The organism is Lewinella sp. W8, from assembly GCF_004375085.3.
Classification (GTDB): domain Bacteria; phylum Bacteroidota; class Bacteroidia; order Chitinophagales; family Saprospiraceae; genus Neolewinella.
The window spans coordinates 67,531-248,898 of record NZ_SNAQ03000008.1; the positions used below are offsets into that span (position 1 = coordinate 67,531).

Here is a 181,368-nt window from a genome sequence, read left to right on the forward strand (position 1 = left end):
GGCTCCAACGGTTCGAACTGCTCTGCCGCGAAGCGGAATCCTGGTGCCCCGACGAAAGGTCGTTGTCAATAAGGCAACGGCCTTTTCTTTTTTGGCTCCAACGGTTCGAACTGCTCTGCCGCGAAGCGGAATCCTGGTGCCCCGACGAAAGGTCGTTGTCAATAAGGCAACGGCCTTTTCTTTTTTGGCTCCAACGGTTCGAACTGCTCTGCCGCGAAGCAGAATCCTGGTGCCCCGACGAAAGGTCGTTGTCAACAAGACAACGGCCTTTTCTTTTTTGGCTCCAACGGTTCGAACTGCTCTGCCGCGAAGCGGAATCCTGGTGCCCCGACGAAAGGTCGTTGTCAATAAGGCAACGGCCTTTTCTTTTTTGGCCCCAACGGTTCGAACTGCTCTGCCGCAACGCGGAATCCTGGTGCCCCGACAAAAGGTCGTTGTCAACAAGACAACGGCCTTTTCTTTTTTGGCCCCAAACGGTTCGAACTGCTCTGCCGCGAAGCGGAATCCTGGTGCCCCGACGAAAGGTCGTTGTCAATAAGGCAACGGCCTTTTCTTTTTTGGCTCCAAACGGTTCGAACGGCTCTGCCGCGAAGCGGAATCCTGGTGCCCCGACGAAACCTGAATCGTCCCAATTTTTGCGCTCACGTCAAGGGGAGATTCAACGACGGCTATGCTAAATCCGCAAAGCGGTACCGAGGCACCGCTATAGTCATTCTCTGCATGCACCGTGGTGGGTGACCAGCGATTCCGGGGGAATCGTGAGTGTATTGTGGGGCACTCAGTAGGTGGCAACGCATGACTTGCCGCTACCTTCCTGTCCCGGAATTGGTCTGCTTATTCCCGGGCATCATTACTTCCGTTACGCTCCCATAAATCTAAACATCACAACTGATCAACGCTTTGCGCAACCACCGCATCAACGATGGGCCGCAGGCGTTCCTCCAGTAAGCTGACGGAATACCAGTCCATTCGATTAAAACGCTCGACGGGGCGGGTCCATTCTTCGTCAAAGTCGGTGCTCCGCACGGAGTTTGCCCCCTTCACTTCTTCGTTGATGGTTTTGATCTTCTGCCCACTTCCGTCGAACAACACGATCCGCATCCGTGCTACCGGCTTGAATCCACTTAGCCCCCCGAGTATGGGTTTAGAGCAAACGATGTTGATGTTTAAAAAGTAATCCGCATAATCATCATTTTTTTTCTTGATGACACTTTTGGGGATTAATGGATTGGGATAACCACTCTCATTTAGGGTAGCGACTTTATCGCTGACCGTAAGCGGCTCCAGTTGAATACCTTTTTCCTCTAGCTGTTTTTGTAGCAGCTCGTAAGCACCATCCAGGAATAGTTTTGTCAAGCGCTTATCGACCCGTCCTTGCAGATCTTTCTCTTCGGAGGTGTAAGGAACATCATCGATTTTTCTGGGATCCAACCCATTTAAAACGTCCTCGTTGATCCCTCCCGTAAAACCGATGATGGCCACGCGACCGGCTGAGAGATCCTGGCCCAAAAGCTCAGCACCAAAACTTAGTGAACCGACAAGAATCAGCGATAAAAGAAGTTTCATAGTATCCTGCTTTTGGGTGAAGAATTACTGAAAGTAACCTTTATCAGCTGATTTCTTCAGGAATCTGCAACGTATCCGGGAATTAAAGCGCTGTGCACTCGCTTCGGAGGGTGGAAGCCCAATGCTTTCCTGGCTACCTTGAGAACATTGGGAAGCTTATATCAATATTGGCTAGCTACCCACTATTCGCCGGATGTCTACTACGCCGTGAAGTGGCAACCATTCGTTAATTCCCCCCTCAGACTTAGCTTTGCGCGACCAGCGATTCCAGAGGAATCGCGCTTGGAGTTCCGGGCACGCAGCAGGCGACAAGACATGTCTTGTCGCTACGTTCCCGCGCCTAAGGGGTTTGGTCGACAGGCTTGCGCTTGCCTGACCAATCATTGATGGGGCGGGGAGCGAGGCTCTTCCGGAAAGATGGTCGGCCCTAGGAATGGCTCGGCGTGGAACGCCTCGACCGGTTTTGGGTGCGTTCGCTTGGGACCTCGAAGTGTGCAACAAGCACAGCGCGTTGCTCCTTTGAGGGTCCCCGCCGGCTGCATTCTCCAGAATCAAGACCGGCTTGTGCTTGCCCGACCAATTAATGCACCCCCTTAATTTTTGAAATCAATAATCCGGTGCTACCGGTTCCTTTAATCGCGGCCAAAAGAACAAATCCTCGGCTTCAAGACCGGCTTGCGGAGCAAACCGGATCCGAGGTCACCCCAGCTTCGAGACCAGCCTACGGAGCAAGCCAGTTCCGGGGTCAACGGGTGACAGTAACTCCAAAAGTCTATTCTACCGCCGCCTGAATCCTAAATTCTTCAGCCTTGATCCTCTACTTCGCTTCTCCGCTCCAGCGCAGATAGGCCTTCAGGAAGTCTTCCAGATCGCCGTCCAGGACGGCGTCGGTCTGGCTGGTTTGCCAGTTGGTGCGGTGGTCCTTGACGCGGCGATCGTCGAGGACGTAGCTACGGATCTGGCTGCCCCACTCGTTGGCCGTTTTGCCGGCCTCGATTTCGTCCTTCTCCGCCCGTTGTTTGGACAGCTCCAGTTCATAAATCCGGCTGCGGAGCATGTTCATGGCCCGTTCGCGGTTCTGGTGCTGGCTCCGCTCTTCCTGGCATTCGACCACGATGCCGGTGGGGGCGTGGGTTACGCGGACGGCGGATTCCGTCTTGTTGACGTGCTGACCGCCCGCGCCGCTGGCGCGGAAGGTGTCCCAGCTCAGATCGGCGGGGTTGATCTCGACTTCGATGGTATCGTCTACGCGGGGATGGACGAAGACGGAGGCAAAGCTCGTTTGCCGTTTACCCTGGGCGTTAAAGGGGCTAATCCGGACCAGGCGGTGCACCCCATTTTCGCCCTTGAGCATACCGTAGGCAAAGTCGCCGATAATCTCCACCGTGGCGGATTTGATGCCCGCTACGTCTCCTTCGGTGCGGTTGGCGACCGACAGTTTATAGTCGGTATTCTTGTCAACGTACATCGAGTACATCCGCAGGAGCATATCGGCCCAGTCGTTGGCTTCGGTGCCTCCGGCACCGGCGTTGATCTCCAGGATGGCTCCGAGTTCATCTTCGGGGCGGTTGAGGGTAGCCCGGAACTCAGCGTCGTCCAGCACGGCGATCGTCTCTTCGTAGCGGCGGTCCACTTCTTCCTCGGTCCCCTCCCCCTCCTTTAAGAATTCCTGCAGCACTTCGAGATCATCTACCCGATCCGCCACCGTCTGGTACTGTTTTACCCAGTTCTTATGGCTCTGCAGGGACTTCATGATGGATTCGGCCTGCTTACTGTCGTTCCAGAAATTGGGGTCGAGGCTCCGCTGGGTGAGGTCCTCGATTTCGAAACTTCGCTTCTCCACGTCCAGGTACCCCTTGAGCAGCTCCAGGCGTTGCTTGAGTTCCTTCAGTTGATCGTTGGTCATGGAAAATAATTTGGAATGTTTCCCCTGAGAATAAGGGCGATAAAGGTAGATAAATTAAAGTGTGACGGGAAGGGAATCCACCACGGTAAGCCACCACGAAAAAAGCTCAACTTCCCCGGGGGAAGTTGAGCTTTTCATGAGGAATAACCAAAGGGTTACTTGTCCTTCATGAATTCGTCGATCTTGTCCTTGTGGACCATCACTTCCTTGTAAGAGTACTTACCAGTCTTGGGATCCTTAACGGACTGAACAACTTTGATGTAGTCACGACCGGAACCGGCGTTGGCGGCACGTTGGCCTACCCGTGAGTTCTTTGATACTTTAGCCATTGTTAGGTTGGTTTGGTATCCTTAACGACAATCGCCGCCCGGGATAGGTTCAATGATTACTTAATTTCCCGGTGAACGGTCATCTTACGCAGAATCGGGTTGTACTTCTTCAGTTCAAGCCGTTCTGGCGTATTCTTACGGTTCTTCTGGGTAACGTACCGACTGGTGCCGGGTTGACCAGTAGCCTTGTGCTCGGTGCACTCAAGGATGATCTGGTTACGGTTGCCTTTACTCTTCTTTGCCATGGTATAGATGAATTAGAGCTTAACGCCGGTATCAATTCCCTTGGATTCGAGTTTCTTTACGTAAGCGTAAACACCAAGCTTGTTGATGGTACGCATGGCGCTGGTGGATACCCGCAGCGTTACGAACTCGCCCGTTTCGGGAACAAAGAATTTTTTCTTCTGAATGTTGGGCACAAAACGACGCTTAGTCTTCCGGTTGGAGTGCGAAACGTTGTTGCCACTGATGGGCTTCTTACCCGTGAAATTGCAAACTTTAGACATAGCTACTGGCGTTGGCCCGGGGGCTATCAATAAAAAAGCAGACCGCAGTCTGCTTAGAAGTGACTCTGTTGGCCTTTTTATCAGGATTATTCTCCCGGTCAAAGACCCGTTTAGTCATTTGTGACTCTGTCAGGATTCGAACCTGAAACCTCTTGATTCGTAGTCAAGTGCTCTATCCAGTTGAGCTACAGAGCCAATAACTTCTTCCGAAGCGGACGCAAAGGTAAGCAGATTTTTATTTTCTCACAACCCAGCAACAATTTTTATTGGCTTTTTTGTGAGGAATCCGCCGCGATAAAGTCACCTCCGTGGTAGTACCTCTTGATTAACAAGCAAATAGCCACGATTGGTTGCGAGAAAAGATTTTATTTACTCTTCTCTCCCCAGTAATGACCAACTCAGCACGCCCCCCAGCACGTCTACCGCCGTGTGCAACAGCATCAGGGGCCACAGGGTCCAGGACTTCATGAAGAAGAACCCAAACAGGATGGCCATTAAAACGATCTTCATTACTGCCCTCCCCCCCTGATAGAAATGCCCGAGGCCAAAAGCAACGGCCGGAATAACCAGAGCGGAAACCTGACCGAGCGGACTCGGGCCCAACACCTCCGTCAGGTAGCTGATCATAAAGCCCCGGTAGATTACTTCCTCACAGACGCCAGCCGTGACGGCCAGGAAGAGGAAGTGCAGAAACTCCCGGGAGTTGGCGGGTAAGAAACCCATACGGTGGAATTCCCGCCGGGTGGCTTCCCGCCGATCCGAGCTGCCCGCCTCCAGGTATACGTCGAGCAGGTACAGCCCGATGAAGGCCGAAAGCACCATCACGGCACCAAGATCATAGGGGAAATCTCCCCATCCCAAACCGAGGTCAACCATCGGGCGGCCACTGAAGTACCACACGATGATGATCATGGCCGTAAGTCCCCAGAGTAGCGCACCATTGCCGTAATACAGGGCAATTTTCATTTTAGAAGACCATCGGGAACTGTCTTCATGCCGCCGTTTGCTCGCCGAGAAGAACAGGACTGCGGGCAGGAGGATACCCAGCAGAAAAAATAAGATATGATCCGCCAGTTGCACGGGCGCAAGGTATTACCTTTGGCGCTTTCGCTTGAAAATTTTGGAAAACGAATTCTCTTGGCCGACACTTCCGAAGTCCTTTTTAATTTCTTTGAGTTTCGAACGGGTATTTTTCTACCCAAAGCCTACGTAGCCAGCCGAAATACGGCGGGCAGATTGGTGCACATCCACCAAACGGCCCGGCCCGGAGGTCTGGGAATTTTCGACATCTCACCCTCCGAGCCCCTGGAGCGGGCGCTCCAGCTCGCCGATTCCTTACGGGAAAAAAACATCACGGAAGTATTTCGCAAGGGCGCCAAAAAAGTCCCTACCCTGGCGGGCTTACTGGGCGGCAAGGAACGAGAAAACGTTATCCGGCACATCCACCACCGGACATCGGAGATGCTCACCATCTGCCGGGCGGAGGGCATTGCCGTTACGCTGGGGCTTGACCCCCGCAAAGCGCCCCACGATTATCTGGTCCCCTTCCATCCAACCCCTCCCCTGCCCCGGGCCAGCTTTAGTCTTCACGATGGTGGCATGGATTATCGGCTGATCCTGGAGGGTAAGGATGGCCAGCTCCAAAACATCCGTTATCAGGACGTAAAGGTGATCACCAATCACCCCATCCCGGGCTGGATCGTGGCCGACGGCCAGCTTTATCCCCTCACGGGGATGAACGGCGATCAGGTCAGGCCCTTCCTGAGTCGGGATACCGTCCAGATTCCGTCGGAAAAGGTCAGTCAATATTGGCGGGAATTCGTCATTCGGGTAGCCAAGCACAATCCCATCCAGGCCGAAGGTTTTACCTACCGGGAAGTGCTCCAGCCCGACCGACTGCGCATCGCCGCCCGCCCCCACCCCTTCGAAGGGAAATACTACCTCTACCCCGAATTCCTGTACGGCAAAACGGTATTCCCGCTGGGTGGCAGCGATACCACTGCCGTAGACTATACCGCCCGCCCACCCTACCGGCTGACCCGGATCGTGCGTAATCCGGAACAGGAGGCGGAACTCCTCCAAAAACTGACGGATACCGGTCTGCAACCCGTGACGGGAACGGCCGCCATGCTGCCCGATGATACGTCCGCCGAGGATCCCCACGCCGCCCTGCGGTGGCTGACGGAAAACGGTTCGCTGCTGGAAAGCCAGGGTATTGAAGTCACGCCGCCGGAAATCGAAGGCCAGGTGATCACAACGCATCCGGGCAGCATCACCATCACCTCCGAGCAGGAAAACGACTGGCTGGACCTGAAGGGAACCGTGGAAGTGGGGCCCCACCGGATACCCTTCGCTAAACTGGTTCGCTTCATCCAGCGCAATGATCCCTGCTTCCCGCTACCCGACGGCTCCATTTTCCTCATTCCCCAGACCTGGTTTTCCCGCTACCGCTCCGGCCTGCAGTTTGCCCGGGTCGAGGGACGCAAGGTGCGCCTCGCCCGTAGTCAGGCCCCCCTGCTGCAGGACATGGGCGTATCTACCCACGACGGTGAACTGGCCAGGACCCTCGCCAGCGCCTACCAACCCAGTCATCAGTTAAAGGCGACGCTCCGTCCTTACCAGCTGCGGGGTGCCCGGTGGTTGGTCCGCCACTATCACGAAGAGCTCGGTGCCTGCCTGGCCGACGATATGGGACTGGGTAAAACCCTGCAGACGATCGCCGTGCTGCTTTACGCCAAGGAGCGCCTGGGAGAAGCAATAGGAAGTGTAGCTGGGCGCAAGCGCGCAGGTGCCGAAGATACTTCTGGCAGCAATGCTTCCAGCGGACAGCAAATGGACCTTTTCAACGCCCCCGCTGCCGACGAAGAGTTCCTCCAACCCCTCCGGGCACTGATCGTACTTCCCGCCTCCCTGGTCTTTAACTGGCGCAATGAACTTCAGCAATTTGCGCCCTCGCTGACGGTAGCCACCCATACCGGAACGGGACGAACGAAAGACGCCCGGGTACTGCGTCGCTTCGATGTCCTCCTGACGACCTACCAAACGGCCCTGCGTGACCAGTCGGTCCTGGAGCAGATTGACTTCACCTACATCGTGCTGGACGAAAGCCAGCAAATCAAGAACCGCCAGAGCAAGGTTTTCCGGTCGCTCAACGAACTGTCCGCCCGGCACCGGATCAGCCTGTCGGGCACCCCGATCGAGAATTCGCTCTCCGACCTGTGGTCCCAGATGCAATTCATCAATCCGGGATTGCTGCGGAATTACGCCTTCTTCAAAAAGACCTTCATCACGCCCATTGAGCAACGGGACGACGAAGAGAAAAAAGCCCAACTACGGAAGCTGGTTAGCCCCCACCTGCTGCGCCGGACCAAAGAAGAAGTAGCGCCCGACCTCCCGGAACTCGACGTGCAGCAGTACTACTGTGAAATGTCGAGTCCGCAGCGGAAACGCTACGAACAGGAGGTTGCGGCCGCCAGAAATGCGCTACTGGGGGCTTACGCCCCCGAAAACGGGCAGTATAAGCTGCGGGTGATCCAGACGCTGACGCGTCTGCGTCAGCTGGCCAACCACCCGGTACTCGTGGAGGAAGACTACACGAAAAGCTCCGGTAAGTTTGACGAGGTAATCGAGCAGTGGGAAACCGTCCATAAGTCGGGCCACAAAGTGCTCATCTTCAGCAGTATGGTCAGCCACCTGGAATTGTTCCGGGCTAAACTCGAGGCCGAAGGAAAGCCCTTCGCCTGGATTACCGGCCAGGTATCCGCCAAACAACGGGCCGTGGAAGTTACCCGCTTCCAGGAAAATCCGGAGGTGCAGACGTTCTTCATCTCGATCAAGGCCGGTGGCACCGGCCTTAACCTGACCGCCGCGGACTATGTCTTCATCCTCGACCCCTGGTGGAACCCCTCCACCGAAGACCAGGCCATCGCCCGGGCCCACCGGATCGGGAGGAAGGGCAACGTCTTCGCGCGGAAGTTTCTGACCAAGGATACCATCGAGGAGAAAATCAACCGGCTGCAGGCCCGGAAGAAGCAACTCTCCGAGGACATCATCGGAGACGGCGTCGGGCTGGACTTTGACCGGGAAGAATTACGGTACCTCCTCGGTTAGGGCGCGAACGGCCTCCTCGGAAAGGACTTCGGGTCGGCGACGTCGCAATGCCCGCAACTTCGGACTGATGTAGTTCTGGCAGAAGGGGCGGTTGGGGTCCGTGCGGTAGTAATCCTGGTATTCGGGAGGCGAAGCGCGAAAGTGGTCAAACATAACCACTTCGGTCACCAGGGGAGCAGAGAATCCCGTGCGCAAATCATCCAGGATGCCGCCGAATCGCACCCTATCCTGGTCCGAGAACGCATAGATGGCCGAACGGTAACGGTGCCGCAGGCCATGATTTACGGTGGAAGCATGGGTTTCCAGGTGCACGGCAATCAAATCCTCGGCGGAGATGACGGCAGGATCAAAATGAACGATGACGGCCTCCGAAAAGGTGTCGTGGGGAGCCGATCCGGCAATCCATCCCTGGTCCACTTTTTCCACTCCACGAAGGGAAACGAATACCCCTTCGGTGCACCAGTGGCAGCCGCCACCCAGGCCAATTTTCTCGAACTTTTTCACCCAAAAACAACACTTCCGGCTAATCAGGGGTTGACGGCTCTTTTGGAGACAAGCTGGCACCTGCACTCCGTTGCCCAAAAGTATCGCCCCTACGAATCCTATATTCCTTCTTACCTTCACGCCATGACCCCGCCAAATGACCACCAAATCGATCCGGAACCCGGACTGGACGGACCTCCCGTACTCGGTAGCTGGAAAAATGTGTACCTGTTCGTGCTGGTACTCCACGCCGTCATCATCATTTTATTCTATCTCTTCTCACAAGCCTACGCATGAGTACGATTGACTGGTTGGTAATGACCGGCACCCTGGCCGCCATTGTGGGCTTCGGTGTCTGGAAGACAAGATCCGTAGACAACGTAAAGAGCTATCTGCTCGGTGACCGCGACCTGAAATGGTGGACCATCGGTCTGTCCGTGATGGCCACCCAGGCCAGCGCCATTACCTTTTTGAGTACCCCCGGACAAGCCTATGATGATGGTCTGGGCTTCGCGCAATTTTACTTTGGCCTGCCCATCGCGATGGTCATCCTCTGCGTATTCGTCCTGCCGATTTACTACCGCTTACAGGTCTACACGGCCTACGAATACCTGGAGGGCCGCTTTGACGTACGCGTCCGCACCCTAACGGCCCTGCTCTTTCTGATTCAGCGGGGACTGGCCGCGGGCATTACCATTTACGCTCCCGCCATCATTCTGTCCACCATTCTGGGCTGGTCACTCAGTTTGACGATCCTGGTGATCGGTGTGGTCGTCATTTTCTACACCGTGGTGGGGGGCACGAAGGCCGTTTCGGTTACCCAAAAGCAGCAAATGATCGTGATCCTACTGGGGATGCTGGCCGCCGGCGTGGTGGTGGTGATGCGATTGCCCAGCGACGTGGGTCTGGCGGACGCCATGGGCGTGGCTGGTAAACTCGGCAAACTGGAGGTCGTGGACCTGAATTTCGACCTCAACGATCGTTACAACCTGTGGTCGGCCCTTCTGGGGGGAACCTTCCTTTTCCTGAGTTACTTCGGTACGGACCAGAGTCAGGTCCAGCGCTACCTTTCCGGCAAGAGCCTGACGGAAAGTAGACTGGGACTGCTCTTCAACGGTATTTTCAAGGTCCCGATGCAGTTCATGGTGCTCTTCGTGGGCATTCTCGTGTTCGTGTTTTTCCTGTTTACCGCTCCGCCGATTCACTTCAATACGGCCAACCTGGACAACCTGCGCAATTCGTCGCTAGCCCCGGAACTCAGCGTGCTCGAAGAGGATTACGCTGCCGTTAACGCCGAAGCCAGCGCTGCTTCCACCGCCCTGGTAGAAGCCCTACGCACCGAGGAGGAAGCGACCATTGAGGCTGCCCAGACGCAGCTGCGTTCAGCCGTGGCGGAACGGCAATTGATTTCCGAGAAAGTCGATCACCTGATCGAACGGATGAACCCCGAGGCCATCGTGGAGGACCGCGATTACGTGTTCATCACCTTCATCACCCAGTACCTGCCCGTGGGCCTCATCGGCTTGCTGCTTGCCGTGATTTTTTCCGCGGCCATGTCCAGTACCAGTTCGGAGCTGAACGCGCTGGCCACCACCTCGATGGTGGACCTGTACCGCCGAAGCTTCGTACGCAACCGGGAAGACGACCATTACTTCAAGGCCAGCAAGTGGCTCACCATCATGTGGGGATGTATTGCGCTCGGATTTGCGGCCGTGGCGAATCTGTTCGACAACCTGATCCAGGCCGTCAACATCATCGGCTCGCTGTTTTACGGCGTGATTCTGGGCATCTTCGTGGTAGCCTTTTTCTTCAAGCGGGTGGGCAGTACGGCCGTGCTGATCGCCGCCCTGGTGGCCGAAATGATCGTAATCCTCACTTTCGTGGGGTACTGGCTGGGCTACCATGATCTGGCCTACCTGTGGCTCAACCTGATCGGTTGCGTGATGACGGTATTCATCGCCCTGCTGTTCCCCAAAGTTCCCGCTAAAGAGACGGTGGGCTGATACCGGAAAAAAGATCGTGATTCCGGTCTTTGTTGATCCGTCGAACGGGGGTTCCTTGTTCACTAAACCCTATCTTGCTCGACATGAAGCAACGTTTGATGTTCCTGCTCTTGCTCATGGTGGGAGCGGCTACCCTGTCGGCCCAGCACGAGGTACGGGGGCGGGTTACCGGCACCGACGGAGAAGGATTGATCGGGGCGACCGTCCGCGACCCGGCCTCCGGCCGGGGCACGGCCACCGACCTCGACGGATCCTACGCCCTCACCCTGCCGGACAGTACCGGCCGCCTTACCTACTCCTACACCGGGATGAAATCCCGCACCCTCAGGGTCGCTGGCAAGGGCGGGGTGATTAACGTCGTCCTGCGCGAAGACGCCGCCATGCTCCAGGAAGTTACCGTCACGGCCTACCGCGGGGAGCAGAAGGCCAGTGAAACGGTGGGCAGCTACGCCACCGTAGAGATGACCGAAACCCTCACGGACCGCCCCGTGGAAAGCCTCGATAAACTGCTCGAAGGCGTGGCCGCCGGGGTGCAGGTGCAGATCAATACCGGTGAACCGGGCCGACCGGTGCAGGTGCAGGTCCGGGGGCAGGGCTCCATCCCGGGCAACCTGAGTACGTTTTCGGCCTCCACCCAACCCCTCTTCGTGCTGGACGGCGTACCGCTCTTCGACGTGACGGAGCAACCCACGAGCGCCTCCTCCGGCGGGGCTATTTTCAGTGACGGCAACAGCCTGGCACTGAATCCCCTGACCTTCATCAACCCGGACGACATCCAGAACATCACCATTTTGCGCGACGCCAGCGCGACGGCCCTCTACGGGAGTGATGCGAGCAACGGCGTGATCCTGATCACCACCAAGTCGGGCCGGGCGGGGCCAACCCAGGTCAACCTGAGCGTCCGCACGGGATTCGCTAACCCCATCAACGAGATCAAGTACCTCAACACCGAGCAGTATTTGGAGCTGGCCCGGGAAACGGCCTTCAACTCCGGCAATAATCCCGCCGAAGCGGGGCCGAGTGACGTGGATACCGACTGGCGGTCGCTGGTGCAGCAAACGGCCACCAACACCGACATCGACCTCAACCTCTCCGGCGGCAACGATCGCTTCCGGTACCGCCTGGCGGCGGGCTACGCCGTGCTGGAAAGTATCCACCGTAGCAACGGCCTGCGGACGGGGACCTTCTCCCTGAGCATGACGGCCGACCTGCACCCGAAACTCGAATTGTACACCCGGATCAACGGCGGCGCCCAGCGGAAAGATAACGTCAGCACCTACGCCGCCTTCTCCTACCCGCCGAATCTTGACCCCTTCCTGCCCGACGGCAGCTTCAACGACCAGGGTACTTTCCTCAACCGGCCTAACCCCCTGGCGGCCCTGGCCCAAAACGAAAACTACACCGACAGCCGCAATCTCAACGGCACCCTCCGCCTGCGCTATGACCCCACACAGGAGATCAACTTCCGGGGCCAGGTGGGCATCGACGTCAACCAGAACAGTCAGTTTCGTTACGACAGTGCCCTGAACGGGTCCGGCAGAACGCGCAATGGTCGCCTGGTGCTCTCTGACCGTGACAACACCCAGTGGGTCGCCAATCTGCAGGGCAGCTACCAGCCCAAATCACTGGGAGATCACCACCCCTTTTTCCTCCTCGGGGGCGAACTGCAACGGCAGGACCGTTTCAATCTGGTGGCGCAGGGCACGGACTTTCCCTTTGACGACCTGCGACGACTGGCTTTCCTGCCCCGCGAGAATACCGACACCGACGAGAGCATCTTCGAGCGAGCAAAAGTATCCGGCTACAGTGAGCTGTCCTATAATTACGACTACCGCTACTTCTTCAAGGCCAACGCCCGGCTGGACGCTACCTCCCTGTTTGGGGGAGACACTCAGGCCGACGTTTTCTACGCCATCGGCGGCAACTGGAACTTCAGCGAGGAGGGCTTTATGGCCAGCCGTCCGCTGGGCATCACCAGCGGACGGTTGGGGGTCTCCTACGGGGTGACGGGCAACAGCCGGATCGGGGTATACACCGCCCAGGGACTCTATCGGATTGACGACGTCGACTACGGCGGTCAGTTTCCCCTCATCCCCTCCGCCCCCATCAATGACCTGCTGGGTTGGGAGCGGAAACGCCAGCTTAACCTGAGCCTCCAGGTCCGCTTCATTGAGGACCGGCTGGGCGTCAACTTTGAGTTTTACCGCAACCTCACCGTTGGGGGTATCTTCAACGTGCAGGTGCCCAACGCCAGTGGATTCCCCAACATTGTGGCCAACATTGCCACCATCCTGAACTACGGTCCCGAGCTGACGGTTACCTGGCGTCCGCGGGGAGCGGACGGCCGGGGCTACAACGCCCGCCTGACGGCCTCGCGGAACTTCAACCGTCTGGTGTCCATTGACACCGGGGAACTCCCCACAGGATTCTCGACCACGCGTAACGGCCAGATCCTTACGCCCGGCTTTGACCTGAACATCATTTACGGAGTGCCCAGCCTGGGCGTCAACCCCCAGACCGGTGACGAAGAATGGCTGCTCGCCACCGGCGAGCGCACCACCGATGCCGCTCAGGCGCGCCGGCCGGAGAACCTGGTGCCCCTCGGGCGGTCCGCGCCCGAAGTGTTCGGTGGCTTGCTGCAGAGCTACGACTTTGGTCCCCTGCGCCTCAGTGCCCTGATCAACTTCAGCTACGGCAGTACGGTGCGGGTCAATAGCCTCACCTTCACTGACGGTCGGCAGATCGGCTTCAACAACCAGAGCGTAAACCAGCTGGATCGCTGGCAGCTACCCGGAGACGTGACGGATACCCCGCGGCTACGGCTTGACGCTCCGTTGGTGAGTGCCAGCAGCCGGTACCTGTACGACCTGAACTTCATCCAGCTGGCGACCGTGGGAGCCAGCCTCGATTTGCGCGAGCTGGGCATCACCTGGGGCACCGGGCGGACGCTCACGGCCTCCTTCAACGTGAACAACGTGGGCTACCTCTACGACGACGACACTCCGCGGGACCGCAACGGAGTGGCCGAGTATCGATTTAACTTTCCGGAGCAGCGGGCCTTTGTCTTCGGCATCAAAGCGGGATGGTAATGCGAAAAATATGGATGCTCTTATTGCCGCTCCTTGGCTGGTTGAGCTGCGGAAATTTTCTGGATATCGAGCCCCAGGACGAACTTTCCCGGGCCGAAGCGCTGTCGACTATTCGCGGCATCGACGCCATCCTGGTCGGCGCCTACCAGCAACTGAGTTTCACCGATTATTACGCCCAGAGCTTCTTGTTTTTCCCGGAGATGGTGGGCAACCTGGTGCCCCTTGACGATAATGCCGGCAGCGTGTTGCGATACCGGCAGGTGCACGACCTGAACGTACCGTCGGATTACGAAGGGAGTGCGCTCAATCAGTTGTATGACCGTCCCTTTACCCTGCTCTACGCAGTCAACGACGTGCTGGCGGCGCTTCCCGACCTGGAAGAAGGGACGCCGGAGCAACGGGCGTCGCTACGTGGGGAAGCTTTGCACCTGCGCGCCGTCGCCCACTTTGACATGGTCCGAGTTTTTGCCCAGGCCCCTGGCTTCAGCAACGGGGCGGCCCATCCCGGCATTCCGCTGATTGATCGTCCGCTGGGCGTGCTCGACCAACCCTCCCGGGCCACGGTCGCGGAAATTTACGACCTCATCGTCCGGGACCTGACGGAGGCCGCCGACCTGGTGGACCCGAGCTTCTCCCGGCGCAACGGAGACAATGTCTGGATCGAGCCGGCGGTCGTTTTGGGCGCCTTAGCGCGGGTGCAAGCCTACCGCGAAGACTGGCAAAGTTGTGCGGAATTCGCCACCCGGGCCATTACCGCAAGCGGACGGGAACTCACCCCCCGCGAAACCTACCTGGAAGCCTGGGAGGATCGTGATCTCCCCGAAACCCTGTGGCGGATCGATATTCAACGCCTCCTCACTTCCAGCGGTGGCACCTCTCCGGCCCGGATTGCGGGACGGGGAGAAGAAGACCCCCTCTGCCGCGTCAGTGAGGACCTGATGAGCCTCTTTGCGCCCGACGATCTGCGCCGACAACTCTACCCCCAGGACACCCGGGGCTTCCGGCTGACGGCCAAGTACCCCTTTTCTCCCTCCGCCATCTTCAACCCCATCTACCTGCGGCTTTCGGAACTCTACCTGCTGCGCGCCGAAGCCAACGCAGCCCTGAACAACGATGCACTGGCGCAGGCCGACTACGACCTCATCCACCAGCGGGCCGTCCTGAACGCGCCCCCCATTACGTTGACCGGACCGGAACTTCTGGAGGAAATCCGCCGGGAACGACGGCGGGAACTGGCCCTGGAGGGGCACCTGCTCTTTGACCTGAGTCGGTGGGGTGCCGACATTGACCGGGACGACTGCGCGGGTTCCGTTCGCTTTTGTGACCTGACTTACCCAAGTCCCTACTTCATCCTGCCCATTCCGGAGGACGCCCTTTTCCGCAACCCAAATTTGACGCAAAATGAAGGCTACTAGTACCCTGTGGGGCGGTCTCCTGGTCCTGATCGTCCTGATCGCGGGCTGCCGCCCGGACGCCTCCCCCACCAACAGTGCTCCGCCCCAACTGGGCTGGGGAGATACCGAAGTAAGCCTTTCCGTGGTAAACGGGACGGCACAGTTGACGGCCTTTCTAACGCGGCCGGTCCGCCAGGAACTGAGCATACCGCTGGCCATCTCCGGCACGGCCATTCCGGGGCAAGACTATACGCTGCCCGGTGGAGACGTGCTCATTTTCGCGGCGGGCACCTCGGAGGCCAGCATCACCTTTCAAACCGACTCGAACCCCGACGAAGACCGCATCACCAAGATGCTCACCGTAGAGATTCCCACCAGCGAGGATTATCGGCTGGCGGAGGATCGCGCCGTAGCCACCCTCACCTTTGGCCTCAACAATACGGTCAACCTCGAACTGTGGGCTGACGGTACCTCCTTCCCGCAACTCTGGGGGTATACTACCTTTGGACCGGACCCCGTCCCCCCGACGGGCCGCACCGGCCAGTTTTTTGCCTTCGCCTATCAGAGCAACACTATGGAAAATACCATCGGCTTCCTGGGCGACCGGCCGGAAGTCAGCACCAATGTGCTGAACATCGTGCGGATTTACGACGACCTCTCCGCCTTTTCCATGGGGGTCCGACTGCCGAATCTCCTCAAATTCACTCCCGCCGAAGAGGGGGCGACTGCGGGAACGGTTGAGGTCATCCCTCAGGACGTGTTCATTCAACGGATTTCTTCCTCCGACTTGCCGGATTTCACCATCGGGCTCTCCGGGAGTGGCACCTACGACGAAACGACCGGCATCATCCTGCTCGACGTTCATTTTGACGAAACGGACATCGGCGGACCGGCGGATACGCTGCGGCGGTATTCTTTGGAGGCGAGTCAGCGGAACTAGGGGCTGGTTGCTGGTTAGTTGGTTGCTGGTTGGCTCGTTACTCGCTCATCGGATGCCTCCGGAACGCAGTGGAGGGTCATCCGATGTGTCGAGTAACGATGAGCGCTCCTTGGCTTATTTCTTTCCGTAATGAACCTTTTCTCCTTAGCCTGTACGACCGGCTTGCGGAGCTAGCCTTTTCCGTACACTTCTCCTCAGCCTCAGCATTGCGACCGGCTTGCGGAGCAAGCCTTTTCCGTACACTTCTCCTCAGCCTCCGCCTTGATCCTGAATCCTGTATCCTCAACCCTGACTCCTCTCTCCCTTATTCTTACCTTCGCGCCATGGCCAAAAAATTCTACGCTGCTCATCTTGATGCGATCGCCGAGGCACTGCAAAACATTTTCCGTGAAGGGGCTTACGCCGACCGGGAGATTACCCGGGTGCTGAAGGCCGACCGTCGGCGCGGGAGTAAAGATCGGGCCTTCATCGCGGAGCATACCTACGGCATCGTGCGCTACTACCGTTTGTTGACGCACCTGCTGGGTAAAAAGCCGAAAAAACAAAAGGAGTGGTGGCCGCTGATTGGCATCCATCTGATGCTGCAGGGTTATGAACTCCCACCCTGGCGGGAGTTTGAGTCGCTGGATAAAGACGCCATCCTGAAAAAGCACGCGGAGGCGCAGGACGAACGTCCGCTCCGGGAGAGTATCCCCGACTGGCTGGACAAAGTGGGTGCAGAACAGCTGGGCGAGCAATGGTCGGCTACGCTTTCGGCCCTGAACGAAACCGCCCCGGTCGTTTTACGGGCCAACCGGTTGAAGGCCAGTCCGGCAGACGTCGCCGCTTCCCTGAAAAAAGAGGGCATCCTCACCGAGCCCATCGGGGCGGATGCGCTGCTGGTCACCGAGCGCAAGAATCTCTTTCGCACCGAGGCCTTCCGACGGGGCATGTTTGAGGTGCAGGATTTCAGTAGTCAGCAGGCGGCGCCCAGCCTGGAGGTCAGTCCCGGGCAGACGGTGATTGACGCCTGCGCCGGTGCCGGCGGCAAGAGCCTGCACCTGGCCGCCCTGATGGAAAACAAGGGGCAACTGCTCAGTCTGGACATTCACGAGTGGAAACTGAAGGAACTCAAGAAACGGGCGCGCCGCAACGGCGTGAGTAATCTGGAAACCCGGGTCATTACCAGCTCCAAGGTCATCAAACGGCTGCACGGGCGAGCGGACCGCCTGTTGCTGGACGTTCCCTGTACGGGCCTTGGCGTCCTGCGCCGCAACCCGGACGCCAAGTGGAAACTGAACCAGGACTTCATTGACCGGGTGGTAAAAGAGCAGCAGGAAATTCTGGAGCGCTACGCGAAAATGGTGAAGCCCGGCGGGAAAATGGTCTACGCTACCTGTAGCATCCTGCCGCAGGAGAACGAACGGCAGGTGGAAGGATTTCTCGGCAGTCCGGCCGGCGAGGGCTGGACGCTGGAGCACCACCACACTTACTTCCCCCAGGAGGAGGGGTATGACGGTTTTTTTGTGAGCCGGTTGGTGAAGGCTACTTAGATTTTGTCACAAAATACCGGTCCATGGTCCCAATATTCTTCGCCTCGAAGGTACCCGCGGGGGTGCAGGTGAATTCCGGCCCCAGCAGATCACGGACGGTGGTGGAAATAGCTACCCTGCCGACTTCACCGGCGGCTTCCAGGCGTGCGGCCTGGTTGACGGTATCTCCCCAGACATCGTAGGCGAACTTTTCCTGGCCGACCACCCCGGCCACTACCGGTCCGGCGTGGATACCGACCCGGGCTTTGAAGTGAGGGTTGGACGCCAGGTAGGACTGCATGTCCAGGGCGGCCCGGACGGCCCGGGCCCCGTAGTCGTCGTGAGCCACCGGAAGGCCCGACACACACATGTAGGCATCACCGATGGTTTTTATTTTTTCCAGCCCGTGGCGGATGATGATCTCATCAAAGGCCCGGAAGGCTTCGTCGAGCAGGTCCACCAGTTCTACCGGCTCCAGGGAGCCGGCCAGTCGGCTGAATCCCTGAAAATCGGCGAAGAGGACGGCGACAGAGTCGAATCTTCGGGCGGTGGCCTTTCCCGTTTCCTTCAGTTCTTCGGCTACCGGGGCGGGGAGGATATTACGCAGCAAATTATCGGAGCGCTTCCGTTCCTCGCTGATGATCTGGTTTTGCCTTTCCAGCCTGGCCCGGTAACGCTGGGAAGAACGGTAACGGGAATACAGACTGATCAGGATGAGCACGAAGGCTCCCGCCAGGACCAGCAGCAGGTTGCGGCGCAAGCGTTCCCGGGTAATTTCCGCTTCCCGCTGATCCAGTTGCCTTTCCTGTTGGAGTAACAGGATACTATCGTTCAGGGTCCGGAAAGCGTAGTCATCCAATTGTCGGCGTTGACGTTCCAGCTCGAGTAACTGCCGGACCTGGCTTCCCGTCAGGGAATCAATTTTTGCGTCCTGCACGGCCACGATGGCGCTGAGGGTGGCAGCCGTGATTTCCGTGGCCGAGGCCACGGTGTCGGGGGGAACCATTCGGTCGGAGGGTAATGCTTCCTCCTCGATGGAAGCACTACCGGTGAGTTGCTGGAGCCGGGCCACGATGTCCCTAACGGTATCCTCTTCCCCCAGCACTTTAAATTCCCTGGCCGCGGCCTGCAGGGCACGGATGCCCCGCACCCGATCGGCGGCAGCACTGGTGGCATCGTCGAGCAGGGCAATTCCCAGCAGGTAATTTCCCCGGGCAATTACCGTCTCCAGTTGAGCTTCCGTTCCCGAGGCGATGAGCGCTTCGGCCTGGGCGCGGGCCACCGCATAGCGTTTATTACGGATGAGTAATTCGATGGCGTTTACCTGATCGGCATACCCATCGCTTTCCTGGGCGAATACGCCAGGGGAAATCAGGAGTCCGCAAAGGATAAGGAAATGGCGCATGGTGCTCTACTACCCCAAATATGAGGATAATGTTCACACCCGATCCGCTGCAACCGGAATAAATATTGTTTCGGCCTAGCTTTGCTGGCGGTACTGCGGAGCGACGGTCAGGTCGCGGTACTCACTGCCCCGGACGATCAGAATACGTCCGGCCTTCCCGTCGGGGATGGCCTTGTAGTATTCCACGGGGGTGAACGTCTCGTCCGGCGTGTAGGGGCTGCTTAATTCTTCAACACTCTCGGCGCGTTTGGCCAGGGGGTTATTGGCGCGGGTGTTCATCTCCGACACGACCGTGACGCCCGCAACAATGAGCAATAGTGCGGCAATCATCCAGGGGCGTATGCCCAGAATGGTGGTGCCTCCCCGGCGTCGGTCCAGGCGATTTTCCACGCGATTCCAGGCCCGTGGAGAAGGGGTACGCCGAAGGCTGTTGGCACGGCGGCGAAACGCTTGGTCAAATGGATCAAATTCAGCCATGACGGTGGTATTTAGTGGTTAGGGGCGGTGTAGCCGAGCTGTTCCAACTGCTCCCGCATCCGTTTTTTGGCCAGGATGAGCTGGGATTTGCTCGTATTAATACTGATACCAAGCTGCTCGGCGATTTCGCGGTGTTTGTATCCCTCGATGACGTAGAGGTTAAATACCGTTCGATAGCCAACCGGCATGCTATCCAAAAGTTTTAGAATATCCGCTTCGGCCAACCGATCGGCCGCCCGGGCGGGGATGGAATAATTAGCGGGATTGACTTCCGTCAGCTCCGCTGCCTGCTTCAGGGCGTGCTTCTTGCGCAGCAACATCAGGGCTTCGTTGACGACAATCCGACGAATCCACCCTTCGAAGCTTCCACTTTCCGTGAACGTATCGATTTTATCGAAGGCCTTGAAAAAAGCGGAGACCAGCACGTCCTCGGCGTCAGCATCCCGTTGGGTGTACCGACGGGCCACGGCCAGCATGGTCGGAGAATACCGATCGTAGACCTCGCGCTGGGCGCGGCGGTCTCTGGCTTTACATCCGGTGATCATTTCCTCTTCCGTCAAGGGGAGTCGATTTGTCGTTCGCTTGATAGATGCCTACCCCCACCTGCTTGGTGGGTTCAACGAAGTAATTGTAGGAAAAATGTGGTGTTTTTCGGGATCAATCGAGGGAAAACCCAAATACTTCCTGAAAATGACGCTGGACGATGGGTTTAACCTCCGCCAGTTCAACGGGACGACCGAGCTCGACGCTCAGGCTGGTCACGGAACGATCGGATTCCGCAATCCCGCAGGGGATAATGTTCCCAAAGTGGGTCAGGTTAGGACGGATATTGAAGGCAAACCCGTGTAGGGTGGTCCAGCGGCTGAGGTGTACGCCAATGGCGCAAATTTTTCGCCGGGGTTGGCGACGGCCGGCGTCACCCGGCAGCCATACGCCGGTGTAGCCCTCGTCCCGTTCTGCGGCGATATCGTATTCCGCCAGGGTTCGGATTACCACTTCCTCCAGGCTCCTCACGTAGCGGTGCACGTCCTCAAAGAATTCCGCGAGGTCAAAAATCGGATACGCCACCAATTGTCCGGGGCCATGGTAAGTGATGTCACCGCCCCGGTTGATCTCGTAAAAAGTAAATCCCTGCTCGGCCAGCTGGGACTCGTTGAGCAACAAGTGATCCATTGAGCCCGTCTTCCCCAGCGTATACACCGGAGGGTGCTCGACAAACAAGAGGTGATGCTCCTGTTGCATCAGGGGTTTCCCTTCCTTTTCTCGCTGGCGGTTCTCACGTTTCCGGGCCACGGCTGCCGAATGCAACTCCGTTTGGAGGTCCCAGGTTTCCCGGTAGTCCTTCAGGCCAAGATCACGAAAATGAACGAGCGGTTGGGGCATGGAGCAGCGCTTTCACGTTTGGTGAAAAGAACGTTTGGGTGGGGAAAAGGTTATGCTGGATGCTAGAGCCATTACGACCGGCTTGCTCCGCAAGCCTTTTCTAGATGCTCCGCCTGGTTCTTAATCTCCGATGGTCAGCACAATCTTACCGACGTTGGCGTTGGAGGCCATGTAGCGGTGGGCGTCGGCGACTTCTTCCCAGTCGTAGATGGTATCCACGACGGTTTTGAGGCTACGGTCCGCGAAGGCGGGCCAGATCTTTTCGCGGAAATCGGCGATCAGCCGGGCCTTGTAGTCATTGGAGCGGGAACGCAGGGTGGTGCCGGTCAGTTGGAGTCGCTTGAGCAGCAGCGGGGCCAGGCTGATGTTTTCTACCCGCGCGCCGCCGAGGGCGGCGAGGCTAACCATCCGGCCATCCCGGGCCAGTGCCCTGAGGTTTTGCTCCAGGTAGGGCGCGCCTACGAAATCCAGGACTACGTTAACTCCCTGCCCGTCGGTATACTCCAGGGCCGCTTCCGCGAAATCTCCCTGGCGGTAGTCAACGCAGTGATCGGCACCCAGATCAAAGAGGGGCTGGTGCTTATGTGCACTGGCCGTCGCGATGACCCTGGCACCTGCGTGCTTCGCCAGCTGAATGGCCGCCGTACCTACGCCGCTGGCCCCCGCGTGAACCATGACCGTCTCTCCGGACCGCAAACCGGCGATCCAGTGCAGGGCCTGAAAAGCCGTAAGGAAGACCTCGGGAACGGCAGCTGCCTTGGTGAAGGAAAGCCGCTCCGGGAGTCGGAGTAAGCGGACCACGTCCACGGCAATCATCTGGGCGTATCCCCCGCCGTTGACCAGGGCGCATACGTTGTCCCCCACGGCGTAGTCCGTGACGCCCTCGCCCACTTCAATGATGGTACCGGCCACTTCCAACCCCAGAATATCGCTACCGCCGGGAGGCACGGGATACTTCCCCTGCCGCTGCAGTAAATCCGCCCGGTTGAGGGCCGTGGCCGCTACGTGCAGCAGTACCTGCCCCGGTCCGGGTTGAGGATCGGGAACTTCACCGATGTAGAGCTGGTCTTCGTCTCCGGGTTGGTCAAATAAGATGGCTTTCATCGCGTGGGGAGTTGATTCGGGGATAAAGGACGGAAAAAATTCAGAATGATGCCCTCCCAAATCAGTCCGTAATCCGGAGGATCACTTTCGATCCCCACCGGGCCGTAACCCCACGGACGTACCCTAGCCGCCAACGGGCTGCCCGGTCATCAAATCCGCCACGGAAGGCCACCATAGTTTGGCCGTGAAATAATAGGTGGCCAGGAGGAGAAAAAGGGTGGCCAGTACGATCAGTAAGGTGGCGATTCCCCGGGCGACCGGGGATTTTAACGCTCCCCGCCGGGCAATGAAAATTTCGGCGACCAGTAGGTTGGGTAGGTAAAACCAGAAGTCCATGAAGTAGTCAAAGGGTCCCCGAAAGTCTCCGGTATGCCCCAGATCATCAGTGAAGAGGAACCAGAATCCGTAGTCCATCCGGTACAACCACGACCCGATGGCCAGCGCAAACAGTCGGATGGCCCAGGCCCGGTGCTGGGTGAATTTTTCCGCGCGGGCGTAGCGTATGGTCTGGAGAGCGGCCACCAGCATCAGCAATCCGTAACCGGCGAAGGCCACGTTCATCACCGTCCCACCAATGGTGCCCTTACGGAAGATGAACACCAGTCCGCCAATGGCCGTCAGTATCGCCGCCGTAACGTAGACCCGCCCCAACCACCGGTGCCAGGCCGGATACCGCTCCCGGACGCTACTCAGCAACTGAATACAACCGAGGACCAAAATGATTCCTCCGGCCGCGAAGTGCAGTCCCATCCCCGCCGTGGCGGCGGGGGTGCGGTCATCGTACAGTCCGGGGAGTACCGTATTCCAGCGCAGGGTTTCCTCCATGATCAGGGAGGCGAAGTAGAAAAAGAGGATGTAGAGGCCGAAGAGCGTGGCACTGAGCCAGACGGTGCCCACCAGAATTTTGGTGGAGAGATGGAACAGATAGTTAGAAGTGCTTGACTGCATACTGCATCAAAGATGACTAATCGGGGACGAACCGTGAAATTATCGCTTAATGGTCATTCTCCGGTTAGTTTGGATGAATCACACTCCCTACTCCACCACCAACTCAAAGGGCGTCACCGGCAGGCCTTCCTTAGAAAACAGATTAGCGTCGTCGGGATTACTGGCCCAGGCGTAGCGTACTTTGGCCACGCCGGTGCGGGCGGGGTTGAGGATGCGCACTTCGTTGAGGGTGGGGTCCAGGTAGGCCTGGGCGTAGTGCCACTTGCCGGCGAGATCCTGAAGGGTAAAGCCCTTGAGGTAGCCGTACTTACCGGGATTTTTGACCATCAGGCCCTGACCAATTTCGGCAAACTTCACCACGGCACTGGTCTTGTTGCGCTCGCCGATCGCGCGCGTAGCGCGGGGACTGGCCGCCTGCAGGTCGGTCTTGCCGTAGATATTTTTCAGGGCGTGCAGGCTCAGGCGACGGCCCACCTCCCACTTGTTGCGGGGGTGAATATCGTCGGCCTCGCCGATGTCGGTGATGACGGCCTGCCCGGTGTGGGGCAGGTCCAGGGCGGCCGTCTGGCTTTTCCGCAGGACGGCCCAGCCCGGGTCGTTGGCGGAAGTAGGAGGCGCCGTAAAGTTGGCGAGTTGTACCCAGTAGAAGGGTAAATCCGGATTATTGAAAAAGGTACGCCAGGAGCTGATCAGGGTTTTGAACTGTTGGGCGTAGGCCTCGGCGTCACCCCCTCCGGCGTTGCTTTCCCCCTGGTACCAGAGCACGCCCTTCAGGGGCCACCCCTTCATCGGGTGGATCATGGCGTTGTACAGAAGGGTGGGTACCTGATTGGACTGAGCGTCCACCCGAAATAGGCCTACCCGATAGCGCCACTGACCGGCCAGGGCCACCGTACCGGCGGCCGTTTCCAGGCGAAGCATTTCCGGGGTGGCCGACAGGCCACCACCACCGCCCGTATCGGTCACCTTGATGGTGATGTTGTTCTCTCCGGCCCGGAGGATCCCGGAGGGAATTGCGTACTCCCGGGGCACCGAATAGGAATTCTCCAGGCCACCGACCCGCTTACCATTGAGGTAGGTTTCGTCGCTGTCGTCAATGGCCCCGAGGAACAGTTCGGCGGCACCGGCGGCCTGGGCGGCGGTGAGGGTAAAGCTGCGACGGAAGTAGAATACACCGTCTACGTTGCGGTATCCCCGTCCTTCCCACATGCCGGGCAACTGCATGCTGCCCCATTCTTTGGTGTCGACGTTGTCCAGAACATAACTACTGCCGTCCACTTCCTCGACGGGAGGCTCGCCGCCGAAGGTCGTACGGTATAATCCCGCACCCTCCTCGCGAATGGAAGCCAGGTAATCTTCCCGCTCCTTGATGGCCTTTTGGCCGTTCAGGCCAAGCGCCTCGGCGCTCATCCAGGGCTCAATGCGGCTTCCGCCCCAGCTGGAGTGGACGAGGCCGATGGGCACCTCCACGGACTCCCGGAGGTAATGTGCAAAGTAGCTCCCTACGCCACTGAAGTCTTTGATGTTGTCGGCGGTTCCCGTGCGCCAGCCCCTTCCGAAGGCCGTACTGATGGGGAGGTGTTCCTGAGGCCGGGGCAGCGATACCCGCTCCACCTTGATCTCCCGGATCATGGGGTCAGCGATGTCCCGGGCCCGCGATCCGTCCGGATCAGACTGTTGGAGTCGCCACTCCATGTTGGACTGTCCGGAGAGGAGGAAGACGTCGCCGAAATAGATGTTTTCCATGGTGATGGTCTGCCGGCGGGCCGCGATGGACAGCTGGTGGGGGCCACCGGCGGGCATCGGGGGCAGCTCCGCCATCCACTTGCCGGATTTATCGGCCCTGGTCTTGATTTCCTGGTCCCCGAGGGTGATGGTCACCGTCTGCCGGGGTTTGGCCCACCCCCAGATGGGATGTTTCGCCTCCCGTTGCAGGATGGCCTGGTCGGTAAACAGTTCAAAGACGCTCAGGTCCTGGGCGGCCATTGGAAGCGACAATAGGCTGACGAATAGGCACAACAGAAGATTTCGCATGATCCCTTAAGGTTAATGAGATAGAAAAAGCATAGGGCGATGAACGCAGGTGCATGGCTGAATGGTAGGAGCCATGCACCTGCGCTCCGCGCCCAAAGACAATTGGATACCAGGAAATGGACGCTCCGTTGGCCAACAAACCCCGAATTTAATATAGTGGTCATTTGGCTTGAAGGGTTTACCTTCGTTACCATGTCGCAGACCCTCGATGACCCCCAGCCGCACCACGCGGACAACCTCAACGATCGCCGGACCCTCAACGGGTGGGCACTCTTTGACTGGGCCAATTCCGCCTTCGCCCTCGTGATCACCACCGCCATCTTTCCCGCCTACTTCGCCGGGATCATCGACGATCGGTTTACGGTATTGGGGATCGAGTTCAGCAAAAGTGCCTGGTTTACCTTCATCATCACGCTGAGCTACTTCGTCATTGCCACCCTTTCCCCCCTCCTCTCGGGCATTGCCGATGCGGGCGGGCGACGCAAGTGGTTTCTCCGGCTGTTTACCACCGTGGGCGGCCTGGCCTGCATCAGTCTGTTTTTCTTCACCGGTATGGACACCCTCTGGCTGGGCACCCTTAGCTTCGCCCTGGGCCTGATCGGCTTTGCCGGCGGACTGGTTTTCTACAACAGCTTCCTACCCGTCATCGCCACCCCGGATCGCTTCGATAAGCTCAGCGCCCGGGGCTTCGCCATGGGGTACGTGGGCTCGGTGCTCCTGCTGCTGCTCAACCTGGCCATGATCCAGCAACCCGCCTGGTTCGGACTGCCCACCGAGGGCACGCTGGCCGTACGCGTCACCTTCGTGACCGTCGGTGTGTGGTGGCTGGTGTTTGCCGCCGTTTCACTCTCCCGACTTCCCGACGATGTGCGCACGAAGGGCAACGGAATTGCCGACATGGCCCGGATGGGCTGGGCCGAGCTGACGTCCGTTTGGAAGAAGGTCAAAGACGCTCCCAACACCCTCATTTTCCTGGCGGCCTTTTTCAGTTATTCCGCTGGGGTGCAGACGGTAATTTTCCTGGCCTCCACCTTCGCCGAAATTGAGCTGGGTTTCGAAACGCAGGAGCTCATCATCGTGGTCCTCATCCTGCAGGTCGTCGCCATCGGCGGCGCTTACCTGGCCGCCAGTGTCAGTAAGCGCTACGGCAACAAAACCGGACTGTATTTTCAGCTGATCATCTGGACGGCCATCTGTCTGGCGGGCTACTTCGTGGAAGGCAAAACGACCTTCTATACCGTCGCCGCTGCCGTCGGTTTGGTGATGGGCGGTATCCAGTCGCTGAGCCGCTCCACCTACGCCAAACTGATTCCCAGTCGGGAAGACACCACCTCCTACTTCAGCTTCTACGACGTGCTGGAAAAGGTTGCCATCGTGCTTGGCACGGCCATCTTTGGTTTGCTGGACCTATTGACGGGCAGCATGCGCACCAGCCTGCTGATGCTCTCGGTATTTTTCGCGGCGGGGATGGTGCTGTTGCTGTGGTTCAGGTTGCCGAGGGGGAAAGTAGAGGGGTAAGCAAGCGTTAACGACTCCCCAAAACACCACCGAATTTTTCGAAAGATTTAACCCCCTGACTTCCCCACAGTTAGGGAGGTCGACGTATTTTGTGAGGGCGTTTACCCCCCTAAAGCCAACTACCCCAAAGGGTTAAAACCTGCCTTGTTTTGCGCTCCAAGATCCTATTTACGTTTCTGCTTTTTTCCAGTGCTACGCTTTTTGCCCAGGAACCCAACCTGTCTTTCTCCATCCTCAACGGAGACTTTACGCGTTGCGCCGAAGACAGCCTCGTCAACATCCGAATCGTGCCCGACCCGGACAAGACCTTTTCCACCATCACCTTATTCTGGGACGGGGACAACATCGACCCCGTCACCATCACCGACCCCGCCCAACTGGAGCAGGGCTACACCTATGATTTCCCGGACCTCTTTGACAATTGCGACTACAGCGACCGCTGCATCAGTCGGGGCATTTATGGTTCCTGCTTCCTCATTGAGGTAGTGGCCACCTACACCGACGGCACCAACGAAAACGTTTCGCGCCGCATCGGATTTCAAAAGCCACCCGAACCGAGATTTAACCTCCCCTCCACCACCTGTACGGGAACGATGCTGGACATTCCGAACCTGACCTGTCCGGGCAACGACACCAGCATGACCTACCTGTGGACGCTTCCCGACGGGAGCACGTCCACGGATTTTGAAGTGAGCTACGAGTTTCTGGCCACCGGACCGCAAACGGTCCGGCTGGCCGCCACCAACCTCTGCGGCACCCGGGTCATCAGCCGCACCATCGACATCGTGCAGGCTCCCGACGTTACCGCCATTCCGGACTCCAACGTGTTTGTGGGGGTGGACAATGACTTCCGGGTGTGCCTGGACGGGGAGAGCTGCATCCGCCTCAATGGGAGCGCTTCGACGGGCATCGACAGCTGGCGGTGGACGGTCGACAACCCCGTCGGGGTGAGCATTGAGGACCCCGAATCGCTCATCACCCGGGTATGCTTCACCTCACCGGGAGAGCGCACCTTCACCCTGCGGGGCACCAACAGCAGCTGCAACGAATCGGAGGAGCATCCCTGTCCGGTTACCGTCCTGGAAGGCGAGTCGCTGACGCTGAATCCTCAGCCCGACGCCTGCCCCCAACTGGACTACACCCCCGAACCCAGCGTTGACCCCGACGCCACCTACTTCATCGACGGGGTCGTGGTGTCCTCCTTTCCGTTCACGATGACGCCCCGGAGCACGCCCTACGTCATTCGGGCGGAGAAGTCTACGGAGTGTGGCGACCTGGTCGCCCGGGATACTCTCTTCGTGGACCCGGCCATTCAACCCACGCTGCTCTCCCCCAACGATGGGGACGCCTACTGCCCCGACGAGAGTCTGGTCGCCCTGGAAGTATCCGATCCGGGGGGAAGCTGGTCCAACTCCAGCAGCCTGGTCTTCCAGGACGGAATGGCTTTTTTTGACCGTTCCGCCCCGGCGGGGGCCTATCCGCTGACCTACACCCTGGGCTCCGGTGACTGCGAGCGCACGCTGAACTTTACCCTTTCCATTGAGCCCACCGAAACGCTGGACTTCAGTCCGCAGGCTGATGCCTGTCCGGAGCTGCAATATTCACCCCTTCCGGGGATTGACCCGGCGGCCACCTACTTCATTGACGGCGTGGAGGTCAGCGCCTTCCCCGTGTTGCTGAGTGCCCGCTCGGCTCCCTACGTCATCCGGGCGGAAAAAAATACGAGCTGTGACAATCTGGTGGCCCACGATACCTTATTTATCGATCCCGCCATTCAGCCCACGCTGGTTTCCCCCGCGGACGGGGACTTGTTCTGCCCCAACGACACGGGCGTTCCGCTGGAAGTCTCGGATGCCGGGGGCACCTGGACCCCGGCCGAGGGGCTGATGCTCGACGGGGAAGACGCCTTTTTTGACCGGTCGGTTCCCCCGGGCAGATACGATTTCACCTACACCCTGGGCGAGGACGCTTGCGAGCGAACGCTCACCTTCAGCCTGGAGATCGCCGACAGCGAATTGCAATTGCCGGCGGACTTCACCATTTGCGCCACCGGCGATCCGGTTGCGCTGGCGCCAAGTCCCGGCGACGGCACCCTTTCCGGGACGGGGGTGAGTGACTCAGACCGCACCTTCTCTCCCGCCGGATTGGTACCGGGGAACTACGCCATTACCTACTCGCGGGATAACACCACCACCGGCTGCACCGAAAGCGGCAGCTGGACGGCGGAAGTCATTGCTGAGCCAACCGTGGAAGCCGGTGCGCCCATTGAGCTGTGCAACGCGGACCAAAGCATTCAGCTCCTGGATTTCACCGCGGGATTTGTGGCGGACCCACCATCGGCCATTCTCTCCTTTTCAGGACGCGGAATTACCGACGGATCTACCGGGGCCTACCGCCCCGGATCCCTGCCCGTCGGCACCGTGGATACCGTCCTGATCACCAGTACCGACCCGCGCACGCCGGACGTCTGTGCGGCCACGGACACCCTACTGGTCACCATTACCGAAATCGTTACCCCCAACGCCGGTGCCGACACGACCATCTGTGGCGGAGACGACACCTTCTTCCTCGGCGATCCGGCGGGAGGCCGCTGGTCCGGGCCGAACGCCAGTGCCGATGGTACGGTCAACTTGTCCGGCTTATCGCCCAGCACCTACGTGTACACCCTCAGCCTGGGGGCGGGGATTTGCCAGAGTAGCGACGAGATGGTGCTGACGATCGTTCCCGGAGACGGCGTTACAGCGGCCACTGACCAGCTATTCGTCTGCGATACGGCGGCGGTGGTGCAATTACCGGTCACCACTCCATCTCAGGGAGGGGTGTGGTCGGGTGACCTTCCCCTTGCGGGGACCAACATTGACGTTAGTGGGGCCGCCGTGGGCACCTACGATTTCCGTTACCTGGTCAGCAGTCTGCCGGAGGGATGCAACAGTGCCGATTTGCGCCTGGACATACTTCCCCGACCGACCACTACGCTTCGGGGGGATAGCGTGCGCTGTAACGACGGAAGCTGCGTCACGTTTCGGTCCGGCGGCACGGCCGCCGACCGGTACCGCTGGAGCACCAGCGACGGATTCAGGGGAACGGGGGATTCCATTTGCCACCAATTCCCCGCGGCGGGAGACTACAGCGTTCGCCTGGCGGGCGAACGCCTCCACCCCGTCGATGGTTCCTTGCTGTGCAGTTCCCCCACCGTGACCACTAGCATTAGAATACTGGATCCGCTCCAACCGGCCACCATTACCGTAGACCAAGATACCATCTGTCCGGGAGAAGCCCTCACCCTGCGTTTTTCGCCGCCGCCGAACGCCAACCTTGAATCTCTGGCGTACGAATGGCGCTACGGGAATACGACCATCCCGGCCAGTGGGCCCACCGACATCTTCTTACCCTCCCCGCTGCAGGACACCAGCTATCGCATCTCGCTGCATACCCTTGGCACCTGCGGTGACGCCCAACAATCCTTCGAGGTTTTCGTGCGCGCCAATCCCCGCGCCAACATCAGAGTAGTCTATCCGGAAAACTGTAGCGGAAGCGAGCTCATTTTGACCAATCTGGCGACGGGCACCCTGGACGAGACCATCTGGTTCAGCTCCGATGGGCAGCGGTACACGAGCTTTCAACCACCCGTACTGACGCCGGTCACGGGAGACAGCGCCCGCACCATTTTGTATTCCCTGGTGGCCGGCAACAGCTGTCTGCGGGATACCTTCTCCGTTCCGGTTACCGTCGAGCCCACCAGCATCCGTGCACTTCCCGCCCTGGTGGATACGACCATCTGCCCCGGAGAGCCCTTCATCGTGACCAACATTTCCACCCCCGGTACCCGGGCCGAATACGTCTTCTCGGACGGCCGCCGTTTCGGGGGCGACTCCATCGCCGTAGTCTTCGATGAGCCCGGTCCCTTTTCCTTCGTCCTGTACGCCTACGGCTGTGGCTACGACAGTAGCGTATGGTCGGGCACCGTGCTGCCCGAACCGGACCTTGACTTCACCGCCCCCGCCTTCGCCTGCCCCTACGATGAGGTCCCTTACGTCCTGTCGTCCTCCGCCGCCAACACCCTGATCTATTTCGGGGACGGAGACAGCACCAGCCAAAATATCGGCACCCACCGTTATGCGCCAAGTAGTGATCGATTCCTGATTCGCTACGCCGCCACCAGCGGCAACGGCTGCCGGGCCGAGGGGGAACAGTTCATCGACCTCCTCCCCCAGCCCTTAGCCGCCATCGGTCCGCTGGACAGCCTCTGCGCCGGGGAAGAACAAACCGTGGTCAGCCTCGGCAGCGGCGGGCAGACCTGCCGCTGGACCTTCCCCGATGGGACGGTGGCCGACGGCTGCTCGGTGAGCCATGCTTTCACCGAGCGGGGTCTGTCTGCCCTCCAGTTGATCTATACCTCCGCCAACGGCTGTACGGACACCGCCGTGGCACCCGTTTTCGTACGGCCCACGCCGGAGGTTGCGCTGGACGTCTCCTTCGATGATTCCGATTGTGGCCCCACGGAAGTGCGTTTCTTCTACCGGGGGGACCTTCAGGACGTCAGCAGTTTCCGGTTGCTCACCGGCGATGGCAGTGCCCCCATAAATGGCCTCAACCCGGTCCATCGCTACGACACCAGCGGACAGGTCACCGCCCGGCTGCGGACGGGCTTCGATGACGTTTGCTTCGACGATACGGAGCTAACCTTTTACCTCCGGCAGTATCCCCGGGCGGAGGCCCTGACGGAAGACGAACGCTGTGAGCTCGAAGACCGGGCCTCCGTGGTGATCCGGACGGAAAACCCCGAGGACCTGATTTCCGGCTCGGGTCCCAATGGCTACTTCGAAAACGGCATCAATCGCTTCAACCTGCTTGATCCGGGTGACTACATTTTTGAGGTCGTCAGTCCCGACGGTTGCGATACCCTCATTGATTACACCCTTAATCCCGTTAGGCCGCTGGAGCTTTCCACCATCGAGGACGCCCAGATTGAACTGGGAGATTCGATCCAACTAACCAGCTTCGTCAACAGTAGCGACGTGATGATTTCCTGGGTTCCCGGTCGGGAATTGTCCGATTCCACGGTGCTGTCCCCGACGGCCCGGCCAACGCGGCTCACCACCTACATCATTACCGCCCTGGATACCGTCACGAATTGCGTGCGCCGGGACACGGTCACGATCAGCCCGAGCCAGGATAATGATATGTTCGTTCCGACGAGCTTCAGTCCGAACGAGGACGGCGTCAACGATGTCTTCCAGATCTTCCCGAAAGTGAGCGTCGATCGGGTGGAGGTCGTTCGGATCTGGGACCGCTGGGGGAACCTGGTGTACGAACTGAAGGGTACCTCCACCAACCCCATCAATCAATTTACGCCCCTCTGGGACGGCACCTTCAACGGCCGGCCGCTCAACTCGGCGGTCTTCGTCTACCAGGTGATTTATCACACCATTCGCGGTCAGCGGAAGGTATTGCGGGGGGATCTGACCCTACTGGCCAGGTTTGGGCGGTAGTTAGCGCAGGGGGGTGGGTGGTCACAAACGCCCGGAATATTTATCTCCTCACTTTCCGATATTTGCGGCCACCATTAATTCCGCCCACCGGCGTGGGTCTGCCGCATGCTCTTTTCCTCCCTGATTTTTCTCTGGCTCGCCCTGCCCCTCATCTGGGGCGGAAGCTGGCTGCTCCCCCGGCGATGGCTGAACGCCTTCCTGCTGGTGGTAAGCCTACTGGTTTACGCCTGGGGAGGGGTAAGCTACTCTACCCTGCTGCTGGGCAGCATCGGGATGAATTACCTGCTGGGCCGTCAACTGCGGGGGAGTAAAAAGAAGTTCTGGCTAGCGCTGGGGGTAGTACTCAACCTGCTCTTGCTGGGCATCTTCAAGTACGCCGCCTTTGCGACTACGGAATTCAACCGGCTGTGGACCTGGTTCGGAGAGGCACCGCTACCGGTGCCCGACCTGACGCTTCCCCTGGGGATCAGCTTTTACACCTTCCAGGCCATCTCCTATCTGGTGGATACTTACCGGGGAGTGACGCCTCCCCAGCGCCGGCTAGATCACCTGGGGCTGTACATCGCCTTCTTCCCGCAGCTAATTGCGGGGCCAATCGTGCGCTACCAGGACATCCGGGAGCAGATTCTGCAACGTGTACGCAGCTGGGAGAAAACCCACGAAGGGATTCGTCGCTTTCTCGTCGGCCTCGCCAAAAAGGTCCTCATCGCCAATACGCTGGCGGGCATCAACGAGGAGATTTTCGCCCTCGATTTCACCACGATGGATCCCCTGACGGCCTGGGTGGGCATCGTTTCCTACGCCGGACAGATTTACTACGACTTCAGCGGATACTCGGATATGGCCATTGGCCTCGGGTTGCTGTTCGGGTTTCGCCTGCCGGAGAACTTCAACTTTCCCTACGCCAGCCGGAGCATCCGGGAGTTTTGGCGGCGGTGGCACATCACCCTCGGCGCCTGGTTCAGGGACTATCTCTACATTCCCCTCGGCGGCAGCCGGGGCAGCAACTGGGCCACCAGTCGTAACCTCCTGCTGGTCTTTATGGCCACGGGTATCTGGCACGGTGCCGCGTGGAGTTTTCTGCTCTGGGGGCTCTGGCACGGCCTGTTCATTGCCCTGGAGCGGCAGCGGTGGTGGCCCCTGCGGGGCGTCTTGTATGCTTTTCTGGTCACTCTTTTCGGCTGGGTACTTTTCCGTACTGAATCTTTCACCCTCTCGGTTCAGTATTATGCGGCCATGTTCGGACTTAACGGGGAAACCATTCCTTTTGACTGGTCCTTCTATTGGAACCGGGAGTTATCGGTGGTAAGCGTGGTGACCCTGCTGGGGTTCTGGCCCTGGTGGCGCCCCATGACCGATCGATGGGGAGAAATCCTGGCCCGGCGGCCGTGGCTTAAGGAGAGTTTGCTCACCGGTGCACTGTTGGTCCTCTTTCTCCTCTGCACCAACTCCCTGGTCAACAATAACCTCAATCCGTTCATCTATTTCCGTTTCTGATGAAGTCGAAATACCGGATATTCCTTCCCGTGGCGCTCGCCCTGCTGTTTGTGGTCTTTTGGCTGGATGCGCTGGTGTTGGGCGTCGGAGCGCAGGTGCCAAGTTTTGAAAACAAGCGGCCGGCCGATCCTCCGGAGTTTCGCCTTGACTACCTCGATCCCTTCCCCCGGGACGCCGAAGCCTACTTCAACGACCACTTCGCCTGGCGGGGTGTTTTCCAACGCTTCAACGCCCAGCTACAGCAGGTCACCAACGGACGGTCGCCGCTGCCGGATTACGTCGTGGTGGGCAAGGACGACTGGTTCTTCAAGGGCGGGTTACAACTGGACATCTACCGCGGCAAGCAGCGGTTCTCTCCCGAGCAGCTTGAGGAAGTCGTGCGTACCCTGCTGACCCGGCGGGACAGCATCGAGGCCCTGGGTGGGCGATACTATTTCGCCGTGCCGCCCCTCAAGCATCACGTATACGCGCACCATCTGCCGGACTACGTGCGACCGCTGAACACCGAGTACGCCACCAAGCAATTATACGCCCGATTACGCTCCACCGACCTCCGGGTGATCGATCTGCACGAGCCGCTGTTGGCCTACGCGGATACGGCCTCGGTGGAAGAGCTTTATTACCGGACCGACCACCACTGGACCGTCCGGGCCGGGGTGGTGGCCGCCGAAGCCATCGTCGATCAGCTCCGGGAAGACGGTGTCCCGCTGACGCCCTTTAACCGGGACGCCTACTACTATAAGGTGTTCCCGAATCCCGGTATGACCCTGGCCAAACTGGCCGCCCTCGATCGGGAAGACCAGGACGTCCTCTTTACCCTCCACAAGAAAAGTCCCTGGAATACGGAAGTCGTTGACCGGCCGGATCTCCAGCCCCCCGGGGATTTCCCCTACCCGGAGAACTACGCCATCCACCGGCAACAAACCGACGCCCAAAAGCGCGCCCAGTACCCCACGCTCTTCGTCAACCGGGAAAGCTTCGGCGAAAACCTGCTGCTCCCCCTCTCCGACCACTTCGGCAAATCATTTTTCCTCTTCGATGAATGGGAGCACGACCTGAACCTCCCGGAATACAAACGGGAGGGCGGAGACATTTACCTTCAGCTCGTCTGGGAGGGCTTTCTCTTCAATCTCCTGAATCAGGACGTGGAAGACGGGAGCTGGTAGCCCGTACGAGATAATGGGTTCACCGAGCCACGTGGCCAACCCTTTTGCCGGATAAATCCGGCGCTACTGAAATATTTGGGTTTATCCAATGGGTCTTTTACTCTACCGCTAACTTTAGCTGCCTTTCCGGCAATCGGGAAGGATTACGAGGTCATCACGCCAAAGTCTCTTCATCAATAATTATGGTTCTTCAGTAGCGACGGCTTTAGCCGTTGGGGTTTACCTTTCGCCGGATAAATCCGGCGCTACTGAAAAATTGGGGTTTATCCAATGGGTCTTTAGCCTTTGGCCCCTACCCTTCACCGGGTAAATCCGGCGCTACCGGGATGGTTTGATGTTTTCTTATTCCACGAGAACCTAAGGGTTCAAAGTAATGCTCTCCCACCCCGCGAACCCACAATTTTTGCTCCTTAAGCAATGCCACTGCACCTGCGTCTCAACGCCCTAAATCAACTTATTACGACTAAACTCGTAATAAAATTTGCTTTATTACGACCAGGCTCGTACTTTTGCTACGACCACACTCGTAATAAACCATGCCCAAGCAACAACCTACCCAGCCCACGGCCTCCGAACTCGACGTACTCCAGTTACTCTGGGATCGGGGTCCACTGCCCGTTAAGGAGGTGCACGCGGCGCTTTCCCAGGAACGCGACATCGTGTACACCACCGTCCTCAAGACCATGCAAGTCATGTTTGAGCGCGGCTTTCTGACCCGTGAAAGTGCGGGACGGAAGCATATTTACGCCGCCGCGATCGCCAAGGAGGACACCCAAAACAGCCTACTGGACACCTTCCTCAACAAGACCTTCGGTGGTTCCGCCAAGGCGCTGGCCATGCGGGCGCTCGGCAACTACCAGACGTCCCAACAGGACATTGATGAGCTCAAGGCCCTGATCGAGAAACTGGAAAACAAGGACCAATGATTGAGCAACTCCTCTCCCCCGATCTGGTCCACGCCCTGGGCTGGACCCTCGTGCATACCCTCTGGCAGGCCGCCGTATACGCCCTGCTGCTCGGCCTCCTGTTGATCCTGCTGCGGAAGTACTCCGCCCAGGCCCGCTACGTGGTGGCCATCGGCCTCCTGGTGGCCTTTTTCGTAACCGTCGGCGTTACCTTTTATGGGTTACTTCCCGAGGAAACCGCTCCAATATCTTCCAACCTGACGACGGTGGAAATGATGAGCGATGGCCCGCGGGCCATACCGGAGGTCTCTCCGGCATCCACTACGGTCACTCCGGAAATCAGCACGCCCGGTTTTCGGGAAAGGGTCATTCGTTACTACAACGACCATCTGCCCCTGATCGTAACCCTCTGGTTGATGGGTGTATTGGTCCTGCAGTTGCGGCTGCTTGGCCAACTGGCCTTCGTGCAACGCCTGAAGAACTACGGAACCAACCGTTTTCCCACCGAATGGGCAACCAAAATTCAGGAACTTGAGGGAGCCCTCAAGCTGAGTAAGCCCGTGCGCTACCTGACGACGCACCGAATTTCCTCTCCCATGGTCATCGGGTGGCTCCGTCCGGCGGTGCTCTTCCCCGCGCCCATGCTGGAGAAACTACAAGAAAATCAGGTGGTAGCCATCCTGGCGCACGAATTGGCCCACGTCAAGCGTCATGATTTCGCCGTCAATTTGCTCCAGAGTCTGTTCTGTACCGTTTTCTTTTATCATCCGGCGGTATGGTGGATGTCGGCCCGGGTAGAGGAAGAGCGGGAACACTGCTGCGACGATATCGCCATCCGGGCCACGGGGCAGCCAGTTGGCTACGCCAGAACCTTACTGGAGCTAAAGGAATCCGAACTGGCCAATCCCCGGATGGCCATGGCCTTCACCGGCAGCGGCAAAGGGTTCAAGGTGAGGATATCCCGCTTACTGTCCGGATATTTGGGCACGAGCACCTACGGCGAAGGATTCACCACCGCCGTCATCATTGCGGGTTGTATTGCGCTGGCCGTCAATCTGTCCGGTCAGCGGGAAGCTTCTCCGTTAACGTCCGACCTGAACGGTGAGTCTACCATCCTGCAGCAGCCGGAGGGGCCACCGGCACCTCCTCCCCCACCACCACCGCCCGCTCAACCCTCCGGCACCGAAGGCTTTATCCGCCCTACGCCCGAGTTAAGTCCGGAACAATCCCTCAAAGTCAACGACATGATGGAGGACCTGCTGGCGGGGCAATTACGGCTGGACCCCAACGATCCTCAGGGCACCTTCGAGCTCTTCATGCACGCCATTTACGAGGGCGAATTGGAGCTGGTCCAGTACTTTCTCGATAAAGGAGAGATCACCGACCTAAACCAGGCCGACCAGTTTGGCTACACGCCGCTGATGGCGGCGGCCAGTGAGCACCATACGGAGGTCACGCGCCTGCTACTCAAGCGCGGTGCGCAGGTCAATCACGTTTCCCCCAACGGCTGGACGGCCCTGATGGCCGCCGCCGAAGAAGGCGCCGTGGATGCCGTGAAACTGCTGCTGGAATCGGGGGCCGACGTCAACCTCAAGGGTAAGAATACACCCCATACGCCCCTGACCGTGGCGGCGGAAAATGGCCACACGGACATCTTCACCCTGCTGGTCACCCGCGGAGCGGACATCTTTAGCCTGGGCGACGACATTCACCCGCTGCTCGCCGCCGCTAAGGAGGGCGAACTCGGTACGGTGCGGCAGTTGATCGACCTGAAAACCGACCTGAACGTCACCGATCACGAGGGACGAACCGCCATCATGTACGCCACCGAAGATGGGTTTGCGGAAGTTGTGGAAGAGTTGATTCGCCGGGGCGCGGACGCAGGTGCCACGGACTCCCGGGGGCGCACTGCCCTGCACTACGCAGCCGGCGAGGGCCACTTTGAGGTGGCCAAAGTATTGCTGAAGGCGGGACTCGACCCCAACCAACTGGACCACGAGGGTCACGCTCCGGTGGTGTACGCCGTGGATGACGGCCACGTGGACGTGATCCGGCTTTTCGTGGAGGTTGGTAAAGTAGACCTTGAGGCCCTGCGGGCCGGCGGACACGACCTGATGGAGATTGCCGCCAAGGAGGGGCACGAGCACGTGCTCGAGTATCTCCTCGATGGCAAGGCCATTGCAGTAGATGATGAAGAGGCCGTGGCCTCCTTCCTGGCCGCCGCCCGGGAAGGTAAGCTGAACATCGTCCGGCGGTTCGTTGCCGATGGCATGTCGGTTGACGTCCGCGACGAAGACGGATACCGGGCCCTGGATCTGGCTGCCCGCGAAGGCAAACTTACCACGGTGGAGTACCTGCTGGATCAGATGTCTTCCGACACCAAGCTGGAGCCGGCCTTTCTGCTCGCCGCCCGCGAGGGGAAATATTCGGTAGTCAAGTTGTTTTTAGAGCAACAAATTGATCCCCAGGCCACCGATCGCGACGGCTATACCGCCCTGGCACTGGCCGCCCGCGAAGGCAAACAGGAAGTGGTGGAGTTGTTGCGCCCCGCCGCATGGTCAAAGGAAGATCTCAACCTCCCCCTCCAGTTGGCGGCCCGCGAAGGAAAGCTGGCCACGGTCACCTACCTCCACCGGGAAGGCGCCGACCTCAACGCCGCCGATGAGGACGGCAATACCCCGCTCAGCCTGGCGGTACGGGAAGGTAAATACGCCGTAGCGCAGTACCTGATCGAGCAAGGCGCCGACGTAGCGGGTTCTTCCCGCGGGTGCAGTCCGGTATTCCTGGCCGCCCGCGAGCGGCAGGCGAGCCTGATCACCCTGCTGGCCAGCAACAAGGCCGATCTGGAGAGTACCTGTTCCTACCGGGACATCGACTACTTTGACAACGGACGCGCCAACCGCAACACGATTGCGCAATACGAAAACGCGACCCCACTGGTGGTGGCCCTCACCGAAACCGACATGGCCAGCGTGAATGCCCTGATCCGGGCGGGAGCTAACGTGAACGCCCGCAGCCGAAAGCTGCGGTTTCTGGCCAACCGCAAACTGGACTACCGCGACAGCTTCAACCTGACCGAAGCCTCCATGCGCCAGCAATTCGACCTCGATTACGAAGCCGACGGCTGGACCCCACTGATGGAAGCGGTGGAAACCGGCAACGCTGACTTCGTGATCCTCCTCCTGAAAAACGGCGCGGACCGCAGCCTGGCTACCGACCAGGGATTAACGGCCCTGCAACTGGCCAAAAACCTAAAACTAGACACCATCGTTCGCGCCCTACAGTAAACCCAGACTTATCCCATAACCCCACCTTCTAAAGTACCCCCGACGAGCGCCCCGGGCGCTCCCTAAAAACCAAACCATGCGTTTAATTACCCTACTTGGGTTACTGGCCCTGGCCAGCAACCTCTTAGCTACTGCTTTACCTAATTCCCCCATTAAAGCCGCCCTTTCGGGCACCGTGGTGACCGAAGACGGACAGCCCCTCGAATATGCTACCGTCTCCGCCTACACCAGTGAAAACACCCTGGCCAACGGTACGGTCACCGACGAAAAAGGCCAGTTTACCTTACAGCTTCCCCACGGTGACTACCAACTGAAGATCGAATTTATCGGTTTTGCTACCCGGGACATTCCCGTTGAGCTTAGCGGCAAGACCGACCTGGGCAACATCACCATCGGCCAGGATGCCCTCACCCTCGAAGCCGTTGAAGTGCGGGCCGACAAAAGTCAGATGGAACTCAAGTTGGACAAGAAGGTCTTCAACGTGGGTAAAGACGCCCTCGCCCAGGGCGGAGACGCCACGGATGTTCTGGCTCAGGTGCCTTCGGTTACCGTCTCGGCGGAAGGCTCCGTGAGTCTTCGGGGCAACGGCAGCGTGCGGATTCTCGTCAATGGCCGTCCATCCGCCCTGGCCGACAACGGTTCTTTGGAGGGCATCCCCGCCAACAGCATCGAACGGGTGGAGATCATCACCAATCCCTCGGCTAAGTACGAAGCGGAAGGTTCGGCGGGTATCATCAACATCGTCCTCAAGAAAAACCAGCAGCGTGGCTACGGCGGTACCATCAGCCTGGGAACGGGCTTCCCGGCCGACCACCGGGCCAACGTCAACCTGAACCTGCGCCACGAGAAGTTTAACGCCTTCGCCAACGTGGGGGGGCGCTACGCCAACTTCCGGGGAGACGGTGAATTGAGCCGGACGTCCACCATCGAGGGAGAAATCACCAACCTGGTGCGCGTCCCGGACATGGACCGCAACGACCGCGCCTATTCCGTCTACACCGGTTTTGACTACAACCTCAGTGAACGGGGGACCCTTACGGCCTCCTATTCCAGATATGACGTCATCAACGACGACATCAGTGTCAATACCTACGACTACAGCGACGGGGAATTCGTTCCGTTTCGTTCGCTCCGCCAGGTGGAGGACTACCTGGAACCCGGCCTGTATCAGCAAATCGACGTGCTGTACAATCACAATTTCTCGGATGAGCGAAAGCTATCGCTGCAATTCAGCCACGATCGCTGGGCCGAAACCGAAAGCCAGGGCGTCATGATTGAAGAGACCTTTCCGGCTCTGGCGTCCGTGGTGGATTACCAGACGGAAAGCATTGAGAGCAGCGAAGACTACCTCGCGCAGGCCGATTACGAAGCTCCGCTGGGAGAATACGGAAAACTTGAACTGGGGTTACGGGCCGAAAGCCGGGTGATCAGCTCCGATTACTTCGCCGAGCGGGCCACCGAAAATGGCTATGCGCCCATCCCGGGTTTTGCGGCCAACAAGTTTGACTACTTCGAGCAAATCGGAGCGGCCTATTTCCAGTACGGATACGAAAAGGAGGCCATCGGTTTCCAACTTGGTCTGCGCGCAGAGACCATCGGTATTGAAACCGAAAACAGCGAGGAGGCCGCCAACAACATCAATAAGAATTTTCTGCAGCTCTTTCCTTCCGCCAGTATTCAGTACAAACTGACCGACGGCATCAGTAGTCAGGTAAGTTACTCCCGGCGAATCCGTCGTCCGGCCTTCTGGCAGTTGAGTCCCTTTGCGGGCATCCGCCTGCCCTCCAGTTTGTTTTTTGGCAACCCCGACCTTAATCCCTCCTTCACCAATCGGGTGGAATGGAACCTTCTGATGCGCGGGGAAAAACTCACCTTCAACCCGGCGATATACTATTCCTTCATTACCGACTACTTCCAAAACGTACTCTCTCAGGAGCCCGGCAACCTTTTCGGCCTCAACGACGGCACCATCATTTCGCGCCCCACAAACCTGCAGCGGGAGGGAGCCTACGGCGTCGAAGCAGACCTGGGCTACCGGCCTACCGAAACCCTTAACTTCAACCTCTACGGCCGCTACTACGGTTACAGCCAAAGGGGCAACGTGGAGGGGAGAAGCTTCGATTTCGATTTTGCCACCTGGACGGCCAGCATCCGGGCCCAGATTAGACTCCCCAAAGAGCTGAGTTTCCAGACCCGCATTGGCTACAACGCCTACCGGGAAGACGCCCAGTCCGAAAACCCCGGCGTATTCAACGGCAGTGCGGCCATCAGTAAGGAATGGGACAATAAATACACCGTTACGGTCAACGTGTACGCTCCGCGTTACTTTCGCGAAAACACCTTTCTACCCACCTTCCGGCAGGAGGATTTCTTCCAGTGGACCGGCTGGCGTTTCGGGTTGAACCTGCAATACCGATTTGAGAAGGGTGCTCGTGCCGAGGGACGTCGGCAGCGGGGAAGCATCCGCTAGGAGCAGAGTATTCGGTGAGTTAATCGGTTGACTGATCTAAGCCTTGGATGATTCCGTATCGGCAGGAAATTTGTGGGATGGCATTAGCGTTATACCTCTCCGGTATTTGTAGTTCATCCAGTAATGTTTGATTCAACCTTCCTAGGTTCCGGGCTTTACGAAAATCATGATCACCTTACAGTAGAAATCATTCATCCAAGGGGTAAGCACCTGGTGTCGCCTTTCCCCGAAAGGCGACCACACCATCAAAGAAGGTAAGATTGGACAAGATCAATTGGCCACATCCTTTGGCGGGAAGTCCGTTAGTTACCCCGTCTGATTGGGTTTCCTTTCGGGGAAAGGAAACACCATTTAACCTGAATCATAGGGTATTTTCTCAAGAGGTACTAAGGATTGGCGTCTGAGTCGTCAGACTAATGGCCACAGTCTAGCAACGAACACACTAACATGAAGTGGAAAAGAAATCGTTTTCACAGGCCAAGAGGCCCAAAGCAAAGTACGGTTGTAACTCTACGCCACTGCAGGGGTTACAACTTTGCGCTAACCGACAAATTACCTGCCGCGACTGTGCACCCTATTGAACATAACGGAACGGCCTATCGCTAGGCTCAAGATAAAAGCCTAATAGTTGGCCAGTACCTCCTTCCGATGCAGGAGGTACTGGTCATTTGGCCCATACTCCAGGCCCTCGTTGACGTAGCTGCGGGCCAGTTGGTAGTCCCCCATCCGGAAGTAATAATCGGCAGCGGAGGCAAATACCGTCAGGGTCCATAGGTTACGTTCCCGGCCAATGGGAATGTTGATCAGGGCCTCCCGAAATTGCGCCAGGGCCAGCTTGGCTTCCGTAACCTGATCGGTAGCGTAGAGGTCACGTACCTTCCACGCCTTTTCTCGCAGCAGCAGGTCGGCAAAGCGATCCTGACGCTGAATGAAGGGATAATTGGCCGCCGCACTTTCTACCTGACGCTGGAATTCCTCTCCCTTGGCCGAGGTGTTGCGTAAACCATCGATGACGAGTTCTCCCAGGATGTAGCGTACCGTCTCATTTTCGGGCTGCAGGCGGTAGAGGTGCTCGGCCATCCGCTTGGCCAGGTCCAGGCGTCCCTTTTTGTGGTAGTGGGTCAGTAGCCGCAAATCTTGCAATTGCCGCAGACTTTCGGCCCACGCCGTCTGGTTCTCCGGTGCCCGATCCAGAAAGCTCGTCAGGAGGATTTGTGCCTCGTGTTCCTCTTCGCGGGCCAGCAGGAGCTGCTGTTCCTTATCGAAGTGCTGCAGCAGGGCCGCGGGGAGATAGCGATTATCGGGATTTTCCCGCCACTGCTGGAAAAACTCGTCCACTTCGCCCTCCATTTCCGGACGGGTGATGGCCGCCACCTGCAGCTCCGCCGCCCGGCGAAGAACTAAAAAAGCCAGGCGCTCTTCCCGGCGCATTCCCTCGTCAATCAGGGTGATGCAGCGGGCGTAGTCCCGCTCTCCGTAAGCCACCTGTGCCCGGCGGAACAAGAGATAGGCCGACAGCTGGCCGAAGGTGAGCTTCCGTTCCGGAGCATAGTGGTATTTGTAGAAAAAAGCATCGGCTTCTCCGGCGGTCATGGACGGGATGTCTTCCTCCAGGGTCGCCCGGATGATGGACAGGTATTCCCGGCGGAATACCCGTTCGGCCTTATCGTCCCGCTTGACGGTGGCCGGGTGCCGGACCGTGACGGCAGCTCCCGCGGGATCCGCCACCAGGTAGCTTTCCCAGTGATCGACGAAGCCGTCGTAATCAATGTCGAAGTGCTCGAAGGTCAGGGCCGTCAGGACCGCCGCCGTAGCGTCGTTGTAGTGCCCCTTGCGGAAGGCCGCCGCCAAATCCGCCTCCGCCCGGTAGGTGCGCAGGTAGCTTTTCTCCAGCCGGGCCTTGATCCGGGAAACCTGCTTGTTCAGCGATTTCCGGGTGATCTTGTCCTCTTCCCGCAGCGAGCGCAACATGCCATCAATGCGCTGGTAGAGGAATTGCCGCTCGTTGACCGTTGCCGGGTCATCGCCGGGCAGAAGCAGCCGGAGGCGGACGGATAAATCATCGGCGCTCAGGCCCGCAGTCAAAACAATCAAAAAGGCGAGTAGGAGAATGCGCATGGGTGCAGGCGGAGGGATTTGTCTACGAAGATACGTGGTTTGGACGCAGTTTTTCGGAGTCCGTCACCGAAGGGGAAAACTTACCAAGTCAACGATCAGGAGATCATCCTCGTATGTTCGGGCCCGATTCTCTCTACTTACGGGTACCTCACTGGTACCTTTCCCGGAAGATGGTGGCGTGGTGGTAGGTGTGTCCGCAAATGATGAATCCCTGGGCCGCCGCCGTGATCCGGTGGCCGCTGGCCGTACCGGCCCGCATTAAATCCTCTTCCCACAGGCTGGTGAACAAGATGGTGGTAGCGGCCCGGACCAGACGGAATTCTTCCAGCATGTGTCGGTACGACCGTCGGTCGACGTCGGCCACGGCAGCATAGGCGTCCTGATCAAAGCCAGGCATGGGCGTCGTATCTCCCCGCACGATGCGCAGCGCCCGGGTCGTAAAGATTCTTTCCGTATCAGTGATGTGCTGGAGGCACTGCTTGATGGTCCACTTACCGGGCGCGTAGGCGTAGTCTTCCCGGTCTTCGGTCACGTTGGTCAAATAATCCAACAGCGCAGCCTCGCTTTCACCGAGCGCCGACCGCAGGCTCAAGTCCGGTACGGCATCGACGTAACCCGCGTAAAAGTCTGCGTAGTCTCCGGGTTTAAGAACACTTTTTCTGATCATTGGTGTGGGTTTGGGGTAAATCTGGTGGGCGTGGCCGCAAGATAAGCAGGCCGGAGAATGTGGTGCTCTAATCCCGGTATTAAGTACGATAAGCCCTTCACTGCTGAGCATGAATGATTACCCCCGACACCGCCCCGAGCGGTGCCGGACATCAACCGGAATATCCGGGTATTCCGATCTGCTTTGCCACCGGAATTTTCGTGGCACCTGCCCTCCGGGCCCTTCCGAAAACCTCCCTCTCAGGCTAAAAGTCCGCCGTGACCGGGTTCGGCCGAAAGGGATTCCCCGACTTACGGTCCGGCAATCGATTTCATGGTAAATTCCTTCGGTCAGCGTCCTACCATTCTACCATCCTTTGGTATCTTCCGCACCAAATAAAAAAAGATCATGACCACAATTCAGGGTCCCGCCATTTTCCTGGCGCAGTTCATGGGCGACGAGCCTCCCTTCAACAACCTCGACGACATTTGTAAATACATGGCCAACCTGGGCTACAAGGGAATTCAGATTCCTACCTGGGACAGCCGACTCATCGATCTCCAGCAGGCTGCGGAAAGCAAGGGGTACTGTGATGATCTCAAGGGACGGATCGCCGACCACGGCCTGGTGGTTACCGAACTGGCCAGCCACCTGCAGGGACAGCTGGTGGCCGTACACCCCGCCTACCAGAAAATGTACGAAGGTTTTGCGCCCGCCGAAGTGGCCGGCAACGCCAAGGCCACCCAGGAGTGGGCCGTGCAGCAGATGAAGTGGAACGCCAAGGCCAGTATGAACATGGGGCTGAAGGCCCACCCCTCCTTCCCCGGCGCCCTGCTGTGGCCCTACCTCTACCCCTGGCCACAACGCCCCGCCGGACTGGTAGAAGAAGCCTTCGGTGAACTGGGCAAACGCTGGAAACCCATTCTCGACGTCTTTGACGAATGCGGCGTAGACGTTGGCTACGAACTCCACCCCGGAGAAGACCTCTTCGACGGTACCAGTTTTGAAATGTTCCTGGATCACGTGGACAATCACCCCCGCGCTCAGATCAATTACGACCCAAGCCACTTCGTGCTGCAGTGCCTGGACTACCTCGAATTCATCGACATCTACCACGAGCGCATTTGCGCCTTCCACGTCAAGGACGCCGAGTTTAATCCCAGTGGCCGTCAGGGCGTTTACTCCGGCTACGCCGGATGGGTCAATCGCGCCGGACGCTTCCGCAGCCTGGGCGACGGACAGGTCGACTTCAAGGCCATCTTCAGCAAGCTCAGCCAGTACAACTACGACGGTTGGGCGGTCCTGGAATGGGAATGCGCCATTAAATCCAGCGACCAGGGTGCCGCCGAAGGTGCTCCCTTCATCGCCGAACACATCATCAACGTCACCGAGCGCGCCTTCGATGACTTTGCCGACGCCGGCACGGATGCGGAAACCAACCGCAAGATCCTGGGCCTCGGCTAAACATACACCACCGTTATGAAAACACCCCGGGCCCGCAGCAAGTCTGCGGGCCCGTTTCGTTTACCGTCACATGAAATACGTTGTTCTTTTTCTCGGTCTTATCCTCGTGGGCTGCACGACGGAACCCCATTCACCGGAGTGCTATCAGCTGTCGCGTGGTACGCATCTAGCCCGACTTTATCCCTACGGCGATCATCTCGTCCTGTCCTACGTGGATTCCAGGTCCGACGGCCACCGCCTGATGATGGCCGACGTCGGTCAGTTTCCCCTCCTCCTGGATTCCGTAGAAGTGAGTCGGGGCGACAACTGGTTCGTCAACTGGGCGGATTTCCCCTCCGTAGTCCCCTATCATCGCGGTTCCGACAGCGCCCGCTTCGCTCACTGGTTACAGTATTCCGGCCGTGGCACCTACGACTACGACATTATGGTGCTCAATCAGGGTCGCCGCTCCACCGTATTACCCGCCAAACTGCATCAGGACACCGTTTCGGCCGAGCACGGCTTCCTGTCCTCCGCCCAGTTGCCGGGTGGTGGGTTACAGGTCAGCTGGTTGGACGGGCGCTATACTAAATCGGGCGCGGACGCAGGTGCCGGGTCTTCCAAAGACGACCATGGCCACGGCCATGGCGGGGCCATGACCTTACGTACCAAAGAAGTATCCGATTCGGTGAGCATGGAGCTTGACCACCGCGTCTGCGATTGCTGCAATACGGCAACCGTGGCCACCGATGAACTGATCATGGTCGCCTACCGCGACCGATCGGAAAACGAAATTCGGGACATCGGCTACGTGACCAAAGCCACGGGTGACGGCAGCTGGTCAACACCCCAGCTCGTTCACGCCGACAACTGGGAGATCAGTGGCTGCCCGGTCAACGGGCCGGCCCTGGGCAGCAATGCCGGCGGTGAGGTGGCGGTCGCCTGGTTCACCGGCGCTCAGGAGCGACCCCGGATTCAGTTCGCCCGTTACGATGGAGCGGTGGGCCGCTTCACCGCACCAGTCGTTCTGGACGATCAAAGTCCGCTTGGCCGCGTCGACCTCCAACTCGATGACTCGGGAACGGCTTTCGTGACGGGGCTAAGCGTGGACGAAAAATCGGAGGAAGTTTTTCTCTCGCTTTGGGTCATCGCTCCCGACGATTCCGTTGCTCACCAGAAGCTGTCTCCGGCAAGCGGGGCGCGGGCTTCGGGATTTCCCAGAATTGCGCTGCACAGCGATCAACTCTACTGGGCGCGAACGGTGGTGGGGGAAACGGCTGGCGGGCAGTTCGTGGAGGTCTGCCGGCAACCTACCGAATAAGGAGCACCCAGTCGTTCCCCCGGCGCGGATCCAGGGGAGGGTCCAGCAATAGCTTATCCTCCGATCGTCCGGGTTGGAAGCGGAATTGGGTGCCGGTCCGGGGATTAAACCAGTAAAATTTTGCGTCCGGACGTAGTTTATCTTCCTCCACTTCCAGGGTATCTCCGTAGGGGGTGTAGGCGATGACGATGCTGGCGTCTTCCGTTTTACTCAGCAATACTTCGCGTCCGGAGCTGTTGGGAGCGGCGTTAAGGAAATTAAAGTCAACGGTCATTTTCCAGTACGGCAATTGCTCCATGAATCGACCGAGGTGGCCAATCTGTGCCGCTCCCGGGTAGTGGAGGGCTTCGTGCCAGTCCGTTCTGGCTACGGAAATGGGTTCCCGCCCGGGGCGCCACATCTGCCAGATGTTGTGGTTCCCAAAGGTGTGTCCTACCGTACCCGCCAGCACACTCCACCAGGCTACCTGCCGGGTATCAAAGTCGTCGAACCAGCCGTTTACCGGCCGCCAGTTGATGGGATGGTCCTCGTAGGCGGGCTCGCCGTTGATGACCGGTTTAGCCGGCTTCAATGCCCGGACCCGACGCGGAAAATCATAATTGGCCTTGTCGTCCAGGCGCCCGTGTCCCGTCTGAAACATGTGGAAGTCGATCCAGTCATCCTCGGCGAAAAAATCCGCCGAAGAGTACCCTCCCTGGGGGTGGTAGGTGATCAGTTGCCGGTCCCCCACCACCGCGCGAATGCCCCTGGCCATGGCCCTGATGATGGCAAAGTCTTCGGGCTCCTCCGGATTACGGTCCCCTCCAAGTATCCAGATAACGTTATTATCGGCGTATCGCTCGCCGAGAAAACGGGCGAAGGTTTCAGCGTTGGTCGGATCAAAAACTTCCGGCCCCACACCCCACTTCAGGTTAAACTTATCCCCCCAGGTCGGCAGTAGGGCGAGGAACAAGCCCAAGCTATCCGCCAGGCGAACCACCCGATCGACGTGGGTGAAGTAGGCCTCATTGGGTCGGGTGGGATCCTGGTTGATCAGGGCAAGCGCTCCCTCGGCGTTCGGGGTGGTCAGGCCCTCCAGTTCCGCCCGCACCACGCACTGGATGGTGTTGAACCCCTTCTTTTTCCGGTCCGCGAGGTAGGTCTTCGTTTCTGCGTAATCACATCGGTGCAGTAGCTCCCAGGCCGTATCGGCCAGGTAGAAAAATGGGGCTCCGCCGTCTTGGTAAATGAGATGAGTACCTTCTCCGCTGATCGCAAGCCGGGACTGGGCCAAAAGGGTTTGGGCGTTAACTAGGGTAGTAATCAGTAGTAGCAGGTGAAATAGAAGTCGGAACATTTGGACGATTCGGGTACAGCACCAAGACGTACCCGAAACAGTTCCCACCTGAATAACCGCTGGTGTCTTTTAGACTATCCGCGAAGTTTATCCAGTAATCTGCTCAACTCTTCATTTTCTGCGTCGGTGAGGCGCGAAAAGGAATTTCTCCGGAGGCGCTCTACGGCGTCAGAAGCTTCCTGGATGAGGTCCAGGCCCTTGGGCGTGATCAGGATGTCCACCCGGCGACGGTCCGTGGAACACTCCCGTCGTTCCACCAGTCCCTTTTGCTTGAGCTTGTCGACCAGTCGACTGGCGTTGCTCATCTTGTCGATCATTCGCTCGGTCAAGAGCTTCACGGTGGAGGGCTCCTCTCCTCTTCCCCGAAGAATTCGGAGTACGTTAAACTGCTGCAGGCTAAGACCGTAGGGCTTCAGTGCCGAAGCGGTTTCCTGGTTCAGCCACGCGGCGGTGTAAATGATGTTAACCTGGGCCCGGTGATCGGGGGTTTTAAAATTCCTTTGTTGGATAGCCTCTTCGATGGTACTCATAACATTCAATCTCAATTAGTGTCATTACAATAGATACAATTCCAAACAAACGCTAATTGTTTGGAATCTGCACCAAATAGGGTCAAAAACCGCAAAATAGGTGCTTTCTCGCTAAAAATGCACCCGGTTACCCGATCTACGCTTCGTGCCGTAATTTTGTCCTGCCAAAATCACCCCATGAAAATTCTGATCATCGGTGGCGGGAATATGGGAAAAACCTATGCCCGCAGCCTGCTACGTGCCCACCTCGTTCAACCGGAAGACTTGATGATGCTGGAACGCAGTCCGGAAAAGGCTGCCGCTCTGAGTAAAGAAAACCTTGGGGTTATCCATACCAGTCCGGACGGGTGTCTGAACGTCGCCGATCTGATTATTCTGGCGGTAAAGCCGCAGGACAGCGCAGCACTTTTTGCCAGCCTTCGTCCCGCCGCCGACCCCCAGCAGGTTTACCTTTCCATTATGGCCGGGGTAACCATGAAAACCATTCAGGACGGACTGGGGGTAGAAAAGGTGATTCGGGCCATGCCTAATCTTCCCGCCCAGATCGGGCTGGGCATGACGGCCTACACGGCGAGTGAAGCGGTAACCCGCATTGAGCTGGTGCTCGTGCAAAACCTGCTGAACACCACCGGGAAGGCCATTTACGTGGAAAAGGAGGAGGAAATTGACGCCACCACGGCCATTTCCGGGAGTGGCCCGGCCTACGTATTATACTTCATGCAAGCGATGATTGAAGCGGCCCAGGATATGGGCTTCAATGCAAGTCAGGCGGAGCTTTTGGTTGCCCAGACTTTTCGGGGCGCCGTGGAGCTACAGATGAAGAATGACCTGAGCTGTCAGGAGTGGATTGACCGGGTGTCCAGCAAAGGAGGGACAACGGAGGCCGCCATGAAAACGTTCCGGGCGACGAGCGTTTTCGAAGACATTAAAAGCGGTGCGGCCGCGGCACTGCAGCGGGCCCGGGAACTGGGCCAGAGCTAATCGCTTGTTTCCTTCAGAATTGTTCCCAAAGCTTCACCAGGAACAGCACCAAAAACAGCAGTAAGCACAGCGTCAGCAATACATTACTCTGCCAACGGTTCTTCAGCGCCCCCATCCACGCTGGCTGGTTATTCAGGTAAAGAATGGTCAGGGCCAGAAAGGGCATAAAGAAGGCTCCCGACAGGGCGTAGGCCTGACCAATCCACCCCGGCCTCCCCGTATACACCAGCACGAGGGGCGGAATAGCCAGGTAGAGGAGAAAAAGAAAGTACTGCCTCGTTTTGTCCAACGGAACATCCACGGGCACTTGCCGCAGGTAGCGCCCCCGATACCGGCGTGCAAAGTCCGCAAACAGATACGGCACTCCATTCCAGACGCCAATCATGGACGTAAATACCGCCGCCCAGAATCCAATCAGAAAGGTCCAGCGGCCGAAATCCCCCAAAACTTCCCCCAGCCTTTCGGAAAGGGCGGAGACCAATTTGAAACCGGTAGCAACTTCGGGGCGAACACCCGCCGCGATGATCATGATGGCGATGCCAAACAGGGCCGTTAACGCATACGCCACCCCCAGATCCAGGCGGACCTCCGCGGCGGTCACGGGCTCCGACGATCTCTGCGCCCGTAACCAGTAGGAATAACACAGGATGGTCAGCGTCCCCCCTACCCCGCCAATCAGGGTAAGGACAGCGATGAAGGACGCCACGTCGGTGAGTCCTTCCAGGCTGAATACACCGGAGGCTACCTCTCCCCAGTCGGGAGAGACGAGCACCGCCGCCGTGATGATGAGGAAAAATAACAGGATCAGAAAGAATTTCATCACTCTCTCCATCCACCTGAAGCCTCCGCGGTAGATCAGTAAGGCGGCCACCAGGGAGTGCGCCCCCCCGTACACCAATCCAGCCAGCTGGGGCTCCAGCGGAAGCGGAAGCATTGCGTTCGCGGCCTGCCCCACGTAGGTGATGAGCGTGGCCGCCACCAGGAAAGCCCAGAAGACCAGGTAGAAACCAAAGTATACCGCGATACCCTTCGGGAGTTTTTCGATCCAGCCCTGCAGGAGCGTGGTGCCCGTGGCCAATTCCCAGCGCGCCAGTCCTTCGTTCATACCGTATTTGAGGAGTGCCCCCAGAAGAATCGCCCACACCAGGGTTACGCCAGACGTTGCGCCGGCAATGGCCGAGATCACCAGATCTCCGGCCCCGATACCGGTGGCCGCCACGAGGAGCCCGGCCGTCAGCCGGGAGGAAAGTGAAGATTTTGCCATGGAAACCAAGGTAACATTTCCCAGCTCACTATCGCCGGTTCGGCCTTCCTCTTTCCCGCCGGGCCAACGAATCGATGAACTAGGGTATCGTATTTCCGGAACGCATCAACTCCGTCCGGGAGGATTATCTTCCCACACGCAAAAATGCCCCCGACACGGCTATCTTTACGACGTGGAATTAAGCACCTCATACCGGGACATCTGGAAGGTATCTATCCCTATCATTATTGGCTCCGCTGCGCAAAACGTAGTGGCCATGACGGATAGCGTGTTCCTGTACTACCGCAGTGAGGACGACTTTGCCGCCATTGGTTTCGTGGCCACCTTTTACATCATTGTGGCGGCCATCGGCTTCGGTTTCAGTCGGGGCGGCCAGATCATGATGGCCCTCCGGGCCGGTCAAAAGCGCCCCGAGGAAGTGGGTAGGACCTTCTACAGCACGGTATACTTTGAACTGATTCTGGCGGGAATTCTCTTTCTCTTCATGACCTATGGTGCCTACTGGCTATTTGCCAGCCTGGTGGACTCCGACGTCATTTTTTATAAGGCGTTGGAATACCTGGATACCAGAAAATGGGGGGTATTCGCCAGTTACTTTGGGGTGGCCTGCGTGGCCCTGTATACGGGCATCGCCCGGCCCGTCTTTATCGTCATCGATACGGTGATCCTGGCGGCGGTCAACATCATTCTTGACCGGGCGCTGATCTTCGGAGAATGGGGCTTCCCCGAAATGGGTATCGCCGGTGCCGGACTGGCCAGTACGATCGCCGAATACGTGGCCCTGGTCATCTTCATCATCTACATGATCCTGGACCGCAAAAACCGCAAGTACAAGATCTTTAAACTCCCCAAATGGGATCCGGCCATCATCCGGGAAATCATCGGTCTTTCGGTGCCCATTGTCGCTATGTCCGTCGTCGGCCTGGGCAGCGCCTTCGTTTTCTTCGGACTGGTGGAAAACTTCGGGGAGCGGGCGCTGGCCGTGACGAATATCGTCCGGATCGCCTACCTTATTCTTTCCATTCCCGCCTGGGGCTTCTGCACGGGCATCAACACCATGGCCAGCTATTTCGTGGGTAGTAAGCAACCCCAACACGTAGTGACCGTACTCTGGAAAACCTCCATCCTGTGTTTCGGCATCACCGCCCTGATGGTACTGCCTTTACTCGTCTTCCCCCAGGAAGTACTCTACCCCATTCTCGGAGACGAACGGGCCTACTTGATTGACGCCGCCTACCCCATTTTTTGGGTACTCGGGGGCATTCTCACCACCTTCAGTTTCGGTAGTATTTTCTTCAATGGGCTCATCGGAGCTGGCGACACCGGGCTGGCGCTCAAACTCCAGTTTGGCTGTGCCCTTGGCTACGTTGCCCTGATCTTGGTCGTGGTGAAAAGCAGCTGGGGAACCATGGCCCTGGCCTGGAGCGTGGAAATCATTTACTGGATCGTGATGTTTATCTTCTCCTACTGGTATTTCCGTCGACCAAGGTGGAAAAAGCCAGTAGCTACCCCGGAAAAGAAACCTGCCCCGGAACTGGCGGAATGATTGGGTGGCGGTTTTTCTTTGATTATGGCGGAGCAGGTGCCGTGTTTTTCCCGGTGGCCGGGTAAAGAAGAAGGCGGCATCAGCTGCTCGCTAATGCCGCCTTCGGGGAGAACGGTCCGGTCGGGTTAGCAAACCTTATCCGCACAGTAGGAACTGGCGAAGGCGTCCGGTTTCGCCTTGAAGACGAATCCCATGCCCAGGATGTAGCCCATGGCTTCCTTGAGTGCCGTATTGCTTTCGAAGCTGGGGTCGGTGTTGATGTCGGCGTGGACTTCCAGGGCTACGTCGTGCTCGTCCAGCAGGTTACACAGGGCATAGGAGATCTCTACGGACCGGGCAACTTCCAGAATCATTCGCTCGCGGATGGACATCTTCTGCACATTCTTGTAGTTGGCAATGAACATGAACCCACCCTTTTTCTCCCGAAGAAAGACGATCACGGTAGCGAATTCAACCGTTTTGCCCCGGACCTGAGAGTCCGTTCCGATGCAAACCTTCAGTCGGTGTCCACGAGCCTTTTCCCGAAGAATCGTCTCCTGCACCGCCTCCTGAATGGGCAGGGTAATCGGGCGACCATCAAATCGTCGCCACCTCATATCGGTTAATGCGGTTTGTTGCATGGCGGGGGGGTATTTGGTATTTATCGTGAATATAATGGCCCCTCCAGCTTAAATAGTTGCAACAACCCCCAGCGGGCAAAATTTAATTGGGAATTAACGGTAAACTATCGTTTTGCCAACCTAAAATGAATTTTCCCCCTTTTTTCACAACCAAAAGTAAAAATCACAGTTTCACGTTCATCTTTCCAACTTGCAAGGGGACGGCAATTATGCCTCTTGCAAGTTTAGATAGGTGGTTTTGGGGTACGCCGGCTCGTTCCGGCGTGCCTTTTTTCTTTTACCGACCGCCCACAAAACGAGGCACTTACGGCTACCTCAGCACCCCGGTTCCGCTCCCCCTTTGGCGATAAACTACCTCTTCTTTTCCGGGGCTTTAATTTGCTTTGCGGACGTACAACATACCTCCTCATTCCGCTGTTTTGTTTGGAGATTCACGGCCGGCTTTTGGAACTATTTAAGGGGGCTGCGAACTATTAATTGCTTACCGGTATTCCCCGTGCCCATCAAGTTTGCACAGGAAAGGAATTCGGTGTTACTTTACTATAATGCGCACCGGCAAAGAAAAGTCTGTCGATATTCTCCCCTATAAGTTCAAGGAACTTAAGGTCTATAACTCTACGGAATACCTGTGGGAGAACGTAAAGAAGTATCGGCAGGTATTTGACCGGTTCGAGACCGCGTACATATACACGGAACTATCTCTTTACAACAAACACTTTGACGTTGAAGACTGGTCCCTGCGGGTTGACCTGAAGTGTTTCAGCATCGAGGATCAGAAGCAGCGGGAAATCTGCAGTCTGACCATCGAAAAGGAGGTCAGCAAGTTTGACCACATCATCTATTTGCGGGAGGGTTGGGGCAACCAGAAACGCGGAACCTTCTGGAAAAAGGGAACCTATTTCTGGGAAGCCTACATTGACGGAAAGAAGATTGGTAGCAAGTATTTCTACATCATCGAACCGGCCGACCGTCCCGCCGACGAAGACCGCTGGGATGACGAGGAAGAATCCAATAAGTACCTGGACATTCAATCCATCCGTCTCTACGAAGGCCCCTACGATGACGTTTCCGAAGATGATCGGGTTTACCTGAAATCATTTTCCGTAAAGGAGACCCGCTACATCTACCTGGAATTGACCTTCCAGAACCTCCAACCGGGTTCTGACTGGCACATGGAGTTATTCACCAAATTCCATAACCAAAGTCGGGAATTAAAGGGGCAGGTGATTCGCTTGCAACAGGTAAAATCCGGTCAGGACATTTTCAAGATTACGGCCGGCTGGGGAGCCGCCAATCCCAACCTTTGGCGGGAGGACAAGTATACGGCCGACATTATCTTCCTCGACAAGCTGATTGCCAGCGTTCCCTTTGAAGTCACCTCGGAGGCCGCCGTCGGGTTCCCGGCGGTTTACCTGCCGGGCAAGGACACACCGCTCGTACTCGCTCCGGATACGGAAGACACCGAGAGCTTCGAACACATCATGGGCAAACTCGACGCCCTCATCGGCCTGCACCAGGTCAAACAACAGATCCGGGAACACGCCGTCTACATCCGCTTCCTGCAGTTGCGTCAGCAGCGGGGATTTGAGATGGATAAGGGAATCGACGTTCACGCAGTCTTCAGTGGCAACCCCGGAACGGGAAAAACGACCGTGGCCCGAATGATGGGCAAGTTGTACAAAAAGATGGGATTGCTCAGTAGCGGGCATACCGTGGTGGCAGACCGGGTGGACCTCGTGGGAGAATACATTGGTCAGACGGCACCAAAAACCCGTGAAGTAATCGAAAGAGCGCGTGGCGGAGTCTTGTTTATCGACGAAGCTTACGCCCTGGCCCGAAGTAATGACGACGGAAAGGATTTTGGCCGTGAGGTCATCGAAATTCTGGTGAAGGAAATGTCTAACGGGCCAGGCGACCTGGCCGTCATAGTAGCCGGGTACCCCGAGGAGATGAAACGTTTCCTGGACAGTAACACCGGACTCAAGTCGCGCTTCAAGCACCATTACGACTTCAATGATTTCCTCCCCCAGGAGCTGAGCACCATCGCGGATTACGCCAGTGAACAGCTTGGGGTACGCCTTACGCTGGCGGCCAAAGCCCGCCTGGACGAGATGATCGTTAAGGCCTTCCGGTCCCGTGACCGCACCTTCGGTAACGCACGATACATCCACGACCTGATCGAAAAGGCCAAGGTTCAGATGGCCCTGCGCCTGATGGAGAACGAGGAAAAGACCGCGCAGCTGAGCGAGGAAGTACTCAGTACCATTGAAGTGCGGGACGTAGAAAAAATTAAATCCAAATCCCGCCCGGATCGCCCGGCGATCCCCATCAATGACGAATTGCTGGAGGAAGGTATGGCCGAACTGGATGCCCTGATCGGCATGGACAACATCAAAGCCCAAATTCGGGAGTTGATCAGCCTCGTCCGGTATTACCGACGCATTGACCGGGACGTACTCAATGCCTTCCACCTGCATACGGTACTGGTCGGCAACCCCGGAACGGGAAAAACGACCGTGGCCCGGATACTGGCAAAACTCTACAACGCCCTAGGGATTCTGGAGCGCGGCCACATTGTGGAAACTGACCGCCAGGGACTGGTGGCCGGATACGTCGGTCAAACCGCCGATAAGACTGCCAAGAAAATTGACGAGGCCATCGGAGGGGTGCTGTTCATTGACGAAGCCTACGCCCTGACCCAAAAATCAAGTCAGCGCGGAGACTTTGGCGACGAGGCCATCCAGACCCTCCTTAAACGGATGGAAGACCGTCGGGGAGAATTCTTCGTCTGTGTAGCGGGCTACCCGGACAATATGGATACCTTCCTTAAAGCCAACCCCGGGCTGAGCAGCCGCTTTGATAAAATCCTGCGGTTCGAGGATTACAGCCCAGAACAACTGCTCGCCATCGCCAAAACCATGTTCGATAAGGCGGGGGCATCCCTCACTGCCGCAGCGGAGAAGCATCTGGCCGACTACCTTTCCTTCCTGCACAAGTACCGGGACAACTATTTCGGCAACGCCCGTTCCGTACGGCAAATCGTTGACGACATCCTACGCCGTCACGATCTCCGCATGGCGGATAAGGAGGAAAACAAAGCCAACGGTAAGGTATCCCTGCTCAAAGCAGACGTTACCCATCTCAAGCTCAACACCAAGGACCTGAGCATTCAGCGCAAGCGGATTGGGTTCTAAGTGTTTGACTACGCTTTAGTAATCCGGCCAGCAAACCAAAATCCAGCCTAGCGCTAGAATTCTTCAAACAAGCGTGCGGGCATTTTTTCACTCACGGCAATTTCCGAGAGCTGAAAACGTCCACCCCGATCTGAAGAAATCATCAGTCCGTTGTAGGGCTTGTAGTCGGACCATTCCGTCTGGATGGCCGGCTCCTGGTCCGCTGCATTACGGTAAAATTCCCAGGTGTTGATCCGGAAGTTGGTTTTATCCACGTAGAGACGGTAGCGGTTTCCGGGGGTATCTCCTACTTCACTGAAGGTCTGGTCGATCAGGTAACTGGGGCGGTTCATCTTGGGGTCCACTCTGACGTCTCCCGCATATTTGAGGGTTACTCCGGCGTCTTTAAGCTTAAATTGCTGCACCAGCCAGTAGCTGTCGTTCATCCACATGCTGAAGGCTCGTCCGAGGTAGTAGTCCAGCGAGTCGGGAGTCGTGATTTCGTCCCCCAACTTTCGGACTCGCCCGGCCGGTTTATCTCCGCTGTAGTCCAGTAAGTAGACCATATTTTCACTCGGCACTTCAATTCGTACCCGCCGCTCCTGTTTGTCCCAGTAATGCTTTCTGGCGCCAAAGAAATTCCACTGCAGGTAGCGGCTCTTGTCCCAAACCGCACGCCCACCGTGGTACTTCATAATGCTGTCCGCAATCGCGACGGCCTTCGGGTCAGATGCCGCCATATTGAAGCCTTCCGCGGCGGGATTCTCCCCGGCTTCCCGTGGCAATTCAAAGGGAGTGATCTCCAGCTTTTTTCCCTGCTGGTCCGCCGTAGGCTCTTCGGTAGCCGGGGTGGTATCGCCGCAGGCCACCAGAAAAAAACACACACTAAAGGACAGTAAATGGAGTAGACTTCTCATAGTATTAAAAGATTTAGTAGTCAACGGTTACGGCCATTTGCGTATGCGGCCCGGAGCGGGAGTTCGTTCTTACGCCCCTGGCCCGACCAGAAAACCTTGCACCTGCCTCCGGCCAAATTAATGGTATCACCTAGGGCCATGCGCTACCGTAAACATATCAACTTATTCGTTCTCCCCTGCGGCACCTCTAAACATGCTACTAAGAGCGCGCAAGGAATTCTGGCCTTCAAACACTCAGCGGGTAAAGCAGTTTGCTCTCCCGCCCTGTTTTCGGGACAATCGGGGCGCAGAATCCGTAGTTTACCGCAGAAACATCAACTTTACCGTCACCGGTTGGTGATCACTATAGGTAAATCCGTTGTCAATCCCCCTGGCCTCCATAATTCGTAGGTTGGGGCTCACCAGGAAGAAATCAATCAGGGACAGGCGATTGGTGTGGCCGTCAAAGGGCTTGTCGGACTCCCGGACGGTAGCCGTGCCCGGATCGTAGGCCCACTTCCATCCCGGGGGCATAAAATCGTGGGCGATCGCCTTCGGCAACTCTACCGATTGTACGGTGGGATTGAGGGAAAACCAGTTAAAGCCAGGGGGCAACTGGTTCCAGTCTCCGCCCACTACGACATATGCACCCGCTTCGTAATCCTTCAGCACGAGTTCGCGGACCTTATCCATTTGCTGTCGCCGGATATTGCCTCCCTTATCGTAGGCCGAAAGGTGCACATTGTACACCACCAGGTCCTTGCCCCAGGCAGTGGAGAATACTTGCCGGAGCGCGCAACGGTCCAGTTGAAACAGCTTCGTTGGCCACGGGAATTCTCCCGGCAACTGAATTCTTTCGGCTAGTTTGGTTCGATAGCGGGCCAGCGAAATCAGGCCGCCGTGTACGTATCCATAGTGGTCCCAGGGCTGAAAAATGGGCAGCGGAACGCGTTGGCTCTGAAAGTTTGGTGCGTAATGCGCCTCATAGGCTGGCTTGGCGTCGATGGCCGCGGCCAGTTGATTTGTGTAGTGACTTCTCCTCGCCGCCGTATCTACCTCCTGGTACAAATACAGATCACTGGGAATGGCCGTCAGTACCCCGGTTTGACCGGCAACGTTGGCTTCAACTCTTTCCCGTGACATGCGCACGGTTCCCAATTCGGTCCAGAAAAAGTCTCCCTTATTGTAGAAAAAAAAGTCTTCGGCTCCGATGCCACCGTAGCCCACGTTCCAACTCAGGAGGCTTACCACACTATCCTGAATAAGCTCGGGTGCCGTCGTTGATTCGTGCACCGGGCTCAGTTCTTCGGTACCGGTAGGCTGCCAGTCGGTGAAGGTTCCGTAAAGTAGAATGATGAGCACGTAGCCCACGAGGGCCAGCAAGCTCCACTTGAGCATTTTCCAGAATCGTTCCATGCCGCAAAGGTAAAGCGGCCGGAGCAGCAAGGCCCATTTCCCGACCAGGTTTACTTGACGGGAAGTTCCCGGGAAATCAGTTTATGGTAGCGTTCCAGAAGGTTGGCCGCCAAAGTGCGACGGTCGTAGTGACGATAGAAACGGGCCGTGGCGTTGCGGCCGATGCGCTCCAGCTTACGACCCCGGCGATAACAGTCTTCGAGGGCCGCCACAAACTGTGCGGGCGTATCGGCCACGAAGAGATCACGGCGGTGCTTGGCGTTGATGCCCTCCAGTCCAATGGAGGTACTGATGACTACCCGCCCCAGAGACATGGCCTCCAGAATTTTGGCCCGCATTCCGCCCCCACTCAGGAGGGGCACAATGCTGATGCTGTGCTCGGAAACGAAATCACAACTGCTTTCCACTTCGCCGTGTACCACGACGTTCTTCATCGCCAGCTGATGAAAATAGGCGGGCATATTCCGCCCGGCAATGTGAAATTCCAGCTCCGGGAACCGCCGGTGGATGTCGGGCCAAACGTCGTTCAGGAACCATTGCAGTCCTTCGAGGTTGGGCATCCAGTCCAGGGAGCCGATAAAGTGCAGGCTCAGGGGCCTGCGGTAGCTTTCGTAATGGGCTTCCCCACAAACGGCGTCAAGACCGATCGGGAGTACGTAGTGGCTTCCCCGGTAGCCCATGGCCAGGAATCGATCACGATCACGTTTGGTGATCGGGAGCAGCAAATCGTACTGGTTCAGCTGTTGCTGCTCGTAATCCTTGAGCTGAGCCGTCAGGTGACGCAGGTACCAGCGCTTAGGTCCCCATTTGACGTTCACGCTGTAACGCTCCCAAATTTCGTGTTCCACGTTGTGCGATCGCATCACCACGGCAGCCTCGCTGTACCGCCGGATCGTAGCGATGTAGGGCGACAGGTAGAGCGTTTCCAGCTGAATGACGTCAAAGGTGCACTCCCGCAGCCAGCTGGCCAGCAACTGGTGCACGTTTTCCTGATCGAAGCGGCTGATGTGGTAAGACGTTCCCGTAACCAGGTTTTTCAGGGCGTCCAGTGCCGAAAGGTCATTGTTGACCTGTACCGTCCTGACTTCCTGGTAGTGCCCCATTTCTTCCGGCAACTCCGTACCCGAGAAAAAATGCTTGCTGGTATTCATGGCCAGCAGGCTTACCTCACACCCCAGCTCGGCCAGGCTCTTACTCAAACCGTGGATGGCCTGACTTTCGCCATCTTTAAGTGGATAGGGGAATTTTTTACTGAGTATTAAAACTTTCATAGTGGAGGTTGGTCGGGCGATAACGTCTGGTTTGAGGTGGTTCTTATGATCTTGATACCCTCGGGACACAAAGTGTTGCTCTTTCGGCGAGAATTAACCTGCGATTAACCTAATGTCCGTCACCCGACGATTGTGATTGGAAGACCGCCCTGACGTGCCTGAAATAGGAAACCGGAAGCCGTAGGATGGTACGACTTCCGGTCTTCTCGTCCCGCAAACGGGCCAGTTAGGGGCTTACTCTTCCCCCCAGCTATTGTTTTCCACGTCGTCCTCAAACATCCGTCCACGTGGGTTGATTTGTACGGATTGTACGCTACCCAGGTTGTGCTGAACGCGGAAGCGGTAGGTGGGGTGCGTCCAGGGCCAGTCTTCCAGCACGTTCCAGTTGCTGGCGTAGTCCGGCTGCGCCTTGGTGGCCCGGAGAATCCGCGGAGCCGTGTAGTACCAGTGCTCGCTGCCATCGGTGAGGGTAACGAGAATTTCCAGCGGCATCGGCATCCGGCCGACTTTTTCCAGGGTAATCTCGGTGGCATCTCCCGCGGCTTCGACGGTTTTCACGGCGTAGTCGGCGTAATCCGTTCCGTGCACCCAGTACTCCTTATACCAGTCCAGTTCCATGCCCGATTCCTTCTCGGCAATGCGGATGAAATCGTTGGGGTTGGGGTGCTTGAACTTCCAGTCATTGAAGTACCGGAGCAGGGTTCGCTGGTGGGCTTCTTCGCCGATGATGTAGCGCAATTGCTCCTGAAAGACGTTGCCGTTCACGTAGGCCGCCACACTGTAGGCGGCATTCGTTGCGAAGTGGTCCGCGTGAATGGTCAGTGGCTCCACCAGGTCACTCTGGCGGAAGCCCCGCAGACTGGCAAAGGTGCGGGCGTGGGGGTTTTCTACTGCTTCCCCGGGAATCAGCCCCTGCTTGCGCAGGTGATTCATCACCTCACTGCTCGCCCAGCTCGTGAACCCTTCGTCCATCCAGGCGTAGAGGCTTTCGTTGGTCCCCATAATCATCTGGTACCAGCTGTGCATCAGTTCGTGGACCGACACGCCCACCAGGCTGGTAAAGGAACGCTCGCCGGTGATCAGGGTAGCCATGGGGTACTCCATGCCACCATCCCCCCCCTGCACGAAGCTGTACTGCTCGTAGGGGTAGTGACCGTAGTGTTCATTGATGTAGCTGAACGCCTCATCCATCACCCGGGGCAGGTTCTCCCAGTTTTCCGTCGTTCGCTCTCCCGGCTGAAAGAAGAAATGCATCGTCATTCCGTCTTCCCTTTCTTTCGTGAGGTGTCGGTAGTCCGGGTCAGCGCCCCACATGAAATCGTGAACGTTAGGCGCCTTGAAGTGGTAGGTGATTTTCTTCTTGCGCTTTTTGGGTTCGGGAGCATAGCCGTAACCGATTTCTTCGGGGTTCTGCAGGTATCCCGTTCCGCCGACGACGTAGTCCCGATCGATGGTAATCTTCACGTCAAAGTCTCCCCAAACACCGTGAAATTCGCGGCCTACGTAGGGGTTGGCGTGCCAACCCTGGTAATCATATTCCGCCATTTTGGGATACCACTGGGCCATGCTGTATTCAATCCCTTCGGCATTGTCCCGGCCGGAGCGGCGGATCTGCAGGGGTACCTGAGCATCCCATTCCATGTCAAACTGGACGGAGGTTCCCGGTAAGATGGGTTGATTCAACGCTACTTCGAGGATGGTACCCACCGTCTCGTACTGTACGGCGGCTCCGTTCTGGCTTAGCTTTTTCACCTTGATGTAGCCGATCTCGTCTTCCGCCAGTAGGCTGATCCGATCCGCGACCCGGCCATCCGCATCGGGAAGGTTAAGGTTGCGGACGTCCATCATACTCCCGGGTTGGAAGGCATTGAAGTAAAGGTGGTAAAACACCTTGTCCAGGGTATCCGGAGAATTGTTGTAGTAGGTCAGCTGCTGCGTACCGGCATACTGATTTTTTTTGACGTCTACGTCAATGTTCATTTGGTATTCCGCACGTTGTTGCCAACGATCGGGTTGTGCGGCCAACGAAACAGTGAGGGAACATAGCAGTAATAAAAAAGCTAATCGCATAATCAAGAGTGGTTAGGTAGAAGCGGTAAACGGTTTGGGGTTGGAAAAACCAGGTCGGCTATTGCTCTTGTCCTCCGGGAGATAGAGGGGTCTTCCCGGGAAGCCAGGCCTAAACTTAGGACAAACTTTCCATACGGATCGTTCAAGAAGCCGGGCCTAGTGAGCAGAAATTTGCTGCTGGTGGGCTACTGAGCTCCCTCCGCCTGGCTGCCGGCAATCTGATTAATGATCTGCCAGGCGGTAGGAATATGCTCCTCGGTCCGCTCGGCGGAGAAGGCCAGCCCAATCCGGTCGGGAATACCGTAGAGGTACTCGTTGGCCTCCGAGAAGGTCTCGCAGGGGAATTCGAACCAGGCATTGGACATGACCTGCTGGTTGGCCGGTTCGTACAGGAAGTTGATGAAGGTCATGGCCATGTTCCGGTTGGGAGCATTGGCGGTCATCGTCACGCAGGTCATGTTGAAGAAGTTGACGCCCCCGGATTCCGTTTGGGGAAACCGTACCCGCCAGGCACCCGCGGCTTCGTAGTGCACCGGGTTCCCGTTGAGGAACCAACGCACGGCGTTGCCGGAGCTGACGAAGGCAATGTCCAACTCACCGGCCAGAAGCCGCTCCATCTGATCATAATCCGATCCTCCGGGAAAACCGGCGGAACGCTCATACATTACCTTGGCCCACAGGGACGCCGCATCCGGATTCACCGCGGAATAGAGCGAGGAAACGATTCCCGCGAATCCGGAACTGTCCGGGTGGGCCATCCCGAGCCGGATGCCCCGCAGGGGAAGGGAGGCGATCCCCCGGTAGGACCCCGCCTCCTCGAAAGTGACGGCGTTGGGGTTATACACGGCAGACATGGTCCAGCGGGTCAGGCCCGCGTAGTAGCCTTCGTTGTCCAGGTACCGGTCGGCCACGTCTCCGTTCGTGAATTTATCCACGAAGAAGGGTTGCAGGGCACCAAACCCCTTCAGGCGGGCGGCATCTTCGATGGAGGGAACGATCACCACGTCGGCGTTCAGGGGTTGACCACTGGCGACCGCCGCCACGATTTCGGCCATGGGCTTTACGGTAACGGCCACTTTGGTCCGGTAGCGCTGCTCAAATTTCCGGACGATGTCCGCATCCTGCGCCAGGTGCCGCCAGGTCAACAACCGCAGGGCAGGCGGACGATTGTCCGCCTGAGCATCGCTGGAGGCACTTCCGGAGGAATCGCCACAGGCAAAAATGAATAGTATGAGGCCGGCAAAAAGCAGCCAGGTGATCTTTTTCATGCTTCGGTATATCTTCATTTGGTGACACAAAGCTAATCGGTTGGCAGGATTTTTGGGCCGTGAGGATTAGCGGGCGCTGCGCAGCTGACCATCTTCGGTCGTGGAAGTCCCGAAAAGGACAAGCATTTGACGCGAAAGGAAAATCAGGACGCGGCAGATCAACTATATTTGTGGCGAATTACTTTTGCCCGTATGTTTCCATCCACCACCAAACAACATCTTCCCCTTCTCCTGGCCCTCATCGTCGTGGCCGCCATGAGCCGCTTGCTCCCCCACCCGCCCAACTTCGTACCCGTGGGGGCCATGGCCCTGTTTGGAGCGGCTAGTCTGCCCCGGAAATGGATGGTTTTCCTCGTTCCCTTCGTGGCCTTTTACCTGAGCGACCTCGTACTGAACAACCTGCTCTACGCCCAGTATTATGAAGGTTTTTACTGGGGCCTGAGCCTCTGGGTATACGGAGGGATCGCGGCCATGATTTTACTGGGCATGGGCCTGCTGCGTAACCATCGCTTCAGTTGGCTCCGCATCGGAGGGACGGCGATTGGCGCCACGCTCATTTTCTTTCTGGTCACCAACTTCGGGGTCTGGGCCGGAGACCTGATGTACCCCAAGACGCCCGCCGGCCTGCTGGCGGCCTTTGCCGCCGGTCTTCCCTTCCTACTCAACAGCCTGCTGGCCAACCTCCTCTTCAGTGGTGTGCTCTTCGGTGCCGCCCGCTGGGTGGAAAGCCGGAATACGGTGGCTCCCGTGCGGGAGTAGTGCCCGCCACTTTTCGGCCGGTGACTTATCTTCGGGCCTTTAGCCCATAGTCATCCCATGTACGTCTTCTCCCCGCCCAGCCGACTTCCGGTGTGCCTTACCCTGCTTTTCACCCTTATTTTTTGCACCTGCGCTTGCGCCCAAATTGTCAACATTGAAGACAAGCGGCGGGGCTACGATACGACCGGATGGTACGGACAGCTGGACCTTGGCGGGAGCCTGAACAAAAACACCAACCTGGTTTTCACCCTGAACGGAGCCCTACGGCTGGACCGACACGGTGAACGGGGCCACATCCTGCTCCTGAGCGATTACCGTTTGGTCCAGGTCAGTGGCCGTAATGCCCTGAACGCGGGCTTTGGGCACCTGCGGTATGGCTATGACCTGTCGGAAAGCTGGCGGCTCGAAGCCTTCGGGCAGCTTCAGTATAACGAACAAATTCGCCTGGCGCTAAGGGCCCTCACGGGGTTCGGCGTCCGCCGTCGGTTGTACGAACGAGACAAGAGCCGGGCCTACTTCGGCATCCTGTACATGTTCGAGTACGATGAGCTGGCGGACCAAATACTGTTCTACCGGGACCATCGCCTCAGCACCTACCTGACCTTCCGGTTTCCCATCGGTGAAACCATCGTAATCGCCAACACCACCTACTACCAACCCCGATTACCGGAGTTCAATCTCCCCCGCATTTCTTCGGTGAGTTCCCTCGTGGTTCGCTTTTCCAAAAAGCTGAGCTTCAACACCAAATACACCATGACGCAGGACAGTCGGCTCAGCCGGGACCTTCCCGAAGTACCGGCCACCATTTACACCTGGACGAACGGGCTCCGCCTGACTTTTTGACCCTGCTTCGGGAAGCCAATCGGGTAATTACGATCAGTCTACCTTGGGCGGCGAGCGCTTGTGCGCCTGGCCCCTGGGAGTTCCGTGAATTAATCATTTGGCAATCAAACCCTTGAATTATCTAGTAGCGGCAGGAAATTTCCTGCCGCTACCGTTTGCCCCACTGAACTGCCGCGATTCCACAGGAATCGCTAATAAATCTTCACGGAACAGCCTACGACTAACCTATCCCCTGGGCAACGGCCCCGAGTTCCGTTTAGCTCGTCGGGACCGTTGATTTTTAAGAAAATGCAACGGGGTGCAGGTGCCAAACCGGAACCAGGGTGCCAGCTATCTCCGATCCTCCTGACGCTTTTGCCAGCGCCGGGCGGCCTGAGCACTTCGCCATTGTTTGCGGGCGAGGAAGAAGAGGAAAATCCCCGGAAATCCCGGTGCCAGCGAGGCCAGTTTTGTGTTCGGATTGCCCATCATGAGCAAGTAGGCCGTGTAGGCCAGATAGCCCAGAAACAGGGCCGCGAAAAGCCCCATCACCGCCGTGTACACCAATTGTCTCTGGTAGGAAGCTGCCAAGGGATAGGGATTACTCGTCCTCTAACGACAAAGCCTCTGCTTCCGGCCGCAGGGCCGCCACGGCCCGCTTCAGGAAGCCGGGAAGGACCGCATCGTGCGTCCGGGGAATTTTGTTGTCGTCGGTCAGGTCAGCCATCATGCTCAGCCACTTCTCGCGGCCGTGCTCGGCGATGACCTCCTGCTTGATGTCCGGACGGCTGAAGTGCGTCAACATACCGTCGGGGTCGGCCTCGGGGTGGAACTGTACCCCGACAATTTCCGGAGACCACCGAATGGCCATCACCGCCCGTTCCAGGTCTACGTGGGGGCGAATTTTTTCCAGCGCCAGGATTTCGGCTCCGATTTCGGCCAGCTGGTCGTCATCGGGCTGGGTTACCTGAAAGCGGCGGAAGTCCGCCGCAAAGAAGGGGGCGTCCAGGTTCTGGAAGATGGGGTCAACCTTGCCGGCCTCCGTGGGGTGAACGGGAAAAGTGCCGAAACTGATGCTCCGGCGTGGACCAACCTCCGCCAGTTTGAAATGCGCGGTAGCCATCTGAAAGCTGTGGCAAATAAAGAAGACGTATTTCTTGGTCTCCGAAGTCTGGTTGTGGGTGTAGACGCCGTCTAGCCACTTTCCCCAGTCCTGGTACCAGTCTCCGTCTTTTTCCATCGGATCGCCGGGGCCACCGGAGCTGATGTAGATGTCATAGCTGAGGTCCGGAACCTGTCCTTCCGCCCGCACATCGTAAATGTCGTAGTCGATTTGATCGGCAAATTCTTCGATGATTTGGCGAATACAGCGCATCCCCTGATTCGGGATGCCGTTGTACAAATCCAACACGGCCAAACGTAAACGGCTCATATTCAGGGGGATTTTCGGAGGTCTCAACTGTGATTATGACGCTAAACGACGACAAGGTAACGATGTTTAGAAAAATTCACCCCAATCTGGACGAAAACCGAACACGGGAGGTATGAAATGCGGTTACAAGGATAAATTCAAAAAATTAACCAACCCAATGAAGAAGATCCGCGATCACAAAGAATACGAAGGAAACCCAGTAGGACTCGACGACAAGGCCTGTGAGGTCATGCGCAAGCATCTCGACCGTCACCTGGCTTCCCTCTGGATCCAGTACTTCCAATACCACAAGCACCACTGGCTGGTGGAAGGCCCCCAGTTCCGGGACCTGCACCTGTTCCTGGAAAATAATTACACCGAAATCCACGCCCAGGCCGACGCCGTAGCCGAGCGTATTACGCTGCTTGGCTTCGACCCCACCACGCGGATGGAAAACTACGTGAAGCTGGCCTACATCGAGCAGGAGCCCGAAGGCGTCTTCCGCATTCGTGACGGCATCAAAGCCGACATGGAAAATGAAAAGGCCATGGCCGTTGAGTTCCGTAAGTCAATTAAGGTGGCTCTGGAACACGGTGATTTCGGCACCAAATCCATGCTGGAGGAGTTTCTCTTCAAAATTGAAGACCGCGCCCACCACTGTGAACACTTCCTTGGTGAAGACAGCCTTTCGGTAGGCTTCCTCCATACGGAAAAGGAAGCTCGGAATAATTAAGAGCATTAGGTCAGGGAATCTCCCTGATGCAGGAAGAATTTAGCTTGAAAGATTGATTCACTGTTCTGACCTACAAACACTTAGTAATAACTCTATGCTACCCCATATCCCTGGGGTAGCTTTTTTTTTGCAGCGTATCCACGGCTCGCTGGGCCAGGGCGGCACTCAGGGCCACCCCCATACCGGCCAGTCGGCCGGCCACGAGGATGCGCTCGTGGGTAAATTGCACGATCGGCGTCTTGGCCGACCCCTGGGCCAGAATACCGCTCCAGCGCACCGGGAAGTCTGCTGACGTCAAGTGCAGATCGGGGAGCCACGCATTGAGCTTGGTCAGCAGATAATCCACCACCGCTTCGTTGGGTCCAAACTGGTCCGTCTCGGAAGTCGCTCCGGCCAGGTGTCTGCCCCCACCGATCAGGATGCGGTCCATACCGACGTTACGGAAATAGACGTAGCCCTCGTGGAAATGGTAGCACCCCCGCAGGGGTTGTACCGGCAGCGGCTGGGAAATCATCACCTGGTTGCGGACCGGCCGGATGTGCTCACCAAAAACTTCGGGGAGCAGTCGGGCGGTAAAGGCATTGACGGTCACGAGGACGCGCTCCGTCCGAAATGCTCCCATCGCAGCGGTCTGTACGTAGGCAGCTCCGTCATCTGCGTGAACTTCGGTTACCTCGCAGCCGAACAAACAGCGGACCCCAGCCCGCTGCACACTATCCAGTAAGCGCTCCACCAGTTTCCCCGGGTGTAACTGGGCTTCAAAATGATTGACGTAGAGGCTGGTTTCCCGGGCGAAGCCCGTGTTGTCGTTGGGGATCGGTAGCCAGGTTGCCTCCACTCCCGTAATGGGGGCAAGGGCAGCGTTCAGATCATGGATGCGTGCCCGGACTTCTTCGGCCGCCCCACCGGGCTCCAGGACTTCAAAGCCCCCGTGATTCTCCCAGTCGATCCGCTGGCCGCTAAAATTATCCTCCAGAGCGCGTATCCCCGCAAACCGGGCGGCCACCGTTTCCAGCATGCTTTCCCGTCCGTGGGCGTCCCAGTCTGCCAGTAACTCCGTTGGGCTCCCGAAACAGGAAAAGCCGGCGTTCCTGGTGCTGGCTCCCAGGGGTAGCGAGGATCGTTCGACCACCAGGACATCACAATCCGGCTCCCGCCGTTTCAGTTCAAGTGCTGCCTGAAGGCCGGTTAATCCGGCACCAACGATGATTACGTCAGCGGGACGAAGAAAACTGGTTTGTTCCCAGTATGAAGTGGCGTAAGGCATGTCGGATGCAGGTTTCGGTTGGTCGAAAAGTAGGGACGGCCGGACCAAGGTAAGCCGCAGAGTGTACTCGAAAGGATACCTTTATGGAGTGTTTCAAGTTGCCGTACAGTATCGGGGCCTTCGGGGCACCGTGAAGCGTTCACGGGCCCGCACGGACAGCACCTTTCGGGGTCATACCGAAGGGTGGGCAATGAAGTTCGTGTACACCGGTCAGGAAATCTACCAGGTCGGCAACGAAGTGCTTACGGTAAACGCCGGGGAATTTCTGCTCCTTCCCGCCGACCTAACCTACCGTGCCAACAGCCGTCAACCACGGGGGGTGATTACCTCGGGGATGTGCATCGACCTGAAGGATACCGCCCTGCCAAAACTGCCGTCTCCGCTGTTACATCAACGGGTGTTCCGGATGGAGGACGCCCAATTACGTCCGACCCTCGCCGATGACTCCCTGAACCCTCGGGACGTTCTGACGGTCTGCGAGCAGCAACTCCTGACTTTTGCCGGGCACCTCGACCAAATGGATCAACGCCTCCAAAAGTCCTCCAAAAAGGGAAGCACCCGGGCCCAGCTCATTGACAAACTGCTCCTGGCCAGGTTCTACCTCCGGCAACATTACCGGGAGCCTTTCTCCCTACAAACGCTCTCCCGCGTGGCGGGCATCTCGGCCTTTCACCTCAGTCGTTCTTTCCGGCAGGCCTTCGACGAGACGCCCCTGACCATGATTCACCGGTTGCGGATGGAGGAAGGCGTGGCCCTCCTCCGACGGGAGGACACCTCCCTGACCGAAATCGCCCATCACCTCGGTTACGGTGACCTTGCCAGTTTCTCCAAGAAGTTTTCCCGACACTACGGGCATCCACCCTCCGCCCGGCGCGGGCGTAATTAGCAATATCTGACAAGCCCCTCCTGGACCCTTCCGGTATTTTTGCTCCATGAAACGCAGGAACCCCGGCCTGATTACGGTACTGTTTTGCTGGTTACTCGCCCTTCCGTTGCTGAGCGTTTATCCGCTATTGCCACCGGAATCCTTTGCCGACTTCGTCAACGACTTCACCCGGGAATATGAGAGTCTGGACTTCCCCGGCTATTCAATCGCCTACGCGGATAACTTTGCCCGCCTTCCCGGCCCAGACCAACTTGAACGGGGAGCCTCCTTTTCCGCCTCCTTCCGAAAACGGCTGGCCGAATACCCCACCAGTTCCCTGACGCCGGAACAGCGAATTGATTACCAACTGATCGAATACGAACTAAACCTGCTGGATCAATACCTCCAGTTAGCCACCTCCTGGCGGGCCGCCGACGCCAGCATCGAGCCGGATGTAGGGCTTTCCAAAAACTATCTCGGAACGGCCTGGTACCGCTATTACCTGAAGCGATGGATCGACCAAAGCGTCGAACCGGAGCAATTAATGGCGTTCGGCCACGAGCAGGTGGCACGGGCCCACGCTGGTCAGGCCCGCATTCAGGAGGCTTCGGGACTGGACAGTATCGCCTTTCGCGAGTACCTGGACGCCCCCGTTTTCTTTTATCAAGACCAGAAGAGTGTTCACCGGGCCTGCGTCAAACTGCACGAGCGGTTGGCCAAAACCCTGGACGAATATTTCCCCCGCCTGGCGGAAATCCCGCCGCTCACGATTGCCGCCGGCACCGATCCGCGGCTGGCCCGGGTACCGGGCTTTTATCGGGACAACACCTTTTTTTACAACTACTTTGACCGCCCCTTCAACAAGCGTCAGATCGGGTGGCTTTACGTCCACGAAGGACTGCCCGGCCACCACTACGAGAGAAATTATGCCCGACAGTTTTCGCGGCCCACGCAGGTCTCCAGCCTCTTTAACTATTCCGCCTACACCGAGGGCTGGGGAGCCTACGTGGAGGAGATCGGCGGGGAGTACGGGGCCTACCCCACCCCCTACGATCAGTACGGTAAATGGGAATGGGACCTCATCCGCTCGCTGAGGGTGGTGATGGACGTGGGCCTGAATTACTACGACTGGTCCGACGAAAAAGCCCTCGCCTACTGGCGGGAACACCTCAGCGGTCTGGACGACATCGGTCAGCGAGAAATCGACCGGATGCGCCGCTGGCCGGCTCAGGTGATCACCTATAAGTATGGCGCCGACCGACTGTTACAATTCCTCCGTGAAGCCAAAGCACAGCCGGATTTCAACTGGAAAAATTTCCACGAACGGGTTTTAGCCTACGGCCCCCTACCCCTCACCATTTTAGCCGAACAACTCTAAAAATATTGACATCATGCAGCATCCAAGCCTCCATTCCTTAGCCCGATTGATGATTCTTCTGCTGGCCCTTGGGGCCAGCGCCATGTCCGCCCAGTCCACCGACACGGTCGGCTACCGGGAATTCCGCGACCTGGCCTACCTGGAGGGAGGAGACAGTCTTCAGATGCTTAACCTGTTGGTCCCCGAGACCGACAAAAAGCCCCCCTTGCTTTTGTGGTTGGGGGGAGGAGCCTGGGCCTTCGTGAACCGCAACGTGGAAATGCCCCTGGCCCGAAAGATCGCCCGGGAGGGTATCGCCGTAGCCAGTGTGGGGCACCGACTGAGTACCGGCACCTGGGTAGAACCCGAGCGCACCGAGGGGGTCCAACATCCCGCTCATGCACAAGACGCAGCGGCGGCCTTCCACTGGCTGAAGGAGCACGCCGAAGCGTACGGATACGACGCCAACAACATCTATATCGGCGGCTATTCCTGCGGCGCCCATCTGGCGGCGATCCTGGGGTCAGACGCCCGCTTCCTGGAGGCGCATGGCTATGCCCTCAGTGACATCCGCGGACTGCTGCCCATTGCCGGGGCCTACGACATTCCGGCCTACCATAAAGTATTCGCCGAAAACGAAAATCCCGACAACCGCCGCCTGGCTGAGCTTCACGTAGAAGCCGTGTTTGGCCCCACCGAAGCCCAGTGGAAGGACGCGTCCCCCACGGAATACATCGAGCATTTGGCGGCTCCGATGCTGCTGATGTCCGAGATCGGGCTCTACAACTACACCAAAATCTACGAGGAGGCGATCCGGGAGTCCAGCTACCGGGACGTGACGGTTCACCACGTCCTTGACCTGAACCACGGTGGGTTATGGCGGGACATGTCACAGAATCAGCGGAGTCACCACCGGATGGCCATGGTCAATTTCATCCGGGCGAAGGCCGTCAACTAAAGCCCCCGCAGCAAGTCCTTTTTAATGTCTTCCACGGCCTCCAGCCCCACGCTCATCCGAACTAGGCCGTCGGAAATACCCACGTTGGCCCGTTCGGCGGGACTGAGCTTGCTGTGCGTGGTCGTGGCCGGATGGGTGAGGATGGTGCGGGTATCCCCCAGGTTACTGGACCGGGAACACATTTCCAGGCTATTCAGTAATTGCCTGGCAGCCTGCGCTCCGTCGGCTAATTCAAAGGTTACGATGCCCCCACCCGCCTTCATCTGCTTCCGGGCAAGCGCATACTGCGGGTGGCTCTCCAGAAAAGGATAGTGCACTTTCGTCACGCTGGGTTGAGTCCCGAGCCATTCGGCCAGGTGCAGGGCCGAGGCGCAGTGGGCGTCCATGCGAATCCGCAGGGTTTCCAGGCTCTTGGTGAGCACCCAGGCGTTGAAGGGAGACATGGCCGGACCGGTATGTCGGCAAAAAAAGATAACCTTTTCCATCACGGCCTTCGTGCCGAGGAGAAGTCCACCGAGTACCCTACCCTGCCCGTCCATCCATTTGGTGGCGGAGTGGGTCACCAGATCCGCCCCGTAATCTGCGGGACGTTGCAGGTAGGGGGTCGCGAAGCAATTGTCCACGACGAACAGCAGTCCGTGTTCCCGGCAAAAGGCTCCGGCCCCGGCCAGGTCCACGAGTTGCAGCCCGGGGTTACTCGGGGTCTCGGTGACGAACAACCTGGTTTCCGGGCGCACGGCGGCCGCCCAGTCGTCCTGCTTATCCGGCTCTACGTAGGTACAGCTCACCCCCCAACGGGGAAGAATCTCGGTGAGCAGCTGGTGCGTACTGCCGAAAACCGCCCGGGTGGCGATGATGTGATCTCCCTGCTGCACCAGCGCCGCGAGGCTGGCGAAGACGGCGGCCATACCGGAGGCGGTGGCAAAGCCGGCTTCCATCCCCTCCAGCGCACAGGCCTTGGCGATCAGCTCGTCAACCGTGGGGTTATTGTAGCGGGAATAGATGATCCCGGATTCCTCCCCGGCGAAGGTAGCCGCCATGGACTCCGCACTCTCGAAGGTAAAACTACTGGTGAGAAACAGCGGCGTGCTGTGCTCCCGATACTGCGTCCGGGGAGTCTGCTCCCGGATCGCCTGGGTTTCCTTGCGATTATCTTGTTCCATGCCGGTGGTTTTGGGCTGGCAAAGGTACTTCTATCCTTTCCTTTCCCCACCCTTTGGGCGGTTTTTCCACCGGCTGAAAAATGGTCGCTATTCTACTGCTTTCGCACCGCGGTGGTGCGGTATTCCCCCATGGTTACTCCCACGAGGTTATCGGCCGTTTCCGCTCCGGTGAGGTCAATGTCAACGTCGACGTCATAGGAAGAGAAATAAAAAACGGCCAGCAAACCGTCCTCCGTTTTCCGGACGGTGCTGAGGGGAAGGGTCTGCCCGTCGGTCGTCCAGGTGCCGGACAGGCCCTCCGCCGTGGAAACGATCTTGAGGTCGCCCTTCACGTCACCGAGGGGCGTGCCGGCCACCGATACCGTCCAGGTGCCGGCAAAGGACTTGGCGGGCGCCTCAGCGGCCGCGGGAACCTTGGCGGCGGTGGAACAGCCGGCGAAAAAACAAAGGGCCAGAGCAATGATCAGAATGCGCATGCGTGATTTTTTCCGTAAGATAAATCACCGGGAAAATCGTCGCAAGTAGCGCCAGAAAGTTGTTCTGGGCGAGGGACCGCAGGTGCGGTGGAACCGGCTAAAAGCAGTGCCCATCGGACTGGACGTTTTGAAGAAAATATCCCTTACGCCTCCACATCAGGTAAAGGTTCTTCCGTAGCGACGGCTTCAGCTGTTGAAAAAACCCTTTCGCCGGATAAATCCGGCGCTACCGCAATCATTTGGTATTTATCCACTACACCGCGACACCTCATATGTTAACATCAGGATTAGTAAAGGTGGTTTAGCTGACTTGTCGGCCGAGTGGGGTCAAATATGGCACTGAATCCACTATTCCGACCAGGGTAACCCCGAGGTGGTCGGAAGTCTGCAGACCGAAGGCGTAGCCAAGGGAAGCGACGTCCGAACACTTTAGGCTCACCAATCCTCTCTTCAATTTCCTGGCGTGGCCTTTCCCGCAAGGTCACTCAACCACCATCAATTCTTTTTGCTCCTAAGAGTCGGTGTGGTCGCCTTTCGGGGGAAAGGCGACACCCGATACTTTGCCCCGGTCATCAACACCTCTATTGTATTTTTTGAAGATCGGAATTTCGCCGGATAAATCCGGCGCTACCGCAATCATTTGGTGTTTATCTACTACACCGCGACACCTCTTAGCAGCTCGCTACGCTCGACGGTTAGGAGGAGCGCTGCTTGACTCCATCATTTCTCATTGCCAAATTATCCTTCCATGATCTATTGGTTCTAACTAATCCAAAAACAATAGATATTAGTCCACCAATTGTCCCTCCCCAAATTGAACCCGCCACCCAGGCATAGCTAATTCTAGGGATAATTGCACTAGGCGCTCCATAAACTATTTTATCATACTCTCCTGACATAATAATGGAAAGTAGAATGGATAGTCCACCTCCGATTGCCCAACATGCATAGATAAACAGCGTAATTTTTTGCAATTGTTCTTTGGCGAAACTCCAGCTTACGTTCATTCGAGTAATTCTAGCAAAGCCAATACTAAAAATTCCACCAAAAATGAATCCATAAATAAGCCCCTCAAAAATGCCCTGCAAAATTGCTGCTTTCCAGACCCCGTCAAAATCCCAGCCCATTATCTGCCGGAAATACTCTTCGCTGACTATTCCATTAATTAGGTTCGTAGTCGCCCCAATAAATGCTCCGATCCCAACTAAAGAAATTATGAGCACAAAGAAACTTAGAGACTGCTTCTCGATCTCAATTAAATCAGAATCAAGCGTATTATTCCCTTTCATTTGCCCTGGTTAGTCATAGTGATAACACGTGACACCTCAAAACAACACCCGCTTCAAAATCACGTCCACCCGTCGGTTGTTGAGCTTTCCGTTCCAGGTGGCGTTATCGAAACTGGGGGCATCTTCCCCCAGGGGGACCATATCGATGATCTCCGGCGGGATGGGATACTGGTGCAGGAGGTCGATCACCGCCCGGGCCCGGAACTCCGAAAGCCGCAAATTATAGGCCCGGTTGCCGATGTCGTCGGTGTGGCCCTGCACCTCAATTTCGTAGCCTTCCAGGGCGGGAATCTCGTCCAAAAACTCCCGTAACCGCTGCGCCTGTACGCCGTCGATGTAATAACTACCGCCGCCAAAGAAGATACTGATCATGCGGTCCTCGTCGGTGGGCGAACTCGTGGACGTTTGCGCGGACAGCGACACGGCAAAACCCAGACAGAGGGAAAACAACAGTACCGATCGTTGCGGGAAAGACATGGGCGGGCTTTCCCGAAGAACGTAATATTTTCTATTTCAGTTGTTTAACCCGAAAAAATTACGCTTTGTCTACCCGAAAGCGACGTCCAGCGCGGCACAAATTTTGGTAACGGCCTCCTCCAGGTCCGCCTCCGTGTGGGCGCTGGACACGAAGCCCACCTCGTACCCACTAGGACCGAGATAAACGCCTTCCTGTAACAGCTCGTGGTGGACGACTTTGAAATAGTGCATGCTCTCCGGATCAATCTGATCGGCCCGGGTGATGCGGTCCTTACCGAAGGCGAGCCAGAAGATGGACCCGATGCGGGGCACGTGCATGGGGTACCCCCGTTCGTTGGCGTGGGCTTCGATGGCCCGGGCCATCCGCTCGGTTTTTTCCGCCTGCCGTTCGTAGAATCCCGGTGCCAGGCATTGTTCCAGGGCCGCCTTACCGGCGGCCATTGCTACGGGGTTGGCACTCAGGGTACCGGCCTGATACACGGGACCCACCGGCGCGATGTGGTCCATGATTTCGGCACTCGCTGCGTACGCCCCCACCGGGAATCCTCCTCCGATGACTTTACCGAAGGTGATGATGTCCGGCTGAACGTCGTAGTAACCGGCCGCTCCGGCAAAGCCCACCCGGAACCCGGAGATTACCTCGTCGAAGATCAGCAGCACATTGTGCTTCCAGGCCTTTATGCGCAGACACTGCAGCCAGCTGGGATCCTGAATCAGCAGGCCGTTGTTGGCCGGCACGGGCTCCACAATGATGCAGGCAATTTCGTTGGCGTGTTCGCTCAGCGTGGCCTCCAGCAAGTCCCGGTCATTAAGGGGGAGGACAATCGTATCCCGGGCAACCTCTTCCGGGACGCCAGCCGAAGAGCTGGTTCCGAAGGTCGCCAGTCCCGAGCCCGCCTTGACCAGCAAGCTGTCTACGTGACCGTGGTAACAGCCGTCAAACTTGATGATCTTGGAGCGCCCCGTCACGCCCCGGGCCAGCCGCAGGGCCGACATGACGGCTTCGGTCCCGGAACTCACGAAGCGAATACGCTCCACGTAGGGGTGATTATCCAGGATAAGTTTTCCCAGTTGATTTCCGAGCCGGTTAGGCGTTCCGAAGCTGGTGCCCTTCGCCACCGTCTTCATCACCTCCTCCCGGATGTGGTCGTTATCGTGGCCGTGAATGAGCGGCCCCCACGAGCAACAAAAATCCAGGTAGGTATTTCCGTCCTCGTCGGTCATCCGACTCCCCTTTCCTTCACGGATGAAGAGCGGCGGACCGCTGACGCTGCGAAAGGCACGCACCGGGGAGTTCACCCCTCCGGGAAAATAGGTTTTGGCTTCCTCAAACAGTTCGGCGGAAGTTTCGCGGGGAATACGTTGCTCGAAATTCATGTTGCAATGTTACAGCAACATTCTCGAATGCAGTTCCCCTTTCAGTAAAAGCTATGCCATAGTTGGGTAAACTCCGGGGAACTCCCCGTCCGGCAACTGCACCGGCGAAGCCGGCTATTCCGCTTCGCTTCACGGCTCTTGCCCCCACCGTACCTTTAGGCCATGGACCTGAATCAAGTCACCCTACCCTCCCGCGATCTCAACCTGAGCATTCCCTTCTACCTTGATCTGGGGTTAAGGCTGATTGTGCGGGCCCTGCCCCACTACGCCCGCTTTGAATGCCCCCGGGGCACCGCCACCTTTTCCCTGCACCAGGTGGAAAATGCGCCCGAATTGAGCGCAGGTGTCATGGTGTACTTCGAGACCCGGGAACTCGATCAGGAGGTGGCCCGACTACGGCAATTAGGCCACAAATTTGACCTCCTCCCCACGGATCAACCGTGGCGGTGGCGGGAAGCCAGACTCCGGGATCCCGACGGCAATCTGATCGTCCTGTTTTGGGCGGGAGAGGACCGAAAAAACCCACCCTGGCGACTGCGGGAAGAAGCGTAAGGCCCACCGAAAACCGAGATAAACGTCATACGCGGACGATTTATTTTGCCACTCCCGTCAATAATTCTGCCTTTCCATCATCCATTCTGGAGATTCTTGCCGGGGGCACGAGTATTCGTTACATTCGTAGTACTACTCTCTATAGCGACTTACTTGAAATTGAAATGACGACCTCTCAACCCGGCAGGGATGATTCCCCGTTGGTGGCCAGCCTGAAAAGGCAATTGGCCGTTAGCGAAGCCGAAGTAAACCTACACCTGGCGGAAGTCCGCCGATTTAACTTCATTGTTTCTGAGATAACTGAAGCAGCTGAGGCGGGCATCTTTGTCCGGCAAAACGTGGCTGGTGACTACATGTACATCTCCGAGCAATTGGCCGATATCCTCGGGTACGGCGACATCGGCATGCCGCCCTCCTACCGGCAGTTCCTGGAACAGATTCACCCCGACGATCTCACCGTTGCCCTCGACCGGGCCGAAGATCGTCTGGAAAATCAGCCAGAACCGCACGATGCTCCCGAAACGACAGAAAACCCGGCAGCCCGGTCCGTAACGGACCTGCCCAGCCGGGAAGACATGCCCCTCAACATCTTCCCCACTACTCCGGGGGCTCACCTGGAATTCCGCTACCTTAACCAGGCGGGGGAATACCGTTGGTTTCGGGCCAGCGCCAAGCGCTATCAACCCGAGGCCGGCCCCGAGCAAATCATCGGGATGATCATGGACATCAACGACGTCAAACTCCTCGAGGAGCAGCGGCGTCAGGTCAATGAGGAGTTGAAGTCTTTTATGTACAGTGTAGCCCACGACCTGCGGGCCCCGGTACGCCACATCGCCAGCTTCGCCGAAATCATCCGGGAGGAAGCCGACGCCAGCGCGGAAGACCGGGAAGTGTACCTAGATTACGTCGAACAATCCGCCGCCAAGCTGAGCATGATGATCGATGGTCTGCTCTTGCTGAGCCGTAACCAGCGCTACGTCCCCGAAATGTCGGAGGTTAACGTGGAGGCCATGCTGGACAAGCTGATCGACGGTACCCGCCAGACCGAGCAACAGGCTCCAGAACTGGTCATCGAGCGCGACGACTTCCCCGCCATTTACACCGACGCCACGCTCATTGAACAGGTACTACAGAACCTCCTGTCCAACGCCATCAAGTACTCCAGTACCCGTCAGCGGGCGGTCATCAAAATCAATTACTACCTCCAGGAGGCCCAGCACATCATCAGCTTCTCGGACAATGGTATTGGCTTCGACCCTCTCTACGCCGACAAGCTCTTTAAGCTGTTCAGCCGACTCTACGTGGAAGACGACATTCCGGGCACCGGGGTGGGACTGGCTTCCGTTCACCGGATCATGCGCAACCTGGGCGGCTCCATCGAAGCCGACGGAAAACTGGGTAAGGGCGCCACCTTCACCATCCGGCTTCCGGTAAATGTTGGGGCAACTTCAGCGTTCTGACGCAATTTCCTTAACTTGCAGCTGTTATAATCCCATCCCTTGCGGGAAGGACAAATCCGATGTGCCCTACCTCAGGCATCCCGGTATTGTGTTTCTCAACCGATTTACAGAAAGCTGCGATGAAATCCCACCGCGTCCTATTGATTGAGGACGATGCCCTCGAGGCCGCCCTTGCCACGCGCACCCTGCGTCAAATCGACAAGTCGATTGAGGTTATCCGTTTGCGCGACGGAGCACATTTCCTGGATTTTTACGAGAAAAATCGCCCCGTACGCGGCATCAGTCTGGCCATTATGGACCTCCATATGCCCAGAATTGACGGCTTCGGTGTCCTGAAGGGAATCAGTACCCGGGGAGAGCGTGCCCCCTTTCCCATTGTGATGTTCTCCTCCTCCGAAGATCAGGAAGAAATTGACGAGGCCTACTCCCTCGGCGCCACGGCCTACGTCCATAAGCCAACCATCCCCGCCAAGTACCGGGCCGCCATGGAACACATCATCAACTTTTGGCTGAAGACCAATCGGAGGTAGTAGTATTGTACGGTATTGGGTAGCAGGTAGTGCAGGCGGCAGGTAGTTGTGCTTCAGGCTGTTAGTATTGTAGTCGTTAGGTGCCAGACAAGCGCACCCAGCAAGGATTCTTTCCTCCACTTATCTACTACCCGCTAACAGACTAAAATACTAACAGACTAACAGACTAACAGACTAACAGACGAAAATACCAATAAACCACTCCTCCCCTACCGGTTAATCACGTTCTTAAACCGTGGTCGCTTCGGAGTAACGTCGCCCAGTCGTTCGCGCTTAGCGGCTTCGTACTGACTGTAGTTCCCCTCGAAGAACTGAATCTGTCCCTCGTCTTCGAAACTGAGGATGTGGGTGGCCAGGCGGTCAATGAACCAGCGGTCGTGGCTGATCACCAGCACACATCCAGCAAAGCTGTCGAGCGCATCTTCCAGCGCCCGGAGGGTATTGACGTCAATGTCGTTAGTGGGTTCGTCCAGGAGCAGGACGTTGCCTCCCTCCCGCAGGGTCATGGCCAGTTGCAGGCGGTTGCGTTCCCCGCCGGAAAGCATACCCACTTTCTTTTGCTGATCGGCACCGGCAAAGTTGAACCGACTCAGGTAGGCCCGGGCGTTCACCTGGGTGCTGCCCACTTCAATGAAGTCGTGTCCCCGGGATACCACGTCGTAAATGGTCTTATCCTTTTCCTGCAGTTCCCGGTGGCTCTGGTCCACGTAACTGATCTGGACGGTATCTCCGATCTTGATGTCTCCCTTGTCGGGCTCCTGCTCTCCGACCAGCATCCGGAAGAAAGTTGACTTTCCGACACCATTCGGTCCAAGAATACCCACAATGGCGTTTTTCGGGATGGTAAAGGTGGCATCCTCGAACAACAGCCGATCGCCAAACCCTTTCGTTAGGTCTTTGACTTCAATGACGGAATCACCCAGCCGTGGACCGGGGGGAATGTAAATTTCGAGGTTCTTCTCCCGTTCTTTCCCCTCTTCTCCGGCCAGTTTGTCGTAGGCGTTCAGACGCGCCTTACCCTTGCTTTGCTTAGCCTTGGGGGCCATCCGAATCCACTCCAGCTCCCGCTTGAGGGTCTTCTGTCGTTTGCTTTCCTGCTTTTCTTCCTGCGCCAGGCGCTGGGCTTTCTGGTCCAGCCAGCTCGAGTAGTTCCCCTCCCAGGGAATGCCCTCGCCGCGATCGAGTTCCAGAATCCAACCCGCCACGTTATCCAGGAAGTAGCGGTCGTGGGTCACGGCGATGACCGTACCGGGGAAGCTCTGCAGGTATTGCTCCAGCCAGTGGACGGACTCGGCGTCCAGGTGGTTGGTCGGCTCGTCCAGGAGGAGAACATCCGGGTTGCTCAGCAGCAGCCGCGCCAGGGCTACCCGGCGGCGCTCCCCGCCGGACAGCAGTTCCACCTTGGCGTCATCGGGTGGACAACGCAGGGCCTCCAGGGCCGTATTGATGCGGTTTTCCAGCTCCCAGGCGTTGCGGTTTTCCAGCTCCTCCATCAGGACGCCCTGCCGCTCGATGAGCTTCGTCATTTCGTCGTCGCTCATCGGCTCGGCAAACTTGAGGTTCACCTCGTCGTATTCCTTCATCAGGTCTACCGTCTCCTGCACGCCTTCCTCGGCAATTTCCCGCACGGTTTTACCTTCCGCCAGCTGTGGCTCCTGTTCCAGGTAGCCGATTTTGTAATCGCCGTCAAAAACCACGTGCCCCTCAAAGTTCTTGTCTACTCCCGCAATGATCTTGAGCAGGGTCGACTTACCGGAGCCGTTGAGCCCCAGTACCCCAATTTTGGCGCCGTAATAAAAACTCAGCCAAATGTTGTTGAGGACCTTTTTGTTGGCACCGGGGAAAGTCTTGGAGACACGCTCCATCGAAAAGATGATCTTATGATCAGCCATACTGGGTGTTGCTTAATGGATAATGGTGATAATAGGAAAAAACGCGGGAATTAGCGCATGGTTTTTTGCCAGAAACCTTCGCGAGCCATCTCCTCCAACTGGGCGATGAGCTCGGCAAGTTTCTCGGGGGCATCACCGTAGACGGTGACCTTGCGGAAGTTTCCTTCCTCATCGCGTAGCGTGACCACCGTGGCGGGAATATCCACCACCTCCTCTTCCGGGTAGGTATGGTTAAGGTCCATTTGCTGTAGTTCGGCCAGTTGCTGCAGAAGGTCCCGGGTGTCGGTGGTGAAGAGGGTTCGCTCGTAGTCGCCGACCCGGTCGAGTCCCTTTTTGGCGTCCAGGAGCATCCGTCCGTCGGCGTACACCGTGAGGGTGTAGCGCTCACAATCCCCGAAGCAGGGCATTTTCTGCAGGGTCACCACCGGAGCCTGTTCGATTTTCTCCGCCATCATGGTTTCGTTTACGGAGGTGGGTGAGGGGACTTCCGCAGCTTTGGGTTGGGTGGCCGTGGTGTTCCCCTTGGCTTCAAGAGCCTTTTTCTTGGCCTCCCGTACCATTTTATTGGCGTCTTCGGGGGTGCCTACCTCACCGCGAATTTTGTCTTCCGGGGCCATGTTGGCGCGCTTGTCCATGGGCTCCAGACCGGCCTGATCGGCGGGGCGGGCCAGGCCGTTCATGTCCTTGGGAGGAGCGGTAGAATTAGCGGGCGCAGGCGCAGGTGCCGTGGTCACAAACGGGGCCGTGTCCGTGGGATCCGTAGCTTCACGTTGACAGGCAGACAGGGCAACCGTTAGCCCGAGGAACAAAATTACTCGCATATACATATTCAGTGGTCTGTAATACTCTAACGCAGGGTCAGCCATTTTGGTCCTTTTCGTTGGCGAATCATTGCCCCGGGCAGCGCACTGCACCTGGGCTCCGCCCCCAAAAGGAACCTACACTGACCAAAAAACATCGGGGCGTTTACTTCTTGCCCTTCTTCTGCTGTTGTTGGGCCTGCTGCCGCTGCTGCTCCTTGAGCGCTTCCTGCAGCCGGGCCGTGAAGCCAGAACTCTTCTTCGGTTTTTTCTTGTTCGCCTCCAGCTTCTCCCGCAGTTTTTCCTGGTCGATCAGGAAATTCTTCGTGATGATCGTCTGGCTGATGTTGAACAGGTTGGAGAAAAACAGGTAAGCCGTAAGTCCGGAGGCAAAGCTGTTGAAGAAGCCGAGGAACAGCAGCGGCATGACGTACTGGAAGTACTTCATCATGGGCTGAGCGCTGTAGTCCATGTGGCGGCTGTTGTAGTAGGCGTAGATGACCGTCGTGAGTGCCCACAAGATGGCGAAAAGGCTGAGGTGCCCCTGCATGAAGGGAATCCACTCCGGAATCCGCGTGATGGTGTCGTAGGTCGACAGGTCCGTGGCCCAGAGGAAGTTCTCCTGCCGGAATTCAATACTGGCCGGGAAGAAGCGGTACAGGGCAAACCAGATCGGCATCTGCAGGAACATCGGTAAACAGCCGCCGAGCGGACTGGCGCCGTATTCCTGGTACATCTTCATCGTTTCCACCTGCTGCGCCTGGGAATCGTCCTTGTGCTTGGCCTTCATCTTTTCGATCTCGGGCTTGAGCACCTGCATCTTCGACTGGCTCACCAGCATCTTGTACGTCAGCGGGTACACGAGGATTTTCACGAACAGCGTCAGTACCAGAATGGCGATACCCTTGTTGCTGATGAAGCCGGACAGGAAATTGAAGATCGGACGAATGATCCAGCGGTTGATGGCCCCGAAGATGGAGCGACCGAAGGAAATTACGTCCGTCATGTCGTGGCCGATGGCGGCCAGGCGGTCAAACTCGTTGGGGCCAACGTAGAAGGACATATTGAACCCTTCGGAGGCGGAGTTACCCACCGGCACGTTGATGTCCACCACCAGTTTCTTGAGGTCGGATCCCTCCCCGTCAAAGGTTTCGGTGGCTACTTCCCCACCCCGGAAGGCTTCGTCGGCAATCAGGGCGGAGGTAAAGAACTGCTGGGAGCCCGCCACCCACTTCAGTCGCTGCTCCTCCAGTTCTTCCGTATCGGAACTCGTACAGGAGCAGTAGTCGGAATCGTCCTCGACCGGCTTGAAGTAGACGGTAGACTGGTTGGCTTCGTACTGGGCGTTCTTCTCGATCTTATCGAGGTAGTTTTCCCAGTGCAGGCGAATCTGGCCGTCCTGGTTGGCCAGCACGCGGTTCAGTCCCTCAAACCGCAGGTCGTAGTCCATCAGGTAGGTACCGTCGGTCAGGGTGTACTTCTGCTCGAAGTATCCACCACCGACGGCGTTGGCCCGCATCGTTACGGTATTGCCCTCCACCGTGGGGGTGAAGTACAGGTCGCTGGAGCGAATGCCCTCGCCGGAAACGCCCGCGATCGGCAGCACGTATTCGAAACGGTTTTTGTCGTCTTCCAGGAGGTAAAGGGGCAGTTTGACCTCCTTTTTCTCCTCGTCCTCGATGATTTTGGCGTACTCTTTTAGTTCCACCTGACGAATGGTTCCGCCCCTGGTGGAGAAGGTCACCTTCATCAGGTCATTTTCCACGACGACGTCCTCCTCCGCACCGGCGGCGGCCGTCGCAAAGGCGCCAAACTGATCGCTGAAGCGGGCCTGCAGGGTACTGTCGTTAAGGCCTTCGAGTTCCGTTGGCGTGAAGGTCGGCTCGGCCACTTCCGGGCTTTGCAGGGCGGCTTCGTTCAGCGCCGCAATCGAATCCTGGTAACGTTGTTGGGCTTCCAGTTCTTCCGGACTGGGGGCAATCACCGTCTGCCATACCGCAAACAGCAACAAAATGAGGACCAGTCCAACGATGGTACTTCTGTCCATCTCCATATAAATGCGCTTTTTTCTTATACTTGGGCCATCGCACCGCATCTGGGGTCGCGTGAAGGCCACTTTAGGGCCGCAAAGGTACATATCTCGGACCGATGTCCCCACCACATAACGACAAGTCTTTGAAGGAGTTCGACCAGCAGCTCAACGATGCCTACCTGAGGGCCGAATACTGGGCCGGAGATTTTTGCCTCAAAATCGGTCATCCGGCCCCGAAACTGGACGCCTGGCTGCGGGCTCACGGGCATTCTCACTATGCTTTCATCACTCCCTGCAACCCCAGGTCACAGGTGATTTCGGACGAAAAAAACACCGAGCGGCTCAACGAACTCCGGGATCTGCTGAACATGTTCCGGCTGGACTTTTTGCCCGCCACGGGGCGGGACCCGCAGGGGGAGTGGCCCGACGAACCCGGTTTTCTGGTCTTCGACATTCCCCTTTCCGTGCTGCACGACGTCGCCCGGGGCTACGAACAAAACGCCGTGGTGGAAGGAAGATTAAGGGGGGTGCCGTTGCTGGTGTGGTTGTAGGGGGCAAATTGTGTATGATGTCATCCCCATCTACTATGGATGCCCATTTAGAAGGACCACCTTAACGCTTTTCATAACGATTTTTTCAGGTTTTACTGTTCTCTGAGGCAGCCAATCCTCTGGCTATTTGCAAGATTCTCGCCAAATCCTTACATTAGACAATTACATTATATACCCTTAACCTTATTAACACATTACCTTTTGACCATGAGTTTTTATGAAACCCTCATCACGCTGGAGCGATTAGCCATAATAATTGAACGAGAAAACACTGGATGCGCAAAGGATATCGCCAGCAAGCTTCAAACAAGTCCAAGAACCGTAAAAAATTTACTAAATCAACTCAGAAATCTAGGGGGGGGGGATATAGACATCCGATATTGCCGTAAGCGCAACACCTATTACTATCATCCATCAGTGTTCGTTTCGTTCAATTTCTTTAATAAAAAATTATAGTTGGCAGTTGTGTGCAATTTATTTGCCCTGGTGAAGAATACTTTTGCTATCGTTCTAGCAGTTTAGCTGGGAATCGGGCAAAGCCGAAAACCGATATTTCTAGAGTAGGCACAAGTATTATCTTATGAAAAAGGTATTCTTTTCCTTATTTTTTCTCATTTCCTTTACTCTGTTCGCCATGCCTGTGATTGTTGATAGGTGCATCGATTACGCCACGGGGGTAGCAGACGGATACAACGACTACCATCATAATACCACAGGAGAAGATCTCAGCCCATTAGAATACTACACGATTTGGTCCAATGCACTGAACCATTGCAATGATCCCCAGGCTTAGGGGTTATCCAAAAGATAGGCCCCACTAAATTCATTAATATGAAGGTATTTTTATTTTCCTTAGCGCTCATTTTATCCGCAACTCTTAATGCCCAAGGTGAAAAGGGAATCTGCGGCCAGGTCGAGTATCAATATTACATTGACTCCGCCATTGCGGAACAGAGATTGCGGAAGATGGAATTGGAGTCACCGCAGAAGTATAACCAATATGGATCAATGTTTCGAGGCATCAATGCTACAATGAACCGGCTCGTCTTCACACTATCGTTTGATCAACAAGCATCTTTGTGGAGCCTCGATCCCAATGCAATACCAGAAAATTCTGATGAAAAGTTTCATTACGAGACTGCCGCAACTATGGTTTCTGAAGCATGGAAATATGAGTATTACAATCAGCAGCAAAACAGAAGGGTCACACAATCTGAATACATGGGAAGTGTGTTGAACATCACCCACCCAAACGAGCCATTAGAATGGAGTCAGACAGGCAAAACTAAGAAAATTGGGAATTACGTAACTTACGAAGCAACCGCTACCTACCATCCTAAGAATAGGTTAGAAAAAGATGCGCCCCAAATTCTTTTTGCTTGGTACGCTCCGGAATTACCCTACCCCTACGGACCACGGGGAGTCGATGGATTACCTGGCTTGATTTTGGCGTTAGAGATTCAATCAAAAGAGGGAAGAGATCGTGGATTCAGGGCCGTCGATTTGAACCTGCAAAGCACGGCTCCAGAAGACTGTTCCGTAGAACTTCCGAAAGCTGTTGGTACAATGAGCAAACAAGATTTTTTAAGTAAGGTTACTGCCGAGGTAAAGGCCATTCGGGGCAACAAATAGCTAATCCGGGGAGCGGGTTATTGCCGAAAACCGCCATCAACAGAGTAGGCCAAACAACTAATCTTCTTATGAAATACATTTTTTCTATTTTATTTTGTGTAGTACTTCTACCAAATACCACAAAAGCCGTTGAATTACCCATAGACTGTGATGCCTATGCAAGGGGATATGCGGACGGGATTGCCCTGTATCATTATCATACTTATGGAACGACCATCCCTCCACTAGTCTATCAGGCTCACATACATAATGCCAAGCAAAGGTGCGAACAAGAACAGTAGACGTAAATTTACTAGGATTCTAAATTGTCCCTTAGCACCATAATCATGAAAAAGATCACCGAAGCAAACGTACTAAGGTCTGGTTTGCTTACGGTAATCTTTTTCATGACTACCGGTATTAGTGGTTTGTTTGGACAGACCGCCTCGGTTTTCTTTACCGTGATTGACTCCCTCGACAGTTCTCCCATTGAGTACGCCATGGTGGTGGCTACAGACAATACTTCGGGAGAAATAATCTTTGATCGGACAGATGAGCGAGGACAAGCGATGCTTTCCCTTTATCCCAACATTGATTATGAGTTGATGGTCAATAGACTTGGCTATGCTAACTATGCTAGTCAACTAAAATTGACTCAATTAGATGAGCAGGTAATTTCGATCACACTATCAAAAACCGTAATGGACTTAGCGGAAATCGTTGTCCGTGACACCCTTCCACCAATATCCTACCGCCCCGATACAGTAGTCTACAACGCCCGGGCCTTCTACACCGGAAAGGAACGGAAGTTGAAGGACTTGATTGAGAAATTGCCGGGCTTAGATATTGATCAAAACTTGCGCGTTACCTACCAAGGGCAAGACGTCACCACCCTACTAGTAGAAGGAAAGCCATTCTTTGGGGGTGACGGGGAATTAGCGTTAAAGGGCTTACCGGCAGATGCCATCGCTCGTATTCAAGTTCTAGAAGATTACAAACCACTGGGTTTCACCCTAGATCCCGGAGCACGTAAGCGCCGTGCACTAAACATAATTATTCGCGAGGATAGGAAAAATGTTTACTTCGGCGAAGCAATGGCCGGAGGCGGCACACCTGGCCGACACCTTGTGCAGGCGGATATATTTCGCTTCAATCGGAATACCAATAATTACCTATTTGGGGGTAGTAATAACGTAAATCGTGAATTGCTCTCCATTCAGAGTATATTACGTCTAATTGGCGGGGATAATTTACTTAGTGGAAATGGGTTTCAAGAATTATCGGACCTGAGCTTAAGGCTATCACCCCCAAGTTTTGCCGAAGACAGTAAGAACCAACTTATCGCCCTCGGCGTAAATCAACAAGTGGGTAAAAAAAGTAGCCTTGATGTATATGCATTGGGGCCTAGAAAAAAGTGGACAACCCGGCAGCGGAGTACGACAGTTTTCCCAATTACAGACCTAAATGAGGCTATTTCATTGAGTAGGGCAGCACGTCAACAGTTCGGAATGCTAAGAGCAACCTTGACGTCTAAACTTCCCAAACAACTGGTAATCCGTACCAATGCTCAGCTCCAAGGCAATCAAAATTCCAGCCTGCTTGTTGAAAATTACCGCTCTAACTTTGGCAATCGATTGTCCTCCAGTCAACTTGATGTAGGGGCCTACGAATGTCAATTAAAAACCGAGATAGTCAAGCAAACTAAAGAAGGCAACATTCTGAAAATAGTTGCCGCAGCACGTCAACAGTCAGACCGAGAAACCCTCAAGCTATCAAGTGATACCGCCTTCCTTAATTCACTATTTCTTTCAGGGAGCATCGAACCCACTATATTTGATCAAGATAACATTCCTACCCGAAGAAACTTTCGGGGAAATTATCTCTACCATTATAAGCTCAACCGCAAGGTTTACCTTGAGCAGGGGATGGAATGGGAACACCTTCAGCAGAAGCAATCGATCAATAGTAGCCTTCTTCCTAGTCAACAAAGGGTCGTTGCCTTTCATGAACTTTCCACCCATTTCGGTACTGTTGTAAAATGGCGAGAAACCAGTACTGTTTTTCGACTTCATCTAGCTCAAATCCGTGGGGCAAACAATGGGGAACGCGTATCAATTAATCAATTCTTACTACCAGAATTTAGGCTCCAATTCAGGTCTGGGCCGGGGAGTACCGTAGAAGCCAACTGGAAATCTACGGTTACCCCACCAGGTTTAAGTTTCCTGTCAGCGTCTCCACTTGTGACTTCCTTCACGACGTACCAATTCGGTCTGGAACGCCTCACCCCCGTACCCACACATAAAGCCACCTTAGGCTATCGCTATTACAACCCCATAAAGGGTTATGGATATACTATTTCAGCCGGATATGATCAGCAGGGAGGGTCTTCCATTATTCCGCAACTCGAAGTTGTAGGGCAAGATCGAAAAATAACTTACGTAGTTACAAACACTCCGATTAAAGCCTGGAATTTGACGGCAATTCTCCGTCGAGACAATGGCAAAAATAAATTTTCGGTTACTTCCAGTTACCAAAGACGACAACAACTGACAGTAATTGTGGATCAAAACGTGGTCAGTCCAATTACTACTGCTTCCCTCCAAAGCGACTTCAGGCAACACTTGACCAACGAAGTAAATGTCCGATGGTCGTTACTAATCAACCGTTCCGGCTTCGGAATCATTCCAGGTAACGCTATTTACAATGGACATCTTCAGGCGGACCTAAGCTACACCTCGGGAAGGTGGTCATCCGATATTGGCCTCTCTGGTCAACTGTTCGACGCCACTGCCAATGCGTACTTTTCTGGAAGGATAAGCGGAAACCTTAGGTACGTGATGAGTAATAGTCCCTGGGCCTTTGAGTTAATGTATGAAGTTCCGTTGGGAGGAAGAGAAATTCGGAGTTTCCGGCAATCTGACTTGTTTTTTAGCACCACCAATACCCAAGTATTCGTTGCTTTCGTTACCGCTAACGTTGCTTATCAATTCTGATCATCAAAGCCTTTGCTTGAAACCAACAAAGCCCCAACTTCCTCATGGAAATCGGGGCTACTGTTTTGGTGGAGGCGGCGAGAGTCGAACTCGCGTCCAGCGAAAGCGCAAGGCAGCTTTCTACATGCTTATTGACCAGTCAGGTTTTCGAGTGCTGGGGGAGATTGGTCACCCTCTCAAACAGCACCTTAGGTCCTTAATCTCACCGCCGATTCAGACCAGGATCGGCGGCCAGCCCCAAAAGGGTGAACGCGGCACAATGTGTATGGAGCCTCAACTGTACGGCGTATGAAGACAGTCTAACCTAAATTAGGCTGCCATAGCATAGCTGGTGTTGCCAACTAAGAAAGGTTAATGCTTAGATTTTTACGGAGATAACGCATCATGCTCCGGCATGCTTACTACAAAGCTTACTTCCCTGTCGATTCCGGTACGCCCCCGTTGGGACTCGGCCCGGGTGGGCCGACCTTCGTGATGGAAAACACGTTAGTTGACCGCAAGGTTGCCTCCGGGGAAAGTAATTTTCCATCAATTATTGTCCGACCTGGAGTAATGCAGTCTGTGGAAACCTGAGATAGTTCTAGCCTAGGTTGTTCCGGGAGGTTACATCAGCGATTCCTGCGGAATCGCGGCAGGTTAGTGGGGCCCACAGTAGCGGCAGGTAATTACCTGCCGCTACTAGAGGATTCAAGGGTTTGATTGCCAATTGAATAATTCACGGAACAGTCTGCTTTTAGCTATCTCACCGGGGCCTCGGAGCAGCATTTACTTCACCCGGGTGCGCAGCATTTCCTGCTCTCCGTCTTTGGTGACCAGGAAGCCGACCAGTTCGTCGCCCGGCTGCACCGGGCCGACGCCCTCGGGCGTTCCGGTGAAGATCAGGTCACCCTTCTGGAGGCGGAAATACTGGCTGACGTAGCAGATGATCTCCGTTAGCGGAAACAGCATGTTCCGGCTGTGGCCGTGCTGTACCTCCTCGTCGTTTTTGCGGAGGCCGAATTCGATGTCGTTCAGGTCGGCAAAATCATCGGGCGCAAAGAACTGGGGGGAGAGGGGAGCCGAGTTATCGAAGCCCTTGGCGATTTCCCAGGGGTGGCCCTTTAACTTGAGCTGGCTCTGCAGGTCACGGGCCGTAAAGTCAATCCCCAGGCCGATGCCCGCCACGTAGTCCATGGCAAATTCCGGCTGCACGTGCCGCCCGTTTTTGGCCACCTTCACCACCAGTTCCACCTCGAAGTGGATGTCTTCGCTGAACTCCGGATAGTAGAAGGGCTTGTTGTTCGGCAGGATGGCCGTGGGCGGCTTCATGAAGACCACCGGACGGCTCGGCCGTTCGTTACCGAGTTCGGCGGCGTGGGCCGCGTAATTGCGGCCGATACAGATTATTTTCATCGTTGCACTTTCTGGGTTTACTCAACTACGCGCCAGTCGGTACCGGACAGATTTCCTTTGATCCTGGCTTCAATATTTTCCGTGTCGGCGGGCACGAAGGTCTTACCCGTCACTTTCTCGTAGAGTTCTACGTAGCGTTGGGAGACCAGCTCGACGAAGCTGTCGGGCATTTCGGGCATTTGCTGGCCTTCCTTGCCCTGGAATCCGTTTTCCATGAGCCACTCCCGAACGAACTCCTTGCTCAACTGCTTTTGCCGTTCGCCCTTAGCCTGCCGCTCGGTGTAGCCTTCGGCGTAGAAGTAGCGGCTGGAGTCCGGCGTATGGATTTCGTCGATGAGGTAAATCTCTCCGTCCAGTAAGCCGAACTCATACTTGGTGTCCACCAGGATGAGGCCGCGTTCGGCGGCCATGGCCGTGCCCCGGCTGAAGAGGCGACGCGTATAATTTTCCAGCTTCTCGTAAATCCGTTCCTCCACGATTCCGCGGGCGATGATGTCTTCCCGGCTGATGTCTTCGTCGTGGCCCTCCTCGGCCTTGGTGGCGGGGGTGATGATGGGCTCCGGGAAGGCGTCGGCCTCCTTCAGCCCGGCTGGCAAGGGCACACCGCACAGCACCTGCGCGCCGGCGGCATATTCGCGCCAGGCGTGGCCCACGACGTACCCCCGGATGACCATCTCCACCTTGATGGGCTCACAGGCTTTTCCGATGGCTACGTTGGGATCGGGACTCCGCTCCAGCCAGTTGGGACAGATATCCCGGGTGGCGTCCAGGAAGTGTTTGGCCGTTTGGTTGAGGATCTGTCCCTTGTGGGGAATGGCCCGGGGCAGGACGTGGTCGAAGGCCGAAATGCGGTCGGAGGCCACCATCAACAGCTCGTCTCCCCGGCGGTACACGTCCCGCACTTTACCGCGGTAGAATTCGGCGGGAGGATCGAAGGTGAAATCCGTTTGGCGAAGTGCTTGTGGCATGGAGCGGGAATTTTGGCAAACATACGACGGCCCGCCCTTCGGAGGAAGAGCGGGCCGTGATTAAGCGCTAAGTCAGGGGGCCTGACTAGTGGTTAGCGTTCTTTTCTTTGTGCTTTCTAATCTGGCGGCGCAGGGCTTCCGCTACTTCTGCGATGCCGCGCTCAATGCTCTCGTCGGTGTGCTCGGCGAAGAGGTCGTTGCCGGGAATGGCGAGTCTCACCTCTACTTTGTGGCCCTTGGCCGCCGTACCGTCGTCCTCCTTAATGAAGACTTCCGCCCGCTCAATGCGGTCGTAAAAGGTTTCCAGCTTTTCGAGTTTTTCGTTGATGACACGCTTGGCGTTGCCGGACAGCTCTCCGGATTTATGGATGGTTATTTGCATGGTAATCGGTTATAACATTTAAACGCAATGTAGTCTATTATGAACCCACTGCGGTAGTGAATCGTTCGGGTGTTGATGGAAATCATGGCCAGGAGCCCGGTTTCCGGATTTGCATGATCGAAATCACCGATTCTGACGAAACATACGTTTTCTTTTGCGGAATTTCAAGGGCACCGGCTTTCCGGCATTGCTCATCTCAACCCCTCGCCCACGAAGCTTCCGGTGGTCTGGATTCACGGCCTGACGGCGAGCGTGAACTTCTGGGAAGACGCCATGTACGAGGAGATAAGGAACGAACGCAGCTGGTTCTCTATTGGACTGCCCTTCCACTTTCCCTCCACTTATTCCGGGCGGGCCACCCCCAGCGCCTTAGATGAATATTTGCTCGCCGAGCTAATGGACCGGGCAATCAACGAGTTAATACCAGAAGGAGATTTTCACCTCGCGGGATACTCGGTTGGCGGGTTCGCGGCCCTCAACTATGCGGCTAAATACCCCGCCCGGGTGAGGTCGGTGATTTCCATCGGCGGATTTCTGACCGGCAGAGCCCGGGGACTAGAAGGCGCTCTTCAGTTTTTCAGCAAGGGGAAGCTGCTCCGTAAGGCTCTTTTCCATATGGGCTTCCGCACCCTGAAAACCCACCCGGCCTTCTTCAAACTGGCCACCCTCTCCTACGCGCGCCAGTGGCGCGCCCTGCTCCGCTACCCACAACTCGACCCCACCATTCGGCGAATTTTCCCCAACGTCCAACAGCACGACATCGAAGCCCAGCGTGCCTGGTTCCGGTACCTACTGGACATGAATCTCATGGACGAACACCACTGCATCGAACACCCCACCCTGGTTATCGCCGGAGACCGCGACCCCATCATTCCCTTTCACCACCAACAAGCCTACGCCAAGATGCTGCCCAACGCCCAGCTCGCCGTACTTCCCGGAGTAGGTCACGTCCCCTTCGCCGAAGCCCCCCTGGCCTTCCGCACCGAACTCCTCCAATGGCTAAACCACCACGGCTAACCAAAAGACTAACAGACTAAAATTCTAACAGACTAACAGACTAAAATCCTAACGAACCAGCGAACCACCTCACCCCACCACCTCGATCGTACTGAACCCATTCCCCACAGGTTCCAGGCGAATCTGACACGTCACCCGCTCCCGTAATTCCTTCACGTGACTGATGAGGCCTACCGTTTTCCCCCGCGCCCGGAGTTGCTCCAGTGTAGTCATGGCCTGATCCAGTATTTTTTCGTCCAGGGTCCCGAAGCCCTCGTCAATGAACAGGGACTGAATGAGCTGCTTCCCCGCCGCCAGATCGGAAAGCCCCAGCGCCAGAGCCAGGGAGACGATAAAGGTCTCTCCGCCACTGAGGGTAGACATCGGCCGGGTATTGTCGTTCTGAAAGGTATCGATGATTTCCAGTTCCAGTTGCTCCTTCTCCAGTTTTTCGGCGGGACGGTGCCGCATCCGGTAGCGACCACTGATGTTGCCCAGGTGAAGATTACCCGCTTCCACGAGTCGCTGGAGGGTGAGGGTCTGCGCAAAGCGTCGGAATTTAGTTCCGTCCTTCTGCCCGATCAGCTCGTGCAACCGCGACCATTTCTCGCGCTCCTGTCGCAGCGCTTCCAGCTTTCCGGCCATGGCTTCGCGGGCTTTCCGCTTGTCGTTGTCGAGCTCCACTTCCTTATTCAGCGCACCCACTTCCTGATCCAGCGCCGAAATCTGTTGGTCGAGTTGATGGGCCTCCGTGCGCAGTTCGGCCAGCGGCGCCAATTCCTCCACAACAGCCCGTTGCGACTGCAGTTCCTTTTCCATTTTCTCCTTGCCCCCCTCAGCCGACCGTAACCGTTGTTCCAGTTCCGTCAGTTCTTGCCGTAGCCCGTCTTCCGCATCGGAGGGTAACAGGGTGGCTTTCGCTCGTTCCAGGTCGGTCACTTCCAGTGCCCCTAGTGTTGCGTCCAGGCTGGCTTTACGGGACAGGATGGTCTCCCCGAGTTCGGTGAGCTGCCGCCGGGTGGCGGCGATTGCCGCTTCGTCCCGCTGGTATTTCTCCCGGGCAATGTCCCGCTGTTCCCGGCCTGCTTCCTGGGCGGAGGATATTTTTTTCTCCCGGTCTGCCAGCATCTGCCGGCATTCGGCCACGGTGCGCTTTCCAATGATGTCCTCCAGTTGACCGCGCAGTTCCCGCAGCTGACCGTCCAGTTTCTCCGTACTTTCCTTTAACCGACGCAGGGTTACAGCGGCCTCTTCCCGCTGGCTGGCCAGCTGTTTGCGGGCCGTCTCTTTTTCGCTCAGGGTGGTCAACTGTCCGCGGATCATGCGTAGCCGGCGCAAGCGAGCTTGCTGCTTCGGAACCCGCTCCTCCAGGTCCCGCAATCGCGTAGCTAACTCATCCCGGTTCGGGGGGACTTCATCAAGGCGTTGTCGGGCGTCTCCCCGGCGGGCATCGGCCGCCGCAAAGGTGGTTTGGGCCGCCAGCGCCTGCTGTCGGTTTTCTTCCAGTTGAGCGAGCAGCTGCTTACGGGTCTCCGTTGCCGTACGGACATCCTCGGCAGCCTGCGCCAGCGCCCGATCATCCAGGGCCGGCAGGTCATGGGTATGGTGCTCCGTCGACCCGCACAGGGGGCAAGCTTCTCCCTCCCGCAGGTCCTTTCGGTGCTGTTCGAGGATCTGATTTTTCTCCAGAGTTTTCAGGATGTGCTGCCGGGTTTCCAGTTCCTTTTCGGCTACCGCAAGGCCCTCCTCGGTGGTGGCAGCCAGCGTATTGGCGGCCCGCAGCGCTGCCGCTGCCCGCTCACTAGCCGTCAGCGCATCCAGGAAGGCCATCCCTTCCCGCGCCAGCGTCAGTTGTTGCTCCTGCGCGGGCAGTTGTTCCTCTAGTTCGGTCAGCTCCTTGGCCAGTGATGGGGAAGCCTCCTCCCCCAGACTCGCCCGAATTTCCCTGACCTGACGATTAAGGAGATCATCGCGTGTGGCCAGATCCCGCAGTTGGCGCTCCAGGGCATCCGCTTGTTTCCGTTCGGCGTTCAGGGTTCCCTGCGCCTCGGCCATTTTGCGTTCCAGTTCCGTTGCCCGGGCGAGGGTAGCTTCCTTGGCGGGCTTCTCCCGGGAGAACTTTTCCCATTTGGCCGACAATTCCCCAAAGACCTCGTCAGCTTTTTGGGCCTCCACCTGGCTTACGGCCAGTTGCTTTTCTTCCTGCTCGCGGCGGGAAAGTAATTTTTGTTCCTCTTCTTTCGCCTGTTCCCATTCGCGCAGGGGTTGCCGCAGCGGCCGCAGGGCCGCACTTTCGGATAATTTTTTCCGGTCCGTAGCCCGCTGTTCCCACACCTTCTGGATGGCCGCAAAGGACTTTCGTTCCTCCTCCACGCGCTTGCCAAGTTGCTCCAGCTGAGCGTACTGACCAAGCGCAGCGGACAATTCTTTTTGGCGTGGACGCAGGTGCAACGTTTTTTCCCGGGCCAGGCTTAGCCGGTTCTCCAGCTCCTTTCTGGCGTCCTCCGGCAGGGGAACATTTCCTTCCACCCCCTTCTCCAGGTCCTCGTAGGCACTAACGGCCACCTTGTGCCGCTCAAAGGCGGCCTCACTAATGGCCGTGTACACCTCGGTGCCGGTAATTTTTTCCAGCACCTCCGACCGGTCCTTCACGTCCGAATTGAGAAAGCGGGCAAACTGTCCCTGGGTCAGCATCACGGAGCGTACGAAGCGATTGTAATCGAGACCAAGCAGTTCTTCGGTGCGGTCGTTTACTTCCTGGAGCTTATCCGCGGCCAGGGGTTCATACCGCTCCGCCCGGGCGTTCCACTGACTCAGCATCCGTTCGGCGGTCTGCAGATTCCCGTCGGGTTTGTTCCGGGCCCGCCGCCGTTCCCACCGGCTGAGGTACTGGCCAGAATCGGTCATGAACTCCACTTCCGCAAAGCAGGTACCCGCTCCGTGACTCATCACTTCGTTGCCGTAGCGGTCGCGCTCCGTTCTTCCGTACAGGGCCAGCGTAATGGCGTCCAGGATGGTCGTCTTCCCCGCTCCGGTGGGCCCCACGATGGCGTAAAGCCCGTTCGTTACCAGGGGCTCCTCTCGGAAGTCAATTTCCTGCACGCCGCGCAGGGAATTGAGGTTATGTATTCCGACCCTCAGCAGCTTCATTGTTCCGCCGATTTATCGTTCATCCAGTTGAGCAACTCCCGGAAGGAGGCCAACAGTTCGGGATAATCCTCCCGCTGCACCGGGGCGTTTCCCTGGCAGAGGGCGTAGAATACATCCTCCGGATCCAGCTCCTCCAGGTCGCGGGCCGGCAACATGGTACTGGACTCGTCCTCCTCCCGCCGGCGCTCGACACTAAGCCGCAAAATGTCCGCTCCCCGGGTGCCGTCCTCCCGCGTCAGCAGCTCCAGCAGGTCCTCCCGCAAAAAGGGAAGGGGGTGATCCGACAGGACCCGCACATCCAGCCAGGGCAGCAGGTGCTGATCCAGTCGCGGCTCCACGGCTAACTGCCCGAGCGCTTGCTTTACGGATGCCAACTCCCCACGCACCGTGGTCAGCTGCCGGTGCCGGGGCACCGGAATTTTGGTGATTTCGGGAGCGGTTCCACGTCCGGGCAAATCCACGAGAAGTACTTGTTGTAATCCCGCAGCTTCCCCGAAGGTCAGGGGAATGAGGCTTCCGCTGTACCGGATGTTATCCAGTCCCCCCACCCGCTGCGCCCGGTGAATGTGGCCGAGGGCCACGTAGTCGAAAATCTCCGGAAAGTCACGGGCCTCGATGTTCTGCTTGTCGGCCAGATAAATATGGCTGGCCTTATCGTCGGCGTCTACGCTCCCGGCGGCAAAGAGGTGGCCGGTGGCGATGATGGGGGCAGCGTCGTCCGCCGATGCCGCAGTGATGGCCTCCCCAATATTGCGGTAGTGCTCCCGGATGGCGGTCCGCACCCGCAGGATACGATCTTCCACCCCTTCTCCCGCAACGCTGTAGGAAAGGTCACGGTCCCGCAAATACGGAACGGCGGCCACCCAGAGTGCCGTCTCGGAAGTATCGTCCCTCGGAATCCGGACGAGCTGATCGGCCACCTGGGGCCGGGCACCGCCAATTACGTGGACGTCCAGATATTTCATCAATTCCGCCGGCGCATCCAGCAGGGAGGGGCTGTCGTGGTTACCCCCCACGATCACGGCCGCCCGGCAGTTGGTCCGACGCAGGCGGCCAAGGAAGTCGTAGTACATCCCCCGGGCCGTGTTCGACGGATTCATCGTATCGAAAACGTCTCCCGCCATGATGAGGACCTCCACGCCCTCCCGGTCAATGACCTCCAGCAACCAGTCGAATACCGCAGCGTGCTCCTCACTCCGGTCCCGATCGTATAGCCGGTGGCCGAGGTGCCAGTCTGAGGTGTGAAGGATACGCATACGTTTGAGTGCTGGTGGGGAAGTCGTGCGGCCGGTAAAGATTACCCTTCCGGACCTACGCTTGGGTGGGGAAACGTGTGGACTTCTCCCCTATTCGTCTCCGGTAAATTTCCGGTGCTCCGGGTTATTCTTGTAAAAGGGCGGATAATCTCCGTTAGGGATGACTTGCTTCCCCCTGCTGGAACCGACGTAGACGTAGGTGGTTGCGGAGAACTTGCCCCCACCGTTTACCCGAACGTCGACGCTTTCTTTCCGATATTCATCCTCCGGCGCCCCGGTTACGCTCTCGTAGGCGTCCAGCATACTCCAGCTTTCCTCCCTACGGTCTTCGTTGAAGCGGTAAAGTTCTCCCTTAACGGTCCCTCCGCCCGTCAGCAGGCCGGGGTAGCCGCCCAGGTCAATCAGGGTACCCGAAACGGTCGCCTTACCAATCAGGGTGGCGCGGCGGCGCAGGAATTTGCTCATGGAGGACGGAATATTGCTCATCAACGTTCCGTAGACGAACAGGAACTCATTGTTTTTGCTCATGAGGTGGCATTTTCGGCCTCCCGCTGTCGGTAGGCATTAACGAGATGGAGTTGACCGTAGTCCAGCGCATCGGTACCGTATTTGCCGGTGATGTATTCCAGGACGTCTTTGGCTCCGGGGGACTCCGGTAGGTTCTGCACCGCTTCCTCCACCCAGCCGGGCGCCTCGGCCCGAAAAAGGGTCGTCAGATCGAAATCTGCTCCCTCCAGGTAGCACTTGGCCAGATGACCCCGTACGGTGTTTTCGGAAAGACGCCGCTGTTCGGCAATTTGTTGCACAGTGGCCCCTCCTTGAAACGCCTGGAGGCTGGCTTCGTGGGAAGGCGTATCGCCCCGCGATGCCTTGTCTTCGCGCCGGACGTGCTTGCGGATCACGGTCATGAAGGCATCCCCGAAGCGGTGGAGTTTCCGTTCCCCCACCCCGCTGATGCGGGCCATTTCGGCGTCGGTGATCGGTTTTTCGGCGACCATCTCCTGCAGGGTGGCGTCGTTGAACACCAGGTAGGGAGGAATACCAAATTGCTGGGCAAGCTCCCGGCGGACGGCGCGTAGCTCTTCAAACAGTCCTACTTTTTCCTTACGGACGGAGGCCCGCTGGGCGGTCTTCTTATCTTCCTGCTCGCGGCGCTCTTTGATGGTGGTCATCTTGACCAGTTCCACGGTTTCGCCCTCGAACAAAACCCGGCGCGCCGCGGGAGCTAACTTGACTTTATTGAAGTCTTCGTGGGCAACGTACAGATAGCCAAGACTGATGAGTTGACTGAAGTACTGGTTCCAGTCAAAGGCACTGATGTCACGACCCGCGCCGTAGGTTTTGATCTGGTCGTACCTCCGGTTGCGAATCTCGGCGCGGGCCGAGCCCCGGAGGACGTCGATGGCCATACCCACCCCGACGCTTTCGCGCAGGCGGGCCACGGCACTGAGGGCCTTCTGGGCCAGTACCGTTCCGTCGAAGCGCTCCGGCGGATTCTCACAGATGTCGCAGTTTCCGCAATCTTCTCCGTGATCCTCGCTGAAGTAGTTCAACAGGATCCTCCGGCGACAGGCCAGGCTGTCGGCATATTCCTTCATCCGGTCCAGCTTGGCCAGTTGAATGTCGGCATTTCCGTTACTCCCGATCATGTCCTTCAGGGTCATGTAGTCATTGTAGGAGTAAAACAGGAGGGTATCCGCCTCGGCGCCGTCCCGGCCGGCCCGGCCAATTTCCTGGTAGTAGTTCTCCAGGTTTTTCGGCATACTGTAGTGGATCACCCAGCGGACGTTGCTCTTATCAATTCCCATCCCGAAGGCGATGGTGGCGCAAACGATCTGGTTCTTATCGTTGATAAAGTCCGACTGTACCCGGGCGCGTTCGGCGGCCGGTAGTCCGGCGTGGTAGGCCTCGGCCTGGTAGCCCGCTTCGCGGAGTTTTCCCGCCAGCGCCTCGGTTTGTTTCCGGCTCAGGCAGTAGATGATTCCGGCCTCGAAGGGGCGGTCCCGGAGGAAATTAATGATCTGCTCCCGGCGCTTACGCCCTGGCCGTACGGCCAGACTCAGGTTGGGGCGATTAAACGAAGCGATGAATTGTTGCGCCTCGGCGATGCCGAGCTGCTCGGCCATGTCGCGGCGGGTCAGGCGGTCCGCCGTGGCGGTCAGGGCAAGAATGGGTACATCCGGGAAAGCCTCCTTCAGTCGCTTAAGCTGGGTGTATTCCGGACGAAAATCGTGGCCCCAGGCAGAAATACAGTGGGCTTCGTCGATGGCGAAGAGGCAGATATTCCGTCGCTTCAGAAAGGTGAAAAACCCGGGAGACAGCAATTTTTCCGGACTGACGTAGAGCAGATGCAGCTCGCCGTCTTCGTAGGCGGTCTCCACCCCGTGGCTCTCCGAACCGCTCTGGGTGGAGTTCAGGAAGGCCGCCCGAATGCCCACGGCATTCAGTCCGTCGACCTGATCCTTCATCAGGGAAATGAGGGGGCTGACGACCACGGCCGTTCCGGGCATCGTGACGGCGGGAATTTGAAAGCACATGGATTTGCCGCCTCCGGTTGGCATCAAGACGATACCGTCCTTCCCCGCGTAGACGCTTTCAATGATGGAAAGCTGTTGGGGACGAAAATCATCGTAGCCAAAGTATTTCTTCAGGGCGGCCCTGGCCTGTTCTGGTGTCATAATTATCCTGCATGTCAGCGGTGCCCCGGCAAATATTGTGAATTATTGAATTAAAAACAAATTTGTTTGAAATAAAGAAAAATGGCACGAAAGCTTACGGAATCGAACCACTTCGTGGGGAAGTTCCGGATATAATAAGACAAGGCGCACAAATGACGACAAATCCGCCCGATTTTTTTGAGCCCCCCAAGAATCCTTCCTATTTTTGAGTAAGATGTCAGACCGTAGATGGAAACGCCAGATTGCCCGCCTTGAAAAAGCCGGCAATGACGATTTTCTCCTCATTTTAACGGGGGGAGCCGGGGCGTTTGCTACGCACGAACTCCACCACCTCCTCCGCCGGTTACGGCTGCAGAGCGCCAAGATCAAGCAGGTGAAGGACGCCATGTTTAAGGTCGGGCTTTCCATTCCCTTTCTGCTCTTTTCCGCCAGCGCCGCGGCCCTGGCCAGTCTACACTGGCTCGTTGGTGTTTGCCTCCTGGCGATCCCGCTGGCCCTCGTCGGCCTGGTACTGGCCGATCGCTACATCAGCAGCAATTTCTCCTGTCACGAACGAGCCAAGCGACTCCGGTTCATCATTAATCAGGAGCTGGAACGCCGCCGTAAGGGAGTCTACGATAATTAGCTCAATAGAGATTTGGATTCGTTTCTATTCCTACCGCAGACGTAATTGCGACCCCGATAGTTTTCGGGATGCAATTGCCCGGGTGGCAGGATGGAGGCTTTAGGAGTCAGGCATGAGGGGACCTGGCGCTCGGCCGCCCAGGCGCGCGATACGAGTTCCTTCTTTGCCGAGGGCGCAAGCGCAGGTGCAATGAAACCCTCGTGCTAAGTCCGGGATGCGGGGTTGGGCACGGAGGCAAAAAGAGGGCCAGGTAGGTCGTGAAAAGGTTGTAAAGCCGGGATCGTCAGCCAGAGTGATGGCGGGACAATGACCAAGGCCACGAAGGTGGAGATGGCAGCAGCAACTGGTCGTCGGACAAATTTCCCCGGCCTTGCCGGGCCTTTTGTCCGACGAATTAGGGTAGGAATAATCATTCCTTTAAGGACTAGCCTGAATACCTTCCCGATGGACGGTTCCAATCATCCACTCCTTAGCCTTAGGCTTAACCTTTTTGGCCGCCCTTACGACCAGCTTGCGGAGCAAGCCTTTTCCGGTCACCACTTTTAAGCCTTAGCTTTCAATCCCGCTCGTGTTTCGGCTGGCGACCTGATGCTTCCATTCAATCCTTCCGTCCTTCAGTCATTCAATCCTTTACTTATAATGGCTCGGCGTGGAACGCCTCGACCGGTTTGGGGTGCGCTCGCCCGGGACCTTGAAGCATGCAACAAGCGCAGCGGGTAGCTCCCTTGAGGTGCCCACCGGCTTTAGTTTTCCCATGACGAAGGCTTTCTAGATCCCGTAACATCAGGCGGAGCCGGGAACTCCCTCATGGGCTGAAAAGTGAAAAGCATATGCCGCTGCCTAAAGCAAGCCTTTTCCGGTCACCACTTTTAAGCCTTAGCTTTCAATCCCGCTCGTGTTTCGGTTGGCGACCTAATGCTTACACTCAATCCTTCCGTCCTTCAGTCATTCAATCCTTTACTTATTGCACCTGCCCTCCGGGCCCAAAGGGCAACCCACCAAGGCAGATTACCCCCCTGGGCCTAAACTATTTTCGCGAAACTACAGTTGTAGTTTAACCTCACCCTATCTACTGCTCCATGCGTCTAAGCCTACTGCTGCTATTTCTGCCCTCCATCCTGCTCGCCCAATATGAATTGACGGGGACCGTACTGGAGGCCAATACCGGAAATCCCCTCCCCTACGTCAACGTATTCCTGGAAGGGGATCAATCCGTTGGGGTACTGACGAATGAGCGCGGAGAATACCGACTTAGCTTAACGGAGGCCCAGTTGCAGGATAGGGTCGTCTTCAGCTTGCTCAGTTTCCAAACGCATCGCGAACCGCTCTGGCGACTGGATACCACGGCCCTGTTTTTCAACCTCAGCATGGAAACCGCCTTCGTGGAGCTGGAGGAGGTCATCGTGATTTCAGATATCGGCCTCCGGAAAATCGTACAACGGGCCATTGACGCCATCCCGGATAACTACGCCCGGGAGGGGCACCTCATCAAAGGCTACCTGCGGCGCTACGACATCGATAATGATACTTTCAGTTACTACACCGAAGCGCTGGTCAATATCCGGGAACGGTCGCGGAAAAAGAACTTCGACCCATGGGAGCCGATAACGGCCAGGATCGAGCAATTCCGTAGTCAGGCCACCGACATCGAAAGCCTGCGCACTAACAATCCCGCGATGAACTTGCAGGCCGGTCTCCTCGCGGGTTATTTGGGTTCGCTCAATTTTGGCCGCAGTGGTGAATTTGGAGGAATTTTGCTGCGCCTGGCCAGCGACAAGCAATTCACCAAAATCATGAACTTCAGTAACCGAGGGGAGTACCTGAATGGACCGGACACCCTCATCCGGATCGCCTACCGTCTGGATACCAGCATGATAGATCATAACCGATCGTTCACCAGTGGCTCCATTGACGCCTGGTTCAGCGGCGAATTCTTGATCAACAAGGCGGATAACGCCTTCATTCAGTACGCCCGGGGCAACGAGGAGGCCACAAGTTTCGGCGAAGTGGTGTACTTCAAACACGCCGGAAAGTATTACCCAAAAAGACTCAGCTATTCTCTCAGGGTTAACTACAAGAATAATACCCGTACCCATTTCCGGCACAACGATCTCTTCCTCCTTGAACTGTATACAGATTCCGGAGAGATACGGAAAAACTATCGGGGGGTAACCATGAATATGCGCGACCCTTTGGAGGCAATCAAGGTGAAATACGACCTTGACTTCTGGGCAAGAAGTAAATATCTGGTACAGCTCTCCGCTCCGGAGGAAATGCGCTATCAACTGGAAAGGATGCAGCAGTTTTTGGAAGACCCGAAGGGTAAACTTCGGCGGGATTCGACGAAGTAAAAGGATTGAATGATGGAAGGACGGAAGGATTGAAGGAATTGAGCAAAATGCAATCCTTCCATCCTCCCGCTACGGAGCGCTAAAGTCTCGGGGGAATGCAGCGGAGCTAAGGTTAATAAACCGGAGACCGTCCTGGACCTTAATGGTAACGTCGTTCACTACTCGCACTGGAAGTGCTCGACCGGGGAATCCTACAATCCATCACCACTCGCACTGAGGTGCTCGACCGGGAAATCCTTCAATCCATCATCGCTCGCACTGGAAGTGCTCGACCGGGGAATCCTACAATCCATGTGGCCTTACCCGCGTAACGCCTGCACCACCGATTCGGCTAGCCCGGCCCGGGTGCTCTGGCTGCGCTGAATGCGCTTCAGGGGAGCGTCGGCGGTTTCGGCGAAGGCCGCCCATACGTGGTAGTTGCCCAGTTGGTCCTTCTCGCAGTAGACACCCAGGGGCATGGAGCACCCACCTTCCATCATGGACAGCACCTGCCGTTCCACGTTGGTACACTCCCCTACCGTGACATTGTGCAGGCGGGCAAGTTTTTTGCGGAGGTCCATATCCTCCTTGCGGGTTTGTACGGCCATAACGCCCTGGCCCGGGGCCGGCACGAATTCCCGGGGATTAGGCCGAATAACGACCATATCCGACAGGTCCAGTTCCAGGCGCTCCAGTCCGGCGGCGGCCAGCAGTACGGCATCCACTTCTCCGGTGCGGGCCTTCTCGAGTCGGGTGGGAACGTTACCGCGGATGTCCACAGGGACCAGGCCAGGGTGCAGGTTCTTCAGCTGCGCCTTCCGGCGGTTGCTGCTCGTGCCTACGGTCGCGCCGTCGGCCAGTTTGAACACCATACCCTCAACGGCCTTGTCGGGGTGAATAATGAGCACGTCGTTCACCGTGGCGCGGTAACTCAGTGCCGCGAGGGTGAGTCCTTCCGGTTGCTCGGTGGGTAAGTCCTTCAGGCTGTGAACGGCCAGGTCAATTTCTGAGGCCAGCAGGTGGTCTTCAATCTCCTTGGTGAAGAAGCCCTTTCCTTCCAGCTTGTCAAAGGTCAGGTGCTGGATCTTGTCCCCCTGGGTTTTGATAACCTTAATCTCACTCTCCAGACCAATTTCCTGAAGTTGGTCCTGAATGAAGTGCGCCTGCCAGAGGGCTAAGCGAGAACCGCGGGTGCCGATGGTGATCATGGGAGTGGATTAAGGATTGAGGGAATGAATGATTGAAGGAATGAATAAATAACTGGAGGAATGAAGAAGTGGGGAATGAAATGCTTTGGAGGGCGGTTCGGTTGGCTGCCGATTAAGAATAATATCCACCCTAATCGATATGGCGAAGTAATTACAGTTAAGCGATATTCTTTCTTGCCCTTGCCACAATTTTCAGTAGTTGTAACCATTCGCCCTGAAGATCAGATACCAATTCGCCGTCAATCTTGATGATTGACTCACTGAGGACTTCTAGCCAGTAAAGCGTTTCGTCAGTTTCTTCTACCACGATGCTCATTTTGGCAAAGAATTCTTTTTTTGATCTAGCCCGGCAAGCAGCTCGGTAGTTCGCAGCAGCGGAATTAGCGGACTTTAAGATTTGGAAACGGCAAACACTTAACGCAGGAGAACTGGGGGTTGACTCCATCAAATTGATCACAGCAATAGCGGCACCCTTGAAGCGACGCTGCATTTGTGCTACCCACTGCTGCTTGTCACTTATTGAATAATCATTACCAGGTGAGTCATTCACCACGGATTCCGAAAAAATGAATTGGTCGTAGATGAATTCCAATGAAATATCTTCCCCTTTTCCATAATCATTTTCCCCTTCTTCCATTGCCCAAATTCAATCATTCAGTCCTTCAATCATTCATTCTTTTCTCCTAGAAATCCGCCAAACGGGGCGCCCGGGGAAAGGGAATGACGTCGCGGATGTTGCCCATTCCGGTGATGAACTGCACCATGCGCTCGAATCCGAGTCCGAACCCGGCGTGGGGTGCCCCGCCGAAGGTGCGGAGCTGCAGGTACCAGGCCAGCTCTTCTTCGTGGACGCCCATTTCCTGCATCCGCTGGCGGAGAACGTCTTCCCGTTCTTCCCGCTGGCTTCCACCGATCACCTCCCCGATGTAGGGGAAGAGCACGTCCATGGCCGCCACGGTCTTGTCGTCGTCGTTGAGGCGCATGTAGAAAGCCTTGATGTCCTTGGGGTAGTCCCGGACGATGACGGGCTTCTTGAAGTGCTTCTCCACCAGCCAGCGTTCGTGCTCGGCCTGCAGGTCAACACCCCAGGAAACGGGGAATTCAAAACGTCCTTTTTTGTAGGGCTTGGAGCGCATGATCAGGTCAATGGCCTCCGTGTAGGTGATGCGGGCAAAGTCATCCTCTACCACGAAGCGGAGCATCTCCAGGAGTCCCATGGGCCGTCGCTTATCCTTAGGAAGATTCTTCTCCGCCTCCACGATGCGGGCATCAAGGTACTCCAGGTCGGAGAGGTAATTTTCCAGACAGTAAGTAATCAGGTACTTACAGAAGTCTTCCGCCAGGTCCATATCGTTGTCGATATCGGCAAAGGCAATTTCGGGTTCAATCATCCAGAACTCAGCCAGGTGGCGGCTGGTGTTGGAGTTTTCGGCGCGGAAGGTGGGGCCGAAGGTATACACTTTACCCAGGGCGAGGGCACCAATCTCGGCCTGTAACTGACCGGAAACGGTCAGGTGAGTTCCCTTCCCGAAGAAGTCCTGTCCGTAGTCCACCGCACCGGCCTCGTCGCGGGGCGCGCTGTCGGGTTCAAAGGTGGTCACCCGGAACATCTCGCCGGCGCCCTCCGCATCGTTACCCGTGATGATGGGCGTATGGAGGTAGTAGAATCCGCGGTCGTTGAAGTATTTGTTGATCGCAAAGGCTACGGCATGCCGCAGGCGGAAGACGGAACTAAAGGTGTTCGTCCGCATCCGAAACTGTCCGTTCTCGCGCAGGAACTCCATCGTCTGCCGTTTGGGCTGCAGGGGGTAGGTGCTCAGATCCGTTTTCCCCAGGATGGTGAGTTCTTTAGCAATAACCTCTACCGCCTGTCCGGCGCCCTGGCTCTCGACCAGTTCTCCGGTTACGCTGACGGCGGCGTGAAAGCCGATGCCGCGGATGGTTTCCTCGTCAAATTGTTCTCCGTCCACGACCACCTGCAGGGTTTCGGCCGAAGAGCCATCATTGAGCACCATAAAACGATTACCCCGCCAGGCCCGAACCCAGCCCATTACGGTGACAGTTTCCCCAATCGGTGGGGCTTTCAGGATAGTGGCAATCTCGGTGCGCAAAATCATGAGACAACAAATTTTTGAGGCGGCAAAGCTACTACGAATTGGGGGATTACACCGTAGTTCGGCGCGAGAATGAAGGTTAAGGAGAGTAATGTTTGGTACGGGGCAGAAAGTTCCGGGCCGATGTCCCTCCGGCGGAATGATTTTCACCACCCTAATTCGTCGGACAAGAGGCCCGGCAAAGCCGGGGGAATTTGTCCGACGACCGGCATCTCCTTAGCCTTAGCCTCCTCCTTATCCTTAGTCTCTCCAAAAGCAAAAAAGCGGGCGGCCAGCTTTGCTGTCCGCCCGCAACCAAATTCCCAAACCAAGTTTCAGGTGCTTATTGCTTCTTCATCGAAGCCATGACGTCCATCAGCATCTTCACGCCGAGGGCGTCCATGGGATTAGAGCCCTGTCCGTTACCACCGCCGATGACGATCTGCGGAACCTGGACCTTGGCCAGCTCTGCGGCCACCCCGATCCGGGTTTCCTTTTCAATCTGAGCGGCTTCCCGGGGAGACAGGCCGGCCTGGACCTTCAGGCGGGCCACTTCGGCGGAGGCCCGACCTTCGGCCAGCTCGCGCTGAGCCTTAAAGGTGGCCTGCTTGGCCTGCTCCTCGGCTACCGCCGTTTCGGCCTGGGCCCGGATTTCGGCCTCGATTTTGCGAGCCTCTTCCGTAGCCCGCACCTCGGCCACCTTCTGCCGTCCGCGCATCTCGGCCGTCAGGGCCTCCTGCTGGGCGGTGACCAGCTCCTGCTTGGCGATGGCCTCACGGGTCGACTGCTCCACCTTGGCCTTCAGCTTCTCGTTGACGACACTCTCGTAATCCACCAGCGTGATCGCCACGAAGTTGGGCTGAATGTCGTATTGCTGCACGTCGCTTTTGGCGAGCACGTAGCTGCCGTCGGCGTTTTTCCGCGGACTGTTCTCGTAGCTCCGAATCGTTTCACCGCTCGCGCTGTCGCGGCGAATGACCTGATTCTGATCGATGATGTACTGTCCGTTACGCAGCTGAAACTTGAAGGCTTCCGCCAACTCCGACTTACCGCCGGAGTAGTGGCGCTCACTGTCCATCAGCTGGAAGCTGTAGTTGGCACACTCCTTGGAGTAGTCCGCCAAACTGGCCGCCAGGCGGCTCTGCTCGCGGTAGTCCTTGTGGATCGCCAACATGCGCTCCTCATTATTGGGGAGCTTCCACTTTACGGAGTACCCCACCTGATTGGCGTAGGTTCCGTCGGAGAACTGGCAGCGAATCGGCTCGGAGAAATAGCTGATGTCCGCCTTGCGCTTTTCCGGGCGCTCGACCTGAACGGTAACCACGTCGGCGTAAGTAGTCTGCTTGCTGAAGAAGCCGGACCAGAACATGCCCGGTTCGAAACGGACAAACTCCTTGCCGGTGACGCCCTGAACGACGGTGCGATAGCCCTGATCGTTGACCGAAAAGGGATTGATCAGCAGCGCCAGGAGCAGTAAGACCAGGCCGCCGATCGAAAGAAAAAGGGTGCGTGTAGAAAGTTTCATGGTACAATTTGTTTGCCCCAAAAGTGCTCCCTACCAACACTTGCAACAAATTGTTAAGACCCCTCCTTGGTATTTCACGATCAATCCAAGGAGAGGATCGATGAGTGAATATTTGTTCAGTTAAGATTCAACGGGACACCGTTCTGAGTGCCGTATTCTTTGGTTCTTGCCGATTTTACGGGAGGGCGACGGGGCGCAGGTGCCTGGAATTCCTGAAAAAGCCAAATCCGATGAATAACCTACGGCCAATCGGAACGTACCCCTCGAAACCCGATGTGGGAAGCCCGGCGATTCTCGCGGGTCCGCAGTCCCTTGAACCTATCGGAGGTGCGTGCGTGGTTTTTGTGGAATTTCCAGCATCCTCCCCTTCCACCGAAGGCACTTTCACTTTGAGTGAGTCCAGGCCCACATTAGTTCTTCCTGGCCACATAAAACCCATAGCTGTAGTAATCCCGGTACTGCTCGTAAAATTCAATTTCCGCCCGGTGGTCCTCGACCACCTTTTGGGCTGCTTCACTTTGCTCATGCCTGGCCAGAAAGGCCGGAAAACCTGTCCGCAATGGACGGTAATATTGGTCCAGCCAGCTGTCGGGTGACAAATAGAAATAGCCTACCAGGGTGTAGCCGTTACTTTCCAGTTGCTTGATCTTCCGGGAAGCCGGGGAAATTTCCGGATACTCCCGGTTCCAGAAGGCTTCCACCTCGTCCGGCCGATGGTCGGTGATCCAGGTAATTTCACTCACCGCCAGGTAGCTTCCCGGTTTCAGGTAGGCTTTCCATTCCTGAATTCCCCGCTCAAACCCGACGTTATAAATCGCCCCTTCCGACCAAATGAGGTCAAATTGTTCTTCTTCAAAAGGTAATTCCTCCATGGAGGCTTGTAGGGGGTAAATGAAGTCCTTAAGTCCGGCAGCCGCCGCCCGCTCCCGCAATATTTCCAGAAATTCCGGGAAGAGGTCAACGGCGGTGATCCTGGCGTTCAGTTCCCGGGCCAGGGTCAGGGTTTGTCCGCCGGTACCGCAGCCCAGATCGGCTACCGCGATTTCTTTATCTGGTGGAAAGTCAAGAAAACTGAGTGCCCGGAGCGTGTCTCGTTGACTCCCCGGCCCCTGCCGTTCGGCCCGTTTGTGGAGGTCGATGATGAGGTCGAGTTCGGTCATGGTGAAAAGCTGCGTTATTCTTTAAGGCCATTGCGGAAGGCTGGAAGTTATCCGGGATCGCGCTTCGTACCTCCTTCGGGGAATGGCTAAAGGTAGCCCGTTATTTAAATGCCAGGAATTACCGCTCCCTTATCTGGCCGGATTCCCTCCAGCAAGTTTGATGATCTCTCCACAAATGACGTCGGCGTTTTCTCTGGTGGAATAGATGCTGTTGTGGTGCCCGTCAATCACGATGTGCCGTCCGTTACTCGACAACTCGGAAATCTCTCGTTGCAACTGTATCCATTCGGGGCGTACCGGAGTACCACTGTATTTTTTGCCGGCGGTAAATACCCGTAGTGGCAGGTCGCCGAAATTGGTGGTTTCCCGGGCCTGATCGTACACCGAAGTTTCCCACTGTATCTCGTTTCGGTAGCCGCGATAATATTTACCGTTCAGGGTGTAATCGTAGAAGCGGTCATTGACTTCGGCCGGAAAGTCTTCCACGTAGAGAATGGATCCGTTTAGCCGGTCAAATATGCCCAACACACCAATATCTGCCAGGAAGGCAGCGGTATTCAGCAGCAAGGAAGGGTCAGGCTGCTTGGGGAGTTGTAGCCTTTGTCTTTGATCGGGGTGACTGGAATCAATGAAGACCAGACCCGCTACTTCGTCGGGGTACTGCTGCGCAAAAACCCGAATGAAGAGTCCGCCGAAGGAGTGTCCGACCATAATGTAGGGGGGTGACTCCCCCGCCCTTTCCAGTAGCGTGTGCAATTCCCGGGCGATGTTCTTTGGATCGCGGGGTGTTCGGCTTAAATCACTGTAGGCGATTCCGGCCCGATCGTACCGGACGACGCGCAGGCTATCCTTGAGTCCTTCACTCAGCCAGTGATAATGCTCACTGGGTAAGGCCTGGCCGGTTTCGATTACCACGGTAGGTCTTTTACTTTTTTCTCCGGCAGGGTTGATGTGCAGTTTGAAACCACCGACATCCACCAGTTCCCCGGGCGGTTTTGGGGCCGGAGTACCAAGGCGGTAGAGCAATCCGGCAAGTAGCACCAGGGCCAACAACAGTGCGATGGCCCGGCTGCCCCACTTTACCATCTTCTTGAGGATTTTCATATTCAGGATGATTTATATTGATGATCAATGGAATCAAACCTATCGCCAACCGAAATCATCTCTAAATTCTTTTCACGAACGTACCCGCATCGCACCCAAACGGCGCACACTCCCCATGAAAGTCGTTTGAGGTAAAAACACCAGTGTTAGCGTGAAAAACCTATCGGTTGATCAAAAAGATTAGGCCTGCCTAACGGGCAGGCTTATTATTGTTGTCATGGACCGCTCCTTATTCACCAACTATCCCGCTATTGTCCTGGGGGGAGTAATTACTGCGGGGCTGGGTTTGTTATTTTATGCAGCAGATTGGATCATCCTGGCTCCGGGCTTGCTTTACGTAACCGGAAATGTCGTGAGTGTCATCCTTTCCTGGTTGATCATTGCGTGGTTGCTTCATTCCTTCTCCACGCCAAAGGTCGTTGCGGTATTCGCGCTACTCTACGTAGCCATGCTGGGAGAGATATACTTCAGGACTCCCAGCAATCCCGTTTCAGTACCTCTGATCATTTTATTTTGGCTCGGGGTCGCCTCCCTGATCCTACCGCAGTTTTTCAAGAAATATCGATTTGCCATTTTCCTAATATACGGTGGCTGTTTACTCTATTACCTGATCGTCAGAGTACGGCCCGACTTTCTGGAACACTATAATCAGGATTTTCTCAAGTTGATCATTGTTCCGATTCCGGTCTTTGCCTTGCTCTGGCTCTACGAGCAGTGGCGCTGGGTCAGGACACTTGAGGCGGACAAGGATAAGGCCGAACTGGCGCTCCTGAAAAGCCAGATCAATCCGCACTTTTTCTTTAACACCCTGAATAATCTCTATGGACTCGTAGTAGAGCAATCGGCCCAGGCCCCCGGCGTCATCCTCAAGTTATCGGATATGATGCGCTACACCATCTACGAGGGCAAGGAAGACGACGTACTGCTGACGGAAGAAATCTCTTATCTGGAAAGCTACATTGAACTGCACCGGATTCGGTATGAGAGGAAGGTAGACATTCAGTTCCACCATGAGGTAGCGAAGGATGTCCGGGTGGCCCCCTTACTCTTCATCATTTTACTCGAAAATGCCTTTAAGCACGGGGTAAATTCACTAAGCGGAGGAGCGTTCATCCACCTTCATCTGGTTGCGTCTGCTCAAAGTGTTCATTTCTCGATCAAAAACAACTACGCGCCTTCCGTCGCCCAGCCTGGGGGTGGCATCGGCATAGACAACCTTAGGAAAAGGCTGGCTTTCACGTACCCCAACCGGCATGACCTTCGCATCGAAAGGAAAGGTCAACTTCATACAGTCCAGCTTAAGCTACAATTAATATGACCTACTGCATCATTGACGACGAGCCGATTGCCCACCGGATCATTGAAGGGTACTGTAAAGACTTACCCCATCTGCGGAAGGTGGGCAACTGTTATGATGCTTTCCAGGCCATGCAAACCTTGAGTCAACAACCCGTTGATCTGATTTTCCTGGACATCAACATGCCAAAACTCACGGGCTTCGACCTACTAAAAAGTCTGCGGCAGCCGCCGCAGGTAATCGTAACCTCCGCCCATCGGGAGTTTGCCCTGGAAGGATACGAACTGGACGTTGCCGATTACCTCCTGAAGCCCTTCTCCTTCGAACGCTTTCTCCGGGCACTAGGCAAGGTAACGGACCACCAACCTGCCACTCCGCCGGCCGCCGCCGCTCCGAATACCAGCATTTTTCTCAAGGGGGATAAGAAAATTCATCAGGTCCTCACCGAAGATATCCTCTTCATTGAGGCCCTTGGTAGTTACACCAGAGTATTTACCGCCAATGGCCGGATCATCTGTCACGAAAAAATTTCTTCTCTGGAAGGAAGGCTAGCATCCTTTAAATTCCTGAGGGTGCATAAATCCTTTATGGTGGCGGTAAAGAAAATCAGGCAGATTGAAGGTAATCGTCTGTTGGTTGGGGATCATCAGGTGCCGGTTGGGCAGACCTACAGGCAACGGGTAAAGCAACTTATGGAGGGATGAATCATGGCCATTTTTCCCCGATTCGTGTGCCCGCAAGGCCGTCCTCTGGTAGCTTGCTCATTGATTGTTCAAGGATTGTAATTATAGCTTACCAAAATTCCCAGTGGAAGACGCGGCCAGTACCCTGCCCTAACCTTAACCAAAAAGCTTACTCAACGACTTGATTTTCATTAGTAATCAGATAATCATAAATCTCCAGGATAAGCAACAAGTCTTCCTGCATTATTTGCATATCCGGGACGTCCCCGGCGCCATAATACTTAGCGATTACCGTTCCGGCTTCGTAATTCTTTGCGGTATCGGTCTCGCCCAGTAATTCGATACTGGTGAGGGGAAATTCTGGAGGAATTTCTCCAATCGCATCCCGAAAGATATTAGCCTGGGACTTCAATACGCTACGGGATTTTTTTCGGTACCGAGCCATGATGTTCGCCACGGCGAGATTCAGCGATAGGTAAAACCCGGACAAATCCTTTTTAAACAAATAGACGGGGTAAAAGCCCCTCCGCGGAGATTCCGTAACCCTTCGGTCCATCACCGCCAGCCACGGGCAGTGCGCCCAGGCACTTCGCCCCGCCGACCCACGCACGAGGTACCGCTCATCGTGGTCAATTAACCCGTGAATTTCCTTTGGGAATTCCTTCCGGATGCTAGAGGCCAGACGATGCCCCGCGAAGCTTCCGCAGGAAGCGAGTGGGTATTCATGTAAAATGATTTCAAACAGGTTCATAGGATTTTACTTCGTGCTGTTGATCAGTCCCTGTCCTTGCCCCGTTATCGTTTAGCATATGAGCTAATAAAGGGTTAGGGAAATTTTTATAAATATTCTCCTCAATGGGTCAACGCGATTTACGGGGGAATACCTACCCTATTCCCGCAAAATCTCCTTAAGTACTGCATTAAGTTTCTGCGGATGCCCATCGCTTTATTGTTGGTCCAAGAGTATTTCGACCCTAACATCTTCTCCAAGCTGATAATTTTGGCCGTGGTACGTGACCATTGCCAGCGTCTGGCTATTTTACCCGACCATAAAACCACTGAAACTCAACTCTACAACTTATAAACACTATGCCTAGAATAGTAACCTTCGGTGAAATCATGCTTCGTCTCAGTCCCCCGGGCTGGAAACGTTTTTCCCAGGCCAGCTCCTTTGACGTTATTTACGGAGGGGGCGAATCCAACGTTGCGGTAACCCTGGCCAACTACGGCATGGAAAGCCGCTTCGTTACCCGCCTGCCCAAAAATGATTTGGGTGATTGCGCCCTGAACTCCCTCCGGGCGCGCGGCGTAGACACGAGTCACGTCGTCCGTGGTGGGGATCGACTGGGGATTTACTTCCTCGAAACCGGAGCAATGCAGCGAGGCTCAAAAGTGATCTACGACCGGGATCATTCGGGCATGGCGACCATCGTGCCCGGTGAAATTGACTGGGACAGTGTCTTCGAAGACGTTGATTGGTTCCACTGGACCGGAATTACGCCCGCACTCAGTCAATCCGCTGCGGATGCCTGTTTGGAAGCCTGTAAGGTGGCTTCCGCCAGGGGCGTAACCATCTCCACGGACCTCAACTACCGCAAAAAACTATGGAACTACGGGAAATCGCCCCAGGAGATCATGCCGGCCCTCGTTGAGCTCTGTGACGTTATTCTGGGGAACGAAGAAGACGCCGAGAAACACTTTGATATTCACCCCGAATCGGTGGACGTAACCAAAGGAGACACAATGGACCCGGAGGCATATCTCCCCGTCTGCAAGGCGCTGATGAAACGTTTCCCAAAGGCGAAGAAGGTAATTACGACCCTGCGTGGCTCCATTTCCGCCAGCCACAACACCTGGTCTGGTGTCATGTGGGACGGTGAGCGGATGTACACTGCACCAACTTACCAGTTGAGCCACATTGTGGACCGCGTCGGTGGAGGCGACAGCTTTATGGGCGGACTCATTTACAGCCTCCAAACCTGGCCGGACGACGACGCGAAAGCACTGCGTTTTGCGGTAGCGGCCTCGGCGCTGAAACATTCCATCTTTGGCGACGCCAACCTCGCTACGCCGGAAGAGGTCATGAACCTGATGGAGGGCGACGGCAGTGGACGCGTATCTCGATAAATTCAGTAATCATGGACAGATTAACCGTACACCAAACCGTCCTGGAACAGGGCGTTGTACCGCTCGCCTACATTGCGGATTCGGACGTAGCTAAACACATCGTCGACGCACTTTATGCCGGGGGATTGCGCAGTTTTGAATTCACCAACCGGGGCGTCGGTGCCCATAAAGTATTCGACGGACTGGCGGAGCATTGTCGGGCGAACTATCCGGATATGGCGCTTGGCGTCGGTTCGGTGGTCGACTCCGGCACCACGAGCCTGTACATTTCGCTCGGTGCAGATTTCATTGTCAGCCCCATGCTGGTGGAGGCCTTAGCCCCCCTTTGCAACCGCCGGAAAGTCGGCTGGATGCCGGGCTGTTTTACCCCCTCCGAAATCGGCCGGGCGGAAGAGCTCGGTGCAGAGATCGTCAAGCTATTCCCCGGCAATGCCGTGGTTCCGGGATTCATCAAATCCGTATTGGCGCCTTCCCCCCGTACCCGCATCATGGTAACGGGTGGTGTGAAGCCGGAAGCAGAGAACCTGAGCCGTTGGTTCGGTGAAGGTGCCGCAGCGGTGGGAATGGGCTCCGCCTTGGTCCGCAAGGACCTGATCAGCGCGAAAGACTACTCCGGAATACAACGTCTCACGGAGGAGGTCATCGAACTGGTCAATGCCGCCAGGGGAGCCTAGGGTTCCTTAAGGCAACATTCAATCACAACATAACAGACGGTTTCATATAATTCAATGAATACAACGAATTATAAAGTTGTCATCGTCACCAGCGGTATCGGCTTCGAAGAAGGAAAACGCCTGGGATAAGATGGATTTTTGGTCGCCTCGGCCAGCCAGAAGACGTAACCGGAGGGGCATGTTTGGTTTTATGAGGGTGAAGGCTACACATTGGCTCTTGTACATGCAATAACCTTGGCGCTTGCTTTAGCAGGAGGTTCAGCATAACTGTTCAGTAGCACATCCACTGTAGCCAATGGGTCCACAACTCCAACGCTACAATTCGAACCACCTTAGCACCCAAAATTTCATCTAATATTATTGCTCAAAAATCCTCTTCTCGATTGCAGCAAGCCGCTCTATCCCCCTTTCACTTAGCATGAAGTCGCCGATATCAGGGGTTGTTCTGATCTGATAACAGTGAAAGCAGATTGTTGAGTGTCCAACAACCTCATTTTGCTTTCCATAGAAGACATAGCCGATATGGGGATCAAAGCAAAGCGCGGCAGTGTTACTATACGTTGTTTTATTCGCAAGAATAGCTAATAACTTTCTGACTTCTCCGGAATTGAGTACCTCTTCCTCTCCGGTAACTAGTCTTGAAAGTTGTCCATCTTCAATTACCTCTCCAGGCTCTCCACTCAATTTATAAGCAACTACGCGTTCAAATTTTTCCGCGGGGAAGTCATTCAAATGGCTTTCTTCGGCGCAACAACAACACACTGTAAAAAATAGAATCCATACAATTTGCCTCATGATTGATAACTGCGTAGATAATTTCTTCTTTCGGAAGCCTTCACCCCGTACGTAGGGTAATACCAATATACCCGATCTGCTCCTATCCGTCAAAAAGAAAATGGGCGAACTAACGCCGTTAGTCCGCCCATTACTTTTTTCCTGGAGCCGCATGAGGCTCCCCCCTACCCCAACATCTTCTCCAAACTCGCAATCTTGGCCGTTGCGTCGGCCTGCTTCTTGCGTTCGAGGGCCACGACGGCGTCCGGGGCGTTGGCGACGAAGCGTTCGTTGCTCAGCTTCTTCTCCACGCCCTTCAGGAAGCCGCGCAGGCGGTTGAGCTCGACCTCCATCTTGGCCCGCTCTTCGGCCAGGTCAATGGTTTCGTTCAGGACGAGGTAACCGGTATCGTTACCGATCAGGAAGGGCAGGGCGTTAGCGGGCGCTTCCTCCACGAGGCCAACTTCCGTCAATACACCGCTCTTTTTCAAAAATGACGTGGCACCTGCGCTTTGACGCCCTAATAACTCCTCGCTCTCCGCGCTGCGCTTGATGAACAACTTCAGTTCCTCCCGCTGGTTGATGCCGCGCTGGTTGCGGACGTCGCGAACATGGGAAACGGCCTGCTGGAGGGTGCCGAAACGCTTCAGTAGCGCCGCATCGAATGCGCCGGCCTCCGGCCAGCTGGACACGATACAGTCCTCCCCTTCCGCGCGTTCCCGCAGCTGGTGCCATACCTCTTCGGTGACGAAGGGCATGAAGGGATGCAGCAACGTCATGAGCCGCTCGAAGATGGCGATCGTCGCGTCGTAGGTCTGTTTGCTCAGGGTACCGTCCGCGGGCTTGATGGCCTCCAGGTACCAGGAGCAGAAATCGTCCCAGATGAGGCTGCGTAGCGTCATCAACGCGTCGCTGATGCGGTACTCCCCCATCAGGCGGTCCACCTCCCCGATGCTGTAGTTCAGCCTGGCTTCCATCCAGGCCGTGGCCAGACTTGCCGTGGGGTCCGGTTCCCGGTCCGCTACGGAGAAGCCCTGGATCAGGCGGTTGGCGTTGAAGATCTTATTACAGAATTTTTTTCCCTGATTACAGAGTTCACTCTCGTTGAGTACCTGCTTCGTTTTGGGGTCCAACGGGGCATCAAAAACGATGTCGTTACCCGCCGCGGCACTGCTCAGCATACCGAAGCGAACGCCGTCGGCCCCGTAGTTGGCCAGCAGCTCCAGAGCGTCCGGACTGTTCCCCAGACTCTTGGACATCTTCCGCCGCTTCTCGTCGCGGACCATCCCCGTGAAGTACACGTTGCGGAAGGGCATTCGTCCCTTCGCGTCCACGAATTCCTTACCGAGCAGGTCTTCGCTGAACTCGTAGCCGGCCATGATCATCCGGGCAACCCAGAAGAACATGATGTCCCAGCCCGTGACCAGGTCGTTGGTCGGGTAGTAATATTCCAGTTCCTCTTTCGATTGCCAGCCGTGGAAAACGGACATGGGCCACAGCCAGCTGGAGAACCAGGTGTCCAGTACGTCCTCGTCCTGGGTGAGGTCCGCCATGCTTAGGCCCGGGTGCTTTTCTTGGGCCTGCGCCAGGGCTTCCTCGGCGGTTTCGGCGACGTAAATCTCCTCTCCGTAGTACCAGGCCGGAATGCGTTGTCCCCACCAGAGTTGCCGACTGATGGGCCAGTCCCGGACGTTCTCCGGCTTCAACCAGCTGCGGTACATGTTGATCATGTTCTCGGGGTGGAACTTGACCTCCCCGGACTCTACGGCGCCCAGCGCCGTGGCCGCCAGGTCATCCATCTTCAGGAACCACTGCATCGTGAGCCGGGGCTCGATGACGGCGTCGGTTCGCTCCGAGCGGCCCACGCTGGTGCGGTAGCCCTTGGTTTCCAGCAGGTCGCCACTGGCCTTCAGTTTCTTGACGAACTCGACGCGGGCCGCATCGCGGTCCATCCCGACGAAGAACTTCGCGTTTTCGTTCAGGGTGCCGTCGGGATTGAGCAGGTCAATGACCTCCAGACCGTGCTTTTCGCCCAGCTCGTTGTCGTTCATGTCGTGGGCCGGCGTCACCTTGAGGGCACCGGTACCGAACTCCCGATCGACGTACTCGTCGAGGATGATCGGAATTTCCCGGTCCACCATCGGCACGACTACTTTCATCCCGTGGTACTTGGTGTAGCGTTCATCTTCGGGGTGAACGGCCAGGGCCGTATCCGCCGGAATGGTTTCCGGACGGCTGGTGGCGATGATGATGTACTCGTCTTCCGTTCCCGCTACCCGGTAGCGAACCGAGTAGAGGTTCTTGTTTTCGTCGGAGTGAATGACCTCCTCGTTGGAGAGTACCGTCTGGGCCACGGGGTCCCAGTTGGTCATCCGCAGGCCGCGGTAGAGTTTCCCCTTTTTGTAGAGGTCGACGAATACCTTGATGACCGATTCGTAGAGTTTCGGCTCCATCGTGAAGCGGGTGCGCTCCCAGTCGCAACTGGCGCCGAGCTTCTGGAGCTGATCCAGAATCTTACCGCCGTACTCTTCCTTCCACGCGAAGGCGTGTTCGAGGAATTCTTCCCGGCCGATGTCCGATTTTTTGATGCCCTGCTCGCGCAGTTTCTTGACCACCTTGGCTTCCGTAGCGATGCTGGCGTGGTCCGTTCCCGGCACCCAGCAGGCGTTCTTCCCGTCCAGTCGCGCCTTGCGGATCAGGACGTCCTGAATCGTGTTGTTCAGCATGTGCCCCATGTGCAGGACCCCGGTCACGTTCGGTGGCGGAATCACGATGGTGTAGGGCTCCCGTTCGTCGGGTTCGCTGTGGAAATAGTTCTTCTCCAGCCAGTGCTGGTACCATTTCGCTTCAACTTCGTTGGCCTGATACGTCTTAGGGGTGGACATGGGCGTGAATTTTGGCGCTTCCCATCGGGGGAAAGACACCGGAATTTGCTTTGCTTACGGGCGGCGAAGATACGGCGACCCGGGTGGTTTTCGTAACGGTTTTGGCGGGGGAAAAAGTTCCTCCGTTTTCGAGGTTCAACGGTCTGGTTAATTTCGAGAATTGGGGCGACGGAGCGCAGGTGCAGTGGAACGACGTGGAGCGGAATCCTCGCGCTCTGCCGGGATGCATGGGTTTAGGTTTCAGGATTAAGGCTCTAGGACCAAGGAAAGCTCAGGTCTTCAGCTGAAACGCGAAGCATGGGAGAGGGAGTGGTCCGCCGAGTGGTCCGCCGACCGGCGGAAGAGAAGCCACCTAGTCCGGTAACCTCTCCTGCTCCGGGATTGGCTCGACGTGGAACGCTACGGATTTGAGGTGCGCTTCCCAGGGACCACGAAGCGTGCAACAAGCGCAGCGCGTTGCTCCTTTGTGCGTCCCCACCGGCTTTAATTTCAGCATCACCAAACGACCAGCTTGCAGAGCAAGCCTTTTCCGGAGGCTTTTCCACCTCAGCATTCCGCCTCACCCTTCACGACCGGCGTAAGAGAAGCCACCTCGTCCGGTAACCTCTCCTGCTCCGGGATTGGCTCAACGTGGAACGCTACCGATTTGAGGTGCGCTTCCCCGGGACCACGAAGCGTGCAACAAGCGCAGCGCGTTGCTCCTTTGTGCGTCCCTACCGACTGTAATTTCCCCATCATCAAACGACCGGCTTGCAGAGCAAGCCTTCTCCTGATACTTCTCCGCCTTAGCCTTAGCCTTCTCCTTAGCCTCCCCCCCGCTCCTGAAATTTGGTCCCAAATTTCCCAATTACCCGATTCCTTACTTCTCCTTTACTAAATTTACACCCTCTATTCTTTTTAGTGCATTGTCTTTAGTCTTTCCCTACTCATGAAGCAAACGACCTTTCTCCTACTCTGTGCCAGTCTCCTGTTTTTCTCCCATTGCCAGATGGAAGATGATTTTGAGGTTGGTTTAGACCAACAATTACTGGAAGTCATCCAGCGGGCTAACCCGGAAGGGCGCAAGGCCTTTATCCTGCCCGAAGAAACCGACTTTGACGCCATCCCCCAGGATCCGCTGAACCCCATCACCGCCGAGAAGGTGCGGCTGGGCCGTTTCCTCTTTCACGAAACGGGTATTGGCGTAGAGGCCGTCATGGAGGGCAACCTGCGCACCTACAGCTGCGCCTCCTGTCACTTTGCCGGTGCGGGCTTCCAGGCCGGTCGCTTCCAGGGAATTGGGGAAGGGGGCGCGGGCTTCGGCGTTAACGGAGAGCGAAGAGACCGGGATGAACGCACCGCGGCCGAGGACCTGGACGTGCAGCCGATCCGTAGTCCGGCTGCGCTTAATACCGCCTACCAGGAAGTCATGCTCTGGAACGGACAATTCGGAGCTACCGGAATCAACGAGGGCACCGAAGAACAATGGACGCCCAATACGCCGAAGGAAAATAACTTTCTCGGCTTTCAGGGTATTGAGACCCAGGCTATCGCCGGCCTGGGGGTCCACCGGCTGAACATGACGCCAGAGTTGGCGGAAGAATTAGGCTACACGACCCTCTTCGATGCGGCCTTCCCGAACGTCAGCGGCCCGAGCCGCTACAGCCTGCTCAACGCCGCCCTGGCCATCGCCGCCTACGAACGCACCCTCCTGGCCAACGAGGCCCCCTTCCAGAATTGGCTGCGCGGGAACCCCAACGGGCTTACGGACGCGGAAAAGCGCGGCGCCATTGTCTTTTTCGATAAAGGAAATTGTGTAAGCTGTCATTCCTCCCCCGCCCTCAACAGTATGGAATTCCACGCCCTGGGCATGAATGACCTGTTCGACTGTCCCGAAGAAACCTTCGGCACTAGTTCGGACAATCCAGCAAACCTGGGACGCGGCGGATTCACCCTCCGCGAGGAAGACAACTATAAGTTTAAGGTCCCCCAACTCTATAACCTCAGTCAGTCCCGCTTCTACGGACACGGCGCCAGCCTGCGCAGTATTCGGGACGTGGTGGTCTATAAAAATATGGGAGTGCCTGAAAAGAGTGGCGTCCCCTCCACTCAACTGGCCGCCGGCTTCCAACCCCTCGGCCTGACCGAGCAAGAAATTGACGACCTGACCGCCTTCCTCACCACCGGCCTCCGGGACGGAAACCTACGCCGGTACGAACCCTCTACCCTGCCCTCCGGGCAGTGCTTCCCCAACGCCGACTTCCTCTCGCAACGGGATTTGGACTGCCTGTAAGAGATTCCTTCTGGTGCACCGTTAAGGAAGGTAGCTTTGCCGGACCTCCGTCTCCTTCTACCAGGTCGGCGGACAAACCTGATCGTGCCTCGCGTTTCGGCCGACAACCTTTCCCCCTTCGGCCTGGAAGGCCGTTCCTCTCTGCGGAGCAAGGTCTGCTGGGCGTTCGCAGAACGCACCAGGGCTTTGCGACACCAAGACCCCGGTCGCTTTTCGGGGAAAAGCTCCACCACATCAGGATCTAGGTGAACTGACAAGCTAACATAAAGCCATCCCTCTCCTTCAACTTCCCACCCGTATTTTCGCCCCAGAAACTTGAACCATGGTTGAGAAGATAATGCCCCTCCTGCTACTCGCACTAATCGCCTCCGTGCTCGCCGCCTGTAACGACCAGGCGACCGAAGCACCTTCTTTGGAAGTTCCTGCCTCTGAAAGCACAGCTGATCCGTACGCGGAGTTGCCCCAGGCGGAGCGCATCATCGCCCTGGCCGTAGAAGCCTCGAAGCTGACCGAACTCGACTCGGCCGCCTACACCTTCCGCTTCCGCGACAAAGAATACGGCTACGAAAATCTCGGGGGGCAATTCAAATACGAGCGGTGGTGGACCGATTCCGTCAGCGGCGACCAGATCCGTGACGTCCTGACCAACATCGGACTGCAACGCTTCACCAACGGGACGATCACCACTTTGTCCGCCAAGGACAGCGCCGCCTACGCTAATTCCGTCAATTCGGTCATCTACTTCGCCTTCATGCCCTATCCGCTGCAGGATCCCGCAGTGCGGGCCGAATATCTCGGACAGGAAACCATCCGCGGAGAAATACTCGACAAGCTTGGCATCACCTTCGCCGCCGAGGGCGGCGGGCAGGATTACGAAGACGAGTTCCGGTACTGGTTTGACCCCTCCTCCCACCAACTAAAATACCTGGCTTACACCGAAGCCGGAAATAAGGCGCCCCGTTTCCGGCAGGCCTTCAACGAACGGGAGGAGGCCGGCATCATGGTACGGGATTACCACAACTTCCACATCCCCAAAAACCCGCCCACGCCGGTGGACGAACTCGCTCCGCGCTTCAATGAGGGCAATTTGAAACTTCTTTCGGAGATTATTGCCGAAGAATACCGGGACCTGTCGGGCCAGAAATAGCCACATTACCTAACAATGCATTACCGATTGCTATCTTAAATGCATGAAAAAGTGGATTCTCATCGGACTGGGGGGCTTTGTCCTCTTCCTGGTCGTGTTCTTCGGCCGTATATTTTGGGGCCAATATCAGCAGCACCTGGCTCAAAAAGAGTTTGAGGCGAACGTCACCAATACCGCCTCTCCCGGCGTCACGGTGCTGCGGGATTCTTTCCTGATCGACTACCAAAACGAGAAGCGGACCTTACACGTCTACGTTCCTCCCGGCTACGCTGAGGACTCCCTCTCCTACCCGGTGATGTACTTCATGGACGGGGAGAGCTCCTTCAACGACATGGAAAACATGGCCCCGGAATGGCAGATTGACGAAGTCATCGATGCTTCCGTCCGGGCCGGTGGCCCGGGGGCCATCGTCATTGGTATCGCCCAGTCCGACCAGCGCGACCCGGAATACACGCCCTTCCCCATTGACGATTACCCCAACGCCCACGGCGATCGATACATCGACTGGGTAGCCACCAAACTAAAACCCTGGGTGGACACCAACTACCGAACCCTGACGGCCCCCGAGCACACCGCCATTGGCGGTATCTCCCGTAGTGGCATGATGGCCTACTACGCGCTGATGGCCCATCCGGAAGTTTTCGGACTGGCCGTCATCCAGTCGCCATCCCTTTGGGTGGACGAAAACCGGCTACTGGCCATGGATACGCCGGCGGAAGCATTGGCCGGCCGCCGGGCATTCGTCAGCGTAGGGGAGCTGGAAACCCCGATGATTCGGCAAGCCCGCGCCATTCACGATAAGTTATTGGATGCCGGCATCGCACCAGAGGATTTACGCATGGAGATCATCCAGGGAGAAGGGCATTGGCACATGGCCTGGCGCAAATCCTTTGCCATGGCGTATCCGTGGCTGGCGGAGCGGTGGTCGCAGGAACAAGTTTCCGCCGAAATGGAATAGTCACGGGCACTACCCCACCCGAAACCGGTACCCCACCCCGTGTACCGTCTCGATGCTCACGGCCTCGATGTCGGCAATCTTCTTACGGAGCCGAGAGATGAATACGTCCAGACTACGTCCCACCATCACGCCCTCGTCTCCCCAGACCGCGTCATGAATTTTTTCTCTCGCCAGCACGGCGTTGGGGTTTTCCGCCAGATAGGTCAGAAGTTTACATTCCCGGTAGGTCAGCTCGTGTTGCTGCCCGCCCCACTCCAGTCGTTGCACGTCGGGGAGGAGAGCGGCTTCAGTCCCCAGCGGAAGCCGCCGGGGAGCATCCGCGTCGAGGGTGAGTTCCTGGCGGGGCTTGGACCAGTCCAGTACCGGGCCGATGAGCAGGAAGGACAAACCGACCAGCAGTCCCAGATAGAAACCCGTCCCCGGACCGGGGTCATCCGGATGCAACTGAAGGCTGAGGTTGGCACAGCGGGCATCCTGCTCCCGCGACCGGCAGGCGGCTTCGTCCAGGTCATTATTGATGCGGGTGCCGGTGGTAAAGTCAAAGAAGGCCCCCAGGAATTCCTGGCCATCCCCACAATCGAGTAAGGCCAGAGAATAGGGTTGCCGCAATTCAAATTTGGTCAGCACTCCCTGGGTGATGGTCATGATGGAATCGTAATCGATCTCCCGGGCCAGGGGCAGGATAAAACTCAGCTCTCCGGACTTCTCCACGGCGGGTACCGTAGACCGGTCATCCCCCAGTCCCAGCAGGTAATCGTGTCCGATTTGCCGCATGGCCATCCGCACCTTGCGTTCGTCAACCTGCTGGTTCGACTGCAGGATGCTGGTGAGGGATAGCATCAACAAGAGTGCGCCAAGCACGGGAAAAGCGTATTTTAATCCTGGCTTCATAGCATAAAGTTACGATCTAGTAACGCCCCACTCACCCCGAAGTGGGGCCTTTATCGGGGTATTTACATCCTTTTACATGTTGTAAGCTCCTACTTTTTCACTCCGGAGTAGGTTTGTAGAAACGATAATTGCCATGCGAATTCTTCTCTTCCCCATCTTGCTGGCCGCCATGGTGCTTCACGGTCAGGATGATCCCTCCCGGGCCATTTATCTGAGTACCGACGCCGGTCAGACCTGGAGCCCCTTTGATCGGGGGATGCCCGCCATGACCTTCGTCAGCGACGTAATTAATCATCAGGGCACCCTCTACGCCGCCACGGATGGCCACGGGGTATTTATGCTTCCCCCCGGCAAAAAGGAATGGGAGGAGACCAACGACGGATTCGTCGGACCGGTGGACATCAACGCCCTGGCTTCCCGCGGCGACCTCCTGGTGGCCGGCACCTACCGCAACGGCATCTACCTTTCCCGCAGCGGCGGAAAGCGATGGCAACGTCCCATCGTTAATATCCCCAATATTTCCGTCACGTCTCTCTTCATGACCAACAAAACCATCTTTGCCGGCACCGATCGGGGGCTGTACGTCTCGGAAGACAACGGCAACACCTGGCAGGTCCGGTCCAGTGGCCCCCAGATTAATGATCTGTTTTTCTTCGGCGGACAACTCTTCGCCGCCCGCCCGGATGGTCTCGTCTTGAGCGAGGATATGGGGGCGACCTGGACAAGCCTTTATGCGGATTTCACCGTCATGAAAGTTGACTATCTGTGTCCCTATCTGTACGCCTACGTGGGACGGGGCATCGGTTGGATCCGGAAAATCGACGGTAGCGACACCTGGGAAAATCCCTACGTGCGGCTTCCGATTCTCCAGAACGCCACCCTCATGTCCGCGCTGTGGACCGGGCTCCCACTAACGGGCCCCGAGGACGTCCCCTTTCGCAACATCTTTGAAACCCCCATCGGTTGGTTGGCCGCGGGGCGGCCGGGGTGTTAGGGGACTGGTTACTGGTTACTAGTTGTTTGGTTTCGTCGGTGATCGATCACCTTTACTAATCCTGGCGGGAACATATGAGGTGTCGCGAATGATTGCTGTATCCTTAAGCCTCAATCCTTGAACCTCATTCCTAACTCCTCATTCCTCACTCCTCCCCAAATACGGTACCGAAAACTTCCAGCCGTCGTGCGCCGCGAAGCTGTTTGGAAAGATGGCCCGCGCCTCTTCCTCGTGGGCCGAGACATCCGGGTAGCGGGAACTGAAGTGGCCCATGACGAGCGTCCCGACGCCGGCATCGCGGGCGGTAAGGGCCGCTTCCCGGGCCGTGGCGTGGCCCTTGGCGTGCGCGTCTTCCCGCAGCTCGTGGAGAAAAGTTGCCTCGTGATACAAGAGGTCTACGCCGCGGACAAAATTCGCCAGTTCGGGAAAATGTAGCGTATCGGAGCAGTAGGCGAAGCTCCGGGGAGGTGCGGGCGGGATCGTCAGTTCTTGATGCAAAATGCGTTCTCCGGTCGCGGTCACGAAGTCTCCCCCTCCTTTGATCTCCCGGATGGCGGGCCAGGGAATATCGTATTCTTCAATCTTTTCCTTACGGATGTTGGCGGGTCTTTCCTTTTCGCGCAGAAGGTAGCCGTTCGTTTCGATCCGGTGGCGGAGGGGAAAGGCAAATAGTTCCAAAGACTTCAGGCTGATCACCGGGGTGAGATCCTTTGCGGTAAACTCCCGGAATTCCAGGGAAAAGGGAAAGTCAAAGCGGTCGAGTTCGAGTAAGGGGGCGAGGCGCGCGCGCAGGTGCGGTGGAGACAGGATAGTGAGCGGTGTTTTCCGGTCGTAGAGCGCCAGGCTGGTCAGCAATCCGGGGAGGCCGAAGTAGTGATCGCCGTGGAGGTGGGTAATCAGGATGGTGGACGTCCGCCCCAGATTGAGGCCCAGGCTGCGGAGTTGCATCTGGGTGCCTTCCCCGCAGTCGATGAGTACGTCCTCATGTTCGGTGCGCAGGAACACACCGGAACAGTGGCGGCCGTAGGCCGGCAGGGCACCACTGGTGCCCAGAATGGTTACTTCAAAACGCATGATGCTTACGGAGAACCGAAAACGGTAGGCTACCTACCGCCAGGGCAACCGTGGAGGTTACTCCTCGGCTCCCGCCTCGGGTTCACCCTGCATGTCCCGCTGTAGTTCCTCCATGAAGATGTAGTCCACGGATTCCGAAACCGTCGGAAGGATGGTCAGGACGGAGTCTACTTTAGAAATTTCCACCAGACGCTTGACGGCGTCGTGCTCAATCCCGGTGACGATGAAGGTACCCAGGTTAGTCCACAGACGACGGGCCGTCAGGATAGCACTCAGGCCGGAGCTGTCCACGTAAGCCACGGAGCTAAGGTCCAGAATGAGATTCTTGATCCCTTCATTAGCCAGGATTACGAATTCGGATTTAAGCTTGGGAGCTACGGAAGAATTCAGGTTTTCTTCTTCGGGCTTAACGAGCGTGTAGCGTTCCTGCTTATCGATGCTAAATTTCATCTGGTCTTCTATTTGCCGCAAAGGTAGATATTTTAACTTAACCCAACTATTCTTCAGGGAGTTCATTGGCGTCGGCCCCGGAACGAAAATATCTGATCCCCGACCGATGGATTCTGCCGGGAGCCGTTGGAATACCCCCTGATTTCGTCGCAAGAAGACAGACCCGCAACCAACTTATCTTGGCTTCCATTGTTAATTTTCCGTTGCGGGCAAATCGCAAGATATTCTGGCAGCAAATCGGCGAATTGTCAGGTTTATTTGTCAGGTAGTTTCTCGTGGCACGGTTATTTCACAACTGGAATAATACGTTAACGACGCTAACCGGCCCCAACACGGCCATACGTTAACGTCATGGCACCTGCGAGCACGCCCCCAATTTTATTTTTAAATTACCGCACAACATTTATACAATGAATCCAAGCCAGCGGGAATTCAGTCCCGAAATAAAGAAGGCCATGGCCAGAGGAAAGCAGGAAGCTGAAAAGATGGGGCACAGCTACGTTGGCCCCGAACACCTTCTGCTGGGTATTCTGAGCATGGCCGAAACGCTTGCCATCCGGGTGCTGCAAAACCTTGCGGTTGACCTTCAGGCCCTGCGTGATACTATCCGTGAGAATATTCATCGCAACGGTGGCCAGGCCAGTGGACGGACCATCTCCCAACTCCCCCTCAACGACAAGGCCGACCGGGTGTTGAAAGTGACTTTTTTAGAAGCCAAGGCACTTAAAACCTCCGTGGTCAGTCCCGAACACCTCATCCTGTCTATTCTGCGCAACAAGGAACTACCGGCCACGAAGATTCTCCGGCAGTTTGAAGTGGAATACGAAATTTATAAAGCTGAACTAGATTACGTGAAAGACGAAAAAGACTTCACCGAAAACACCGGACTTCCGTTGGGGCAAACCCCCGGCGAAGGTGAACCCTTCGACGAAGACGCCGATCCCGGTCGTGGTGGCGGCAGCCAGGGCGGCGGCCAGCGCCGCTCCAGTGGCAATAAGAGCCGCACCCCCGTCCTCGATAACTTTGGCCGTGACATCACGGCGCTAGCCGAAGAAGATCGCCTGGACCCCATCATCGGTCGCGAAAACGAAATCGAACGGGTTTCTCAGATCCTGAGCCGTCGCAAGAAAAACAACCCCATCCTCATCGGTGAGCCCGGTGTGGGTAAAACCGCCATTGTGGAAGGTCTTGCCCTGCGGATCAAGGACAAAAAAGTAAGTCGCACCCTCTTCGACAAGCGGATTGTGATGCTGGACCTGGCCGCCCTCGTGGCCGGCACCAAGTATCGCGGTCAGTTTGAGGAGCGGATGAAGGCCATCATGACGGAGCTGGAAAAAAGCCGGGACGTGATTCTCTTCATCGACGAGATTCACACCATCGTCGGCGCCGGTGGCGCCACCGGATCCCTGGACGCCAGCAACATCTTCAAACCGGCCCTGGCCCGCGGCGAACTTCAGTGCATCGGTGCCTCCACCCTGGATGAGTACCGCCAGCACATCGAAAAAGATGGTGCCCTTGACCGGCGCTTCCAGAAGGTTCTCGTGAATCCTCCCAGCGCCGAGGAAGCGGTCCACATCCTCAACAACATCAAGCCCAAGTACGAGGAGTTCCACAACGTGAATTACTCCGACGACGCCATTGAGGCCTGCGTAAAACTGAGTGATCGGTACATCACCGACCGCTTCCTTCCGGATAAGGCCATCGACGTGCTCGACGAGGTTGGTGCCCGCACCCACCTCAAGAACATCACCGTCCCCGAACACATCGAGGAAGTGGAGGCCAAGATCGAGGAGGTCAAGGAGCAAAAGAATGCCGCGGTTAAGAACCAGCAGTACGAAAAGGCCGCCGACCTGCGCGATCAGGAAAGCAAGCTGCAACGCTCGCTGGAAGAAGCCAAGGTGAAATGGGAAGAGGAAGCCAAAACCAAACGGTATCCCGTCGGTGAAGAAGACATCGCCGAGGTGGTGTCCATGATGACCGGAATTCCCGTTCGCCGGGTGGCCCAGAACGAGAGCAAGAAGCTGGTCGGGATGGCCGAAGACCTTAAAGGTGCGGTCATCGGACAGGATACGGCCATCGAAAAGGTGACCAAGGCCATCCAGCGGAATCGCGTGGGACTCAAAGATCCCAAGAAGCCCATCGGAACCTTCATCTTCCTCGGCCCCACGGGGGTCGGTAAGACCGAATTGGCAAAGGTGCTGGCTAAGTACATCTTCGACAGCGAAGACAGCCTGATCCGCATCGACATGTCCGAGTACATGGAAAAATTCAGCGTCAGCCGTTTGATTGGTGCTCCTCCGGGATACGTAGGCTACGAGGAAGGCGGTCAGCTGACCGAGAAAGTACGGCGCAAGCCCTACAGTGTCATCCTGCTCGACGAGATCGAGAAAGCACACCCCGACGTCTACAACATCCTGCTCCAGGTACTGGACGACGGACAGCTGACCGACGGTATGGGCCGTAAGGTGGACTTCAAGAACACCCTCATCATCATGACGTCCAACATTGGCGTACGCCAACTGAAGGACTTCGGACAGGGGGTAGGATTTGCCACCAAGGCCCGGACGGAAAACGCGGAGGAAAACAGCAAGGCGGTCATCAACAACGCCCTTAAGCGGACCTTCTCTCCCGAATTCCTGAACCGGATCGACGACGTGGTGATCTTCAACAGCCTCGGACAGGAGGAAATCTTCAAGATTATCGACATTGCCCTCTCGGATCTTTACAAGCGTCTCGACGGACTGGAGTTCCAGTTGGAGCTCAGTGAGGACGCCAAGAAATTTGTGGCCGAGAAAGGTTTTGATCCTCAGTTCGGTGCCCGTCCGTTGCACCGGGCGATCCAGAAATACATTGAAGATCCGCTGGCGGAGTTCATCCTGAACAACAATCCCGCCGGTGGTGCCCACCTGGTGGCCAGTCTCAACGCCGACGGCGACGGGCTGGACATTGCACTACGGGAAGCCGTAGGGTCCGACGTAGAGGAATAAATTACCTTCCGGGTGTTTAGGTGCCCGGAATTGATAAAAATGGATTAGGGTAAGTAGGGGGATTTCCCCTGCTTACCCTATTTTTGTTAGGGACGCGGGTTGCGAAAAGAGCAGGAGTATCCTTCCGGAAAGTCCGACGTCCGTAACATTCACCAATTAAGCTACCTTGGCAAAAAGAAGAGGCGGCGGCCGCAAAAGAGGTCCACGCAGAGAAGACACTACTCCACAGTTTCGGATCAATGATATGATTCGCGTGCCCGAAGTTCGCCTGGTGGGCGATAATATGGAGAAGCTGTCGGAAGAGATCGGAGAGAAAATAGAATCCGATGTTTATGATATCCGCACGGTAAAACAATGGGCCAGAATTGCGGATATGGACGTTGTGGAAATCAGCCCCAACGCCAACCCACCGGTCGTACGGATCATCGATTACAAGAAGTTCCTGTACGAGAAGAAAAGGAAAGAGAAAGAAATCCGTAGCAAGGCCGTGAAAACGGTGATCAAAGAAGTCCGCTTTGGTCCCAATACGGACGATCACGACTTCAACTTCAAGTTGCGCCACGCCCGCGGATTCCTGGAAGACGGCGCCAAGGTAAAGGCTTACGTTCACTTTCGGGGACGGAGCATTGTCTTTAAGGACCGCGGGGAACTCCTGCTACTCCGCTTCATGAAGGAGCTGGAGGATCTCGGTGCCGCCGAAGCCATGCCGAAAATGGAAGGCCGGCGGATGAACGTGATCATATCCCCTAAGAAGACCAAAACCAGCAAGTCAAAGAAGCCGGCCCCCAAGCCCGGAAACGACCCACCGGCAACATAATTTGGTGGCGATAAACGGACAAATAAGCGGAAACCGGTTAATCCTGACGGCCCGTCGGGTAATTATCTAACTTCCGGACAGAACTTTTAGGGGCATTTGCTCCTTATTTAATGGAGACTTATTCTATTTGGACCATCCGATAGACATTCGTTTCTTTACTCAATATCACTCCGTTGAGGTGATGCTAGTCTCAACGTAGTCATTAATTTTATTCACTAAACACAATACTTTTTGGGTAGAAGAAGAGGCGGCGGCCGCAAACGCAATTTTCAAAGAGAAGACACCACTCCAAAGCACCGTATTAACGACATGATTCGGGTTCCCGAAGTTCGGTTGGTCGGTGATAACGTCGCCGATATAGCCGAGGAGCTTGGAATCGATTTTGAAGCCGGTTCGGTAGTAGATACCCGAACGGCCAAAATGTGGGCCCGCGATGTAGGCCTCGACCTGGTGGAGATCAGCCCCAAGGCAGCACCCCCGGTCGTAAAAATCATCGACTACAAGAAGTTTTTGTACCAGCAGAAACAACGGGACAAGCAGCTAAAGGCGAATGCGGTAAAAACCGTCATCAAAGAAGTACGCTTTGGGCCCAACACCGATGACCATGACTTTGAATTCAAAGTCCGTCACGCCCGTGGCTTCCTGGAAGAAGGTAACAAAGTAAAGGCCTACGTCCATTTCCGTGGTCGTACCATCGTCTTCAAGGATCGGGGGGAACTGCTTCTGCTCCGCTTCATGAAGGAACTGGAAGATCTCGGCGCAGCGGAGGCGATGCCCAAAATGGAACGCCGCCGGATGAACGTCATCATTGCTCCGAAGAAGACCAAAACCAGCAAGGACATCAAGAAAGCCAAGGAGGCTAAAGAGGCCAAGAAAGCCCAGGCTGCGGAAGCCAAAGAGGAAGCATAATTCTCCCACGGTTTTGAAATAAAATAAAACGGGACGAACCAGCTGGTTCGTCCCGTTCTTTTTTTGTCCTGGCCATTGGTTACCAGTCCTCGGCGAAGGCCTTATTAAAGATTTGCTCGTTGAGCTGTTCGATGATGTCCGCAATCGCTTCGTCCTGAACTGATGCCAGGGTTTGGGACCCGGGAAAATCAAAAAAGTTGGAGAAGTTTTGCCGCCAGCCCTCGTTGTCGGGGTTACGGAGATCTTTGTACTCAATGGCGATCACGATGGTCAGGCGGTTGAGGGCCGAAAAGGCGGCCGTTTCGTTGCCGGGGCGGGCGGCCTCGGCGGATACGCGAAAGTCAACCAGTTTACCCGTAATTTCAATGTCCGGGCTATCCTCGGTGATGATGAGTCGGGCCTCGTCCCGCACCTTGTCCCGCAAGCTTTCCGTCATTTCCAGGTAGAGGGTTGGGGGAGCTCCGATGGCGTTATCCTGAAAATTGGGGATGTAAGCCTTTTCCACTCCTTCCGGAATGGAGATTCCCCGGAAGGAGTAACAACTGGTTACCGCAAACAACAACAGAAGCAGGGTAGAAAAACGGTAAATACCCATATTGATCATGCACATAATTAGAGCTACGAAGGTAGCGTAATCCGGGTGAACCATTATTCATCATCCTGGACTTACGGCTTTTTTAACGACTTGTCCCGGACGGGCACAAAAGGCGACACCCCCCGAATTCAAGTCCGGAGGGCGGCCACAATACATCCATTAATTTGGGGGAACGTACGGCCGACAAACCACAGGGTTTTAGCCGCTCATAGTTGGCCGCTTAGGCGGCGCTGAGGCGTAAATTTTCCATATCGCGGACCAGAATCCGGCCACGATTGAAGTAAATGAGGTTTTCTTTGCGGAGCTCGTTCAGCACCAGAGTAACCGTCTGACGGCTCGTACAGGTAATGTTGGCAATGTCCTGGTGCGTCAGACTGTGCTTGAGCAGCATCTCATACCCCACCCGACGGCCACGCTCACTGACCACTTCGTACAGGAAGTTGACGATGCGGCTACGGGCGTCTTTGAAGATCAGGTTCTCCAACTTGTTTTCGGCGGCCATCATGCGCTGACCGAACAGGAAGAGCACCCGCTGGCTGAGTACCGGGTTCTGGGACAGGATGCGCTGGAAATCCGCCACCCGGATCGTATAGTAGTGCACCTCTTCCTTCAGCGACTGGGCCGTTTCGTTGCGCTGAGACTCCCCAACGAGGGCCAGTTCTCCGAAGATGGCCTCGGGATGGATCAGTTGTTTGATGACCTCCTTCCCTTCACCGTTGTGGGTGCTGATTTTAATGGAGCCCTTCGCCAGCAGATAGATGTGCTCGCTCTTTTCACCGGGCTGGTAGATGATGGAATACCGTGGCTTCTTCCGAAACTCCATGACTTCACTTAGCCGAACCTTTTCCTGATCGGTCAGTGCATCAAAAAGGTCAAATTGCTCCAGTAGATTGATTTTTCCGGTATTATCCATGATGGCGTATTTATGCTGGGCAAATTCAAATTGGTGCAAAATTGTTTTCACCAAGTTTTAATTCCCCTGTTCACCCTACGGACACCGGAAATAGCCCCACCCCCCAAGGGAACCACCAAAAATTTTAAAAAAAGATTTTGTCCGCTATCGGACCAGCGGGTAATCGCCCCATCAGGAGTCCCGCAAATTGAGCAGCGCAACCCGCTGCAGCGCCAGGATGCTGAGGGCATCGGTGATGCGCCCATCCAGGGTCATGGCGATGGCTTCCTCCAGGGGAAGCTTCCTTACCGTGATGTCTTCGGTGGGTTCCAACTCGGAGGGTCCGGGGTGTAATCCCCGGGCCAGATAGGCTACTCCATATTCATCCGTCACGGAGTTGCTCAGGTGGAACTCCATAATCTGCTCCCAGGAATCGGCAGTAAACCCCGTTTCTTCTTTTAATTCCCGACGGGCAGTTTCCAGGGGGTCAGTACCTACGGGGCACCCACCTTCAGGAATCTCCCAGTGGTAATCCCCCAAGGCATAGCGCCACTGTCCTACGAGGAAGGTGTTGCCCCGCTCATCGACCGGCACTACGCCAATGGCCTGGTTCTTAAACTTCACCAATCCGTAAATACCATCCTGTCCGGAAGGGTTGATGACTTCGTGGTGCTCCACCCGAATCCAGGGGTTTTCGTAGGGGACGGATACGGACTTGGTCTTCCAGGGATTCATTGCGGGAGATTTTCTGAAGTGATACACGGCGGCTGCCATTCGCGGCCCGGAAAATTTCCTTTTTTGGTCGCTATCCTACGAATACAATCCTGCGTACACTGCCGTCAGGCGATTCCTGGCACCTGCACTGGTGCCCAGGGAAACTACTCCTTCGGTTAAAGGCTGGTTAGTCTTCCGGTATGGGGTGATAAAAACTTCGCGCTTGCCTATTGCAGCAAAATAGGGCTCGGACGCCAGGCTACGCCTTCGCGCAACGGGCGTTCGAATACGGAACTTAACCCATTGCTAAGGTTCGGGACTTCTTTATTTTTTCCTGGCGCGTTACCTTTCTCCAATGAGAATGATTGCCCTGATGGCCACCCTGCTGCTGTTCTTACCCCTGAGCGCCCAGCACCAACACGTTCACGGCCACACCCACGAGCGCCCCATCCATTTTCCCGATACCGATCGCTACCGGACCATCGTAAGTGACTTTCACATGCATTCCGTGTTCTCTGACGGAAGCGTCTGGCCCGACATCCGGGTGCAAGAAGCCCTCAAAGACAGCGTGGACGCCATTGCGCTCACCGAACACCTGGAATATCAACCCCACCGGGAGGACCTACCGCACCCCGACCGTAACCGGGCCCACAATCTCGCCGAACGGTACGCGCGGCCCTACGACCTGATGGTCATTCGTGGTGCCGAAATTACCCGCAACATGCCTCCGGGGCACGCCAATGCCATTTTTATTCAGGACGCGAATAAACTCAGAGTGGAGGACGCCATGGGGGCCTTTGAAGAAGCCAATCTGCAGGGAGGATTCACTTTCTGGAATCACCCCAACTGGTACGCGCAGGTAAAGGACGGCGTGGCCCGCCTGACGGACTTTCACCGCGAACTCATCGACCGCAAACTTCTGCACGGCATTGAGGTCGTCAATGATCTGACCATTTCTGAGGAGGCGCTCCGGATCGCCCTGGATCATGACCTCACCATTATGGGAACCTCCGACGTCCACGGACTGGTCGACTGGCAGTATGAAATCGCGGAGGGCGGCCACCGCCCCGTAACCCTGGTGCTGGCCAGTGCGCGTAGCCCCGAGGCCATCAAAGAAGCACTCTTCGCCGGCCGCACCGTAGCCTGGTTTGAAAACACCCTGGTGGGCAAGCGGGAAAACCTCCTGCCACTGGTAAAGGCTTCCCTGCAGGTTGAAGGAGCCGCCTACATCGGTCCTTCCGCCGTCATTGAAATCAGCATTCACAACGATAGCGACGCCGAGTATTTACTCGATAACGTCAGCGGTTACTCCCTGCAAAGTGATCTAGGACTCATCCGATTACACCCCAACGCCACCACTACCTTTTCGGTAATGACCGGAGAGCAAATCCCCGAATTTGAACTCCGCTTCCGGGTGCTCAATGCCATCATTGCACCGGGTACCCGCCTGGAGCTGACCCTGCCCATAAATGTCCGGTAAACGAACCGTTCTGGTCACTCCCCTCCTCCAGCCTCCCCGGAGGCCTCACCCAGTAGTTTGCCCGAGAAATTTTGCCGAATAAAAACACGCCTATGGATTAAAAATCAGTATTTTAATCTAAAAAATTAACAAAATACCCTTTTAAAACGGGCATAAACGCCTAATTGACAATTATCATTCGGAATTTTGGTTTAAAAACCCGAAATTATTCGGAAACCAAACCATCCTGCTATGATACGAACCCGATTACTTTCCTTCCTGGTGGTCATCTTGGCCCTGGGAAGCACTACCGTATACGGTCAGGACATCCCGACGGTCTATGCCTCCGTAGCCTGCTTCAAATCCCTGAACGGGGACTTTACCGACTTTCATGAAGAAGTAGCCAATAAATACTTTGATGCGCTGATTGAGGAAAAAGTGATAACGGACTGGGCCCTGTACCAGGTGCTCTACCCCAACGGAGAAGACTGCGATTGCCATTACCGAGGGGTACTCCAGATGTCCAGCCTGGCCAGCCTGGAGCGCCTGAATTCCGCGGAAAAGTCGATGGAGTTACTGAAAAAACTTTATCCCGGTCAGGACCTGGACGCCCTCATGGGTCGGTATATGGAAGCCGCCACCATGATGAACGAGCAGGTTTACCTGCTAAGGAATATGGCTGCCGGTGAAGGGCAGGAACGCCCCCGGATCATTTCCGTGAACTACATGAACGTTCCCGAAACGTCCTACACCGAGTACGCGGCCCTGGAAGACGAAGTCTGGAAGCCGATGCACCAGCAACGGATAGAAAATGGAAAAATGCTCGGCTGGCAGTTGTGGGAAAGGGTGCTTCCCGGAGGAATTGGTATGCCGGGGAATTTCGCCACCGTCGATGCCTGGGGTAGTTGGACCAACATGGCCATGCCCGAAGATATGGACGCGATTGCCTTCAAGGTCCACCCCAATCGGGACATGGACGGATTCTTCGCCAGTTCCGTAGCCGCCAGAGAATTGCATACCTCCGAAACCTGGGAGCTCCTGATGGCCTTCACCCCTGCAAAAAAATAAGCTCTAAGTACGCCAAGACCATCATCAACGCGAGGGGCGGTCCGGATATCCGGACCGCCCCGCTTGTTACCCTTCCGCCCATCGGACTACTTCTTGCGGGCGTAGACCTTCTTGATTTGCCGAAAGTTCTCCTTCGTGACGGCCTCTCCGGTATTGACGTAGTGCTCAATGGCAATGGCGTAATCCGCAATCAGCTTTTTGAAGGATCCCTTCGCCAGTGCGCCCATGAAGGCGGGCTTCGTCCGGTAAGTCATCTTGAAGGTGAACCGGCTGGTGTTGGCGTCAACCGCCTCAACGCGGTAAATGGCGAAGGTTCTCTCGGGGTCAACGGGGAATTTACCGGCCTGGTATACCTGATTGCGGAAGGTCATGTTCTCCGGGTCGTACTCCCGCTGCACCTCCTTGAGGTACTTGGTTCCCTGCTCGTTAAAATTGCACACCCGCTGGGCGCCTTCTCCGGCCTGCAGGGTGCCGTCCACGTAGTTTGAGCTGACAATCTTGGGGTGAGATTTTGCGATGGCCCCGTAGTCTTCTCCGACCACCGCCCACACCTGATCGGCGGGCGCGGCAATGAGGTGACTGACCGTGAAAGTTTGAACTTTTTTCTCTTTTTGCGCAAGCGCAGGTGCCGTGAAAAAGGCCAGTAGCAGGGTGAGTGTAGACATACGAATGAATACTTTCATGTTGACTGAATTAGTAGATGAATAACTGTTCGGGTCAAAATTGCCGGTATTCTTTTCGCCAGCCTTGGTCTTTTCGTCCAGTAAATTTCCGATTCGGTTCAGCTCCGGCCGTCGCGGTGCTCCTCCCGGTACTGGCTGGGTGCCGCCCCGTATTCCCGCAGAAATGTCTTGGAAAAATGGGCCAGATCCTGAAAGCAACAATCGTAGGCCACGTCGGAAATCCGCATTTCGGTAGACCGCAGCAAGCTGGCCGCCTTTTCCAGCCTTCGTCTCCGGATGTAGCGGGCGGGCGGGCAGTCGTAGTGCGCGGCAAACTGCCGCTTGAAGGAAGATAAACTCAGGTGACAGATGGCGGCCAATTCCTCCACACTCAGTGGGTTGAAAATATTATTTTCCACTACCTCCCGCAGGTCAAGCTCCCGGCGGTTGAACAGCCCACGGATGAGTAGCTTGATGGCGTCGGCCTGATCGGTCCTCGCCAGGAGCAGCACCAGTTCCTTTAATTTCAGTTTGAGAAGTTCGTCACTGACCAGCGACGGATTATCAAAGTAAAACTGCAGACTTTCCACGTAGGTGGCCATGAGTTGGGTGGCCCGGTATTGCCGGAAAGGAATCGGCTCCACGTTTTCCACCTCGTCCAGAAAACCGGGAAGTTCCTTGTCGTAGAGCATCCGCAGGACGTCGGGGTAAAGATGCACGGCGATGGCTTCGGCGTGCTCTACCCCCTCCTCCTTGACGTATTCGTTCAGGTAAGTTCCACACTGCATCACGATACCTTCCCCGGATTTAGTGGCTACCTTTTCCTGTGGGCCGTACAGGATGGTGTCGCCCCGCACGATGTAAATAAAGCAAGCCTCGTCGGGAAAGTCTCCGATGATCCGAAAGGGAGGTTTGAGAATGGCTTTCTCAAAGGTGGGCTTACCGAATAGGGGAAGACGCTGAAACTCTTTGATCATGGCGAGGATGGTTCGGGGTATCCCTAATGTGGCTTAATCGAAGTTGTTCGGTGGGCCAATTTCAGTATTTCGTGGGGAAAACGCTTGTTCATTTCGTCCAGCCCTTTGTCCGCCTGGATCACCGTGGATACGGGATCGACACCCGCAAAATAACCGTTCCGCGCAAATCGAGAGCATACGGGGCCCCGCCGCCGTGGCGGCGTCTAGTGGTGTAGACCCGACGGCGAAAACCCACACCACCAAGCAGATTGCCCCCGACTTCGGCATTTGGACTTCACCCCTTTCTTCACCCAAAGATTTGTCATGCGTCTCGTATCCCCGTTGCTTTTCCTCCTCCTTATTGGCTGCCAGTCCACCGAAGAGGGTGCCACCGAAGAAGACCACGCATTCACTACGTGGTCACACTACGGGGGTGACCCGGGCTTCCGCCACTACACTTCCCTGACGGAGATCGACACCAGCAACGTGGCGCTCCTGGAGCCCGTGTGGGTCTACCATACGGGGGATGCCGACACGGCTAACCACAGTCAAATTCAATGCAACCCCATTGTGGTGGGCGATCTGTTGATCGGTGTAAGTCCACAGATGAACCTGTTCGCGGTCAACGCCGTAACGGGAGCGGAGGCCTGGGTGTTTAATCCGCAGGACGGAAGTCTCGACGCCAACGGTAGCGTCTACAAACACATCATGATCAACAGCCGTGGGGTGGCCAGCTGGACGGATAGCCTGGGCCATACGCGCATTTTCTTCACGGCGGGTTCGCGAACGTACGCCGTCGATGCCTCCACCGGCCGGAAGATTGAAGCTTTCGGGTCGGACGGATTCATCGACCTACACCATGGGCTCGGCCGGAACGTCGATGATCACTTTGTCGTTTCCACCTCTCCGGGCATCGTTTTTGAAGACCTGCTCGTCATGGGGACCCGGGTGGATGAATCCCTCCCCAGTGCGCCGGGGCACCTTCGCGCCTATGACGTACGCAGCGGAGAACAACGGTGGATATTCCGGACCATTCCGGGCCCGATGGACGAAGGTTACAACACTTGGGGGAACAAGGCGGCCTGGCAGTATACCGGAGGCGCCAACGTCTGGAGCGGGTTCAGCATGGATCAGGAACGGGGAATTATCTTTTGTGGTACGGGGTCGGCGGCCTACGACTTTTACGGTGCCAACCGCCCGGGGAACAATCTTTTTGCCAACTGCGTACTGGCCCTGGATGCCCGCACCGGGGAGCGTAAGTGGCACTTCCAGACCATTCACCATGACCTTTGGGATAAGGACCACCCCACTCCCCCCGTACTCGTCACCCTGAACCGCGAAGGGAAATCGGTTGATGCCGTCGTGCAGGCCACCAAAAACGGGCAACTGTTCGTTTTTGAGCGCGAAACCGGGGAACCAGTTTTCCCCATTGAGGAAGTACCCGTGCCCCAGGAAGGTGCCCTCCCGGGTGAAATTCCTTCGCCGACTCAGCCCATCCCTACCCTGCCCAAGCCCTTCGCCCGGCAGAGCATTAGCAAGGAAGACATCAACCCCTACCTGAGTGAAGAGGATCGCGCCAAGGTTCTGGCCGACATGGAACGTGCCCGGATGGGCAGCCCCTATTTGCCCCCCAATGAGCAGCCGATGGTCCTGCTTCCCGGCTTTGACGGAGGTGCTGAATGGGGAGGCCCCGCCTACGATCCCGCCACGGGCATGCTCTACGTGAACGCCAACAATATGGCGTGGTACATCGAGATGCGCAAAAATGAGTGGTCCGTTCCCGATGAGGAGAACTGGGCCCAGGCCGGCGAACGCCTCTACGGCAAGTATTGCCAGAGCTGCCACGGTACCGACCGGGCGGGTACCGGCAACAACCCTACTCTGGTCAACATCGGGGAACGGTACGACCGGGAAAGCTTCGGCACCCTGCTGCAATCCGGAAGGAGAATGATGCCCGCCTTCGGGCACCTTAAGGAGGAGGAAACCTCCGCAATCGCGGCCTTTGTCCTTAACCTGGAAGAGGAAGGGAAAAAGGAATTCAGCATTCGTCCCCTCAGCCCGGAAGAAGACCCTTACTACGTTTCCTACAAGCTCCGGGGTTACACCAAATTTCTGGCACCCGACGGCAAACCCGCCATCAGCCCGCCCTGGGGCACCCTGACGGCCATCGACCTGAACAGCGGAGAACACCGCTGGCAGGTTCCCTTAGGGGAATACCCCGACTATAAAGCCCGGGGCATTCCGGCAACGGGCACCGAGAATTACGGTGGCCCGGTAGTCAGCGCGGGAGGGTTGGTTTTCATCGCCGCCACCTCCGACGCTAAGTTTCGGGCCTTCCATAAACGAACGGGAGAACTGCTGTGGGAAACTGATCTACCTGCGGCCGGATTCGCCACTCCCTCCATCTACGAATACCGGGGCAAACAATACATCGTCATCGCCTGCGGTGGTGGCAAATTGAACACCCTGGCCGGAGACGCCTACGTCGCCTTCGGCCTCCCGGAACCCCCGGAGAAAGAAGATAATCCCAGCCGGTAACGCAATTGCCACTGACCGCAAAAGCCGCCGATGATCGAACAAGCATGATTAAATTTCTTCACGTACAGGGTTACCGTATCGCATACCGGGAGGCCGGTCGGGGCGACTGCGTATTATTCCTCCATGGTTGGCCCACCAATTCCCTACTTTGGGAAGCCCATATGGACGCCCTGAAGAGCACCCACCGGGTGGTGGCGATCGACTGGATCGGATTCGGACGTTCGGACAAACCCGATGGTTTCGACTACTCATTCTCCTCCATGGCACGGGTGCTCGATCAGGTCATTGCGCAACTGCTCGGACCGGAAGAACAATTTACGCTGGTGGGACACGATATTGGCGGACCTCCCGCCATCCTGTGGGCAGCCAAACACCCCCAGCGGCTCCGGCACCTCATCCTCCTGAATACCGTACTGTACACCCTACACACTCCCCTGGATCGGATAAGTGAAGTACTGTTCAAACTGCCGGGGCTACGACACGTTTTCGCCAGCGACCTGGGCTTACGGACCATCATGCTGACCAACACCCGCAACTGGCGGAGCGGCTTATGGTCCCGGATCGGCACCATTGTAGCTTCCTGGCGGAGTACCTCAACGAATTTTACGCTACGGATGATCGCCGCTCCCATGGAGCGGGGCCGGGCGGCAGAACTCCGCAACCTGAGCGATACCCTACGGGGGATTCCCGTCAGCAAACACCTGATTATCGCCCCGGGGGATCCACTCTGCGGCCGGCATATGCTCAGGTTCCGGGAGGAAGCTCCCGATCTTGACGTACATATACTGCGGCCCTGCGGCCACTACATGCCCCTCGACCAACCCCAGTTGGTGAATGGGGCCCTACGATCCATCCTGGATCAGTGACAACCCTACGGCCAATATGGATCGGGGGAAAGCCGGCCTTCCTGGTGGAAGACCGGCGTAAAAGGGATCTCAGATGATAAGTCATGAGTGGGCGGAGCCCAATGACCAGTCTGATAAATTCTTAGCAATAGTACTGGCCTGACTTTGTTCATGCCAGTCGGACTGATTTACCGGTGGCAGAGAGCCATTAACCGGAGAACGTCAGCCACCTTACTTTAGCAGGCGCTCAATGGCCAGGCGCTCCTCGGGGGTATTGGCGTTCCGGATGGGGGTCTCGTCCGCGATTTTGAAATGAGCCACCTCGCTGTTGATCAACATTTTTCGCGGGCACGAATATCCCAGTCCCAGGAAGGACAATAGACGGGGGTAGGCCCGGGGCTCGTAGATGGTCACCAGGGGTTCCGGGAAGGGCTTACTGCTTCCCTTCACGGCTGTGGCCACCTTATCCACCGCGCGGGCCGCAATCAGCTGCCGCAGGGTGTCCGCTTCCAGGAGCGGAAGGTCACACGGAAGGACCAACCAGGCCACGTCGGGTTCCCGTAGGAAAGCCGAACAAATGGCCCCCAGTGGCCCGAGCCCCAAAAAGCGGTCGGCAAGGGTTGGCACTCCGGGCAGCGGAGCGTCGTCGGCATTACTGACGGAAAGGTGGGTAGTAAGACCGAGTTCATCGCGGCATAAGGATACCATGCGTTCCAGTTCGGTCAGTCCGGACCGATAGGTCAGAAACCGCTTGTCTTCTCCCATCCGCTGGCTTTTACCCCCCGCCAGAATGAGGGCCTGAATTGGGGGGATACGGGCTTCAACCGCCGACTTGATCAGTTCGGTGAGGTCCGCTTTGCTCCTTTCCAGAGGACATGGCACCGGCGCGCCGTCGCCCAAATGCTCTTTCAACCAGCCCGGCAAATCATCGGCACCGGGGCACATCACAATCGCGGCCACGTCCGTTAGCTGCTCCCGGCGGCGCTCCAGCGTCCCAGCCTTGTTGGGGTCGACGAACACGATCTGACGCGCAGCGGGATAGTGATTGCCATTCACCAGTACGAAATCGGACTCCCGGCCGAGCAATTTATCATCGTAGTCATTCCAGAATGCGGAGGGGGCGAATATTTGTTTCTTGCCAAACTGCTGCAGGGACGCCCAATCCTTCGTTCCGTGGTCTCCCGTCACCAGCACTCCCCGGTAGGCATCGGCCAGTTCGCGGATGACGTGCTCCATCACGTCCTCCATGCGGGCGCAGGTACTTCCGACGAAGGCGAATTCCGTCCGGCCGTAATGGCCAAGCACCGGCCGACTCACTTTCGGGTGTTTTTGATGGGGCATCATAACAAGCGATTAAGGGGTATACATGGGTAAACCTCTCCCGCCCGAAAAAGGTCTTTGCCGCGGGGCAAAATCACCAGCCCGTTGGCCCGCAGAAGGCTCGCGGCATCTCCGGACCCCGCATTCTTCACCGAATGGGCCAGGAGGGTTCCGGCCTCCGGCTGCTGACGGATCAGCACCCGGTCAAAGTGCGTAAGGTCCGGTTTGAAGGGAATGTCGGTGGCCAGCTCTACGTACTGATACTGGCGGGGTGGCAGTCCCAGTCGGTGCCGCAAATGCTCCCCGACGTACACCTGGCAACAGGCCACGCTGGAGACCGGATTGCCCGGCAATCCGAAAACCATGGTGGTATCCGTTCTTCCCACCCAAATGGGCTTCCCGGGGCGCTGGGCCACACCGTGAAACAGCGTACGCACCCCCAGGGCCGACAGGATTTCCGGCACAAAATCGAGCTTCCCCTTCGAGACTCCTCCACTCAGGATCACCAACTCGTACCCGGCCAGGATTTCCCCCAGTACCCGGTGTAGGGCTTCGCGATCATCCTCCAGGTGCAGGTGTTCCGCTTCGATGCCCGCGGTGCGCAACAACTGTACGAGTTGGAAAACATTGGATCGCCGAATCTGGTGGGGCGCGGGGGTGGCGTCTACGGGAACCAGCTCATTGCCCGTGGAAATGACGGCCGTACGGGGCAATTGCACCACGGGCACCTCAGCGTACCCGCAAGTAGCCAGCATACCCGTGGCGGCCACGTCGACGGTACTGCCGGCAGGCAGGAGTAAATCCCCCTCGGCAACGTCGGCGCCGGCAAAGTGAATACTCTTTCCGTCTTCCACCCCCTCGGGTAGGCGGAAAGCATCGCCCCTGCGCTCCAGGTCCTCGTAGCGGATGACGGTCGTACATCCCCCGGGAAGGGCTGCTCCCGTCATAATTTCCACGCACTGCTTCGGATTGGTCAGGGGCAGCGGTGGCTGTCCGGCGGCCTGTAATCTGGCGATGGGGAAATCACGTTGTCCGGCGGCGTATGCCGCATAGTTTATCGCGATTCCGTCCATGGCCACCCGGTTGAAGGGCGGCTGAGGACGGTCGGCCCGTACCGGCTGGCTCAACACGCGGCCCGCGGCCGCGGGAAGGGGAACCAACTCCTCGTTGCGGGTAAAGGACTGCTCGGCAACCAACCGAAGGGCGTCCCGGTAATCAATCAGCAAAACGAATGTATTAAGGATGATCGAATGCTGGCAAGGTAGGTAGTCCCGCTCAATCATTTGACCATCCCTTCGTCATTCCTGACCGCGGTCAATGCTTCCCTACCGAATGATGTAGGGGTTTCTGCGACTGGCGTTCCGCATCAGCGCGTCTACCAACGTTTCCGGGGAAGCAAAGGTGGCCCCAGCGATCCAGTCATAATTCCAGATCAATCCATTTTCCGCATCGTGGATCGACATATTCACACTCGTTTCTTTGGTGTTGCCCCATACCCCGAAGAGGGCACCCAGGGCTACGGCGGCCCCTTCAGACATCGGCTTGGTCGTATTGAACTGGGAAGTAATGACGGCATCAACGTTCAGCGCCTCCGCCATCTCCTGCGGCGTCAGGATCCGGGAATTTAGCGTATAGCCGGCCCGCTCCAGTTTTGCGTTCGTGCTTTCAACGTCCAGGAACTCCACTCCCCGGATGCGTCCCTGTTGCTTTCGGCGCATCATCCAGCTGAAAATTTCCCGCTGAAAGGTGTAGGTATCTTGCTCAGCGGCCAGCAGCAGGGCGTCGGGATCATCCTTCTTCCTTCCCTGAATGGTGACCGTAGGTGGAATAATGGCCACCACACTATGGCTGGCGGCCATGGCCTCCACACCGGGAGCCTCATAAATTTTGGGGCCACAGCCCATCAGGAAAAAAACACCTCCGAAGAGAAAGAGGAATAATAGATTACGCATGTCAACAGGTTTTATGGTTGATTAAGGTTGCAGGAAGAGGAATCCGGCGGTAGCTATTTCGCCGTTTCCATCGTCCGGCTGATGGTCCGGAAATCCATACGGATTCCGGCCACCAAATATAGCGGGATAACGCCGTGCGGGCCGAAGAATAATGCACGGCATACGCATCTTTATCATGACCTTAACGTACCAGCAGCAGCTGTCCGGAACGGACTTCCTGAAAGGGTATTCCGTTGTCCCGCTCACCGTGTACTTCGAGGGTGTAGACGTAATAACCGGGAGCGTATGGGCCGCTCCGATCCAGGCCGTCCCAGCTCATGGAGGAGCCTTGCCCTTCGAAGACCAGCTTGCCCCAGCGGTCGAAGATGCGCAGCTCCAGAAAGGCCGCATCGTAGGCATATACTTCAAACGCGTCATTGATGCCATCCCCGTTTGGACTGAAGGCCGTCGGGACGTATACCGCCGTGGGACAGAACGCCGAAATTGTTACTTCCCCCTCCGCCTCGCAGCCATTTCCGTCGGTGGCCGTAAGTCCGTAGGTGCCCCCTTCAGTCACCACGAGCTGACTTCCGGTATTCCCATCGGACCACCGATACTCCGCGAATGCCGGTTCGGGGTCGAGGGTCATCAACGCATCTTCGCGGGGGCAGAAGACGGTGTCACTGGAAAAGCTTATTTCCGGCACGGGATGGACGTCCAGCTTGACCTCCGCGGGAAAAGTGGCGCAGCCACTCACGATGCCGACGGCCGCGTAGGTTCCGGCATTATGATCCGAAATATTCGTGATGGCCAACGATTGCGTCTCGGCCACGAAACCACGGGGGCCCGACCAACGGTAGCGGGCACCGGGAAGATCCGTAGCCGACAGATTAGCCACTTCCCCCGGACACAGGCTGAGGTCCGGCGTGGTAGAAATGGCCTGCCGCAGCGTAATCTGTAGGTCCTGGGTACTGGTATCCCGGCGGTCCAGACACAGATCGTGGACAATCAGCTCCACGGGATAACTTCCCAGAGTGTCATAAATCCGGGAGACCCGGGAATGTTCCGAGACGGTTCCGTCGTGGAAAGTCCACTGCAGTTCGAAGCGACTGGTGTCCAGCCCCGTATCGAAGAAGATGGTGTCGTTCAGGCACCCGCCCTCCACGATGGGGTTGGCGTTGATGGGCCGGAAGGCCGCACCACCCCCGTAGGCGTAGCTTTCCGCAAAACCGTAGCCGTAGGCCGTAACGATGGTCCCGCAGCCGGAAGAGGTAATGGTATGACTCCCCTCCTCCACCCGCAATTGGGTGTAGACAAAGCGCCCCTCGGCCCCCAGGGCCGTGAAGGGGCCGGGCAAGTCCCGACCGTCGATGCGGGTATTCAGTTCATCTCCCGCCTGCAGAATTACGTTAATGTAATTTTCCGTGATGGCCTCGAAGCCGCTGTTGTAGACCGTAATGGTGTCCAGCGTTTGCCGGACGCTGTTTAGGAGGACCATCGAGGGGTCACCCAGGTCATGGGCGGAGCATTGTGTTCCCTTGTTGAATTGCGCTACGAGGATCGGATAGTTGCTTGTTGCGATGAATCCGTCCGAGTATTCAAACTCCGCGAACTCCCCGGCGTCCAGCCAGTAGGCGCGGGGGAAACGCCCGTCAATCCGGATTACCGTTCCGTCCGTCCCGGCCAGGATGCGGTAGAGATTACCGTTGACCTGCGCACTGGGTACTGCGGCGACTTCGGTCCCCCAACTTTCCATCGGGTACATCTGTTCGAGCAAATTATCGCGATAACCGCAGGTGCCGGGGACCTGGGTCCAGGCATTGCCGCCGAAAAGAGCAAAGGGCTTGTCGCCCCGTATCCTGGTCCCCGTGAAATCCCCCTGCGCCTTCTGGGCGCGCACCTGATAGACTTCTCCCCGGTTGAGGGTGACCGTCCAGCTACTGCCGGACCGATGCCCGTTTTCGGTGTCCGCCGTGGCGTTGATGATCTCAATGCGGGTGTCGTCCTCGCGGGCCACGACGGCAAATTCCGAGGGAAAGATCCGGTCACCATCCTGGTACCCGACGTAGGTCATCAGGTAGTAATCCCGGCCCAGGGCCGGGGAGGGCAGCACGATACTGGCCTCCGACCGCAAACCGAAATACTGATGAATGTAGAGGCTGACCGTCCCGCTGGACGTTAAGTGGGCCGCATTCCGGGTAACGACTTCCGAACCGATAGACTCCGCTCCGGGCGGCAAATTGATCAGCGCCACCGAATTAGCCGCGAGCGTAAAATCCTCGCTGAATCCCAGCCCGGGTACGGAAAGGGTTCCGGTGGTCGCCTCCCGGGCCGACACCATGGCCACCATCCGGGCCTGCATCGCATCGCGATGCTGGAGGAAGGTAAACCAGAAATCGGTTCCTTCACTCGATTGTCCAAACAGACCATTGATCATCAGCCCGCAAACCAGACACAATAGTATACGCATGCTCGGGAGGTCTAGTGGTCGGTCAAGCTTCAATTTAGGGGTGAGCAGCGGAGGGATTTAGTTACGCGATACCTCTCCGTGGCAAAAGATAGTGCGGATCACCCCCAAATCTGAGCCTGACGGATTTCTACCATCAAGAAACGACAAACTCCACAATTTTTCCGGTCAATCCCCCCTCTTGGCAACTCCTTGACAAAACACCGTGTTTCCGACACTCGCCAACCGCCACTTTTCCCGGTCAGCACGGACTTTACTTGACTGCCCCACGCTAGGGTCACCCCGCTCGTCACCACTAAATTCCCCGCCAGTGGGCCATAATGGGCCTTCCGTCGATTTTATCCCGCCATATTTCCAGTGCGGTGCATCCAAATGAAAGGATAACCGTATCTAGTGTACATAATCCTTCTTCCCAAGATCGTTCTCTTGTAAAGTTGCTATCTTCGTTTCGCTATGCTGAATAAGAACCTGGCCGGTTTTTTTGCCTTTTTTCTGGGCATTTTTGGTGTTCACCGCTTCTACCTCGGGCAGTGGTGGCGGGGAGCCTTACAGTTCGCCGGCTTCTGGGCCCTGGTTTTCCTCAACGCCGAAACCAACGGTGATGGCCCCTTCCCGTTCATGATGGCCGGCATCGTTCTGGCGCCCATGATCACGGCCCTGGTTTTCTGGGCTACTCCCAAAAGAAAGTGGCAGGAAAAGTACGATAAGGACGCCCTCCTGGAGGGAGAACAACCCCTGGGTATCGCCGGTCCCAGCCAGCGGGGTACTAAGTCCCTGAAGGCCGAGGGCGTACGGTATTACCGCAGCGGAGATTATGATCTGGCCATCGAGGCCTTTCTGGAAGGCATGGAGGTGGACCCTACGGACCCCGGAGTACACTTCAACCTCGCCTGTAGTTACGCCCAGCTCGGACAGTACGCCGATACCCTGCGGCACCTGGAAATGTCCATCACCTTCGGTTTGCCCAAACCAGAGCGGATTGAGAAACACCCCGCCCTCAAGGCACTCCGTAACCACTCTTCCTACCGGCAGTTCCGGGCCAATAATTATCGCCGGCTCAATCTGGTGGAAATCACGGAAGTGCAGGAGAAAGCCCAACGGGAGCAACCCGAGGAAGTGCTGGAGGACTTCGAAAACCCACCTCCCCGTCATCACCTCACCCCCGGACCGAAACCAGCGCCGAAGTCCATCCCCATTCAGGACGCCTCACCCGCCGAAGCGGACACTCCGCCCGCCGGCCCCGATCTGCTGGAGCAAATCACCCGCCTCAAAGAACTGCATGATGCCGGCATCCTGACCGAAGCCGAATTTCAGAAGCAAAAGGAAAAAATCCTGGGATAGGGAGGCTAGGATTTAGGCCTGAGGTTTAAGGTTTAAGGCTGAAGGCTGAATACCGCCCCATCCCAAAAACGTCATTCCTCTGACGGCAGACATCAATTCTCCGACTTCAAACGTCAAACATCATTTCTCCACTTACCTTTGCGGCATGGAGAGATACATCCCCTTTGGCAAATTGAAGTCCGGTCTTTTGCTCGGCTTGCTCCTTATGCTGCTTTACCCGGCATCCTGCGCTCGCGCCCAGGGCCTGGCTGGAGCACGCAACCTGGATCGGGCCGTGATGATTTACGCGGGCTACGGTCCGATGATTTCTGCCGGCGACCTTTCGGAACGTTTTGGCAGTGGTTTCGCCATCGATGGTGGACTGGCTTATCTGCCCGCCAACTCGAATCTTCAATTTGGTTTCCGGGTGCTGTTTGGCTTTGGCTCCGACGTTAAGGAGGATGTCTTACTCGGCCTACGCACCAACGACGGTTTTTTGATCGGTAATCAACGGGAGCCGGCCGACATCCAACTCCGGCAACGGCAGCTCTTTATCGGCCCTAATCTGGGGTACACCCTCCGGATCGGCAACAACCAACGGGCGGGGATCCACCTCAACACGGCCTTCGGTTATTTCTTCCACCGGATCAGCGTACAGGACGATCCCGTACAGTCCGTACCGCAGCTCAGTGAGGAGTTACTCCCCGGCTACGACCGCCTGACGGGCGGCTTCGCGCTCCACCAGTTCATCGGCTACCAGCAACTGGCCTTCGATCGGCGCCTGAATTTCTACATCGGTGCCGACGCCACGGTCGGGTTCACCAGCGCTCAACGCAGCTTCGATATCCCCCTGGGCGGCCCACCGAGTGCCGATGGCCGAACGGACATCGTCCTGGGGCTGCGCGCCGGGCTCGTCATTCCCTTCTATTTCGGGGAGGGCCGCGAGATTTTTTACTAAGGCTACCCGATGACTTTCCTGTACCGACTGGGCGTTCGTGCCTACCATACGCTGATCAGCATGGCCGCCCTTTTGGGCGTCGAACAAGCCAGGAAATGGATGGCCGGGCGGGTAGCTACCGATAAATGGCTGGAAGAAATTGAAGCTTCAGGGGGGCGACGGAGCGCAGGAAGCCAAGGTAGCCCCGCAGGAGCCGAGTCCGATTCCCGGGTAGTCTGGATGCATTGCGCCAGTTTGGGCGAATGGGAGCAGGGCCGCCCCGTTTTTCGGGCCCTCCGGGACCAGCGGCCGCACTGGCGGTACGTGCTCACTTTTTTCAGTCCCAGCGGCTTCGAACGCCACGGAGCCTCCGGCCTGGCCGATGAAGTTCTCTACCTCCCCAGAGATGGCCGACGGTCCGCAAAACGGTGGATAAAGGCGCTGCAACCGGACGCCGCCATTTTCGTCAAATACGAATTCTGGTACGATCACCTCCGGGCCATCCGGGAAGCCAACGTACCACTCTTTTTAGTGGCGGGAAGCTTTCGACCCCAACAACCCTTCTTCCGACCGTGGGGTAAGTGGTGGCTGCGTATGCTCGACCATTTTTCCCACCTGTTCGTACAGACCGATAAGGACCGGAACCTTCTCCAATCTGCGGGATACCCCCCGAAGAAAATTACCGTCGCCGGAGACCCCCGGATGGATCGTACGCTGCAGTTAGCGGGCACTCCCTTTTCCGACCCCATTCTGAAGGCTTTCACGGAACATCAACTCACCGTAATGGCGGGTTCCGTTTGGCCGGAAGACGTAAGTGCCTGGAAGAGCGCCTGGCCCCATTTCCGGGGTAGGATCAGGTTGGTGCTGGCCCCACATCAGTTACACGAACGGGAGATCAACGAATGGACCAATGCTTTTTCGGCCGTTCGGTACACACAAACCTCCCCGGAAGAAGCCGCGGCCGCTGAGGTCCTGATCCTGGACACCATTGGCATCCTCAGTCGTTCCTACCGCTTCGCGCAACTGGCTTACGTTGGTGGGGCCTTCCGAACCGGCCTCCACAATACCCTGGAACCCCAGGCCTATGGCCTGCCGGTCATCATGGGCCCCAAGCACCATAAATTCCCCGAGGCCGCTGCCGCCATTCGCCAGGGCGGGGCCTTCAGCCTGGCGAGTGCGGAAGAGTTGCGGGAGGTGTTGGAGAATTTACTGATCACTTCCCAGCGGGAGCAGGCCTCCCGCGCCCAGACTGAGGCCAGCAAAAAGAGTGCCGGGGCCGGTGAACGGACCGCCAGGGAAATCCTTTCTTCTTTGGGGTAGCAGAACGGAATATTTGGTAGGCAGTCCCGACCCTTAATTGCTTCTCCGCGAAGCGGTAGTATTTGCCATCCGTTAAGCACCCCGACAAACTTACCTTTGTGACATGCGGCAGATTTTTACGGGCCTGATTCTTTTTGGTCTACTTACGGCGACGGTAAATACTGCAGCTGGCCAGTCATTTACCTCCAGTGGCACCTCCGTTGCCGAAGGGCAAAGCTACTGGCCCGAAACCGAGGCCCTGCAGTACAGTTTGAATACCGTCTTTGAAAAGGGCAATTTGATGGTAGCCATCTCTGGGATGGAATGGCGACCGGGACTGTGTCTGGCGGGTGCGCGGGTGCGCACCGGTGAGAGTGTTGCCATCAACGTGCAGCTCCAGGCTAACTATAACTACAGCTTCCTTGGAGCGTCGGATCAGGACGGTCGCGACGTAGATTTCTTTTTGCGGGATGAAAACGGTGTCCTGGTCGCCTCGGATCAGGAACCGGATAATAGTCCCATCATTAATTTTCGGCCGATCAGGGATGGTGTTTATCAACTGCAACTGCATTTGGTCAGCAGCCAAAGCCCCACAGGTTTCCTTGCGTTGAGTATGCTGCGCGGTGGAGGTGCCCCCATTATGGAGTTTGATTACCGTAGGCTCAACCAGCAATTTTTTGGGGCCGCCAGTGGTATCAAGTCCGTTCACCCCAGGCTTCAGTGGCAAGGCGGAGAAAACCAATGGTGCGTTTTCGGATATCTGCTGACCAATGAGGCGGGCCTAAGCCTGCGGGGACTCAAGCTGGGGGATGGTCGTCGGTTCTTTGCGGCGACGGGAAGTGGCGTTTCCAATAAAATCGACTTATATTTAGCGGATGCCCAAAGACGAATTGTAGCGGCCGATGAGTCTCCCGATGCCTACCCGCTCCTGGAATACAACGCCCAGTCCGGGGAAGTCTATGACCTGCGAATTGAAGTAGGTGAACCCCGGGGGAATGAGCTGCTGTTTATGGGTATCTTTCGTCAGTAAATCAACCCGATTACGGGATTCCATAATCACCAAACATCCTACATTATGGCCAAAGTGCTTAAAGTCATCGAAGTACTCAGCGAGAGCGCTAAAAGTTACGAAGAAGCCATCGCAAACGCGGTGGAAGAAACCTCCAAAAGCGTCCGTCACATCCGCTCTGCTTACGTCAATGAGCAGTCCGTCACCGTAAAGGACGGTAAGGTGGACAAGTACCGCGTGAACGTAAAGATCACCTTCGAGGTAGACGTTTAATTCAGGGAGTGCCTGGCCATCTGCGTGTGTGCCCCCCGTTCGGGGACTTCCATCGGAGATCGCCGGGCACTTTCCTTATTTTTTACTCGACAGGCGCTGTAGCAATCGGTCAACCTGCTTTTCCCGGCCCTCCTGATAGCCACTGAAGGATTTGATGATCGCGCCGTTTTGGTCAAGGACATACAATTGCGGGATGCTGGAAAAGCCCAGTTGCTGTTGTAGCTGCCCCCGTTGATCCACCAGTACGTTATAGGCCCAGCCTTTCCGTTTCACCAGGGGCTGAATTTGCCGAAAGTACCGTGGCTGATCCACACTCACCGCCACGAAGTCCGCTCCATATTCCATCTCCCACTTACCGAGGTAAGGTTTCATTTCATCCAGTTCTTTATGGCAGGGAAAGCACCAGGTGGCCCAGATGGCCACCACGGTAGGCTTTCCGTTGTTGACGTATGTTGCCAGCGAAGCGGGGGCCCGCTTAACGTCCAGCAATTCGGGCGTGGGGAATACATCCTGGGCGGAAAGGCCTACACTCAAAAAAAGCACGATAAGCGGGGAGGCGATCCATTTCTTCATGTCGGGAACTTTGTGCGTAATAACGCCGGTGGTGAGGGTAAAAGGTACCTAAGAAAATCTTATTGTTTCGTTATCCCCGGAAAACACCTTACCGGCGGATGAGCCCTTCGGCCAACCAGTCGGCCAGTAATTGACGGTTCCGGGGAGAGACGATCCGTAATTGATCTACCGGATTGGTAATGTTGGCCAGCTCCACGTAAACCCCACTGGGTTTGGTTTCCCGTAGCATATGGAGATCCCGCGACTTAAGGGTTCCGGTATATCCCCTACCCCGCTGGTGCTTGTCGTATTTATTGCGGATGGTCTGGTGCATGATCTCGGCCTGTTTGGCCCCCAGCAGATCACCTTCGTAGTGGTAAAAGAACAAGTCGATTCGCTTACCCTTGGCACGACTATCGACGTGGATGGCCACCATCGTCTGGTCCGTAATTCCCTTGGCCAGATTCTCCTCGTAGAGGGCATTGATGATTTCACTCCGCTGCGTGAGTCGGTTTTTCTGACCGACCGGGATTTTCGCCCCTCCCCATACGGTTTCGTCCTTATCGCCCTTCAGGTACTCATCATCCCGAATGCCGTCGTTATCCCGGACGATCATGTAGGGCGTCCCGCCATGGGCGAGAATATTTCTGGTGAGGCGGAGGGCCACATCGTAAGCGTATTCGTCTTCGTGCAGGTAATGGCCCGCCCGGCGGCCGATGGCGCCCGGGTCCGGGCCACCGTGCCCGGAAACGATGTAAAAAATCCTGCCGGCCAGCTTATCGTCCAACTTGGGCACGAAGGCCTTATCGGGGCCAAAAATACCGAAGGTCCGGTAGGCGCTGGTGGTCACCTGCTCGGGAGCGACCAACAGCGAGTCCGTCCGGGCGACACTGCGGGTAATTTCTCCCTGATCCGTAATCTCCCGGGGCGCCGCCTTTACGGCGTCCTCGATACAGTTATCGATGTGGAAGGGAACGTACAGCACCTTATCCTCCCGGAAGTCTTTCTGGCGAACCCCCGCCTCCAGCAGGCCTTCATTGTAGTGCTGGATGGCCAGCGCGCGGGTATAGTCTTCGTTTTCCGTGGTCGTACGGATGGATTTCCCGTTGTAGGTATACACCTCGATCGGCAGCTTATACTCCCGGCCAACCAGCAGGTTGGCGTTTTTCCGGAGCTGGTTCAGCCGATAAAACTCTTCGAGGTTGCATCCGTAATTCAACAGGGCATATCGCCGCAATAAGGAATAGATGCCATCCCCGCGTTGTGCGGCAACGCGAAGGTGATCCGCCGAAAGTGGCATGGACGCGATCATCAGGCCTAAAAAAACAAGGGTTTTTACGAGGGGCATAAAAACGATAAACTAGGGATCAAGGCACAAGATACATTCCGGCGGCGGATGAATGCTATCGACCAGAGCGATTACCTTTGCAGCATGACCGTTCCCCAACAGATCCTTCATTTACTTCGCTGGGAAATTCGTGCTGAATGGCAAAACCGCTACGCACTGGGTAGCATCCTGCTTTACGTGATTGCTACCACGGTGCTGGTGTACTTCGCGGTCCGGGAATTCAGTGCTATGACCTATAACGCACTCTACTGGGTAGTGTTGTTCTTCGGCGCAACCGTGGCCGGCAGCAGAAGCTTTCTGCGAGAAGGAGGGCGACGGCATTATTACTACTACACCCTGGCGGCACCAGAAGCCCTGCTGGTGAGTAAGTTTCTTTACAATACCCTCGTGATCTTTGTCATCAGCCTCCTGGCCTGGGGCCTGATGAATTTCTTCGCCCGGACAAACTTCGTCTCAGAAACCGGGTATTTTCTGATCGCGGTATTACTGGGGTCCTTCGGCCTGAGTGCCATCCTGACGTTCGTGGCGGCCCTGGCCGCCCGGGCCGGAGGCAGCAGTACGTTGATGGCCATTCTCAGCTTCCCGCTGGTGGTGCCCCTGCTGTACCTTCTGGTAAATGCCGGAGGTCACGCCGTGGGCCTGACCTCCGGACAAGAAGAGCAATATTTACTACTCGGGGTAGCAATTGACCTGCTGGCGCTGGCCGTTGGGTTGGTGTTATTTCCTTTTGTCTGGCGGGATTAACTAGACAATCTGATCTTCTTCGATCGGGATTTCCCGCTCAATATCGCTGGCGCCGTACTTCGGACTGGCTCCCCACTTATTGTTGTGAACTTCCCCGTCTTTGGCGTACCAGTAAAACAGGGGGATCAAGCCGATTCCGGTCAGTGCCAGTAACTGCCACCAGCCACTGCGGCCCGTATCGTGCAGCCGGCGGGCACCGACGGCGATGGAAGGAATAAAAAAGACGATGTCTACCAGGCTCCCAAAAACTTCACTGTCGAAAATAGCATTGTCCCAGATGCTGGCGGCGGCAGAAATGAGGAGTGAAATGAGGGTAAATCCCCAAAATTCCGCCCGGCGACTACGGGTCTTGAAATCTGCGTATTTGGAGAGTGCGAGTAGGAAGTTATTCCAAATCATGACGATAAGTGGTTAGCTGAGGTGATGGGAGGCAAAAATTAATGGGGTCTTAAGCGTTAAACCAGTAAGTCTTTGAAGGCGGGCTCGTCGGATTCGACGCCGTATGGGTATTTAGGGCTGAGGCCGTAATCATTTTCACCGGGTTCGCTGTCCTGGATGAACCAGTAAAGCAGCACCAGATAACCGATACCGGTCAATCCGAGCAACATCCACCATCCGCTGCGGCCCACATCGTGGAGGCGGCGCACCTTCAGCGCCAGTAGTGGCAGGAAGAAAAGGACATTGATGACGCCGCGGAACACGTCGTTGCCGTCAAAGAGAATATTGTCCCAGGTAGAAGTTACTGCACGGATAATAAAGAGGATCAGCATAAAGCCCCAGAATTCATATCTGCGGCTACGTCCATTGAAGTCGGTAAACTTCCGGAGAACGTCGGCGAAATTGGCGAAGAGGTTTTTCTTATTTTCCATAACGATCGTAAGGTGAGGGAATTCATCCCCGGGATCAATTCTGTTCGACCAATTACTAGGAAGTGCCGACAAAAGCGAAACCTTCGGCGCCGATTGCTCCTGCCCGCCAACAGGCCTCATGAATTTGGGGCAACCGGACATCCCCGGCTCGCGGAAAGAAACGCGCACCTGCACCGGCTGAGCCGAGTATTCCCTTTCACTGCACGCTTGCGCCCACGCATCCCCTTTGGCTTTTGCCCCCGTATTCAAACAACAATTCGGCACTAACTCAACCTCTACCGGTCAAATCGTTGTTCCGTTTGCGTATCCGATACCGTAATCATCACCGCAGCAAGTGATCGATCCGGTAACTTTTCCCATCTTATCCGCTACCGGACAACTTTCCTGAGCATTTAACGAAAACCAGCATGGCCGACATCACCACCTCCTCCTTCGCCTCCTCTCACGCGCGGGTGAATCAGGCGCCGCGGGATGGCCGTCCGGAATTTGCCTTCATCGGACGCTCCAACGTGGGGAAGAGCAGTCTGATCAATATGCTAACCCAACGCAAGGAACTCGCCCGCACCTCCAGCACTCCCGGTAAGACCCAGCTGATCAATTACTTCCTGATCAACAAGTCCTGGTACCTGACCGATCTACCGGGTTACGGCTACGCCAAGCGCAGCAAGAAGACCCGCGCCAAATGGGAGCAACGGACCGAAAATTATTTCCTCCATCGGGAAAGTATGGTCAACGCTTTTGTCCTTGTGGACAGCAACGTCCCCCCCCAGAATATTGACCTTGATTTTTGTAACTGGCTCGGCGAAAACGGAGTACCCTTCGTCATTGTTTTCACCAAAACGGACCGCAAGAAAGCCCGGGGCGGCGTCCACGTCGAGGCCTTTAAGCAAGCGCTTTTGGAATACTGGGAATCCTTACCCCCCATTTTCCTGACCAGTGCCGTTGATGGAACCGGGCGGGAGGAAATCCTCGACTTCCTGGAAAACACCCTTCAATCCGTTGACTGGTCTTTTCAATCGGCGTAGTGCCCGAAAAGGCAGTACCTTGCACCCCTAGCGAATTACCAAGATTTTGACTGAAACGCCGCATACCGTACCTCCACCAAGCTCAGATTTCGAGCACGAAAGCCAGCGCTATGACCACATTGCGCCCAAGCTGGAGGAATGGGCCATTTACAAACTACACGCCCAACGGGAGGGCTACGTGAAAATCCTGGAGGTCGAAACCTACGAACGGCTGATCAATCTCTACGGGGATGACCTGCAGGACCTCCTGAGTAAAACCCTCTTTTCCGAACAGCGACGGGCCAAAGAAGAACCCTGGAAGGTGGACCCTCCCCAGGAAAGGCGCTACTGGAAACGCCTGGCCAAAATGCTGGCCACCCGCTCGCTCGACGAAGAAGAACCCACCACGGCTGATGATGCGGCACGGAAAATCCTGCGACGCATCGTCCGCCGCTACGCCGACGAAATCGTTGGTCACTTCAAGCTGAGCACCTTCAAATTCGCGCGTCGATTTCTGACCTTTTTCTTCGGTCGCCTGCTGAATGCGGCCGATGGCCGCAGCTTTCGCTCCCTTTTCTCCAAGCGGATTCTGCTGCAGGAAAAACTCCTCGTTCGGGGTTACGTAGAACAGGTCCGTGAACTCAGCAAACGCGGCACGGTGGTCATGGTGCCCACCCACTTCAGCAACCTGGATTCCATCCTGATCGGCTACGCCATTGATCAGGTAGCGGGGTTACCCCCCGTGGCCTTCGGTGCGGGACTTAACCTTTACAATACTGGCTACACGGCCTACTTCATGAATCGCCTCGGCGCCTATCGCGTGGATCGCCGGAAGCGGAATCCGGTCTACAACACCTGCCTGAAGATGATGAGCAAACTGCTCATCGAAAAGGGGGTACCCAGCCTGTTTTTCCCGGGTGGCACCCGCTCCCGGTCCGGGGCACTGGAGACCAAACTGAAATTAGGCTTGCTCGGCACGGCGGTAGAGGCCCAGCGTTCCCGCTACCAGGCGGGGCGTAACGACAAGGTGTTCATCGTCCCGGTAGTGCTGAGTTACCCCTTCGTGCTGGAGGCACAATTCCTGATTGAGCAGCACCTGCGTAAGGAAGGACAAGATCGGTACATCAAAGCTCAGGATAGCTTTCACAGTCTCCGGTCCATTCTCAAGTTCGTTTGGGACGTTTTCAGTAAGGGCAACCAAATTACCATTGCTCTGGGCCGGCCCATGGACGTGCTGGGTAACCGCGTGGATGATGAAGGCCGTAGTTACAGCCAGCACGGGAGGAGTATTTCCACCCGGGAGTATTTCCGGGATCAATCCGGAGCAATCAATACCGACTTTCAGCGGGAAAGCGAATACACCCGCATGCTGGGAGACCGGCTGGTGGAACGCTACGAAGCCGACGGCATTGTGCTTCCAAGTCATCTGGTAAGTTTTGTCGCCTTCAGCATGCTCAAGCAGAGCTTCCCCAACAACGACCTCTACGCACTGCTCCGGCTGCCCGCCGAGGACTTCTTCTTCAAACGTCCCGCCATCCTTTCCATCATCGCTCAATTGCGGGATGAATTGCTGAAGCGGGTAAAACAGGACCAGGCTAAAGTTGATGCGACCCTTTACGAAAGTCCGGAGGCCATTCTCCAGAAAGGCATCAAGAGTTTGGGAAACTTCCATATCGACAGTCCGTTGCGGATTGACAAAAGAGGAAACATCGTATCGGATAACTTCTCCATGCTGTATTTCTATCACAACCGCTTGTCTACCTACCGCCTCACCCGAAAGATTCAGTGGCCGGAGGAACTTATCGGGGATGAACGCGTAGTCTAGTCCCTACCCGGAAGATGGACTGTTTCGCCGGCTTTTTGGTAAACCATCTTCTGCTACTGCTGTTTTTGCTCCGTATGACGGCACTACTTTACCTCGGTATTACCCTGCTCACCATTGCGGGAATGGAATTTGTGGCCTGGGCGGCCCACAAGTATCTCATGCACGGTCTCCTGTGGTCGTGGCACGAAGACCATCACCGGCCACACCACGAAGAGGATGGATTCTTTGAGAAGAACGATCTGTTCTTTCTCGTTTTTGCCATTCCGAGTGCGGCGGCCTACATGATCGGGCTCAACGTCGAAGGCTTCTTCTGGCTGCTCTTTGTGGGAATCGGGATCAGTATTTACGGCCTGATCTACTTCCTCATTCATGACGTATACATTCATCGCCGATTCAAATGGTTTAAGCAGCTCGACGGTCGATACAGCCGGGCCATCCTACGGGCGCACGGCCACCACCATGCGGTGACCGAAAAAGAGGGCTGCGAAAGCTTTGGCCTCCTGGTGGTTGACGGCAAGTATTTCCGTAAGCGGAGCGAATGGTCCAGGGGCGATAAGCAAGCAAAAGCGTAAATTAGCCGCACGTTAGTCACTAAAGTCCCCTCCGGGGTGCTTAGGGCAAAGCACGTCGCCATGGAAGATCGTCTGCTCGATAAAATTGCCGAACCCTTTAATCTTCAGCTCCCGGAGTATGACTCCATGGAGCAGATGATCGAAAATGTGCTTCCCGCAGTTCGGAAATTTAGTGAGCCTTCCTTTGACGATGAAGATGCCTCCCTGTACCGGGTGGAGTGGGTCGAAATGAGCGATCGCCCGGGGGACACGGTCATCAGTCTGCACCGCTTCCAGGACACCGGGGAAATCCGGATTGCCAACGACGGGGTGCTCGAAGCCAAGGCCTTTGAGGCGGAGGGACGGCGGATCATCATCGGCGACAGCATCTACCGCAACAGCCTCCTCTACGAGTTGGCCTTCATGGACAATGACTTTCTGATCCTGAAACGCCACGGCAACGAGGCCAACATCAAGAAAAAGTACCGCTTCTTTTGTCGGGAGGCCATCGGCACCCGGCTCACCTGGAACGAGGCCCTCGAAAAAATGGTGGACAAGTACCGCAACAGTCAGTTTCCGCTGATTTTCGTGGCCATCGTGGTCACCATCCTGATCGCCGCCATGCTCTATCTACGGTAACTGATTGCCGGAAGTAGTTTGCTTCTACTTTGGGCGCTGCGCGCAGGTGCCGGGGGATATGCAAAGAGCAAAAAACAACCGCTGATTGTAGGTAGGCTTGCCCCCAACCGGATGGCTGACTCCAACATTCATTGCACCTGCGGCCCCTCGCCCTTATACTCTGCCAAAGGTGACGCCAAGTGAGCAATCCCCTTCGCGCATGCGGAATTCAGTACCCCGTGATTACTCATAAATACTGCTGGCCATTCGGTAGGTGTTGGCGTGGGCCTCCACGATGGTCGCCAACCGCTCGCTGTAGCCTCCTCCCATGCTAACGGCCACCGGGAGGTTACGATCGTAGCACGACTGAAAGACAAAGCGATCCCGTTCCCGGCACCCCGCCAGACTACAGGAAAGCCGGCCCAGTTTGTCCGTTTCCAGAATATCCACCCCGCTGAGGTAAAAGACGATGTCCGGCCGCAGCCGATCCAGTAAGTCCGGGAGAATGGCGTACAGGGTGCTGAGGTAAAGCTCGTCTCCGGTTTTGTCCGGAAACCCGTGGTCGAGATCCGAGTTCATCTTCCGTCCCGGGTAGTTTTTCGCTCCGTGAAAACTCAGGGTGAACACCCGCGGATCGTCCTCGAAGATTTTGGCCGTTCCGTTCCCCTGGTGAACGTCCAGATCAACCACCAGCGCCTGGTGGATTTCGCCACGGTGCAGCAATTCATTGGCCGCAATGGCGATGTCGTTGAAGACACAGAAGCCTTCCCCCCGATCCGCGAAGGCATGGTGAGTACCGCCCGCGATGTTCAGGGCTACCCCATCCGCCATGGCGTAGCGGGCGCAATCCAGCGTACCCTGGGCGATGACCCGCCCCCGGGCGATTAATTCCGGACGCATGGGAAAACCGATGGCCCGGGCCTCCTTCCGGCTCAAGGTATTGGTCGATAGCTTCTCCCAGTATTCGGGGGTATGCGTCCTGAGAATGGCCGCCTCGGGCAGACTTTCCGGTCCAAAAAATGCTTTTGGCGTAATCGTGCCTTCGTAGAGTAACTGCTCGGGCAGCAACTCATATTTGTCCATTGGGAAGCGATGACCTTTGGGTAGTGCGTAGCGGTAGATGGGGCTAAAAGCAATGCGCATGGACAGGGTAAAAAAGGAACGAATAGAAAGTTTAAGCCACCGGGGAAAAAATCGGAGTTGACTTGCTTCATCCCCAAAAACGACGGGCCTCCTTTCCGATCGGAAAGGAGGCCCGCAGCCAGATGTTTACCTGGGTTAGTTTACCCGCCGGAAGGCATAATCTCTGAACTGGAGAATGTTGACGAACTTATTTTCGAAGCGGTCCAGGGTGGCCTGTTCGAATCCATTCCCCGAAGCGTTTGCGGGCACAACGGCAACGGGTTCAAACCGGAAGCTGGTGTGTAGCAGGTCTTCGGGATTTTCTTCCAGCGCGAACTGAAAACGCGTGCCGTGCTCGGCCGCCATGCGGAGGAAGTAACGCGTCAGGTCGTACCCCACGTAGGCCTCGTCGCGGGGCAATGCTCCGTACTGGTCGTAGAAGGACCGACGGAAATCACGGACGGCGGGGTCGAGCTTATTGATGAATACGCTGCTGCTGACGTGGACGTTGGTGCCCTCGTAGTAGTCAAAATTAATCCGGGTGAAATCGATCCACTGGGGAAGTCCGTACACCGCTACGTTTCGTCCGAAATCGTCCCGGGTCTCGTTGTAGAGCAGCCGGAGGAAGTTAGCGACGAAAGACTCGTCTTCGTAAATGGGGACGATGAAAACCGTTTTGCGACCGGTCAGGTACTGATCGAGGTTGGTCTGCGCCTGCTCGTTGATGTCCAGTGAAAGTACTTCCAGTGGCTCCACCTCGGCGTTACCCGTCAGGATTTTGTATTCATCCTGAATGTATCCGAGTCGGCTTTGCTGATTGGGATTGGTGCCCACGACCAGTACGATCCGGTCTGCCCGCTGGTTATTGTAGGCGTGCTTAATCAGGGACCGTAGGTGAGTTTCCAGCGTAGGATTCACCTGAATGTAATTAGGGTTGTTGGCACTTACTCCCGTCGCAGCGCTGTAGGGAGAAATCAGTACTTTTTCCATGCCACGGGCGCTTTCGGCCAGCGTGGTCACATTTTGCTTAAGGTAAGGGCCAATCACCAGGTGTGCGTCCCGGAAGGCCGGAGTCGTCGTCAGCTCCGTGACCCGACTGGGGTTGGCGCGCGTATCCTGCACCTGCACGTTGTAGCCGACGGGACCGCCGCGCATTTCATCGAGGGCCATTTTCGCCCCGGAATAGAAATGCAGTGCCCAGAGGGAGTTCTCATCAATTTTATCCTCACTCCCCAGGTACCGGTCGGTCAGGAAGGGAAGGGCAAAATCCACGTTGTAGGCACTCAGTAATCGGGAACCGGACTCGGTGGTCCCGGTTTGGGTAATTACGTTGAGTGTATTGTCTTCGGGGTCGATGGGGGTGACCACCGGATCGTAGGGCGAGGTACCGTCCTCGACGATGGGGGGATTACGCTCTTCGGGCAGCACCGTCCAGCTGATGGTGTCCATCTTGTCCGTCGGCGCATTTTCCACGTAGACGTAAGTCCCCGTGGTGGGGTCAAAAACTCTGCGGCTCTGGATGGGCTCCAGTTCTTCGCCTTCGTCAACCTCGGTGGTTTCCGTGGGGGTTTCCCTCCCCGGATCGGGTTTACTGATGGGCTTGAAGAGTTCGCAGGAAGAAGTACCGATCAAAAAGAGGGCCAACAGCAGGGTGCCGAAGAAATTATTCCCATTCAATGGTAGCTGGTGGTTTGGTACTGATGTCATAAACGACGCGATTAATGCCTTTTACATTGTTGATTATTGAGCTGCTGACGGAGGCCAGGAAGTCGTAGGGTAAGTGGCTCCATTCGGCAGTCATGCCATCCGTGCTGTTGACGGCCCGGAGGGCGACAGCCTGTTCGTAAGTACGTTCGTCTCCCATAACGCCAACCGACTGTACGGGCAACAAAATAGTGCCTGCTTGCCAAACCTGGTCATACAGGCCGTATTCCCGGAGCTTATTGATGTAAATCGCATCGGCTTGTTGCAGCAGATTTACCTTCTCCGGCGTGATGTCTCCCAGGATGCGGATGGCAAGTCCGGGACCGGGAAACGGATGGCGCTTGATGAGGTGATCCGCCATCCCCATTTCGGTGCCGACCCGGCGCACTTCATCCTTAAACAGGAACCGCAGGGGTTCCACGATTTTGAGTCCCATCTTTTCGGGTAAGCCCCCAACGTTATGGTGGCTTTTGATCGTAACGGAGGGTCCGTGAACGCTCACGCTCTCAATAACGTCGGGGTAGATCGTTCCTTGTGCCAGGTAGGTAATATTGGTCAGCTTATGGGCCTCCCGATCAAATACCTCGATGAAGGTTCTACCGATGGCTTTCCGCTTTTTTTCCGGATCGGAGATGCCCGCCAGGGCGTCATAGAATTCCTGTTTGGCGTCAATACCGGTTACGTTCAGGCCCATGCCCTCGTAGCCTTTCAGTACCTGATCGAACTCGTCTTTGCGTAACAGGCCGTTGTCGATAAAGAAGCAGAACAGCCGGTCACCGATGGCCCGGTGCAGCAACATAGCCGCCACCGAGCTATCCACTCCACCACTTAGGCCGAGCAGCACGCGGTCTTCGCCAATTTTCTCGCGGAGAGCCGATACCGTTTCGTCCACGAATGCGGCCGGCGTCCAGCTGCCCGTGCAGCCGGCGATGTCAATGACGAAGTTTTTGAGTAGTTGCTTTCCGTCCAGGCTGTGGTACACCTCGGGGTGAAACTGGATGCAGAAGACGGGAGCGTCGAAGGCTCCGTCCTTGCTGCCGTAGGCAGCGACCTCAACGTCGGCCGTACTGGCCAGAAGTTCAAACTGCGCGGGGATCTCCTGGATGGTGTCACCGTGTGACATCCAGACCTGGCTCCCGGTTTCCAGTCCGGCGAACAGTCCGTCATACTGGTAGATTTGCCCCAGATTAGCTTTACCGTATTCCCGGGTTTTGCTGCGGGCTACGGTGCCACCGAAATACTGGGCGACGTACTGTGCTCCGTAGCAGATGCCCAGGACTGGCCGCTTACCGATGAGCTTTTCCAATTCCGGATGCAGCGCATTTTCGTCCCGTACCGAAAAGGGACTTCCACTCAGAATTACGGCCTTGATGCTCTCGTCGAGCACCGGAATTTTATTGTAGGGAACAATCTCACTGTATACGTTCAGTTCCCGGATTCGCCGGGCGATAAGCTGCGTATACTGACTCCCAAAATCGAGGATGAGTACCTTTTCCGTCATGGAGCACAAAAGTAAGAGGATTTTTGGGATTCAGCACCCGTTTTGGCGCGGGCAAAGGTTCTCCGATGGCAACCGCGCCTCCGGACGGCAAAAGCCTCCGAAATAAATCCAGATCAGTATGCTCCGATCGGATTGTCGCGGCACCGGTCAGGAAGGATTATTCAGGGTGTTCTTCCGGATGGTAATCACTGGGAAGTAACCAGGCTCCGGCACGCGTAGCGATTTGCCCGGTGAACAGTAGCGCATTATCCGGTAGCGTCCCGTCCGCCCGTACAATACAGGAATCGGATACCACCTTTATCCCCGACTCCAGCGGCTTCGCTCTTTTCCATTTCTTCAGGGGCAGTGGCCGCCCCCGGGCATCGCCATAGTAGAGGATGACCAGATTTTCGTCCTTTAGTCCCCGCAGCAGGTAGGTATCCGGCGCCTCTCCGGGTTCGAGATAAGACGGCAGGTTGATTTCTTCGATCCGTTCCTGCGGCCCTTTTCCTGATCGCCGATAGACCGCGAAGCCGTTAGCCGTGAGGCTACCCGTAGTTAAACTTCTGGCGAAGTGCATGGATGAACCATAATAGGCCCGTTCCCGATTACGACGGTGGCGGGCCCGGGGTTCTTCCCCGAAGCCCTCCTTGGGCCGGTAGAAAAAGAAACCAAAATAGCTGGTCAGGGCCTGGCGGTAGTCAAACAGAAATGACTGCAGATCCAGTTCGAGATCGTATCCGATATCCGGCAGATCGATCCGCAGGCGGGTTGCCCGGTCAATGCGCAGGTTAAGGGGTTGCTCCTGAACGACGTAGCTACTATCCTCCGCCCAGGTCTGCGGGTACCTTTTTGAATTCACCAGCCTTCGGCGCCAGTTCGGATTTTCGGTGACCAGTTTAACGTCTTTGTAGTCGCGATTGAAGACGATTCGTTCCTCGTTTTTGATGCTTGCGGCCAGCCCCCAGTCGTCGTCCCCCAGTAATTTTTGGCGGAACTCTGCCAGCGTCCTCTCGCGGAGGTTCCGGTCGCTGACTTCCACCTGCTGCAGGTCCTGCCCCTGAACTTTCATGTTGAACACCAGTCCCGCGCTGGGGGCTTTGACCTCCGTGGCGGCAAGATCATAGCCCAGATGGCTGACAATCAGCCTGGCGGGTAATTGCATGCCACTCAGGGAAAGCTTGAATTCGCCCCGCTCATCGGTGGTCTGACCATTGGTGGTGCCGTCAAAGTACACCGTCGCGAAGGGAATCGGTGTTCCGTCGTCGGCATCCAGCACGGTTCCGGATACCCACGGTTGCCCCTGCAGGATAGCGGTGCTGGCGAGAAAAACAAAAAGGAGAATCAGTGTTTGCGCTGGCGGGAGGGTGCTCATATTGTGGGGTAATAGTCAATGAAAAAACTACGGGATACCGGAGGTTACACCAATGGTGTGGCGCCCGACCCGCAGGGGCGGCTTTTTGTCAATTAAACCTTCAAATAGCTATTACGTCCCCGTAGGCTGCCTACATATTACACTGGCAGTTCTCCAAACACTCGATGATCAAACTAACGTCTCTTTCCTTGAGGGAATACATCATGGACCGACCATCACGCTTTACGGAAAGAATCCCCTTTAACTTCATATTCTGCAGGTGATGGCTGGTCAGCGATTGCTCCGATTCCAGGGCTTCGCAGATTTCCGTCACGGACAGCCGTGGATGCTGTTCCAGCAGGTGTACGATGCCCAGTCGGAGGGGGTGAGCCACCGTTTTGAGGATAAAGGCAATCCTTTCAAGTTTTTCGGCTTCCTCGGGGTTCAGGACGCTTGGCTTGACTTTTTCCATACTGAGCGCAACGTGTTTGGGTTGCCCTAAGATACAAGTTTGTCCCTGATTTAGTTGCCCTACCCTATCTTCGGGGCTGTTGCCAAGCCGACTATGAACGAGTTTTTGCAGGTCATCGTGGATTTTCTTGCCGTCCTTTTCGGAGATACCCCCTCCCGGCCCAGGACTCCCCGGCCACTACCGCCGGCCCTTCCACCGGCTCCTCCCCCGACGCCACAGGCCAATCCGGAGGAACCGCAGGATGCCGGAGACGTCAAGGAGGATGACTTTATTGTGATCAGTCACGAGGCGGAACCTCCGAGAGTAGGCGAAGGAGCCCCTGAGTTCGACGAAAACCCACTGCCCGCTCCCGAGGATGATCCCATACCCCCCGTTTCTCCAGATGATCGGGTGATTATCCCCGTCCCCGTTCCGCCCGCTCCGGAATACCGCGCCCGGTATATGTGGTGCATCGACAACGGGCATGGAGCCCTTACGGCGGGAAAACGCAGCCCGATTCTTCCCGACGGTCGCCAACTCCTGGAGTATCAATTCAACCGGGACATCACCCGCAGAATCTTTGCCCAACTGGACGCCATCGGTGTAGCGTATTTCAACGTGGTTCCCGAAACCCAGGTAGGTAACTTCCTGACCGAGCGGGTAGATCGGGCGAATCGACTCAGTACCGCACTGCCCAAGCTTTTCGTATCCATCCACGGCAACGCGGGTCCCGCGCCTACCTTACAGGATTTCACCGACGACAGTGTACAGGGGGTGGAGACCTGGTACTATAACGGGAGTACCAAAGGGCGAAAGATGGCCACCATTTTCCACCGCAACATCATCGCCCAGACGGACATGAATAATCGTCACCTGCGCAGTAAGGTTACCGGACAATTCTACGTGCTGCGGGCCACCCGTATGCCCGCCGTGCTTACCGAAAACGGATTTTACAACAACCGCTTCGATCTTGAGCAGATGCTCACCGAAGACTTCCGCCAACGGGTAGCCGACGCTCACGTGGCGGCGATCATGGAAATCGAGCGGGAGGGGCTCTAATCGTCCCCTCAGCGAGCAAGTATGCGGGCGTGAGGAACCTTGCCCCAGGCCAGGACCTGCACACCCGGAGAATACCGGGCAAGCTCGGGCGGTCCCGAAAGCAGCGAGGCAAAACGCGGATAATCCACCTCCACTTCATCCAGTAACAGATCACTTACCGGCCACTCCTGGTGGTGAATGTCAAAAGCATTAATGGAACGGGCCGTCTCCTGGAAGAGAGCGTAGCGCTCCGTTAGCCAGAGATCGTGGGGCGTTTTGGTCCGTAGGGGCTGAAGGACCCGGTACCGGGCTGAAAAGCAATCCCCAAAAACGGCATTGTGGGAAGTGTAGGTCCCCGGCTCACGCGTCATGGCGGAGTACCGGTACGGGAGTTCCGACAGGGACCGGGCAATCCAACAGGACAAAGGTTTACCTCCCTCAATGCTGAGGAAATACACCCCTTGCTTACCCCGGTACTTTACGTAGGTACGAATGTTGATTTCAGGAAAGTCCGATACCGGAGGAAAAGCGGGCAGGAGTTTCGGTCTGATCCTTTCCATCGTAAAGGCCACCAGGGAAACCCACGGACTGCCCTCCCACAGGTCAATTTCCAATTCCGCAGGAACAAAGCGACGAAGGTCTTCCTCGGCCACCTTCCAGTGCAAAAAGAGGGCATCATTCCACTCCTGATAGTATTGCCATCCTCCGGCGGGAATTGGCCAGGGACGGTGGGCGGCGTCCTTGAGAATTTCGGTAGTCTTCACGCCTAAATATCTCCCGAAAAGATCGGATATCCGAGCGGGCCACGAGACAGGCCACAGCGTTCCTCACCAAACACGGGAAGACAATCTGCGGTTACAGGAATAAAGCAACACTTTAATAATTAAACCAATATTTACCATGAAGACCACGATAAAATATATATCCATTTTCGTCTTGTTGATGACTGGCTTAATGCTGCAGGCACAAACCGATCGCATCCAATACACCACGCTGGAATACGAAGACCAACGCATAGATGCGCTCAGCATTGATATTCAACCCGGACGGAAAGACGTTCAGGATGCCTTTGACGACTGGATGAAGGACCGCTATGACGTCAAGATGAAGGGCGGTGGACTATTCGGCGATAAGAATATGGAAACCTCCGAAGCCGCCACCATTCCAACCATCAGTTCCGACAACATCAGTATCCTCACCAAGACGGAGGAATTCAACGGGTACACCAGAATGACCTTGTTCGCTTCTCGTGGGCTCAACAATTTTGTCGATCGGGAAAACTTCACGGCCTTCTCCGGGCTGGAGACGTTATTTGACAGTTTTCTCTCCGATTATCTTCCCAACTACTACGAAGAGCGGGTGGCGGAAGCCGAGGAAGCCCTTAGTGATCTGCAGGAAGATTATGACGACGTAGAAAAAGATATCCGTAAGAACGAAGAGGACATTGAGAAACTTCAGTCGGAGAACGTAGAACTGCGTAATGAACTGGAGGAACTGCGCCGTAAATTAAACGACGCCCAGGATACGCTGCGCAAGCGGAGATCCGCCCGGCAGGAAATTGCCAGAAAGGTAGCCGGTAACCGGTCCTAATTCGAGCATCCATAGATAATAAAAGCCGTGTGTCGGGGAGTAACCCCGGCACACGTTTTTTTATTTAGCGCATGGGGGAAAAGTTCAGGAACCGTAGACCGCAAAGAATTGAGGGTTCAGATTAGGGGTAGTTTGGCTAGTCGCACTAACGTAAGGCCTTATCTTGGCGGCTCAACCACCAGCAAGCATGCGCTACGAAACCGTGATCGGGTTGGAAACCCACGTTCAACTGGCCACCACCAGCAAAGCCTTTTGTGGCGACCTCAATCAGTTTGGGGAAGATCCCAACCGGAACATCAGCGTCATCAGTCTTGGTTACCCGGGAACCCTGCCCATGTTAAATGAGCGGCAGGTGGAGTTTGCCGTTCGGCTCGGTCTTGCCCTCGGTTGTAAGATCAACCTCCGGAGTACCTTCGACCGGAAAAACTACTTCTACGCCGATTTGCCCAAAGGGTACCAGATTACCCAGGACGAGAACCCGATTTGCCTTGGCGGAGCCCTACCCATCCGCCTGGCCCCACCAAAGAGCAAGGCACCTGCGTCAGCCACCGAAAAACGGAGCATTCAGCTGCACCACATTCATATGGAAGAAGATGCGGGTAAGAGCATTCATGCGGCCGGAGAGGCCTTCAGCCGCGTTGACCTCAACCGGGCGGGCACCCCACTGCTGGAAATTGTCACTGAGCCCGACCTGCGGTCGGCCGAAGAGGTAGACGCCTTTATGAGCGGTATGCGGCGCCTCGTGCGCTGGCTGGGCGTCAGCGACGGCAACATGCAGGAAGGCAGTCTGCGTTGCGACGTTAACGTCAGCGTGCGGCCGGTCGGACAGGAAGCCTTCGGGACCCGCTGCGAAATCAAGAACATGAATTCCATGAAGTTCGCCCGGCAGGCCGTGGCCTACGAAGTGGACCGACAAATCGGCATCCTGGAATCCGGAGGGGCCGTGCAACAACAAACGCGGCAGTTTGACCCGGCCTCGGGGACCACCAGTGCCCTGCGAGACAAGGAAGATGCCCACGATTACCGTTATTTCCCCGATCCGGACCTTCCCCCCGTAGTGCTAACGCCCCAGTACGTGGACAACATCCGCCGAAATCTGGGCACCCTCCCCTGGGAGGCTTTTGACCTCGTTATCGATAAGCTCGGCGTCACAACCGAAGATGCCATTCTTATTTGTGAGGACCGGGAGAATTTCATGACGTTTCAACGATTTGCCGAGCGACACCCCCAACCAGCCATGCTGGCCAAACTCTGGGTCAACCGGATCATGCCCTGGGCCAACGAACAAAAAGGCGGAATTTCGGCATTCCCCCTTACGCCCGAACAGCTCGTAGAATTACACGATCTCGTGGAAGAGGGTAAAATTGCCGCTGCCGCCATGTCCGGAAAACTCCTTCCCGCGCTGCTTGACGATCCCGAAGCGAAGCCGGAAGCGCTGGCTGAAAAGCTCAGCCTGATCCAGAACTCCGACGGTGACTTTCTCGCCGGTCTGGTGGACGAAGTCCTTACCGCCTACCCCGACAAGGTAGCCGTGTACAAAAAAGGCAAAAAGGGGTTGATTGGGTTCTTTATGGGGGAGGTGATGAAGCGCAGTAAAGGGAGCGCGGAACCCAAAGAGACCCAGGCATTGCTCCGGAAAAAACTGGATGCCTGATTGCCGGTCCTTTGCGAAAGTTACGTTGCTTCGCCTTCCTTTGTCCGATAGTCTCCCTACCTTCACCCCATGCGGCAGATACCCGATGAATACCGTACCTACTGGTCTCAGCACGGCGCCCAAAGGCGCCAGGAGTTCACCTCCGGCGAATCCGGCTGGATTCGGGACCTGGCGCCGGAGATAGCGCTGAACGCCAGCATGACGGAACTGCTCGGCGCTCTGCGAGAACGTTTGGGGGAAGCCCGATTCAGGCAGTGCCTTGATCCGGAATACCGGGTAGAAAGTCCGGTTGCGCACCAGCAAGACGGCCACTGGCTACGGCGCTGTCACATGGCGGGCGTCAACGTGCGGACCGTCGGCAGCTTCTGGAATGTGCTGAAGTACGCGCTCACCCTCCCCGGTCATATTCAGGGCGTTCACCTCCTGCCCATCTGGGAGCCCGGGGTGGTCGGTAGCCTGTACGGCATGGCCAGTTGGCAGCTTAATCCCGAATTTTTCGACCACGAGGCCGCCGCCGCTTTTCCCGACTTACGCAGTCCGGAGGCCCAACTCGTGGTGGTCATTAACTTCCTGCACGCGCTGGGGAAAGTGGTCGGAATGGACGTCATTCCTCACACCGACCGGTACAGCGAAATGGTGCTGGCCAACCCGGATCACTTTGAGTGGATTCGGCGCAAGGATACGTTCATCATCAGCCACCGGGAATATCTCCACGAAGAAGTGCAGGGGGCCATTACCGACTGGCTGCGGGAGCGGGGACCGGCCCTGTCCGCCTACGGCATGGTGGGCGGATTATGGGAACTGAGCGAAGAAAACCGCCTGAAGTTATTCTTCGGTCACCCCGACGATCATGCGGGGCGTCGGGACCGGCGGGTAGACCTGGTGGACTGGCTCTATCACCGCGGCCTGGAGCCCGCGCCCGCCACCATGGCGCCACCCTACCGGGGCCTCGAAGTAGACCCGAGTCCGGAGGCCATGACGGTAGATGATGCCGGACGGGTGTGGCGAGATTACCGCATTACCGAACCCGAGGAAATGAGCCGGGTATTCGGTCCACTGACCCGCTATAAACTCTACGGGCGTAAACGGGACAACGCGGAATGGGAAATCGATTTTGACCAGCCCCGGCGATGGGTGTGGGATTATCTCACCGGTCACTACGCCGAGCAGCAACGTCGCTACAACTTTGACTTTATGCGGGGCGACATGAGTCACGTCCAGATGAGGCCCGCCGGCGTCCCCGATCCCGTACCCGACTTCTATGATCCGCTGCGGGCGGTCAAGGAGCGCATTGCCGAGCGGGTTCCCCACTTCGCCTATTTTGCCGAAAGCTTCCTGACCGAGCCGGACTTCATGGCCTATGGTGACGAAGTGGAGCACTTGAAAGCCAGTCTGGCGGAGGTTACCCTGGGCAATCTGCAGAGTATGGTGCCGGGAGATGAGGAGTTTATGGAGGCCTTTGCGGATTACCTGAAGATTCAGCGTTCGTCCACCGTGACGCCCGCCTGGACGGTCATTACCGGCGACAAGGACGATCCTCGCTTCGACCATTTTCACCACCACGGAGAAGTGGCCCGGATGTTTACGGGACTCTTCCTCGGCCGGATGCCCCTCTACTTCAGCTTAGGGTTTGAGCAGCGCGACCGCCATTTTTCCCGGGTCGCCAATGAGTATTATTCCAAGCTGTACGTTTTCCAGGAAACCCGCGGTGACAAGGCCGTCTCGGGCCCCTTTCAGTGGGGGAATAACTTTTCCCTTTTTGGTGCCCTCAACCGCCTTCACGGCTTTGCCGCCGAGCAACTGCCCCGGCTGGATGAGGCCATGGACTTTCCGGTATACCCATTCGAAGCAGGGCGAGGGACCGCAGGTGCCGGGTCTTCCCCAGGGGGCCAGGCCGTTTGGTGGATTCGCCCCGCCCTTGACGGCTCCGGGAGTTTTCTTTTCGTGGTCAATTTTCATCCACGTCCGATCTCGGAAGTACTGGAGGACGGCCTCGCGGAGTTTACCTCCGCCGAGCTATTGTATGACGCGGACGAAGAGCACCCCACTACGACAAATAGCCTTGAGGGGGGGATATCAATTGAGGGGCTGCGGGAGGCCAGGTGTTACTGGTTGAAGTAGAGGATTGAGGGAGAATTCGGGAAAAATTTTCGGGTTCCGCCTACTGAGTCTACATGTAGACTCAGTAGACAAAATCCGCAATTTCCACCCCGCCAACCGGTCCCCTCGTCCGTCCCCTACCCCTCCGTCAAACTAATCCTGGCTTCCGTCGTTTACTGGTCTCTACCCAAGCAAAGTATTTAGCTCCATGCCCCAAGCCAAAACGCTCGGCGAACTTCGCGCCACCGGCTACAAGTCCCGCTCCGTAAAACAAGAACTGCGGGAAAATCTGATTAAAAAGCTCAAAAACAAAGAAGAAGTATTTCCGGGTATCATCGGATTTGATGACACCGTACTGCCCGACATTCAGCGGGCGGTCCTGAGTCGGCACAGTATTTTATTATTGGGCCTACGTGGTCAGGCCAAAACCCGTATCGCGCGGCTGCTGGTCAATTTACTGGACGAATACATGCCCGTAGTGGCCGGGAGTGAACTGAATGATGATCCCCTGGCCCCCATCAGCCGCTACGCTCTAGACCTGATCGCGGAAAAAGGTGACGAAACCCCCATTGATTGGGTGCACCGGGACGAACGCTACGTCGAAAAACTGGCCACTCCGGACGTAAGCGTCGCCGACCTCATCGGAGACGTTGACCCCATCAAAGCGGCTACCCTGAAACTGACCTACGCCGACGAAAGGGTGATCCACTTCGGCCTCGTTCCCCGGGCGCATCGTGGCCTGTTCGTCATTAACGAACTTCCCGATCTTCAGGCGCGGATTCAGGTTGCCCTGTTTAATATTTTGCAGGAAGGAGACATCCAGATTCGAGGATTCAAGCTGCGGCTACCGCTGGATATTCAATTCCTCTTCACCGCCAACCCGGAAGACTACACGAACCGGGGTAGCATCATTACGCCCCTGAAGGACCGGATTCAAAGTCAGATCCTGACCCACTATCCGAAGACCATCGAGATTGCCAAGTCCATCACCAAGCAGGAAGCAGATCTGCTGGAGGATCAGGCCAAGCTGGTTGCCATTCCCGACCTACTGGACACCATGCTGGAGCAGCTGGCCTTTGCCGCCCGGGAAAGTGAATACATTGACGAAAAAAGTGGGGTGTCGGCCCGCTTGAGCATCACGGCCCTGGAGAATCTGGTTTCTACGGCCGAACGTCGGGCCCTCATGAACAACGATAAAAGTACCGTAGCCCGCATCACCGACTTCTGGGGAGTCGTACCCGCCATTACCGGTAAGGTAGAGCTGGTCTATGAAGGTGAACAGGAGGGTGCCTACGGGGTGGCCATGAAACTGCTGGGGTCCAGCATCAAGAAGAGCTTCCTTGATCATTTCCCCGACCCCAACGACACCTCCGCGGACGGTCGGGCAGATAGTGACCCCTACGGCGTCATCCGGGCCTACTTCAGTGGCGGAAATATCGTAGAGTTGTTCAATGACGCCAGTGATGCCGACTACCGCGAGAGCCTGGACAAGGTAGCCGGACTCCGTAAATTCGTCACCGGCCACCTGGATAAAAACCTCGGCGAAGCCGATACCTATTTGATGATGGAACTGGTCCTCCAGGGTCTGGCCGAGATGGAAGTCCTCAACAAGGAATCTATGGAAAACAGCCTGAGCTTCCGGGATATTCTTGCCGATATGTTCGGCGACGAGGACCTGGACTTCGGCTAAAAAGAACTCCGGAAAACTGGCCGATTAAACAACCAAACATTCAGCGTTTCGCCAGCGTAACAATAAGTGTATTCTTCAACCTCATCGCATGAACCTGAAACGCCCGCACTGGTTGGCCGGCCTGGCAATGTTGCCGCTCCTCTACGCGGTGAGAAAGCTACGTAATGACCCCCAGTTCGGTGCTAAGCCCTCCGCCATTCTTGCCCGAAACGTGCGGTCTTCCTCCGGATGGCGGCGGGGCTCCTTCCGCAACCTGGAACGCACTCCCATTCAGGAAGATTTGGGGAGCTTGCTCGGAGATTTGTACGGATACCTTAAATCCAAACACACCCAACCCACCGTCCCCCTGCCCGTAGCTCCCAATAAAGCTTCTGCTTTCCCGGAAGTAGATCAGGATCACCTTACCTGGTACGGGCACTCCACCGTGCGCCTGGAAACCGGCGGTAAGACCATTTTATTCGACCCCATGCTGGGTGATTGGGTGGCACCAATTCCCTTTTTGGGGCACCGTTTCCCCTACGAAAACTATCAGCCCCTCGAGGACTTTGGAGAGATTGATCTGATCGTATATTCTCACGATCATTACGACCACCTCGACTTTGACACCCTGATGGCCCTCAAAGACCGTACGAGAGCCTTCCTCGTACCACTGGGTGTTGGGGCTCACCTTCGGGCGTGGGGCATCTCCGAAGAAAAAATCACCGAAATAGATTGGTGGGAAAGCGTAGAGCTCACCGGTTGTCGGTTTACCGCCACTCCCGCCCGGCATTTTAGCGGCCGATCTCCGGCAACGAGGAACAAAACGCTGTGGTGTGGATACGCCATTGATACCAGGTATCACCGCCTGTACTTCGGTGGAGACAGTGGCTACGGCAGTCATTTTCGGACCATTGGCCAACGACTGGGTAAATTTGACCTGACCATGCTGGACAGCGGGCAGTATCACGCCCGCTGGAAGAACATCCACATGCAGCCCGAGGAAGCCCTCAGGGCGCATCAGGATCTCGGTGGACGCGCCTTACTGCCCATTCACTGGGGAGCCTTCAGCCTAAGCAATCATCCCTGGTTTGATCCCGCCGAGCGCATTATTAAGGCCGATCAGGATGAATGCGTGCTAAGCCCGATGGTGGGGCAGCGCTTTGCCGTGAACGCGGAAGACTGTAAATCCCGCTGGTGGCAGGAGGTCGTACAGCGACCATCAATTTACGATGCGGCCAAGGCGTAGCCTTGCAGCTTATCGCCCCACGGTGCGGAGCAGCCCCATACCCGTGAGGAAGAAAATGCCCCCGATAATGGAAACGCCCCAGGGATTTTGGCCGAAGGCCATACCCTTGTTAAAAATGGCCATTACACCAACCGCGAGGCCGATGGCTCCCACAACGGTAAACACAATGGCGAGAATTTGCTTGCTCTTCACGTAACTATATTTCAAGCAAATGTAGGAAGCCCGTCAGACATCCCGTATCCCCGACCGGGGATTAGTTCAGGACAGAATCCCCCTGACCACATGGCCGTGTACGTCCGTTAAGCGATACCGACGCCCCTGGTGCTTGAAGGTCAGTCGTTCGTGGTCAACACCAAGCAGGTGCAGGATGGTGGCCTGAAAGTCATGAACATGAACACCGTCTTCCACTACGTTGTAGCTAAAATCATCCGTTTTCCCGTAGACCGTTCCGGGCTTCACGCCTCCGCCCGCCATCCAGACACTAAAGCACCTTGGGTGGTGGTCCCGCCCGAAATTAGTTTTGGTCAGCTTGCCCTGGCTGAAACTGGTCCGGCCGAACTCTCCTCCCCAGATCACCAGGGTATCCTCCAGTAGACCGCGCTGTTTGAGGTCCTTTACCAGGGCCGCACTGGCCTGATCGCTGCTTTTTGTCAACATCTGGATGTCTCGGGGTAGGTTACCGTGCTGGTCCCACCCCATGTGATAGAGTTGCACGAAGGGTACGTCCCTTTCGGCCAGCCTGCGGGCCAGCAGACAATTGGCGGCAAAGGTTCCGGGCACCCTGGCTTCCGGGCCGTATAGGTCAAAGATGTAGTCGGGTTCGTCGCTGAAATCGGTAATCTCCGGCACGCTGGCCTGCATCCGATAGGCCATCTCATACTGATTGATCTTGGAATCTATCTCGGAATCGCCCCAGTGCTTTTGTTGTTCCTTATCAAGGGCCGCGATTACGTCCAGTTCGCGGCGGCGGCGGTCCCGGGTAATGCCGGATGGATTACCCAGGTAGAGTACTGGATCGGCACCGTTTCGGAACTGAACGCCCTGGTGGTGGCTGGGCAGGAATCCGCTGCTCCACGCCTGCATATTCAGGTTCTGGGGGTCGGGTTTCCCCTTGGATAGGAGCACGACGAAGGCCGGAAGGTTTTCGTTGCTACTCCCCAATCCGTAACTCATCCAGCTACCGATACTTGGTCGCCCCACCTGCTGGCTACCCGTTTGCAAAAAGATAACCGCCGGCTCGTGATTGATGGCTTCCGTGTACATGGAATTGATCACGCAAATGTCTTCCGCCACCTGTGCGGTATACGGCATCAGACTACTGAAGTATCCTCCGGTTTTGGGGTGGCGGTGAAAGGCAAAGGGAGAGCCTACCAGGGGAAAAGATGACTGACTGGCCAGCATCCCGGAAAGCCGCTGATTACCCCGTACGGAGTCGGGGATCTCTTCGCCCCAACGTTCGTTCAGCAGGGGTTTGTAATCGAAGGTTTCGATCTGACTGGGTGCTCCGCTCTGAAACAGATAAATGATGCGTTTGGCCTTGGGGGCATGGTGGAGGGCGCCCAGGGCACCGCCGCCGCCCACGATCGGCGCCGGTTGCTGGCCCGAAAGCAGACCGGGCTGCAGCAGTCCGCCCAGGGCCAGGGCACCGAGGCCCTTAGTGGTGGTCTTCAAAAATTCCCGCCGGGTGGCGAAGTAATGAGCGCGCTGAAGGTCAGTCATGATTAGGGGTTACTGAGGTGGACACTAGTTTTTAAAGTAGCCTTCGGTGGAGTTCATAACGGTGTTGGCTACCCGTGCCATGGCGGCTACCCTTTCGGCTCCGGGGCTCAGGTCGGTTGGGTGATACCCGATGTTCAGAAAATCCTGAGTAGCCAGCGGGTTACGGTGAAAATAGGCAAGTTCATCTTCGTAGAACTGCGTGATGATCTCCCGTTCGGCGCTGGTGGGCGGACGGCCAATCAGGGTCCGGAATACTTCGGCACTGGCCGAGGCCGGATCCTCGATCCGCTGCAAGGTCCGGCTGGCCAGCGCACGACAGGCGGCAATGGTCTGTGGGTCATTCAGCAGGACCAGGGCCTGCAGTGGGGTGTTGGAACGCTGCCGGCGCACCTGGCATTCACCCCGGGTGCTGGCGTCAAAGACCATCATGGCGGGTGGAGGCGCGTTCCGTTTCCAGAAGGTGTACAGGCTGCGGCGGTACAATCCGTTGTCGGTGTCCACCTCGTAGGCCGGTGAGTGGCCGTGGCTACTGAGTTCGCGCCACAGGCCGGGGGGCTGATAGGGAAAAACCGAGGCGCCGCCGACCTTCTCCTCCAGTAATCCACTGGCCGCCAGCAGATTGTCCCGGACCATCTCCGCTGATCTCCGGTACCGCTGGCCGCGGGCCAGCAACTTGTTATCCGGGTCGACCTCCCGGAGTTCCTCCCGGATGACGGACGATTGGCGGTAGGTAGCCGCAGTAACCATCTGCCGGATGAGGCGCTTCACGTCCCATCCGTGCTCGCGGAAATCAACGGCCAGCCAGTCCAGCAGTTCCGGGTGGGAGGGCAGACTCCCCTGGTTACCAAAATCTTCTACGGACTCCACGATGCCGCGGCCAAACATTAGGTACCACAGCTGGTTAACCGCCACGCGGGCCGTCAGGGGGTTATCGGGGTGCGTTAGCCATTTGCCCAACCCGAAGCGGTTTTTGGGCAGGTCTTCCGGCCAGTCCATCAGGGCTTCCGGAATACCGCGTTCCACGGGTTCCCCGTGGGCATCATAGACGCCCCGATCGAGCACGTAGGTGGGGCGCAGGCGGGTGTCATCCCCCATCACCATCACCTCCCGGACCGTATCGATGGTTTCCACCGCCCGGGTGCGGAGGGCGGTCAGTTCCGCTCTGGCGGATTGCAAACCTGCTGCCCGGTGCAACTGGTGATATTCCGATAATTCCTGGCCATTCTGACCAACCTGGAACCTGCCCTCCGGGCCCTCATAAAGATATCTGGCCAGCAAATCTCCCGCCTCGGTATTGAGCACCCGGATTTCGTCGAGCATACCCTCCTCAAAGTCCTGGTCGTAGTGGCGGGCCCCGATGGTCAGCCCATTATACCGTTCATAGACCAGAGCCTTCTGGTAGGTATACGGACGGGTGCTGCGGACCAAATGGTCACGGATGACGGCCGGACTCACCCGCTGACCGTCCCGGTAAACCCGCATGCCTTCGGCCTGGCTGCTACCGTCATAACTCCAAACAAAGTGGGTCCACTCGTTATTGACCAGCGGTTGGTCAATCCGCAGATCGATGGACTGAAAAGGATGGGCGTGATTCAGGCGCAGATGCACCCGATTACTGTCGATCATGACGTCCCAGCCGCGGTAACCCTGGTTCTTGTTGTTGCCGTTGAAGAATGCGTGGCCTTCGGGAATAAATTTGACGGTTTTGATCCAAAAACTTACCGTGAAGGGCTCGGACCGTTCAAACTGTGAGCCTTCCCCATCCGCGACCAGCTGACCTTCTCCGGAACGGATACCGCGCCCGTACTTCCCCGTTGCCAGCTCCATACTGTTCCACTTCACCGCTCCACCCGGTGCCAAATCCCGGAGGGGATCCTGGTCAAAATTGAGGTAATTTACCGTGTGCTCCTCCATCGTTTTCCGGAGGTCATTTTTAGTGGGCGTGGCCGCAGGTGCCGGCATTTCCTGACGAAGCAAAGATATATTACGCTCTTTTTCGGCGATCATGGCTTCCAGGTGCTCCTGAATGGCCTGGGTCGCCGAATCCGGAAGTGGCAGGGTTGGTCCGGCGTTCATCGCGTAAAAGTTCTCCACCATCTGCCCATTTTCCAGGGCGTTCAGGGCAAAGATGGCGTCTCCCCGCTCCACCGTATTGTTGAAGAAACTGAAGAGCTCGAAGTAGTCCTTTTGGGAAATGGGATCGTACTTGTGATCGTGGCAACGGGCGCAACCCATGGTCAGTCCCAGAAAGGCCGTCCCTACCGTATTGGTGCGGTCGGCCACGTACTCCACCCGGAATTCCTCGGCGATGATGCCGCCCTCAGAATTCTGCTTGTGGTTACGGTTGAAGGTGGTGGCCAGAATCTGTTCCCGGCTGGGATCTTCAAACTGGTCTCCCCCGACCTGCCACTCGATGAAGTCGTCGTAGGGTAAGTTTCGGTTGTAGGCCGAAATTACCCAGTCGCGGTAGGGCCACAGGGCGTGGTGAAAATCATCCAGGTAGCCTTCGGAGTCCGCAAAGCGGGCCACGTCCAGCCAGTAGGTTGCCATCCGTTCGCCGTAGGCGGGGCGGGCCAGCAGCTCGTCTACCAGCTGCTCGTACCAGTCTGGCCGCTGATCCTTCGTCCATTGATCTAGTTCGCTCAGGCTTGGGGGCAGACCGTTCAGGTCAAAGAAGACCCGGCGGATGAGGTATTCCCGCTCTGCTTCCGGGGCCGGACTTACGTCAGCGGCGGCGTGACCCGCCGCCACAAACCGGTCAATTTCGTTGTGGGCCCATTGTCCACCTGCGTTCGGCACCGGCGGTTGTTCCGGAGGCGTGAAGGCCCAGTGGGTTTTGTACTTGGCGCCCTGTTGCACCCATTTGGTCAGGACGGCGATTTCCCAGTCATCGAGCTGCAGGTTACTTTCCGGAGTGGGCATAATTAAGTCCGGATCTTGGGCATTGATGCGCCTGATCATCTCACTTTTACCGGGACTACCGGGAACAATGGCGAAGCCATTGCCACTGGACAGGGGGGCGTAGGCCTCCTCCGCGATGTCCAGGCGAAGGTCCGCCTGTTGGTTCTGGGCGTCGGGTCCGTGGCAGGCAAAACAGCGATCCGATAAAATCGGCTTTACGTGGAAGTTGTAGTCAATTTTATCCGGAAGTGAAGCGTAGGCTTCCGCGACTTCCTCCATCATGTCCGGACCGCAGGCCGTGCACAATCCGATTATTCCCAGGGAAATTAAGAATCCGTACCGCAAGGCTGTTGAGTTTTATTCATCAAGTTACTCCCCAAACGCTGGTTGGGTTAGCGGCCAAGAAGGCACCCGGCCAAGCACTACGTCATTCGGGGTAAAGACGTCTAAAATACGTCAACCCCCTGGTATTCAGGGTTATTTTAAGGTCGCCCGGCATACCGACCAAACAGGTTTCGCCCTCCAAAAACCACTCCATGCAACGCCGTAAGTTTCTCCGAAATTCCGCTCTTTTTACCGCCATGCTGGCCGCCGGTCAGGCCAGTGCCTTTACGGCCTGGAAATCGGGGACGCAAAAGCGTATCGCTTTGGTAGGGGCCGGAATCCGGGGGACAACCCTGTGGGGCAAGAACCTGGTGGAAAACTACGGCAAGCAAGTGCGGTTTGTCGGGCTTTGCGACATTAATCCCGGAAGATTGGCTCACGGCCTGCGCTATACGGGGATGCAATGCCCCACCTTCGACAACTTTGACGAAATGATGCGGCGCACCGCTCCGGAGTGGGTCATCGTCACGACGGTTGACAACACCCACCATGAATTCATCATCAAGGCCATGGAGGCCGGTGCTAACGTCATCACCGAAAAACCCATGACCACCACGGCGGACAAATGTCAGGCCATCTTGGACACCCAAAAGCGGACGGGTAAGGAGGTCCTGGTCACCTTTAACTACCGTCATCAACCCCACGCTACGGCCATCAAACAACTTCTGCACGAAGAGCGCCTCGGCCGGGTAACGAGTGTGGACTTTAACTGGTACCTGAACGTATACCATGGCGCCAGTTATTTCCGCCGTTGGCACGGCTACGTAGAAAAGGGAGGATCACTTTGGGTGCACAAAGCTACCCACCACTTCGATTTGCTCAACTGGTGGATTGGCGCGGACCCGGTGGAAGTAAGCGCCTACGGTGCGTTGGAGCACTATGGTAAAAACGGTCCGTTCCGGAGCAAGAACTGTCGGTCCTGCCCCCACAAAAAGGACTGTCGGTATTATTGGGACATCACCAAACAACCCTTTTTGATGGACCTCTACGCCAAAAATGAAAAGTACGACGGTTATCTCCGAGATGCCTGCGTGTATCGGGAAGACATCGACATCTGGGATAAAATGAGTGCCCAGATTCTTTACGACAATGGCGTAGTGGTGAATTATTCCCTGACGACCTACTCCCCCTACGAAGGCTGGCGAGTTGCCTTTAACGGGGAAAACGGCCGGCTGGATTCCTGGCAGGACATTCCCTACCAAAAGGGTGAGTATACCCCCGCCGAACAGGAAGACCTGCACGCCGCCGAGATGGCTACCGGCCGGGAAGAGATTCCCACCGAATTTCATGAAATCATTGTGCACGATAATTTTTCTCCGGACTTTGAGTCCATCAAAGTGCCCAAATACCGCTACGGCCACGGGGGAGGCGATAAGCGGATGCTTGATTACCTTTTCGTCAATCCGGACGCGGCTGACCCTCTGGGGCACATGGCGGGAACCCGTGACGGAGCGCTATCCATTCTGGTGGGTATTGCCGCCAGGAAATCCATTGCGGAGCGTCGGGCCGTTCGGCTGGATGAACTGGTTAAGGTGTAGATGAGGCTTTAAGATTTAGGTTGAAGACCTTAGTGCTCCTCGGATGCGTCGAAGCGCAGCGCAGCCCATCCTAGGTGTTACGTGCCCAATTGGCTATCCCTGCCCCGCTCGACGCATCGGATGGCCCCTCACTCCGTTCGGGAGACATCCAATGAGCGAGCAACCAGCAACTAACCCCAAAAACGGATGTAGTATGATGGAATTTAGAGACAGGGACCAGTGCATCTTGCTCTGGTTTCCCCGCCTTTGTCGTACTTCTACATATCTACGCGGAAGTCCAAAATTCGACCCCAAAAATGGGTGTGGCATGATGGAATCCAGGGACAGGAACTAGCACATCTTGCTCCGATTCTCCATCTTTGTCGTACTTCTACATATCTACGAGGAAGCCCGAAAGTCAGTCCCACAATCCAGCTTTGGTAAAGTAGGATTGGAGGATGGGGTTGGCGTATTTCGTTCCGGTTTCCCCGCCTTTGTCGTACTTCTAAATATCTACGCGGGATGGCAAAATCCCGCCGTTGAAAGTGGTTGTGATGCGGGGCGACTTCCCGGTGTATAGACGTATCTATACGTCAAGCTTGCCTCTCCCCCAACCACAAAAAAAACGGCCCCACCGGATCATTCCGATGGGGCCGTTCGTCTATCCGTTTCGGATAGTGGTCGGTTCGCCTAGCGCACCACCACCATCTTCTTCGTGGCCGTGAAGTCACCGGCCGTGATCGTGTAGCTCAGCACACCGGCCGCGCCACCAAGCTCACTTACGTTGAGCTCGATCACGTTGCGACCAGCAGCGCCCTCCAGTTCACGTACCAGCACCGTGCGGCCCTGGATGTCCTGGACGTTCAGCGTCACCTGACCGGCAGCGGCCAGCGTGTAGGCAATGCGCGTCGTCTCCGCTACCGGGTTGGGCGTGTTCTGCTCCAGACCGTTGATCGCCTCCGTGATCGCCAGATCACCGAAGTTCAGGTTCAGAGAACCAGCGCTTCCGTTAGCCGCCACACCTTCACGTACCGTGATGG

At 56.6% G+C, this 181,368-nt stretch carries 144 protein-coding genes, 1 tRNA gene and 1 other RNA gene; 66 read left to right on the plus strand and 80 right to left on the minus strand.

The annotated features are described in order from the left end of the window. Window positions 1-882: 882 nt before the first annotated feature. The 7 genes from E1J53_RS10655 to E1J53_RS10685 form a co-directional block, all read right to left on the minus strand. Window positions 883-1,566, minus strand: a complete 684-nt coding sequence (locus E1J53_RS10655) for a hypothetical protein (protein ID WP_134270501.1) — start codon at window positions 1,564-1,566, stop codon at window positions 883-885. Between the two features lie 817 nt (window positions 1,567-2,383). Next, window positions 2,384-3,472, minus strand: coding sequence for a peptide chain release factor 2 (gene prfB, locus E1J53_RS10660; RefSeq protein WP_134270502.1), 1,089 nt, complete (start codon window positions 3,470-3,472; stop codon window positions 2,384-2,386). A gap of 155 nt (window positions 3,473-3,627) precedes the next feature. Continuing rightward, window positions 3,628-3,801, minus strand: coding sequence for a DUF4295 family protein (locus E1J53_RS10665; protein WP_134270503.1), 174 nt, complete (start codon window positions 3,799-3,801; stop codon window positions 3,628-3,630). Window positions 3,802-3,857: 56 nt separating this feature from the next. After that, entirely contained in the window at window positions 3,858-4,046 is a 189-nt protein-coding gene (rpmG, locus tag E1J53_RS10670) for a 50S ribosomal protein L33 (RefSeq protein WP_134270504.1), read from the minus strand. Between the two features lie 12 nt (window positions 4,047-4,058). Next, window positions 4,059-4,307, minus strand: coding sequence for a 50S ribosomal protein L28 (rpmB, locus tag E1J53_RS10675; RefSeq protein ID WP_134270505.1), 249 nt, complete (start codon window positions 4,305-4,307; stop codon window positions 4,059-4,061). A 121-nt stretch (window positions 4,308-4,428) separates the two neighbouring features. Then, window positions 4,429-4,502, minus strand: a tRNA-Arg gene (locus E1J53_RS10680). Window positions 4,503-4,676: 174 nt separating this feature from the next. Then, complete coding sequence (locus E1J53_RS10685; protein ID WP_134270506.1) at window positions 4,677-5,387, minus strand: CPBP family intramembrane glutamic endopeptidase; 711 nt, start codon at window positions 5,385-5,387, stop codon at window positions 4,677-4,679. Between the two features lie 57 nt (window positions 5,388-5,444). On the opposite strand from E1J53_RS10685, the gene E1J53_RS10690 reads away from it, so the two are divergent. Next, the gene (locus tag E1J53_RS10690; RefSeq protein ID WP_173021440.1) at window positions 5,445-8,417 is read left to right on the plus strand and encodes a DEAD/DEAH box helicase; all 2,973 of its coding nucleotides are present in this window, start codon (window positions 5,445-5,447) and stop codon (window positions 8,415-8,417) included. Here E1J53_RS10690 and E1J53_RS10695 read toward each other — a convergent pair. Then, window positions 8,397-8,921, minus strand: coding sequence for a peptide-methionine (S)-S-oxide reductase (locus E1J53_RS10695; RefSeq protein WP_368671747.1), 525 nt, complete (start codon window positions 8,919-8,921; stop codon window positions 8,397-8,399). The two genes, E1J53_RS10690 and E1J53_RS10695, sit on opposite strands and share 21 nt — an antisense overlap. 123 nt (window positions 8,922-9,044) lie before the next feature. Here E1J53_RS10695 and E1J53_RS23965 point away from each other — a divergent pair, with 123 nt between their 5' ends. The 6 genes from E1J53_RS23965 to E1J53_RS10720 all read left to right on the plus strand — a co-directional run bounded on the left by E1J53_RS23965 (window position 9,045) and on the right by E1J53_RS10720 (window position 17,858). Further along, window positions 9,045-9,197 (plus strand): hypothetical protein, encoded by a 153-nt coding sequence (locus E1J53_RS23965; RefSeq protein WP_173021441.1) that lies wholly within the window; start codon window positions 9,045-9,047, stop codon window positions 9,195-9,197. Beyond that, a complete protein-coding gene (locus E1J53_RS10700; RefSeq protein ID WP_134270509.1) occupies window positions 9,194-10,903 on the plus strand; it encodes a sodium:solute symporter in 1,710 nt (569 codons plus the stop codon). The genes E1J53_RS23965 and E1J53_RS10700 overlap by 4 nt, the downstream gene beginning before the upstream one ends. 83 nt (window positions 10,904-10,986) lie before the next feature. Next, the gene (locus tag E1J53_RS10705) at window positions 10,987-13,992 is read left to right on the plus strand and encodes a SusC/RagA family TonB-linked outer membrane protein (RefSeq protein WP_134270510.1); all 3,006 of its coding nucleotides are present in this window, start codon (window positions 10,987-10,989) and stop codon (window positions 13,990-13,992) included. Further along, on the plus strand, window positions 13,992-15,407 hold the full coding sequence (locus tag E1J53_RS10710) for a RagB/SusD family nutrient uptake outer membrane protein (protein ID WP_173021442.1): 1,416 nt from the start codon (window positions 13,992-13,994) through the stop codon (window positions 15,405-15,407). Before E1J53_RS10705 ends, E1J53_RS10710 begins: the two co-directional genes overlap by 1 nt. Continuing rightward, window positions 15,394-16,326 (plus strand): hypothetical protein, encoded by a 933-nt coding sequence (locus tag E1J53_RS10715; RefSeq protein WP_134270512.1) that lies wholly within the window; start codon window positions 15,394-15,396, stop codon window positions 16,324-16,326. The genes E1J53_RS10710 and E1J53_RS10715 overlap by 14 nt, the downstream gene beginning before the upstream one ends. 323 nt (window positions 16,327-16,649) lie before the next feature. After that, window positions 16,650-17,858, plus strand: a complete 1,209-nt coding sequence (locus E1J53_RS10720) for an RsmB/NOP family class I SAM-dependent RNA methyltransferase (RefSeq protein WP_134270513.1) — start codon at window positions 16,650-16,652, stop codon at window positions 17,856-17,858. Here the strand turns inward: E1J53_RS10720 and E1J53_RS10725 are convergent. The 7 genes from E1J53_RS10725 to E1J53_RS10755 all read right to left on the minus strand — a co-directional run bounded on the left by E1J53_RS10725 (window position 17,851) and on the right by E1J53_RS10755 (window position 25,188). Beyond that, window positions 17,851-19,242 carry an adenylate/guanylate cyclase domain-containing protein gene (locus E1J53_RS10725; protein WP_134270514.1) on the minus strand — a complete coding sequence of 464 codons (1,392 nt, stop codon included), beginning with the start codon at window positions 19,240-19,242 and terminating at the stop codon, window positions 17,851-17,853. The two genes, E1J53_RS10720 and E1J53_RS10725, sit on opposite strands and share 8 nt — an antisense overlap. 75 nt (window positions 19,243-19,317) lie before the next feature. Continuing rightward, a complete protein-coding gene (locus E1J53_RS10730; protein WP_134270515.1) occupies window positions 19,318-19,719 on the minus strand; it encodes a hypothetical protein in 402 nt (133 codons plus the stop codon). A gap of 11 nt (window positions 19,720-19,730) precedes the next feature. Beyond that, window positions 19,731-20,279 carry an RNA polymerase sigma factor gene (locus E1J53_RS10735; RefSeq protein WP_134270516.1) on the minus strand — a complete coding sequence of 183 codons (549 nt, stop codon included), beginning with the start codon at window positions 20,277-20,279 and terminating at the stop codon, window positions 19,731-19,733. A gap of 97 nt (window positions 20,280-20,376) precedes the next feature. Next, complete coding sequence (gene lipB / locus E1J53_RS10740) at window positions 20,377-21,102, minus strand: lipoyl(octanoyl) transferase LipB (protein ID WP_134270517.1); 726 nt, start codon at window positions 21,100-21,102, stop codon at window positions 20,377-20,379. A gap of 120 nt (window positions 21,103-21,222) precedes the next feature. Beyond that, entirely contained in the window at window positions 21,223-22,206 is a 984-nt protein-coding gene (locus E1J53_RS10745) for an NAD(P)H-quinone oxidoreductase (RefSeq protein WP_134270518.1), read from the minus strand. 123 nt (window positions 22,207-22,329) lie between these two features. Continuing rightward, window positions 22,330-23,154: a DUF2306 domain-containing protein gene (locus E1J53_RS10750; protein WP_134270519.1), complete on the minus strand. Its 825-nt coding sequence runs from the start codon at window positions 23,152-23,154 to the stop codon at window positions 22,330-22,332. Between the two features lie 87 nt (window positions 23,155-23,241). Further along, entirely contained in the window at window positions 23,242-25,188 is a 1,947-nt protein-coding gene (locus tag E1J53_RS10755) for a sialate O-acetylesterase (RefSeq protein WP_134270520.1), read from the minus strand. Between the two features lie 192 nt (window positions 25,189-25,380). On the opposite strand from E1J53_RS10755, the gene E1J53_RS10760 reads away from it, so the two are divergent. From E1J53_RS10760 to E1J53_RS10790, 7 genes are all read left to right on the plus strand, one after another. Continuing rightward, the gene (locus tag E1J53_RS10760) at window positions 25,381-26,706 is read left to right on the plus strand and encodes an MFS transporter (RefSeq protein ID WP_134270521.1); all 1,326 of its coding nucleotides are present in this window, start codon (window positions 25,381-25,383) and stop codon (window positions 26,704-26,706) included. Window positions 26,707-26,855: 149 nt separating this feature from the next. After that, window positions 26,856-32,198 carry a T9SS type B sorting domain-containing protein gene (locus E1J53_RS10765; protein WP_134270522.1) on the plus strand — a complete coding sequence of 1,781 codons (5,343 nt, stop codon included), beginning with the start codon at window positions 26,856-26,858 and terminating at the stop codon, window positions 32,196-32,198. A gap of 105 nt (window positions 32,199-32,303) precedes the next feature. Next, window positions 32,304-33,695 carry an MBOAT family protein gene (locus tag E1J53_RS10770; RefSeq protein ID WP_134270523.1) on the plus strand — a complete coding sequence of 464 codons (1,392 nt, stop codon included), beginning with the start codon at window positions 32,304-32,306 and terminating at the stop codon, window positions 33,693-33,695. Further along, the gene (locus E1J53_RS10775) at window positions 33,695-34,861 is read left to right on the plus strand and encodes a hypothetical protein (protein ID WP_134270524.1); all 1,167 of its coding nucleotides are present in this window, start codon (window positions 33,695-33,697) and stop codon (window positions 34,859-34,861) included. Before E1J53_RS10770 ends, E1J53_RS10775 begins: the two co-directional genes overlap by 1 nt. 536 nt (window positions 34,862-35,397) lie before the next feature. Continuing rightward, window positions 35,398-35,787: a BlaI/MecI/CopY family transcriptional regulator gene (locus E1J53_RS10780; protein WP_134270525.1), complete on the plus strand. Its 390-nt coding sequence runs from the start codon at window positions 35,398-35,400 to the stop codon at window positions 35,785-35,787. Continuing rightward, window positions 35,784-39,053 carry an ankyrin repeat domain-containing protein gene (locus E1J53_RS10785; RefSeq protein ID WP_134270526.1) on the plus strand — a complete coding sequence of 1,090 codons (3,270 nt, stop codon included), beginning with the start codon at window positions 35,784-35,786 and terminating at the stop codon, window positions 39,051-39,053. The genes E1J53_RS10780 and E1J53_RS10785 overlap by 4 nt, the downstream gene beginning before the upstream one ends. A gap of 76 nt (window positions 39,054-39,129) precedes the next feature. After that, entirely contained in the window at window positions 39,130-41,523 is a 2,394-nt protein-coding gene (locus E1J53_RS10790) for a TonB-dependent receptor (RefSeq protein ID WP_134270527.1), read from the plus strand. Between the two features lie 621 nt (window positions 41,524-42,144). Here the strand turns inward: E1J53_RS10790 and E1J53_RS10795 are convergent. Beyond that, window positions 42,145-43,641 carry a hypothetical protein gene (locus E1J53_RS10795; protein WP_134270528.1) on the minus strand — a complete coding sequence of 499 codons (1,497 nt, stop codon included), beginning with the start codon at window positions 43,639-43,641 and terminating at the stop codon, window positions 42,145-42,147. Window positions 43,642-43,789: 148 nt separating this feature from the next. After that, the gene (locus E1J53_RS10800) at window positions 43,790-44,308 is read right to left on the minus strand and encodes a DinB family protein (protein ID WP_173021443.1); all 519 of its coding nucleotides are present in this window, start codon (window positions 44,306-44,308) and stop codon (window positions 43,790-43,792) included. A 387-nt stretch (window positions 44,309-44,695) separates the two neighbouring features. On the opposite strand from E1J53_RS10800, the gene E1J53_RS10805 reads away from it, so the two are divergent. Further along, the gene (locus E1J53_RS10805) at window positions 44,696-45,751 is read left to right on the plus strand and encodes a sugar phosphate isomerase/epimerase (RefSeq protein WP_134270530.1); all 1,056 of its coding nucleotides are present in this window, start codon (window positions 44,696-44,698) and stop codon (window positions 45,749-45,751) included. 70 nt (window positions 45,752-45,821) lie between these two features. Continuing rightward, window positions 45,822-47,051 carry a hypothetical protein gene (locus E1J53_RS10810; RefSeq protein ID WP_134270531.1) on the plus strand — a complete coding sequence of 410 codons (1,230 nt, stop codon included), beginning with the start codon at window positions 45,822-45,824 and terminating at the stop codon, window positions 47,049-47,051. Here E1J53_RS10810 and E1J53_RS10815 read toward each other — a convergent pair. After that, a complete protein-coding gene (locus E1J53_RS10815) occupies window positions 47,041-48,387 on the minus strand; it encodes a DUF4038 domain-containing protein (RefSeq protein ID WP_134270532.1) in 1,347 nt (448 codons plus the stop codon). The two genes, E1J53_RS10810 and E1J53_RS10815, sit on opposite strands and share 11 nt — an antisense overlap. Window positions 48,388-48,461: 74 nt before the next feature. After that, complete coding sequence (locus E1J53_RS10820; protein ID WP_134270533.1) at window positions 48,462-48,917, minus strand: MarR family winged helix-turn-helix transcriptional regulator; 456 nt, start codon at window positions 48,915-48,917, stop codon at window positions 48,462-48,464. A gap of 177 nt (window positions 48,918-49,094) precedes the next feature. On the opposite strand from E1J53_RS10820, the gene proC reads away from it, so the two are divergent. Then, on the plus strand, window positions 49,095-49,898 hold the full coding sequence (proC, locus tag E1J53_RS10825) for a pyrroline-5-carboxylate reductase (RefSeq protein ID WP_134270534.1): 804 nt from the start codon (window positions 49,095-49,097) through the stop codon (window positions 49,896-49,898). A gap of 13 nt (window positions 49,899-49,911) precedes the next feature. Here the strand turns inward: proC and E1J53_RS10830 are convergent, their stop codons facing one another. Then, window positions 49,912-51,162 (minus strand): Nramp family divalent metal transporter, encoded by a 1,251-nt coding sequence (locus tag E1J53_RS10830; protein ID WP_134270535.1) that lies wholly within the window; start codon window positions 51,160-51,162, stop codon window positions 49,912-49,914. A gap of 172 nt (window positions 51,163-51,334) precedes the next feature. Between E1J53_RS10830 and E1J53_RS10835 the strand changes: the two genes are divergently transcribed. Beyond that, window positions 51,335-52,708 (plus strand): MATE family efflux transporter, encoded by a 1,374-nt coding sequence (locus E1J53_RS10835; RefSeq protein WP_134270536.1) that lies wholly within the window; start codon window positions 51,335-51,337, stop codon window positions 52,706-52,708. Between the two features lie 125 nt (window positions 52,709-52,833). Here the strand turns inward: E1J53_RS10835 and E1J53_RS10840 are convergent, their stop codons facing one another. Then, entirely contained in the window at window positions 52,834-53,304 is a 471-nt protein-coding gene (locus E1J53_RS10840) for a ribonuclease H-like YkuK family protein (RefSeq protein ID WP_134270537.1), read from the minus strand. A 569-nt stretch (window positions 53,305-53,873) separates the two neighbouring features. On the opposite strand from E1J53_RS10840, the gene E1J53_RS10845 reads away from it, so the two are divergent. Continuing rightward, window positions 53,874-56,522, plus strand: a complete 2,649-nt coding sequence (locus tag E1J53_RS10845) for an AAA family ATPase (RefSeq protein WP_134270538.1) — start codon at window positions 53,874-53,876, stop codon at window positions 56,520-56,522. A 53-nt stretch (window positions 56,523-56,575) separates the two neighbouring features. Here the strand turns inward: E1J53_RS10845 and E1J53_RS10850 are convergent, their stop codons facing one another. The 5 genes from E1J53_RS10850 to E1J53_RS10870 all read right to left on the minus strand — a co-directional run bounded on the left by E1J53_RS10850 (window position 56,576) and on the right by E1J53_RS10870 (window position 63,422). Further along, a complete protein-coding gene (locus tag E1J53_RS10850; RefSeq protein WP_134270539.1) occupies window positions 56,576-57,418 on the minus strand; it encodes a hypothetical protein in 843 nt (280 codons plus the stop codon). A 300-nt stretch (window positions 57,419-57,718) separates the two neighbouring features. Further along, complete coding sequence (locus E1J53_RS10855; protein WP_134270540.1) at window positions 57,719-58,813, minus strand: endonuclease/exonuclease/phosphatase family protein; 1,095 nt, start codon at window positions 58,811-58,813, stop codon at window positions 57,719-57,721. 50 nt (window positions 58,814-58,863) lie between these two features. Next, window positions 58,864-60,084 carry a glycosyltransferase family 4 protein gene (locus E1J53_RS10860; RefSeq protein WP_134270541.1) on the minus strand — a complete coding sequence of 407 codons (1,221 nt, stop codon included), beginning with the start codon at window positions 60,082-60,084 and terminating at the stop codon, window positions 58,864-58,866. A gap of 234 nt (window positions 60,085-60,318) precedes the next feature. Further along, window positions 60,319-62,154, minus strand: coding sequence for a M1 family metallopeptidase (locus E1J53_RS10865; RefSeq protein ID WP_134270542.1), 1,836 nt, complete (start codon window positions 62,152-62,154; stop codon window positions 60,319-60,321). A 185-nt stretch (window positions 62,155-62,339) separates the two neighbouring features. Continuing rightward, the gene (locus E1J53_RS10870; protein ID WP_173021444.1) at window positions 62,340-63,422 is read right to left on the minus strand and encodes an ABC transporter substrate-binding protein; all 1,083 of its coding nucleotides are present in this window, start codon (window positions 63,420-63,422) and stop codon (window positions 62,340-62,342) included. Between the two features lie 192 nt (window positions 63,423-63,614). Between E1J53_RS10870 and E1J53_RS10875 the strand changes: the two genes are divergently transcribed. Together E1J53_RS10875 and E1J53_RS10880 are read left to right on the plus strand one after the other, a co-directional pair. Next, window positions 63,615-64,181: a DUF6580 family putative transport protein gene (locus E1J53_RS10875; RefSeq protein ID WP_134270544.1), complete on the plus strand. Its 567-nt coding sequence runs from the start codon at window positions 63,615-63,617 to the stop codon at window positions 64,179-64,181. Between the two features lie 57 nt (window positions 64,182-64,238). Continuing rightward, window positions 64,239-65,024, plus strand: coding sequence for a DUF481 domain-containing protein (locus E1J53_RS10880; RefSeq protein WP_134270545.1), 786 nt, complete (start codon window positions 64,239-64,241; stop codon window positions 65,022-65,024). Between the two features lie 330 nt (window positions 65,025-65,354). On the opposite strand, the gene E1J53_RS10885 is transcribed toward E1J53_RS10880, so the two are convergent. Together E1J53_RS10885 and E1J53_RS10890 are read right to left on the minus strand one after the other, a co-directional pair. Next, the gene (locus tag E1J53_RS10885) at window positions 65,355-65,594 is read right to left on the minus strand and encodes a hypothetical protein (protein ID WP_134270546.1); all 240 of its coding nucleotides are present in this window, start codon (window positions 65,592-65,594) and stop codon (window positions 65,355-65,357) included. A gap of 10 nt (window positions 65,595-65,604) precedes the next feature. Further along, window positions 65,605-66,435 carry a type 1 glutamine amidotransferase gene (locus E1J53_RS10890; protein WP_253931453.1) on the minus strand — a complete coding sequence of 277 codons (831 nt, stop codon included), beginning with the start codon at window positions 66,433-66,435 and terminating at the stop codon, window positions 65,605-65,607. 157 nt (window positions 66,436-66,592) lie between these two features. Here E1J53_RS10890 and E1J53_RS10895 point away from each other — a divergent pair, with 157 nt between their 5' ends. Beyond that, entirely contained in the window at window positions 66,593-67,147 is a 555-nt protein-coding gene (locus tag E1J53_RS10895; protein WP_134270547.1) for a Dps family protein, read from the plus strand. A 97-nt stretch (window positions 67,148-67,244) separates the two neighbouring features. Here E1J53_RS10895 and E1J53_RS10900 read toward each other — a convergent pair whose 3' ends face one another. Continuing rightward, window positions 67,245-68,414 (minus strand): FAD-binding oxidoreductase, encoded by a 1,170-nt coding sequence (locus E1J53_RS10900; RefSeq protein WP_134270548.1) that lies wholly within the window; start codon window positions 68,412-68,414, stop codon window positions 67,245-67,247. Window positions 68,415-68,502: 88 nt separating this feature from the next. On the opposite strand from E1J53_RS10900, the gene E1J53_RS24665 reads away from it, so the two are divergent. The 3 genes from E1J53_RS24665 to E1J53_RS10915 are packed head-to-tail and all read left to right on the plus strand — an operon-like array spanning window position 68,503 to window position 71,594. Beyond that, a complete protein-coding gene (locus E1J53_RS24665) occupies window positions 68,503-69,300 on the plus strand; it encodes an AraC family transcriptional regulator (protein ID WP_173021445.1) in 798 nt (265 codons plus the stop codon). 46 nt (window positions 69,301-69,346) lie between these two features. After that, the gene (locus E1J53_RS10910; protein WP_134270550.1) at window positions 69,347-70,657 is read left to right on the plus strand and encodes a DUF885 domain-containing protein; all 1,311 of its coding nucleotides are present in this window, start codon (window positions 69,347-69,349) and stop codon (window positions 70,655-70,657) included. A gap of 13 nt (window positions 70,658-70,670) precedes the next feature. Then, window positions 70,671-71,594, plus strand: a complete 924-nt coding sequence (locus E1J53_RS10915) for an alpha/beta hydrolase (RefSeq protein WP_134270551.1) — start codon at window positions 70,671-70,673, stop codon at window positions 71,592-71,594. On the opposite strand, the gene E1J53_RS10920 is transcribed toward E1J53_RS10915, so the two are convergent. The 5 genes from E1J53_RS10920 to hemL all read right to left on the minus strand — a co-directional run bounded on the left by E1J53_RS10920 (window position 71,591) and on the right by hemL (window position 76,376). Then, on the minus strand, window positions 71,591-72,757 hold the full coding sequence (locus E1J53_RS10920) for an O-succinylhomoserine sulfhydrylase (protein WP_134270552.1): 1,167 nt from the start codon (window positions 72,755-72,757) through the stop codon (window positions 71,591-71,593). The genes E1J53_RS10915 and E1J53_RS10920 overlap by 4 nt on opposite strands. A 92-nt stretch (window positions 72,758-72,849) precedes the next feature. Next, window positions 72,850-73,233 carry a hypothetical protein gene (locus E1J53_RS10925; RefSeq protein ID WP_134270553.1) on the minus strand — a complete coding sequence of 128 codons (384 nt, stop codon included), beginning with the start codon at window positions 73,231-73,233 and terminating at the stop codon, window positions 72,850-72,852. Window positions 73,234-73,928: 695 nt separating this feature from the next. Continuing rightward, window positions 73,929-74,522, minus strand: coding sequence for a hypothetical protein (locus E1J53_RS10930; protein ID WP_134270554.1), 594 nt, complete (start codon window positions 74,520-74,522; stop codon window positions 73,929-73,931). A gap of 36 nt (window positions 74,523-74,558) precedes the next feature. Continuing rightward, window positions 74,559-74,999, minus strand: a complete 441-nt coding sequence (locus tag E1J53_RS10935) for an OmpA family protein (RefSeq protein WP_134270555.1) — start codon at window positions 74,997-74,999, stop codon at window positions 74,559-74,561. Window positions 75,000-75,068: 69 nt separating this feature from the next. Further along, complete coding sequence (gene hemL, locus E1J53_RS10940) at window positions 75,069-76,376, minus strand: glutamate-1-semialdehyde 2,1-aminomutase (RefSeq protein WP_134270556.1); 1,308 nt, start codon at window positions 76,374-76,376, stop codon at window positions 75,069-75,071. 162 nt (window positions 76,377-76,538) lie between these two features. Here hemL and E1J53_RS10945 point away from each other — a divergent pair, with 162 nt between their 5' ends. From E1J53_RS10945 to E1J53_RS10955, 3 genes are all read left to right on the plus strand, one after another. Then, the gene (locus E1J53_RS10945) at window positions 76,539-76,928 is read left to right on the plus strand and encodes a VOC family protein (protein ID WP_134270557.1); all 390 of its coding nucleotides are present in this window, start codon (window positions 76,539-76,541) and stop codon (window positions 76,926-76,928) included. A 164-nt stretch (window positions 76,929-77,092) separates the two neighbouring features. Then, on the plus strand, window positions 77,093-78,388 hold the full coding sequence (locus E1J53_RS10950) for an ATP-binding protein (protein WP_134270558.1): 1,296 nt from the start codon (window positions 77,093-77,095) through the stop codon (window positions 78,386-78,388). A 119-nt stretch (window positions 78,389-78,507) separates the two neighbouring features. After that, a complete protein-coding gene (locus tag E1J53_RS10955; RefSeq protein WP_173021446.1) occupies window positions 78,508-78,918 on the plus strand; it encodes a response regulator in 411 nt (136 codons plus the stop codon). Window positions 78,919-79,127: 209 nt separating this feature from the next. Here the strand turns inward: E1J53_RS10955 and ettA are convergent, their stop codons facing one another. The 3 genes from ettA to yidC form a co-directional block, all read right to left on the minus strand. After that, complete coding sequence (ettA, locus tag E1J53_RS10960) at window positions 79,128-80,810, minus strand: energy-dependent translational throttle protein EttA (protein ID WP_134270560.1); 1,683 nt, start codon at window positions 80,808-80,810, stop codon at window positions 79,128-79,130. A 50-nt stretch (window positions 80,811-80,860) separates the two neighbouring features. Further along, window positions 80,861-81,631 (minus strand): DUF6438 domain-containing protein, encoded by a 771-nt coding sequence (locus tag E1J53_RS10965; protein WP_134270561.1) that lies wholly within the window; start codon window positions 81,629-81,631, stop codon window positions 80,861-80,863. A gap of 145 nt (window positions 81,632-81,776) precedes the next feature. After that, the gene (yidC, locus tag E1J53_RS10970) at window positions 81,777-83,657 is read right to left on the minus strand and encodes a membrane protein insertase YidC (protein ID WP_253931458.1); all 1,881 of its coding nucleotides are present in this window, start codon (window positions 83,655-83,657) and stop codon (window positions 81,777-81,779) included. Window positions 83,658-83,758: 101 nt separating this feature from the next. On the opposite strand from yidC, the gene E1J53_RS10975 reads away from it, so the two are divergent. The 3 genes from E1J53_RS10975 to E1J53_RS10985 all read left to right on the plus strand — a co-directional run bounded on the left by E1J53_RS10975 (window position 83,759) and on the right by E1J53_RS10985 (window position 88,797). Further along, window positions 83,759-84,193, plus strand: a complete 435-nt coding sequence (locus tag E1J53_RS10975) for a DUF3293 domain-containing protein (protein WP_134270563.1) — start codon at window positions 83,759-83,761, stop codon at window positions 84,191-84,193. An 831-nt stretch (window positions 84,194-85,024) separates the two neighbouring features. Then, window positions 85,025-85,825, plus strand: a complete 801-nt coding sequence (locus E1J53_RS10980; RefSeq protein WP_134270564.1) for a GLPGLI family protein — start codon at window positions 85,025-85,027, stop codon at window positions 85,823-85,825. 326 nt (window positions 85,826-86,151) lie between these two features. Next, complete coding sequence (locus E1J53_RS10985; protein ID WP_134270565.1) at window positions 86,152-88,797, plus strand: hypothetical protein; 2,646 nt, start codon at window positions 86,152-86,154, stop codon at window positions 88,795-88,797. 66 nt (window positions 88,798-88,863) lie between these two features. Here E1J53_RS10985 and ssrA read toward each other — a convergent pair. The 4 genes from ssrA to raiA all read right to left on the minus strand — a co-directional run bounded on the left by ssrA (window position 88,864) and on the right by raiA (window position 91,539). Continuing rightward, window positions 88,864-89,237, minus strand: a transfer-messenger RNA (tmRNA) gene (ssrA, locus tag E1J53_RS10990). 325 nt (window positions 89,238-89,562) lie between these two features. Continuing rightward, the gene (locus E1J53_RS10995; RefSeq protein WP_134270566.1) at window positions 89,563-90,189 is read right to left on the minus strand and encodes a fumarylacetoacetate hydrolase family protein; all 627 of its coding nucleotides are present in this window, start codon (window positions 90,187-90,189) and stop codon (window positions 89,563-89,565) included. 17 nt (window positions 90,190-90,206) lie between these two features. After that, entirely contained in the window at window positions 90,207-91,157 is a 951-nt protein-coding gene (locus E1J53_RS11000; protein ID WP_134270567.1) for a phosphoribosylaminoimidazolesuccinocarboxamide synthase, read from the minus strand. Window positions 91,158-91,242: 85 nt separating this feature from the next. Next, window positions 91,243-91,539, minus strand: a complete 297-nt coding sequence (gene raiA / locus E1J53_RS11005) for a ribosome-associated translation inhibitor RaiA (RefSeq protein ID WP_134270568.1) — start codon at window positions 91,537-91,539, stop codon at window positions 91,243-91,245. 222 nt (window positions 91,540-91,761) lie between these two features. Between raiA and E1J53_RS11010 the strand changes: the two genes are divergently transcribed. Further along, on the plus strand, window positions 91,762-92,556 hold the full coding sequence (locus tag E1J53_RS11010) for an alpha/beta fold hydrolase (RefSeq protein ID WP_173021447.1): 795 nt from the start codon (window positions 91,762-91,764) through the stop codon (window positions 92,554-92,556). Window positions 92,557-92,625: 69 nt separating this feature from the next. Here E1J53_RS11010 and E1J53_RS11015 read toward each other — a convergent pair whose 3' ends face one another. The 4 genes from E1J53_RS11015 to recQ form a co-directional block, all read right to left on the minus strand. Then, window positions 92,626-95,685: an AAA family ATPase gene (locus E1J53_RS11015; RefSeq protein ID WP_134270570.1), complete on the minus strand. Its 3,060-nt coding sequence runs from the start codon at window positions 95,683-95,685 to the stop codon at window positions 92,626-92,628. Continuing rightward, complete coding sequence (locus tag E1J53_RS11020) at window positions 95,682-96,941, minus strand: exonuclease SbcCD subunit D C-terminal domain-containing protein (RefSeq protein WP_134270571.1); 1,260 nt, start codon at window positions 96,939-96,941, stop codon at window positions 95,682-95,684. The genes E1J53_RS11015 and E1J53_RS11020 overlap by 4 nt, the downstream gene beginning before the upstream one ends. 90 nt (window positions 96,942-97,031) lie before the next feature. Further along, window positions 97,032-97,469 (minus strand): gamma-glutamylcyclotransferase, encoded by a 438-nt coding sequence (locus E1J53_RS11025; protein ID WP_134270572.1) that lies wholly within the window; start codon window positions 97,467-97,469, stop codon window positions 97,032-97,034. Beyond that, window positions 97,466-99,619: a DNA helicase RecQ gene (gene recQ / locus E1J53_RS11030; RefSeq protein ID WP_134270573.1), complete on the minus strand. Its 2,154-nt coding sequence runs from the start codon at window positions 99,617-99,619 to the stop codon at window positions 97,466-97,468. Before recQ ends, E1J53_RS11025 begins: the two co-directional genes overlap by 4 nt. A gap of 214 nt (window positions 99,620-99,833) precedes the next feature. Here recQ and E1J53_RS11035 point away from each other — a divergent pair, with 214 nt between their 5' ends. Next, entirely contained in the window at window positions 99,834-100,244 is a 411-nt protein-coding gene (locus E1J53_RS11035) for a hypothetical protein (RefSeq protein WP_134270574.1), read from the plus strand. 1,079 nt (window positions 100,245-101,323) lie between these two features. After that, the gene (locus E1J53_RS11040) at window positions 101,324-102,595 is read left to right on the plus strand and encodes a carboxypeptidase-like regulatory domain-containing protein (RefSeq protein ID WP_134270575.1); all 1,272 of its coding nucleotides are present in this window, start codon (window positions 101,324-101,326) and stop codon (window positions 102,593-102,595) included. A 299-nt stretch (window positions 102,596-102,894) separates the two neighbouring features. Here E1J53_RS11040 and hemC read toward each other — a convergent pair whose 3' ends face one another. From hemC to E1J53_RS11070, 6 genes are all read right to left on the minus strand, one after another. Beyond that, window positions 102,895-103,782, minus strand: coding sequence for a hydroxymethylbilane synthase (hemC, locus tag E1J53_RS11045; RefSeq protein WP_134270576.1), 888 nt, complete (start codon window positions 103,780-103,782; stop codon window positions 102,895-102,897). Between the two features lie 157 nt (window positions 103,783-103,939). Then, on the minus strand, window positions 103,940-104,419 hold the full coding sequence (locus E1J53_RS11050; RefSeq protein ID WP_134270577.1) for a four helix bundle protein: 480 nt from the start codon (window positions 104,417-104,419) through the stop codon (window positions 103,940-103,942). A gap of 46 nt (window positions 104,420-104,465) precedes the next feature. Then, on the minus strand, window positions 104,466-105,899 hold the full coding sequence (asnS, locus tag E1J53_RS11055) for an asparagine--tRNA ligase (RefSeq protein WP_134270578.1): 1,434 nt from the start codon (window positions 105,897-105,899) through the stop codon (window positions 104,466-104,468). 319 nt (window positions 105,900-106,218) lie between these two features. Beyond that, window positions 106,219-107,400, minus strand: coding sequence for an SPFH domain-containing protein (locus E1J53_RS11060; RefSeq protein WP_134270579.1), 1,182 nt, complete (start codon window positions 107,398-107,400; stop codon window positions 106,219-106,221). Between the two features lie 410 nt (window positions 107,401-107,810). Then, window positions 107,811-108,560, minus strand: coding sequence for a class I SAM-dependent methyltransferase (locus tag E1J53_RS11065; protein ID WP_134270580.1), 750 nt, complete (start codon window positions 108,558-108,560; stop codon window positions 107,811-107,813). A 129-nt stretch (window positions 108,561-108,689) separates the two neighbouring features. Further along, on the minus strand, window positions 108,690-109,664 hold the full coding sequence (locus tag E1J53_RS11070) for an alpha/beta fold hydrolase (protein ID WP_134270581.1): 975 nt from the start codon (window positions 109,662-109,664) through the stop codon (window positions 108,690-108,692). A gap of 217 nt (window positions 109,665-109,881) precedes the next feature. Between E1J53_RS11070 and E1J53_RS11075 the strand changes: the two genes are divergently transcribed. Further along, on the plus strand, window positions 109,882-110,982 hold the full coding sequence (locus tag E1J53_RS11075) for a sensor histidine kinase (protein WP_134270582.1): 1,101 nt from the start codon (window positions 109,882-109,884) through the stop codon (window positions 110,980-110,982). Next, window positions 110,979-111,665 (plus strand): LytTR family DNA-binding domain-containing protein, encoded by a 687-nt coding sequence (locus tag E1J53_RS11080; protein WP_134270583.1) that lies wholly within the window; start codon window positions 110,979-110,981, stop codon window positions 111,663-111,665. Before E1J53_RS11075 ends, E1J53_RS11080 begins: the two co-directional genes overlap by 4 nt. 148 nt (window positions 111,666-111,813) lie before the next feature. On the opposite strand, the gene E1J53_RS11085 is transcribed toward E1J53_RS11080, so the two are convergent. Beyond that, complete coding sequence (locus tag E1J53_RS11085) at window positions 111,814-112,395, minus strand: DUF3578 domain-containing protein (RefSeq protein ID WP_134270584.1); 582 nt, start codon at window positions 112,393-112,395, stop codon at window positions 111,814-111,816. 338 nt (window positions 112,396-112,733) lie between these two features. Here E1J53_RS11085 and E1J53_RS11090 point away from each other — a divergent pair, with 338 nt between their 5' ends. Then, window positions 112,734-113,771: a sugar kinase gene (locus E1J53_RS11090; protein ID WP_134270585.1), complete on the plus strand. Its 1,038-nt coding sequence runs from the start codon at window positions 112,734-112,736 to the stop codon at window positions 113,769-113,771. An 11-nt stretch (window positions 113,772-113,782) separates the two neighbouring features. Then, the gene (locus E1J53_RS11095; RefSeq protein WP_134270586.1) at window positions 113,783-114,445 is read left to right on the plus strand and encodes a bifunctional 4-hydroxy-2-oxoglutarate aldolase/2-dehydro-3-deoxy-phosphogluconate aldolase; all 663 of its coding nucleotides are present in this window, start codon (window positions 113,783-113,785) and stop codon (window positions 114,443-114,445) included. A 357-nt stretch (window positions 114,446-114,802) separates the two neighbouring features. Here the strand turns inward: E1J53_RS11095 and E1J53_RS11100 are convergent, their stop codons facing one another. Both E1J53_RS11100 and E1J53_RS11105 read right to left on the minus strand, forming a co-directional pair. Then, window positions 114,803-115,240 (minus strand): hypothetical protein, encoded by a 438-nt coding sequence (locus tag E1J53_RS11100; protein ID WP_134270587.1) that lies wholly within the window; start codon window positions 115,238-115,240, stop codon window positions 114,803-114,805. A gap of 164 nt (window positions 115,241-115,404) precedes the next feature. Then, window positions 115,405-118,104, minus strand: a complete 2,700-nt coding sequence (locus E1J53_RS11105; RefSeq protein WP_134270588.1) for a valine--tRNA ligase — start codon at window positions 118,102-118,104, stop codon at window positions 115,405-115,407. Between the two features lie 928 nt (window positions 118,105-119,032). On the opposite strand from E1J53_RS11105, the gene E1J53_RS11110 reads away from it, so the two are divergent. The 3 genes from E1J53_RS11110 to E1J53_RS11120 all read left to right on the plus strand — a co-directional run bounded on the left by E1J53_RS11110 (window position 119,033) and on the right by E1J53_RS11120 (window position 122,481). Continuing rightward, window positions 119,033-120,376 carry a cytochrome-c peroxidase gene (locus E1J53_RS11110; protein ID WP_134270589.1) on the plus strand — a complete coding sequence of 448 codons (1,344 nt, stop codon included), beginning with the start codon at window positions 119,033-119,035 and terminating at the stop codon, window positions 120,374-120,376. A 322-nt stretch (window positions 120,377-120,698) separates the two neighbouring features. Beyond that, window positions 120,699-121,523: a DUF6503 family protein gene (locus E1J53_RS11115; RefSeq protein WP_134270590.1), complete on the plus strand. Its 825-nt coding sequence runs from the start codon at window positions 120,699-120,701 to the stop codon at window positions 121,521-121,523. Window positions 121,524-121,566: 43 nt separating this feature from the next. Then, complete coding sequence (locus E1J53_RS11120) at window positions 121,567-122,481, plus strand: alpha/beta hydrolase (protein ID WP_134270591.1); 915 nt, start codon at window positions 121,567-121,569, stop codon at window positions 122,479-122,481. A 9-nt stretch (window positions 122,482-122,490) separates the two neighbouring features. Here E1J53_RS11120 and E1J53_RS11125 read toward each other — a convergent pair whose 3' ends face one another. Further along, window positions 122,491-123,372 (minus strand): winged helix-turn-helix domain-containing protein, encoded by an 882-nt coding sequence (locus E1J53_RS11125; protein ID WP_134270592.1) that lies wholly within the window; start codon window positions 123,370-123,372, stop codon window positions 122,491-122,493. Window positions 123,373-123,505: 133 nt separating this feature from the next. Here E1J53_RS11125 and E1J53_RS11130 point away from each other — a divergent pair, with 133 nt between their 5' ends. Continuing rightward, complete coding sequence (locus E1J53_RS11130; RefSeq protein ID WP_134270593.1) at window positions 123,506-124,366, plus strand: hypothetical protein; 861 nt, start codon at window positions 123,506-123,508, stop codon at window positions 124,364-124,366. Between the two features lie 138 nt (window positions 124,367-124,504). Here E1J53_RS11130 and E1J53_RS11135 read toward each other — a convergent pair whose 3' ends face one another. After that, window positions 124,505-125,440, minus strand: coding sequence for a ribonuclease Z (locus E1J53_RS11135; protein WP_134270594.1), 936 nt, complete (start codon window positions 125,438-125,440; stop codon window positions 124,505-124,507). 57 nt (window positions 125,441-125,497) lie between these two features. Further along, window positions 125,498-125,890, minus strand: coding sequence for an STAS domain-containing protein (locus E1J53_RS11140; protein WP_134270595.1), 393 nt, complete (start codon window positions 125,888-125,890; stop codon window positions 125,498-125,500). A 410-nt stretch (window positions 125,891-126,300) separates the two neighbouring features. Here E1J53_RS11140 and E1J53_RS11145 point away from each other — a divergent pair, with 410 nt between their 5' ends. The 3 genes from E1J53_RS11145 to infC (E1J53_RS11155) all read left to right on the plus strand — a co-directional run bounded on the left by E1J53_RS11145 (window position 126,301) and on the right by infC (E1J53_RS11155) (window position 130,603). After that, window positions 126,301-128,877 (plus strand): ATP-dependent Clp protease ATP-binding subunit, encoded by a 2,577-nt coding sequence (locus tag E1J53_RS11145; protein WP_173021448.1) that lies wholly within the window; start codon window positions 126,301-126,303, stop codon window positions 128,875-128,877. A gap of 166 nt (window positions 128,878-129,043) precedes the next feature. Continuing rightward, entirely contained in the window at window positions 129,044-129,694 is a 651-nt protein-coding gene (gene infC / locus E1J53_RS11150; RefSeq protein ID WP_216650037.1) for a translation initiation factor IF-3, read from the plus strand. Between the two features lie 231 nt (window positions 129,695-129,925). After that, window positions 129,926-130,603, plus strand: coding sequence for a translation initiation factor IF-3 (gene infC, locus E1J53_RS11155; RefSeq protein WP_173021449.1), 678 nt, complete (start codon window positions 129,926-129,928; stop codon window positions 130,601-130,603). Window positions 130,604-130,682: 79 nt separating this feature from the next. On the opposite strand, the gene lptE is transcribed toward infC (E1J53_RS11155), so the two are convergent. The 3 genes from lptE to E1J53_RS11170 form a co-directional block, all read right to left on the minus strand. Continuing rightward, window positions 130,683-131,207, minus strand: coding sequence for an LPS assembly lipoprotein LptE (gene lptE, locus E1J53_RS11160; protein ID WP_253931465.1), 525 nt, complete (start codon window positions 131,205-131,207; stop codon window positions 130,683-130,685). 211 nt (window positions 131,208-131,418) lie between these two features. Beyond that, window positions 131,419-132,150, minus strand: coding sequence for a Crp/Fnr family transcriptional regulator (locus E1J53_RS11165; protein ID WP_253931466.1), 732 nt, complete (start codon window positions 132,148-132,150; stop codon window positions 131,419-131,421). Between the two features lie 132 nt (window positions 132,151-132,282). Further along, complete coding sequence (locus tag E1J53_RS11170) at window positions 132,283-132,825, minus strand: NUDIX hydrolase (RefSeq protein ID WP_134270596.1); 543 nt, start codon at window positions 132,823-132,825, stop codon at window positions 132,283-132,285. A 334-nt stretch (window positions 132,826-133,159) separates the two neighbouring features. Here E1J53_RS11170 and E1J53_RS11175 point away from each other — a divergent pair, with 334 nt between their 5' ends. Both E1J53_RS11175 and E1J53_RS11180 read left to right on the plus strand, forming a co-directional pair. Next, complete coding sequence (locus E1J53_RS11175; RefSeq protein ID WP_253931467.1) at window positions 133,160-134,284, plus strand: Sb-PDE family phosphodiesterase; 1,125 nt, start codon at window positions 133,160-133,162, stop codon at window positions 134,282-134,284. 231 nt (window positions 134,285-134,515) lie between these two features. Next, window positions 134,516-135,331 (plus strand): hypothetical protein, encoded by an 816-nt coding sequence (locus tag E1J53_RS11180; protein WP_134270597.1) that lies wholly within the window; start codon window positions 134,516-134,518, stop codon window positions 135,329-135,331. An 86-nt stretch (window positions 135,332-135,417) separates the two neighbouring features. Here the strand turns inward: E1J53_RS11180 and E1J53_RS11185 are convergent, their stop codons facing one another. Beyond that, entirely contained in the window at window positions 135,418-135,996 is a 579-nt protein-coding gene (locus tag E1J53_RS11185; RefSeq protein ID WP_173021450.1) for an SRPBCC family protein, read from the minus strand. A gap of 116 nt (window positions 135,997-136,112) precedes the next feature. Next, window positions 136,113-136,970: a helix-turn-helix domain-containing protein gene (locus E1J53_RS11190; RefSeq protein ID WP_134270599.1), complete on the minus strand. Its 858-nt coding sequence runs from the start codon at window positions 136,968-136,970 to the stop codon at window positions 136,113-136,115. Window positions 136,971-137,273: 303 nt separating this feature from the next. Here E1J53_RS11190 and E1J53_RS11195 point away from each other — a divergent pair, with 303 nt between their 5' ends. After that, the gene (locus tag E1J53_RS11195; RefSeq protein WP_134270600.1) at window positions 137,274-139,487 is read left to right on the plus strand and encodes a PQQ-binding-like beta-propeller repeat protein; all 2,214 of its coding nucleotides are present in this window, start codon (window positions 137,274-137,276) and stop codon (window positions 139,485-139,487) included. A 44-nt stretch (window positions 139,488-139,531) separates the two neighbouring features. Then, window positions 139,532-140,353: an alpha/beta fold hydrolase gene (locus E1J53_RS11200; RefSeq protein ID WP_134270601.1), complete on the plus strand. Its 822-nt coding sequence runs from the start codon at window positions 139,532-139,534 to the stop codon at window positions 140,351-140,353. A 210-nt stretch (window positions 140,354-140,563) separates the two neighbouring features. On the opposite strand, the gene E1J53_RS11205 is transcribed toward E1J53_RS11200, so the two are convergent. From E1J53_RS11205 to E1J53_RS11220, 4 genes are all read right to left on the minus strand, one after another. Next, on the minus strand, window positions 140,564-141,676 hold the full coding sequence (locus E1J53_RS11205; RefSeq protein WP_134270602.1) for an NTP transferase domain-containing protein: 1,113 nt from the start codon (window positions 141,674-141,676) through the stop codon (window positions 140,564-140,566). Further along, entirely contained in the window at window positions 141,673-142,878 is a 1,206-nt protein-coding gene (locus tag E1J53_RS11210) for a molybdopterin molybdotransferase MoeA (RefSeq protein ID WP_173021451.1), read from the minus strand. Before E1J53_RS11210 ends, E1J53_RS11205 begins: the two co-directional genes overlap by 4 nt. Before the next feature lie 99 nt (window positions 142,879-142,977). Next, complete coding sequence (locus E1J53_RS11215) at window positions 142,978-143,604, minus strand: hypothetical protein (RefSeq protein WP_134270604.1); 627 nt, start codon at window positions 143,602-143,604, stop codon at window positions 142,978-142,980. A 181-nt stretch (window positions 143,605-143,785) separates the two neighbouring features. Continuing rightward, window positions 143,786-146,053, minus strand: a complete 2,268-nt coding sequence (locus E1J53_RS11220) for a gliding motility-associated C-terminal domain-containing protein (protein WP_134270605.1) — start codon at window positions 146,051-146,053, stop codon at window positions 143,786-143,788. A gap of 450 nt (window positions 146,054-146,503) precedes the next feature. Here E1J53_RS11220 and E1J53_RS23970 point away from each other — a divergent pair, with 450 nt between their 5' ends. From E1J53_RS23970 to E1J53_RS11250, 5 genes are all read left to right on the plus strand, one after another. Beyond that, window positions 146,504-147,391: an NINE protein gene (locus E1J53_RS23970; protein WP_173021452.1), complete on the plus strand. Its 888-nt coding sequence runs from the start codon at window positions 146,504-146,506 to the stop codon at window positions 147,389-147,391. Between the two features lie 145 nt (window positions 147,392-147,536). Next, the gene (locus E1J53_RS11235) at window positions 147,537-148,328 is read left to right on the plus strand and encodes a hypothetical protein (RefSeq protein ID WP_134270606.1); all 792 of its coding nucleotides are present in this window, start codon (window positions 147,537-147,539) and stop codon (window positions 148,326-148,328) included. 9 nt (window positions 148,329-148,337) lie between these two features. Beyond that, complete coding sequence (locus E1J53_RS11240) at window positions 148,338-149,627, plus strand: 3-deoxy-D-manno-octulosonic acid transferase (RefSeq protein WP_134270607.1); 1,290 nt, start codon at window positions 148,338-148,340, stop codon at window positions 149,625-149,627. A 103-nt stretch (window positions 149,628-149,730) separates the two neighbouring features. Then, on the plus strand, window positions 149,731-150,636 hold the full coding sequence (locus E1J53_RS11245; protein WP_134270608.1) for a hypothetical protein: 906 nt from the start codon (window positions 149,731-149,733) through the stop codon (window positions 150,634-150,636). Window positions 150,637-150,681: 45 nt separating this feature from the next. Beyond that, on the plus strand, window positions 150,682-150,888 hold the full coding sequence (locus E1J53_RS11250; RefSeq protein ID WP_134270609.1) for a dodecin family protein: 207 nt from the start codon (window positions 150,682-150,684) through the stop codon (window positions 150,886-150,888). Window positions 150,889-150,963: 75 nt separating this feature from the next. Here the strand turns inward: E1J53_RS11250 and E1J53_RS11255 are convergent, their stop codons facing one another. After that, window positions 150,964-151,461: a TlpA disulfide reductase family protein gene (locus E1J53_RS11255; protein ID WP_134270610.1), complete on the minus strand. Its 498-nt coding sequence runs from the start codon at window positions 151,459-151,461 to the stop codon at window positions 150,964-150,966. A gap of 88 nt (window positions 151,462-151,549) precedes the next feature. After that, window positions 151,550-152,788, minus strand: a complete 1,239-nt coding sequence (locus tag E1J53_RS11260; RefSeq protein ID WP_134270611.1) for an N-acetylmuramoyl-L-alanine amidase — start codon at window positions 152,786-152,788, stop codon at window positions 151,550-151,552. 84 nt (window positions 152,789-152,872) lie between these two features. On the opposite strand from E1J53_RS11260, the gene E1J53_RS11265 reads away from it, so the two are divergent. Continuing rightward, a complete protein-coding gene (locus E1J53_RS11265) occupies window positions 152,873-153,532 on the plus strand; it encodes a heme exporter protein CcmB (protein WP_173021453.1) in 660 nt (219 codons plus the stop codon). On the opposite strand, the gene E1J53_RS11270 is transcribed toward E1J53_RS11265, so the two are convergent. Together E1J53_RS11270 and E1J53_RS11275 are read right to left on the minus strand one after the other, a co-directional pair. After that, window positions 153,533-153,931, minus strand: a complete 399-nt coding sequence (locus tag E1J53_RS11270; protein ID WP_154640179.1) for a DUF805 domain-containing protein — start codon at window positions 153,929-153,931, stop codon at window positions 153,533-153,535. Between the two features lie 56 nt (window positions 153,932-153,987). Continuing rightward, window positions 153,988-154,401 (minus strand): DUF805 domain-containing protein, encoded by a 414-nt coding sequence (locus E1J53_RS11275; RefSeq protein ID WP_134270613.1) that lies wholly within the window; start codon window positions 154,399-154,401, stop codon window positions 153,988-153,990. A gap of 407 nt (window positions 154,402-154,808) precedes the next feature. Here E1J53_RS11275 and yihA point away from each other — a divergent pair, with 407 nt between their 5' ends. From yihA to E1J53_RS11295, 4 genes are all read left to right on the plus strand, one after another. Continuing rightward, a complete protein-coding gene (yihA, locus tag E1J53_RS11280) occupies window positions 154,809-155,426 on the plus strand; it encodes a ribosome biogenesis GTP-binding protein YihA/YsxC (RefSeq protein WP_134270614.1) in 618 nt (205 codons plus the stop codon). Between the two features lie 46 nt (window positions 155,427-155,472). Continuing rightward, window positions 155,473-157,230 (plus strand): 1-acyl-sn-glycerol-3-phosphate acyltransferase, encoded by a 1,758-nt coding sequence (locus E1J53_RS11285; protein WP_154640180.1) that lies wholly within the window; start codon window positions 155,473-155,475, stop codon window positions 157,228-157,230. Window positions 157,231-157,304: 74 nt separating this feature from the next. Further along, window positions 157,305-157,802: a sterol desaturase family protein gene (locus E1J53_RS11290; protein WP_134270616.1), complete on the plus strand. Its 498-nt coding sequence runs from the start codon at window positions 157,305-157,307 to the stop codon at window positions 157,800-157,802. A 60-nt stretch (window positions 157,803-157,862) separates the two neighbouring features. Continuing rightward, complete coding sequence (locus E1J53_RS11295) at window positions 157,863-158,420, plus strand: hypothetical protein (RefSeq protein WP_134270617.1); 558 nt, start codon at window positions 157,863-157,865, stop codon at window positions 158,418-158,420. Between the two features lie 222 nt (window positions 158,421-158,642). On the opposite strand, the gene E1J53_RS11300 is transcribed toward E1J53_RS11295, so the two are convergent. From E1J53_RS11300 to E1J53_RS11320, 5 genes are all read right to left on the minus strand, one after another. After that, window positions 158,643-159,542 (minus strand): histone deacetylase, encoded by a 900-nt coding sequence (locus E1J53_RS11300; protein WP_134270618.1) that lies wholly within the window; start codon window positions 159,540-159,542, stop codon window positions 158,643-158,645. Between the two features lie 135 nt (window positions 159,543-159,677). Further along, window positions 159,678-161,198, minus strand: a complete 1,521-nt coding sequence (locus E1J53_RS11305; protein WP_134270619.1) for an ABC transporter substrate-binding protein — start codon at window positions 161,196-161,198, stop codon at window positions 159,678-159,680. Next, window positions 161,185-162,726 (minus strand): glutamine-hydrolyzing GMP synthase, encoded by a 1,542-nt coding sequence (guaA, locus tag E1J53_RS11310; RefSeq protein WP_134270620.1) that lies wholly within the window; start codon window positions 162,724-162,726, stop codon window positions 161,185-161,187. Before guaA ends, E1J53_RS11305 begins: the two co-directional genes overlap by 14 nt. A 157-nt stretch (window positions 162,727-162,883) precedes the next feature. Continuing rightward, window positions 162,884-164,080 carry a carboxypeptidase-like regulatory domain-containing protein gene (locus tag E1J53_RS11315; protein WP_134270621.1) on the minus strand — a complete coding sequence of 399 codons (1,197 nt, stop codon included), beginning with the start codon at window positions 164,078-164,080 and terminating at the stop codon, window positions 162,884-162,886. Between the two features lie 130 nt (window positions 164,081-164,210). Further along, window positions 164,211-164,531 (minus strand): helix-turn-helix transcriptional regulator, encoded by a 321-nt coding sequence (locus E1J53_RS11320; RefSeq protein WP_134270622.1) that lies wholly within the window; start codon window positions 164,529-164,531, stop codon window positions 164,211-164,213. A gap of 93 nt (window positions 164,532-164,624) precedes the next feature. Here E1J53_RS11320 and E1J53_RS11325 point away from each other — a divergent pair, with 93 nt between their 5' ends. Beyond that, a complete protein-coding gene (locus E1J53_RS11325) occupies window positions 164,625-165,569 on the plus strand; it encodes an N-acetylmuramoyl-L-alanine amidase (RefSeq protein ID WP_134270623.1) in 945 nt (314 codons plus the stop codon). 8 nt (window positions 165,570-165,577) lie between these two features. Here E1J53_RS11325 and E1J53_RS11330 read toward each other — a convergent pair whose 3' ends face one another. Next, window positions 165,578-166,312 carry a DUF2071 domain-containing protein gene (locus E1J53_RS11330; RefSeq protein WP_134270624.1) on the minus strand — a complete coding sequence of 245 codons (735 nt, stop codon included), beginning with the start codon at window positions 166,310-166,312 and terminating at the stop codon, window positions 165,578-165,580. Between the two features lie 136 nt (window positions 166,313-166,448). Between E1J53_RS11330 and E1J53_RS11335 the strand changes: the two genes are divergently transcribed. The 5 genes from E1J53_RS11335 (at window position 166,449) to E1J53_RS11355 (ending at window position 173,807) form a co-directional block, all read left to right on the plus strand. Continuing rightward, on the plus strand, window positions 166,449-167,138 hold the full coding sequence (locus E1J53_RS11335) for a hypothetical protein (RefSeq protein ID WP_134270625.1): 690 nt from the start codon (window positions 166,449-166,451) through the stop codon (window positions 167,136-167,138). 187 nt (window positions 167,139-167,325) lie between these two features. Next, entirely contained in the window at window positions 167,326-168,792 is a 1,467-nt protein-coding gene (gene gatB, locus E1J53_RS11340; protein WP_134270626.1) for an Asp-tRNA(Asn)/Glu-tRNA(Gln) amidotransferase subunit GatB, read from the plus strand. Window positions 168,793-168,861: 69 nt separating this feature from the next. Continuing rightward, a complete protein-coding gene (locus E1J53_RS11345) occupies window positions 168,862-170,913 on the plus strand; it encodes a hypothetical protein (RefSeq protein WP_134270627.1) in 2,052 nt (683 codons plus the stop codon). A gap of 187 nt (window positions 170,914-171,100) precedes the next feature. Further along, window positions 171,101-172,582, plus strand: a complete 1,482-nt coding sequence (locus E1J53_RS11350; RefSeq protein WP_134270628.1) for a sigma 54-interacting transcriptional regulator — start codon at window positions 171,101-171,103, stop codon at window positions 172,580-172,582. 88 nt (window positions 172,583-172,670) lie between these two features. Further along, window positions 172,671-173,807: an MBL fold metallo-hydrolase gene (locus tag E1J53_RS11355; protein ID WP_134270629.1), complete on the plus strand. Its 1,137-nt coding sequence runs from the start codon at window positions 172,671-172,673 to the stop codon at window positions 173,805-173,807. A gap of 9 nt (window positions 173,808-173,816) precedes the next feature. Here the strand turns inward: E1J53_RS11355 and E1J53_RS11360 are convergent, their stop codons facing one another. The 3 genes from E1J53_RS11360 to E1J53_RS11370 all read right to left on the minus strand — a co-directional run bounded on the left by E1J53_RS11360 (window position 173,817) and on the right by E1J53_RS11370 (window position 178,772). Continuing rightward, on the minus strand, window positions 173,817-173,999 hold the full coding sequence (locus E1J53_RS11360; RefSeq protein ID WP_134270630.1) for a hypothetical protein: 183 nt from the start codon (window positions 173,997-173,999) through the stop codon (window positions 173,817-173,819). Between the two features lie 66 nt (window positions 174,000-174,065). Then, window positions 174,066-175,526 (minus strand): DUF1501 domain-containing protein, encoded by a 1,461-nt coding sequence (locus E1J53_RS11365; RefSeq protein WP_134270631.1) that lies wholly within the window; start codon window positions 175,524-175,526, stop codon window positions 174,066-174,068. A 24-nt stretch (window positions 175,527-175,550) separates the two neighbouring features. Next, complete coding sequence (locus E1J53_RS11370; protein WP_134270632.1) at window positions 175,551-178,772, minus strand: DUF1553 domain-containing protein; 3,222 nt, start codon at window positions 178,770-178,772, stop codon at window positions 175,551-175,553. Window positions 178,773-178,963: 191 nt separating this feature from the next. Here E1J53_RS11370 and E1J53_RS11375 point away from each other — a divergent pair, with 191 nt between their 5' ends. Further along, entirely contained in the window at window positions 178,964-180,349 is a 1,386-nt protein-coding gene (locus E1J53_RS11375) for a Gfo/Idh/MocA family protein (RefSeq protein ID WP_134270633.1), read from the plus strand. A 669-nt stretch (window positions 180,350-181,018) separates the two neighbouring features. On the opposite strand, the gene E1J53_RS11380 is transcribed toward E1J53_RS11375, so the two are convergent. Beyond that, the coding region (locus E1J53_RS11380; RefSeq protein ID WP_154640183.1) for a T9SS type A sorting domain-containing protein at window positions 181,019-181,368 on the minus strand (350 nt) is incomplete at its 5' end.

Bases quoted from the DNA above. Each gene is read 5' to 3' on its own strand.
- E1J53_RS11100 (WP_134270587.1), bottom strand. From the start codon at position 115,240: ATGAGGCAAATTGTATGGATTCTATTTTTTACAGTGTGTTGTTGTTGC.
- E1J53_RS11375 (WP_134270633.1), top strand. From the start codon at position 178,964: ATGCAACGCCGTAAGTTTCTCCGAAATTCCGCTCTTTTTACCGCCATG.
- E1J53_RS10855 (WP_134270540.1), bottom strand. From the start codon at position 58,813: ATGGAACGATTCTGGAAAATGCTCAAGTGGAGCTTGCTGGCCCTCGTG.
- E1J53_RS10980 (WP_134270564.1), top strand. From the start codon at position 85,025: ATGAAGGTATTTTTATTTTCCTTAGCGCTCATTTTATCCGCAACTCTT.
- E1J53_RS10895 (WP_134270547.1), top strand. From the start codon at position 66,593: ATGAAGAAGATCCGCGATCACAAAGAATACGAAGGAAACCCAGTAGGA.
- E1J53_RS11345 (WP_134270627.1), top strand. From the start codon at position 168,862: ATGCGGCAGATACCCGATGAATACCGTACCTACTGGTCTCAGCACGGC.
- E1J53_RS11355 (WP_134270629.1), top strand. From the start codon at position 172,671: ATGAACCTGAAACGCCCGCACTGGTTGGCCGGCCTGGCAATGTTGCCG.
- E1J53_RS11295 (WP_134270617.1), top strand. From the start codon at position 157,863: ATGGAAGATCGTCTGCTCGATAAAATTGCCGAACCCTTTAATCTTCAG.
- E1J53_RS10780 (WP_134270525.1), top strand. From the start codon at position 35,398: ATGCCCAAGCAACAACCTACCCAGCCCACGGCCTCCGAACTCGACGTA.
- E1J53_RS11015 (WP_134270570.1), bottom strand. From the start codon at position 95,685: ATGAAGCTGCTGAGGGTCGGAATACATAACCTCAATTCCCTGCGCGGC.
- E1J53_RS11365 (WP_134270631.1), bottom strand. From the start codon at position 175,526: ATGACTGACCTTCAGCGCGCTCATTACTTCGCCACCCGGCGGGAATTT.
- E1J53_RS11000 (WP_134270567.1), bottom strand. From the start codon at position 91,157: ATGCCACAAGCACTTCGCCAAACGGATTTCACCTTCGATCCTCCCGCC.
- E1J53_RS11050 (WP_134270577.1), bottom strand. From the start codon at position 104,419: ATGGAAGAAGGGGAAAATGATTATGGAAAAGGGGAAGATATTTCATTG.
- E1J53_RS11220 (WP_134270605.1), bottom strand. From the start codon at position 146,053: ATGCGTATACTATTGTGTCTGGTTTGCGGGCTGATGATCAATGGTCTG.
- E1J53_RS11195 (WP_134270600.1), top strand. From the start codon at position 137,274: ATGCGTCTCGTATCCCCGTTGCTTTTCCTCCTCCTTATTGGCTGCCAG.
- E1J53_RS10910 (WP_134270550.1), top strand. From the start codon at position 69,347: ATGAAACGCAGGAACCCCGGCCTGATTACGGTACTGTTTTGCTGGTTA.
- E1J53_RS10870 (WP_173021444.1), bottom strand. From the start codon at position 63,422: ATGAAAAAGATCACCTGGCTGCTTTTTGCCGGCCTCATACTATTCATT.
- E1J53_RS11105 (WP_134270588.1), bottom strand. From the start codon at position 118,104: ATGTCCACCCCTAAGACGTATCAGGCCAACGAAGTTGAAGCGAAATGG.
- E1J53_RS10945 (WP_134270557.1), top strand. From the start codon at position 76,539: ATGGACCTGAATCAAGTCACCCTACCCTCCCGCGATCTCAACCTGAGC.
- E1J53_RS10975 (WP_134270563.1), top strand. From the start codon at position 83,759: ATGTCCCCACCACATAACGACAAGTCTTTGAAGGAGTTCGACCAGCAG.
- guaA (WP_134270620.1), bottom strand. From the start codon at position 162,726: ATGACGGAAAAGGTACTCATCCTCGATTTTGGGAGTCAGTATACGCAG.
- E1J53_RS10845 (WP_134270538.1), top strand. From the start codon at position 53,874: ATGCGCACCGGCAAAGAAAAGTCTGTCGATATTCTCCCCTATAAGTTC.
- E1J53_RS11315 (WP_134270621.1), bottom strand. From the start codon at position 164,080: ATGAGCACCCTCCCGCCAGCGCAAACACTGATTCTCCTTTTTGTTTTT.
- E1J53_RS10810 (WP_134270531.1), top strand. From the start codon at position 45,822: ATGAAATACGTTGTTCTTTTTCTCGGTCTTATCCTCGTGGGCTGCACG.
- ettA (WP_134270560.1), bottom strand. From the start codon at position 80,810: ATGGCTGATCATAAGATCATCTTTTCGATGGAGCGTGTCTCCAAGACT.
- E1J53_RS11290 (WP_134270616.1), top strand. From the start codon at position 157,305: ATGACGGCACTACTTTACCTCGGTATTACCCTGCTCACCATTGCGGGA.
- yidC (WP_253931458.1), bottom strand. From the start codon at position 83,657: ATGGACAGAAGTACCATCGTTGGACTGGTCCTCATTTTGTTGCTGTTT.
- E1J53_RS11125 (WP_134270592.1), bottom strand. From the start codon at position 123,372: ATGAAGCCAGGATTAAAATACGCTTTTCCCGTGCTTGGCGCACTCTTG.
- E1J53_RS10950 (WP_134270558.1), top strand. From the start codon at position 77,093: ATGACGACCTCTCAACCCGGCAGGGATGATTCCCCGTTGGTGGCCAGC.
- E1J53_RS11025 (WP_134270572.1), bottom strand. From the start codon at position 97,469: ATGAGCAAAAACAATGAGTTCCTGTTCGTCTACGGAACGTTGATGAGC.
- E1J53_RS11175 (WP_253931467.1), top strand. From the start codon at position 133,160: ATGAGAATGATTGCCCTGATGGCCACCCTGCTGCTGTTCTTACCCCTG.
- E1J53_RS10710 (WP_173021442.1), top strand. From the start codon at position 13,992: ATGCGAAAAATATGGATGCTCTTATTGCCGCTCCTTGGCTGGTTGAGC.
- E1J53_RS11265 (WP_173021453.1), top strand. From the start codon at position 152,873: ATGACCGTTCCCCAACAGATCCTTCATTTACTTCGCTGGGAAATTCGT.
- rpmG (WP_134270504.1), bottom strand. From the start codon at position 4,046: ATGGCAAAGAAGAGTAAAGGCAACCGTAACCAGATCATCCTTGAGTGC.
- E1J53_RS11335 (WP_134270625.1), top strand. From the start codon at position 166,449: ATGAAGACCACGATAAAATATATATCCATTTTCGTCTTGTTGATGACT.
- E1J53_RS10880 (WP_134270545.1), top strand. From the start codon at position 64,239: ATGTACGTCTTCTCCCCGCCCAGCCGACTTCCGGTGTGCCTTACCCTG.
- E1J53_RS10760 (WP_134270521.1), top strand. From the start codon at position 25,381: ATGTCGCAGACCCTCGATGACCCCCAGCCGCACCACGCGGACAACCTC.
- E1J53_RS10965 (WP_134270561.1), bottom strand. From the start codon at position 81,631: ATGCGAGTAATTTTGTTCCTCGGGCTAACGGTTGCCCTGTCTGCCTGT.
- E1J53_RS11140 (WP_134270595.1), bottom strand. From the start codon at position 125,890: ATGAAATTTAGCATCGATAAGCAGGAACGCTACACGCTCGTTAAGCCC.
- hemL (WP_134270556.1), bottom strand. From the start codon at position 76,376: ATGAATTTCGAGCAACGTATTCCCCGCGAAACTTCCGCCGAACTGTTT.
- E1J53_RS23965 (WP_173021441.1), top strand. From the start codon at position 9,045: ATGACCCCGCCAAATGACCACCAAATCGATCCGGAACCCGGACTGGAC.
- E1J53_RS11090 (WP_134270585.1), top strand. From the start codon at position 112,734: ATGCCTAGAATAGTAACCTTCGGTGAAATCATGCTTCGTCTCAGTCCC.
- E1J53_RS11035 (WP_134270574.1), top strand. From the start codon at position 99,834: ATGTCAGACCGTAGATGGAAACGCCAGATTGCCCGCCTTGAAAAAGCC.
- E1J53_RS10995 (WP_134270566.1), bottom strand. From the start codon at position 90,189: ATGAAAATAATCTGTATCGGCCGCAATTACGCGGCCCACGCCGCCGAA.
- E1J53_RS11040 (WP_134270575.1), top strand. From the start codon at position 101,324: ATGCGTCTAAGCCTACTGCTGCTATTTCTGCCCTCCATCCTGCTCGCC.
- E1J53_RS11270 (WP_154640179.1), bottom strand. From the start codon at position 153,931: ATGATTTGGAATAACTTCCTACTCGCACTCTCCAAATACGCAGATTTC.
- E1J53_RS11115 (WP_134270590.1), top strand. From the start codon at position 120,699: ATGGTTGAGAAGATAATGCCCCTCCTGCTACTCGCACTAATCGCCTCC.
- E1J53_RS11170 (WP_134270596.1), bottom strand. From the start codon at position 132,825: ATGAATCCCTGGAAGACCAAGTCCGTATCCGTCCCCTACGAAAACCCC.
- E1J53_RS10720 (WP_134270513.1), top strand. From the start codon at position 16,650: ATGGCCAAAAAATTCTACGCTGCTCATCTTGATGCGATCGCCGAGGCA.
- E1J53_RS10700 (WP_134270509.1), top strand. From the start codon at position 9,194: ATGAGTACGATTGACTGGTTGGTAATGACCGGCACCCTGGCCGCCATT.
- raiA (WP_134270568.1), bottom strand. From the start codon at position 91,539: ATGCAAATAACCATCCATAAATCCGGAGAGCTGTCCGGCAACGCCAAG.
- E1J53_RS10655 (WP_134270501.1), bottom strand. From the start codon at position 1,566: ATGAAACTTCTTTTATCGCTGATTCTTGTCGGTTCACTAAGTTTTGGT.
- E1J53_RS10920 (WP_134270552.1), bottom strand. From the start codon at position 72,757: ATGGAACAAGATAATCGCAAGGAAACCCAGGCGATCCGGGAGCAGACT.
- proC (WP_134270534.1), top strand. From the start codon at position 49,095: ATGAAAATTCTGATCATCGGTGGCGGGAATATGGGAAAAACCTATGCC.
- E1J53_RS11070 (WP_134270581.1), bottom strand. From the start codon at position 109,664: ATGAAAATCCTCAAGAAGATGGTAAAGTGGGGCAGCCGGGCCATCGCA.
- E1J53_RS11300 (WP_134270618.1), bottom strand. From the start codon at position 159,542: ATGCGCATTGCTTTTAGCCCCATCTACCGCTACGCACTACCCAAAGGT.
- E1J53_RS11145 (WP_173021448.1), top strand. From the start codon at position 126,301: ATGAATCCAAGCCAGCGGGAATTCAGTCCCGAAATAAAGAAGGCCATG.
- E1J53_RS10900 (WP_134270548.1), bottom strand. From the start codon at position 68,414: ATGCCTTACGCCACTTCATACTGGGAACAAACCAGTTTTCTTCGTCCC.
- E1J53_RS10930 (WP_134270554.1), bottom strand. From the start codon at position 74,522: ATGAAAGGGAATAATACGCTTGATTCTGATTTAATTGAGATCGAGAAG.
- E1J53_RS11060 (WP_134270579.1), bottom strand. From the start codon at position 107,400: ATGAAACTTTCTACACGCACCCTTTTTCTTTCGATCGGCGGCCTGGTC.
- E1J53_RS10820 (WP_134270533.1), bottom strand. From the start codon at position 48,917: ATGAGTACCATCGAAGAGGCTATCCAACAAAGGAATTTTAAAACCCCC.
- lptE (WP_253931465.1), bottom strand. From the start codon at position 131,207: ATGATCAATATGGGTATTTACCGTTTTTCTACCCTGCTTCTGTTGTTG.
- E1J53_RS10750 (WP_134270519.1), bottom strand. From the start codon at position 23,154: ATGCAGTCAAGCACTTCTAACTATCTGTTCCATCTCTCCACCAAAATT.
- E1J53_RS11120 (WP_134270591.1), top strand. From the start codon at position 121,567: ATGAAAAAGTGGATTCTCATCGGACTGGGGGGCTTTGTCCTCTTCCTG.
- recQ (WP_134270573.1), bottom strand. From the start codon at position 99,619: ATGACACCAGAACAGGCCAGGGCCGCCCTGAAGAAATACTTTGGCTAC.
- E1J53_RS11215 (WP_134270604.1), bottom strand. From the start codon at position 143,604: ATGCGTAATCTATTATTCCTCTTTCTCTTCGGAGGTGTTTTTTTCCTG.
- E1J53_RS10665 (WP_134270503.1), bottom strand. From the start codon at position 3,801: ATGGCTAAAGTATCAAAGAACTCACGGGTAGGCCAACGTGCCGCCAAC.
- E1J53_RS11180 (WP_134270597.1), top strand. From the start codon at position 134,516: ATGATACGAACCCGATTACTTTCCTTCCTGGTGGTCATCTTGGCCCTG.
- E1J53_RS10705 (WP_134270510.1), top strand. From the start codon at position 10,987: ATGAAGCAACGTTTGATGTTCCTGCTCTTGCTCATGGTGGGAGCGGCT.
- E1J53_RS11200 (WP_134270601.1), top strand. From the start codon at position 139,532: ATGATTAAATTTCTTCACGTACAGGGTTACCGTATCGCATACCGGGAG.
- E1J53_RS11190 (WP_134270599.1), bottom strand. From the start codon at position 136,970: ATGATCAAAGAGTTTCAGCGTCTTCCCCTATTCGGTAAGCCCACCTTT.
- E1J53_RS11255 (WP_134270610.1), bottom strand. From the start codon at position 151,461: ATGAAGAAATGGATCGCCTCCCCGCTTATCGTGCTTTTTTTGAGTGTA.
- E1J53_RS11275 (WP_134270613.1), bottom strand. From the start codon at position 154,401: ATGGAAAATAAGAAAAACCTCTTCGCCAATTTCGCCGACGTTCTCCGG.
- E1J53_RS11245 (WP_134270608.1), top strand. From the start codon at position 149,731: ATGCGGCAGATTTTTACGGGCCTGATTCTTTTTGGTCTACTTACGGCG.
- E1J53_RS10785 (WP_134270526.1), top strand. From the start codon at position 35,784: ATGATTGAGCAACTCCTCTCCCCCGATCTGGTCCACGCCCTGGGCTGG.
- E1J53_RS10755 (WP_134270520.1), bottom strand. From the start codon at position 25,188: ATGCGAAATCTTCTGTTGTGCCTATTCGTCAGCCTATTGTCGCTTCCA.
- yihA (WP_134270614.1), top strand. From the start codon at position 154,809: ATGGCCGACATCACCACCTCCTCCTTCGCCTCCTCTCACGCGCGGGTG.
- E1J53_RS10730 (WP_134270515.1), bottom strand. From the start codon at position 19,719: ATGGCTGAATTTGATCCATTTGACCAAGCGTTTCGCCGCCGTGCCAAC.
- E1J53_RS10775 (WP_134270524.1), top strand. From the start codon at position 33,695: ATGAAGTCGAAATACCGGATATTCCTTCCCGTGGCGCTCGCCCTGCTG.
- E1J53_RS11095 (WP_134270586.1), top strand. From the start codon at position 113,783: ATGGACAGATTAACCGTACACCAAACCGTCCTGGAACAGGGCGTTGTA.
- asnS (WP_134270578.1), bottom strand. From the start codon at position 105,899: ATGATTTTGCGCACCGAGATTGCCACTATCCTGAAAGCCCCACCGATT.
- E1J53_RS10795 (WP_134270528.1), bottom strand. From the start codon at position 43,641: ATGCGCATTCTCCTACTCGCCTTTTTGATTGTTTTGACTGCGGGCCTG.
- E1J53_RS10805 (WP_134270530.1), top strand. From the start codon at position 44,696: ATGACCACAATTCAGGGTCCCGCCATTTTCCTGGCGCAGTTCATGGGC.
- rpmB (WP_134270505.1), bottom strand. From the start codon at position 4,307: ATGTCTAAAGTTTGCAATTTCACGGGTAAGAAGCCCATCAGTGGCAAC.
- E1J53_RS11260 (WP_134270611.1), bottom strand. From the start codon at position 152,788: ATGCCCCTCGTAAAAACCCTTGTTTTTTTAGGCCTGATGATCGCGTCC.
- E1J53_RS11065 (WP_134270580.1), bottom strand. From the start codon at position 108,560: ATGACCGAACTCGACCTCATCATCGACCTCCACAAACGGGCCGAACGG.
- E1J53_RS11240 (WP_134270607.1), top strand. From the start codon at position 148,338: ATGACTTTCCTGTACCGACTGGGCGTTCGTGCCTACCATACGCTGATC.
- E1J53_RS11205 (WP_134270602.1), bottom strand. From the start codon at position 141,676: ATGATGCCCCATCAAAAACACCCGAAAGTGAGTCGGCCGGTGCTTGGC.
- E1J53_RS11235 (WP_134270606.1), top strand. From the start codon at position 147,537: ATGGAGAGATACATCCCCTTTGGCAAATTGAAGTCCGGTCTTTTGCTC.
- E1J53_RS10790 (WP_134270527.1), top strand. From the start codon at position 39,130: ATGCGTTTAATTACCCTACTTGGGTTACTGGCCCTGGCCAGCAACCTC.
- E1J53_RS10865 (WP_134270542.1), bottom strand. From the start codon at position 62,154: ATGCGATTAGCTTTTTTATTACTGCTATGTTCCCTCACTGTTTCGTTG.
- prfB (WP_134270502.1), bottom strand. From the start codon at position 3,472: ATGACCAACGATCAACTGAAGGAACTCAAGCAACGCCTGGAGCTGCTC.
- E1J53_RS11135 (WP_134270594.1), bottom strand. From the start codon at position 125,440: ATGCGTTTTGAAGTAACCATTCTGGGCACCAGTGGTGCCCTGCCGGCC.
- E1J53_RS10770 (WP_134270523.1), top strand. From the start codon at position 32,304: ATGCTCTTTTCCTCCCTGATTTTTCTCTGGCTCGCCCTGCCCCTCATC.
- E1J53_RS11080 (WP_134270583.1), top strand. From the start codon at position 110,979: ATGACCTACTGCATCATTGACGACGAGCCGATTGCCCACCGGATCATT.
- E1J53_RS10890 (WP_253931453.1), bottom strand. From the start codon at position 66,435: ATGAGCCGTTTACGTTTGGCCGTGTTGGATTTGTACAACGGCATCCCG.
- E1J53_RS10935 (WP_134270555.1), bottom strand. From the start codon at position 74,999: ATGTCTTTCCCGCAACGATCGGTACTGTTGTTTTCCCTCTGTCTGGGT.
- E1J53_RS11085 (WP_134270584.1), bottom strand. From the start codon at position 112,395: ATGAACCTGTTTGAAATCATTTTACATGAATACCCACTCGCTTCCTGC.
- E1J53_RS11075 (WP_134270582.1), top strand. From the start codon at position 109,882: ATGGACCGCTCCTTATTCACCAACTATCCCGCTATTGTCCTGGGGGGA.
- E1J53_RS10725 (WP_134270514.1), bottom strand. From the start codon at position 19,242: ATGCGCCATTTCCTTATCCTTTGCGGACTCCTGATTTCCCCTGGCGTA.
- E1J53_RS10925 (WP_134270553.1), bottom strand. From the start codon at position 73,233: ATGCGCATTCTGATCATTGCTCTGGCCCTTTGTTTTTTCGCCGGCTGT.
- E1J53_RS11020 (WP_134270571.1), bottom strand. From the start codon at position 96,941: ATGCGTATCCTTCACACCTCAGACTGGCACCTCGGCCACCGGCTATAC.
- E1J53_RS10985 (WP_134270565.1), top strand. From the start codon at position 86,152: ATGAAAAAGATCACCGAAGCAAACGTACTAAGGTCTGGTTTGCTTACG.
- E1J53_RS23970 (WP_173021452.1), top strand. From the start codon at position 146,504: ATGCTGAATAAGAACCTGGCCGGTTTTTTTGCCTTTTTTCTGGGCATT.
- E1J53_RS10850 (WP_134270539.1), bottom strand. From the start codon at position 57,418: ATGAGAAGTCTACTCCATTTACTGTCCTTTAGTGTGTGTTTTTTTCTG.
- E1J53_RS10830 (WP_134270535.1), bottom strand. From the start codon at position 51,162: ATGGCAAAATCTTCACTTTCCTCCCGGCTGACGGCCGGGCTCCTCGTG.
- E1J53_RS10875 (WP_134270544.1), top strand. From the start codon at position 63,615: ATGTTTCCATCCACCACCAAACAACATCTTCCCCTTCTCCTGGCCCTC.
- E1J53_RS11250 (WP_134270609.1), top strand. From the start codon at position 150,682: ATGGCCAAAGTGCTTAAAGTCATCGAAGTACTCAGCGAGAGCGCTAAA.
- hemC (WP_134270576.1), bottom strand. From the start codon at position 103,782: ATGATCACCATCGGCACCCGCGGTTCTCGCTTAGCCCTCTGGCAGGCG.
- E1J53_RS10915 (WP_134270551.1), top strand. From the start codon at position 70,671: ATGCAGCATCCAAGCCTCCATTCCTTAGCCCGATTGATGATTCTTCTG.
- lipB (WP_134270517.1), bottom strand. From the start codon at position 21,102: ATGCCCCAACCGCTCGTTCATTTTCGTGATCTTGGCCTGAAGGACTAC.
- E1J53_RS11320 (WP_134270622.1), bottom strand. From the start codon at position 164,531: ATGGAAAAAGTCAAGCCAAGCGTCCTGAACCCCGAGGAAGCCGAAAAA.
- E1J53_RS11325 (WP_134270623.1), top strand. From the start codon at position 164,625: ATGAACGAGTTTTTGCAGGTCATCGTGGATTTTCTTGCCGTCCTTTTC.
- gatB (WP_134270626.1), top strand. From the start codon at position 167,326: ATGCGCTACGAAACCGTGATCGGGTTGGAAACCCACGTTCAACTGGCC.
- E1J53_RS11130 (WP_134270593.1), top strand. From the start codon at position 123,506: ATGCGAATTCTTCTCTTCCCCATCTTGCTGGCCGCCATGGTGCTTCAC.
- E1J53_RS11350 (WP_134270628.1), top strand. From the start codon at position 171,101: ATGCCCCAAGCCAAAACGCTCGGCGAACTTCGCGCCACCGGCTACAAG.
- E1J53_RS10800 (WP_173021443.1), bottom strand. From the start codon at position 44,308: ATGATCAGAAAAAGTGTTCTTAAACCCGGAGACTACGCAGACTTTTAC.
- E1J53_RS11110 (WP_134270589.1), top strand. From the start codon at position 119,033: ATGAAGCAAACGACCTTTCTCCTACTCTGTGCCAGTCTCCTGTTTTTC.
- E1J53_RS10815 (WP_134270532.1), bottom strand. From the start codon at position 48,387: ATGTTCCGACTTCTATTTCACCTGCTACTACTGATTACTACCCTAGTT.
- E1J53_RS11185 (WP_173021450.1), bottom strand. From the start codon at position 135,996: ATGTCTACACTCACCCTGCTACTGGCCTTTTTCACGGCACCTGCGCTT.
- E1J53_RS10840 (WP_134270537.1), bottom strand. From the start codon at position 53,304: ATGAGGTGGCGACGATTTGATGGTCGCCCGATTACCCTGCCCATTCAG.
- E1J53_RS10955 (WP_173021446.1), top strand. From the start codon at position 78,508: ATGAAATCCCACCGCGTCCTATTGATTGAGGACGATGCCCTCGAGGCC.
- E1J53_RS10745 (WP_134270518.1), bottom strand. From the start codon at position 22,206: ATGAAAGCCATCTTATTTGACCAACCCGGAGACGAAGACCAGCTCTAC.
- E1J53_RS10715 (WP_134270512.1), top strand. From the start codon at position 15,394: ATGAAGGCTACTAGTACCCTGTGGGGCGGTCTCCTGGTCCTGATCGTC.
- E1J53_RS10860 (WP_134270541.1), bottom strand. From the start codon at position 60,084: ATGAAAGTTTTAATACTCAGTAAAAAATTCCCCTATCCACTTAAAGAT.